Here is a 165602-nt window from a genome sequence, read left to right on the forward strand (position 1 = left end):
GAAAAAGAGGAAATGAACAGAATAGTAATAATGGTGAGAAAAGAGATATCAGTGATATAGCTGCAGTTTCAACTGAAGGATTATATTATTCTTAGGGAGGATGTTGACATTGATGAACTGAGAGTCATTAGAAACTTTATTGTACATCAAATTTTCGATTTTGACTTAGCCGTTGCAAATTATGATAAAAAGAATAATGTAGAAAAAACCAAAGACACGTTAGCGTTTTGAGGTGCTTATAAAGATGTCCAAAGAATACATAAAAGGCATTAAGATAAAAGCATAATCAAGTTTCTGTATTTGGCATTTAAGAGATGCTGTAAAAGGCAGTATCTTTATTAATGAAAAAAGAGCCAAAATACGCCAGGTGAAGTATGTAAGACTTGCATATTTTAGGCTCTTATAGAGCTATCAATCTTTATAGATCTATATTTTCAATTCAATCGTGTTTTTATGGCCAAGGAATCAAGTATTTCCGGAACTGGAACGTCTTGCTTTTCAATGTATTCAATAATGTTTAAAATACGGCTTATAGCATAATGCTTATCCGTTAGATTGTCTGATATTAGCTCACCGGCCAGATCAAGCAGCTGTGTTTTAATTCGTGAGACAAACAGTTTCCCTTCCAACAAATCGTTCATCAAATACACCACCCAATCCGAATAATTTTCTTCGATAGGGTATCCAAACCAATTTATTTTCATTAAGGAAAGCAGGCAGTAGAAATAGCTAGCCTTAAGGATTACATTGTTCAAGATTTGCAAACCTTCCAATTTAGTCCACAACTGATAATCCTATTACATCCTCGAAATCAATCCGCCGAAACTCACCATCTTGCAGTTCAATGCGTAGCCGATTGAACCTATAAGGCATGGAAAATAAGTTTAAACAAAAAATAGAACAATCCATGTTCAAAATCTCAAAAGAAATTAAAAGAGAAGAACAAAAGTAACTATAATTTGTTTCTTTTTTGTATCATGTACTCATCATCAATATCCTAGAAATTTTGTAAAAAAGTAACTCACACACTTTGTCATGGAGGGTGGAGTTACTTTTTTTATGATGACTATCCTGTTAGTACTACTGTCGTTAACGATTTAATAACCTCGCTCACAATGATTCATCAATGAATTTCTCAAGTTCTGAAATATTTGAAGGACTAAAGTGTATGCATCCCATTTTCCACTTATCTTTATAGCCTTTTTCATGAACTTCTTTCCTAGGTGAATAAGAAGGGACAAGTATATATGCTTCTGTAACTGCTTTTTGGTCAGTGCTACTTTTAACAATACCGTCTCTATATTTATGGAGTTCTGCAAGTGCACCGTCTATGTTCGAACCTATCCTATACTTTGAATCAAGTACTATAATCTTATTATCAAGTATTAAACATATATCAGGTATTAGTTCAGAGGTGTAGGTATGAAAGTTTGCTCCCTCTTTTGTAAAAGTAAGTTGATAAAACATATCATACGAGTTATTCAGGGTTATTTTACTTCTATTACCATGTACTATATCTAAACATTGTTCTTTGTTACTGTATTCTGTGGCAAGCAGTAGTGATTCATTTATTTTATTTTTATCCCTTAATAACTCCATTATCTTAATAAATGACCATATTTCATATAATTTATGTGTTTTTGATACTGGGATGCTAAGTAGGTTAAGTTTAGTTTGGTCTAGGTTAAAAATTATTTTAGAGATTACTTCATACAAATTGTATAAGAATAAGTAGTTTTTATTTGCTTTTATTTTATGTGTTTTTTGAAATAAAACTTTTTGACCCGAAAAATTCCTAAAAGGTGAGCGTGAAAGTTGGGACAGTAAGGTTTTTTCCATTTGTTTGGCATATAAAATGTTTCTTTTCTTATACATGAATGTACATATATTCGCCAAGCCGTAAATAATGGTAACAATCATTTGATTTTCGAGAATATCATATGCATTTTTGTGAATTCTTGTTTTATAAAACGTTGGTAAATTGCTCTTTGTAGTAAAACAGGTACCACTATTTTGGGATACCCATATTGCTGCATGTGAATCAAATTTGTCACCACGATAGCTTGGATATTTTTTAAATTCCCTCTCCCTTTTCATTAAAGGGTTAGCACAGATTGTTTTAAATGAATCCAATATTTCATTGAAGCACTTTTCTATCAGTAGAAATTGAATCTCAAGTCCCACTTTTTTATTAGTTGATGTAAACTGGAATCTAGACTCCTGATTATCATTATTTAAACTAATTGATAAATTATCTACCTTAAAGATATCCCCTAGCATTTTCAAATAATCGGATAAGACCATCTTTCGACTATCTGGATATATATAGGATTCATAATTGTAAACGATATTTTTTTTATTTAATAATTCTATCGAACAATCACCAGTAAAAAATGGTACGTTTAAAGTAAAGACATCGCTTTTTCCACTTTGAGAGATAACCTGTAAACCTTTTGCTGAGATAATTAAGCCTTTTGGTATTTTTATTTTATAGGCTTGTCCTTCAATTAATATAAGATTTTCAATCGGCTCCCATTTATTGCTGTTCCAATAAAGAATCATTTACAATCCCCATGTATCATCGGACTCGATGATTTCTTTAAGAGATAGGATTTTTTGATGTGTCTTTGGGAACCTATTTTGATCTATTACAGAAAGGAGTGATTCAGTAATTTCCTGACTTAACATCTCGATTTTTAGCTTAGGAACAATTTTCTCAATTATTAGACTGTCTGTTAAGAAGTCGGAAGTAAAATAGGTATCTAAATGGGTGTAATTATAATTTAGCTTTTCTATAGCTTCTTTTGCAATTCTATACCCAAAGTGCATATCTACTTCTTTAAGAACATTATTTAGATTATTTAGTATTTCTAGGTCGTCTACAATTTGGGCATTAATATCGTTTTTATCACAATAATTTTCGATAAATCCCTTGATATTTACTTTACTCATTTCCATTTTAAAAGCTCTGTCCCAAACCTTGTCACTAATTCGTTCGGTTGTTTCGTCTTCATTAATTGTGCCAACAATATATAAATTATTTGGTATTTCTAACTCACTAATTGGATGCCCATTTAGATTAATTGGTTCCTTTGCTTCTACTGCACTAAGAAAATCTGCAAAATAATATTCAACATGAGCTAGGTTCATTTCATCTAAACAAACGAAAAATTTTTGATTAGGATATTGAGCAGCTAATAAAAGAACTTCTAAAAATTTTGGAACTTCATATCTGTTTTGTAAAGCATTATAATACCCAAATAAAGGTTTCTCATCTTCCCAGTCTGGTTTCACACTGATTAAGTGAAAATATGGATTATCGTCAGTAGTATTTAGATTGTAGACGGCATTTGCATATTGCTTAATTAAATTTGTCTTCCCAGTTCCAGAAATACCTGATAAGATAACAAAGTGTTTATCTTCTAAACAGTTCAAGTTGATGTGGAAATTTGCAATTAAGTCTTCGGAATAAACTTCCGATGGATTATCTGTAAACCAATGAATAATGTGATTGAGATTCAAATTTGGTGTATGGACCTGAACAGGTGAAGGCATATCCATATATGCAATGTATTGTTCTAGGGTAGTCCTAGTCCTATCAACGATTTCAAAAAAACTATTATCAAAGCATATTTCTTCAATCATTCTCCGTCTTACATCATTGATTGGCGCTGCAAGACAAATGTATTCAGAACCATCACTTCTCTCATAATGTACTAACCCCGAATAACTCATAAACTTAAACATATCTCGTAATTCACGTTCTTCAATATGTATGTCAGAATCAATTTTTGGAGGTACAGTTCCATTCTTTCTGTATTCTAGGATTTCAGCCCAAACCTGAATGCAGTCAACATTTGATCCAGCAGAGTATACGTCCGGGTTGGAGAAGAAAAACAAACTTATTTCATTAAGGGTAACTATATGATCAATTGTCGGGTCATCCATATACCTAAGGAATAACAGTTTCAACATTGTCCTCATAGGAACCATTTCTATTCCAGATTCTAGAGCGCTAAAACCATTTCGCGCACATAGATTTGGATACTGAAATTTTTTTATTGCATTATATAGAACAGCCTCTTCGTTCCCTAACACGATTTCTCTCGCAATATTCGTTGGTGTTAAATCAACATTTTTTAAATGCATATAACTAGTTAGTTCAGTAATAACATTTCTTTCTGTTTTAGTATGACGGTCAAGAAAATTTTTATTTTGTGTTTCATCACCGTTTGCCCTCACGATTTCACCTGAAAAGTTTCTAAGATTGTTTTTAAATGTAGTTTCATCTCTGAGGTTATGTGTAAAAGGATAACTGTATGGCATTGAAATCCCCTTTCAATAAATTGGCCTTATATAATATCATTTATCTTTTTTTTCGTTCTAATAAATCCACCATTTCATTAATAATTTTGAGTATTGCTTCTTCTTCTTCTGACTCTAGATTTCTAAGTCTGTTAAATGTTGTCTTACGATTCATTAATAGTTCATTTAATTCTTCTTCGGGAAATACATTGAAAAACTCTTTTAATGATAGACCTAAGGCTTCTGTAACTTTATTTAGGGTTTCCACGGAAAAATTTCTTTCTCCTCTTTCTATTTGCCCTATATAAGTAAAGTGCAAACCGGCTCGCTCGGCCAATTCTTCTTGGTTAAGGTCTTGAGATTTACGAAGTTGCTTAACTAAATCTCCAATGATTTTTGAGAGATTGCTCATATTATCACCTCAAAATAACCATATATGTTTAAGTAAAGTAATTACACTGACGATATATATTATTTTTTGTTGAAAAATATATACTATATGTATAAAAGTTTTTGTATTCGTAAATAAATTTAACATGTTAAGAAACATGAAAGGATCGATGTTATTCCAAGTTTATTAAAGGCAAAGGTAGAGATTATAGGTACTAGACCATTTTTGTATAACCTGGTGAAATGAGTGTTCCGTTTCGGGCGCTCATTTATATGTTTGATATAGCCAACGCTCTTTTCAATATAGAATATCGGCCATGTTCTGATTGAAGAGGATGTAGAAATAGTTGCCAATACCACCATTGATCGTGGGACGATTGGCGATACAATCATCTAAAAAGGGACTAAGGTTGATAACCTTGTACAAATCGGACATGAAGTCATCATTGTGGAACATTGCATCATTGCTGCACAGGTGGGAATCGCAAAAGGTAAAGAATTGGCCATCACATAACAATCTATGGACAATGTGGGATTGTCGGGGATATTGAAATTGGGAATCGAGTTACCATTATGGGGAAGTCTGTTATGACCAATCCAATTGGAAACAATCAAAAAGTATCAGGGAATCCGGCCATTCCACACAGAGAGAACCTTAAGTATCACGCATTTTTAATGAGATGGTTACCATCTATAAAACAGTTGGGAAAATATGGTTGAATCTTACGAAAAGCGGATTAAAGATTTAAAATCTATTATTGAGAAACCTGACATGAAAAAGCAGGAGAAAGACGATGCTCTTACTGAAATAAAAGATATTTTTTCTGGTTTTACTATTAACACTTATTCAATTACAAATAAACTCGAGGATTTTAATGGTTTTGAATTAATGCCATTTAAAAGTAGAACTTACACCGTGGACAAGTTAATACTTTCTCCTCCATTTGGAATTTCAAAAAACAAGGATGTTCCAAAAATAAATATTGAAGCTGGAACCAATAATTCATCTGGAAAGAATGACTCTTCTCCAAAAGGTGAGGAACCTAATTCCTAATTTATATTAGCTTAAAAAATGAATTAGCATATTCCAAGGGTATACAGCTCGCTAAGGAGTATTTGCTGAGATATTATTAAGCTTTTTCATTAAGGAGTGAAAAAAAGCCTTTTAATCATGATAGGGTTCCTACATGGAGTAGAAGTTTTATTAAACTAATGTTTATGTTGCTCCAGGTGTAGATTTAGGTGAAATCGAGACAAATGGTGACGTGACGCACTAAAAATGCACACGGTGTTTGGGGGATTGATATATATTATCAAAGACAATATATTTGATCCAAGTTTTACATTTGTAGATAGAGAAATTACATGTACAGGAGATGTAGGCACTAAAGCCGAACGATTAATACGTTTGTATTTATTAAATGATATAACTATCAATTATCGTGATATAGCAGTATTTTATGTCGTCGGAAATACATTAAGGACCCAGCTTATACAGGATGCAGTAATCCTCGTATAGACACAAATGGTCAACTTAGAGGTGCTATTTTCCTTACGATTAATGCAAAAAATAAACCAAATCGTTTTGTATTTGCTCATGAATAGGACTTATTCTTTTCGCTCGGTTGGAGGTTAGAACGATAAACCCTGGTTCTTTGATTCTGAGCCAAACCAGCTGGAGGTAATGCAAATTATGCAATCGGAGGAAAAATCTATACGGGCAGCTGAATCTTATTTTAGAGATAGATAAATTTACTTATATCGAGCCGATCTAGTGCAGTGTGAAAAATAGTATTTTAACAAAAAAATGGGTTGCTACGGCTATCGTCTTCATTGTAGTTTGTTGGTTCTCTTTTTACCATCTTTTATAAGTGCAGAGAATTGTATTTTAAAACCCTGAAAAACCTTTATTCTTATGCGGCATATACACTTACTGGCACCGTGCCGAAATGAAATTATAATGGATTTTTACCCTGTTTGAAAAAATGGCTTTATCTCAACGTCCATGGGTCTTTTTTTACATTTCATTTCGTCCATTTTGACCACATTTAATCAAAAAAATAGTGCTCTCTTTTTGTTAGTTTAATTTTCATTTAGTTTTCTTAATCTTTTTTGACGATGATTATATGTGTTTTCACATGTACTTCGGTTTCTATTAGGAAGAGAAGCACAGAATTTACTATTACAATATTTTACTTATTAATAGTATACTAGAGTAAAAGTTAAGACTTACAAGTGTTAGCTTATTTAATTTAGATAATATGCTTTTATAAAAATAGATTAAAATAGATATAAGTGGGATGGTAAAGTAATGGAAGATTTAATCTTAACTCCTTATGCACCAAATTTAGTGGAGTCTACACGTTCAATTGGTTACTCTTTTGAAACGGCGTTAGCAGACATTATAGACAACTCAATTAGTAATTTTTCAAAGCGCGTTGACGTAAAATTTTCAAATACTGGAATTCCTTATGTTGCTGTAATTGATAACGGAATCGGAATGGGAACTGCTGAACTTGAAAAAGCAATGCGATATGGAAGTAGCAGTTCTTTAGATGAGCGCGGAGAAACTGATTTAGGACGATTCGGTCTCGGTTTAAAAATGGCTTCTATGTCGCAATGTAGGAAACTTACAGTAATTTCAAAACAACGAGGGAAACTTTCTGCTGCGACCTGGGATTTAGACTATATTCACAAAACAAAAAATTGGTCTCTGATTAGATATTCTGAAAAACAAATTGCAAAACTTAGATTTTCATCTGCCTTAGAAAATTATGAGTCAGGAACTGTGATTTTGTGGGAAGAGTTGGATAGAATTTCGGAATCCCCTACAGAATTTGATAGAGAGTTCAATGAAAAGCTAAATTTCGCAGATAAACATATGGCGCTTGTTTTTCATAGATTCTTAGAAAATAAATTATCAAAACAATATTTTGAACTTTTTTTCAATAATAGAAAAGTTGAACCGATAGATCCATATATGTTATCTAATCGAGCTACACAGCAACTTGAAGAAGAAACTTTATTTATAAATCAGGTATCAATTAAAGTTACTCCATTTATAACTCCTTTTGTTAGTAAGTTATCAACAAAAGAGAGACAATTATTAAATGAATATAGAGAGTTGAATTTAAAACAAGGGTTGTATATTTATCGAAATAATCGACTAATTGTTTGGGGGAAATGGTTCAGATTATTAAGTGACGGTGAACTTAAACGTCTTGCGAAAGTGCGAATTGATCTTCCTAACAATATTGATACGCATTGGACAATTGATGTTAAAAAATCCTCTGCTCAAATCCCTAGTATGATTAAAGAGCAACTCAAACAAATAGTTCTTCGTGTGGTTGGTAAAAGTGAACGAGTTTATAAATATCGAGGAAGAAAGGTTGTACAAGATAGTTATCAGCACATTTGGAACAAGATTGAAAACCGTGAAAAAATGCAATACCTAGTGAATCGTGACATACCAATTTTTAGAGCATTGCAAGATTCACTAAACGACGAGCAATTCAAGCTTTTAGACGGATTTGTTAAGAGTATTGAAGATAGCTTTCCATATTCAGCTGTTTATTACGATTTAGCCAAAGACGAACAGTTTGATGAAAAGATACTTGAAGTCGAACAAGTTTACGAATTAGCTAAAAATGCGATTGACGGATTAGCTAGAAATAAAGAAGAGCAAATTTTGCATTTGAAAAGTTTGTCTACAATTGACATGTTTCAGAAGTACCCTGAAGTTATTCGGTTGCTGGAAAAGGAGTTTGAATCTAATGAGTAATGAAATCGTTGCAACTATAGAAGATCTTGCAACTATTATGTTGCCAAAAGAAAACCTGGAAGAAATTACAGAAGAGCAAATTAAACAAACTGTAATGGCAATTATTCCAATGGCTCAAATGAAATTTGGCGGAATAAATATAAGTCAAATGGATATTGATGCTGCTATAGTTAATTTAGAGGAAAGATACGCCATTACTATGGATACGGGGACACTTCTTAAAGAGGACAATTATAAGAAATGGTACTACAATTCCAAAGCTGATCGAGGAACTGAATATTGGGATAGATATAGTCGATATCTTTCAAATGATGTAAACTTGCCACAAATTGTTATAAACAAAATTGATGAAGCTTCAGAAGATATTATGGATGTTCTTGGTGATCCGTTGTCAAAAACAGGGTTTCAACGGAAGGGGCTAATTATTGGCTCGGTTCAGTCAGGGAAGACTTCGAATTATACAGCATTAATAAATAAGGCAGCAGATAGTGGTTACAAAGTAATCATTTTATTGACTGGTACGATCGAGAAGCTGCGAAAACAAACACAAGGACGTATCGATGAAGGTTTTGTTGGTATGGACAGTCGTAATTTTATCGAATTCAAGAAATCGAAAAAGAGAAACTCTTTACTTGGCGCTGGAAAATACAACAAGAATATCAATGTGGCATCATTCACTACCACCGAGAAAGATTTTGACCTAAAAGGTCTAAATATGAGACTGTCATCTGTAGCAGACCCGGTAATTTTCGTAATTAAGAAGAATAAGTCAATTTTAGAGAAGCTTCATAATTGGCTGAAGGAAAAAAATACAGACCAATCAACAGGTATGATTGATTTTCCAATGTTGTTAATTGATGATGAGGCAGACAACGCATCAGTAAATACTAACAATCCTGATAAAGATCCGACGGCAATTAATAATGGAATTCGGAATTTGTTGAAATTGTTTAGGAAATATAGTTATGTAGGATTTACAGCTACTCCTTTTGCAAATATTTTTATTGATCCTCAATTAGAGGGTGATACAAACGATGATTTATTTCCAAAAGATTTTATTTACTTACTTGAGCAACCTTCAAATTATGTTGGTCCAATGGAAATGTATAGTGAGAATGGGCAGTACCATTACATGATTCGCCATAACGATGATATGGAAACTATCCTGGAGTTGAAACACAAAAATGGTACTAAAATTTCAACACTTCCCGAGTCTCTTAAGACATCTATAATGTTGTTCTTACTCGCTAATGCTGTTCGTGATTTACGTGGTCAAGAAAAGAAACATCGATCTATGCTAATTCACGTATCAAGATTTATTAACGTTCAAAAAGTTGTTCAAGAACAGGTGAAAAATTACTTTAATTTCGCAAAAGAGCAGATTAAAAACTATGCGCTTTCTGAATCTGAAGAGCCTTTCATCAAAGAATTACACGAACTTTTTGATAAGGAGTTTGGCAAAGAGAATTTTGCTAATTACGGAGATGAGTCTTTTAATAAAATAGAAATTGAAGAACATTGGGATGACGTAAAACAAGTACTTTATAAGGCTATTAGTCCAATTCAAGTTCATACAGTAAATAGTGGATCAGCAGCTCAAAGAATGAATTATGATGAGTATGAAGACGGTTTACGCTTAATCGCAATTGGAGGCCTGAGCCTTGCACGTGGACTTACACTTGAAGGGTTAACAATAAGTTATTTCTATCGAAATACAAAAATGTATGACACGCTAATGCAAATGGGAAGATGGTTTGGCTATCGTGACGGATATTCCGATTTATGTAGACTTTGGACATCAAGTGAGTCTGCTGGATGGTATGAACATATCGCTGAAGCAACTGAAGAATTACGAAGTGAAATTAAACGGATGTCCAGAGAAAATAAGCGCCCAATAGATTTTGGGCTACGTGTACGTTCTGCTGAAGATACTCCATTAATTGTAACTGCAAGAAATAAGATGAGGCATTCCGAACAAATAAAACTTGTAAGACAATTGAATGGCCGTATGATCGAAACAGCAATTCTTCCCTCTAAGAAAGAAGAAATAGAGGCAAATAACAATGTCATTGAGCGCTGGTTAGTGACTAACAAAAGATATCGTTTTAAAGATATTTCCCTACTTGGACGTCAAAAGCCAACGTTTAAAGATGTTCCGAAAGAGGCAATAATTGATCTGCTGACATTTGTAGAATATCCATACATGAATGAATTTTCAAAAGACAGTATTCTTGTTAATGAAATTAAGAAGAGTGCCTCAAAAATATTTGACAAATGGGACCTTGTCGTTGCAACCAATCGTCCAAAAAAGGACGAAGAACCCAAAGTGTTTGGAGAAATTTCTATTTATCCAATAACCCGTTCGTTTGATTTCTTCGGAACTGGACACTATGTCAGAATATCGAAATCCAAGAAAAGGTTAGGTTCAAGAGATTATGCTTTGGCAGGACTTATGAAAGAGCAAATGGAATTAATCGAAAATAGTGTGGATGATCTTTTGAATGGACAAAAAAACAGGAGAGGTGGTCAAAAAGCCCCAACTCAAAATATGTACTTTAATACAGGAATTCCACGCAATCCACTAATAGTTATTTATCCTGTACAGTTATTGGACTCGAAGGGTGTAGATTCTGAAGTGGATAGATATGTTGATTCATTGGACAACCAATTAATTACGGGTATAAGTATAGGTATACCTGATATTCAAGGGGTACAATCTGTAACTTATGAATACGTGGTGAACAAAGTCTATCAAATGGAGCTCATAGAAGGTAGCTCTATTCAGTACGATTGGGACGAGGAATATGACGAAGATGATGTTGATGCATTGGATGATTAGCGAGGAGTTTGATCATGATTGTCGAAGAAAATAAATATAAGCGAATGCCAAAAACAGAGAACTTCGGCATATATCTGGGATTGGACAATAAAGGTAGGACAAGTATGTTTGTTAAGCTGTCGAAAAAGCCTAAGTTTAATGATAGTAGCAAGTATCTAATCTATGAATATAACAAAAGACAGGATGGCTTGTGGGCGTTGACAGTCTCGATAGCTGAACAACGGTACCTTGGAGTTTTTAATAAGCTTGTTTTTGATTTGGTTGATACTGTCCGTGAAGCAAGTAATGCGGTAGTTGCCGAAAGGATGTTTATGCAACGTTTTGTTGAATGGAAAACGCTGTTTGAACAAGGTATAACCTCAAGTCTCGACTTTAGCAAAGTAGTTGGATTAGCAGGCGAGTTATATTTTATAAGTGAATTCATGGTTGAAAAATACGGGATAATCGATAGTTTGAATTCTTGGTGTGGTCCGTTAGGGGCCGATAAGGATTTTAATATAAATAATACATGGTTTGAGGTAAAGACGAAATCATTAAACAAAGATACAATTCATTTAAACAGTAAGTCGCAACTTGTTTCTAATAGTATCGGATATTTGACCGTCGTTTCTTACGAAAAAAGCAGTTTAGCAAATTCAAAGTCCACTAACCTATTCGACTTGTATCAAAAAATTAGTAGTTTAATTCAAACACAGAGCTTGCAAGCAGAGTTCGACAGGAAATTAGCTAATCTAAATTTTGTTCCGGATGAAAAGTATAAGGAAATAAACTTGGAGTTCCATGAAATTGTGTTCTATGAAGTCAACGGAAGCTTTCCTCAAATATCAAATGTTGAATTTGGTAAGGCAATAACGAATATTGAGTATGATCTTTTTTTGCCTGAAATAAAGCAATATAAAGTTGAGGTATAACTAATGGATTCATATAGAGAGAATTTAGTAAACGAACTGAAAGTACAGGCTGTATCTGATAATATGTCGGATCGTGAGTCGTTTTTTCAAATATATTGCGAGAAGCTTGAACAGTCTGAAATCATAGAGGATTTCCACTATCTTCATTTTAAAGGTAAAGGCAGTCGCAATCGATCAATTCAGATTGATGGATATGTATACAGCGAGTTAGATAGTAAATTGACACTCTTCATTATACCTTCTTTGGCATACTATGAAGATAAGATATTAACCATGACTGATGCCGATTCATTATTTAATCGTGCCAAATATTTTTATTTTGATGTAGAAAAAATTATTTCAAAAGCAGAAGAGAGCTCAGAAGGTTATGGTTTGGCTTATGATATCTTGAACAAGAAAATTGAGATTAATGTTCTTGAAATAATCTTATTAACAGATTACTTGAAATCAAATACAATTAACATCATTGACAGCACTCTTGAAAATAGCGTCCGAGTAAATTACTCAATTTATGATATTTCCCGAATGAAATTAATTGATGAATCTGCAAATGGTAAAGAACCATTAATTATTAATCTTTGGGAGGATTTTCAAGCGGAGGGGATTCCGGTACTTCCAGCGTCTAAAACTGATGAATACCAAGCGTATCTGTGTAATATTCCAGGAGAGCTATTGGCAAGAATGTATAATAAGTATCAGTCAAGATTGCTTGAAGGAAATGTTCGCTCGTTCTTACAATCCAAAGGAAAAGTTAATAAAGGTATTAGGAATACAATTTTAAACAATCCTGAAATGTTCTTTGCATTTAACAATGGTATTGCTGCAACCGCAGAAACAATTGATATCTCGGAAGGACCAGACGGGAAAGTTATTACAGGTTTTAAATCATTACAGATTGTAAATGGTGGACAAACAACAGCTTCTCTTGCAAATGCATGGGAAAATGATATAAAACTGGATTCTCGTAATCAGATAAAGAGGATTTTCGTTCCGATGAAAGTCTCGGTTGTTTCGCAAAAATCAGCAGAAGAATTGATACCAAATATTTCAAAGTTTGCAAACAGCCAGAATAAAGTAAGTGACGCTGACCTAGCATCTAACCATCCATTCCATAGAAAAGTTGAAGAGCTTTCAAGAAGGATTCATGCGCCAGCGGTAGGAGGAGCTCAATTCGGGAAATTCTGGTATTATGAACGTGCAAATGGACAATACAGACAAGAAACATATAAATCAACAGATTCCTTTAAAAAGAATTTTGAATCGCGATATCCTAAGAGTCAAATGTTTAAAAAGGTTGAACTAGCAAAATACTATAACATTTATCTTCAAAAACCACATATCGCAAGTGCTGGATCCCAAATGAGTTTTAACAAGTTTAGTGATTGGATGATTAAACAGTGGGATAAGAATTCTGACTTTGTAAACGATGAATTCTATCGTAAACTAATTGCATTATGTATCCTGTTCAAAAAAGCAGATAATATTGTACGAAATCAAGAGTGGTATGATAGCTATAAAGCAAACATTGTTGCTTATACACTATCAGTAATTATTCACAAAGTTGAAAAAGACTTCCCTGAATCAACAATTGATTTCCAGCAAATTTGGAAAGATCAAGATTTACCTTATGGATGGATGAAACAAATTCAAAAAGTGTCATATCTAATGTATCAACACTTGACTCGTGTGGATCGTACAGTTGAAAATGTTACCGAATGGGCGAAACGTGAGATATCTTGGACAATGGCGAAAGAGATAGATTTTGAATATGAAAAAGAATTTATTGCTCAGTTGGTTAATAAAAAATACGTAATCACACAAGAATACAGTGCTATTAAGGAGCAAAAAAAAGTTAATGAAATGAATGCTTTACTTCAAGTTTACGAATATGGTTCTGCTTTTTGGAAGGAAGTTTACAATTGGGGTGTCCAAGGAAAAATTTGGAATATTCAGGATGTTAGTTTCTTAAAACTAGCTATGGGAATTGACGAAGGTAAAGTACCATCGGATAAACAAGCGGCAAAAATTTTGCAGCTACTTGAAAAAGCAAGAATGGAAAGTTTTCCAAAATAAGGAGAAGGGATGATCGATAAGTCATCCCTTTTATATGTTATATGACATGAATGCGTCTAAGCTTAAATGGAACCACGTTGTAGTGTGCAAAGAAGATTATTTATCTCATGCACTTCCATAAAGATTTGTTCCAAAACATTTACAACGATACTATTACCAGCTAGACTTTAAAAGTCTCTCTTTTTTAGGTTCCAATCGTGCGGGAAGGCCAGACTTCAACATTTTATGAAGTTCGTCACTTGCTTTTTCAATGGTCCCTCTCATTTAGGTCTAAGAGGGGATTTAACTTGTTGCTATAAATTAGGCAGATATTAACAAAGCTAAATCTGTGCTAACTAAGGTATGATTTTTGTTAAAAAACTATCTTGGTAATAAGATATAAGTTATTTTGTCCCAATTAAAGTTAAATCCTGCTCCTTCTGTATAGTAACTTGAAGAACTCTTTTCCACTAAGCCTAACCCACCCCATAACTGAAATTCTGAAGTAAGGAAATTCCTCGAGCCTGATGTACCTCTTAAAGGATTAGTTTTTAATTTACCATTATTTTTAAAGTCATATTTCTGTGATGGAGTTTAAATATCAGCCTTAATTTCTCTGGTGGATTTTACAAAGTCATAGGAAGGAAAAAATATAGTAACTATCGAATATAAAGAAGGGTGACGTTATACCCATAAATACTTAGGGGGAAGAAAAAATGAAAGAAGAACAATTTATTAGATTTCTATCAAACGAAAGTAGTATCGAAAGCAAAGATAAAGCTGTTAAATCTATACTAAGTAAGGCAAGAAAAGTTGAAAAGTCATTTAATGTAAACCTAGATTTAATTGTTATAGATTGATGAAAAAACATATAGTTTACTGACTAAAATAAAAAATGAACTAAATGATACTAATGGTGCAATTCAAAATTCAGTTAGAAAGTATTATTTATTTGCAAATGATAAGGAATTCTCCTGAATTGCAGCATAGGAGAGAAGATCAGGAATGAGGTGAATATTAAAATACAGGGGTTACTAAAGATACAATTGAATCACTTTATAATTGGATAGGGTATGGTAATCCTAATGCACCTTTTTGGATTATTGGTAAAGAAGAAGGAACTCTTGAAGTAGATGCAAAAAAGAAAACACTTATGTTCGATCTTCCAATTTTTCAATAAAGGGTTTTATCACAAATCATGAATTGGCAGTTCCGATAAAGGATAGTGAAGTATCAAATATTCAACTGCGTTTGACAGATTAAAAATATTGCATTACGTTAAAGAAATATAAAAGCTCTCAAAATACAATAAATATTTTTTTATAATATGGGGAAATGAATATTTAAAAAAATTATTAGCAGGTTAATATTATATCAATAATCATATTAAGGATGGTATTAAATGCAAAAAGTATTTAACTCTAAATTAATTGGCCTTGTAATAAAACGTTTAAGTAAGGTTGAAGTAAATAGCAAAATCTCTAATCAACATGAGCTAAATGGTAACAGGGACCTAAAACAACTTTTAGGAGTTGCAAAGATTTCCAATAAAAACATCAGATTTACGTATTATAGTAGAAATAATGAAGAGTTATCAGATATGGGAACAATTACATGGTATGATGCCAGAGAGGCACACCCCACAAGATCAGAGTATCGCCTTTATTTCAAAGGTAATGTTGTTATGGATCATGCTGAAGCTGGAGATTTGTTGGTCGTATCTTTGCAGAATGATGGAGAATTAAATATTTCAATTGTCCAAGAAGGAAGTGCTTTTGAAGATTATCTTCTTCAATTATTTGGACCATTACATAATATTGGTACATCATTTAAATATAAAAGTTTATAATTTTTTTAATTTTATCAATATATTATTGGGTAGAGAAAATATTGTGAAATTTCCTACCCTATTCCTTTTATTTAAAGTTATTGAAGAATCACTACAAAAAAATCTCTTCTATTTAACCACAATCAAATAAAAACTTCACTTATTCCTAGTTTTTCCTTTAAATATAGTATGTTATACTTTTTATCTAATTTCACAAACGTAAGTTCGAAGTAATCTTAATATGATATAATAGCTTTATATAAATAATTTTATTGATGTGCTTCCATAGCATCCCAAGTGGAGGAAAAAGAAATGTTTAAATTTATTGATTTATTTGCGGGAATTGGGGGAATTCGTTTAGCATTTGAAGAAATTGGCGGTAAATGTGTATTTTCATCGGAATGGGATCAAAATGCACAAAGGGTATATGAAAAAAATTTTGGTGATAAACCTTATGGTGACATTACAAAAATTGCTGCGAATGAAATTCCTGATCATGATATATTACTTGCTGGTTTTCCTTGTCAACCCTTTAGTCTGGCAGGTGTTTCTAAGAAAAATGCACTTGGCTTAAAGCATGGATTTGAAGACGAAACTCAAGGTACTCTCTTTTTCGACATTAAACGAATTATACTAGCTAAGCGTCCAAAAGCATTTCTTTTAGAAAATGTTAAGAATTTAATGTCTCACGATAATGGTTTAACATTTAAAATAATAATGAGAACTTTAGAAAGAGAATTAGGATATAGAGTTTATTCAAAAGTGATTGACGCAAAGGGATTAGTTCCTCAGCATCGAGAGAGAATTTATATAGTAGGGTTTAAGGATCATATAAAATTTAAATTTCCTGATTTGCCAAAGGATGGACCTGTTTTGAAAAGCATATTAGAGCCGTCTGTCGGTCCAAAATATACCTTATCTGATAAATTATGGATTTATCTACAGGATTATGCTCAAAAGCATAAGGATAAAGGAAATGGATTCGGATATGGGATTGCAGATCTAAACGGTGCTTCAAGAACACTTTCTGCTAGATACTATAAAGATGGTTCAGAAATACTCATAGATCAGGGTTTAGGCAAAAATCCAAGGAAACTGACACCACGTGAATGCGCAAGACTTCAGGGATTCCCTGATACATTTGAGATTGCTGAATCGGATTATTCAGCATATAAACAACTTGGAAATTCTGTTGCTGTTCCTGTTATTAAAGAAATTGCCAAAAATATGTTATCTGCTTTAAAAGAAAGACAATCAAATCTTAATTATAATAGAGGATTGTTAGTAGAACAGAACATATTAAACGAGGTCATTTTACGAATAAATTATTATAAAGAATTCTTTTTAAAAATAATTTCTTTGGAAGACTATAAAGCCTCACAATCCCGTTCAGGTGGGATAATATTAGATCAACAATCTTGGAATTTATTTTTCGATTCTCCTGGAAAATCAGATGAAAATAGAGAAAAGGATATTAAGATATTTTGGGAGCAAATAGATGAAGTAACAGAAAGCAAAATAAAATGGTTTGGGAAAAAGAAAAATCCGGAGTACAAAATTACTCATATTGGCAAAAGAATACCTTTTTTCACTGAGAATTATTTAGGAGATATTTTTGTTTTAATTAAAGTAAACGATAAAGAATTTTTAGGTTATAAAATTGATAGTAAATATTTATTTACTTTGTTCCAACGAACTAAAGTCATAGAACACAATGAGCAAAATAAAATTTTAACCTAATTTACTTTAAAATTTATAAAAAAATCTGTTAAATACAATAGTCTCCATTTCAATAGAGCGAAGGGAGACTATTGTTTTATATTTAATTTATTCTATTCAATATATTTTATTATTTTATTCATTAAATCATAATTAAACATTAATACTAATGGAAAGGAAGGGATAGAATTATTAATAAACATTGCTATAAAAATAAAGGGTTCTAAGGGATTCTGCTTAAAATAATAAATGTTGAAATGTAAAATTACATATATTTAAAAAATAATGTTAGGTGATAAAATTTGATGAGAGCGGCAGTTTATTTTCTAGAAAAAAAAAATTTAGACACTGAAGACACATTATCGAAAATGAAAAAGTATTTTGTTAAGCAAGATTGGGAATTATTTGGAGTTTATATTGATAACAATAATAAACATGACGGATTAATGGAGTTAGTTACAAAGATATTTTCAGAAATAGATATATTATACGTTTACAGTTTAACAGATATTAATGATGATTTTTATTGGGATCTATTAATTCAGTCAGCAAAAATCGAAAATGTTCAAATAATTGAATATAAAAAATAAACCACTTTTAATTTTATATTTACCTATTTAAAAGTTCTCAATAAACTTCAAATAACTGCTATAAACTCCGGTATTTTTGTTATTGATGGTGATTTATGATAATGATTTAAAATTTAATAGAAGAAAGCATTAAAAATTATAATTAGTATTTAAATCACTGTTAATTAATAATGAATTGATGATCTAGTGTTTTTATGAAGTATTAAAATTATAATAAATTTCATAAAAGTTTAATAAAATTAATTTGTCACTTTCCAAACCTCACTGATATTACCTCTAATTGAGTATATTATCTCTTTCCCATAACGATATTTATTTTAGAACAATTATTTTTCACATTTACGTAATAAATAATTGATAAACATTAACATTTTTTTAGATTAATTTATAAACATTGTTCTCATGCTTTTTTGATTAATATAAAGGGTTGTATTAGTTAATTGATATTTCAGTTTTGTGGATATTTATATTTTATTGTAAGGTATTCAGAATAAAGATGAGTAAATTAATATTATTCTACTATTTATTGTCGATATTTGGTATAATATCTGTAAAAAAACTGCCAAAATATCTATTTAAAAAAATAGTTTTAGGAGTAAAGACCTTAGGAGGTAAATAATGACTCACTCAATTGAAACTCATCAAATTGTCCAATTTAACAATGTAACAGGCATATTATCTGACATAATTAAAGAAAAAGGTCAGAAAATTTCATATTATAAATTTACTGCTTATTGCAATGACATCCAGCCAACAAGTAAAGAGGCTAATCCAAGAAAGCAAGATATCTCAAAGAAAAATAAAGTTGCTTCCAAAATAAGAGAAACATTACTAGATCCAGAGGTATCATTTCACACTCGAAATAAGGGAATTACCTATTTTGCAGAAGATTTAAAAGTATCAAAAAATCAAGATGGTACTATTAATATTCAATTAATTTTTGTTGACCCTTCATCGCAAGGAAGCGTTGATGGAGGTCATACTGAGCTTGTAATCCTGGATGAAAAGGGAAATTATCCCGAATGGAAAAAAGTGAATATTGAAGTTATGTCAGGAATTAAAAGCCCATTCACACATGTTTCTATTGCAGAATCACGTAATACAGGTGCACAAGTGACAGCAGAAACTCTTGATGAATTAAGTGGTATGCATGAAATTTTAAAAAACCATTTATCGAACACCCCATATGAAAACCGTGTTTCCTATAAACAGAATGAAGATAAGGAGGATGGTAAAGATTTAACCATTACTCTGATTAAAAAGCTTTATGAAACCTTTAACATTAGAGATTATAAGGAAAAAGACCCAAAAGGCGTTTATAGCTCAAACCAAGGAGTTATAAATAACTATCGTAAGGAATATGAAAAGCATGGGTACACAATACAAAATGTTTATGAAAAATTGAAATATGTTTCATCAGATATATTTAAACTAACAAATTATATCCATAAAAACTTTAAAGATCTGTACAATAAATATGGAAAAGGAAATTATTTAGCCAATAAATGTGCAGATTATAAGGATGGATCCCAAAAGGAACCAATATTATTTGGTGAACCAGACGAGTTTTTAGATTACAAAGTACCAAATGGATTGTTATTTCTGAGTTTGTCCGGTTTTCGTCAATTTTTAGTAGAGGACGATGACGGATACTATGTTTGGAAATTTGATATATTTGAAGAAGAAAAACTCCAAAGTATACTGGAAGTAATTTTCGAAACGATTGCATCTGGTATGAGAAATAATGATAATAACCCACAATCTGTAGGTAAAAATGCTATGCTTTGGCAGGTTGTTAGAACACAAGTATTTATGAAAGTATACATGAATCAATGGGTTTAAACTTAATTGAAAAGAGGAGGCGTTCTTTTTTAGGGCTCTTCCTTTTTGTTTGCTTTTAATTAATAGAAGTTAAAGAAGGGTTTAATAAAAAAATATCCAAAATATGACAATATAAAAAAAGGGGGACAAAGCGCCCCTCACAAGCCATTATTTCTATTATATGCTTTAGGTCAAGTACAAACTAAAAAGATTGGTATGCCGCCATATAAGGATGTAAAAGATAAAATTTTATTTAGCAGTTTATCAACCTTTAACTTCAAAAAATTTTAAGTCAAAATGAATGGGGTAAGTTTTGATGAATAAACAGAAGTTTATAGAATGGCTAGAAAAAAATACAAACATTATCCAATATTCAATACGCAGATATGCGGCTGCTATAGATACTCTCTCATCAGAGCTAGGGAATTATGGAATTAGTGAAAGGGATTTATTTAATATCTCTGACACTACTATTATTGATAGAATATTGATCAATCCCGAGTTTAAAAAGAAAAACACCAAAGGTAATAGAATGTATAGTGCCGCATTGAATCATTTTAAAAGCTACATTGATTACCTTAATGACAATGAATTTGAACAAGAACTTTTAAAAGAGGAAAAGGAATTTGAAAAGTATCTTTCGGAATATAATATCGATGTAAGTAATATTGTAGACAAACCAAAAGACAAACCTAATCACAGAACAGTTAATAATAAGAAAGTTTGGATTAGAAATCCTAAATTTGCAAGTGAGGCTGTACAATTTTCAAACTTCTTATGTGAGTTTAATAATGATCACAAATATTTTATATCTAAATATAATCAAAAAAATTATGTAGAAGCACACCATTTAATACCAATGAAATATCAAGACAAATTTAATTGTAGTCTGGATATTCATGCCAATATAGTTTCAATCTGCCTTGTCTGTCATAAAAAAATTCATTTTGGCTTGTTTCAGGAAAAGAAAGAAATAATAAGTAAATTGTTTAACAGCAGGAAAGAAAGATTACTTAATAGTGGTATTACTATAGGGATAGAAGAGCTTTACAGTTATTATCAGGATTAAAAAATGTCTGCTAAGTTTTCTTGCTAGATAATCTCTCAGCTTGAAGGCATGTCTAGAACTTAGAACAGTCTGCAAGCTTTTTAAATTGGTGATTTATATAGCTTATTTTTTTGGATTTTTTCCAGAGATATTGTTTTATAACTTTAAGTATATCTTAAAGGGATTATATGGTAAGTTATTGTAATTTAATAATCTACATATTAGCATCCTTAAATAAAATAATGGGGTATCAATTCCAAATATTTTTGGTATAAAATCATCCGAATTTCGAAATTCAGATGATTTGTTTCTGACGATATGTTGGTCGGCAGCACTCTTATAAACAGGAATGGCAAGTTTGATATCTAAACACCTATCCGTCTTGGGTTTATATGGGGCAATAAAATGAAATTGATGTTACATTAAATATGTTCATGGATTTGTAAATTAATAAATAGTTCTTGGATAGGAAGGGATTACTTGTCGGACATTGTTGACAAGCAATCCAGGAGCAGAATGATGAGTAATATTAAATCGGTTTCCCAACTTGAAAAAACCGTAAATAAATAAAGTGAAGAGAGGAGCAAGAAAAAATTCAACAAAACTATATGGAAAACAATTGGAGATCTGGAAAGGGATATTATCCTCTTCTCCATATCTATGCGAAGAACGAGGAAGGCAAGGTTTATAACCGCTTCGGGATGCTCAATCAAAAAGGCGGTGAAAACCGTCTAAACGTCGCCGTTACAAGAGCAAAAGAAGGAATTATTGTTGTTTCGAGTATAGAACCAGAAGAATTGAATAGCTAACACTTCGCAAATGGGGCCGAAATTACTAAAAGCCTATCTCAAATATGTTCGAGCGGTTTCAACCTCCCAAATTGAGCAGATCACTGCGGTGGTTCAAGAAATAAATGAAAATGTCAATACGCATATACAGGATAAGGTATTGCATTTTGACTCTCCGTTTGAAGAACAAGTGTATCGCCAACTACGAAATATCGGGTACGACGTTACAACTCAAGTTGGAATGTCAGGTTATCGAATTGATATGGCCATTGTTCATCCGCATGATTCTTCACGCTATATATTGGGAATCGAATGTGATGGAGCCATGTATCACAGCTCCGCGAATGCCAAAGAAAGAGACGTCTATCGTCAGCGGTTCCTAGAAAGCATGGGATGGACGATTGAACGGATCTGGAGTCGAAACTGGTGGAGAAATTCAGCTTCTGAAATCGAGAGAATTGATCAGAATGTGAAAGAATTGGTTAAGAGTGAAATGGTTCGGGGAAAAGTTGTTAAATAAAAAATGGTGTCAGTCCTTTAATAGACTGGCACTTTTTCTATATTAACACTTTTAATTTACAATAATTTTATTAAGTAAACAATTTGATAATCTAATTGCACCGGTGCAAGATGTAAATAAATAGAAGGAAAAAGTTGCTTATTGCTAAAGTAGGAAAAAAGTCATAAATTGTAATAGGATTAATTCAAAATTAAAGTAGAATAAACTATTATCTTCATATTTTCTTAGTATAAGAAAAGGAGTGGTAGAATTGGTCACACCCTTAGTAAAAGGACAGAAAATAGATTTAACAAAAAACAATCCAGAGTTAAATTTGTTACATATTGGCTTGGATTGGAATGCCCCGAGTCATTTCGATATAGATGTTTCTGCTTTCATGGTGGGGGCGGATGATAAAATTATTCGAGAGGAAGACTTTGTTTTTTATGGACAGCCGATATCCTCTAATGGTTCCGTTTGTTTGGAGGAATCCATTTCGACAATTGAAAAACAGCATTTTATGATTGATTTATTAAAAGTTCCTGCCGATGTAAATAAAATCTCCTTTACTCTTTCGATTTATGAATCCCAACAAAATGGACAAAGCTTTAAAGATGTTTCTGCTATCCAATTAAAAATTGCAAACAGTAAAAACCAGGAAGAATTAGCCACTTTTCCAATTGATTATTCCTTTACAAAGGAGACAGCCATTGAGTTAGGTGCCGTCTATCGGTATTCGGATAAATGGAAATTTCAAGCGGTCGGGGCTGGTTTTTATGGTGGTCTTGATGAATTATGCCGTGTTTTTAGAGTGGAGGTTGAAGAACAAAAAGAATCAGTATCTTCTAATCAGACTGACTCGAATTCTAGTTCACCCAATGAGAGGTTTCAGGTTGTTCAGGAACAAGGTAAAAGGGGAGCTGAGGAAGATTTACTAAGGTCTTCAGACAATCCTGTCCAGATAAAAAGAAATGAAGATAGTTTAAGAAGTATGACTATATTAGAAGAAAGCTTTGATCCAAGCATTGTCGATTTTATCGCCATTGATTTTGAGACTGCGAATAACAAAATGAGCAGTGCTTGTTCTTTAGGGCTGGTTTTTGTTAAAGACCATACAATAGTTGATGAAAAATATTATTTAATTCAACCACCTAATTTAGAATTTGATTCTGCTAATACTAGAATTCATGGAATGACCGCTGAAGATGTCAGGAATGCAAAACAGTTTGACGGAATATGGGACGAAATCAAGGAATACTTTGAAGGTACTACAATTATTGCTCATAATGCTCAATTTGATATGAGTGTGCTGCATTCTTGTTTAACGGAGTACTCATTGACCCGTCCTGACTTTAACTACATTTGTAGTATTCCATTAAGTACTGGAGTGTGCGGCGGAAACGGTATAGGTAATTCTTTAAAGGAACGCTTGGCTTATTTTGACCTTGAAATTAATAATCACCATAATGCAATATCAGATGCCAGAGCATGTGCAGAATTAGTGATTACCTGTATGAAAACAAAGAATCAGAAAACCCTTCAAACTTATGTAAACCTATTTGGGATCTCTGTCCGACGATTTGACGAGCTAAAGCCACAATTTGAATTTAGAAAAAACAAATTTAAGAAGAGTAATAGGGTTGCCATTTCAGATATAGCAGTAACGGTTGAAACGATTAGTACCAACCATCCATTTTTTCAAAGAAATATTGTATTTACAGGGGAATTAAATTCATTAGAACGTAAAGAAGCCATGCAGCAGGTAGTGAACTCTGGAGGAATTATTAAGAGTGGTGTTAGCAGTAAAACCGATTTTCTAATCGTTGGTGTGCAAGACAAGTCCTTGGTTGGAGAAAGTGGTTTAAGCACAAAGGAAAGAAAAGCAAATGAGCTGATTAATAAGGGAAAAGCTATAAGAATTTTAAATGAAGAAGAATTTATTCAATTACTTCACCAGTAATCTATCAATTCAAAGTACAACTAACATAGCAGGTCAAAGGGCACCGTTGGGGTTGCCCTATTTGTTTTCCCCTTATCTTTTTTTCGTAGGGGGCGAACAGTTTAGCTGACGGGGGCGAAGTTCCCACGGGCAGATACGTTCTACCTTGGCTACTGATATAATAAGACCAAATAAAAAATGGCCAACCAGAAATATTTATCATTCTTGCTAACCTTATAATACGAACGAAGCAGGTTAGTTGCAGAAGGATTGAAATTATCTTTACATCTGGATAAAGGGAATCAAAGAAAAGATAAAGGATTAAGGCATACAAAAAAAAGATTTCATAATTAGAATGCTTTTTATATATTTATCTTGGAATAGGAGGTTGGAAAATAATGAATAAAATAATAATGCATATAAAAGACAATAACCAAGCTATCCAAGGTTTCCAATAGTGTACTGTTAATACAGTGAAGGTGACTAAATTAAATAACAAAGACCAAAGCAGTGACCATCCATAATGGTAAGTAATACTCTTGTTAAGATATGCTATAAATTCTACAACTTCAAAAAGGAGTGCCCAAAAAATAATCCACCCTATTTTATTGGATAATAACTTAGGAAGCCTTCCTAAAAAGACGGGAATAACGAATGGGTAGGTTAAAAAAGGAATTTTCAAACAAATGATTGTATGTGTAGGCAAAATAATTTTATCAATTCCAACAGGAATATATTCCCAAACTCTGAAATGATTGAGCAAGGTACTATAAAGCAGATTAGCAATAATCCAAAATAATAATGTTGGATAGAATTCTTTCCAACGACTCCAGACTCCAAAAAGTAACCCAATAATTATAAAAAAGATAGAAAATGAAGTTTGCATTAGCATCTTCCTAAAAAATACGTTTTTCTCTTTTTAGTATCTCCAAATGGGAATCAAAAAAAATTCTAATTTGAAAATAAGATAAAATTACGGGTTCTAAGGGAAAGGGAAAATTCAAGATTGTGAAGAATTGTACTTAAACAAACGGGTGCAAGTGTTGAAAATGGGATCGCTGCGGCGGTCTTTTTGCTTGTAGTGCTAACTGTCAGGATAGTGGAATAAAAAATTTATGGGAATATGCTGGTTTCAAATTTTAGGTAAATCTCAAATAACGGATTTGACAACAGTATGCTTTCATTATTTTGAAGCAAACTATACAAAGCTCTGTGATTTAATTAACGTTTAAGATAAAAAAGGGATGGTGAAAGATGAAAAACCAGCTTCCACCTGGCCAATTCGAAACAGAAAAATGGCCAATACTGCACACAGGGGATGTCCCCGAGTTTAATGAAATCACATGGAATTTCAGACTTTTTGGTGAGTTGAAGGAAGAAAAATTCTTATCCTATAAGGAAATCATGGAGCTTCCAAAGACCATATCAACCGTTAACATGCATTGTGTTACCACCTGGTCTAAATTTGACACAACTTTTGAAGGAATTGCGCTTAGAGAGTTTTTGAAATTTGTTGAAATTAATGAGGGTGTAAAATACATTAAAATTTACGGTTACTTCAATGGGGACAGATTTGGTTATTCTGCAAACCTGCCGCTAGAGCCTTTATTAGGGGACGATTCTTTGTTCGTATACCGTTGGAAGGATAAAGATCATGATTGGCAGGATATTGATCCAAAACATGGTTATCCACTACGGTTTATTCCACCAGAAGTATTTTATCTATGGAAAGGCTCAAAGTGGGTATCAGGGATTGAGTTTATGAAAGTAGACGAGGCTGGTTTTTGGGAAGAGCGTGGCTATTCGATGACAGCAAATCCATTTAAAGAAGAGCGGTACCGTTAACACAGATTCGTCTACGAAACAAAAAGAAGGGTGAGAAGTACGGGTGCAATAATGTAAAATCTGCGATCCTTAGTCGGTCGCTTTTTTTATTCGCTAACGGTACAGTCTATTTGAATAAATTAAATGGGATATAAGAAACTGTATATGTCAATATTAATTTGAACCAGAGTGATCACTTCAAAAGTGAGCCACTTCATCCTGAGTTATTTCCATATTTGGGGCAAGATATCCTAAACTCCTCGCTCGCCAAGCCTACTACTCGTCTTCTTCTCTTTGCTTCATACTTTGTCTAATCCAATAAGACTCTCCATTAAGGAGGAGGATATGGGCCCTGTGGGTTAGCCGGTCTATGAGAGCAGCGGTCATTTTTTCATCTCCAATTATGGAGGTCCACTCTGTAAATTTAAGATTCGTAGTTATCATAACGCTTGCCCGTTCATAACGACTGGCAAAGAACTGAAACAACAGTTCAGAACCAATTTTTGTGAATGGCACATAACCTAGTTCATCTATGATGATCAAATCAAATTTGAGCCATCTTTTTTCTAACGCACCTAGCTAATACTCCTTCCTATTTATCTGGGTTTTGTTTTTCTCCAAGCACGTTCAAATAATAGCCCCATTTATTGAATCATAATGGAAATCCCTAAATTATAAGTTAAAAAACTCTTCGAACTGATCGAGCAACTGCATCATTTCTTGTGGCCCCAGTTCACGATTAGGCCGATCATCCTTTCTTACTATTGTAGTGATCAATCCATTATGCAATGGTTCATGAACATACTCTACTTCATACATGAATTAAATGCCCTAGCGCATTTCTACAAGAGGCTAAGATTTTTTTACGTTAAAAGATTATAGGCACAAAATGTTATTAAATAGCAAAATAGTATAAATAATTATGGATTTTTATAAATACTGGTAACGCTTAATTTTTTAAAATTAAATAAAAAGAAATCTTATTTTGTATGGGCTTTCTATTCCGAAAAGAATAATAGTTTAGTCTTTAAGGTTCATTTTTCGAACTCATATACCTAAAAGGTATTGAGATAAAAAGGTAAATAAAGAAAGGGGTTTGTCAATGAAGAAGTTTTTATCAGTTTTATTATTAATTGTGATGGTATTTTCGATGGCTGCTTGCTCAAGCAGTACCGGGGGTAGCGGCGACAAAGGTTTTGTAGGTATTGCGATGCCGACAAAGTCTTCTGAGCGTTGGATTAGTGATGGAAAGTACATGAAAAAGGAATTTGAAAAACGCGGGTATAAAGTTGACCTTCAGTACGCTGAGGATGTTGTTGAAAACCAGGTCTCTCAAATTGAAAACATGATTACAAAAGGCGTTAACATCTTGGTGATTGCTTCTATCGATGGTGAGGCATTAACAAATGTATTGGAAAAAGCTCACAAACAAAAGATTAAAGTCATTGCTTATGACCGTCTGATCAAGAAAACTCCTTATGTTGACTACTATGCTACTTTTGACAACTTCAAAGTAGGTGTTCAGCAAGGATCATATATTGAAGAAAAACTGGGATTAAAAGATGGAAAAGGTCCGTTTAATATTGAGCTGTTCGCCGGATCTCCTGATGATAATAACGCCTATTTCTTCTTTGATGGAGCGATGTCTATATTAAAGCCATATATTGAATCTGGAAAGCTTGTCGTTGGCAGCGGACAAACAAAATTTGAACAAGCGGCCACCTTAAGATGGGATGGTGCAACAGCACAATCAAGGATGGATAACCTGTTAAGCGCCCATTACTCGACTAAAAAAGTGGATGCAGTATTATCTCCATATGATGGAATTAGTATTGGCATATTGTCTTCATTAAAAGGTGTTGGTTATGGCTCTGCAGGAAAACCGCTTCCAGTAGTAACTGGCCAAGATGCTGAACTTGCATCAGTAAAATCAATAATTGCAGGTGAGCAAACACAAACCGTATTCAAAGATACACGTAAATTAGCAAAACAAGCGGTTGATATGGCAGAGGCAGTTCTAAAAGGCAAAAAAGCGGAAGTAAACGATACAAAAACATATGACAATGGTAAGAAAGTAGTTCCTTCTTATCTGTTACAGCCAGTATCTGTGGATAAAACGAATTATAAAGCTGAATTAGTAGACAGCGGCTACTATACAGAAAATGAGCTTAACAAATAATAGATAATTAGAGTAAATGATTTAGTGGTGGATAAATCTATCACTAAATCATTTCATACATGGTGAGGCGTGGTGAAATATGACAACTATTTTGGAAATGCGGAATATCACTAAAGAATTTCCTGGAGTTAAGGCACTTAACACCGTAAATTTGCAAGTTAAGGAAGGGGAAATTCACGCTTTATGTGGTGAGAACGGTGCAGGGAAATCGACTCTGATGAAGGTGTTAAGTGGTGTATATCCACATGGAACCTATGATGGTGAGATTTTATATAGCGGGGATGTCTGTAAATTTAAAGATATCAAAGACAGTGAAAATCTTGGCATTGTTATCATCCATCAAGAGCTTGCACTTATTCCTCAACTTTCGATTGCAGAAAACATTTTTTTAGGAAATGAACAGGCGAATCGCGGCGTGATTAATTGGAATGAAACTACTTTAAAAACAAGAGATCTTTTAAATAAAGTAGGTTTGATTGAAAATCCCAATACATTGATTACCGATATTGGTGTTGGGAAGCAGCAATTGGTTGAAATCGCCAAAGCGTTGTCAAAAGAAGTGAAGCTATTAATCTTGGATGAGCCAACAGCGGCTTTAAATGAGGACGATAGTGAAAATCTATTAAATCTTTTATTAGAATTTAAAAAACAGGGTATGACGTCCATTATCATTTCCCATAAATTAAATGAGATTTCCAGGGTGGCCGACTCAATCACGATTATTCGCGACGGGCGTTCTATAGAAACACTGGAAGTAAAAAATGGCAATGTATCAGAAGATAGAATCATAAAAGGTATGGTAGGAAGAGATTTAACCAATCGTTATCCTGAGAGGATTACTAATATTGGTCACGTGATTTTCGAAGTAAAGAATTGGGACGTATATCATCCTATGCATAGCGAACGGAAAGTAATCGACGGAGTAAATTTTAATATTAAGAAGGGTGAAATTGTCGGGATTGCAGGTGTCATGGGATCTGGCCGAACAGAATTGGCGATGAGCATTTTCGGAAAATCATACGGGAAGAAAATTAGTGGAGATTTGTATAAGGATGGAAAAGAAATTCAATTGAAGGATATTTCAGAAGCCATAAATCATGGACTTGCATATGTAACTGAGGATCGAAAACACTACGGTTTAATATTAATCGATGACATAAAATCAAATATCTCATTGGCGAATTTGAAAAAGATTTCAAAAAATACAATTGTAAACGAAAATAGGGAAGTCCTTGATGCTGAAATGTTTCGGGAAAAAATGAATATAAAATCTCCTAGTATTTTACAAAAAACAGGTAATTTAAGTGGCGGAAATCAGCAAAAGGTTGTGCTGAGCAAATGGATTTATTCCGAACCAGACATTTTAATTCTAGACGAACCAACAAGAGGAATTGATGTTGGGGCAAAATATGAAATTTATACCATCATTAATCAACTGGCAAATGAAGGGAAAGGAATATTAATTATTTCTTCAGAGCTCCCTGAGCTTTTGGGTATGTGTGATCGGATTTATGTTATGAGTGAAGGAAGAATTACAGGTGAAGTAACTAAAACGGAAGCCACTCAGGAAAATATTATGAAATTTATGACAAAGGGCAAGGGGGATAAAGATTGAATACGCTAACTCAAACTCAAGGTAAGCCTAATAAAGAAAAACAACACTCCTTAATAACTTTACTCCAAAACAACATGCGGCAGTATGGAATGTTTACAGCGCTTGTGTTGATCATGCTGCTGTTCCAAGTATTGACAGATGGAATATTATTAAGGCCTCTTAACATTACCAACTTAATTTTACAAAACAGCTACATCCTTGTATTGGCAATTGGCATGGTCATGATTATTATTTTGGGACACATAGATTTATCTGTTGGATCTGTCGCGGCATTTGTTGGAGCCATATCAGGCATTTTAATTATCAATCATCACATGAATGTCTTTGCTGCCGTTGTAATTTCTTTATTAATCGGTGGTTTGATTGGAGCTTGGCAAGGTTTTTGGGTTGCATATGTCAAAATTCCAGCATTTATCGTGACCCTGGCAGGCATGTTGCTATTCAGAGGGCTTACGATGCTTGTCTTGAAAGGACAATCGGTTGCACCCTATCCAAAATCTTTCCAAGAAATGAGCTCCGGTTTTATTCCAGACTTGTTTGGCAATGGAGCATTACATGTTTTAACACTTGTAATTGGAATTCTTTTTTCAGCCATTTACATTATGAATGAGGTCAAATTTCGAAAAACTCAACAACGTTACAAATTTGAAGTATCATCCATAGGATTTTTCGTAGCAAAGCTCTCAGCAATGATTATTTTAATCAATATCTTTACATATGTTCTTGCAACGTATGAAGGGATTCCAAACATATTAATTATCTTGTTTGCGCTAGTCGTGATATATTCCTTTGTCATGAAAAAGACGGTAATGGGCCGGCATGTATATGCAATCGGCGGGAATGAAAAAGCAGCAAGCTTATCAGGAATAAAGACGAAGAAAGTTACCTTCTGGGCTTTTGTTAACATGGGGGTTCTAGCGGCTCTTTCCGGTCTAATTTTTGCTGCTCGTCTAAATGCAGCTACTCCTAAAGCAGGTAACCTCTTTGAGCTTGATGCCATCGCAGCATGTTTTATCGGCGGAGCATCGGCTTACGGCGGTATTGGGACGGTCGGAGGAGCTATAGTTGGCGGTCTCGTTATGGGAGTTATGAACAATGGGATGTCTATTATTGGTTTAGGGATTGATTGGCAGCAGGCTATAAAAGGACTTGTCCTCTTAATTGCTGTAGCTTTTGACATCTATAATAAAAATAAAGCTTCATAAACATTTCATTGCACTGGATAGACTCTGGAAAGGGGTCTGTCCTTTCAAAAAGAAATTAAATGAATGAGTGAAAGCTCTTTAGAAATAAGGAGGAAGACATAGTATGTTAGAACGTTTGAAAAGAGAGGTATTAGAAGCTAACCTACAGCTTCCTAAGCATCGCTTAGTAACTTTTACTTGGGGAAATGTAAGCGGGATTGACCATGAAACTGGCTTCGTCGTTATTAAACCTAGTGGCGTACCGTATGATGAGTTACAAATAGATGATCTTGTTGTATTAGATTTGGATGGGAAAATTGTTGAAGGGACTTTAAGACCTTCTTCAGATACACCAACACACCTTGCCTTATATCGAGCTTTTCCACAAATTGGCGGGATTGTTCATACTCACTCTCCAGGGGCAACAAGCTGGGCTCAAGCGGGGCGACCAATTCCGGCACTAGGCACAACACATGCGGATTATTTTTATGGAGAAATCCCTTGCACACGTACCTTGACTGAAGAGGAAATTGAACGGGGTTATGAGCATGAAACAGGAAAGGTCATCATTGAAACCTTTGAAAAAGAAGGACTTAACCCTGTTGCCATGCCAGGAATTTTATTATCAGGTCATGCACCATTTAGCTGGGGAAAAGATCCTAACCAAGCAGTTCATAATGCAGTAGTTCTAGAAGAAGTGGCCAAAATGGCGTTAAACACTTATATGTTAAACCGACAAATTGAACCGATCGACCAATTTCTGCTTGATAAACATTATCTCCGAAAACATGGAGTTAATGCCTATTATGGACAAAAGTAGTCTAAGTGGAAGACATAAGCCTTCATCTAAAGGTAACTTAGACGGATAACTGGTTGTAGAATGCGAATGATTAATTTACTAGATAGATATCTTTAATTTATTGAGGAGGATTACATTGTTAACAACAAAAGCCTATGAATTCTGGTTTGTAACAGGAAGCCAATTATTATATGGAGAAGAAGTGCTTCGTCAAGTGGAAGCAAACTCAAAAACCATTGTTAATGGTTTTGATGATGATTCTCGTGTCCCATATAAATTAGTTTTTAAATCAGTAGTAAAGGATTCAGATTCCATCCGCAAATTGATCTTAGAAGCAAATGCTGATCAAAATTGTGCGGGAATCATTACATGGATGCACACATTCTCTCCATCAAAAATGTGGATTTCAGGTCTTTCTTCCCTTCAAAAGCCTTATCTTCATTTAGCAACACAATTTAACCGTGATATCCCATGGGATTCAATCGATATGGATTTCATGAACCTGAATCAGGCCGCACACGGTGACCGCGAGCATGGTTTCATCACGGCTCGCATGAATGTTAAGCGTAAAGTAGTTGTGGGGCATTGGGAAAACCCAGAAGTAAGAGAACGTGTTGGCAGCTGGATGAGAACAGCGGCTGCGTTCGAGGAAAGTAAAAACCTTAAGATTGCGAGATTTGGTGATAATATGCGCCAAGTTGCTGTAACGGAAGGTGATAAAGTAGAAGCACAAATTAAATTTGGCTGGACTGTTAATGGTTATGGAGTCGGTGACTTGGTTCAACGCATGAATGATGTGAGTGAACAAGAAGTGGACCAGTTAATGGCAAAATATGAAGAGCAATATGATATTTCGCCAGAAGGACTTACTGAGAGTCCGGTTCGAAATTCCATCCGTTATCAAGCGAGAATTGAACTTGGTATGAAATCATTCTTAACAGAAGGCGGCTATACGGCCTTTACGACCACTTTTGAAGATTTACATGGCATGCGTCAGCTTCCTGGTTTAGCGGTTCAGCGTCTAATGGAACAGGGCTACGGGTTTGCTGGTGAAGGTGACTGGAAAACAGCTGCTCTTGTAAGATTAATGAAAATTATTGCTGGTAATGAAGGAACATCCTTCATGGAAGATTATACGTATCATTTTGAACCAGGAAATGAGATGGTTCTTGGTGCACATATGCTAGAAGTTTGCCCAACTATATCTGCCATTCGTCCTAAAATCGAAGTTCATCCACTTGGAATCGGCGGTAAAGAAGACCCTGCGCGAATCGTATTTGATGGAAGAGGCGGTTCCGCATTGAATGCAACTATTGTTGACCTAGGACATCGCTTCCGTCTTCTTGTTAATGAAGTGGATGCTGTACAGCCAGAAAAAGACATGCCAAATCTCCCCGTTGCAAGGGTATTATGGAAAACCCAGCCATCCTTAAGCCAAGCCGTTGAAAATTGGATTCAGGCTGGAGGAGCCCACCATACAGGCTACTCTTACAAAGTAACAACTGAACAGCTGCGAGACTTTGCTGAACTGGCTGGAATTGAGATATTAGTAATTAACAAGGATACTAAAACGGAATCATTCAATAACGAGATCCGCTGGAATGACGTTATTTTTCGTTAATCATTCTCAGATGAAACTATTAAATAAGATTACTTAAATTGATTAGGGCTATTAGACATAATAGCCCTGATGTATTTGGAACAGGAGGAAAATGACATGAGTCTTGATTTAAAAAATGCGATTCAAAGCGGCAAAACAGTTCTTGGTATCGAGCTTGGTTCAACACGGATTAAAGCAGTCCTCATTGGAGAAGACAGTGTGCCGATCGCGTCCGGTAGCCATAACTGGGAAAATAGCTATGTGAACAATATCTGGACCTATAGCGAGGAGGATATTTGGAAGGGTGTTCAAGAAAGCTATCAAAAGATGGCTAACGACGTTAAAAAGCGATATGGAGTTACCTTACAATCAGTGGGAGCGCTCGGTTTTAGTGCAATGATGCATGGCTATATGGCTTTCGACAAAGAGGGAGATCTTCTGGTACCTTTTCGCACCTGGCGTAACAATATTACCGATCAGGCTTCAAAAGAACTGACTGAACTGTTTAACTACCATATTCCTCAAAGATGGAGTATTGCTCATTTGTATCAGACCATCTTGAATCAGGAAGAACATATTGCTAACATTAGCTTCCAGACAACTCTAGCTGGTTATATCCATTGGAAACTGACAGGACAGAAGGTTTTGGGTGTTGGTGATGCATCCGGTGTATTTCCAATCGACTTGAATACGAAGAACTATAATCAGAAAATGATTGATCAATTCAATGAGTTTATTGCGCCTAATAATCTGCCTTGGAATCTTGAAGATATTCTACCTAAGGTTTTGATAGCAGGTGAAAACGCAGGTGTACTTACAGAAGAAGGAGCAAAGCTTTTGGATGTTACCGGTGAGCTGAGGGGTGGGATTCCTCTTTGTCCCCCTGAAGGTGATGCCGGAACAGGCATGGTCGCAACAAATAGCGTAGCGAAGCGTACTGGTAATGTTTCTGCCGGAACTTCTGTTTTTGCAATGGTGGTACTTGAAAAGGAACTGTCCAAAGTCTATACCGAGATCGACCTTGTTACCACACCTACTGGTAATCTGGTAGCCATGTCTCATTCCAACAACTGTTCTTCAGATCTGAATGCATGGGTCGGATTGTTTGACGAATTTTCAAAAGCAATGGGTATGGAAGTGGATAGGAATAAGTTGTTTGGAACTCTATATAATATGGCTCTTCAAGGTGATTCGGATTGCGGAGGTTTACTCGCTTATGGCTATCTTTCTGGTGAACACATTACCCACTTCGAAGAAGGTCGTCCATTGTTTGTTCGTTCATCAGAGAGCAATTTCAACCTGGCTAATTTCATGCGAGTCCATTTATTTACAGCTTTGGGCGCGTTGAAAATGGGTATGGATATACTTCTCAAACAAGAAGAAGTAAAGCTGGATGAAATTCTGGGGCATGGAGGCCTGTTTAATACAAAAGGTGTTGGACAGAGCATCATGGCCGCTGCTCTTAATGTTCCTGTTTCCGTTATGGAAACGGCAGGAGAAGGCGGAGCATGGGGGATCGCCCTGCTTGCATCTTATATGCTTAACAAAGCAGATAACGAAACGTTGGAAGAGTATTTAAGCCATAAAGTATTTGCAGAAAAAACTGGTTTGACTTTGTCCCCTGATCCTAAGGATGTAGAAGGCTTTGAGCATTTTATGAAACGTTACACCAAAGGACTAGCTATCCAAAGAGCAGCAATAAACGCATCTTAATATATATTTTGACAGGAGGTGGATTTCCCCTGTGCAATTAAAAATGCTCAATATAATATAGGGATTAATTTTATATTTTCAAGTGAAACAAATCCACAAAATTCTTAAATGAAGGGTGGATTTTTTTTATATTGTCTGTAACTAATCAAATAACAGAGTGGTAGGAGTAGGCAAAGACATGCTCTTCCAATGAAATCATATCATTTCAGATCAAAACAAATTATTAGTAAACTTTTTACAATAAATACAAATATATTAATTTATTTAATATTTTTGTATACTACATAACAAGAGTCAGTATAAACTATTGGGAAAGGCAATAGATGTATTGATAATTTCTTTTTTGAAAGGGTATTCATCATTAAAAATCAATTTTTTATTTATAAAAAAATCAACAGGAGGGATAGATCATTTTTTTGTTTTTTAGAAACAAATCTTTGTATTTCAAACTTATTTGTATATTTATAACGATTATCTTACTTTCAATAGCTATCTCAACATCCTTTCCTGCTCATGAATATACAAATTTGATTGAACAACAGGCGAATGAGCATACAAGAAAAGATATTGAGCAAGTTAAAAAAAATATTGAGTTACATATTAAGGAACTAGAAAACATTACAGAGTATTTGAGTAGAAATGAAAATGTAACTGATTTTTTTCTCGCACAAAAGTTAGATACTGGTCTTGAATCAAAAATTAAAAAGCAGATGAAAATGTATACGGATACACACCCACAGATTGCTGGGATTTTAATAGTCAATAAATCAGATTTATTAATTAGTAATGAAATGTCTAGAATGACAAGGGATTCATTAATGAATGAGAGTTGGTATAAGCAAGCAGTTAATGCTCCTTCCATCATTCATTTGGAAAGTAGACCAATTGGAAGAAACCTCACCACAAATCCAAAGTACAGTGCGGATGATGTACTATCTGTCACGAAGGCCGTCACGAATGAAAAAACAGGAGACGTTCTTGGGGTAATTTTGATCGATTGGAAACTTGATACAATTAATAATGAAATTAAGAACATGGGTTTTGGTGCACATGGGTTTGTCTATATAATAGATGAACAGTCACGAATTGTTTATACCCCTGTTAATAAAATCGTATATCGTATAAAGGATTCTTGGTTCAGTAATAGAAAATCGGGAAGTTTTAATAAGAGCATACAAGAAAATGAGTACCAGGTTATGTATGATTACTCTAAATATACTAAATGGAAGATTGTTGGGGTATTCTCCATCAACGAAACTCTTGCATTTATAAAGGATATGAGATGGACTGCAGGTATAATTGCAATGGTTGTGTTGATTCTGGCCATTTTTGCAGCCACTTTTTTCACATCTTCGATTACAAGACCTCTCAGCAAACTTAGCTCGCTAATGAAAAAGGCAGCACAAGGAGACTTGGACAATAAATTTGAAAGTAAAAATGAAGATGAAATTAAGCACCTTGGAGACAGTTTTAATAGCATGATTGACTCTATTAAAAACCTCCTCAATCTGATAAATTTGATAGAAAAACGAAAGCGTGAGGCGGAATTAAAAGTTCTTCAAGAGCAAATTAAACCTCATTTTCTCTACAATACATTTGATACTATCAAGTGGATGGCCTTGGAATATCAGGCAAAGGATATTATGGACGTAATTGATGCGTTGACAAAGCTTTTTCGAATTGGGCTAAGTAAGGGGAAAGAAAGTATTAGGGTAGCAGAAGAAATTGAGCATATCGAGAGTTATCTGATTATTCAGATGACTAGATATGAGGATAAGTTTGACTATGTGATTGAGGTTCAGGAGGAAGTCAAAGAACTTTTTGTCCTTAAACTCATCCTGCAACCCTTAGTAGAAAACTCGATATACCATGCGATTAAAACAAAGAAAGGCCGAGGGAAAATCTGGATTCAGGTAAAGATCATTGATAATAGGCTTTTGTTAAGTATAACGGATGATGGAAAGGGAATAAATCCAGAGTTGATAACAAAATTAAATGAACGTCTGCAAAAAACAGGGATGATAGGCGGTGAAGATACAAGCGGATATGGAATGTTAAATGTAAATGAAAGAATAAAACTCACTTTTGGAAATGACTTCGGGTTAAATGTTCGTAGTATAGAAAATAAAGGTACCACGGTAGAGATATGGCACCCAATCGTACGTGACGTGTTAGGCTGATAAGTTTTTCTTTCATTTAAACAGGGGGAATGGAAATGTTGAAATTACTTATTGCAGATGATGAACCTAAGATCGTTAGGGGGTTGAAAAAATCGCTGAATTGGGATGAATGGAATATACAAATTGCAGGTGAAGCCCAAGATGGGGAGACTGCATTTGAATTGGCTCTAGAGGTTAAGCCCGATATTCTCTTTTTGGATATCAATATGCCATTCCTTAATGGATTGCAATTGATTAGAAAACTGAAAGAGGAACTGCCTTCTTCCATTATTATCATAATCAGTGGACATGATGAATTCTCATACGCTCAGGAGGCCCTTCGATTAAATGTATTTGAATATTTACTTAAACCTGTAAATCCTGATGACCTGAAAAGAACGGTTACCAAAGCGGTCAACCATCTGAATGAATCTAGAAGAAGTAATCAATTCGTCCAATGGATGAATGATCAATTGGAAGAGAATGTCGATTTGGTAAGAAACAGCTTTCTGTGTAAGTGGTTAAATGGGCAGTTAGATGAAGAGGAAATTCATAAGCAGCTCCACTACTTCCGTTTGGATTGGGAAGAGGTTGGGATCTTTGTAATTAAGCCTATGAGGATAGCTGTAGAGGGTAACATAGGGGAAACTTGGGAAATGGACCTACTGCTTTTTAGCATGCAAAATATTATCGATGAAGTACTCGATACTTACGATCCGCGAGTTGTTTTCAGGGATGAAAGGAATCATATCGTAGCAATCGTGCCTACGAATGAGTTAGAGTCAATGTATCCATTATGTGAACAATTTGAAGAAGTGATCGAAAAGTTGACAGGTAAAAAAATAATGATAGCCAAAAAAGTAGTAGAAAAGCCTTCAACTGAAATCCCAGTTGTATATAGTATCTCCATTCAAGAGCTTAGCGAACAATCTTTGATAATGCCAGTGGTAATGTTGGCTAAACGATATATTGAGAGATATTACTACAAACAAGATTTAACCCTGCAGGAAGTAGCTCAGGAAGTTAATGTAAGTCCGAGTTATTTAAGCCGGCTTTTGAAAGAAGAATTAGGTTCTTCTTTTATTGACTACTTAACTCAAGTCAGGATCCAGTATGCGATTAAATTTATGGAGAATCCATCTTACAAAATTTATGAAGTTGCTGAAAAAGTCGGATACAGCACCCAACATTACTTTAGTACAGCCTTTAAAAAGGTGGTAGGTATGTCCCCTTCTAATTTTGTAAAGGAGGGGGCACGGTAGTGAAAATGGGATTCAGAACTAAGAAAAGGTATTGGATTATCTTTTTGGCTATTATTATCCTTGGGGTGTCTGTCTATAAAGTAACACATGGTCAAAATAAGTCAGATGAAGGAACAGAATATGTTATAGGTGTGTCCCAGGCAAATTTGACTGAACCTTGGCGAGTGGCCATGAACGATGAAATTAGAAAGGAAGCGGATCAGCATAAAGGATTGCACGTGATTTTTACCGATGCTGCTCACAGTAATGATAAACAGAAGCAAGATATTGATAGATTGCTGGATTTTGGAATTGATTTGCTGATTATTTCAACTAATGATTCTGAAAACTTGAAACCGATTATTGCCGAGGTACATAAAAAAATACCGGTTATTGTGTTAGGGAGGGCTATCGATGGATATGATTATACATTATTTATCGGTCCGGCAAATGAAACGATTGGCAGGAACGCTGGGCAATTGGTTGCAGATTTGGCAGGAGATAAACCGGCGAATTTAGTAGAAATACAAGGCCTGGCTGAATCACCCCCAGTACTGGAAAGGAGTAAGGGATTCAAAGAAGTTCTACAAAATCATCCTAACATTCACCAAGTTGATAAGATAGTTGCGGACTGGAATCGAGATAAAGCGGAAGATCAGATATTGGAAGCGATAAAAAATCATCCCCAAATTGATATCGTTTTCGCCCATAGTGATGCTATGGCTCTTGGTGCATATAGGGCATTTGAAAAAAAGGGGATTCGAGGGGTTAAAATCATTGGCGTGGATGGTCTTAAAGGCGAAAATGGGGGACTCGATTTGGTCAGAAGGAATATTTTAACTGGAACCTTCGCCTATAGGACTGGTGGCAAAGAATCAATTCAGAATGCAATGGATATTTTAGAAGGGAAATCTGGGATTCCCAAAAAAATTCTTCTACGTGTAAACAAAATTACGGAAGAAAATGTGGAGCAATATGTACAAACACAGCAGAAAACCTTAAATGCACTTTTGCAACAAAAAAATCACATTGAACTAGGATTTGTACAAGTTGGTGCAGAGAGCAGCTGGAGAGCGGCCAACTCCGCTTCAATCAAAAAGGCCGCTCAAGACTTTGGAATAGACCTTAAATTTAAAAATGCCAACCAAAGTATGGATAATCAAATCCAAGCCATTCGGAACTTTATTCGGGAAAGGGTAGATGTTATTGCATTTTCACCGGTTGTGCAAAATGGATATGAGGATGTTTTGAGAGAGGCAAAAATGGCAGGAATCCCCGTTATTCTGACGGACCGGGAATTGAACCTTAAAGATGATTCCCTTTGGCTGACCTCTATTGGCGCTGATTTTCAGGAAGAGGGAAGGAGAGCTGCGAGATGGCTTTTAGAACAAACAAAAGGAGTAAGAAAAGATATTAATATTGTGGAATTGCAGGGGACTTCGGGTTCTTCACCAGCTGTTTATCGTAAAAAGGGATTTGAGGAACTGCTGAAAAATAATTCGAACTATCATATTTTAGCTTCCAAATCCGCAGACTTCACGAAAGAAGCAGGCAGACGTGTCATGAAAGAGTACTTGAAAAAGTATGGGGATAAGATTCAGGTAGTTTTCGCACATAATGATGACATGGCGCTGGGAGCGATTGAGGCAATTGAAGAAGCTGGGAAAAGGCCAGGTAAAGACATTTTGATCATATCTGTAGATGGTACAAAGGAGGCCTTTAATGCCCTGTTTGCAGGTAAATTGAATTTGACGGTGGAGTGTAATCCATTGTTAGGGCCCGAATTAATGAAAGCGATAACAGATTATATGGAAGGAAAAGAGATTCCGGTCAAAATCATCCCGAAGGAAGGGATTTTTAGTCAAGAGAATGCCAAACGGGATTTTATTAATCGTGCTTATTAATATAAATTGAAAACTTTTTAAAAATATTGGATTTTGATGGAGAACATGATCGAAAGACACTGGAACCGAATTAGTGGTTTCAGTGTCTATTTTTTTATATTTAATGAATAATGAACTATGGTTTCATCCAATTGAAAATATTGTGTTGTATTTTATAAAAAAATTTTGATTATTATAAAGATTGTCTACAAATGATTTGATAAACTTCAATGTATGTAAGCGTTTAATAGATTTATAAGGAGGTATCACAAAAGCATATGAAAAAGGTAGTTTCGAAAATTATGTTATCAACACTACTATTATCATCCTTTTCAACTGCAGCTTATGCGGACAACCCTATTATTAAGGATAAGTTCACTGGAGACCCGGCTGCACTCGTTCAGGGTGACAAAGTTTATCTCTATGCAGGACACGATGAAGCGCCTGCAGGTGGAAACTTTTACTTAATGCCAGAATGGGTCATTTATTCTACAACTGATATGGTGAACTGGAAACAAGAAGGGTCACTAAGCGTTAAGGATACCTTCTCATGGGCAAGGGAAGATGCCGCATGGGCGAGTCAAGTAATCGAGAAAGACGGTACCTATTATTGGTATGTTGCCACTAATAATAAGGACGGAAGTGGATATTGTATTGGTGTAGCTACCTCAAAAAGTCCAACTGAAGGGTTTAAGGATGCTCTTGGAAAGCCATTGATTACCAATCAAATGACGACTTCAACTATTTCATGGGATGATATTGATCCGACAGTCATGATCGATGATGATGGACAGGCGTATCTATATTGGGGAAATTCATATCCCTACTATGCAAAGCTTAAGCCGAATATGATCGAGCTAGATGAGGATATTCAAAAAGTTACCATCAATAACTTGAAAGGTGGTTACACAGAAGCTCCGTGGATTCATAAACACAACAGCAAATATTATTTATCATTTGCCCATGATTGGCCAGAAGGTCTAGCTTATGCAATGAGTGATAGTCCTGCCGGTCCATGGGAATATAAGGGAGTGCTTATGGATCCGTATACCTCAGACCCTAATGATAAGAACAATAGTAATACGAGTCACCAATCCATTATTGACTTCAAAGGAAAGTCCTACATTATTTACCATACCGGCGCTTTACCAACTGGGGGCTCATACAGGCGTTCTGTATCGGTTGATCGATTATACTACAATCCCGACGGTACGATAAAAAAGGTTGTCCCTACTTCTACAGGCTTGGATGGTATAGGACAAAAACTGCAGTCTTATAGTTTCCTTGACCGTTATATCAGGCACTACAATTATGATGCTAGGATTGATCCTTTAGACGTACTGAATATTTCAAACTTTGATGCAAGATGGCAGATTGTACCTGGTTTGGCCGTTTCAGGAGAGGGATATGTATCCTTCCAGTCTGTGAATAAGCCGGGATATTATTTAAGACATAGCAATTATGACCTCGCACTTGTAAAGAATAACGGAACAGATGTATTTAAAGCAGATGCCACATTTAAAATGGTGCCTGGTTTAGCAAATCCAAACTGGAATTCCTTCCAGTCTTATAACTTCCCAAATTTGTATATTAAGCAAAAGGATTATTTATTGAAGTTAGAGGAAGTCAATACCGAAGGTGACAAAGAGAATGCTACCTTTAAGATGTCAGAAACAGATGTAAAGGATGTTCAACTAAATATTGATAGTCTTACACTACAACAAAATGACGAAAGCAGCGTATCTGCTGTTGTATTCCCAAATAGTGTACTTAATCAAAAAGTGACTTTTACTTCCAGCGATCCTAATGTGGTATCCATTTCTAATCCAACTTATAATCCTGAAAATGGAAAGACAACCATTACAATTACTGCAAAATCTCCGGGAACGGCTGATATTATTGCTACAACCGACGAAGGACAATTTACTGATTCTGCCACAATCACTGTAGAAAAGCAGTCGCCTACAACTATAAAAGATTTAAAAATTTCTGTGAATGATAGAAAAGTTGTAATTGAAGGCTCTTTGACTCAGATAAAGGGCACGGATGTGGCAGTTAGAGTGATAGCGCCAAATGGTAAATTAGATTATCTTGATCAAATTACCACGGAAGACGACGGTAAATTCAAGTATGAATTTACACTTTCGAACCATGCAGCAGGTAAATATGATGTCAGTCTCGGTGCTGCAGACTTAAGTGAAATAGTGAATACCGGATTTGAATATAGGCCCGGCCCACAAGATCAATGAAAATATCTTGTAACCCTTAACTAGGCAAACTAAATACTAGTTTAGGAGAAACATTCTAATCATCTAAAAAGTTAATCTTATGAAAGAATCATAAGGAGGGATAAAATATGAAGTTGAAAAAAACAATTCATTGTGCACTTGCAGTCACACTTTTATCGGTTCCGATAACCGTCATTCCTTCTTGGGCTGCGACATTGAATGCAGAAACAACAGAATCGGTGCAACAGACAACTGGGGTTGCTGCAGTAGCTCAAGAAGCACTCACAACTTGGTATAAATTCGATCAATTAAACGGAACTTCCATAACCGATGCCTCCGGTCATGGTAAGGATGCCACTGTTATGAATGGGGCTTCCGTGACTACAGTGGCAGGCAGGACCGGTATCGATCTTGAGCATACGAAAAGCCAATATGTCCAGCTGCCAACAGGTATTATGAGTACCTTGGATGATTTTACTATCTCCACTTGGGTATATCTGGATTCAAAAACAGGAAATTGGACTCGAATTTTTGATTTTGGAACAGGAGCTAATGCCGGGAAAATCTTCCTAACGGAAAACTTGTATTTGGATTTAGTAGGACGAGTTGCCGATGCCACTCCGAGTGCTCCAAAGATTGGTGAATGGACGCATATCGCTATCAGTAAAACCGGAACAGCTTACACAATCTATGTGAATGGCAAAGTTGGTGCCACAGGAACTTCAACCAAGAAACCGTCCGATTTCGGCGAAACGGCCTATAACTATATTGGAAAATCAAATTGGCCCGATCCTTATTTAGACGGTAAAGTGAGTGATTTCCGCATCTATAATAGAGGCTTAAGTGCAGATGAAGTACAGCAGGTTGTTTCAGAATCCATGACGGACCAAGAAGCCGTTGGAAGAGCTGTAGGAACTTTGACTCTTGGTGATACTTCAAAAGTCATTAATGATTTACCATTACCGGTAACTGGGGACAATAGGACATCCATTTCATGGAAATCTGACACACCTTCCGTAATTTCCGATAATGGCGTAGTGACACGGCCTGCAAAAGATCAAAAGGATGCAAGTGTAACCTTAACAGCGACGATTAGCCGGAATGGGTATTCCGAAACGAAAAACTTTACAGTTACTGTGCTTGCAGACAACATCGTATCTATTGAACCGGTAAATCTAAGAACAATGGTAGATTTCCCACCTAAGCTTCCTAAGAAGGTGTCAGTACATTATTACGATGGTCATACTGAGCAACTTGATGTAGACTGGAACCCTATTTCAAATGATGATTTCTCACAAACTGGGAAGCTTGAAGTTAAGGGATCAGTTTATGGTACCAAAATCCAGCCTGTAGCCAATATAAGTGTTACTAAGATTGCTAAAGTTGACGAGGTAAACGTCAATACGAAACAGGGCACAGCACCTGAGCTTCCATCTACTGTTAATGTACATTATAGTGACGGGTCTACTGGATCACTTAATGTGGATTGGGGACAAGTGAACAAACAGGATTACTCCAAAACAGGTACTTTTACCGTCAAAGGGGAAGCCACAACCTATGAATATACTGACCCATTGATTGAGCAAAGAGCAGATGCTCATGTCTTTAAACATACTGATGGATATTATTACTTTACAGCATCGGTTCCTGAATACAACCGCATTATTTTGCGGAGAGCAAAAACTCTTCAGGGACTTGCCACAGCAGAGGAAAAAGTAATTTGGACCAAACATGATACAGGGGATATGGGAGCGCATATTTGGGCACCTGAAATTCATTATATCGGTGGAAAATGGTACATTTACTTTGCTGCGGGAGCAGCGGAAGATATTTGGAGAATTCGCCCATATGTTCTCGAATGCGGAGATGCGAATCCACTCACTGGAACATGGACAGAAAAAGGAAAGATGCAAGCCCCAGCAGGCAGTATGGCCTTCACCAATTTTTCATTGGATTCCACCACATTTGAGAATAACGGCAAACGTTATTTCGCCTGGGCACAGAAGGATGGTGGAAATTCTAATCTTTATATAGCGGAAATGAGCAATCCATGGACAATTACTGGAAACCCGGTTATGATCTCCACTCCGGATTACGCATGGGAAAGACAGGGATATTGGGTCAATGAGGCACCAAGTATATTAAAGCGAAACGGGAAAATATTTATGACCTATTCAGCAAGTGCCACTGATGCTAATTATTGCTTAGGGTTATTGACCGCATCGGACACAAGTGATTTATTAGATCCTAAATCATGGAAAAAATCACCAGAACCAGTGTTAAAAAGCGATGATGCAACAGGCCTTTACGGACCGGGTCATAATGCATTTACGGTAGCGGAAGATGGAAAGACAGATATTCTCGTTTATCATGCGCGCTCCTACAAGGATATTCAAGGAGATCCTCTGTATGATCCAAACCGCCATACAAGAGTGAAGAGAATCATCTGGAATGCAGATGGCACACCGAATTTCTCTAGTGTTCCTAAAAATGGAGCAGTACCTGGACCGTCTATTTCAGTGACAGCAAAAGTAACGGTCAATGACAATGCGGAATTTTCGGTCGTCACAGATTTTAGTTCAACAAAATTACAACCGAAGGAAAAGGTAAGTGCTAAGGTTCAGGTTAAGAGCCATAAAAGCACTAATCAGTCAATTTTAGTAACAATGGCTTTATACGACGGTGAAAATAGACTAGTAGATACCCAAACCCAGACTCAAAGCATAGCAGCTGGTTCTGAATCGTCTTTCTCCTTGAGCATGAAGATGCCTGCCAAATTGGATGGTCATAAAATCAAGGTCTTCGTTTGGGAGGGTAATGATATCAAATCCTCTTCGCTAAAGCCTGTATCGGCACCAAAAGTTTTGCAATAAAGCCATGCATTATTTAGTTCAAGATATGGTTCTTATGTTATTTACTTCATTAATTACTGGTTATCCAGTATATGCAGCGGGAAGTTTGCAAGATTCACAAGTACTTTATCGAATAAACTCTACTTAAAATAAGCTGAGGATAATAAAGAATAGACCTTAAAAACCATTAAAACGCTGGTTTCAGGGTCTATTCTTTATTTTAATAATTAATGATTTAACTATTTTGTCAGATGTAAAAAATAGAGCGGAATATTATAAAAAAACGCATTTCATTGAAAATACAACTTTATGGAATTTTTTTATAATTTAAATAGATTGAAATACTAAAGGGGGAAGTCAAATGAAAAAGTTTAAAAAATTGTTTACTGCATTAATTTCAACTGCAACAGCTATCTCATTATTGACGGGATGCGCAGCTGGAAACAACCAACAAGCTAGTAGTGGTACAAGCGGTGGTAAAGATGGAAAGATTGTTGTTGGATTTTCACAAGTAGGTGCTGAAAGTGAGTGGAGAACGGCTAATACGAAGTCAATTAAAGAAAGTGCAGCAAAAGATCCAAAAATAGAATTAAAGTTTTCGGATGCTCAGCAAAAACAAGAAAACCAAATTAAAGCAATTCGTTCGTTTATTGCTCAGAAAGTAGATGTAATCGCTTTTTCGCCAGTAGTTCAAACAGGTTTTGATACCGTTCTCCAAGAAGCGAAATCAGCTGGTATTCCTGTTATATTGACTGACCGTGCAGTAGATGCTGACCCATCACTTTATAAAACAATGATTGGTTCAGATTTTGTTGAGGAAGGTAAAAAAGCAGGTCAATGGATGCTGGACAATATCAAATCAGATAAGGATGTAAATATCGTTGAACTCCAAGGAACAGTCGGATCTGCACCAGCGATTGACCGTAAAAAAGGGTTTGAAGAAGTAATCAAAGATCATCCTAATTATAAAATTATTAAATCACAAACAGGTGACTTTACCCGTGCTAAAGGTAAAGAAGTAATGGAAGCGTTCTTAAAGTCTGATGGTAAAAAAATCAATGTTGTATATTCTCACAATGATGATATGGCAATTGGTGCCATTCAAGCGATTGAGGAATATGGCTTAACCCCAGGGAAAGATATCAAAATCATTTCTGTTGATGGTGTTAAAGGCGCTTTTGAAGCGATGATGGCTGGTAAGTTAAATGTTTCTATTGAGTGTAATCCATTATTAGGAGATCAATTAATGCAAGCCATTAAAGATGTTAAAGCTGGTAAAGATCTGCCGAAATGGATTAAGACTGAGGAAGGCATATTTGATACAACTAATGCAGCTAAGGAATTCCCTAATCGAAAATACTAAAAGCTTTTAAGATATGGGGGTTCTCTTATAGAGAACTCCTATATCAATAATATTCTAAACAAAAGGAGCATTAAAACCATGTTCAAACAGGAAAAACCAATTTTATACATGGAAGGTATTACGAAATCCTTTCCTGGAGTGAAGGCTCTGTCTGATGTTAACTTTACTCTTCGTCAAGGTGAAGTACATGCTCTAATGGGTGAAAACGGCGCAGGCAAATCAACGTTAATTAAAGTCCTTACAGGAGTTCACAATTTTGATGGGGGAACCATTTTTTATAACGGGAAAAGGATTGAGCCTAAATCTCCATTGGATGCCCAAAACATAGGAATCAGTACGGTTTATCAGGAAATAAATTTATGTCCTAATTTGACAGTGGCAGAAAATATTTTTATTGGAAGACCACCGAAAAAAAGAGGAAAAATCGCTTGGAAGTTAATGATTCAAAAATCACAAGAAATTCTCCGTCGAGTTCATCTCGAAATTGATCCAACTAAATTACTCTCCTCCTATTCTGTAGCCATTCAACAAATGATTGCGATAGCGCGTGCAGTCGATATTTCTGCTGGGATGTTAATTTTGGACGAACCGACTGCAAGCTTAGATGATAACGAAGTAAAACAGCTGTTTAAGATTATGCGTAAACTGCGCGATGAAGGTCTTGGAATCGTATTTGTGACTCATTTCTTAGATCAGGTTTATGAAATAACGGATCGTATCACGGTCCTAAGGAACGGTAAACTCATTGGCGAGTACAAGACCAGTGAATTACCAAGGATAGAACTTATCACCAAAATGGTCGGCAGGGAAATCGATGAAAAAGAACATAGCAAACAAAACAAAAGTATCGTTTCTTCTTTAAAGAAAAAGGAAGAACATTTCTTAAAAGCGGTTGGTCTAGGAAAGAAAGGAACGATTGAACCATTTGATCTGGAAATGAAAAAAGGAGAAGTACTTGGGCTTGCTGGTTTACTTGGTTCCGGGAGGTCAGAAACAGCTAGACTTATTTTTGGAATAGATAAAGCGGACGATGGTGTCATTTATATAGATGAAAAAAAAGTTTCGGCTATGTATCCTAAAAAAGCAATCGAACAAGGGATGGGATTTTGTCCGGAAGACCGTAAAAAAGAAGGCATCGTTGGTGAATTAACGATACGAGAAAACATGATTCTTGCTCTTCAGGCTAAAAGAGGCATTTTCAATTATATTTCAAGAAAAGAGCAAGAAGAAATCGCTAATAAATATATTAAAATGCTGCAGATAGCTACCCCCTCTATGGAACAACAAATACGAAATCTCAGTGGTGGCAATCAACAAAAAGTGATTCTTGGCAGATGGCTGGCAACCAATCCGAAGCTGCTAATTTTAGATGAACCGACTCGTGGAATTGACGTAGGAACTCGGACGGAGATACAAAAATTAATCCGGACACTCGCCAATGATGGAATGACGGTCTTGCTTATTTCCTCTGAATTGGAGGAATTAGTAGCTTGTTGCGATCGGGTAATTGTGATGCGTGACCGTTCTCCGATAGGACAGCTTCGTGGAGAGAATATTTCTGAAAACATTATTATGAAAACTATAGCAGGAGCTGGCGCAAATGTTAGTTAATCAATTCAATAAACTAAGGCATTCAAAGGTATTTTGGCCTGTAATGGCCCTTTTAGCATTACTTATATTTAATTATTTTTTTATACCTGGATTTTTTACCATTGAAATCAAGGACGGTCATTTATTTGGAACAATAATTGACATTTTAAATCGAGCTGCTCCACTTATTATTGTATCTATTGGTATGACCTTAGTTATTGCCACTGCTGGTGTGGATATCTCGGTAGGTGCGGTAGTGGCGATATCAGGAGCCATGGCTGCGTACCTGATTGGAGGAACTCTTGTTGTTAACAATGGAGTTCAAGAATATGTAAGTAATACTCCAATGGCCCTAGCCATCCTTGCAGCCCTTGGTGCGTCAGTCCTTTGCGGAATGTGGAATGGCGCATTGGTGTCTAAAATTGGCGTTCAGCCAATGGTAGCCACACTTATTCTGATGACAGTAGGACGGGGAGTTGCTCAGCTATTTAGTGAAGGACAAATAATCACTGTCTACTATAAACCTTTTAGCTTTTTTGGTGGTGGATACTTTTTAGGACTGCCGTTTGCCATTTTTGTAGCCGGGGCAGTGGGGTTACTAGTTTACTTGCTTATGAGAAAAACCGCAATGGGCTTGTTTTTAGAGTCGGTAGGCGGAAATACGGAATCCAGCCGCTTTACAGGGATTAATTCGAAGAAGGTTATCTTCTGGGCTTATGTGATCTGTGGATTATGCGCTGGTATCGCAGGAATATTGATTAGTTCGAACGTGAAAAGTGCAGATGGAAATAATGCTGGATTATGGATGGAGTTAGATGCGATTTTAGCCGTTGTCATCGGTGGTACTTCAATGAACGGTGGAAGGTTTTATCTTTCAGGTACCATTATTGGTGCTCTTTTCCTCCAAATGTTAAAAACAACAATCTACTCAACTGGTGTTCCCCCTGAAAGTATACTCGTTGTAGAAGCGATTGTAGTTATTGTTGTATCGTTAATCCAATCTGAAAAATTCAGAAGCTTATTTATTCTAAAAATGGGCAGCAAGCAGAAGAAGGGAGCAGTTCAATCCAATGAGAAACATGCTGCGAGTTAGTCAATTGAATATCACGTTAGTATCGACCATTATTCTATTCATTTCCTTATTTAGTGTAGGTTCTTTCCGATATACTGGCTTTTTTTCACTACAGGTCTTTCTGAATCTATTTATTGACAATGCTTTTTTAATCATTATTGCTACAGGTTTAGTATTTGTCATATTATCTGGTGGAATCGATTTGTCTGTAGGATCGGTGGTCGCTCTAACCACTATGGTATCTGCAAGTATGCTCCAGAAAGGGGCAAATCCCATTCTAGTTATTGTTGTAGTTCTATTAATGGGAATCATATTTGGATTTGCTCAAGGATTTATCATTCAGCGATTTCAATTGCATCCATGGATCGTTACATTAGCCGGATTGTTTTTAGCTAGAGGGCTTTGTTACTTTATTAGCATTGAATCAATCACCATTACAGATCCATTATTCACTAAACTATCACACTATAAGATTATGCTGGGTGGCCAATATTTTATTTCTATAAGCGTTTTGATTAGTATTTTGTTTGTACTGGCAGCCATGTATGTCGCTAAATATACGGAGTTTGGACGGAACGTTTATGCTATTGGAGGGAACGAACAATCGGCCATGCTTATGGGACTGCCGGTAGCACGTACGAAAATTATCATTTACGCCATCAGTGGTTTTAGTTCGTCCCTTGGAGGTTTGGTCTTCACATTCTACATGCTGTCTGGATATGGGCTTCACGCTTTAGGCCTAGAAATGGATGCGATTGCGGCATGTGTCATTGGTGGAATCCTATTAACGGGTGGATATGGATATGTTATCGGTCCAATGTTTGGCGTGCTAAGTATGGGAGTAATTCAAACCATTATCATGTTTGAAGGTACGCTCAGCTCTTGGTGGACCAGAATTGTGATTGGAGTCTTATTGTTTATATTTATCGTACTTCAACGAATTATCGTCATTCAGACTGAGAGAAATAAAACCATTATTAAAAGAAAAGAACGAAAAGCACTTGTTACCTGAAATCACAGGTGAAAGAAAAATCCTATATTCAGGAGGGAAAGCATGAAGAAGAGAAAAGGGCTTTCGACGTTTTTATTAACCATGTTGCTCTTCAATACTGTGTCAGGAATTGTTCCTCAATCAACATTTGCTGAGGAACCACAAGCAGTAAAGTTAATTCTTGATTATGATATGAACAGTATTGAAGGTACAACAGTTAAAGATAATACCGGGAATTTTGAAGGAAAGCTTGTAAATCCAGAAAATGCAGAGCTGATAAAAGGGACAGATGCAGGGGCAGTCAGCTTTAAAGGTGGTTCCACGAGCTCCTACATTGAAATGCCACAAGGTGTATTAAATAACTTGGAAAGTGTTACAGTTTCGTCTTTGGTTAATTGGAATGGTGTTAATGAAGCCGAATGGTTATTTGCGTTAGGTCAGGATAGTAACAAATATTTATTTACAACACCGAAACGGAACTCAGGTGACCGGTCGGCAAGAGCAGGGCTCGGTATCACGAGTTGGATGAACGAAGCAGGTGCAAATGCAACAACTGGGACATTAAAGTCAAATGAATGGAAGCTGGTTACTACTGTTGTTTCAGGTGCAGAAAAAACTATAAAGCTATACATTGATGGCGTTGAAGTGGGTTCTGCATCTACCAACGGTTATACACTTGCGCAAATCAATAATGTTAATGGAAGAAGTGGTTTTATCGGACGTTCCTTTTATTCCGCAGATCCCTATTTTGGAGGAATGATTGCTGATTTTAAAGTGTTTAATGGAGCTTTAACCGCGACTGAAGTAGGGAAACTAAAAGAAGAGGCTGATAAAAAAATCGCAGCCATGGATGGTTTGCTGCTTAAAAATGCTGCTAATCAATTAGATTACTCAATGTTTATCAATCAAAATAAGAATAATGACGAAATAACATCGGATTTGTTATTTCCTAAGAAAGGATCTTTTGGAACAACAATCACCTGGGAATCAATAAATCAGGACATCATTACAAATGAAGGTAAAGTTAACAGACCATCTTATGAAGATGGTGACCAAAAGGTCGGTATTATTGCAACGATATCGGACGGTACGAAGACAATTACAAAAGAATTTACTGTTACTGTATTAAAGAAACCGCACGATTCAGTCGCAGTCAGAATGGATGCAGCAAATTTAAAGGTTCATAACATTGAAGACGTCCGTGGAAATCTAACCTTACCGAAAACGGGAGTTCAGGGTTCTGCAATCACATGGAAATCAAGTAACCCATCCATTATTACACCAACCGGAGAAGTCACACGTCCTGGAAATGGTGAAGGGGATAAAACAGTCAAATTGACTGCAACCCTGACATTAAACAAGGAGACCATCACTAAAGCGTTTTTAGCAAAAGTAAAAGAAATGCCGAAAAAGGAAAACTATGAAGGATACGTCTTCAGTTATTTTACAGGAGAAGGGTATTCGAATGGTGAACAAATATATTTTGCATTAAGTGAAGGAAATAATCCATTAAAATGGAAAGAACTAAACAATGGAGCTCCAGCAATCACTTCTAATTTAGGTGAAAAAGGGCTTAGAGATCCATTTATTGTTCGTTCTCCTGAAGGTGATAAGTTCTATTTAATCGCGACAGATTTGAAAATTAACGGAGATTGGAATTGGGATAGAGCACAACGTAGGGGCAGCCGCGCAATCATGGTCTGGGAATCCACCGATTTAATTAATTGGTCTGAGCAAAGAATGGTAGAAGTATCTCCAAAAGAGGCTGGAAATACATGGGCTCCGGAGGTTGTTTATGATGAGACGACCGGAGAGTATATTGTGTTCTGGGCTTCTATATTGTTTGGCAATGAGGAGCATACAGACTGGACACATAACAGAATTATGTACAGTAAAACAAGGGATTTCTATACGTTTACTGAACCAAAAGTATATATGGATCCTGGATATTCTGTTATTGATACAACTATGATCAAACATGACGGAAAAGTGTATCGTTTTACAAAAGATGAAAGAAACAACTCGACATCTTCACCTAATGGGAAATTTGTTTTCCAAGAAGTGGGGGATTCGGTTTTTGATCCTACTTTTGATCTTATTAAAGAAGGGATTGGAAAAGGATCAATCGGTGCTGGTGAAGGACCAACCATCTTTAAATCGAATACAGAGGAAAAGTGGTACATGTTCTTAGATGAATTTGGTGGTAAAGGCTATGTGCCTTTTGAAACTACAAATTTACAGTCTGGTGAGTGGAAAATGTCTACAGACTATAAGTTACCTTCACGCCCTCGCCATGGGACAGTAATGCCGGTTACAAAACGGGAATATGAGGGATTACTTTCCAATGTTCCAAAAGTCAAGAATCCAGATTCCATTCAAAAAATAACTGGTGTTACGGTAGATAAGGTAAGAGTGGAGCTGGAACAAGGAAAAGAAGAACATTTGACTGCAACAATAACACCTGATGATGCAGTTAATAAGGATGTCTTATGGTCCAGCAATAATGAAGAAGTAGCGACTGTGGATGAAAATGGGAACGTTTCAGCACTTAGGGAAGGTACTGCAAAAATAACCGCAACAACAGTCGATGGTGGCTATATTGACGTCAGTGTGGTTACTGTCAAGAAAGATACGACTCCTCCCGAGATTCAATTTATCGGTAATGCTGGTACCTATCCAGTGGATGCCAAGATAGAGATTACCTGCAGTGCATTTGATGAATTGTCAGGGGTTGCTTCCGTGAATTGTCCAAGCACTGTAGAACATGCTTATGATTTCGGGGTTGGTGTTCATAAACTCTCGGCTTCGGCTGTTGACAAAGCCGGAAATACAGCAGTAGTTGAAACCGAATTTACGGTAACAGTCGATTTTGATAGCTTAAGCCGCTTGACACAAACTTTTGTAAGTAAAGATGTAGTTGGAGTTGCAGATTCACTAGTAACGAAACTCCAGTCAGCTAAAGAGGCAGCCGCTAGGGGTAACAAACAGGCCGTAGAAGGTAAAGTGAAGGCGTATGTAAATGAGCTTTCCGCCCAAATAGGGAAAGTAATTACGGAACAACAGTCCAATATTTTAATTTTTTTGTCGGATAAGCTCTACTTAAAATAAGCATGGAAAAATAGTAGATAGTAATCTAAAAATATATTATTTAGATGCCTCGGGGTTAAACAAATGTTTTTTAACTCTGAAGGCGTCTTTATCTATGCCCTATCAAATAAATTTTTTGTAGAAGGAGCTATTTAAATTAAACAAACGGTTTAAACTATAAAAAATTTTTTTATCTGGACAATGTTTTTGTTTAAAAAGGAGTTTTTATATGAGAAAAATAGCTAAGAAAATCGTTTCATTAGTAATGGTTTTTATCATGCTGATGAGTTTGCCATCGGTGATGACACCTGTTAAAGGTGTACAAGCAGCAGGTGAAACTCAACAAAATTCCCAAGATCCAAATCTCAAACTCTGGTATAAGTTTGATGAGACAAGTGGTACAACAGTAACGGATTCGTCCGGTAACGACTTCAATGGAGCCTACGTTAACACACCTGAAGGGGCAAAGGTATAAATGGCGGTTCTCTTAAAATGAAAGGCGGTGCATCCGGTTCTGCTACACCATACGTTAAAATCCCTAACGATGTTTTAGAAGGGGTAAAAAATATAACAATCTCTACATGGGTAAATTGGTCAGGCGGCAATACGGCAAATCAGTGGATTTATGCGCTCGGAATTGATTCTAAAAAAATATATTTTTGCAACTCCGAAAGGGAATTCAAGCACACTCTACTCTGCAATTACAAATGTAAATAGCACGAGCACAAATGTTGGTTATACGCAAGAGCAAGGGCTTGCAGCATCCTCGGCCTTAGCAGGCAATCAGTGGAAACACCTGGCAGTAACCATAAATACAGATACGAAAACCAGTATCATGTATGTAGATGGGGTAGAAGTTGCAAGAAATACAAACGTTACAATTAAGCCTTCAGATTTGTATGATGCAGCAAAAGATTAAACTAATCCCAGAAATCACATTTAAATATGGTTGAAGTGCATAAAAAATTGAACATACAGCAGATTTAAGAGAAACTATTTGGTTTGAATAACACTATTTTCTTATTGATCTGAGAATATCAAGATGTGTTTTACCATTTTAGAATTCCCTTGTTCACTAAAAGTAGCCTGCCTTTAATGTTTTGTTTTATTTCTTATACATATATTTAATACCATTTTCCTGATTGTGACCATCCCTAAAATATGTGCTGAGAAGTTTCCATTTCTTGATTAGCACCTGCCACCGTTTCTATTTGTGTGACCAATTAGATACAGGTGGTTCATTAAACCAATTTTTCCTAATTAATAACTTCAGCCCTTTCTCTGAGTAGTTTTCAATCATCTTGATTAGTTCCTTTAAAGAATCTATATGATCCTTTTTATAACTGGATACCACTGCATATTGTAGATTGGTTATACTTACTGGGTTTAGGAACATTATTAAGTTTGCCATTAATTTATCTGAAAAAGGGGATTCCTTTACTTTATTAACGTGAGCCTCAAGTCCAGTTATAGTTGGAATTCCATTTTCTCTATAGATATCGGATAAAGAGGCTGATTGATAAAATGCTAACTTTTTCCCTTCCAGTATAAATTTCTTTGTGTCCATATCCTCTGCGACTTCAGAAAAACCGGTACAAAGAGCAACTCCAACATTGTTACATTGAAGGGCACTGAATATATTTGCCAATTCTACCGCATTAAGTGGCCGATGCTGAGTTGATGCAACTTTGAATAGTTTCCCAGCCCTTTCGTCTGCTTTTTTGTAAGAGAAGGAATTATTTTGTAATAAATCTTTATCATTAAGCAATTTTAATAAAGAAAAATCTAATTGAATGACATCATTGAGTAGTTTTTTATAAAAATTTTTTACTTTATATTCTGTTAATTCAACATATTGACCAGCAAGCGCTCGCAATCCATTACCCGTTATATGCTTTAAGATTTCTATAATTAATTGGTCTGAAAATAGCTTTGCTGTTGAACTATATAAATCATCTTCCCTGAAGAAGGGCGTATCTTTATAACCTTCTTCAGACAATAATTGAGTAGCCTCTTGTTCTTGATATGTAGAGATTTCATATATTTCATTTAAAATATTCCTTAAATCAGTATCCTCAGAAGTTTCACTAAGATATTTTAAAAATAAATTGATCATGTTTGAACTTGATTGTAAGTACCAAAGGAAACCTAATTCATTTACGTTCATTGTTTACCCCCTAAAGACCGATTTTCTTTTTTAGCTTGTCAATAAAATTCTTGATTATTCATGAATTAGAAATTTTTCCTAAATACACATAGAGTTTCCGTGTACAGGATTGAGCCTTTCGAAAAAGAACAACATTTTATATATCCGACCAAACTAATGTTGGTAATATAATGATTCAAAAATATTGAGGTGAATATCTAAAAACTAACTTCCTTTAATGGGGAAAGTGAATTATTTTGTAGGGGCGAACAGTGTTGTGGACGGGATCAAGCCCCACTGGCAGAGAAGTTGCACTCATGTTAACTATAATCATAAAACCTAATAAAAATAGGGCAATCAGTTGCGGAATATCATGGGAGTTCGATTGAGGAAGTGGAAGAAGTACATAGAAGAAAGTGACAAGCGCAAGGAGGTTTTAAGAGGATGTACATATATAAAACTTAACAATAGTTCCTCGAGCAAAAAAATACAACATTTCCTATTGCCTCTATCAAATTATTTTTAAGAAAAAAAGAGACTCCAATTCCTTTATGAAAAGGGGTCTCTTTATGTCTGTATAAATGTTCAGAAATTCAGGTTCCTTTTTAAAATTTACCTTTCCTCCGCAATACTCCTTTCTTCACAAGATTTACTAGAATCCCTTTATTTTTAAATTTATTATAAGCAATTAACCTATTCAAATCTTTAACCGTCAAAGTGGCTGGATCGGCTGCAAGCTCATACTCATTTTTTACTTTATCAATTAAGGAGAGGGCAAATTCAATCTGCTTTGGATTTAATGTACAGTCCTCTTGATCCGATGCATGAACGGCCGAGTTCACTTTTTAAGTCGTTCGGTTGGTTTTGCCCAATGTACTGTATTGCAAATTACTTTTTGAATTTGTGGATGATGGTAAGTAGGATGTTTTTCATGTCCAGGTCGGAAATTAAAAATTTTACCTTTTTCATGTTTTTTATGTCCCCACCAGATTATACATCTTTATTGTTTGAAACATCCCCTGTTAAACCATGTTCTTCTCCAGCAAGTGTAGCAGTGTTTACATTAAACCCATCGCTTTTTAAAAAGTCGGCAAGTACGGTTTATTAGATTACAACTCCTTATTCATTTCGAAAAGTTTCTATTTGATTGTAAAAAGGATCACACTAAAAGAAAATATCCGAAGTAAATAACTATTCCACATTTTTACAGGTTTCATTTAAATAACCTGTATAAGTGCAAAGAAAAACTAAATTTCCGCCATTGTTATTAAAAAAATTATTAATATAATTAGATTCATGGAATACTTACATTTCTGTAATATTTTTTTAACTCAATATGTAAACGCTTTAATTGGTGGTAAATCTAAAAAAAAGCAATAGAGTTTAAGTTTGATATGCATTTATACATATACCGGAGGGGGAGGTGAATATTGTGCTTAATCAATTTAATTACTTATTTGAAAATGCCGAACTAGAGATAAAGGAGTTCAACCTAAGTAGCAGAATTGAAATGAAGACATTTAATAGAACATTGCCATATTATGTTGTGTCTTATCATAAACAAGGGATGTCCAAATTACGGGTAGGGGATGTAACTTATGAAGTGCATCCTGGAACCGTTATATTTATCCCGCCGAATGTAGAGCACGATCATTATAAAGATACTTCCGAAGAGAGCGTTTTCTTATGGTGGCATTTTAAATATGAGATAGGAGGAGTATTTGACGTATTAAAGTTGTTTCAATTTCCTCTGTTGTTTCCGATTAAGAATAAAGAGAAATTTGAAGCTCTTTTTGCAGAATTTATGGATACTTCATTAAGAAAAGAGATATGGCCTACTATTATTTTAAGGAAAGCAAAATCTTTAGAATTGCTGTACTTTTTGCTTAACGAAACGGTAGATGATTGTAAACAAACTACATTATTTACACAACAAAATCAGAACTTTATGAGTATATTAATTAGGATGATTCAGAATATAGACAAAGAAATTTCGCTAAAGCAGTTGTCTGAAGAACTATTTCTTCATCCAACCTATATCTCTAATAGGTTTAAAGAGTTATTTGGAAAATCACCCATACAAATTCATAGGGAGATGAGGATTAACCAAGCGAAAAAGCTGCTTAAAACTAGCGATATGTCCATTGCGTTGATCAGTGATTCACTTGGGTTTAGCGGGGTTTCTTCCTTTTCAAGATTATTTAATCTATATGTTGGAGTTTCTCCAACTGAATTTCGTGCATTGGGTAAAAAAAGGGGAGTCAGCAAATGAAACTAGTAATTCAAGATAGACCTTTATTTGGTAATACTTTTGTGGAAAAACTAAATCGAATAGCTTCAATTGGATTTGACGGATTGGAAATCGATGGTGATGTACTATTAGCACGTTTAAATGAAATTAAGATGGCGATTCAATCTACAGGAGTTCCCATCACTTCTATCTGTGGTGGTTATCGCGGATGGATAGGAGACTTTGAAAGAGAAAACAGGGAAATGGCTCTTCATGATTTGGAGAAAATTTTAAAATGTACAGCTGAAATCGGTGCGATTGGAGTAGTGGCACCGGCGGCGTTCGGAATTTTTTCGCATAAGCTTCCACCTTTTAAAGCACCAAGAACTTCGGAAGAAGATAAACAAGTTTTATTAGAATCATTGTTCAAAATTAACAGAATAGCAGAAGCTGAGGGTACCACGTTATTGTTGGAGCCCTTAAATCGATATGAAGACCATATGATAAACACTTTAGACCAGGCTGCAGAGCTAATTCGTGAAGGAAACTTTCATTCTATTAAAATCATTGCAGACTTTTTCCACATGAACATGGAAGAGAAAAATATTGTTGAGAGTATACATAATGCGAAGGATTTAATTTGGCATGTTCATTTATCCGACAGTAATCGTTTACAGCCTGGACTTGGGCATACCGATTTTGTTTCTGCATTCCGTGCATTAAGAGATATTGGGTATGATGAAAGTTTGGCTATAGATAGTCCATTTGTAGGGGATCCATCTAAAGTATATTCGGAATGCTGTGATTACTTAAGAGAATGTCTTGAAAAATCTCAATATACGAAACAATCCTAAATAGAAATGGAAGGATTGATAATAATGTATTCTTTATTACCTGTCATTATAGACTATGAGTTGCAACAAAAACTGGAAGAAGGTTGTGACATCGATAATTTCAGAAAGAAATTTGATGAATGGCTGCTATCAAAAGGATGCAGCAAAAGAGAAGTCTTCTTTGCCATAGACGAGAAGGAGTTAACCTATCATTCAGAGGATGATAGAGTGCTGTTGCCTATTTATGAACAGCTAATACAATTGACAAATCAACAAGAAATAGATAACCATCCGGAGGAATTAAGCAATTTATTTACATCTAAATCGGAAGATACTCAAGTGAATTTTTCGAATGAAGAGTTGTACGATAAGATTTACGGCGGATGGCTAGGACGAAGTGCTGGCTGTACATTAGGAAAACCAATTGAACTTTGGTCCTCTGAAAAAGTTGAATCATATTTAAAACTTACAGACGCCTATCCTCTTAACAATTATATTCCTGAAAGGAAACCGATGCCTGATGGCTATAAATTTAAGGAAGGTACTGAAAGTGCATTGAAAAATAAGGTAAATGGAACTCCACGAGATGATGATATGGACTATCCTATATTAAACCTTCAGGTACTTGAAAAATATGGTTATGTTTTTACAACAGAGGATGTAGCTCAAGAGTGGCTTCAAACTATGCCATATAAACAAGTTTATACGGCTGAGCGTGTTGCTTATAAGAATTTTATAGAAGGAAAAATCCCACCAGAAACTGCACGCTATCGTAATCCATATAGGGAATGGATTGGCGCGCAAATAAGGGCTGATCTATGGGGATGGGTCAATCCAGGCAATCCCAAAGCCGCCGCAGAAATGGCATACCGTGACGCAATACTTTCGCACACTAGTAATGGTGTGTATGGAGAATTATGGATGGCCGCGATGATCTCCTCAGCTTTTGTCGAAGATAATGTTGAAATGGTTGTCAAACAAGGATTGTCCATGATACCTCCTTTATCACGTTTAGCGAAAATGATTAAGCAGGTAATTGCGTGGTCCCAGCAATATGAAAAATGGGGAGATTGCTTCCAAAGAATTAAGGAAAATTACGGGAATTATAACGCGGTTCATACAATAAATAATGCTGCTATTGTAACTATGGCACTCCTTTATAGTAAAGGTGATTTCCATGATGGTATTACCATAGCAGTTATGGCAGGATGGGATACGGATTGTAATGGTGCTTCTGTTGGTTCTATTCTGGGTGTAATGAATGGAGCTTCTAGATTACCTGAAAAATGGATATCTCCTTTAAAAGATAAAATTACAACTCTAGTTGCAATGGACCGTAATTTAAAATTATCTGAATTGGCAAATCGGACTATGGCTCAAGCTGTTCAATTATCCAAAATAAAGGAATCATAAGATTTATTCAGGCGTTAATCGTAGATGGATCGGTAATGGACGGAGAAATTAGAGTAAAAACTTGCTTTGGGCTACTCGAGGCTCATAAAGAATTCTTACTAAATTTCTTTGAAGATTATGATAAAGCTTAATGAAGAAAATACAGGCTAATCGGCTAACTGTCAAAATTAGCTTGTATTTTTCTTTTTTACCTAATTAAAGGGGGGAATGTTTTGAAGTAAAACTCAATTTTAGTGTAGGTAGCTTTTTTACGAATATGTTGGCTTTTTAAAGAAATTGATAGATAAATCGAAGGAGGTTCATTTACATGGAATTTCGAACACTAGGAAAATCAGGATTGACAGTTTCTGAAATCGGTTTTGGTTCTTGGGCAATTGGAGGAGATGCTTGGGGACCAGTAGATGATCAGCAGTCTATCCAGGCAATGAATAAAGCTTTTGAATTAGGAGTCAATTTTTTTGATACAGCCGATGTTTATGGTAATGGACATAGTGAAACGTTGGTGAGGCAAATTCTAAAAGACAAAAGAGAACACATTATTCTATCCACAAAAGGTGGATTAATGGGTCATACTCGGAAACCTGAACCCATTTATGACCGTCCTGAAAAAATAGTAAAGGCTTTTGAGGATAGTTTACTGCGACTAGGAACTGAGTATATTGATGTGTATTTTTGTCATATCTGGTGGCATGTTGAACAGGAAACGGAGGCTTTTCTTACAGCGTTTGATAAGTTAAAGCGAGAAGGAAAGGTAAAAGCTGTTGGAGTTTCTACAGATAACTTTAAGTATTTAAAAACGTTCAACCGCTATAACTCTATTGATGTGCTACAAGTAGATTATAGTATATTAAATCGCGCAGCCGAGAAAGAAATTCTACCATATTGTCAGAAAGAAAATATTGGTGTAGTTGTACGCGGTCCATTACAAAAAGGATTATTAACATCCTGAAATAGTCGAAGCCGTACAACGATTTTCTGATTTTTGGAATAAAGGGTATTTAAGTGATAAGAAATCACATGCCATCTCTCAGGAAGATAGCATGCAACTATTTGCACAAGGTAAAGCAGCGATGAAATTAGACGGTACCTGGGCCCTTGCATCAGATATAAAGCCTAACTTTGAAATTGGATTTGCACCATTCCCTAGCTGGAAACCAGACGGGCAGCCAGTAATTCCTCTTGGTGTCGGTGGAGGTTTAACCATTAATGCTAAATCAAAATATAAAGATCAAGTCGCTGAATTGCTAAGTTATTTCTTCCATAAGGAAGTTGTAGAAGCTATGGCCAAACATGGAATACCAGAACCGATAAATTCTGATTATTCAAACATGGATTTAAAACCTAATGTAGCTAGTGCCTTAAACTTAATTACAGGAGCTGCTGCTAAAGGAGAAACAGGTTATGTCGCTTGGTCATACGGTTCTCCGAGTGTGGTAGAAGTATTAGAATCGGAATTTGCTAGTGTTTATTTAAAAAAGACAACACCGGAAAAATGGCTGGAAAAACTACAAAAATTAAAAGAAAAAGATATTAAGGATAACGCTCTTTACAATCTAAGTAATTACTAGCATATATCTCATAAATTAAAGGAGAAAGGGATATCCCGACCTCCTTTAATTTATTATGAGGGGGAGTTATATATGGAAAACGTGAAAGCTGTAGCAAATGAATCAGCTATAACCAGCCTGGAAATAAAGAAAGAAAAGAAACAAAAATGGAGAAAGAAAGCACTTGGGTGGTATTTTATTATTCCCGGCCTATTATTTCATATATTAGCAGTGACAGTCCCTGCTGTTATGTCCTTATATTTACCATTTACAGAATGGAATGGACTTAATACACCTAAATTTATTGGATTGGAAAATTTTAAAGAAGCCTTCCAGGATGATGTTGTTTTAACGGCATTTTTTAACAATATTAAATGGGCAATTTTTTGGGTAACGATTCCGCTAATATTTGCTTTTATTGTGGCTTATTTATTAAAGAAAGTGAAAAGGGGACAGACCCTCTATCAAGCAACTTTTTTTTCAACATCGATCATTACAGTTACAGTCGCGGGTCAAATTTGGTTCTGGATCTACAATCCATTTAGTGGTGTGAATTTTTATCTAGAAAAAGCAGGATTAAAATTCTTAGAATGGCCAGGTTTGACCATTCCTGCACTCGCCTTATTTTCTGTCCTTATTGCCGACATGTGGAAGGGATTTGGCACAAATGTCATTTGGCTATTAGCCGCAATGACACAAACAGATAAATCGCTGGAGGAAGCTGCGAGAATAGAAGGTGCCAATCGCTTCCAAGTAATGTGGCATATTTTGCTTCCACAATTACGTCCAACCTTAACTGTTATTACCTTATTAACGATTTTAGGCTCCTTTGGAGCTTTTGAAATGGTATATGTTATGACAGCAGGAGGACCTGCCCATGCTACGGAGACATTATCCACCTATTACTACACATTAAGTACAACAGGCAGAAGAGCGGGATATGCATCTGCTGTTGCACTGTTCCAAACGTTCATTGCTTTCATCATTATTACTATTTTTGCGTTTTTAAGAAAAAAGAAGGGCTGGGATGTATAAATGGAACGGAAAGTAAATTGGCGTCATCTACCGTTAGCGTTAGTCAGTGTATATGCTTTATTTCCAATGTATTTGTTGTTGATTAATTCTTTTAAAACAAAAACAGAAATTATTACAAACCCAATGGGACTGCCATCCAAGTGGACAATAGAGAATTATGTTGATGCTTGGGTTCAGGGAAACTATAGTGTCGCTTACATAAATACCATTATCGTTACAGGAGTTACTGTCATTTTAGTTTGTATTCTAGCTGGATTAGCTGCTTTCGCTTTATCCCATATACAAACTCCTGGTTCAAATGCATTTCTTGGTTATTTATTTATTTCTATGAGTTTACCAGTAGGCTTTATTCCGTTGTTCTTTATGGCAGTAAAGATGGGATTGATTAACACTTATATGGGCATTATTATCCCTTATGTAGGTGGGGGATTTGCCTTTAATGTATTTCTTCTAAGAGCATATATGCTTGGGATACCTAAAGAACTTATAGAGTCGGCAAAGGTAGATGGTTGTAATACATTACAAACGTTTTACCGAATCATTGTTCCGTTGAGTAAGCCTGCGATCATAATTGTGATGATTTTTACAGCACTAGGGACTTGGAATGAATTCTTTTTAGCCAATGCGTTTTTGCAGGTGGAAGAGGTTCGAACGGTAGCCGTACAGTATTTAAATTTCAGTAGCAAATATAGTACGAACTGGTCACTTATGGCAGCAGGCGGTGTAATAAGTGTCGTTCCTATGATTATATTATTCCTCTTAATGACGAGAAGGTTCATTTCAGGATTGCAAGAAGGCGGCGTCAAGTTTTAAATTGAAGAAATTACTATTATTCAAAAAATAAGTGATAAAAACGGAGGATTAACGATGAAATTAGGAGTCTTTACTGTTCTATTTAATAATAAGTCTTTTGAAGAAATGCTCGATTATGTGAAGGACGCAGGGGTAGAGGCGATCGAATTAGGAACAGGCAAGTATCCGGGGATTAAGCATTGTAATCCGGATGAATTATTGGAGAATCCCCAAAAGTTAAAAGAATTTAAACAGGCAATCGAAAAACGAGGACTAGTTATCAGTGGTCTTAGTTGTCATGGTAATCCATTAAGCCCTGATAAACAGCTTGCAAAAGTGTCCCATGAGTCCTATGTAAAATCAGTGCAGCTAGCAGAAAAGCTGGACGTAAAGGTTGTGAATTGTTTCTCAGGTACCCCAGGCGACCATGAAGGTGCAAAATATCCCAATTGGCCAGTAGCTCCTTGGCCGGATGAATACTCCCAAATCTTGAATTGGCAATGGAATGAAAAACTCATTCCCTATTGGAAAGAATGGGGGAAGTTTGCTGAAAGTCATAATGTAACGGTTGCTTTAGAATTACATGGTGGTTTTCTCGTTCATTCCCCTGCGACGATACTTCGTTTAAGAGAAGCCGTTGGAGACGTAATGGGAGCAAATCTTGATCCGAGTCATTTATGGTGGCAAGGAATTGATCCAGTTGCGGCAATTAAAATTTTAGGAAAGCAAAACGCTATACATCATTTCCATGCAAAGGATACATATATAGATCAAGAAAATGTAAATATGTATGGATTGCTTGATATGCAAGGGTATCATCGTATGCAAAGTCGTGCCTGGAATTTTCGAACGGTAGGATACGGACATGATTTAAAAACGTGGTCCGATATCATTAGTGCACTAAGACTGGTTGGATACGATCATGTTATTAGTATTGAACATGAAGATGGATTGATGTCGATTGAGGAAGGATTTGAAAAGGCAGTAAATAACCTTAAATCAGTTCTAATTAAGGAGCCCCTTGAAAAAATGTGGTGGGTATAACCGAAGAAGATTTTTAATTTGGTCATATAAGAAACACTTTAATAGAACTACAGAGGTGAAGACTATATTGACAAATGTACTCCCATCGACCATGAATGTTCCCGTTTTTAAAGGAAATAAAATCATTTCTCTACAGGAAAAAGAGGTCCTTAAACCGGGGCCAAATCAATTATTAATCTACTCCGATTGGTACTCGAGGAGTTATCTATTTGATGGACTTTTGTGGTTCATGCAGAAGTTGCCGGCAAGGAAATACAAACATCTGTTACAGAAAACGAGGCGATATGGGGTTTAACCTGGATGGAGGGTACGGTCCTTTTGAACTCATTCATGAAAATATATTTTTCCCCATCTCGGATGATTTTCCATTCACGGAAGCTACCATGCTGCTTGACGTAATAGGGACAAGTATGCATGCCATAAACCGTGCAAAGCTACAGCAACCACCCATTTGCGAATCTTATTGAAACACAGTGTCATGGATTTGATATGTTGGAGTATTTATGCGGTCCGATTGTTTCTATCATGGCTGAAATGACTGATAAGACGGGAACTGGTTTCAGCACCTTTTCATTGTCCTTAAAATTTGCTAACGGTGGAGTTGGAAGCTTAATAGGTTCCTACGATTCATTATACGCATACCGAGATACACATGTTTTAAAGATTAACGGAACCAAAGGAAGAGTATTAATACAGGATACAGTAAAAAAATATTCATTTCAAAAAGCAGGGAGTGAGTTCGCAGAAGTTTGGGAGGCAGGTTACTTTAACGATTATGACCGAGAATTTCACCGAACTTTCGATTAGCATGTAGAACATATTTTATACACTTTTCGAAAAGGAGAACAACCTCCAGTACATGCTGAAAAAGGTCATCGGGCATTAAAACTAGAACATGCTGCAATCCGTTCTTTTGAAACAGGCAAGAGAATAGGAGTGTCTTTAATGTTTAACATTCATTACTTCCATTACTTTAATCATAAGGAGCAAATTACATGGTATATCGCGAAGAATATCCAAGACCGCAGTTCGTACGAAAAGAGTGGCTAAATTTAAATGGTATTTGGCAGTTTGGATTTGATGACCATAATATTGGATTGAAAGAAAAATGGTTTAACAAGGAACATGCTTTTGAACATTCCATACATGTTCCTTTCGCATATCAATCAAAGCTTAGTGGAATAAATGACCCTTCATTTCACGATTGGGTTTGGTATCGCCGTGAATTCCAGATCCCTAAGGATTGGAACGACAAATATGTCATACTCCATTTCGGAGCAGTAGACTATCGCTCGTGGGTATATGTAAATGAACAACTGGTGGGATTTCATGAGGGAGGACATGTTTCTTTTAGCTTTGATATAACAAACTATCTCAATGGAGGCATTGAAACACTTGTTGTAAGAGTTGAAGACCCTTCTACCGATGAAACCATACCTAGAGGGAAACAATTTTGGATTGAAAAATCCGATAAGATTTGGTATACCCGAACAACTGGAATTTGGCAAACTGTATGGTTAGAAGCGATTAGTCCAACACATCTTTCAAAATTAAGATTTACTCCTGAGGTAGATAAAGGTGATATTACTATAGACTTAGAGATTTCTGGAGAATATGTAGGGAAAGAAGTAGAAATAGAAATTAACTTTAAGGATGAGATCGTTTGTAAAGATCGTCTAGATATTATTGATAAATTTAATAAACGTTCTATTAACCTAACGAATCGAAAAATTTTTAGGACGGGATTTCATCATGATGGGTGGAACTGGACACCTGAACATCCTAATTTATTTGATGTTATCATCACTTTAAAGAATGGAAATGAGATTATAGATAAGATTGAGTCCTATTTTGGTATGCGTAAAATCCATACAGAAAATGGGATGGTGTACCTCAATAACAAACCCTATTATCAGAAGTTAGTTTTAGATCAAGGTTATTGGCCAGAAGGATTATTAACTGCACCATCAGATGGTGATTTGAAAAAAGATATCGAGCTAGCAATAAGTATGGGATTTAACGGCTGTCGAAAGCATCAGAAAGTAGAAGACCCAAGATTTCTTTATTGGGCAGATCGAATTGGTTTCCTTGTTTGGGGGGAATGTGCAGCAAATGTATTTTACAGTGAAGATGCAGTCTCCAGATTAACAAAAGAGTGGATAGAAATCATTGAAAGAGACTATAACCACCCGTGTATTGTTTCATGGGTTCCCTTAAATGAAAGTTGGGGAATTCCACAGGTTAGGGATAATAAACAACAACAGCATCACTCTTTAGCTATGTATCATCTTATCCATTCATTAGATACTACTCGTCTGGTTATATCCAATGATGGATGGGAGCTCACAAAATCAGACATTTGTGCAATTCATAATTATAAACATGGTAATAAAGACGAATCGTACCAATATGAAGCGTTTAAAGAGGACCTGTTAACGAAAGAGAACATTCTTTCATCTAAACCTGCTAAACGTAATATCTATTCGAACAGTTTTAAGCATGACGGGGAACCAATCCTTTTGACGGAGTTTGGTGGAATTGGATTTAAAGTTGGTGGGGTAAATGGATGGGGATACACGTCTGTAGAGAATGAAGAAGAATTTATCAATGATTACAACCGTATTATGGAAGCCGTATACAGCTCTAGAATTCTTCATGGTTTCTGTTATACACAGTTGACGGATGTAGAACAGGAAATTAATGGGCTACTAACTTATGATAGGACACCTAAATGTGATTTGGACAAAATTAAGCAAATCAACTGTGGTTGGCATTTAGAAACGATTAAAGAATAACAATTACGGAAGTTGTTAAGGTGAAAATCATCTCTGTATTTCGGTGCTGTAACACTGAACTATCAATTCAACAAACTATTTAATTTATGGGTTGAGATGATATCTCAGCCCATTTTACTACTATCTTTGCCCGTGTTGTGGAGAAATAAATAGGATTTAAGGAGATTTTAAAATTCAAAACGTCTACAAGCCTGGTAAAAATGGAGTCGAAACTGGTGGAGAAACTCAGCTGCTGAAATCGAGCGAATTGATCAGAAGGTGAAAGAATTGGTAAAGAGTGATATTGTTCGGGAAAAGGTTGTTAAATAAAAAAATAGTGCCAGTCTATAAATAGACTGGCACTATTTCCGCTGGATCTGTAGTGACAAAGAATGTACCAACTATTATATCAGTGGCCCGGGATTTTCTAGAATTCAAATTGAGTGTAATATATTCATATTTTTAGATTAACAATAAATTTATTATGTGAACTAATTTTAATAAAGTGAAGTTTGTTTAATTTTGCAAATCCAATTACTTCACCAGTAATTTTACTTAGGGAACATTTGTTTTGTTTAGATTTAAATATGATAAACTATAAATCCAGTATGAGCGGGTCATAGGGCACCCTAGAGGTTGCCCTTATTGTTTTCCTCGAATCTTTTTTTTGACTTCAGTAAGGCAGCGTAGTTTGCCGCCTTTTCAGGTGAAGCAGTGAGTGATTTCTCATAACCCTTTTGGAAGCTGCTTTTGTACGCCCTCACAAACCTTTGCCCAAGGATCCGCTCGGCCGCCTGTACCGCATTCATTTCCGGATGGGCATGAAGGTAGGCGTTGAATTTCTCCTCAGAGGGAAAAAAGAGCGACACCTGGCGGAGGAGTCCTATTTTCATGAGGGGGCGAGCGATCTCCTTCTTGTTTTCCAAACTCAGCTGAGAAGGTGGTACCTGCTGCCAAGCACGGGAAATCCTAAAATTGTGCCGGTCTTCAAGCCCCGAACGGATTCCTTCATAAAAGCCTTCTTTCTTCCCCATTTCGACGGGATCCGGAGGTGGCTGGCCGTCAGTGTGAAGGGCGCCGGTGAAAATGAAGCCAGCAAACAAGAAAAAGGCCATAAGTATCCGTATCACAGCTTTTTCCTCCTTTCTGTTTTTTTCGTTTCTATAGTGTAACCAATCATTTTCTTCATATGTAGTAAATAAGATGGAAATCTATATAGGAAGCTTAACTTTTTTTCAAAAATGAGGAAGTTAGTTTCAAAAACAAATTATGAAAAATTGCTCTTGTTACATTAGGCCGAGTATTTTATTGTTAACAAATGAAGACTAAAAATCAAAAGATTTAATAAATTGCAGCAAGATAAGATTTTAAAGCGATTGTTGATAGGAAGGGTAAAGATACATGCTTTATATATGGGATATTGAGAAAATCATTATAAATACTTTACAAGAGCTAAAACTAAAATTTAATGTTGAATTCAGCGATAAACTCACTGCACCGATGAGTTATAACTTATCGACAAATACGATTAAGTTTAACTACATCCAAATTAACGGCTATAACGCTAAAATTAACTTTAAAGTTAGGGAAACAGATGAAAACTTTGTGAAAATTATTCTTTACCATCAGCTGGGTTATTACTTAGAATTCAGGAAAAATCCACGAGTTTTAAAGACTCTCTATTATGGAAAAGAAGAGGAAAAGAAACAGCTTTTGGAAGAAGTTGAAGAGAATGCTTGGGAACATGGAAGAACATTCGTACCAATACATCTGTTAAAAGCCTATGATCAATTACGTGAATTGGATAAACTTCTGTTAAAGATGCAATAGATGATTCTATTATAAAATGGATAGTAAAAATACTTAAGAAAGTGGTTGAACCATGCTCGTTCCAGGATATATAACTCAAGAAGAAGAAGCAACGCTCCCTTTTTTCAACAGCCATGATGAGGCTCTTATATGGTTTAAGAATAAATACAGTAATAACTTCATATTTACTGGTTCTGAAATGATCGATGAACTGAAATGTCATTTTTATTATTTAATTATTAATCGGGAAATATATGAAGCCGGTCAGAATGAATTTTTGACAAAAGGTATTATCACCGATGTCATAACATACATGGGCAGTTATCAAGAGGTTCAAATCTTTGATGATGGAAGTATTCATATCGCACATTAAATTAAAGCTCCTGCTTAAAAGAGTAAAGGTAAAACCCGAAAATTAATATGTGTAGAAATAAAAATAAATATGTTCAATAGCTAAAATAATTATTTTTATTAAATCTAGTTGTACATAATTTGAATGAATTTGTTCATGATATTAGTATGGGTACGTAACGGTTGAGCCCAGATCTATATATGCTCTTTTGGGGTGTATATAGGTCGGCCAAAGATTATATACAGGTCATCTAATCATGGTTTGTGTATAGTCGGAGGGAAGATTCTATATGGTGGAGAAAGGTTTTATTGTAGTCGTACCTCTAGAAGGTATTATTACAATAGGGTCCCAATTTATCATGTAGGGTCGAGCGAAGATCGTATCGAGTGCCGCAGACTAAGTTGAGTACATGACTCAATAAAGTTAACGTTCATATATAGCCGAGAGGTTATATATGGGTGTACAGGTATTTTGTACGGTCGAACGAACCATTATTATGGGTGGTAAACTGTTTATTTATGGTCGAAAGATTATAAATAGGTAATCAGCTATTCATAATAGTGCAAGGTAGATCGTTACGTGCTCGAACCTTCCAATCTAAATACATATAAAGAAGATATGTAACAATTAAGTCACCTTCAAAGGTGATTTTTTATTTATGTAACATAATACACGTTTTGTTACATTGGAAGAATTTAAGATTTGTTGCTTATTAAGCTAACGAAGCAGTTTAGCACAATAAGGATTAGCCGAAAATCATGTGGAAAATTCAGAATTCCCCCAAATTACAGTAGTAGATTTGCAGTGTATAATAAACTGTAATTAACAATCGAAGGGATAAAATCAACATGAAAAAAAGTTTTTATTATTTATTATTATTAACCCTAATTGCTACGCTGATTTCCTGTCTGTATAATTGGCTGAATGAATCAAAGCAAAGTGAGATTATATTTCATGTACTTCAAACGAGTGTGCTCATTTTAAATGGAATATTATGTTTAAGTTTTAATGATAAGAAAGCAAACATTGGGGCAGTAGCAAGCTTTGCAGTTGCGATTTTTACTGTATACGTAGGTTACACAAATATTTTTAAAAGTATTAACCACCAGAAATATCTGGATGACCTTATAATACGAACGGGTGCGTTAGTGGAAGATCAGAAGTTGCCTGTGAGGCAGCTTTTTTATCGCACTAAAGGAATTCAATTGTTTCTTATTGGACATGAAACGGTAACAATAAAGTGTCAATATACCAATAGAACGGAGGTGGTATATTGTTTATTAAGTTAAAAATCTATTGGCATAAAATCAGGGGAATGTACATTAAGGCTTTGTATGATAGCTGTCTTGACCATAAGATAAGGCAAAAGTTACTTAAAAAGATGATATACCACCAAGAACGGTTAAAACGACTATCCAGCTAACGGAGTCCAGATTGTAGGAAATAAAGCAGTCATAAATGGCTGCTTTTCTAAAGAATAACAAAAAAAGCTATAAGTTCTTCGGGTGCTTTAGTAAAAGATCAGGGCTGTAATTGAGGGAAGTTTTTTCAAAAAATTGGCTATCTTTCAGGTTAAATGGAGATAAGTAGTAACCCCTCTTTGAGGAATTTTCGTTTTTAAGAAAAGTTCTGTTAAACTTTGATGTTGTTTTGATAATGACCTAAGGCGATAAAAGATACATTAAAGAAGGCAAGCCAGTTTATTATAGAGGCTCACCTTTATTTATATTATGAAGTTTTAAAAATCGCAGTAGGTTATCCGCGTCTCCCGCCTCTACCGCCCTGCTTTGCTCCAGTGTTACGTTTGAGAGTAGACAAATTCTCTTCACTAGTCTTTAAAAAACGAGCCATTTTATCTTCGAAATTTTCCTTGGGTTTGAAATTGCCTTTTGAACGACTATCAACTCTTCCCTGTCGTGGAGGACGTTGTGAAAAAGAAGAGGTTTGTCCTTCGGGTCTATCAATAGCTTTTTTGATGGACAAGGCAATTTTTCCATCTTTCTCACTAATCACCTTTACTTCAATCAGGTCGCCTACTTTGAGATGGTCATTAACGTCTTTTACATAGCTATCTGCAACCTCACTGATATGCACAAGACCTGTTGAGCCTCCTGGTAATTCTACGAAAGCTCCGAAATTAGTGATACCTGTGACTTTACCTTGTACCTTGCTTCCTACTTCAACTGACATAAAAATTATTTTCCCCCTCAATATTGTTAAAAACACTTTATTATAACAAATTATTGAGTGAAATAATATCAACTGGAGTTATTTTCCTACCACCATTTCGCATTCCTCCTTATCTAACCCATTTTTCCAGTTAATGAACCAGCTACCAATTTAGCGGCTTTTCTTATTGGACTAACGGGGCAGGTTAGTTGAAGTATCTGTTTTTTCTTATAGGCTGCCGAGTATAAAACCTACAGGAAAACTGGTAATGATTGAATTACGGATAGGGAAAGTACAACGTCATTATTAAAGAAATAAGGACGGCAAGGGCGGAACAGATACTTCCGCTTTTTTCTCTGCCAATGCTGTAACCACAGGTAAATAGCTTTTGTCTTGATTGCCTCTAACCTGTTAAAATTAAAACATACACCACTTGGAAACACAGAATGGAAACCCGTTGGATAGCCGAGGGAGAAATATGAAGGTGATTGGGGTGATGAACTTTGAAGAAGCGGTCAAGGTTGCGTAGACGGATTCGGGAATGGCTAAACAAGAGGAAACAAAAGAAAGAAGAGAATCCGCTACCGAGTTTTGCAAACAGTTGGACGAATCGCCATCAGGAAGAATTGGAAATGCCAAAAGAATTTTATAAAAACGAAAAACCAACCGAGGAATAATGACGGCTGCGATGCTTCCATAACGAAGGATCGCTTTTTTCTTATTCAAGTAACGAATTTAGTTCACCAAATAAGAGTAGATAAAGTATTATCTAGAATACATAGTGTGTTCAATACGTTAATGGTTCCATGTTTAAGCAATACATAATGAATCCTAAAAAAATTTAAGTATTTTGAAAATGTTATCAATGAAATGATAATATTGTGATGGAACATGTATATGACCAAGAATAATGTTGCAATTGGTAGAGAATAGTATTGGTTCCTGTGTTCTCTTGTGGTTGCGTCCTGTTACAAGAAGCTACATATGAACAATAAAACAAATCCGTTTACATTCAAGTTTAATGATTTAAAGTTAGAAAGCAAAAAACTTACGGAGTAAAGCTAATGTTGTAGTGGAAAACGGTTCGTCTCCTGACTTCACTAACCCTCTAGCAACCATGGCCTATACTTCCTTGCAAGAGTTAGCCACACTAGTTTTTTATAATAATGTAGCTAAAATAGCGAGTCCGCACGACAAAGATTTAGCAACATTACTTCGACGATTAGCGAAAGACGAAGCACTTCATTACGCATTCTATCGTGACACAGTGAAAGCACATCTTGAACTTGATCCGAATTTCGTTGTTTATTTTGAAAATGTAATTATTAATTTCTCTATGCCAGGCGCAGTTATGCCAGACTTTAACGATAGAATGAAAACCATTGCAATAGATGCGAATTATGGCCCACTACAATACTTTGACCAAGTATTAGATGTAATTGTGACTTATTGGGATATTGCTAACTTACAACCTACTACTGAAAATGCCAAACTATCACAAGCGAATATATTGAAATATCATGGGCGGTTAAAAAGAATTAGAGATCGCGATCTAGCAAAAAAATAAAAGGTAGATGTAATGAAAGGATTCCTTTTATGAAAACAACGTGCGAATTATGTACAAAAGAAACAAAAGATAAAGTCAGTTATTTAGAGCTTGAAACGTGGGAATTTGATTTTTTAAACAAAGAGAAAAAAGATTTTTACTCTATTTGTTTCGAGTGTTTTGACGAACATACCAATAATTTTATTGACAAAGAAATGAATCTTGAATTGAGAAAAAAACGTGCTCTTTCGGTCAGTAGAGAGATCCGAGAAGAAATAGTGGCTATTCTTGAAATCAAAAGTTAATTCTAGTTGCAAATTACAAAACTTAGAAAAAATATGAAATTCGGGAGAAAATTGAAGTTCCAGCTGCCATATTTGGTGGCTTTTTTCTATTCAACTAAAGTGGCAGGTTAGTTTAATAAAAACAGGACATTCAATTTACTATTTAGAATATAATATGATGACGTTGTATAAATATTCAGAAAAAAATAGTATATAAAAATTAGGAGTGTTGGTTATGGTTCATGCAAAAGATGTTTTATCGGATCAGTTGTTGGCAAATGCTAATGACCCTAGTTGGTACATACCATTTTCGGATTCAGTAGAAAGATTGTCTGAGGAACAAGCATTTTGGAAGCCAAACGAAGAAAGTAATAGTATTGCTGAAATTGTGCAGCATCTACTATATTGGAATCAAACATGGCAAACAAGGTACCAAAAATCTCACGTTGATGCTGTACTTTCCATAGGAAATAATAATAACAGCTTTATTATTCCTGAAAATCATACTTTTGCTGACTTAAAAGAACAACTATTAGAGGTGCTTTTACGTTGGCAAGAGTTATTATCTGAAGAAAAAGTTGAGAGTGATGTTAATGGTTTTCCTGGACACGTGAAATGGTGGGCAATAATCGGAAATGTGTCAACTCATAACGCATATCACATTGGTCAGATCATTTATATCCGGAAGTTGCAAAATAGCTGGAAAATAGATGCAGGAGAAGACGAATAAATAAAAGTTGCACTAACACCTACTTGAACTAAAGGGTGCAAGAGTTGAAGATCTAGGCTGTCATTAATTAGGAAAAAACCACCTATAAAAAACTTCCCTTATTAAAGTAACGGGGTGCTTTCGTTGAACAAGGGTTGCTGCGTCACCCTTCTTATTTATTAAGGCATAGGTCAGGTTAATTGAACGAGTTGAAAAGTGATAATCCAATTCTGGGAGGCTATTTTGATGGGGTTGGCAAGCATAGAACTAAAAACAGAGAGTATTTATTTACGAGAATTTCAAGTAAGTGATTGGCAAGAAGTACATAAATATGCATCACAAGAAAGAGTATGTCGGTACCAGCCTTGGGGACCGAATTCGTTGAATGAATCTCAATCATTTGTTAACCAAGTTTTAGTTGATTCAGCAAAAGAACCAAGAGCAAGATATGCATTAGCTATTATTAATAATAAAGAAGATAGATTAATTGGAGCTGGAGAATTAAACATTAGGGATACTCATAATAAAAAAGGGGAGATAGGTTATATAGTTAATCCAGACTATTGGGGAAAGGGGATTGCAACAGATGTTGCAACACTTTTAATCGGTTTTGGATTTCACCAATTAAATCTTCATCGTATTTATGCAACCTGTGATCCAAGAAATATAGGTTCAATTAGAGTTTTGGAAAAAGCAAGGATGAAAAAAGAAGGAAGAATTCGTGAAGATTTGCTAATGAAAGATGGATGGCGTGATTCTTTATTATTTAGTGTTTTAGAGAATGAATGGGTTTAATTTCTTCTTCAAGTAACGGGTGCAAAAGTGAAAGAAAATGATCGCTGCGGGGGTCTTTTTTTCTTGTTGTACTATCGGAGGTTTGTGGAATAAGGTATGTGGTATTTTTAAACTAAAAAAGTAAGGAGATTAGAATAGTCTAATCCCCTTTTTAATTAATCATTCTTTCTGCAATTAGTTTAAAATCTTTTTCACTTATTTCCAAATGGCCAAATCGAAAAGAATAACCCCAATATTTTGCCCACTTAATAAAAGAGAGTTGAGGAATTAATGGTTGGATGGGCGTTTCGTTGCAAGAAATAAAATCTATATTTCTTCGGAAAGGAAAGAAGTTATTTCCTGCATCAAACTGAAAGACAACATCATCCATAACCCTTCCAATATCAGTAAATCTCTGGCACGGAGCACTTTCTTTAAATTTAACTTTGGGAGAATAATAAATAATCCAATCACCATTACTCATCTTTTTTAAAGGTTCTTGTTTGCCATGACAAAGTTGTGCAAATCCACCCTGAACTGCATTCATTACATGGTCTCGTGAAGCAACGCCAATCCAATACCTATTCAATTGCACTAGAATCAGCATCCACAGCTATCAGAAATGTTATCATTTTGAGTCAAATCCTAAACAGGAAAGTTCATCTCTTTCCATGCCGCAATACCTCCGGTCAGTTCTTTCACTTTATAGCCACGTTCTAATAAAAATGAGGCTACTTTGACAGCCGTGTTACACCAAACATCCCAACAGTAAACAATTCAATAAAAATTTAAAATATCAAAGAAACTGTAGAATAAATTTGTGAAGAAATGTACTTAAACAAACGGGTGCAACAGTTGAAGATCCAGCTGCCATTTGGCGGCGGCTTATTCTTGTTGAACTAATCTGGAAGGTTAATTCAATAAGAGGAATAAAAATACGATTCTACTTAATATCGTATTTGACTCAAAATTTTTTTAAACTAAAAGTCCTTTTAATAAATGCTCAATTTATAATTTTATATATCCAAATAAATTTTTAAACATATTTTTTAAAGAATAAATATCCCTCAAGGGTACATTATAAAAAAGGTTAGTTAAATTAACTTGTGAGGGGGATTTTTATGGGTGACTTTTTAGGTTTATTTGGTGATGACAAATCGAGAAATCAAGAAAATGATTCTGAATCAAAAATCCAAGATAATCAAACAAGCGGTACATTACAACTTCATAAAGAAGAGTTAGATATTACAAAAAATAATGTCGATGCTGGAGAAGTGGTCCTATCTAAAGAGGTGGTTGAAGAACAAAAAACCGTGGATGTTCCTGTAATGCATGAGGAAGTTGTTATTAAGAGAACACCAATTAATAATGAGCGAAGTGATGAAACCATCAGCTCTGAGGAGACTATTCATATTCCTGTTACCCAAGAACAAGTTGAGGTAAACAAGTACACGGTAACTACTGAGGAGATTTCCACCTCTAAACGTCAAGTTCAGGAAACTCAGCAGGTTCAAGAAACTCTTAAACACGAAGAGGCACATGTTAATACAACTGGAAGTGTAGATATTATTACCGATGGTTCAGGCTTTGAAGATATAAATAATAAGTAAAAACAAAAACACCTTTTCATAACTTAATGATAAGGTGTTTTCACTATTTTTTTCGGGAGGGCATTAAAGTTGCCTAATAAGCAGAATTCAACACATGATCATCACGAGGAAATAAGGCTTGAATTACATAAGGAAGAATTTCAGGTAAGTAAAAAAATTATTGAAACAGCAAAAGTTAATGTATATAAGAAGACTTATACCGTAGAAAAGCAAATTTTGGTTCCAGTAACCCATGAAGAATTAATTATTGAGAAAAAGATATTAAATCCCGAAAGTACCACGGATACAAAAGTTGAAACGATACGTATTCCTTTAAGTGAAGAGCGTATTGAGGTAACGAAACACCCAATAATCCTTGAGGATGTCGAAATTTGGAAGAAAAAAATAGAAGAACATATACAAATTAATGAAACTTTAAAGGAAGAGAAACTTCACATTGATACTGTTGGAGATATAAGGGTAATGCTTGATAATCAAACACCAACTATATAGGATACTATAAAAATGTACATAAGAAATACACTCTAGCGTTGAAGTTTAGCCTTAAAATTTTAAGTAAAATATAATCCCTCTTAATTTATTTATCCTTTTATTAAGTACTTGCTTATTATCCCGCAAGTTTTTTAAATGGATTAACAAACAAGACGAAGAAAGCTTTTTGTTGTAGGATAGAAAGTGCTTATTGAACTAACGGGTGCGAGAATTAAAGAAAAGCAATACTTTTTTAATGCATTGCTTTTATGAGTTCAATTTAAAAATACTTGCAATAAAGCTCTCGCCTTAAACTCCCACTTAACTGTGCATATATCCTTGTTGTCTCACTTTTCTCATGACCTAGTAAGCTCTGGATAACTTCAAGAGGTGCACCATTATTCAGCATATGAGTGGCATAACTGTACCTTAGCTGGTGCGGATGAATCGATTTATTGATCCGTGCCCGATTCGAAATTCGTTTGATGATATATCTCATCTGGGCAATACTCATTCGATGAGGATACCGTTCTGTAACAAAAATGGCTGCATCGCCATAGTTAAAGAGGGGACCCTTCGGCGATCCCCTTTCTTATTCAACAAACTGGCAGGAGTTGAACAAGAAAATATTTGGTAAAATTGGACTTAGCAGAAGGGGGTTAGTAAATGATATTGGTGAGTTCCTGCTTAGCAGGGTTAGATGTGAGATATAATGGGACAAATTGTTTAAATGATAAAATAAATAAATTGGTAGAAGAAAATAAAGCTATTACAATATGTCCTGAATTACTTGGTGGTTTTTCAACGCCTAGAGAACCAGCTGAGATAATTGGTGGAAACGGAGAAGATGTTCTGGATGGAAACGCTAAAGTAGTTGATAAATCAGGTAAAGATGTTACCCAACTTTACATAAAAGGAGCATATTCTACACTAGAACAAGCTATAGAATTAAATGCGACTTTGGTGGTTCTAAAGGAAAATAGCCCATCTTGCGGCAGTTCAACAATATATAACGGTGAATTTTCCGGAAAAAAAATTATGGGGATGGGAGTCACTTCTGCTTTACTAAAAAGAAATGGATTAAAAGTAATTTCAGAAGAACAATTTGCAGATACCTTCTTTTAGTTCTCAACTAATAATGGCGTTTTAATATTGTTAGTTCTATGTAGATTGTGAAATACTGTACTTAAACAAACGGGTGCGTTAATTTAAGTTGATGATCGCTGCGGCGGTCATTTTTTTCTTTGTTGAACTAACTTGGGCAGGTTACTTAAAGAAGGAAATGGCTCATAGAGGGTGGTTGGAATATAAAAAAACAACTCCCGTACATCCAAGGAGTTGTCATCATAATTTTAATTTGAACTTGCTGAAATAGGTCTTTGCTTTTCAACATCAAAAACAGCAGTTTTCATTTTTTTACCATCCTGGGAGACTGTTATATATACATATACTTGCCTTTTAGGGTGATAGCCTTCCCCGCCAGTTCTTGATTTACCATACTTATCAGCTTTTGATAGTACCTTATTAATGTCTTTAAAAGAAACCTTTTCTCGAATGTTCAGTTTTGCATTTTCGAATTCAACATACTGTTTTTTATCAAGAGATTCATAAAATGAATCTACATCAATGAATTCCATTCCTGAGTTATCAGGATACTTACTCCAAGGCTTCTCACTAGTTTTAAATTGTGCAAGCCCTTGTAAATTCAATGCAAATAATGAAATTAATACCGTTATAAGAGTAATGGAAGCTATCTTGCTCACTACTAATATCTCCTTTCACAATTACCTTGTTAATAAAAGGAATATTTATGTATTAAAAGAAAATATTTTATCTTCTTGTTAAGCTAACGGGGCAGGATAGTTTAAGTGGAATAAAGAATAATATTTAATTAAATCCTCAAACTTGGAGGCAATCTATGGGTATTAAAGTTGAAGACTTATACGATTTGATATATAACTGGAAGAATTACCAAAAGGAAGCAGACGAAATTATGGATATGATTAAATCAAAAAAACATGATGCAAAAACAGTCCTTGATGTTGCATGCGGGACGGAAAGGCATATGGAATATTTAAATAATTATTATACGGTTGACGGCATAGACATTAGTGAACGGTTTATTGAAATCGCAAAAGAACGAAACCCAGATTCAAATCTTTGGTGCAAGGATATGACAACCTTCGAAATAGAACAACAATATGATGTCGTGATGTGTCTTTTTAGTGCGATTGCTTATGTCAAAACATACAAAGATTTGGTACAAACATTAAAGCAAATGAAAAAACATACAAAACCTAAAGGTCTTATAATAGTTGAACCTTGGTTCGCACCAGAAACATTTTATGACGGCAATATTTCGGTTACTACTAGCGAAAATGATGAAATGAAAGTAAGCCGTATGTACTTATCGGAGAAAAAAGGGAATGTTTCTATCCTTCATTTTGAATATTTGGTAGGTACAAAAAAAAGAATTATGCATTTATCTGAAATGCATGAACTGGGATTGTTCACGGAAAATGAAATGCTTTCTGCATTTAAAGAAGCGGGACTTGATACGGAATATGATCCCCAAGGTATAACTGGAAGAGGTATGTATATTTCAAAGTGTATTTAACGGAAATGGTTAGAACATTAATAAGATACTGAAATTGAACTCAAATAACCATTAATAAATTTAGAGGGTATATTTATTGAAACATTTAGCCCTATTGCAAAAGACCAAAATAAATATATTAAGATTGTGAAGTTTTATACTTAAAGTAACACGTGCGATTGTTCAATATGAGCAGTCGCTTTTTTACTAACGAGGCAGTTTAGCGGAAGAAGGATAATTGTCAAAGTCGTAGAAATAAGTAAATATCTTAATATGAAAAAAAGGACAACTCTTTTAGTGCCTTTTTTTAGTAGCTTAAATTATTAGGGGGAATGATTTTGTCCAAAGGGTTGCTGCATCACATCGAGTTGTACGTATCTGATTTGGAAAGATCGGTTGAATTTTGGGGCTGGTTACTTCAAGAATTGGGATATAGTTCTTTTCAAAAATGGGAAGGCGGACAAAGCTGGAAATTAGGTGATACTTATATTGTATTTGTACAGACAGAGGAACGCTTTCTTGATATTCCATACCATCGCTGCCGAGTGGGGCTGAATCATCTAGCATTTTTCGCTTTTTCACGACATCACGTTGATGAAATAACAAAATCACTACAAGCTAGAGGGGTAAATATCCTTTATAAGAATAAACATCCTTTCGCAGGAGGGCATAATCATTACGCAGTTTATTTTGAAGACCCTGACAGAATTAAAGTAGAACTTGTTGCCCCTTAACGGCATTCCGAAAGAAAGACTCAATTATTCGACTAACAGTAGCAGTTTAATTCAATAAAGATCGAAAGCAACATTTATAAATGCTTGAATGGAGGAAGGAGAATGTCTGATTTTTTAAGTGATTTATTTTCGTCCCTTGCAGGTACAATAAGTTCTTCTGGTACATTGAACACAAAAAAATTGATAATAATATAAAATTTTTACTTCAATACGAATTTAAAGCGAAAAATGGTGCCATTTTATGACTGATAAATTGATTGGGCTGTTTATTTCAATGACAAGTAGAGTTGGTATATATATAATAAACAAATTTAACCGTTTTAAAAGAAGACGGCAATACGGTTGGACATTGTATGCCTCGGTGGACGAAATTTATGAAGGAGAACAAAAGGAATACCCTTTTGTTTGGATTGAAGAAATTGATGAGAGGTACTTTGACAGTCTATTTGAGGAAGAGGACGATGATGAAGATTTTTATAGTAGGATTGGAAACCAGCGTGTTAGTAACATTAAATCAGAAGATTGTTTAAATCAAATGAGTGAGATTTGTTTTTTTATGCAGCCCCTGATGTGATACTTGAGGAACACCGAAGTTCCTTTTTAAAAAAAATGTAAAATTAATTTGCAGGATTAGCGGAAGTAATGCTGAATAAAATTTACAATGCCTAGAAAATCATGGCTTAAGAATCGGAAAGAGGGGTTTGGAATGCTGGAGGAAATGGTGTTAAAATCAGCAGCAAATGCATTCGGGCTTGATTCGAGTCTACTTACACATGTGGGCGGCTATATCAATGACGTCTATCAATACCCAGCACAAAATGGGGGTCCTTCAAGGATAATACGATTGACAAAACAATCGTGGCGTAACCAAAAAGAGGTATTGGCAGAATTGCACTTCATGAAATATCTGTTTGATAACGGTGTTTCTGTTCCTGATATACTCCCATCAAAAGATGGAAATTTGGTTGAAAGTGTGGCAGGCGGTTATCACGTTGCTATGTTCACCAAAGCTCCTGGTCGAATCCCTGTTGAAGAAGATTGGAACGAGAAAATGGTTGGCAACTGGGGTCGCATTGTTGGACAGATGCACTTACTTACCCAATCCTATGTCCCTCTACAAGGAGTTAAACGCCGTGATTGGAAACAGGAGCCTTGGATGGATATGATGCGTCACCTGCCACATGAAGAGCCGATTGTTCGGCAGAAAGCGGATGAGCTGTTAAATTGGTTGGAGACTCTTCCAAGGGATAGTAAAAACTATGGTCTTGTCCACTGCGACCTTTACGATCAAAATTTTTTCGTCACGAAAGACGGAAGGATTACGGCATTTGACTTTGATGATTGCTGCTATCATTGGTTTGCTTTTGATGTCGCCATCATCCTTTACTTGTTCATCGCAAGATTCAACCGACAAGGAAAAAAGAGTGAGTCGCTCGATGATCACGTAGCCTGGTTCTTCGACGCGTTTCTAAAAGGCTATCAAGAGGTGAACATCTTCGATAATGGATGGTTAAAAGCTATGCCGCATTTGCTGCGTTATCGTCGGTTGCTCGGTTACAACTTATGGCACCAGCGTTATGACTGGAAAACAGTAGATGGCGAATTAAAGACGAAATGGTTACGTATGAAAGCGGAGATTGAAGCAGATGAACCAGTGACCAATTATCCATTTGGATGATGATCTTCGGTTTTGTCGCTAATAAGAAATTGTTTCGAAGGAGTTTCATGCTGGTTTTTATCAAGAGATTCATAAAATGAATCTACGCCAATGAATTCCATTCCTGAGTTATCAGGGTACTTACTCCAAGGCTTCTCACCAGTTTTAGATTGTGCAAGCCCTTGTAGATACTGGCAGATTAGTTTAAGTACATTCTTTCACAAAGTTAAAGAAAAAGCCGATCATTCTGAACTGCACCCCAATTGTTAGACACGTCGAACAATTGGAGGTGCAGTTTATTTATGGCGAAATTTTCTCCAGAAGAAAAAATACAGGCAGTAAGACAATATTTAGATGGTAATGAAGGAGGAAAAACAATTGCTAAATCTATTGGTGTTCATCCTAGTATTCTTCACCAGTGGATTAAACAATATGAAATTTATGGTGATGATGCTTTTGAAAAACGCTATACTTCTTACCCCGCACAGTTTAAACTAGATGTACTTAATTATATGAACGAACATGGGACGTCTATCAGGGAAACAGCGGCGATTTTTAATATTCCATCTTATGAAACTCTTCGTAAATGGAAAGTTGCTTTTGAATCAGAAGGATTTGATGCCCTGCATGAAAAGAAAAAGGGGCGTCTATCTTTGAAAAATAAAAATACCAAAACAAAAAATACTCAAGCCAATGAAGGATCAATAGAGGCATTAAAGGCAGAGAATGAACGGTTACGTATGGAAGTTGCCTATTTAAAAAAGTTGAATGCCTTAGTTCAAAACAAGGAAAAATCACCAAACAAGACAAAGTACTAGTAGTCTATGAATTAAGGCATGAATTTTCGGTGAATGCACTTCTACAGCTCGCAGACATTCCGCGTAGCACATATTACTATTGGGAAAAAAAATTGGTTGTCTTGATCCAGATGAAGAACTGAAAATATTGATTAAATCTATTTTTGATGAACATGAAGGTCGGTTTGGTTACCGTCGTATTCGTGATGAACTGAGAAATCGGGGACACAAAGTCAACCACAAAAAGGTGCAGCGTATCATGAAAGAACTAGGGCTAAAATCTTTGGTCCGTATGAAAAAATATCGCTCTTACAAAGGTACTGTGGGCAAGATTGCACCGAATATTTTAGATCGTAATTTCAAAGCTGAAAAACCAAATGAGAAATGGGTTACAGATATTACGGAGTTTAAATTATTTGGAGAAAAACTATATTTATCGCCGGTTTTGGACTTATTTAATGGTGAAATTATTACTTATACAATTGGTTCAAGACCTACTTACTCATTAGTTTCAACAATGTTAGAGCAAGCTTTCGAACGTTTAACAGGCGAGGATAACCTCCTTATTCATTCTGATCAAGGTTGGCATTATCAAATGAAACAATACCGTCATGCCCTTCGTGATCATGGCATTTCCCAAAGTATGTCCCGTAAAGGGAACTGTTACGATAACGCGGTAATGGAAAATTTCTTTGGGATCATGAAATCGGAACTTCTTTATTTAAAAGAATTTGAGAGTGTAGCACACTTTAAACAAGAACTAGCAAAATATATCGAATATTATAATCATAAACGAATTAAGGCAAAATTAAAGGGCATGAGTCCGGTACAATATCGAACTCATGCCCAGCAAGCCGCCTAACGAAATAACCTGTCTAACTTTATGGGGTCACTTCATTCTTAGGAAAAGAAAATCGGCTTTTTTTTTAACTAATTCATTTTTAAATTATAAACAAATATAATACGAACAAATTCAGGAACACATAGGTCCACAAATAGTGAAGCAATTCTCACTAGTACTTAAATTTACATATGCATTAATTGTTCATATTGGAAATTGTTGATTTAAAGTAAAAGAGAAAGTGAATGTAGTTGAACAGGGTTAATTATAAAGGTGAGTATACCCAGTGCTTCTGGTAAAAAGCCACAAATACCAGCAAAATTGCCAAGGGAACAAAATATGGGCGGCGGATTCGAGGTACAAGAAACAAAGCTAGTGAGTGCACACGGAAATAATGAAATTAATTGCACAAAAGATTGTGGAGATGGTGATACAATTTCATAATTCCAAGTCAGACCGCCATTTGTTAAGCCAGTAAATTTAATCGTTGCTCCATTAGAAAGTTCTAAAAATTCTGGACAACTTGGCGGTACTGGTAATGTTTCTATTAAATCAATAACATTTTTAAATTTGAATTCTAAGAGCATTTTTTCTTGATGACGTCACTAAGGGTACTTTGAACACTTGCATTGACATCTATTAGATCTCCTGATGAGACCTCTGCAGGTGAAAGCGTAACAACTGAGTCACCTAGTTTTCCAAGAACGAACTGCAGCTTCTCTGCCTCAGCGTTCATAATATGAGCAAGAGCCAACTCCTCAAGAGCAATGGAACTGAGAAGTAAAGGAATAGTTTGTTCAACAGAAACTGAAATCAACGGTGTGATATTTGGTATATTCGGTAAAGACAAATAATCACCACTATTTCTAGTAAAAAATAGGTACATAACTAGTCCGCTTATACAAGAATCCACATAGACTGTTGTTGTAACAAGACATATTCACAATGAGGTCATTTAACGATGAAAAGAAACTTTCCACCATCAAACATGATGCCGAATATGATACCGCCTGTACGACCATTGCAAGCCCAATACTGCCCACCTCAATTATGTCCGCCAATATACTTGTCCGCCTCTAGCGTTTCCTGTACAGTATGACCCACCCACAACAATATGTAAAAACAAATATATTTAATAAGGTAGTCACACATGTCCATCCTCCTCATACGACAACAGTTTACAAACTTCATATTAATCATCAACATTATTTTCCATACACAGAATCATGTGTAAATGAGTGTTGTAAGACACATACGATGTGCGGAGTACCGGTTAATCCGTGTTGTCCTCAAGGACCATTCGGATTTTAATTTACTAAACCTCCCATTCCTTTGAATATGATTACTCAAAAGATGAATCATTTTCGTATCCAATTAATAATGCCATGAAATATCCGAAAAAAACAGGAATCATTTCACTCATTAGAAGTCTATTTTCCGAGGTTGAAATTAACAAAGTTTTTTCTTATGGACTCGTTGCTGTTGAGGAAAATGTGATTGAATATGTTTTATAAAAGCAGATGAAATACAAGAAAATAAAAATTGAAGGCAATGAAATTGTTGATAAGGGGGTAACCAAATGGATCATACCAATGAATCGAACTCATCCAACATGAAGTATTGGGGTTCCATGATGAAGTCCAATCAGGAATTTCAACAGGAATTGCACAAAGAGATTCAGAGTCTAATACAAAAAATTGGTAATGAAAATTCACCTATAACAAATTTATTAACAGAAAAAACTGATCTTGTTAATAGGTTTCAGGAATTAGAATTTGAGAGAAACCTATTATTTTATAAAGAACTACAAAATAAAAATGCCCAACTAAATGGACTATACGAACAACTAAGAAAAGAAAAGGCTCAATTAGCAGCAATATATGAAGAGTTAAAAGAAGAAAAAAGCCAATTAGCTGATTCATATGAAGAATTAAAAGAAGAAAAAGATCAATTAGCAGGCTCATATGAAGAATTAAAAAAAGAAAAAGATCAATTAACTGACTCATATGATGATGTAAAAGAAAAATATACTCAATTAGCTGACTCATATGATGATGTAAAAGAAAAAAATGCTCAATTAGCTGACTCATATGATGATGTAAAAGAAAAAAATGCTCAATTAGCAAGTTCATATGAAGAACTAAAAGAAGAAAAGGTTCAATTAGCTGACTCATATGAAGAATTAAAAGAAGAAAAGGTTCAATTAGCTGATTCATATGAAGAATTAAAAGAAGAAAAAGCTCAATTAGCTGACTCATATAAAGAATTAAAAGAAGAAAAAGCTCAATTAGCTGTTTCATATGAAGAATTAAAAGAAGAAAAAGCTCAATTAGCTGATTCATATGAAGAATTAAAAGAAGAAAAAGCTCAATTAGATCATTCGTACAAGGAATTACAAGAGGCAAAAGATGAGTTAACCATATCCAGTGTTAAACTTTTACAAGCAAATGTACAAATGGATATACAAATGAAAGCACTTAAATCAACAATCAATCATTTTGAAGAAGTATTTATGACCCCGCTAAGTCCATTATTGAATAGATTACTTGAAACGGAATCGATAAGAGAAGATTTACCAAAAGTGGGGATAGAGCCGCTCGATGGAAAGTCTCCAAGAAATTACTTGGCTCTTTCCAAATTAACTGGTCAATTGTATTTAGCACGTTGGGTTCAGGAGTCCCTTTTTGAATCCAAGAAAAAAAATCTGGTCTATTTATCAGATAGTGAGCTTGGTTTGATTGCAGAAATTAATCAATATTATCGTGCTGAAGGATGCCAATGGGATATTTTAGTAGTACCTGAACCTGGCAGATTTGAGGGTTCCCTAGTTCAAGATTTTTATACACCATTACGTTATTATAATAAGTTCTCAGGTGTGTATACACCGGCTTTCTTTCAAAAAGATAATGTTCCGCCAACCTTTAAAGCACGAGTAAAAGGTCAATTATACTAAATTTCATCAGAAAGGCAAACGGGGCTTAAGCGCTTCCCTTTGCCTTTTTTCCTTTTCTTATTTTAATCAGAGGGTACAGAAGGTGAATAATGAAAAAGATAAAAAACATCAATTGTTTGTGTATCATCGTAAGTTGGAATAATGGAAACCTAATTTAAATTAACAAAGGAGGTTATCCTGGGTAAAAATAGCTTAGTCATTTGTACTTTCTTCAAGTGTGGAGGGTGTATTAGGACCCTTCAAACAAAGGGGTTTAAATAGGGGGGAGACTAAATCCCGACTTCTCATCCTACGAACGTACTGCCAGGTAAAGGGCAACCATTTCATGGAATATGATTTCAGTTAAAATTAGATTTGTGAAATTTTTCACTTAAACTAACGGGGCAGTTTAGTTGAAGAAGAAAAGCCAAATACATGTTAAACTTATTGTAATAATAAGAGTCAAGGATTGGAGTAAAAGGGAGATGTATTGTTTGAATATTCACCAAGAGATAGAAAAGCTAAAAAATAGTAATTTACTCAAAAGTGATAAGGATATTAATGATTTTGAAGAAGCCATTACACGCATTGTAGGTGTTGGAGATTTAATCTGTATTAAATACCTTTGTGCTGGTTTTCATGATGATACAGAACATGATGAGATAATGTTTGGTTTAATCCACGCAATTGAATCATTTGACCAAAATTATCCCTTATATGACACCTTAAAGGAATTAGCTGAATCAGTACCACTTATGTTTCCTCACGCAAAGGAATGGGCTAAAACTTTACATAAACGAATTTTAAATCATAAATCCACACTTGAAATTTATGTAGATGTTGTATCAAGGTCTAACACACCTACCAAGAATTTAATTGCAGAAATTGTAACTGAAATAAAACATAAAAATCCTTCAAGATTTGAAGAATCAGCAGATAGGTTTTTAAGTTCAATATAAGAATTTTCTTCTTCAACTAACGGGTGCAAGAGTTGAAGATCGAAGCTGTCTTTTTGGCAGCTTTTCTTTTTTAGTAACATTACATTTTTTTAACAAGACTGTCACTTATTATAGAATTATTAATCCACTATACAAAGATTTTTGGAAAGAAGGGATTGGAATGGATAATCGTGCAATGAACATTATTGTTAAAGACTATGATGAAAATTGGGTTCAATTATTCAAAACTGAAGAAAAAAAATTCGTGAAATTTTCAAAGACGAAATCGTTGAAATTCATCATATAGGCAGTACAGCCGTACCAGGATTAAAAGCAAAACCAATCATTGACATTATGCCAATAGTTAAAAATATTGAAATTATTAATACGTTTAATGCAAAGATGATTGAAATAGGTTATGAGCCTCTTGGGGAGTTAGGGATAAAAGGAAGAAGATATTTCCGAAAAGGTGGGGAAAATAGGACACACCAAATACATATTTTTCAATTTGATAATGACTTTGAAATTGAACGTCATTTAGCTGTTCGTGATTATCTAAAATCACATAAAAAAGACGTAATTGAATATGGAAAGCTAAAGGAACAACTTGCTAACGAGTTCCCTAAAGATATTGAAGGATATAGCAGTGGTAAAGATGATTTTGTTAAAAACTTGGAACGAAGAGCAATTGAATGGAGACAAAAAAATAAGAGGTAATCTTCTATTTTTCTACATCAACGGGTGCGATCTTTAAGATAAAGGTTGCCTTCTTTTCTTATTCCAAAAACAAGATTGTGAAATATCGTACCTAATCTTTCTGGGGCAATAGTTAAAGAGGAAGATCGCTGCGGCGGTCTTATTTTTCTTGTTCCACTAACGGGGCAGTTTAATTAAACAATCGTCATTAGCTTTTTTTCCACAATCGGGCCAGATTGTAGAAGAACTATTTACATAAGGGGTACCGCCACATGCCTATCAAGCTAATAGTTTCAAGTACCCCAAAATGAAAATTTTATCTTTACAGCTATTTATGAGAGAATTCAGCTCATTTTTTTTATTTGCGGTAATTAATTTCGTTAGGTTGATCGCGATGTAACACCACCCCTAAAAGGAGAAATACAAAATACTTGCATTTTAAGTCCAATTGAGATAAATTATTTGATGTATCAATATTTGATGTATCAAATAATTTTTAGTGCACAAAAAGGAGGGAAGGGATTGACAAATTCATGCTCTAAGGAAGCAATTATTTTATATAAATTACATTTTCTCAATAAAGAAATCAGTTCGAAATTTGAAGGGTGTACAGGTGTTAGTCAGTCGCGCCTTGAACTTTTACGCCATCTTTATCAAGTGGATGAAATGAGCCAAAAAGAACTTCAAAAAGAGATAAATATTGACAATGCTGCAATCACGCGGCATTTAAAACAACTCGAAGCAAACGGGATGATTTTAAGACGAAAAAAACCAAGTGACAACAGAATCACTCTAGTGAGCCTTACTGATTATGGACGTCAAAAAATTAGTTTCTATCAAGAAGAAAAGAAACGTTTCGTCACTTCTATGCTAAAAGATTTTTGTGAAGAGGAACGAGAATTGCTACTTGATATGTTAAATCGTATTCAAAATAGCATAAAAGAAATCTAATACGTAAATAAAGAATTAGCTATACAAAGGAGAAGATTCATCTATGATTATCACTCAACAAACAAAGGACTTTAAAGAAATTTTAATGGGGCGCCGTTCAATTCGTAACTATGACACATCTGTAAAAATCAGCAAAGAAGAAATGACAGAAATCCTTACCGAAGCAACACTTGCACCTTCTTCAGTTAATATGCAGCCATGGCGCTTTCTTGTCATTGAAAGTGACGAAGGAAAAGCAACACTTGCACCACTTGCACGCTTCAATCAAACTCAAGTTGAAACATCTTCAGCAATGATTGCTGTATTTGGTGATCTAAACAATTTTGAATATGGTGAAGAAATTTACAGTAAAGCAGTTGAGCTTGGATATATGCCTTTAGGAGTAAAAGAAGGACAAATGAGTAGACTTACAGCTCACTTCTCAACATTAGATCCTCAAGTAAATAAAGAGACAGTATTAATTGATGGTGGCCTTGTGGCTATGCAACTAATGCTTGCAGCACGCGCACATGGATACGATACATGCCCAATCGGTGGTTTTGAGAAGGATAAAATTGCAGAGGCATTTGGCTTAGATAAGGATCGTTATGTACCAGTTATGCTCATTTCAATTGGTAAAGCAGCTGACAATGGTTATAAATCTGTTCGCCTTCCAATTAACAAAGTTGCTCAGTGGAAGTAATTTGAAAAGGAAATAAGCACTGCGGTGCATGTATCAATGCACCGCAGTGTTCATTATTGGTTTGCATTTTATTTATCATAAAAGCATTGAAAGAAGAGGGAGAAGAACGATGATTATTATTCATGCTGTAATTCATATAGACTTAACAAAGCAACAAAGTTTTTTAGAAGAGATAGAAACACTAATTCATGCATCAAGACAAGAAAGTGGAAATATTTCTTACAATTTATATAAAGATACAGAAAGGGAACATACATTTACCATGGTTGAAGTTTGGCAAGATGCAGCGGCTGTAGCAAGCCATAATACAAGTGAGCATTTTACCTCTTTCGCGGCCAAAGCTAGTACCTTTTTAGTTGCACCACTTGATATAAAAGCATTTGATGGATACCTTTTGAAAAGTTAGAGAGCCCTAGTGCAAAAATCTTAAGTGAGTTACAAGTAGACATTACTTTTTTAATTAAAACGGTTTTAACAGCCTTTGATATTCAAGTAAAGGGCGCTTTTCTTTAGTAGGAAGGCGTCTTTTTGATATGCCCCTACACATTAAGGGATTAGATTTTGTTAGGGTAAAAAAAGATTGTGAAGATTTTCACTTAAGCTAACGGGTGCGATGGTTCAATAAATGAGCTGTCGCTTCCTTGTTCCACTAACGGGGCAGGATAGTTGAAGAAGGAACCGAAGACATTCTTACCGAATTAAGGTTATTTACACTAAAAGAAGAAGCACCGTGTATGCGGTGCTTCTTAATCATTTGAAAGGTTAGGAACTATATTTGCCCTGGATAAAATGCCTCGTTGATTTCCCAAGACTCAACTATTTTGCGGGCTATCAAAGGTTGATATCCCATACCCATAAGGTACGCTATAGCGGCAACCTCTCGTAAGGCATGGACATAATTAGTGTGTTTTGCTTCGTGTAATCCATATGGGACAAGATGTTCAACGTTACTTAATACCGTGTGTTTTAAAATGTTTGGATCATAATGATGAGGTTGACTAAAGTGATAAGGATTGTGTTGGTAAGGGTTATACAAATTACATTCCTCCCTAAATAAAAATAATTTATAAAGTCATCATTAGTCTATGTGTGTTTTGTCATCGGTGAAACTGATACTGAATAATTAATAATAATGGGATTTGTTTAATATTTTAGACATATGAAAAAGATTCTTGTTCAACAAACGGTACAAGAATATTAGATCCAGCTGCCATTAAAGGCGGCTTTTCTTATTGTCCTAACAAAGCAGGTTAATTGAATAAGGAATTGATCAAAGGAGAAGGGGGATTTTTCCTCTTTTCGATTGAATTTATAGAATAGTGACATTATTCACAGAATTTAAATAACAAATAAATTAAAATGAATTTTAGTTATTCAGCTAAGGGTGTGTCATATAAAACACATATTTTAGTTAATCAAAAGACATATAGGGGGATAGAACGGTGAAAAAAAATGACTTACCTATTGTATATTCATGCTCTGGATGTTCATCAGCTGCACAAACTGCTAACATGATTGCTATTAAAATGGATCGGGAAAAATTAGCTGAAATGTCCTGTATCGCTGGTGTTGGGGGTGATGTCAAACCACTTGTTAGAACAGCAAAATCAGGAAGAGATATCATTGCAATTGATGGTTGTTCCTTATCCTGTTGCAAAAGTTCTTTAGCTAGACATGAAGTTCAGCCCAAACATCATTTAGTTCTTTCTGACTTTGATGTACCAAAGATAAATGGTAAAGACCCTGACTCTAAAACTTATATAAGTGCATATAAACGTATTTTTGAACTCATTAATGATCATTTTTAATCGTTGATTTTATTTCTGAACAACATCGCTATTTATCCATTTTAGTAGGATTTTTTTTAATTGTCCTTTTTTAACTGTGCTTCTTTTTCTGTTTCAAAAGCAACCTTGTGAAAAGATGAACTTAAATTAACGGGTGTTTATGTTAAAGATGGTATGACTACGGCTATCCCGTTTTCTTATTGTACTAACGGAGCAGTTTAGTGGAACAAGATTTCCGGAGTAAGCAACTATAAAAACGGCAGAATCAACCGTTTTAAATTTGGTTATTAGAGGGTGGGATTGTTGAATTTGGTACAAAACTAATATAAAGGGTGAAGTTTACAAATACTAAATACTAAATCCCTTTATTAAGCAAGTAAAGTAGGAGAAAATAATGAGTATTGAAATGGAAAAAGAGCATCTTATCCAGCACGGCTTAAAAGTGTTTGAAGAAATTGGGGCTAATGAAATTTGCAGCGTCTGTATTAGAAGTGGAAATTCTTGTTGTCATGGATGTGAATTCTTAAAGGATAAGGAAGGTTGTCAAAAACGTAACACCTCTTGTATGGCGTGGCTATGCGGCTTACAAAAACTTTATTTTAAAGAGATTGGGTTATTAGATGATTGGGAAAAATTGTGGGCAAAAATACCAGGTAAATTACACCGTGGAGATGTGACTCCTGATATTGTGAAGGTGAATACATTACTCAAAGTTAAACACATTAATAAAAACTCAGGAAAGTTAATGGCTGATAAATTCAAAACTTTTGTAGAAGATGGGGGTAACTTAGAAAAATTAGAGAGACGTTTACAACACGATTTTGTTATGGAAAAACTATAAATATTGTAATTGCTTTACATTTTTTAAGAGCCGATCCAAAAGAAAAAAGAGGACACAAAAATTTAAATAGACTGAAAATCGATTTAAATTTTTGTTATAATTTACAAGTCATCATATTAGGATGAAAGGCAATTGTGACAGCCTTTTTCTTACTCGTTAACGGAGTTAATAAGTTGAAGAACTCGGATGTCCTGTTGTGTTTCACCCGAATAAAAATGTACCCGATTATTCGGATCCATATTTAATTATTCCATGTAAATAAACTGAGTATTCTCGCTGTACACATTCTCTTAACTTGATTTTCCCTTCCCTTTCTAATTCTCCAACCAATTCTTCAATCTTTTTTTCATCTTCTTTTGTAGCCTTTGGAATCTCTGTTGAAAACAAATTACCTCGACTTGAATTGCGTAGATTTTTAAATAAACCAACTTTATTCATTGGGTCATCCCCTTTTTCTATTATTTTCGACATTAAGAAGGTTTTTTCCTTTGAATACTAATTATTTTCTAAAGTTTTCTTATTCAGCTATCGGAGCGCAAGAGTTAGAGATCAACGGACAGATCGGAAGCTCTTTTTTCTTGTTGAAATAACGAAGCGGGATAGCACAAAAAGAATCAAAGGAATAAGATCAATAGTTCTGTTTGATTTGAATTTGAATATTATTAAAGATACTTAATTACATTCTTCTTTCCAGTGATCATATCAAGCAATTAAATAATAGGGGGAAAAATTTATATGGATACTGTATTAAAAGTATCATCAAAATCAAATCCGAATTCAGTTGCAGGTGCAATTGCAAGCATATTAAGAGAGAGAGAAAATACAGAAATTCAAGCGATTGGAGCGGGTGCTTTAAATCAAGCGATTAAAGCAATTGCGATTGCAAGAGGATTCGTAGCTCCCAGTGGTCTTGATCTGGTTTTTGTTCCTGCATTTACAGATGTTTTAATCAATAATGAAAATAGAACAGCAATCAAATTATTGGTAGGTCCTAGAAAAAAACGATAGATTTGCGTTGAGACGATCAATAAAAGAATTATTTTTAATAAATTTTCCTATTACTATATTAGCTTGTTGTGCTGACGGGTGCTATAGTTAAACGTAAAGCCTGTTATTGAGTAAAGTTTTTCATATTGGATATCTTTCAGGTTAAATGGATAAGAAGTAACCCTTCTTTGAGGAATTTTTTGTTTTTAAGAAAAGTTCTGTTAAACTTTGATGTTGTTTTTTGTATTCATTTACTGTTGTGCCTCCCTGTAATTCTACGAAAGCTCCAAAATTAGTATACCTGTTACTTTACCTTGTACCTTGCTTCCTACTTCGACTGACATAAAAATTATTTTCCCCCTCAATATTGTTAAGAACACTTTATTATAACAAATTATTGAGTGAAATAATATCAACTGGAGTTATTTTCCTTCCACCTATTCGCATTCCTCCTCATCCAACCCATTTCTTATTAAAGGATTAGTTTGCCAGTGGGTTTTTTCAGAATTTCATCTTTGCATATTCCAAGATAGGGGGTTTCGTAAAAAACTTTTCTGAGAACAAGATGTTTTTATGGTAAATAGTAAAAACGAAAGTGTTCATTGTTCTTCTAACGGGTGCTTAAGTGCAAGAAGGATTGCAGTCACAGCGATCCTTTTTTCTTTTCGAAAAATGGGAGTTTTGTTGAAAAAGCCATACATTCCAATTGCTCATTTACTGGTATAAACTTTAATTATTAACAAATAATCATATTATTACGAACTTTGTTTATAAATTATTATCTTATAAACAAGGGTGGATGCCTTTACTTTCCTAATTAGCTTGTAAAAATTAATGCATATGTGCATTCCATCAGGGAGATTAGTCCAATATTAAAAATTGTAAACAAATATAAGGGGGTTATGAAGTATGACAACATTTCATGAAATGGACATTAGTGAACCCATTCAAAGAGCGATTACGGATATGGGATTTGAAGAAGCTTCTCCTATTCAAGAGAAAGCCATTCCCATAGCTTTGACGGGGAAGGACATTATTGGTCAAGCACAAACAGGTACAGGAAAGACGGCTGCCTTCGCCATACCGATCTTGGAGAAAGTGGATACGAGCAAAAAATATATTCAGGCGATTGCAATTGCACCGACAAGAGAATTAGCTATTCAGGTTTCAGAAGAGATAAATCGGCTGGCAAAATACATGGGCATATCTTCTCTCCCTATTTATGGAGGGCAGTCTATAGAACGCCAAATCAAGGCATTAAAAAAGGTCCCTCAAATTATTACGGGAACACCTGGAAGACTTTTGGACCACATTCAACGTAAAACGCTGAAGTTAGATCGCATCTCAGTGGTGGTATTGGATGAAGCTGATGAAATGTTAGATATGGGCTTTCTGGAGGATATCGAACGAATCCTCAAAGAGACCCCTGAAGAAAAACAAACCTTGCTGTTCTCTGCCACCATGCCCAAACCGATTCAAAATCTTGCGGAAAGGTTTATGAACGATCCAGAGTTAGTAAAGATGAAAGCGAAGGAAGTTACCTCGCCAACTGTAAAGCAAATTTATTATGAGGTTAATGAACGAGATAAATTTGAAGTGCTTTGCCGTCTGCTAGACGTGGATAACCCAGAATTAGCCGTGATTTTTGGAAGAACAAAAAGACGCGTGGATGAATTAAGTGATGCATTGAATAAAAGAGGGTATCTTGCTGATGGGTTGCACGGAGATTTAAATCAACGACAGCGAGATGTTGTGATGAATAAATTTCGTGAGGGAAACATTGATATTTTAGTTGCGACCGATGTGGCTGCGAGAGGAATTGATGTTTCAGGGGTTACCCACGTCTACAATTTTGACATTCCTCAAGACCCGGAAAGTTATGTTCACCGAATCGGCAGAACGGGGCGAGCAGGTAAGACGGGGCTAGCTATTACATTTGTTACACCGAGGGAAACCAGACAGATTCACAGTATTGAAAAAGCCTCGAAAGGAAAGATCCAGCGTAAATCAATTCCGACGGTAGCAGAAGCAATGGAGTCTATACAGAGAGCTGCATTAGAAAAGATGATTCAATTGGTTGAAGAGGAACAGTACATACAGTTTAAACAAGCAGCAAGCGAATTACTCGATCAATACGATTCAATAGCGTTGGTCTCAGTTGCCTTGAAATTGTTGTCGAAGGAACAGAGGGATGCTCCTGTTCAGTTAACTTCCGAGTCACCTCGATATGCCAGTAAGCCTAAAATAAAGGTACAAGAGAAATCAAGGAGAAATTATAAAGGAAATATGGAATTTGGGGGAAAAGGGGGAAATGGCAATCGTAAAAAAACTTCTAGGTCATCTCGAAAAAAGAAAGCATTATGAAATGAATACAAGGAGGATAATAACAATGGATGAAAACAGCCCAGATAAAATTAGAGAAGCTTAAGGGGCAGATGATGAGTATTATGCGGAAATAGGAAATGATGTACTTTTATATTGTGAATTGTTTCACTTACACTAACGGGGTGCAATAGTTCAAGATCGAGCTGCCATATTTGGTGGCTTTTTTGTTATTCAACTAAAGGGGCAGGTTAGTTGAAAAAAGCCTAGAGGGACTCAGACATTTGGAAGTCCCTTATTTATATTAAAGTTAACAATAATATTCAACAGAGCCTAAGTCAAAAATTAACTTTGGTTTCTATCTAATTTTTTTACTAACCTATCGTACTGTAACCGAAAAAGATGAATGACTAAAGTAATATCATCTTTGCTTTTAATGTAATAACTAATCCATCCAGAATCAGGTAAAACATGATGTGGTTGAGCCAGACCTTTTTTTAAAATATCATCTCTGATTGATTTTGGAAATGGAAGATCGGCTAATGTGTCCCCGTGAATGTGACCTAATTCTTTGTTATTATAATTAAATTCAATCCCACCAAATCGATGTGGCTTCTCAGTCACACCTTCCCAGCTGAGAATTTCTTTTTTAATCATACCGATAATGGACAAAGCATCTCACTCCTTAAAAATCGTGTATTTTACTAAATAGAATACGATTTTTCTTTGAAATTTGTCTCAATCCAAAGTATGAATTTATATACGAAAATAGTTTAATATAGGTGGTCTAGGCGTTAGATTTTAAAGCTAATTGCTGATAAGCGACTTTTGTTAGTTCAGCTTGAACTGCAACAAGGGGAGTTTTTTATACTGCGTCTTATTGTACTAACGAAGCAGGTTAGTTGAGGAAGGATAATACGATTAGAATGGAGAATTTACAGCTATAAATGGCTAAGGTAGCAATATATATTAAAGGGGAAATAAAAATGAAACGTGTTTTTTTAGGTATATTAGTGATAATGGTTATCCTTTTAGGAATGTATTTCTTGACTACCAATGCTTAGTTTCTTATTCAAGTAACGGGTCAGGTTATCGCAAGAAGGAATACAACAAATGGGTAGTGAATATTCAATAGGTCCACGGTGATGGTAATATAGGAAAATTGGTTCGATTTAATTGAATATAGGGGGAAAAGATTATTAAAAAATTTAAAGCTAGTCTAGCAGTTTTAACTGTTTTTATATTGGTAGCTTGTAATGCAACTACTTCTAAATCAAAGGACAAAATAGAACATTTCTCTTCTAAAGAAAAGGCATTTCAACATTATATTAAAATTGAAAATGTTGCAGGCAGTATTGATTTAATTACTACTTTACAAGGAGACAAGTTATTAGTAACCCAAGAGAGTACAAATATTTATTTTGTTGGAGAATTAAAAAAGGATGACAATGGATTTTATGCTGAGAAAATTACACCAGGTTTTCAGTTGACCTCAGAAACAAGTTTTGAAATAAACACAATGAATGGCAATAAATACACAATTTATTTTAAAAAGACTAATGATGAACCTAATTACGTTTCGGTATCTAACGGTAAATATTTTGTCTCTATTCTAGAAGGGCATACCTTAAGTGAAGACACATTGACTACAAAAAATGTAATAAATGATGTTGAAGATGTAAAAAAGTAAATTGACTAAAACGTGTAACAGAAGCTGAATTAGCTACATTTAAGGCAGCATTTCTTTTCTTTTCTTTTGCACTAACGGGGCAGGATAGTTCAATAAGAACGAAGATGGTTGTTATTAAAAAAAGGGTTGGATTATTATGCAAATACGGAATGTGAAAAGTTCAGATTATAATGTTATTTCACCATTGATTAACGAATGGTGGGGCGGAAGGCAAATGTCAGATATGTTGCCTAAGTTATTCTTTGTGCATTTCAAAAATACAAGTTTTATTGCTGAAAAAGACGGTGAAATTTTGGGCTTTTTGATTGGTTTTTTGTCTCAATCAGATAAAGATGTTGCATATATACATTTTGTTGGTGTAAACCCTAACCACCGTAAAAACCAAATTGGAAAGCAACTTTATAATGAATTCTTCAATGTGGCCAAGAAGCATAAGGTAAATTTTGTTCGTGCTGTAACTTCACCAGTAAATAAGGTTTCAATTGCTTATCACACAAAGATGGGATTCAATATTGAAAATGGGGACAAAGAAGTGGACGGTGTGTCTGTATTTTCTGATTACGATGGACCAAATCAAGATAGAGTATTGTTTGTTAAAGGGGTAGATTAAATCTGTATTCTTATTTTACTATCGGTGCTTTTGTTGAATTATTTTAATTAAAATGATGTTGATTAGGATGGTCTGTAATGAAAAACAAATTATTGAAAATATGGAATTTATTTATTGATTCAAGTCCACCAGAGCTAACAAAAGAGCCTACCCTTTTGGGTAAATTTATTTTTTTTGTTCTAATAATTGGCTTAGTTCTTTACATTTATGGTATTTTTCATCATAACAAATTAATAAATTTGGTTTGCCATATTTGTGTTGGTTTAGGTATGTTCAGAGTAGGTATTTCTTTATTTGAACATAAATGGCAAAAAATTTTAGTTATTATTGGTCTTTCTTTTTTCCTATTAAATGATTGTTATAGCCTTGGAAAATTACTCTTTTAGTCAAATACGAAGCACAAAAAAAGTGGTCTTCATTGGTACACATTAAAAATTTCTTATTAAGCTAACGGGTGCTGAGTTTAAGAAAGGATTGCTGCGGCGATCCTTTTTTCTTGTTGCACTAAGGGGGCAGTTTAGTAAAGGAGTTTTTATAATAAAACAGAATATATAAGTTAATGAATTTCCTGAATTTGGGCTTTGGGAACCGTTTATCACAAAAGAAGAATAAATGAAAGTGGAGGAAGATTAATATGACACACCCCTCATTAAAAATGTACAACTACCACGTTTGGGCAAATGGAGTTATAATTGAACGTTTGAAAGAACTTCCACAGGATCTTTATCATAGGAAAATTCAGAGTGGTTTTTCTTCAGTATCAAATGTGTTGACTCACATTTATCTTACAGATTATATTTGGTTCGAGGTTATCTCAGGTAAAAGTATGAAACAAGCAATGGCGACCGCTAACCAATTGAGAGAACAAGTGGAAAAGAAAAGTATTGATGAAATAAAAGAAATATTTCAAGACCTATCCGAACAATATAAGGCACTTTTAAACAGTCAAGAGGATATTGAAAAGTTGATTTTAGTGGATAACCCATATGCAGGGTTACTTGAAACTTCTATTTCTGAAACATTACTACACGTTGTTACTCACGGTTCATATCACCGTGGTAATATAGCTACTATGTTACGACATATGGGGCACACCTCCGTTATGCAAGATTTTGGTCTTTACATCTATCAAAATAGAACAGAGTAACTCAGCACAAATTCCCATTACATAAATTTGTTCTTTAACAAACGTGTGCTTTCCTTAAAGCTCTGGCTGCTTATTACGGCAGCCTTTTCTTATTGAACTAAAGGATGCAGTTTAGTGAAAGAAGGAATTATCCAATCTTAATGCGAATTGTTAAAGAGTTAAAAAATGGGATGGCTGCGGCGATCCCATATTCTTATTGTGCTAACGGATGCAGGTTAATTAAAGATTGTTCTAAATCGGAATAGAAATTTCCAATCAAATTGTTTTTAATGAAGGATTATCCCTTTTTAGAAATTTGTTTTAAAATATAATCAAAGAAAACGAGATTCTGACTCTTGGTTAAAAAAAGACAGCATTGAGCTGTGAATCATTATAAATGGAGGAGGAAAAAGGATGGGAGCTTGGGGTTCTGGCTTATGGGAAGATGATTTATCTTGCGATATTCAAGATGAATGGAATGAACTGATGGATGAAGGGGTAAGTCCAAGAAAAGCTACAAAAATAATTCTAAAATCGTGGCAGGAAGAGTTTTCTGATTACGATGATGAAGAAGATAAACAGGCAGATGAATCAATTCTGTTCATTTCTCTTGCAGGTCTTCAAATGAGACATAGGGTTTTGACCGCTTCGGTTAAAAAAAAGGCGATCCAGTTAATTGAAAAAGGTGCAGATCTTGCTCTATGGGAGGAAGGCGATGATGAAAGTTATCAGGAAAGAAAAAAGGTACTGGAAGAGTTTAAAATTAAATTAAAAAACACAAAGTCTAGTCTATTTTAATTTCAGCTTTAGACGAATCTTTTTTATAGAGAATTTAAGAGGATAAAATAATCCAGCTTTTATTAAAACTGGTTGCCTTATTCCAGAATAAAAAGATTGTGAAACATTGTACTTAAACTAACGGGTTGCTTCAGTTAAATAAGGTTTTGCTATTTTATATACCAATAACAATGCCAATACGACTATCATTTCTGCACGAAAAGCACCAAAACGGAACCCTTTATTAAAAGAGTAGAAGTTTTTTTACTTTCGTTGTTTTTAACTAAATTTTCGTCTTACCTATTTTAAATTTTCTTAAGGCCGAAAATATACAAGTTTTTTCTCCACCTGTATATTTTCGGCCTTTTTTGCATTAACCAGCAAATATAAATTTCACTATTAAGCGGATTGTTTTTTGTTTCGTTTTGTTCGTTCTTCTTCCTTTTTATTTGATTTTGGCACTCTAAATAATAATATTAATCCGGCATTAATCATAAGAGTCCATACAAGACCGAATTTAGTACCACTAAAATATATTCCTAAAACGGGTATTAACAGTAACGTGATGTTTTTCACATAATAATTTACTTTAGGATTGATGACCATTAAAACTGAAATAATAACAAGCACCGAAGCTATGATGTTATTTCCCAAAAAGGATTGATTCAGATAATTTACATAGCCGTAGTACCCAAATGATCCGACTATCGCAAATAGGGAGAGATAAAACCTCATCAATGAATTTTTATAAAACAAAATCCACACGGCAAGAAAATTAATTCCTGCACAGATTCCAACTACAATTAAGGTATCCGTAAAATTACTAATCGGATTTTTCATATAGTTTAGAAGGTATTTAAAGTTGAAGTAAACTGCTGCTACTACCAAAATCTTAAAGACGAGTTTTAACCAAAACATCTCCAGCTTCTTTTTCTTTTTTGACGAAGGGAACCTGAATTTCGGAAATACTCTTGCAAAGCCACCATTAACGGCTTTTTTCTTGTTCCTCCCCATGGACAATTCTTTATCTTCTCTATTTTCTCGTTCCCTTTTTACGTCTTGTCTCGTCGGGTAATCTCTTTCTATATATTCTTCGTCATAAGCATTTTCTAATTGTTGGTTTGATTCTGAATTAAAATCCAATGCGTTTTCACCTCAAGTATTTTAATTATGTAATAATATCATATTTCTTTATATTAAGTTATTCTAAGCATTTCTATTACATTTCGGTGTACGTGTCTGCTTCTTGAACTAGATATGACTGATTTGAAAAGTGGAATGGATATGACTGCCTATAAAATATTTACAAATACAGATTAGTACTTTTTTCATAGCATATTTAACGAAAGCACTAACATAGTTTAAACAGGGACCTATTGAGAAAATATTCCAATAGGAGTAAATATTTACATAAATTAATCTCATCGTCCCAATATTAGCTCTATAGTAATCAATCAATTTACGTGAAACCAAGGGGGAAATCACTATGCCAACTTTAACAGGGTTTCGGCCCAGCTCAGCCGGTTTTAAATTTAGTAACAATAACTTTCCACGTGTTGCTTTAAAGACAATTACTGTTTTGGGTAAACAGATTCCGATTGGTGATGCATCTAACGGCCTTTGTGGCGGGATGGTTTATGCTGCAAGGGATTACTTTGAAGCAAAAATGCCCATTCCATCCAATTTAACAAATCCTTCTTCTGGTCCATTGTACGATTATATTGTGAACCGGCTGATTGATAGCTTCAATTTGCCAGGAGGTCCAGTTAAATATATGGAATTGATGAATCCAGCACTGCCGGACCATGAAACAGCAGCTAGTAAAATAGGTCTTGCCCCCCACGGCAGGGCGTGGAGAATGATCAAAGAGGAATGGCCAAGAATAAAAGGTGATCTTGATAGCGGAAAGCTTTCACCGCTTGGTTTAGTCAAAGTTAAATCCCTTGATCCTTTTCAGCTTGGAAAAAATCATGTAGTCCTTGCCTATGGTTATAATTTGAATCAAAACGATCTGTCTATCAACGTCTATGATCCTAATTATCCAAACGATGATAATGTAACGATTTCCTTAAATATTGGGAAGCCCGAATCCACAACCAGCGTTGTTCATTCCAGGTCCTCTACTCCCATTTATAGTTTCTTCCGTACAGATTACACGTTTAAAAGGCCGGTTGATTATAATTGGATTTTAAGCGGTCCGTTTGCTTCAGGTGAAGATATGCAGCCTGGCGAGAAACTCCAGATTGATCAGGCCATTCACTCAAGCAGCGGTACCTATGCGTTTGTTTTCCAAGGTGATGGAAATCTCGTACTCTATAAAAACATCCCCAATAGTCCTAGAAAAGCGATTTGGGCTTCCGGCACCAACGGCAAGGGGCAGGTGGGGATCTGTATCATGCAAGGTGACGGGAACCTCGTCATTTACGACGCATATCAAAAACCGATTTGGTCATCTGATACTTGGACACACCCGGGCAGCAGGGTTGTTGTTCAAAACGATGGGAACGTGGTAATATACCGACCTGATGGAAGGGCAGTCTGGGCAACGAATACGGTTCAATGATAAAGGTATTATTATTGAATTCTACCTATAAAAAATGGTGCAGCCAAATACACTTATTAAACTAGTATAATGATTTGTGTAATAATTTGTTACCAGCTTTTGCAGGTGTTTTTTTACGGCAACGTGTTCTAACTTTTTAGTTAGGCACGTTTTTATTTTTGTAATTTAGGAGCAGCGCCAATCAATTACTGTTCGCTTTTTCCAGTATTTCAAGTATAATGAACCCTATTCAGATTATGCATATGATATATCTTTGAGAGAAATCCTATAGATAAGCCGGATAATACAAAAAAACGAGGTTAATACATGAGTGAAACAAGTTTTGAAGGTTATAATTTAAGCGATGAAATAAGAAGATCATTAGAGGTATTAAAATATGAAGCTCCGACAGAGGTTCAGAGTAAAGTCATTCCATTAGCATTGGCTAATCAAGATCTTGTCGTAAAATCTCAAACAGGCAGCGGCAAGACTGCGTCGTTTGCAATTCCTATTTGCGAAATGATTGAATGGGAAGAAAAATTGCCACATGCCTTAATCCTTACACCCACCAGAGAGCTAGCTGTTCAAGTTCGCGAAGACATTACTAATATTGGCAGGTTTAAACGAATCAAAGCAATGGCCGTTTACGGAAAAGAGCCTTTTTCGAAACAAAAAGAAGAATTGAAACAAAAAAACCATGTAGTTGTTGGTACCCCAGGGCGTGTTTTGGATCATATTGAAAGAGAAACCCTGGTTTTAGATAAAATAAAGTATCTAATTATAGATGAAGCTGATGAAATGCTTAATATGGGTTTTATCGATGAAGTAGAAGCAATTATTAATCAACTCCCTTTAAACAGAGTAACAATGGTATTTTCTGCAACATTACCTTCAGATGTTGAAAATCTATGCTATAAGTATATGGAAAATCCTATTAATGTAGAGATTGAGGCTGGCGGGATCACGACGGCTACAATAGAACATCGTCTAATCGAAGTGAAGGAAGATGAAAAAATTACACTCCTGAAAGACGTTACTGTCGTTGAAAATCCAGACAGCTGCCTTATTTTTTGCCGAACAAAAGAACATGTTGATACTGTCTATACCGAATTGGAAGAATCCAATTATTCTTGTGAAAGACTCCATGGCGGATTAGAACAACAGGATCGGTTTGCTGTAATGGATGGTTTCAAAATGGGGAATTTCCGTTATTTGGTTGCTACCGACGTCGCTGCACGAGGAATTGATATTGATAATGTGACACTTGTTATCAACTATGATGTTCCAATGGAAAAAGAGAGTTATGTCCACCGCACAGGCCGAACAGGTCGCGCAGGAAATGAAGGAAAAGCGATTACGTTTGCAACACCTTATGAAGGAAAATTCGTTAAAAATATTGAACGGTATATTGGCTTTGAAATTCCAAAAATGGATGCACCAAAGCCACATGAAGTTGCCAGTAAGAGGGCTGCTTTCGAAGAAAAAATCAGCGGCCGACGAGTCGTAAGAAATAATAAATCCGCAAGAATTAACCAAGATATCATGAAACTATATTTTAGCGGTGGAAAAAAGAAGAAGCTTCGAGCGGTAGATTTTGTTGGAACGATTGCGAAAATTCCTGGAGTAACTGCAGATGATATTGGGATTATTACGATCCAGGATCAAATGTCCTATGTTGATATTCTGAATGGAAAAGGCTCGCTCGTTTTACAAGCTATGGAGAATGCAACCATAAAAGGAAAGAAGCTAAAAGTTAGTAAAGCACTTAAATAATGAAACCCAGCAAGGACGATTATGCCACATATAATCGTCCTTTAAGTATTTTGAGTAAGTGTCGTATCTGCACGAAAATTGAAATCGTTTCCACGGAAATTAATTGTTTACCCTTGAGCAAGTTTCGGGTTATAATAACATTTATTATTATTTAGGATATCGAAATAAATGAAGGGGAAAAATACTTCTTTAATAGAAAGGCGATGGACATTGAAAAAACCTAGTGGAAAAAAACGAATACAGCTTGCCATACTCCTTGGATCACTTGGATTGTTAGGACCTTTTACAATCGATACGTATTTACCGTCCTTTCCAACGATTGTAAACGATTTTCATACGACTGCTTCACTTGTCCAAATTAGTTTAACTTCCTGTTTATTAGGATTGGGATTAGGGCAATTGTTTATTGGTCCTTTTAGTGATGTGAAAGGCCGCCGGCAACCCTTGCTCATCTTTATCACATTGTACTTACTTGCTTCTATAACTTGTGCGCTAGCACCCAATATCTATTTCCTTATTGTTGCTCGATTAGTCCAGGGCTTTGCTGCTGCCGGTGGACTTGTGATTTCTAGAGCTATTGTTCGGGATCTTTTTAGTGGAAGGGAACTGACCAAGTTTTTTACGATGATGGTGTTAGTGGGTAACCTCGGGCCGATCGTGGCACCGATTGCTGGAGGGGGCATTCTTGCTTTTTCCAATTGGCATGGGGTTTTCCTAGCATTGGCGATTATAGGTGCGGTGTTGCTCTTAACAGTTGCTTTCAAATTAGAAGAAACACTTCCAGAAGAAAACCGTGTCCCAAGCAATTTACCCCAAATCATGAAAAACTTTGGTTCTTTATTCAAAGATCGCACGTTCATGGGGTACGCATTTACTCAAGGTTTTACTACTGCAGGAATCTTTGCCTATGTATCTGGAATACCGTTTGTCTATCAAAATATTTACCATGTTACACCGCAGCAATTTAGTTTATTATTTGGAACAAATGGATTAGCCTTAATTATTGGAAGTCAGTTGGTCGGCCGCTTGGCGGACATTATTCCGGAGCGGACTTTCTTAAAGATAGGGTTAGCCATCTCTACCATAGCTGGTGCAATCTTGCTCATTGCACTGTTAGTAAAAGCTCCGCTTTTCGCTGTCGCGGTCCCGATTTTCTTTTTTGTAGGTTCAATCAGTATTATTGGAACCACATGTTTTGCTTTAGCGATTGAGACCCAAGGACATATTGCCGGAAGTGCTTCTGCATTACTAGGCTTATTGCCATTTGTGCTTGGCTCATTATCGGCTCCACTTGTGGGAATAGCAGGGGCGTATACAGGCGTTCCTATGGGCTTGGTGATCTTTTGCTCAAGTTTTCTAGCTTTTCTTTCCTATTTTGTATTGGTTCGAAAAGCTTCACTGCGTATACAAATATCCAATGAACAGTGCTCAGTAAAGAAACCGAGTATCTAAAAATATAAACTAAAAGGAGAACACATTACCGCTAATGTGTTCTCCTTTATTTTTCTGCTAAATAAGGCCTCCCACTCCGCCTCATGCCAGAGGGGGAGGGGCACACCCCTTGATCAAATGTTTAAAGAATTTTATTCGTCGACTATGTTTATGCTGCCACATCTCTACGTGTAAAAATAAGCCAAGAAATCAGATTAAACACCAGGAAATAGACAGCGAGCACAACGATGGAAAAGGACAATGTCATTCCATCTTGGAAAGGATGTCCGGCAAGGTACTGAGTGAGATCAGTATTAGCAAACAACAGGTACTTGCTCCAATCGAACCGATGCAGTGCCCCCATAACAATATTGCCTGCAAACAAGGCGCCGATGGAAAACCCGATAGCCATCGCGCTGCTTCGGAAGGCGGATGAGATCATAAAGGCCATGGTTATGTACATGACCGTGGATATACCATTAAGCATATACGTTTTCCACAGATTGAGGACCATATTCTTTTCAACGATTTGCCCATCCGCATTCATGCTGACCAACGGTAGATCCATATATCCAAAGCCGTATAAGATACCGTTTACTAGGACGGAGATGACAAACAGTGTAAGTAACAACAGCATACCGAACAGCAGAAAAGAGATATACTTGGAGACGAGTATCTTAACTCGGCTAGCCGGCCTGATGAGCAGCAGCTTGATGGTACCGGATGAAAATTCGCCTGCAACACTGTCTCCCACAATGATGATGGTGAAAATGGTAATTAAGATCATCATATTGGCCGAACCGTTCACACCATCCCACATCGTGCCATCCGTCGAGCGAATATTCTGCTCCAAGTGATAGCCGTTGAGGGCAATCTGCTCCTGATAGAACTTTCGGTCATCATCACCAAGATTGGGCTGCTTCAGAATTTCGCTCCATTGCTTATTCTTTTGCTGCAGTTCTTGCCGCCATCCTTCGCCTTGCGCCTTTTTTCCATCAGAGTGCCATTCAATGATGTTGACGAATAGCACAAAAGCGGCCATCAGTCCGACCAGGATCCATGTTCGTACCCGTCGGTAAATCTTCATATTTTCATTGAGTACTAGATTAACCAATTTGTTCAACCCCCGTTATTTCTAAGAATCGATCTTCTAATGACTGGGAAACCATCTCGACGCTATAGATGCGAATATGGTTCTGCATCAACACTAACAAAATGTCCGGGATACGTTCCCGCTCAGTTTTGACCTCGACGATTCCTTCCTGAGCAAGCTTGACCTCCTGGATGCTGTCCATCTTCCTCACGGCTGCCAATGCCTGTTCCGGTGGCTGTGCTTGGATTCGATACGTTTGAACTTGATCGTTTTCACGGGTAAAATGCTGAACCGGCATTATATTGACCAGCTTGCCCCGCTGGAGGATGGCAACCCGGTCGCACATGAGCTCCATCTCGGACAACAGATGGCTGGAGACGATAACCGTGATTCCTTCTGTACGTGTCAAATGCCGCAAATAGTCACGCAGTTCACGAATCCCCGCCGGGTCAAGACCGTTTGTCGGTTCATCGAGAATCAGCAGGGATGGGCGATGCAGCAGTGCTTGGGCAACCCCCAGCCGCTGCCGCATGCCGAGCGAGTACTTTTTGACTTTATCGTGGATACGGTTTTCCAACTTGACTAGCGAAACCACTTCGTCAATTCGTTCCTTTGTTACCCCCGGTACCATGCGGGCATAATGAACAAGGTTGTGATACCCACTCAGATATTTGTACATTTCCGGACTTTCCACGATGGCTCCTACGTGGCGGATTGCTTGTTCGAATTCAGTTTTAATATTTTTCCCCTTAATCAGGATCTGCCCTTTGGTAATCGACATCAGTCCGACGATCATTCGGATTGTGGTTGTTTTACCGGCCCCATTTGGACCCAGAAAGCCGAAAATTTCGCCTTTCGGTACGTCAAATGAAAGATCGTCGATGAGAGTGGTGCGGCCAATGCGTTTCGTTACATGACTTAAGCTGATGATTGGTTCGTTCTTCATGTTTGTCCTCCTTTAATAAACTAAATTGTATATAGAGTTTTTTCTCTTAAAGAAATAATTTCAATGTCTGTACAATAAAAGTGTAAGCTTTCATCCAAGTAATCTATTACTTCAAAATACTTACCTTCCCAACCTCTATCCCTTATATCATAAATCCCGATTGATAATTGATGATAAATACCCCCGCTTTCAAAATCGATACTATTGGGGTTATAGAAGCGGAAGCAGGCAATATATTGTTTTTCTTTATCCTTCATAAAAAAATCTATGTCGAGAAAACAATTGCCTTCATACGTCCTATTTTGAAAATTCAATAAGAATCTATCAATCCGCTCTATTTTTTGTAATGAAAAATCGTTTATTTGATCAGTTATTAGGCTAATATTTTTTATCAATTTGAATCACTCCTAGGTGAATCGAAATTTTTTTAAGTCATTAATCTTGGGTGTCTTCATCACTGCGGTATTCTAAAATATCACCAGGTTGACATTCTAAAGCCTTACAAATCGCGTCTAAAGTTGTTAAGCGAATCGCTTTTGCCTTGCCGTTTTTTAAAATAGAAAGATTAGCCATCGTGATCCCGACCCTATCAGAAAGTTCTGTTACGCTCATTTTCCTTTTGGCCAGCATCACATCAATATTGATTATTATTGCCATTGTCATCACCTCAGACGATTAAGTCATTTTCCGATTTTATATCAATTGCTTCTTGTAAAAGCCTTTGAAGAACAGCAGCGAATACTGCGATTACGATTGAAGCAAAGATAGGGACCATGCCAATGATGATGAGACCAGGGGCATCGTCTAGATCGGCTACGAGATAAACAAATGGCAAAATAACCACAAACAAACCACTGATTGTCAATGCACAGATTTTGATTTTATTTAGAGCTGTTACAGACCATTCAGAGAAAGCTAGGTTTCTGTCAATGTAACTTAAAAGTTTAAAAGCCTGATACAATGCCACGAAATACGGTATTACGGATACATAAACACCGATTAAAATGGGATACAGTATATGGTCATAATCTGGATTGACGGGATTTTTAGCTAACCAAGGCATTCCAAATATACCCAAAGCAAGAACCGGAATTCCCATTAGAATAACGGCGGTCTTTAAAAAAAATGTTGATCCTCGTTTCATTAAAAGCACCTCACAAATTATTTTCAAATTGATTATAAGTAAAAATTTATTGAATTTCAATAAATTTTTACTCTTAATTAATATTTTATTATCGACTTTTAAATCCATTCAATTTGTTAAAAATAAAAAGCACTCCTCGTTTTAAAGGAATGCTCTATGTTTTATCCGTTCATAACCTAACCGATAAGAATCACCAAAGTATCATTAAATTGAGGTGTTTGACCGGAATTTAGAGTATAATCAATGGGATGCATCCTAAGATTAATGAATCGGAGAGAAACAAATGTTTTTTCGTTTAATGTATCATATTGTCTTACCTATTTATGTAATTTTTGTTATTTTTTCCTCGATAACGTTGAATAGATCCCAAAACGATTTTTTCCTCATCTTACTTGGGATTCTTTTTATAACAAGTATTTATTTGGAAAAGACTTATCCGCGCTATTTTAAATATATATCAACTATTGAAATAATTTTGTTACTATTATTTCATTTTATAAGCCAACTGAATTGGTGTTTCTCCATATATATCATTTTACTTAGTAAATTATTATTTCAAATCAGGGGTGTCCTTAAAGGGGTTTTTCTTGGTTTTGTCTTGATTGCATTTTACTCAGTTATTCGAATTTCGTATACTCCTCTCGATTCCTATAATATCCTTGCTGTTGGATCGGACTTTCTAACCTCGCTCGCTGTAGTGCTGATTATTCAATACATCATTGAAGTGGAAAGACAAAAAAATGTGCTTAAAGAAGAGAAGAAGCGGGAAGAATTGCGTTTAAAAGAGGAAAAAATGATTCTTTTGGGTGAAATGGCAGCTGGACTTGCCCATGAAATTAGAAACCCTTTAACGATTATTCAGGGGTTTCTTCAACACTCTAAACAGAATCAGTATAATATACAACCTTGGTATGATTTAATCCTGAGTGAAGTCAAAAGGATGAATAAATTAACGGTCGAATTTCTTCAATTTTCAAAGCCAAATGTTTCTTTATATCAATCTCATTCTATCCATGAGTGTCTAAAGAGAGTAATCTCCTTAACTGAATCTAGAGCCAGCAGTCTAGGACATCAAATCGTTTACGTGGAATATAATCCGAATCTTTGTATACCAATGGATTTCGATAAAATGGTACAAGTGTATGTCAATTTAATAAACAACTCCATTCAATCCATGATTGAAAGTGGCACGATTACGATTCGATTGTTAAAAGTGGAAAACAAAGCGGTTGTAGAGGTTATGGACACGGGTAAAGGTATTAATGAGGCCGATCTAAAAAAAATCTTTAATCCATTTTATACAACGAAACCTGATGGAACAGGGCTGGGGCTTTCTATTTGTCAGAAAATCATTCAGGATCACGGGGGAACCATTAAGGCTGCAAGCACTCTGAATCATGGAACTTCGTTTACCATTTGTTTTCCTATGAATAATGCCTAAAGAAAAGTATAAATAAGCAATTCCGAGTAAAGCTGCCAGGTTGCCTATTCCTGGTAGTTTTTCATTTTTTCGGTTGAGCATGCTCATTTACTATTTGTGAGTACAATAGTAAATGAGTGAGTTGAAAGTCAGGGAAAAATCTCTGCCTTCTTTCTACTGGGAGCATGAAAACAAAAATAATCAGTTTTTTTACACTAATATTAAAAAAGATATTGACATCCAGCAATCAGTGATGGTAAAATTAAAAATTTGCCAAAAAATTGATATTGTGCTATTCTTAAGAGGGTTCATAATTTGGAGGTGATTTCTTTGTTTCAAGTTGGTGATTACATTTTTTATCCTCTGCAGGGTGCCGGGGTTATTGAGGCTATAGAAGAAAAGGAAATCTTAGGTGAGAAACAGCAGTATTATGTAATTAAAATGCCAATCAGTAAAATGCAGGTGTTGATTCCGATTGGGAAAGTAAAAAAATCACGGATTCGCTTAATATCGGATTTACTTACACTTGAAAACGTATTGCACATTTTTCATCATGGGCAAACCGATACAAATCTTTCCATGAAAGAAAGGTTCAAAATTAACACTGAAAAATTGAAAACGGGTAATATCAAAGACGGAGCTGAAGTTGTACGTGATTTAATGCGCATTAACAAAAATAAAGCACTAAATTCAACTGAAAAGCAAATGCTTGAGAGTGCAAGGAAGATATTCATCAGTGAACTTGGTTTAATTAAAGGGATCACAGAAAATCAGGCAACGGAATTGTTAAACAACAAGGTCGGTTAAGTCTCTACATCATTAACTTCTTTATTTCCTCAACTTTATTACAACATTTCTACTATATTTCTGACCATTCGATTTTTTACCAAATGTTTTTATTTAGCCTTAATATGTCTTTAAAAACCTGATTCAAACTGGACGTTCATGGAGCCATATGGATGAAAAAGGTGAAAATAAATCATATGATGGGGGGCGAAAAAAATGTACGAGGCAAAAGGTTTTCAAAGTATAGACTTCGTTGAACTTATTCGGGAAGTCAATGATTTTCTTGGCTCATTAGAGGAAGGTAAGCTTATTGATGTAAAATACAATACTATTCCTCTTCTTGCAAGCAGTCATACCGAATATGGTGTTTACCCAGATTCAAAATATACTGCAATGGTAATAATAAAGAAATAAACATAATCGTATTTTTAGTGTCCTTGTATATTTTTTCAAAAAGTGTTATTATAAAAAGGAATTATTTTTGTTCGGTGTAAAGGATAGTGAAACTCTTAACTTTCGCCTTGATGATCACTGAGTGCAAGGATAGTAATACAATGTGTGTCATTACACACTAGGAGGCAACAATTATGGAAAATGGTAAGGTAAAATGGTTTAACGCAGAAAAAGGATTCGGATTCATCGAACGTGAAGGTGGAGACGATGTATTCGTTCATTTCTCAGCTATCCAAGGCGAAGGTTTCAAGTCTCTTGAAGAAGGACAATCAGTAACTTTTGACGTTGAGCAAGGCCAACGTGGAGCCCAAGCTGCAAACGTACGTAAAGCATAATTATTTAAAATAAAGATGGACTCTGTCAAAGAGTCTGTCTTTTTATTTTTCAAGCTTATAAAAAATAATAACCCCACTCACGAATGAGCAGGGAATGAAAAACGGAAAATCAAATGGTAAAGTAAGTATAGCACACAAATTAAGTGTTACCTAATATTTACTTGAATTTATGCTTTAAGATAATGATTATCCATTAATAAGGTTTTCTATTTGTTTTTGTGAGAGTTGCTCACGTATAATTTCAACATTTTTTCCGCTTCCAATAAAAATTAGATCTTCATTATTGGATAAAGGTTTTCTACCTCTTGGTACAGATTCTGTGTATTTTTTCCACACACCATTAATCTTTGCGAGTGAAACATCTCCTCTTTTCATCACCAAACCACCAATACTTTTTGGCATCATCAAACCTCTGATAAATTGATTTTTTGAAAAATAAAAATCTTCTTCCATTTATTCAACTCCTTAGTAATTAATAGTATATGCCAATTAGAAATAAACCATTTAGGTATTTTTATCTAGTATTAACGAAAAGTATGGCAAAACCCCTCTTCAGAATTCCTCTAACTAAGCATTCTTCATAATAATTTCTTCAAATGTATTAGCCACTGATTTACAGCAGTTAGCGATTTCTTCTAGCTCTTCATAGATTTGTTTATATTTAATAATTCGGATAGGGTCTTTTTCTAAGGTAAACAAATTTTTAATGGATTCACGGAAAATGTTGTCGCAATATGATTCTATTTCTTTAATTTTGATTGCGTGTTCTCTAATATTTAGCAATTTCTTTTTAGATAGGAGCTCAATAGCTGCATCTATTTCAGATGTACAATTTTTGATGGCATCAACAAATTTAAGCATAAAATCGTCCATTTCCATCATTGAGTACATTTCAAATAGGGCAGCTGTATGGTATAAACCGTCCAAAATATCATCCATGCATATTGAAAGAGCTAAAATATCTTCACGATCTATTGGAGTGATGAAAGTATTATTAAGTTCGCTAATAAGATCATGTACCATGGTATCCCCGTTAGATTCAAATTCCTTCATGTTTTCAGAAAAAATTTTAAGATCATTAACATTATTTAATGTATAGTCAGCAAAATAGTTAGCACTTACTTTTAAATTTAAAGAAATACACTTTAAATAATTAAAAAACTTGTCTTCCTTTTTTGCCATTAAATTACCCCCACATTGTCCAACTCGTGTAACTGCCAAAAAAAATTATTATAAAACCTTTATCAAAAGCTTTTAAATGCCATTACTATAATAAATGCAACTTTCGGTCAACTCGTAACGGCTTACGTCCAAATCCCACAAGGTCAATTAGATTGTCTACCGGACATTGTAGGCTATTATGCTCTAAATAGTTGAAGGATAGGGGATCCGTATACAGTAAACTCGATGGGGGAGATTTGGAGCATTTGTTAATTCCCAAAAGAAGGAAATGCGAATAACATATATCCTAATGATCAACGACTTTTGCTTTAATTTTTACGAACATTAACAAGTAAAGGGGGTAGTCATTATGTCAGCAAAAACAGGGTTTCTGCCCAGCTCATCCGGTTTTAAATTTGAAAACAGCTTTTCACCTGTTCCATTAAAGAAAATAAATGTTTTGGGTTGGAAGATTCCATTCGGTAATGCATCGTATGGTCTATGCGGTGGAATGATTTATGCTGTCATGGATTACTTTGAAGCAAAAATCCAGATCCCGTCCGTTCCGGAAGCCCCTTCATCTGGTCCATTGTTCGACTATATCGTTAACCGGCAGATAGAAAGCTTGCATTTGCCCTTTGGTCTTTTGAAATATCTGTTTCTGATGAATCCTCTTCTCCGGGCCCATGAAACTAAAGCTAGTAAATTAGGAGCTGCCCCGCAAAGGTCGTGGAGAATGATAAAAAAGGAATGGCCGAGAATAAAAAAGGATCTTGATAACGGCAAGCTTTCACCGCTTGGCTTAATCAGAGTAAAATCCTTTAATCCTTTTCAGATTAGACAACATCATCAAGTTCTGGCATATGGGTATGACTTGAATGAGAACCATCTTTTTATTAATATCTATGACCCTAATTTACCAAACGATGATTATCTAACTTTATCCTTAAATATAGAAAATCCTGAATCGACCACAACTGTGGTTCATTCAAAATCATCTGTACCGATTTATTGTTTCTTTAGAACGGATTATAAGTTTAAGAGGCCGGAAGATTTAAACTAAATTTTAAGTGACTCGTTTGTTCCTGGGGCTGATATGGAGCTTGATTGGAAACTTATACCATGGTAGTAAACTGCGAAGTAGAAGGAGAAATTATTGTCCAGCAAAGCACCAAGAGGAAAGGGCCGAAACCGGGGAAGGTGAAGGCAACTAATTTTTTTGATATGATGAGACGAACATAAAAATAATCCACCATTGAGTTCAGAGGCTCTGGTGGATTATTCCCTAATTAGCCGATCCCTTTGAGGGAACCTTCTATTACTGACCGGACATGTTGCTGCATGTTCGGTCTTTTTTATTTATTCAATATTTAGTTTTATTATAACTTATATCTTAACGATAATACAGATTAGTAGAAAAGACCTTCAGGCAAAAGTCCTCCATTTTTTAACAATATCTTTAAAAAATATTAATACCCCTTATACCTTCATTAAGTAATATTTTCATAGTAAGGGTTTGTAAACCTTTTACATATGTTTCAACTAAATGAAAAGGAGACAGAAAATGGTACCTAATATTAGAGGGAAATCAAAAAAATTAACAGCCTTTTTAGTATCAGCAAGTATTTTCGGCAGTATTTGGATAGCACCAGTGGATGGACCAACAAAGGTTCAGGCCGCAGAGCAGGCTCTAACACAGGAGAATTTCGATCAAATCGCGAACGGGCAGCTTCCAGGAGGCTGGAAGCTTTTACAGGGAGATGCTAAGGTCTTGGATGGCAAGCTGGTATTAACGTCACCATCTTCCGGTGCTCCTGCCAGAGTTGTGATTCCTTTAGGAAACCAAACAGGAAATTATGTTTTTGAAGCGGAAATGACGTTTAAAAGTGCAGTTGAAGACACCCGATGGGCTTCGTTAATGTATCGTGTCCAGCCAAATACATATCCTTATTATCAATTCGCAATGCGCAAAGGCACTACGGCGCTAAACGGACTGGAGTTCGCCATCAGAAATGAAAGCAATCAGTGGGTTGTGCCGGAAACGAATTTTTATCCGGAAAATATGGCCTCCAATAAGACTTATCATGTCAAAGTGATCGTAAGCGGAAATCGTGTGCAGCAATTTATCGATGGCCAGCTTGTGGTTGATACGGATCAGGCCGGGAAATGGACAAACGGGGATGTCGGATTCCAAGCGAACGGTACGACCGTTCAATTCGATAATGTAAAGGTCAATACCTACTCAAATGCACTTCCTCCATTAGGGAGTACGAACGCCTTTCTTCCTCAAGAAGTGAAAACGAATATCGTGAATCCGCCAACGATTATTTCGAAAACCGTTGCGAAGGAAGGTACAGCTTCCGTGCTCATGCAGGCAAAACGGAACGAACAGGGGAAATGGACGGTTGAAGGGGCACCAATTGAAAACGCCCTTAAAAATATAAAAGGAAAATTCATTCCGATTATCCAAGTGGAAGAACATTCGGATATAGAAGGTCTCGCAAATGTCCTGAAAGAAACCCAGACACAAGATTTTCAGATTTTATCCAGTAATCCTGCGATCGTAAAAGAAATGCGCAGTTTTATTAAAACGGCCCGCGGTGCCCTTCTATACAACAAGGCAGCTTTCAATAAGAATGATATGGCGGCTTTCGCACGTGACATTCATAAAAGCGATGCGATGGTAGCGGTAGTACCACAAAAAATTCTGAGCCCTGAGACCGTTCACTATTTGCATAGCCGTGCGATATCGGTTTGGGGAATCGGCGCTGAGGATGTGCAAGCTGCCCATACGATGATTCATCTTGGAGTGGACGGCATTGTTTCTGAAAATCCTTCCGCTTCCATTGAAGCTTTGGGACAGTACCCAGAGAATACAATTGTACAGCGTCCGGTCGTGGCCGCACATCGCGGTGTGCCTTCCATTGCGCCTGAAAATACAATGGCTTCCTACCGAAAGGCCTATGAAATGGGAGCAGATATGATCGAGACTGATGTACAGAGGACCAAAGACGGGAAACTGGTTATTATGCATGACTATTCAGTGGACCGTACCACGAACGGAAAAGGAAATGTAAAGGATTTAACACTCGAGCAGATTCGGGCATTGGATGCCGGAATCAAGTTCAGTCCTGATTTCCAAGGAGAAAAGGTACCTACTTTTAAAGAGTATTTAGATGAGTTCAAGGGGAAAGATGTGGTCCTGCTTGTTGAGATTAAGGCAGATGGCATCGAGAAGCAAGTGATGGAGGAGATCGAGCAAGCCGGAATGGTTGATCATGTAGTGATTCAAAGCTTTAATTCCAACCATATCCGAAACACTCACGGTATCAACCCTGAAGTGGGCACGGGCTATCTTTACTCTGCAGCTGTACCACCTACGATTGACGGCAGGCTAAAAAAGGCTCAGCAAATGATGCAGTACGGTGCCAGCATGAACGCGACCTTGAATGCTGACTATGGCAGTCTAAATCCGGAATTCATTCGTTACATGCGCCAGCGTGGATTCCTGAATATGCATTGGACATTTAGAAATGAAGATCATTTTGGGCAAGCCTTGGAGGCTGGCGTAGTCGGACCGATCACGGACTATACACAGTGGTTGACGGATGCCCCGATTCGTTTGGAAATTCCGAATAAAAAGGTCAACCTGAATGTCGGAAAATCGGCAACGATTCAGGTCAAATCCTTTGTAAACTATCGTGAAGCCAAAACAGAAAATATTTCGACGACTCTCTTTTTTAATAATGGAGAAACGAAGGTTAAGGTTGATGGCAATACCATAACAGCACTTGAGCCTGGAAAGGTGAATGTGTTCGCGATGCATACATTCCAAATGCTTGGCAAGGAATGGCATTTAGTATCTGAGCCAATTGAAGTGACCGTAACAGAATAATTAGTTATAAAAATGCGCCCTAATTTATTAGAGGCGCTTTTTTTGATATCGATAATTAGTTGATTTGAAGGACAGTCATTAATATTCTTTTGTCTGAATATTTAAACAAATAATGTTATAATAAACAATAAATAGGAACCTTACATAACAGAAGATGATAGACAAAAGGAGTGTTGGAAATGAAGAGTTATAGTTATTTCTGTAATACTAGAATTGAGATGGGGTTGGGGAAAGCGGAGCAATTGCCAATGATGTTGAATGCTCTTCAGGTCGGACGGTCGGTTTTATTAGTCAGTGATCCCGGTATCGTTAAGGCTGGATTAGTCACACCAATCAAAACGACGCTGGAAGAGTCGGGTTATCGAGTCGTTTTATTTGATTCGGTCTCACAAAACCCGAGGGATACGGAGTGTTTGGCTGGAGCAAAAATTTTTCAAGAGCAGGGTATTGAGATGGTCGTCGCTATTGGAGGCGGAAGCGCAATGGATACAGGGAAGGCGATTGCTCTACTTGGTCCTAATGGCGGTACGCCAGTCGAGTATGTGGAGGGGAAGAGGGAATATGCCAATATTGCCCCGATTATTTGTGTGCCCACCACTGCAGGAACTGGCTCTGAAGTAACCCGTTCTTCAGTGATCACCGAATCTGCCACTCATCGAAAGTTGACCCTAAAAGATGCTTCATTAAGACCTATGATGGCCGTTCTTGATCCAAGATTAACGTTTACCGTTCCGCAGTCAGTTACCGCTGCTACAGGTGTGGATGCGTTAGTTCATGCGATTGAAGGCTATACCTGTAAAGTAACCAATCCAATTTCCCAGGCATTCGGCGCAAGAGCGATGACCAAAATTGTTTCTTCCTTGCCGGCTGCATTTAAGGATGGAGAAAATCAACAGGCACGCTATGACATGCTTGAAGGCAGCCTTTTAGCTGGATTATGCTTTGGTTCCACGGATGTGGCAGCTGTCCATTGCTTAGCCGAAGCACTTGGAGGCCTGTATGATACACCGCACGGAGTGGCCAATGCGGTATTTTTACCATATGTATTAAAGTTTAATGCGGAAGAAGAGAAGGGCATCCATGCAGATCTGGCAAGATATATGAAGTTTGCCAATGAATCTGATTCGGATGAAAGCGCCGTTGAAAAACTATTAACCGGTATTCGGGAATTTACTACGAAATTGGAGATTCCAAAACTTAAAGATTTGCCAGGAATCCGAAAAGAAGATTTTTCACGAATAGTAGAACTAGCTGTACAAAACAATTCCACGCCTAGTAACATTCGAACCATTGGTGCTGGGGATTACCGGAAGATTCTTAAGCAAGCATACGAGGATATTTTTTAAGATATTACTAACCCTTGATTGAACAAGGGGTTTTTTTATTTAAAAAATGAATTTTTATTAAAAGAAGGAATTTTCTCTATAAATTCTTATCATTGCAAGAAATTTACTTTCAAATATAGGAAAAAACGGAAATCATAATTTGGCACATTTTTTGCATGTAAATAGGATAGGAAAGTCCAATAAAATAATAGGAGTGAAAAGAGCATGGATCAATTTGATTTAAGTAACAAGACTGCGATTGTAACTGGCGGAAACAGGGGGTTAGGACGGACAATCGCGTTAGCACTGGCAGAAAGGGGAGCCAATGTAGTAGTAATAGGAAGAGATGAAGCAAGAAATAAACAAGTAGTTGCAGAAATTGAACAGCTAAATCGAAAAGCGATTAGTTTTTCTACAGATTTAAACAGTATAGACTCACTAAATGAAATGGTTGAAAATATAGCTTCCACTTTTGGAACAATTGATATATTAGTAAATAATGCAGGTACTTCGCAAACAAATTTTGCCTTAGGAGTTACAGAAGCGGAATGGGATAAAATCATGAATTTGAATGTGAAATCGTTATTTTTCTGTTCACAGGCGGTTGCAAAAATAATGAAAAATCAGGGCAAAGGAAAAATTATTAACGTTTCTTCCGTTGTTGGTGCAGTGGGAGATGTTGGAATAAGCCCATATACTGCCAGTAAAGCAGCTGTCATTAACTTAACAAGATCGCTTGCTTTAGAGTGGGCCAGGTATGGTATCCAAGTAAATGCAATAGGCCCGGCATATATTGAGACAGAAATGAACCATGAGGAGTTAAGTAATCCTAAAGTTCGTGAAAAAATAATTGGTAAAACACCGATGAAAAGATTGGGAAATCCTGAAGAAATAGAGGGGGCCGTTCTTTTACTTGCATCAGATGCCAGCAGTTTTATCACCGGCCAAACGATCTTTGTTGATGGCGGATGGCTGGCACAGTAAACAAATAGTAGGATTTTCTCTTTATTGAACTTTCTTAAAAAAGGTTTTTCTCGAAAATAGGAAAAATCGCAAAAGAATTCTTAATAACAATAAAAATCGGAAATTGATTTCTCTGAAAATTGGATATTCTCAATCAAATTATTTTGGCATGAATATTGCATAAACAAAAGTAAGGATTTCCAACAGGGAGGAGGCACCGGATGAAGTCCTTAAAAATTCAACCGTTTACATTGGGAAATCTGCAAACAAATAGCTATGTTATCTCGGATGAGGATTCTTTTTGCATCATTATTGATCCGGGTGAAAACCCCTTTGAATTAATGGAATATATCGGTAATAGAAAAGTAGATTATATTTTATTAACCCATTGTCACTATGATCATATTGCCGGGGTAAATTTGCTAAAAAACAAAACGGATGCTTTGGTTGTTGCCCATCAGTTGGAAGCAGAGTGGCTGTTAGATCCCAATTTAAACGGATCAGCTAAAACGAACACACCTATTATCAGTGAGTGGCCAGACATCTTATTAATTGGAGATGAATGGATTCAATGCGGTTCATTAAATATTAGAGCCATCCATTCTCCAGGACATTCCCCTGGCAGTACATGCTTTCTTATCAATGAGGCTTATTTGTTTACAGGGGATACATTACTAGCGGGAGTTGTAGGGCCAACAAATCTTCCATTTGGAGATAGGGAACTGTTAAAGGAATCTATCAAAAACAAACTATTTAGTCTTCCGGGTGATTTCATCATCTATCCTGGACATGGTGAGACAACCACCCTTGAATTTGAAAGAAATTACAATTTGATGCCAAATATGAAAACGTTTTACTGATCGGATATTTTCATTGCAATCATATATTCTCATTTAAAAAAGACCCTCCTGTCTTTTACCTATTGGAAGTTATCAATCAGTTAGCAATCCAGCTTTACATAAAAAAATATTAGAAAAGGAGAGAGTTTAATGAGATTAAAAGACAAGGTAGCCATCATTACTGGTGCTGGCAGCGGGCAGGGAAAGGCTTCAGCAAAATTATTTGCACAAGAAGGAGCCCATGTGATTATTGCCGAATGGAATGAAGAGAATGGAAAACAGGTTGAACAAGAAATTAGGGATGCAGGCTTCAATGCTGTATTTATGAAAACGGATGTTTCGAATGAAGAAAATGTTCGTGCTGTCGTTGAGCAAACCGTCGAACAATTCGGCCGGATTGATATCCTCTTTAATAATGCAGGGATCGGATTTTCAGCGCGATCAAAATACACCATGTCTTCGCTTCTAAAAACACCTTTGGAAGATTGGAATCAAATCTTGGCAATCAATTTGAATGGGGTTTACCACATGTCAAAGTATGTTCTCCCTATCATGATTAACCAAGAAAGCGGCAGCATTGTCAATAATTCCTCCTTAAATGGAATTCAAGGTGTAACAGGGGCTGATGCCTATACTGCCGCAAAAGGAGGCGTTGTCGCCTTGACAAGGGTCATGGCAGCAGATTATGGAAAACATAATATTCGCGTCAATTGTATTTGCCCAGGTGCGATCGATACACCAATGATTGCTGAGGTACTTCAAAATGAAAAGTTCACAGAGAGCTTTACAGCGAACCCTCTTGGGAGAGTAGGGAAACCTGAGGAAATCGCAAATGCAGCACTGTTTTTAGCATCTGATGAATCAAGCTACATTACAGGTTTAATTATGCCAGTTGATGGTGGATTGAATGCTATTTAAAAAATCTGGATAACAGAAAGTCTAACTTTCTTAGACTAATAGAAAGGATGTTAGGTTTTTAGTTCAGAATTTTATGGCTATTTGAAAACTTTGATATTATTAAAAGGAGTGATATTCGTGGCTAAAATCTATGAAAAAGAAATTAATTTAAATGATTATAGTAAGGAAGTATTACTTGATTTTTATCAAACAATGGTAAGGATTAGAAGGTTCGATGAAAATTTAATCCAGTTAATGCAAGAGGGAAAAGTTTCAGGATTCTACCACTCTGGTATTGGATCTGAGGGAGTATCGGCTGGTTCCATCACCCAGAATCTTCGTGATGAAGATTACATTTATTATAATCATCGCGGCTGTAACCAGAAAATCGCCAAGGGAGTACCGCTTTCAAAACTATATGGAGACTTTTTGGGAACAATCGAGGGTACGACAAAAGGATTAGGTGCAGGAATCGTTCACAGTGCAGACCCTTCCAGAGGAGTTTTAGGTCAGGCGGGAACAATTGGCTCCCAGCTCGGAATTAGCGTAGGTACAGCCTACTCCTCCAAATTCAACGGAACAGATCAAGTCACAATGGTTTATTTTGGGGATGGCGCAGCTTCAAGGGAACCATTACACGGATCATTAAACTGGTCAGGTCTCTATAAACTACCAATCATTTATATCTGCGAAAACAATGAGTATGCCATTTCTTGTCATGTATCGGAAACCCATTCTGTTAAAGAGCATATCGCCGATTGGGCAGAAGGTTATGGCATTCCGAACTGTGTTGTCGATGGAAATGATGTACTGCTAATGCATGAAGCTGTAAAAGAAGCCGTTGAGAGAGCAAAAAGAGGGGAAGGCCCAACCTTTATTGAAGCAAAAACGTTCCGTCACCGCGGCCACTTTGAAGGCGACCCTTATGATTATGTGAATCCAGAAGTGTTACAAGACTGGAAAGAAAATCGAGACCCTATTAAAAATTATAAAGCTAAATTACTAGATGAAGGAATTTGTACAGAAGAGGAAATACTAGAATTGGAAAACCAAGTGGATGCAGAAATTGCAGAAGCCATCAAAAAAGCAGAAGAGTCACCGCTGCCGGATCCAGAAAGAATTTATGAAGGATTATTCGCTTAAGGGGGAGTAAATGATGACAACATTATCTGAAGGTAAAGTAAAAGTGAAAACACTTACAATGCGTCAAGCGATTAATGAAGCTCTTTCGGAAGAAATGGAACGCGACACTAGCACTATATTATTCGGGGAAGATGTAGGCAAGTTCGGCGGTGTGTTTGGCGTCACACAGGGACTTCATGAAAAATTCGGTCCAAGAGTCTTTGATACTCCAATTGCGGAGACTACGATTGTTGCTGCTGCTTTGGGGATGGCCATTACAGGGGGACTCCGCCCGATTCCGGAACTGCAATTTGGCGATTTTGTCGGCGTGGCCTTTGACGAGGTCTTCCATAAGCTTGGAAAATGGCGCTGGATGCATGGCGGTCAAATGGAAATTCCCGTTACTTTACGCTTGCCAGTAGGTATTGCTGGAGGTGCTGGACCAGAGCATTCACAAAGTCCGCAAGCCATTTTTATGCATGCACCTGGTTTACAAATTGTGGTACCTTCCACTCCATATGATGCAAAAGGCTTATTAAAAGCAGCGATCCGGGAAAATAATCCGGTCCTCTTCTTTGAACATAAAGTTTTATATGATGTAAAAGGCGAAGTACCTGAGGAAGAATATATCATTCCATTAGGTAAAGCGGATGTAAAACGAGAAGGAAGCGATGTTACTATTATTGCAACAGCCCTTCAGGTCCACACCGCTTTAAATGCAGCGAAAACCTTATCAGAACAAGGCGTAGAGGCTGAAGTCATTGACCCTCGTACCTTGGCACCGCTTGATATGGAAACCATTTTAGCTTCAGTCCGGAAGACAGGACGCGTCCTCATCGTACATGAAGAGCCAAAAACAGGCGGGTGTGGTGCAGAAATTGCAGCGCAAATTGCAGATGAAGCACTATTTGATCTGCAAGCCCCAATCAAAAGAATTGGAAGTCCAGACGTACCAATCGCTCAGAGCATTTACCTTGAACAGTTTTACAGACCTAGTGAACAGCAAATTCTCGATACAGTGAAGGAATTAATGGAATACTAGAAAAGTAGAAGGCATGTACCTAACCTACTAGGGTTAGGTACCATGCCATCATAGTTTCAGTGAAATTATTTTTTAGACATCGATTTTTTATTAAATCATAGAGGAGATGACGATATGTACGAGGTAAAAATGCCGCGCTTAGGCGTAACCATGCAGAACGGAACTGTATCAAATTGGATTTATGAGGAAGGCGATACAGTTGAAAAAGGTGATTATTTATTTGAATTAGAAACAGAAAAATCTACCTTGGAAATAGAGTCACAAACGTCAGGAGTTTTGAAAAAAATCATTATTCCAGAGGGTGAGGAAGTACCAGTAAATACGGTGATTGCCATCATCGCAGCTGAAGATGAAGAAGTTGATTTATCCGTTTACACAAAAAGCAACACTTCAAATGAAGAAGTGGCTGCGGCAGTCGAAGCACTACAGCCAGCTGTTGCGACAAAACAACCTGAAGTTCAAACCAGCAAGGGAGCAGTTTCACCTAAAGCCCGTAAGCTTGCAAAAGAACTTGGTGTAGCGGTTGAAAATCTGGTAGGAACAGGAAAAAACGGCTTGATCACCGAAGACAATGTCAGACAGGCGGCAAGTACAAATACTTCTATTAAAATTAAAGAGAAGATTGCTTTAAATAATATCAAACGGGCAATGTCAGAAAATATGCTCGAAAGCTGGAGAAATGTTCCTCAATTTACACAAATGGTATCCGTGAATATGGAAAAGGTTTTAAGTGCGAAAAAAGAATTAGAAGGCGTGTCCCTAAACGATATTCTTGTCAAAGCTGTTAGTAAGGCTGTTAAGACCAATCCAATTGTAAACAGCAGGCTGGAAGAAAATCAAATCGTTGTTTTTGATGAGGTCAATATTTCCGTTGCCGTAAATAGTCAGCATGGTTTAGTGGTTCCTGTTGTCAAAAATACAGAAAACAAATCAGTAGCGGAGATTGCTAAGGAAATAAGAAGTTTAGCGCAAAAGGCTGAACAGAACCAATTGACATTAAACGATTATTCAAATGGTACTATCACGGTCTCCAATCTTGGCAGTTTAGGAATTGAAACTGGCACACCGATTATTAATGCACCACAATCCACCCTGGTTTTTGCCGGTGCTATTCGAAAGACTCCAGTGGTGAATGAAAACAATGAAATCGTTGTGGAACCTATTATGACGCTTTCTATTTGTTATGACCACCGTTTTATTGATGGTGTTACGGGAGCAAAATTCACAAATGAAGTGAAGAATGTTTTAGAAAATCTAACAGCGGACGGATTACTGTAAGAGGAAACTCTTACAGTTTTCTTTCATCGTTATTGTTTGATTATAGGGGGTGCGGCCATTGAGCACGATGAAAGCAGCAGTTTATTATGGACCGCGGGATATAAGAGTTGAATCCATCGATATTCCTGAAGTTGGTGTGAATGATATCTTATTAAAGGTCAACGCATGCGGCATTTGCGGATCGGATGTTCACAGCTACGGAACAGGATTATATATCCAAAAGGGACAAATTATGGGACATGAATTTTCTGGGGAAGTTGTCAAGGTTGGCCAGAATGTAAAGGATATTCATGTGGGAGAAAGAGGTACAGGTTTTTATACAAAGTTTTGCGGCTCCTGTTATTGGTGCAGAAATAAACAATATGTCCTTTGCCCAAACCTATTTAAGGAATCAACAGGGTACGGTCTCCAGGGGGCGTTTGCTGAATATTTATTAATTCCTAATGCAAGGAAAAATATTTCCTTTTATCAGGTTCCTGATGACATGGATACGTTTACGGCAGCAACCATTGAGCCAGTGTCAGTTGCCGCTCATACGGTAGCTCAGTGTCAGCCAAATAAAGAGGATAAAGTAGTCATTATGGGGGCAGGATTAATCGGAAATGCTGTTATGCAAATTTTTAAAGCTTACGAAGTCGAGACACTTGTCGTTACAGAAATTTCGGAGCTTCGCCTAGATTTAGCCAAAAGATCTGGAGCTGACTACGTAATCCACGCCCTAAAAGAAAATGTAATGGAACGTGTCAAAGAACTGGTCGGTGTCGGACCCTATCACTTTAATGAAGGGGCAATGGCAGATATTGTCGTCGACGCTGCCGGAGCACCAACTGCTGTGGAACAGTCATTTGAAATGGTAAGAAGTGGCGGAACGATTGCCTTTGTGGGCCTTCCTGAAAAAAAAGCGGCCCTCGATATCACGAAAATTGTTCACAAAACACCGAGAATTATGGGCTGTTTAGGAGGAAATTTCGCGAAATCTATCGAATTACTAAAGAGTAATAGAGTAAAGACCAGAGATTTAGTTACACACGTCTATTCCATAGATTATGCCAAAGAAGCTTTCGAAACACAGATGAAACCCAAAGATTCAGTAAAAGTCATGATAGAATTTTAACCTTGATTTTTTTAAAATAGGATTCACCCAAAACAGGGGATCTAATGTGGGAGGAACTGTTGTTAGAAAGCTAATAATTGTTATATCTCAGTGTTTAGAACCTGCTTTTTGGAGAGTGATGAACGTGACTAATATTTACGAATATAAAACGCACTATCGTTCGACGGAGATAACTGATAGAGAAAGATTATTACAAAAAGCTTGGGCGGATTTCTTTAAGAAGGGAATCGTTCTTGACGGAATTCGTCCTCTTATTGTGACTTCTTGGAAACGTTCCCAAAACTATGGTTTGGTATCGAGTGTCATTCAAGCTCCGATCTGTTCTCCAAAGGTTATGATAAAAAAACAAGAAGAAAACAAAGAAATTTTAGCCTTGATCCGTCCCTTTATGGATGATTTGTTTGATATTGTAAAAGGAACAGACAGCCTCATTGCCTTTTCAGATAAAGACGGGGTCGTATTAGACCTATGCGGCGACAGTGAAATTGCCATCAATGCAGCTTCTGTGAACTTTACAATCGGGGCAAATATGAGTGAAAAATGGGCTGGAACGAATTCCATCGGGCTGGCAATGGAACATGGAAAAGCGGTTCAAGTAGTTGGTGCAGAACATTATAGTACCATTTGGCATACTTCCCATTGTTCTAGCGCTCCGATAAAAGACCCGTATACGGACGAAATGATCGGAGTCATTACTTTAATAGGATACGTAAGGTCCGCCCATCCTCATTCTCTTGGTCTTGTAAAAACAGCGGCTGATACCATCGCGAAGTTAATTGAGCGAAAAGGGATCAAAAAAGAAACCTATATGCTTAGTAATTTCTTTAGCGCAGCCATTGATACCATTTCTGATGGAATTATGATTGTTAACCGTTCTGGTGAAATTGTCCGGATCAATAAGATTGCCGCCCACTTGTTAAAAATCCCGGTAATGGAGAACATCAAATGGAAATTCAGTGATATCGAGCATTTAAGGCCCCTTTCCCGTTTTTTTGAGGAAGCCGTGAATGGGAATGAAGTCATCCTGCAGAATGAGATTAATCTGGTTAACGAGGAGAAGTATAAAATATTATTTACCTCGCGAAGAATTATGGTCGAAGGTGAGCATTTAGGCAACATTCTCATCTTAAAAAAGAAAAAACATAACAAGGAAATCACAAAGTTAACCGCAAAATATACCTTTTCATCATTAATTGGTGAAGATTCTGAGTTTAAGAGGGCCATAAAATTAGCGGCAAAAGCAGCGGGTACGGATAAAAGTGTCCTCATTATTGGTGAAAGTGGAACAGGAAAAGAACTTTTTGCTCAATCAATTCATAATGAAAGTACCAGGCAATCCGGCCCGTTTATTGCCATTAATACGGCGGCCTTTCCTAAGGATCTCATTGCCAGTGAGCTGTTCGGCTATGCGGAGGGTGCTTTTACAAATGCCGTGAAGGGCGGTAAAAAAGGAAAGTTTGAAGAAGCAAATGGAGGCACGATCTTTCTTGATGAAATTGGGGATATGCCTTTAGAATTGCAAGCACATTTACTTCGGGTTTTAGAGGAAAAAGAGGTAACACCTGTTGGTTCTAGTTTTTCAAAACCAATAGACATTCGCATCCTTGCGGCTACTAATAAAGATTTATTTAAATTAGTAAAAGAAAATAAATTTCGTTTGGATTTGTATTATCGCTTAAACGTCATTTCAATCAATATCCCATCCTTACAAAAACGCAAACAGGATATTGAATTATTGGCTAATTACTTTCTGCCTACAAAGACTTTAAGTCCCGGGATATTAAAGTATTTTTATGAATATGAGTGGCCTGGCAATCTAAGAGAAATGAAAAATGTAATGGAACAAATCGACATTTTTTGTGATGATTCCATCGTTACGGAAGAATATTTGCCTGATTATATAGCCCGGCAATTTGAGGATAAAAATTGGGGAGAAACTCTTTATCAGTCTGTCACCAATGATGCAAGAAGAGAAACGATGGTCATCGCGCTGAATAATAGCAAAAGTGTGGTAGAAGCTGCTAATAAACTAGGCGTGTCTTCAAGTACATTTTATCGATGGGCAAGTGACTATCAAATCAATATAAAAGATTACATAAAAAAACAATAAAATTCTACAGTTTAAAGAAAGTCCTATGAGCGGAAAAATTCCCAACTCATAAAGGACTTTCTTTTTTTTCGATATTTTTTTCTAAAAAACTACATTAAAACAGCAATTATAAGAATTTCCTAGTAAAATTCCCAAGAATAATAGAAAAATTATTCGAATTATTCAATAAAATACTGAAAATTAAGAACTAATAAGTTGGCATGAATATTGCATATTATTTTAGCGAAGAGATTAGTAGAACACATTTTAGCAAGATCATAACTCCAGCTGTAATTCTTGTCTAAGATGTAAGCGATTACTTTAAAAAGGAGGTGATTTTCAAAGGGGATTAGGAACTTTTGATAGGCGATAAACAATTTGATGAAAAGAGGGATAAAATGGCGGCAATTGTAGAAAGTGGACTTCCATTGAAAGGCTGGGGGAAAAGACATACCGTTTTCCTCGCAATCATTCTGACAAACTTTATTGTCTGGCTTGATGACGCAATTTTCGGAACATTAACTCCATACTGGGGCAAGGCCTTTGAATTATCAACACCCCAAATTGCATCGGTCTCTTCTGCCTATTTACTTGGCTATTTTCCATTTTTATTCATCGCAGGAATTTTAGCAGACCGAATCGGTGCCAAGCGGTTATTAGTTACTTGTTTACTAGGCTGCACCATCATCAGTGCCTCTACGATCTTTGTTAATGATTATTCGCAAATTTGGTGGAGAAATTTAATTTTTGGCATGTTTTTCGGACTCTTATGGGCACCTTGTAACCGAATATTAGCCATGTGGTTTCCAGCGAATGAAAGAGTTAGATACACTGCACTGTGGTTTAGTTCAACAATGGCAGCATTCGCATTAGCCGGACCAATCGGTCTTACAATCGCAGGTATTTTTACCTGGAAAGCCTCTTTCTTAACCGTTACGTTTCTAGGCCTTCCTATTCTTCTATTTTTTGCTATCGCTGTTAAGGATCGTCCAGAACATGATCAAAAAATTTCTAAGCAAGAACTGATGTTCATAAAGGCTGGTACTCCTACATCAGAATCACAAGATGACAAATTTGAATGGAGTCACTTAAAAGCGGCTTTAAAAAATCCAAGCGTTTATACGATGGCCATTGCTGCCGGGTTGGCAACCACACCTAACTGGCTTGCAACAACATGGGGCTCTACAGGCCTAATGAATGGATTTAAGGTTTCTCCTTCTACTGCAGGTGTAATTATTTCATTGATGTATGCAATACCTATGCTTCTTGGTTTTACAAATGGCTGGGTAGTAAATAAGCTTTGCAAAGGAAATACAAGGGCTGCGTTGGCAATCGGACCGGCCATTGGCGGCATCTCTTTTATTCTTGCCAGCTTTTTTGTACCGAACTATATCGTTTACTCATTATTAGTCTATGGCATTGCCGCTGTTAGTAATGTGTACTTCTGGGGCACCATAAACGTTTATTGGTCAGGGATTGCACGTCCGGAAGTTATTGGTACTTTAAACGGACTGGGATCCGCTTTACAAGTTGCCTTTGGTTACGAACTTGTAAGTCTTAGTGGCGGCTGGGTAGATAGCACAGCAACAGGAGCCGAAGCGTTTAGTAAAGTATGGTTAATTGGCGGTATTGTGTTCCTTGCAACCATCGTATTGATTTACCTATCAAAAGAAGTCGTGCTTGGCAAACAGCAAACTAGTGAACAGGACAAGAATGTTGGAAATGCAATGTAGGCAAAAATGGGATAGATAAGCAGAAACATAGTTTCTGTTTATCTTCTGCCATAGAGTTGTACACCTTACATATGGACCAAGGAGGAATACCATGGAAACCTTAGTGGAAAAAGAAACCAAGTATCATATAGGAATTGATATTGGCGGAACATTTACAGATTTAGTCCTATCTGATCATGAAGGGAATGTAAGCAGAGCAAAGGCACTGACGACACATGGCAGATATACGGATGGAATTATCAATGCATTAAAAAAAGCTTCGAAAAAAATAAACACGAACGTTGAAAATATTTTAAGTAAAACGGAGCTGTTTATAAACGGCACCACTATTGTCACCAATGCCATTGCTGAATTAAAAGGGGATGTCGTCGGGCTAATCGTTACAAAAGGTTTTAAGGACACAATGAGGATTGCGCGTTCAGCACGGACGAATGATTACAATATGCATACCCAAACAAACCTTCCGGAAATTGTTAATAGAAGTGCCATTGTTGAAGTAGATGAACGTGTCGATTCTACTGGTAACGTGTTGATAGAGTTAGATCTAGAACAGGTGAAAGAAAGAGTTAGATATTTAGTAGAAATAGAGAAGGTAGAATCATTTGCTGTCTGTTTACTTTGGTCATTTAAGAACCCGGCACATGAGCAGCAAATTAAAGCGATCGTTCAAGAAATGTACCCCGATAAATTTATTACGATCTCCAGTGAAATTTATCCTGTTGAACGGGAATACGAAAGAATGGTGACAACCGTTTTAAATTCATTCAGCGGTCAGGCGGTCGAAAAATATGTAAATGTATTAGAGGGGGAACTAAGAGAACGGGGATTGAATGTTCCAGTCGGCTTGATGCAGTCAATCGGCGGCGTTTTATCGGCGGATGAAGCGAAATACCAGGCGATTAATCTTATCAACTCAGGGCCGGTTGGCGGTGTCTTAGGGGCAAATAACCTGGGAAAACTGCTCGGGCTGAAGGATATTATTACAGCCGATATGGGTGGTACAAGCTTTGATACAGCGTTAATTAAAGATAATCAGCTCGGATTGGGACACCGTGCAGAACTCAACCGATTTATGACAGGTTTAAGTATGGTTGATATTACAGCTATAGGTGCCGGCGGCGGCAGTATTTGCTGGCTTGATGATCGTAATGCTCCGAGGGTTGGCCCTGAAAGTGCGGGATCATTTCCAGGACCAGCATGTTACGGGCAGGGGGGAGAAAATCCTGCGATAACAGATGTGGTAGTTGCGCTCGGTATGATCAACCCGGATTTATTTCTTGGCGGTGAAATGGAATTAAGCAAAGAAGCATCTGTTCAGGTGATAAAGAAAAAGATTGCCGATCCGCTAGGGTGGGATGTAAACCAGGCTGCTTCAGGATTGTATCGAATTGTCGTTAACTCCATGAGTAATGCAGCGCGCTCTGTTTCGATTGAAAAAGGATATGATCCGCGTGAATTTGCCGTTATCGCTTATGGCGGTGCCAGCCCGCTCTTTATTGCACCAATTTGTAAAAACCTAGGTATTAGTAAGGTTGTTATCCCTGCCAACTCCTCTGTGTTCTCAGCCTATGGTCTATTATGGTCTGATAACATTAGAAGTTTTGCTCAAACGGTGAACTGGAACGTCAATAAAGGGGAACCGGAAGGCATCAATACCCTATTAAACCGCTTGTCCGAACAAGCAAAGGATGCCTTATATTCCAATGGTTTTGCTGATGAGAATATTGAAATCATCAGAGAGGGAGATTTTAAATTTTCCGGCCAGGCATTTGAAATTACGATTCCTCTTCCTGAAGGAAATATTACAGCAGAAAATAAGCAAGAGATTATTACGACTTTTATTGAAACATATGAAAGATTATACGGTGAAGGAACAGCATGGGAAGGCTCCGATGTTATCATGTTAAATTGCCGCGTGACCGGTGTTGGCAAAACGGTTAAGCCAAAAATAAAGAGCAATCCGTCTGAAGGAAAAGGCCAGGTAACACCACATAAATTAAATGAAGTATTCCTGCCTGACCTAAATGAAGCGAGACAAATACCTACTTATGTCTCACAGGAAATCTCTGTTGGAGATTTGATCAATGGACCAGCTATTGTGGAAGCAGGCGATACAACGATTTATGTTCCTGAATATGCAAGCATCACCAAAGATGAATACCTGAATTATGTGATGGAAGTTAGATAATTAATTCTTTACTGGGAGGAGAATTCAATCATGCTAAAAACGAAGGATGAGATTACTTCGGCCAATTTGAATCATTTGGACTATGATCCGGTAACCGCTGAGGTTGTTCAAATGCGTTTGGTGAATATTGTCGGCGAAATGGCAACAACGCTAAAAAGAACATCTGGTTCACCGATTTTAACGGAAGCACAGGATTTTTGCACTGCTATCTTTGATGATAAAAATGAGCATATTGCATTCTCGGGTTATGTCATCACACATATTGGCTCTTCGGTAGAAGGTGTAAAAAGCATTACCAACTACTATGATTTGGATTCTATTAGACCAGGAGATCATTTTATCGTAAATGATCCACATACCGCTGGCGCCCTTCATCAAGGGGATGTGGCCATCATTAGCCCGCTATTCTACAACGACGAATTTATTGGGTGGGCTTTCTCCAACGCCCATATTGCCGATATCGGAGGGATGTCTCCAGGCGGCTGGGCACCGGTGGCACGCGACCTTTATTCAGAAGCATTAAGGTTTATTCCTACAAGGATTGTTAATGAAGGCAAATATAATTATGAGTTATTTAACTTAATCAGAAGCAATGTTCGTTTACCAGAACCGGTTGTGAATGATATTAAAAGTTTAATCGCAGCCAATAATGTCAGTCAGCGCCGGGTATCTGAGCTAATTGACCAAATCGGAATGGAAGAATATCGAAAATATTGCGACATCAACAAAGCACTTTCTGAAAAGACGATGCGTGATAAGATTTCAAAAATACCAAATGGTGTCTTTAAAACCGAAGATTGGGTTGAATACGATGGTCATGGAGACAACAAATTGGTACGAGTAGGCTGTACGCTAACGGTCAATGACACTTCCTTACATTTTGATTTTAGTGATACTGATCCGCAGTTAGATGCGTTTATCAATGCCGGTAAGGGAGTTATGCTCGGTATTGTACACGGTCTGATGATGATAGGTTTAGCCTATGACATTCCAATCAATGCCGGAATCCTGCGTCCAATTGACATTGAACTGGGGCAGCCGGGAACAGTGGTTAACCCGACCATTCCGGCACCTGTATCGTGCGGTCATATGGAAGGCGGACTGGCAGCAGGCCGTGCGCTATGGGAAGGGATGGTTCAAGCGCTGCAGAGAAGTGAGTACCAATCCATTAGAGAAAGAACTGCCGCATTAAGTCACTACTCTTGGCCTGGTAATAGCTGGGTAGGTCTTGATAAGGCCGGAAACTATACCGCCTTTGCGGTTTTAGATTGCGGAAGCGGCGGTTTGGGAGGACAATCTATCGGTGACGGATTAGATATCTCCTGTCATGAAGTCATGTTAGGAAACTCTATCCCGGATGTTGAAATAAATGAAGGTTTATATCCAATGTTATACCTGTGGCGAAACCTAAATTATGGATCAGGCGGCCACGGCTTTAACCGAGGCGGGCAAGGAATAGACATCGCCTGGGTTCCATATGGAACAGAAGAATTATCCGGAACGCTTGAAAATGCTATGGCCGAGGTACCGACTCGAGGTGTGCTGGGCGGTTATCCGGGGGCAACCAATTTGTACAAGGTGTATCGCGGTGCGGGCGCGTTGTCATTGATTAGTGAGAAAAATCGTATGCCTGAATTACAGGAGATTGGCAGTGAAGAACTCCTGCCTAATCATGCAACCAACATCAAACTGTCAGAAAACGATGTATTCCGTCAGGTAACCGGCGGCGGCGGCGGATACGGTGACCCATTATTTAGAGAAATAAATAAGGTGGTCAAGGATGTAGTAGATGGCTACATTTCCGTAGAAACAGCCAAAACCGTATATGGTGTCCTGTTTAGTTCGAAAGATCAGGCAGATGTTGAAGGGTCAAAGGCGCTGCGCTCAAAAATACTATCAGAACGCATCGGCAAACCAGTATCGTATTCCGAAAAAACGCATACCCATTTTGGGTTGAATTTGCAGGACCATGCTTTGACATGTGCATGCTGTCATGAACCAATCTCTTCTAGCAATGACGATTGGAGAGACATGGTTGTTAAGAAGGAATTCAACTTATCCGATAGATTAAATACCATTCATACCGAGATTCAGGAAAGAAAAGAAGCAGATTTAATGTTAGACGAGTTCTATTGCCCAAGCTGCGGCGCTCTTATTGAAACAGCTATTAGAAAAAAAGCCTGATCCATTAGAACTTCAAGAAACCATTTTTTACTAGCTTAAGATTTTACTAATAATATAAATGATAAAAAATTGGGAGGTTGTACAATGTTTACATTAACTAACAAAACCGTTGAAACTCTTGGAAAAATCCGTGAGGGGAAAATTTTCGATTTAGGAATGCCATTAAAAAACTTCATGCCACACGCACCGCTTCATCCACCGTTTCTTTTTGCTCAATGGGCAAAGCATGGAGATTACCAGAATGGATGCTGCTCACCTTCTAATGATCTTATTGTTATGGGAGGCCATGTGGGGACACATGTTGATGCACTAGGCCATATTGCAAAAGAAGGTAAAATTTACGGCGGTATTGATGCCCTAGAGGCACAGCATGGCCAAAATGGATTTTCCCGCGGGGGCGTTAATGAAATTCCTCCTGTCATTACGAGAGGTGTTTTATTAGATGTTGCGGGCTACTTAGGTGTTGCCCATATGGATGCAAATGAGCCAATTAATGCTGAACTCTTGCAAAAAACAGCAGAAAAACAAGGCGTTGAAGTTCAAAAGAATGACATCGTCCTTGTCCGTACCGGCTGGATTCAAAACTTTGATGATAATGATCTCTATACAGGACATCATAGCGGCTGCCCAGGAGTTGATTTAGATGGTGCCAAGTGGATTTCAGGTAAGGGCGCGCTCATGACAGGTGCTGATACACTGGCATACGAAGTATGGCCAAGTTCAGAGCTTCCAGTGCACACACATCTCCTAGCAGAATCCGGTATTCCAATTATGGAAATGGTGAATTTGGAAGAGTTGGCTGCAGAAAAAGTTTATGAGTTTACCTTTATTATGATTCCGTTAAATATTGTTGGAGGAACTGGCTCACCAATTCGTCCAATCGCTGTCGTTTAATTAATTGCATAAGTGAGGAGCGGTAATGACATGGGTAATTTTTTAGAAGCAAGCTGGCGCGAGTTGAATCTCGGAGAAATGCTGGCACGTAATGCCAGAAAAAATCCCGGTAAATTAGCACTGGTGTTTGAGGATACGAAACTAACCTATCGGATGTTAAATAATCGCGTAAACCAATTAGCCAATGCTTTATCTAAACGAAATGTAAAACAAGGAACAAAAGTTGCCATAATGTCTTACAATTCGCATCGGGTGGTTGAATCCTTTTTTGCCTGTAATAAGCTTGGTGCGGTAGCTGTACCTGTAAACTTCCGACTGGTGGAACAAGAAGTACAGTATATTCTCTCAAACTCTGACAGCGAAGTGTTCATTTTCGGAAGTCAATTCTCAGAATTGGCGGAGCATTTAATCGCGGATGGACAGGTTCGAAATGCGATTCAAATGGAAGAAACAACCTCTTCTGCCTTTGAAGACTATGAAGAAATCATCGCAGGTGAGAGTATTGAAGAACCGGATGTCTTTGTCAGTGATGGATCGGATGCTTTCATCATGTATACGTCCGGTACGACAGGACGTCCAAAGGGTGCGGTATTAACCCACAAAAATCTTTGGACCAATACGACGAATTGGTGTATGGAAATGCAGGTGACAAGCGATTCGGTCTGGCTTTCAGGACTGCCTCTCTTCCATATTGGCGGGCTAAATGGTGTTTTGCCTTTCATCTTTGTGGGCGGGACCAATGTTCTTACGCCAAGTACAGGATTTGATCCAGTACAGACACTGGAATTAATTTCGGAGAACCTGGTCACCCATTGTATTTTTGCTCCAACACAATGGCAGCAAATCACCGAACAGGATCTATCCCAATACCAGCTTAAACAAATGAAAAGAGCATTATGGGGAGCTTCGATTGCGCCGATTCCGGTTATAGAAGGAATCTTAAAGGCTTTTCCTTCTGTTCAAGTCGTAAATGCTTTCGGACAGACAGAAATGTCCTCCAATACATGCTTCTTAAAAGGGGATGATGTCAAAAGAAAACTAGGAGCTGTAGGCTTGCCATGTGTGAATGTCGAAGTGCGGATTGTCGATGATGAGGATCGGGATGTCCAACAAGGAGAGGTTGGGGAAATCGTCTATAAGGGACCAACTGTCTTTAAAGAATATTATAAAAATCCGGAGGCAACGGCTGAAGCATTGCAGAATGGCTGGTTTCATTCAGGAGATTTAGTCCTGCAGGATGAGGAAGGATATATCTTTATCGTTGATCGTAAAAAAGACATGATTATCAGCGGCGGAGAAAACATTTACCCTGCGGAGGTCGAACAAGCCATCCTTAAACACCCTTCGGTAAAAGAAGTTTCAGTGGTAGGTGTCCCTCATGAAAAATGGGTAGAAACACCAAGGGCTTATGTTGTCGTCAAAGACAACCAGCCATTAACAGAAGAAGAAATCATCAAGCATTGCCAAAATAACCTAGCAAGCTATAAAAAACCAACAAGTGTTGTCTTTATTGATGAACTGCCAAGGAACGCTGCAGGGAAAGTATTAAGGAGAGAACTCAGAGAATTAGATAAGATTGCTAATATGGTAAATTAATCGTTTTTAATCCACTCATGAATGTTACATGCTGATGTATGACAACTCGAACTTAGGCACAAAGGGCAGAAAAAAAGTTTGAAGATTGTTATACATCCATTTTTTTGCAAAAAAAAGGCATGGTTTCTAAGAACAAGCCATATTTATTTACATTAATGATGCCCTACCGAACTTTTTTGGAATGTAAAGTTCACGGGTAGGAAAAAGGAGGAGAAGTTTTATGATGACACCGGAACAATATATTGAAAGTCTACGTAACCAGAAGAAGGAAGTATATTTTATGGGCGAGAGGGTCGAAAATGTCGTCGACCATCCCGCAATGAGGCCACATATCAATGCCGCATCCGTGACGTATAAATTGGGCACAGAGGAGAAATACGAGGAACTTGGCAGTGCCACCTCCCATCTAACAGGTAACAAAATCAATCGTTGGACACATATTCCGCAAAATCAGGAGGATCTTGTTAAAAAAGCGATGATGCTTCGGGTAGCGGGACAAATAACGGGGACATGTTTTCAAAGATGCGTTGGTATGGACGGCTTAATCACTCTTTATTCCACGACTTGGGAAATGGACCAGGACCTTGGTACAGACTATCATGAAAGGTTTAAGCGATTTTTAATCGAGACACAGAATCATGATTATATGACCGATGGAGCCATGACAGATCCAAAGGGAGACAGGTCCAAAAGGCCATCGGAACAACATGACCCTGATTTATATGTAAGAGTGGTAGAAGAAAAGGAAGATGGTATTGTTGTTCGTGGAGCCAAAATGCATCAAACAGGGGCCATAAATTCCCATCAAATTTTAGTTATGCCTGGAACTGCCATGTCCCCGAAAGATGCAGATTATGCCCTTTCGTTTACGGTACCTGCCGACGAAAAAGGTGTAATCTACGTTTTTGGAAGACAAGTGAACGACAGCCGTAAATGGGAAGGGAAAATCGATCAGGGAAATGCAAAATATGGTGTAGTCGGCGGAGAGGCATTGATTATTTTTGAGGATGTGTTTGTTCCTTGGGAGCGGGTCTTTATGTATAAAGAAACGCAATATACGGGCAAGCTGGTTGATCGCTTTGCATCATACCATAGACAAAACTATGGAGCTTGTAAAGCTGGAAACCTGGATGTCTTAATAGGGGCAACGGCTTCACTTGCGGATATGCATGGAATTTCCAAAGCTGGTCATGTGAAAGAGAAATTGGCTGAAATGGCCCACTTAGTTGAAACCATGTATAGCGGAGCCCTTGCTTGCTCCTTCAATTGTTCAAAAAATGGATGTGGCACCGCTTTTGTTGATCCGGTGCTGGCAAATTCCTCAAAACTTAACACAGCACGGTATTATCCAGAGGTTACCAAGCTGTCTCAAGATTTAGCAGGAGGTTTCGTGGCAACACTGCCATCAGAACAAGAACTGGATAACCCGAGGATTGCTCCTTATATTTATAAATACTATAGCACTGGCGAAAATGTTGATCCAATTGACAGGATTAAAATGGGACGTCTTGTTGAGAATATGACAGGCTCCACTCCGATTATCGAATGTATGCATGGGGCCGGATCACCGCAGGCGCAAAAAGTGGTGATTCAACGTTCGATTAATTGGGGAGAAAAGATTAAATTTGCCAAAGAGATTGTAAAGGATGCTAAGGAGCAAAATGAAGTTCTTCAATAATTTTAAAAAGTTAGGGAAAATATCTGTCCGGACTGCTGCCTTGGTGCGGCGTCCGGAATATAGGAGAGATTTTTTTGAATTCTGCCATTAAACAAATTACCGTTATAGGGTCTGGAGTAATGGGCTGGCAAATTGCACTGGTCTCGGCTCTTGCCGGATTTGAGGTCTTTTTACAGGATATTAATGAAGAAAGCTTACGACAAGCAAAGGAATCCTTACAGGGGCATATGAATAAAAGAATCCAAAAAGGAAAATTAACCTCTCAACAAGTGGAGGAGGCTTTCAGCAAACTTCATTTTGTCACTTCATTAGAAACCGCGTTAAATCAAACCGATTTTGTTATTGAAGCGATTGTTGAAAAATTGGACGTCAAACGCCAGCTATTTGCCGAAGTGGACAGACTGGCTCCGGCCCGTGCGATCATTGCCACAAACAGTTCAACGATAGTCAGTTCAAAGCTGGCTGATGCGACAAATCGGCCAGATAAGGTATGTAATCTTCATTTCTTTAATCCCGTTCTCGTAATGGAATTAGTGGAAGTTGTAAAGGGGCCGCATACCTCGGAAGAAACGGCGGCTGCCGCTTTTGGACTAGCCAAACAAATGAATAAGACTCCAATTCTATTAAAAAAGGAAATTTCGGGTTTTGTAGCAAACAGAATCTTAGGAAAGTTAATAGATGAAGCCGTTTATTTGTTGGAAAATGAAATTGCTTCCGTAGAAGAAATAGATCTTGCTTGTACAAAAGCTCTAAATCATCCAATTGGCCCGTTTGCTCTTCTCGATCTGACAGGAATTGATGTTAATTATTATATTCGCCAGGTGCTCTACGAAGAAACAGGGGATGAATCCCAAAAACCCCAAAAAGTTCTTACTGAAAAATTCTTAAATGGGGAGTTCGGCCGGAAAACCGGTAAAGGGTTTTATAGTTATAGCTCTTAGAAACAGAAAACCCTAATCGGCCAAGGGTTTTTCAACACTTGGACTATTATACAAGCATTTCTAAGTAGGCTGTGTTAAAGAACATTGTTGATTTTTTAACACTGTTGATTGGAGCGGGTCGCGAAGACTCCTGCGGGAGGACGGGGCAGGGGAGACCCCGCAGGCGCTTAAGCGCCGAGGAGGCTCCACGGAATGCCCGCGGAAAGCGGAGCGCCTGGAGCGCAAATCAACAGCCAAGTTTAACACAGCCTTTAAGTAAAGATTTTTACTAATTTATTAGAGGGATGAACTATATGACAACTATAGCCATTATTGGCGGGGGCCCTGCAGGATATGTTGCTGCGATAACTGCTTCACAAAAGGGTAAACAAGTTATTTTGATTGAGGAAAAGGATTTAGGAGGCACTTGTTTAAATGAAGGTTGTATGCCAACAAAAACATTATTAGAAAGTGCCGAACTCTATGAAAAGGTCAAACAAGCCAAACAGTTTGGGATTACTCTCCCCTTTGATCAAGTCAAGATTGATTGGTCAGGAGTCCAAGAACGTAAAAACAAAATTGTTAAAAGACTAGTTCAAGGCATCGGTTATTTGATGAAAAAGAATAAAATTAAAGTGATGAAAGGAAAAGCTACTTTTTTAACGGAACATCGGGTCGTTGTTGAAAATAGAGGAAAACGGGAAGAGATTGAGGCGGACCAAATCATCATCTCCACAGGGTCGGAACCTTCAAGCTTGCCATTTGCACCTTTTGATGGGGAATGGATTATCGATAGCGGACAAGCCATGTCGTTACCGGGTATTCCGTCTTCGTTGCTCATCGTTGGCGGGGGAGTGATTGGCTGTGAATTCGCCAGTATTTATAGCAGGATGGGAACAAAGGTAACCATGTTAGAGATGGCAGATCAAATTCTTCCAGGTGAAGATCCGGACATTGCCTCTGTCTTGCAGCAAGCACTTGAAAATGAGGGTGTTATCATACATACATCCACTACTTTAAAACAGTTGAACCCTGATAAAAAACAAGCCATATTTGAAAATAAGGACGGTATTCAAGAACTGAATGCTGATTATCTATTAATATCCGTAGGAAGAAGACCACGAATTGCAGGATTAGGTCTAGAAATGCTGGGTATCGATTTCTCAAGTCAGGGCATTAAAGTAAATGAGCATATGCAAACCAATATCCCTCATATTTATGCTTGTGGAGACATCATATGCGGAATCCAGCTTGCTCATGTTGCTTTCCATGAAGGAACGGTTGCAGCCTTACATGCTTGCGGAGAAGCTGCGCAAGTCCATTACAATGCTGTACCACGTTGCATCTATACAGCACCTCAAATTGCAAGCGTTGGAATGACAGAAAAACAGGCTCGTGTTTGTTACGGAGATATTAAAGTAGGAGAGTTCCCGTTCTTAGCTAATGGTAAGGCGTTGATTGTTAATGAAACAATTGGAAAAGTTAAAGTGATCGTGGAACCCCAATCTAACAAAATAATCGGGATCTCTATTGTGGGTCCAGAAGCTACGGAATTAATTGGACAAGGAACGGTCATGCTGCATGCCGAAACGACAGTTGATAGGATGGAGAATTTTATAGCTGCACACCCAACTTTGTCTGAAGCAATCCATGAAGCACTATTGAGTACAACTGGTCATGCCGTTCATTTGTAAACTAACAAGATTAGAACTCAATCTAGAAAAGGAGGGGCAAATAAATTGTCCCTTTTTTCTATACAATTTTTTAAATATTCTCTCACTAAGTAAGATTATTAAATCTTTCTTAAGAATAGGAAAAATTCTTAATCAAATCCTTGTAAGAAGTGGCTAAATGAAAAGAGAAAAGTTGGCACATTAATTGCATATTTAAAAATAACGGAGGTGATTTGATAACCTCTCTTTAAAATAACTGCGGAAAGGAACATGTAAATGTTTAAAAAGGTTCTTATTGCTAATCGAGGTGAAATTGCTGTCCGTGTGATTAGGGCTTGCAAAGAAATGGGGATTGCAACGGTTGCTGTCTATTCTGAAGCAGACCGCGAGGCACTTCATGTGAAAATGGCCGACGAGGCGTATTGTATCGGACCGACTTCATCTTCGGAAAGTTATTTGAATATCACCAACGTCATCAGCACTGCTTTATTAACAAATACAGATGCCATCCAGCCTGGATATGGATTTTTAGCAGAAAACGCTAGTTTTGCTGAAATTTGCGATGATTGTAACATTACGTTTATCGGTCCTAAAGCAGATGCCATTCGAAAAATGGGGGATAAATCGGTTGCAAAAGAGACGATGAAACGAGTAGGTGTACCTACCGTTCCTGGAACAGATGGTCTAATTGAAAACCTCGGTGAGGCAGTTACCATTGCGAAGGAAATAGGTTTTCCCGTCATGGTGAAGGCAACAGCCGGCGGCGGCGGAAAAGGAATGAGGATAGCAGGAGATGAGGAAGAGTTAAAGAAATCCATACGCCAAGCTCAGAAGGAAGCTGAAACCGCTTTCGGAAATGGCGGGGTGTACCTAGAGAAATACATTCAGGAACCACGGCATGTAGAAATCCAAATTATGGGGGATAAGCTTGGTCATGTTGTGTATTTAGGTGAACGAGATTGTTCCATCCAACGGCGCCATCAAAAACTAGTTGAAGAAGCCCCTTCGCCAGCATTAAAACAAGAGCTTCGTGAACAAATGGGTTCGGCAGCCGTTGCTGCAGCAAAAGCGGTAGATTATCATGGCGCGGGTACAGTCGAGTTTCTTGTAGATAAACATGGCCAGTTCTTTTTTATGGAAATGAACACCCGTATTCAGGTGGAACACCCGGTTACTGAAATGATTATGGGAATTGATTTAATTAAGGAACAAATTTTGGTTGCAGCAGGCTACCCGCTGTCCTTTAAACAAAGTGATATAAAAATAAACGGCTGGGCGATTGAATGCCGAATTAATGCAGAAAACCCGGCAAAGAATTTTATTCCTTCTCCAGGGAAGGTAGACATGTACTTGCCTCCTGGGGGCTATGGTGTAAGAGTGGATAGTGCTATCTATCCCGGATGTGAGATTTCACCTTTTTATGATTCCATGGCAGCAAAATTGATTGTTTGGGCAAAAGATCGTGACGAAGCGATTGGGAGGATGAAAAGGGCGCTTGATGAATTTGTTATAACCGGAATTAAAACGACCATTCCATTCCATCAAAAATTACTAAACCATGAATCCTTTGTAAAGGGTCAGTTTAATACTAATTTTCTTGAATCAAATCCAATAATGTTAGATTTATAATCCTTCAGTTTACTAATAAGATAGGAGAGAGAGAAATGTTTAAAATCCAAGAAATAAGAGAAATGATTAAACTCATTGATGAATCAACCATAGAGCATCTTGAAATAGAGGAGGGCGAGTCAAAAATTTCAATCCAGCGGAAGGTAACGAAACTTCCCGAGACTATTAAGCAGGCCATTCCTTCGGTTGCAAATACACTTGATCCTGCAGCAGTAGCCAGGACACAAGAGAGTTCTAAAGAGACTTTGCAAGTGGCAGCGACGAAGGAGAGTACCGAAGAGGTACATGCTATACCTAAAAATACCGGAAATGAAAATCATTCAACTATTGTTTCCCCGATGGTAGGTACGTTTTACAGGGCACCGGGAACAGACGCCGATCCGTTTGTTAAAGTGGGGGATAAAGTTGACAAATCAACGGTCGTCTGTATCCTTGAGGCCATGAAATTGTTCAATGAAATTGAAGCGGAAATGGACGGAGAGATTGCCGAAGTGTTGGTAGAGAATGGCCAATTGGTTGAATACGGCCAACCACTATTTTTGGTAAAACTAACTTCATAACCATTTTTGAATCTAATCTTTATCCTAAACTGAACGAGCACTCAGTCGAATGCAAGTAAGACACTTTATCAAAAGAGGAAGTGAAATAGCCGATGAGCACCGTTTATGAAAGTATTTATGATTTATGGGATCGGAAAAGGAAGATTGAGCTTGGTGGTGGTGACGACCGAATTGATACCCAGCATAATCGCGGGAAACTTACGGCAAGGGAACGGATTGATCTATTGCTGGATGATGATTCCTTTGTTGAATTAAATCCATTCATACAGCACCGTGCCACCAATTTCGGAATGGATCAATTAGAAGCTCCCGGAGAAGGTGTTGTCACAGGTTACGGTAAGATTCAAGGACGTCTGGTCTATGTTTTTGCCCAAGACTTTACCGTTTTTGGCGGTGCATTAGGTGAGATGCATGCGGCTAAGATATGCAAAATCATGGATTTGGCCGTTAAAAATGGAGCACCCATTATTGGATTAAATGATTCTGGCGGTGCCAGGATTCAAGAAGGTGTTGTTTCATTAGATGGTTATGGTCAAATATTTTATCGGAATGCCATCTATTCAGGTGTAATCCCGCAAATTTCTGTGATTATGGGACCTTGTGCGGGTGGAGCGGTCTATTCTCCCGCCATCACTGATTTCGTTTTCATGGTGGATAAAACCAGTCAAATGTTCATTACAGGTCCAAAGGTCATTCAAACGGTAACCGGTGAGGAAATTTCTGCAGAAAATCTGGGTGGTGCCAGGGTACATTCGTCTATCAGCGGGTGTGCACACTTTACCGCCGATTCAGAACAGGAGGTCTTAGAAGAAGTACGAAGATTAATTTCCTTTCTGCCTCAAAATAATATGGAAAATCCTCCAAACTTGAAAAACAGCGAAGAGGATGATTGGCGAGAAAATTTACTTGATCTGGTCCCTCTCAATGGCACGAAGGTGTATGACATTCGTAAGGTATTAGAACAAGTATTGGATCAAGGGGATTTCCTGGAAGTTCAAAAGGATTACGCGAAAAACATCGTAGTAGGTTTTGGACGAATTGATGGAAATAGTGTCGGGATCATCGCCAATCAGCCAAAAGTAATGGCTGGCGGGTTAGATATTAACTCTTCTGATAAGACCGCCAGATTCATTCGATTCTGTGATTCTTTTCATATTCCAATCATTACATTTGAAGACGTTACAGGGTTTTTCCCAGGTGTAAACCAGGAACATGGGGGAATCATTCGTCACGGAGCAAAAATTCTGTACGCTTATTCAGAAGCTACAGTTCCCAAAATTACGGTGATCTTAAGAAAGGCATTTGGCGGGGCTTATGTCGCAATGAATTCAAAAGCGATTGGCGCGGACATTGTCTATGCTTGGCCCAATGCAGAAATCGCCGTTATGGGCCCTGAAGGAGCAGCAACGATTATTTTTGCAAAAGAAATTAATCAAAGCAGCGATCCAGCGGCGACTAGAATAGAAAAAATTGAGGAATATCGAAACAAGTTTGCGAATCCTTATGTTGCCGCCTCACATGGAATGGTTGATGATGTAATCGATCCCAGAGATACCCGAAAAGTTCTTAAGCGATCTTTAGAAATGCTTAAAACAAAAAAAGAATCGAGACCCCAAAAAAAGCATGGAAATATCCCGTTGTAGCTCTATGACATGGAGCCATAAATAGGAGGCGTTCCTAAATGATGTTAAAAAAAATGGTAGAAGAATATGAAATCATAAAAGGAAAAATGGATATTGCTAGAGATCAATTTGGGAATCATCATCACCTTGTCCAGGAATATCGTAATCAATTAGATAATCTATATCATCGATATTTCGGCAAAAATCAGACGGACACTACATTAAGAAAAGAAAATTAAAAGAAAAAATGGGGGATTTACATGAATATTCAAGAAAAAAATTTGCTAGATAAAACGTCAATCATTTTAGGGAAAAATACAGGAATGATGAAGTTAAACGATATAATCGAAGAACTGGTAAGTATTATCGAACAAAACGAAAATGATGAAAGAAGGAATTAGGTCATAAAAGTTCGGTGTATACATCGATCCTTAGTTAAACTCTTGAAGAGTCTGAAATTCTTAATAAAAAAGGATTTTAGGCTTTTTTGTTTTTTATCATTTACCGTTGCCATTCAGAATCAGCCTCTTTTTCTTTTTTATCCATGAGAAATATGAGAATCAATTCTCTGATAATTAGGAATTTAAAATCTATTCTCAACCTTCAATTCCTACTCCTGATGCCTATTCTTCTGTGTTGAAGAGTCTTGTTCAATTTGGCACGAAAATTGCTATTAAATAAAATGTAAGAAAAATAAATCAGAAGGGGTGTATGGCAAAGGGGAGAAGAAAATAGATAGGGTTCTCTGATCGTTGAGTGTTGATTTAGACAAAATCTACTAGAAGGGGCTTTGTGATGAATGTATTAATTCTAGGGGGCAGTAAGGGTATTGGAAGAGCAACTGCCTTGCAATTTAGTCAAGAGGGAAATCAAATTTTTGTGAATTACGCCCATGATGATGAGGCAGCTTTAGCAACAGCCTCAGAAATTACAGAAAGGGGCGCAGAAGCACACATAATCAAGGCCGATGTCGGCGACCCGTTAGCGATTAAAGATATGGTCGAACAAATCAAAAGTAAGACTAATAGATTGGACTTGATTGTTCATTGTGCTGTTGCCATCCTCCCTGGCGATGGGTTATCCCTTTCATGGGAACAGTGGCAGCAGGCCATAGCGGTTAGCAATCTTTCTCTAATCGAGACCATTCGCGAGGCGATGCCATTGCTGACGTTTGGTTCTTCGATTATCGCACTTTCCAGTCGCGGTTCCGACCATGTAGTTCCTCATTATGCCGCTTTGGGCTCGACTAAGGCATTTACCGAGGCAATCGTTCGTTATCTTGTCCTTGAACTGGCTCCGAAGGGTATCCGGATTAACGTAGTTTCCCCGGGAACTTTAGATACGGAGGCATTAAGGCGAGTTTTCCCGGAAAAAGTTGATAAGTATTTGGAATACGAAAAAACCACAAACCCTAGCGGGCGCGCTCTTGAATTCGAGGACGTGACTCAGGTCATCGCGTTTTTGGCAAGTCCTGGCGCTCAGATGATCCAAGGAAGAGTGATCCCGATCGATGGGGGCCGTGGCTTGCTATAATATTATGCATTTCTAAATGATAACGCTTTCAATCCGCTAAGTTAAAACTTTTATATATTCACCCAAATTTAATGGAGGTGCTAGTGTATGAATAATGCTGCAGCACAGCTAGAAATGACGAAAAAAAGGTTTATTGTTTTAGCCATTGTGTTTGCGATTAACTTTGTAGTATGGATGGATGAAAGCGTATTCGCCATCTTGACTCCCCTTTGGAGCGGATCGCTTAAACTGACTCCGGAACAAATCGGATCGGCATCTGCAGCCTACCTATTAGGCTATTTCCCTGTATTATTTATTGCCGGTATTTTGTCAGACCGCATCGGAGCTAAAAAGATGCTGGTCCTCTGTTTAGTCGGTGTAACGGTGTTGAGTGCATCGATGGCGTTTGTAGACTCCTATACAACACTTTACATTCGGAACCTTGTTTTTGGGATATTCTTCGGCTTTTTATGGGCGCCATGCAATAAAATGATGGCCATGTGGCTGCCTGGCAGGGAAAGAGCGCGGTACGCTGCCATTTGGATGAGCTTTACGATGGCATCCGGGGCGATTGGAGCTATTATCGGACTGCCTCTTGCCGATGCTATTGGCTGGGAAAAGGTATTCCTTCTTGTTTCTTTATTAGCTATTCCTTTGATTTTCTTCCTTATTTATAAAACAACTGATCGTCCCGAAGATTTTAAAGGCATCTCAAAACAAGAGGTAGCTTACATTTATTCAGATCAGCCTTCCGTTGAAGAACAAAATGCCGAAAAATTTAAATGGTCTCATTTAAGGGATCTGTTTAAACAGCGCAGTGTTTGGACGATGGCTCTTGCAACCGGTTTAGGAACAACGCCGACTTGGCTGATTGGCACTTGGGGTTCGTATACGTTATTAAATGAGTTTAAAATTACGCCAGCGACCACATCGATGATGATTTTTTTGGTTAGCTTCATTCCCATTACATTGGGCTTTGTCAACGGATCGATTATCAATAAATTCTTTGGTGGAAAATGCCGTCCGGCTTTGGCCTTTGGCCCATTGGTAAGTGGATTGGCCTATATTGCAGCTGCGATGTTCAGTCCGAATTATATCGTGTGGGCAATCCTCGTTTGCGGTTTTGGGTATTTTTGTAATCCGTTCTTTTGGGGGACTGTTAATGCCTATTGGGCGGGGATCGCAAAACCGGAATATTCAGGTACTCTGAATGGTTTATCAGCGGCTTTACAGGTAGCAGTCGGCTATATCCTTGTGAATATGAGTGGTAAATGGATTGATCCTTCGGTTCAGGGTCCTGCAGCTATGAATAAGATCTGGTTGGTTGGCGGATGCGTATTTTTAGCGACAATTGTATTAGTTTATCTTTCTAAGGAAATCAGGGTCAATGGTACAACAAATACAGACTCAACAACTAGTAAATCCGTGCAGGAGGCTGAATCCGCACCAACCATTTACTAAAAATTAGGATGAGTAAAAAGGAGGTAGTTTATGAGACTTCAAGATAAAGTAGCCATCATTACAGGGGCGGGTAGCGGCCAAGGGGAGGCTTCCGCCTATCTCTTCGCCAAAGAAGGAGCCAAGGTCGTTGTGGCCGAGTGGAATGAAGAGGCTGGTTCCCGGGTGGCCCAAAAGATTGTAAAAGAAGGAGGAGACGCGCTATTTATCAAAGTCGATGTCTCCAATGAAGATGAGGTTCGAGCGATGGTCGAGGAAACGGTCAGACATTATGGCCAAATCGATGTCCTTTTTAACAATGCCGCTATTGGGTATTCAGCAACTTCGAGGTACAAGATGGATTCCTTGCTTGAAACTCCTCTGAAGGATTGGAATGCCATCCTAGGGATCAATCTCAATGGCGCCTATCTGGTTTCAAAATATGTCTTGCCTATCATGATTAAACAGAACAGAGGCAGCATCATCAATAATTCCTCCATGAATGGAATGATTGGCGTGTCAGGGGCAGATGCTTACACAGCGGCAAAAGGTGGCATTGTCTCGCTTACGAGAGTCATGGCAGTCGACTACGGTAAGCATGGTATCCGTGTCAACTGCATTTGCCCGGGGGCCATCGATACACCGATGATTGCCAATGCTCTGGAAATTCCCGGATTTAGGGAAGCATCTGCTGCATGCCCGATTGGGCGGATTGGCCAGCCGGAGGATATCGGTAATGCTGCCTTGTTCCTTGCTACAGATGAAGCCAGCTATATTACGGGAGTGATTTTGCCGGTGGATGGAGGATGGAGTGCAACCTAATCCATTCCATAGAAGACAGGCTGAAAAAATTTTAATTATAGGAGGCAATTATGGCTGAAATCTTTCAAAAAGAGCTAAATCTCCAAAACTATGAAAAGGGTTTTTTGATTGGCCTTTATCACACGATGGTGAAAATCAGAAAATTTGACGAGAATTTGATTGGTCTCATGCAGGAAGGAAAAGTGTCCGGCTTTTATCATTCCGGAATTGGTTCCGAAGCCCTTTCTGCAGGATCTATCGTAACACTAAGAGATGAAGACTATCTTTTTTACAATCATCGGGGCTGTAATCAAAAGATTGCCAAAGGCGTCCCCCTATCGAAACTCTATGGGGATTTCCTAGGCACGCTCGAAGGTACCACCCGGGGACTGGGTGCTGGGATTGTCCACAGTGCGGATCTGTCAAGAGGCGTGTTAGGGCAAGCCGGAACAATCGGTTCGCAGTTTAATATTTGCGTAGGATCAGGCTACTCAGCCAAAATGAGAGGGACTGATCAAGTCACGATGGTTTTCTTCGGGGATGGGGCGGCATCACGGGAGCCGCTGCATGGATCGTTAAACTGGGCCGGAGTGTATAAGCTGCCAATCATCTACATTTGTGAAAATAACGAGTATGCGATCTCCAGCCATTATAAGGAAACCCATGCCGTCAGGGAACATATCGCGGACTGGGCCTATGGATATGGAATACCGAACTATGTCGTCGATGGAAATGATCCGTTGTTGATGTATGAAATTGTCCAAGAAGCGGTAGAGCGGGCCAAACGGGGAGAAGGACCGACTTTCATCGAGGCGCAAACATTCCGTCATCGCGGGCATTATGAGGGGGATCCGTATGATTATGTTGATCCAAATGTCCTGAAATATTGGAAAGAACATCGGGATCCAATCAAAAATTTTAAAACCCGATTAATTGAATCAGGTCTTTATAAGGAAAGCGATTTGACGCTGATTGATGAAGAAATTCAAGCAGAAATTTCAAAAGCCATTCAGATCGCCGAAGATTCACCACTGCCAGGACGGGAAAGAATTTTTGAAGGATTATTTTCATAGGGGGGTGTTGCAATGAGAAAGATTACCTTTCGCCAGGCTATCAATGAGGCATTAACAGAAGAAATGGAAAAGGACCCAAGCACAGTGGTGTTTGGTGAGGATGTTGGGAAGTTCGGTGGTGCATTAGGAGGAACGAAGGGATTATATGAAAAATTTGGTCCCCTTCGAGTGTTCGATACCCCGATTACGGAATCGACCATCGTAGGGTCAGCACTCGGCATGGCCATTACAGGCCTGCGCCCGATTCCAGAGCTACAATTTGCCGATTTTGTCGGCGTTGCCTTTGACGAAATATTTAATAAGCTAGGCAAATGGAAGTGGATGCACGGCGGAGACATGAAAGTGCCAGTTACGTTGAGAATGCCATCGGGAATAGCAGGAGGGGCGGGTCCTGAGCACTCTCAGAGTCCACAGGCAATGTTTATACACGCACCGGGTCTGTATATTGCGATCCCTTCGACACCTTATGATGCCAAAGGAATGCTGAAAGAAGCCATTCGGAATGACAATCCGGTCTTATTCTTTGAACATAAAGTGCTATACGATATGAAGGGCGAAGTGCCTGAAGGAGACTATACAATTCCATTTGGAAAGGCCGACATTAAGCAGGAAGGTTCCGATGTTACGGTTATCGCAACGGCATTACAAGTTCATACGGCTTTGAATGCTGCTCGAACTCTTACCAAAGAGGGAATTAGCGTGGAAGTGATAGACCCGAGGACGCTGGCTCCTTTAGATAAAGATACTTTTTTGGGATCTGTCCGTAAAACAGGCCGTGTCATCATTGTCCATGAAGAACCGAAAACAGGAGGCACAGGTGCTGAATTGGCAGCCATCATTTCTGAGGAGGCCTTGTTTGATCTTCATGCGCCAATCCGAAGACTTGGAAGTCCGGATGTTCCGATTGCTCAGAGCATGCACTTGGAACAGTTCTACAGACCTACTGAACAGCAAATCATAGAAGCGGTTCATGAGTTATTGGAATACTAAGGAGGAGATACTATGAGTGGGAGAATGAAGGCCGCGGTCTACTACAGTCCACGGGAACTACAAGTAGAAACAGTAGATATCCCAGAAATTGGCCCTAACGATATTTTAATGAAGGTCATCGCCTGCGGGATTTGCGGCTCAGATGTTCACAGCTATGGTTCAGGCTTTTACATCGACAAAGGGCAAATCATGGGGCATGAATTCGTAGGGGAAGTCGTAAAGGTTGGAGAACAGGTGCAAGGCATTGAAGTGGGGGAAAGAGGTACCGGATTTTCTGCCGGAATGTGCGGAGAATGCTTCTGGTGTAAAACCGAGCAATATTTCCTTTGCCCCAACCTGTTTAAAGCATCAACAGGTTATGGACTGCATGGGGCCTTTGCGGAGTATGTGAAGATCTCCAATGCTGTCCCCGGAGCTACATACCACAGGGTTCCGGATCAAATTGATGACTATACGGCAGCGACAATCGAGCCGGTCTCGGTTGCCGTGCACACTGTAGATCAATGCCAGCCGCAGGCAAACGATCAAGTACTTGTGATGGGAGCTGGGTTGATAGGCAATGCTGTCCTCCAGGTAATGAAAGCGTCTCCAGTATCTAAGGTCGTTGTATCTGAGGTTTCGCTGAAAAGATTGCAGGCCGCAAAAGAAATGGGAGCGGATGCAGTCATCGATGCAACTGCAGAGGATGTGCTTCAAAGGGCCAAGGAGTTAATTGGCGTCGGTCCTTATCATTTTGCTGAAGGGGCAATGGCCGATATCGTTGTGGATGCGGCGGGTGCACCATCTGCGGTGGAGCAATCTTTTGAAATCGTCCGCAGCGGCGGAGTTATCGCTTTTGTTGGCTTGCCTGAAAAAAGGGCCTCGATCGATGTAACCAAAATTGTTCACAAAGCCCCCCGAATTGTCGGTTGTCTTGGCGGGGATATGGGAAAGGCCATTGAGTTGTTGAAAGCCGAGAAAGTTAAAACAAGACCGTTGATTACCCATGTGTACCCTTTAAGCAGGGCAAGAGAAGCATTTGAAATGCAAATGAATGCCCGGGATGCCATCAAGGTCTTAGTTACTCCTGAATAATCGTTCATTTATGAAATGCCACTGGATCGTTCCAGTGGCATTTCCATTTTTTAAAACTAATCTTGAATTTTAACTAGAATTTTTGCTTGTGTCTTATCATTTGTATCAATTATTAAATATAATAAAAATCGTATACTATTCTCATTAATAATAAAAATGAATGGGAGGAAATTTTACTAAATCTATCGAATTGTTAAAAAGAAATAAAGCGAAAACAGCTCACCATTCTGTATAAGTGATAATAGAATTTAACATTAATTCCATTGTATTAAAAGTCTATATTGCCAAGACAAGGGATCTATTGTGGAAGACTTGATGTAAAAAGGTTTTGTTTTTCTACAGTATTTAGAACCTACTGTTTGGAGAGTGGTTGAAATGGTAAAAAAATATGGTTTTACAACCTACTATCGATCGACGGAAATATCTGATAGAGAAAGAGTATTAAAAAAGGCCTGGGATGTTTACTTTAAGAAGGGAATGGTTCTTGACGGGATCCGTCCTTTTATTTTGGCTTCCTGGCGGCGTTCGCAACAGTATGACTTGAATCCCAGTGTGATTCAAGCTCCGATTTGTTCTCCAAAGGTTCTGATTAAAAAACAAGATGAAAACAAAGAGATTTTATCCTTAATTCGTCCATTTATGGATGATTTGTTTAATATTGTCACCGGGACGGACAGTCTCATTGCCTTTTCAGATAAAGACGGGGTTGTCTTGGATATTTTGGCTGACAGCGAAATTGCCATAAATGCGGCATCTGTGAACTTTACAATCGGAGCCAATATGAGTGAAAAATGGGCGGGAACGAATTCAATCGGGTTGGCCATGAAGCATGGAAAAGCGGTTCAAGTAGTCGGTGCGGAACATTATAGTACGATATGGCATACTTCACATTGCTCAAGTGCCCCGATAATGGATCCGTATACGAATGAAATGATCGGTGTCATTACTTTAATTGGATATGTTCGTTCTGCCCATCCCCATTCACTTGGACTTGTAAAAACAGCAGCTGATACCATTGTAAAGTTAATTGAGCGAAAAGGAATAATAAAAGAAACCGATGTACTCAAAAACTTTTTTAGTGCAGTAATTGATTCTATTTCCGATGGAATTCTTATTATTAATAGATTTGATGAAATTATCAGTTTAAATAAAATGGCCTCTCACTTGTTAAAACTGCCAGTCATGGAGAATATTAAATGGAAGTTCAGTGATATCGAGCATTTAAGGCCGCTTTCTCGTTATTTTGAAGAAGCAGTGAATGGGAAAGATGTGATCTTACAGGATGAAATTAATCTGCTTCACGATGAAAAGTATAATCTATCATTTACTTCTCGAAGAATTATAGTCGAAGGTGAACATTTAGGCAATATTCTTATTTTAAAAAGAAAGAAACAAAACAAGGAAATCACAAAGTTAAGGGCAAAATATACCTTTTCTTCATTAATAGGCGAAGACCCTGTCTTTAAACAGGCGATAAAACTGGCGGAGAAAGCAGCTAGAACGGATAAAAGCATCTTAATCATTGGTGAAAGCGGAACGGGAAAAGAACTTTTTGCCCAATCGATTCATAATGAAAGTACCAGACATTCCGGCCCATTTATTGCGATTAATAGTGCGGCCATCCCAAAGGATTTAATTGCCAGTGAACTGTTCGGATATGTAGACGGTGCATTTACAAATGCCGTAAAGGGCGGAAAAAAAGGAAAATTTGAAGAAGCCAGTGGCGGTACTATCTTTCTTGATGAAATCGGTGATATGCCTTTGGAAGTACAGGCCCATTTATTGCGGGTCTTAGAGGAAAAAGAAGTAACACCGGTCGGTTCCAGTTTTTCAAAACCTATCGACATTCGCATTATTGCAGCAACGAATAAGGATTTATTTAAGCTGGTAGAGGAGAATACGTTTCGTTTGGATTTGTATTATCGTTTAAACGTTATTTCCATCAATATCCCTTCATTGAATAAGCGTAAACGGGATATTGATTTATTGGCTAAACACTTTTTACCTGGCAAAACATTAAGTGCCGGAATTTTAAAGTATTTTTATAAGTATGATTGGCCGGGCAATCTAAGGGAAATGAAAAATATAATGGAACAAATCGAAATCTTTTGTGACAATCCGATCGTTACCGAAGATTATTTACCTGATTATATAAAATGGCAGTTTGAAGATAAGAATTTGGGAGAGAGCCTCTATCAGTCTGTGACAAATGATGCCAAAAAAGGAACCATGATCTCAACGCTGAAAAACAGCAAAAATGTGACGGAAGCCGCAAATAAACTGGGCATATCTTTAAGCACACTATATCGATGGGTAGGCGAATATCAAATTAATATAAAAGATTACATAAAAAGACAATAAAGATATAGTTTACACTTATGCGTGCTTTCTCATTAAAACTGAGATGAAAAAACGTTTTTAGTCATAATCTGCCCGTCTAAAAAGTAAACATGTTATAAGGTTTACTTTCATCCAAACCATTCATTTTATTAAAAATTCTTCTAACTAAATTTATGGAATTATTTCAGCCTTGATAAGGAGGAGTTTCATATGAAATCGGTTGGAATCTTAGGCGTAGGTCAAGCAGGTGGAAATATGGCGGAAATTGCATCCGTCTTGGGTTTTCAAACAGCGCTGATTAATACAAATCAACGTGATGGTGCCGTAAATACCAGAGTCGAAAAGAAGTATTTTGTTCCGGGTTATAATGGTGCAGGCCAAGATCGAGCTTTAGGAAATCGTGCCGTTCAGGAAAAATATCGAGAACTGATTGATTTTGTAACCAGCTCCTTCAAGAACATAAAGCTGCTTTTGGTTGCTTTTTCAACGGACGGTGGTACTGGATCTGGAATGAGCCCGCTATTGATTGATCTGTTAATCGACCAATTGCCTGGTATTAAAATTGGTGCAATTGCCATCTTACCTGAACGAAACGTATTAGCGGGGAATCGGATCAATACAGCAGAGTGTATCCAAGAGCTTTCCCAAATAGAAGGCATTTCTTCCGTTTTCTTGGTAGATAATGATCAGATGCGCAAGCAGAAGCCGCAATCCAGCAAACATGAGATTTACCTCTCTGCTAATCGTCAAACGGTTGAGGCCATTAGCCATATCCTAAAAATAACAAATAAAAGTTCGTTTTACGGGAACTTCGACGAAACTGATCTGATGAATATACTTGAAACAAGAGGAGTTACCATCATCTCTTCCGCAGCTATTACTGACGCGAAAACCAGTTCGGATGTCTCAACGAAAGTACAATCCTCATGGGAAAATTCGATATTCTGTCCTGTTGAATCGCAGGGTGTCATTCGTGCAGGACTGATATATGAAGGACCAGAGAATATGTCAAAGCTCATTAATGTTCCTTCCATCTTTGAAAGGATAGGGGAGCCAGTACAATTATTTGAAGGGACCTATCTCTCAGAAACGGACCCTACCGTTACAACGATTCTTGCTGGGCTCTACTTCCCAACCCGTCGGCTGCTTTCCCTAGAAGAATCTCTAGAAAAGAATAAAGAACGATTACAGAACCTTGTTAAAAAGGAACATACCCAAAAATACGAATCCTCCGTAAACTGGGCTTCCAACTTAAAAGTTAAAAAAACAGAAAAACAGACTGTATCCATAACATCCAAGTTAACGAAGTATAAGAAATAATACGGACTCAAAGAAACACATCGGAACGATACAATCCGATGTGTTTTTTTATTTTTTTCAGTAAATATGAACCTTTTTTGCATCGTAGTGATGCAAAAAAGGTTCATTTTTATTTCTTCTATACTTTGTAAACCTTTATTTTAGGCAACTAACAAATCAAAATACATGTGATTTTATAGGCTGTATGTTAAAATTTTCGAAAAAAATTTTTTCTTGGCACAGTAATTGCATTATTAATAGTGACGGATCAAAAATGCCCAAAGAAAGGAGTGATCCAAGTGGCCCAATTTAAAAATTTATTTTCTGAAATTCAAATTGGGAAAACCCTTTTAAAAAATCGAATCCTTAGCACTGCCCACCAAACCAACCATGTGGTTGACGGTATTCCAACTCTAGATATGACAGCCTATCATGTAGAACGGGCGAAAGGCGGAGCGGGTCTTATCATTCTTGAAGCTGCTGCTGTCCATCCATCCGGGATGCTGACAGGTCATACCATTGCTGGGTATGATAAGGAAGTAATACCCGCTTATGCAGAAATGGCTGCACAATTGCATCAGTATGGCACAAAGGTATTTGCCCAGCTTTTTCACGGCGGAAGGGAGTTTATCGCAAGCGACTATCGTCATGCAGCATGGGCACCATCTGCAGAACCAAGTTTACGGTTTGGAACGATGCCAAGGCCCATGAGTTTGGATGATATTGAAGAGGTTATCAATGGGTTTGCCTTATCTGCTAAGCTGGCTAAAGAAGCAGGATTGGATGGAGTTGAAATTGCTTGTTCCCATGGATATTTACCCGCTCAATTTTGGTCGAATCACACTAATCATCGAACTGACCAATACGGCGGAACGTTTGAGAATCGAATGCGTTTTATCCTTGAAATTATGCAGCGGATTTGGAAGACGACAGGGGAAGACTTTACTGTTGGAATCAGGATCAGTGCGGATGAAATGACGATGGATGGCACCAGCGTAGCAGATGCTATTAACATCGTTGAATATTTAGTCGAACGAGTCCGAATTGACTTTATTAATGTTACGGCAGGAGATTCAAGTACCTATTCAGGTTCTACCCATATAGCACCAGGATCTCCCATGAAACATGGATATAATGCACCCCATGCCTTTAAGATTCGGATGGCGGGTGCAGTCCCTGTATTTGTAGGAACGCGAATCGTCGATCCTGTAGAGGCTGAACAGATTATCAAAACCGGGAAAGCGGACATGGTGGGAATGACCCGTGCCTTAATCGTGGATCCCCAAATGCCAAATAAAGCGTTGAGTGGCGAACTTAATGCCATCGATGCCTGCATTGGCTGCCTCCAGGCTTGTATAGGACACTATCATAAAGGCCTTGCCATTGGCTGTGTCCAAAATCCAATTGCAGGTAAGGAGAGACAGTTGAACCCCAAGCTCCATAAGGTAAAATCCAAACAACATGTCGTCGTCATAGGTGCGGGCCCTGCTGGTCTGCAAGCAGCCATAACAGCGGACCTACAAGGGCATCAAGTCACACTCGTGGAGCAGAAACAGGTGATTGGCGGTCTCCTGCAAACCATGAAAAAGGCTCCCATGCGGCAGGAACTGGCCGAAACGATGCTAGATAACTATTCTAGGAAGCTAGAAAAAAGTAATGTAAACGTTCAATTAGGAAAAAGAATCTCCAGGGCGGATTTAGTAGAATGGAAGCCTGATGTCATCATTTGTGCAACAGGGTCCAGGCCATACCTTCCACATGTCCAGGGAATGGATGATAATCGTATAAAAACAGTAGATGAGCTATTTCACAGCAATCCGACACAAATAGGAAAACGGGTACTCGTGTTTGATTTTTCCGGGGACTGGCCGGGAATGGAAGCGGCTATTTTTTTACAGGAAAAAGGCCATGAGGTAACCCTGTATTCTACGAAACTCCATATCGGTCAGGAGGTCCATCAATACTTAAGAAACGAATATTTAAAAAAGCTTTACCAGTTAAAAGTTAAGATGCGTCCCCATTTTGATTTCGGAGGGATAGAACAGGACCAAGTGAACATTCGAAATCTATTTACCCATGAAAGGGAAGCAGTGGGTGACTGGGATACTATTGTTTTAGCTTATGGACGAATTCCTAATTCTGAATTGTATGAGGAAGTAAAAGGTTTAGCTCCTGTTGTTCAGCAAATTGGTGATGGTCTTGCACCACGCACCCTGGAAGAAGCTACCTATGAAGGTTTAACGACTATTCTAAATCTAGGATCTATAGAAGTAGAAATATCAGGATAGAGTGAATTCTCAATATTTACCTGAAAAATATAGTGATTTTTTTGAAAATTCAATGTATTATTACTAATGATGAAAGCCCTTACAAAACTAATGGTCTACATGCTAAACCGTTACCTCTTATATTCTTTATCAAATTTAAGGGAGGTGAACTTGAAATCTAGCACTTAAAATGGATGGATGGGATCTAGCAGGATTTGATTATGTTTGAAGGGGGAAAGAATATGACGGATCACACAAATGTTGAAATTCCTTCTGCTGCCGTGCATTTACCTATTAACCCAGAAGGATCACAGAGATTGGAAGATATTTTAGCAGAAATGTCTGATGAAAAGAACCTTGGCGAAGATTTCAGCAAAAGGGATTACTTTTACCTTGTCCTTGTTGGACTCGTTATTCCTTTCATCCTAATGATTTGGGGGTGGTTCTTATGAAAATAAAAAATGTTGAGCTATCCATTTCACAAGAAGTTGCCCAAAGCAGCTGGCCCTTACCAAAAAATCAACGAACATGGTCTTCATGGGGACTCATGGGAGTTGCCCTTAGTGCAGGGGTTGCAGCGTGGAGTTATTCAATCGGCGGTTATGTAGCCTACTATTTAAATGCAACCATGGGTACGATCGCCATGATTGCAGGATGTTTAGTTGGAATGTTTTTTGTCGCACTTGCTACTGTTCCGGTTAGTATAAAATATGGTATAGAAAACATCGCTTCCAGCAAACCTATTTTTGGTGAAAAGGGTTCGATCTTTGCCATTTTACTTCAATATGCCTCGATTGTCGGTTGGAATTGTTTGTTAATTATATTATTTGGGAAAGCCGTAAGTGAAGTATTAATTGCTACCGGTATACTCCAATCATCCTCACAGCAACTTGTAACAGCGGTTAGTTCTCTTGTTGCATTAGCCATCAGCTGGATCTCGTTACGAGGCGGTTCAGCTTCTGTAAAAAATTCTTCTCTTATTATTAGCATCCTAGTTGCTTTAACAGGCATTTTAATTATGTATAAATTAGTCAGTACTGTTGGCATTAGCAAGATTTTCACTGCAAAACCGCAGGCATCCTCAGGGGACCGCCTTTTGGATTACACAACTGGATTTGAAATATTAGTAGCAAGTGTCCTTTCATGGTGGCCGTATATGGGCGGAATTGTCCGTATGGTTCCTAGTTCTGGAAAAGCTTTATGGCCGACGATGCTTGGAATGGGGTTACCCACTGGAGTCATTAGTTTAATTGGGCTCTTTTCCGCGCTTGCAACTGGAAACTATGATCCTACTAAATGGTTCGTAGAGGTAGGCGGCATCGGCTTTGGAATCATCGCCCTCTTGTTTTTAGCTTTGGCCAATATTGGCACGGCCATTGTTGGAGCCTATACGACTGGAATTGGTCTAAGGCAAATTAAATGGATTGAAAGGAAAACAACCTGGAATCAAACCACTCTGATTGTCCTGCTGCCGGTTGCACTCATTAGCGCCTTTATTCCTGATCAATTTTTAAATTCAATTCCATCCTTTCTTGCCTTTCTTGGTGTTGCCTTTGCGCCTGTCATAGGTGTTCAAATTACCGACTATTTCCTTCTAAGAAAGCAAAGAATTTCTCTTGATCAGCTTTATAAGCATGATAAGAAATCCGACTACCATTTCTGGGGCGGCGTAAATGTGGTTGCGTTTATTTCCTGCATTGTTGGATTTTTTGCCTATATTTATTTACTGGATCCTATCAGCTATGAATCGGCATCGATCTTTAAATATATTAGCGCTTCGATTCCTGCCACGATCTTATCGGGAATTTGTTATTACCTTCTTACCAAAATCATTGTGATTCCGATGAAGAAGGGTGGATATGTCAAGAGGGAATAGAATTGCAGTCAATTTATTGAAAATTCTGTCTAAAAAAAGATTAGGAGGGAAATTATATGAAACAAACCGCTTCAAAAACGTTATACGCCAAGACGTTTATTAATGGAAAATGGATTGATGGTGAAGGGGATCTCGTCACCCTTACGAGTCCCGTTGATGGAAATGTTCTTGGTTCCTACCAAAATAGTTCATTGGAACAAGTAGAGTTAGCGATTAAGAGTGCAAAAGAAGCCCAAAAAAAGTGGGCAGAGGTTCCATTATTGGATAAATTGGATTTACTGCAAAAAGCCCATGAAATTGGAATGAAATACGGGGAAGAAATGGCCCGAGCGATTACATTGGAAATGGGGAAAACGATTACCGAGGCACGGGAAGAAGTGTATGAACTCGGGATATCCAATATTGAACATACGATTGGGGAAGTCCAGCGTTTTAGAGGATGGACCTTGCCAAGTACATTTGAAAGAACCAATAATAAGAGAATCTATGTTACCCATGCCCCAATCGGAGTGATTAGTGCCATTACACCTTGGAATTTTCCGATATCGCTGGCAGCTGAGATTATCCCTTATGCTTTGGCGGTCGGCAATACCATCGTCTTCAAACCATCTGAAACGACCCCATTTAGTGGAGAATGGTTTGTGAGGCTTTTTGATGAAGCCGGTTTTCCGCCGGGAGTAATCAACTTGGTCCATGGGAAAGGGGATGTCGGCAATAAATTGGTCACTCATCAAGATGTCCGGGGTGTCTGTTTCACAGGAAGTGCGGCGGTTGGAGAAAAAATTGCCCAAGCGGCAGGGTTAAGAAGAACGTTATTGGAGCTTGGCGGAAACGGTCCGCAAATTGTCATGGAGGATGCAAATCTAGAAGAGGCGGTAGAAGCTGCGGTTAATGGTTGTTTTTATAATGCCGGCCAGGTATGTACAGCAGCGGAACGTATTCTCGTTCATGAAAGTGTCCATGATGAATTTGTCCAGTTATTAATCGAAAGAACGAAAAAAATCCGATTGGGCAATCCCTTAGAAGATGACACGCAAATGGGGCCATTATCGAGTCAAAACATTGTGAATAAGATGAATGAACATATTGAAGATGCCGTAAGCAAGGGAGCCCATGTGGTTTATGGGGGAGGTCATGACGGTCTCTACTACAAACCTACCATTCTTATCAATTGCAATCAATCCATGCTTCTTGGAAAAGATGAAACGTTTGGCCCGATTGCTCCCATTATTAAATTCAGAACCAGGGATGAAGCCGTTGAGATTGCTAATGATACTCAGTATGGCTTAACCTCTTCTGTCTTTACATCGAACCTGGAAGATGCCTGGTATATGGCCGATCATCTTGAGCATGGCACGGTTCATATCAATGAATCTACCAACTACTGGGATTTCCTTGCTCCATTTGGCGGAATGAAAAATAGTGGCAATGGAAGGAATTTGGGTCAGTGGGTTTTCCAACACTTGACTGAGATTAAACAAATTACCTTTGACCCGTCCAAAACGAAGAAAAGGTAAGAATATATAGAAATACCAGTTGCTTCCATTTTATTTGTGGAGGTAACTGGTTTTTTCGATTATGGATGTAAACTACATATCTCAAAAAATAACAGAGGGGGGCAGGGATATGAATCTTGAATATCAGACGACTAACACCATATTGAGTCAGACGACATTAGGAGAAGTGAAAGATTTAGTTAAGCATTTATCATTTCCTTTAATAATTGTTGATTATAACCACGAAATCCAGGGGATCGTCAAGGAGGAGCATTTTTGGAGAGGGGCTGCTCTACATGGCTGGGGTGAAAAAGTAGACAAATATATCGACCCTGATTTTCGCGTTTATGATTCATGGAACCAAATGCTTTCTGAAAATGGGCAGTGGTGTACCTATTCGATTTTAAAAGAGAATCACCAGGTTCAACTATATTCAAAGGAATTTTTACTAAAATATAGATATGAAGAATTAAAAAAGGTTTTTGATAAGGCTGAAGAGATGCTTAAAGAGGCGAAACAGGAAAATAAGGATTTTCTTCAAATCATAAACGCTTCCTATGACGAAATTTTCGTCACGAATGGCGAGGGTGATGTTTTATTCGTGAGTGAAGCCAGCAAAAAAGTAACCGGTTATCCACCTGAAATTTTTATAGGAAAAAATATGGTTGATTTGGTTGAAGAAGGGATTATAACTAATTCTGTGACCTTGAAAGTATTAAAATCTCACAGGACCGAAACGGTTGAGCAGGAGTATGAAAATGGCAGGAAAGTGATTGTAACTGGAAAGCCTATTTTTTCTCAAGATGGGAAGCTTCATCGGGTGATGATCAATACACGGGATATTACGGAATTAATCGAATTACAAAATAAGCTCGACGTGGCGCATGCAATTATGAAAAAAAAGAATGTTTCTTTTACAAAAGAAGGGAATTTGATTACAAGATCAAGGCAATTGAACAAAATTCTTGAATTAATGGAGAGAGTGGCACCTCTTGATTCGTCCATCTTAATAGAAGGAGAATCCGGAGTCGGGAAAGGGGTCCTCGCCAAATTTATTCATGATCTAAGCCCTAGAAAAAATAAAGAGTTTGTTCAAGTCAATTGTGGTGCCATACCCATTTCTTTAATTGAATCAGAATTGTTTGGGTATGAAGGAGGGGCATATACCGGAGCAAAAAAAGGCGGCAAAAAAGGATTGGTTGAGTTAGCGGACGGCGGGACTTTATTTTTAGATGAAATTGGGGAGCTTCCTTTGGATGTCCAGGTAAAATTACTGAATCTAGTTCAAGATAAAGTCTTTAAACGCTTAGGCGGGAATATAAGTAAAAGAGTGGATATTCGAATCGTTGCCGCTACGAACCGCCATTTAAAGAGTATGGTAAAGTCGGGGAAATTCCGTGAAGATTTATATTATCGTTTACATGTTGTTCCTGTTAATATTCCTCCTTTAAGGGAAAGAAAAGAAGATATTGAACTCTTGGTGCAGCGTTTTCTTTTTAAATACAATAAAGATTATCATTTAGATATCTCTTTTGACGAATCTGTTATTGATGCTTTAACGGAATATGACTGGCCGGGGAATATAAGAGAATTAGAGAATTTAGTCGAACAGCTGGTGGTAACCTCCCAAAACCAACTGATCCATGCAGATGATTTACCTTCCTATTTACAACCTAAGAAGAAGGAAGAGTCTGTATCAGCAAAGGGAATTATTCCTCTTAAGCAGGCAGTGGAAGAAGTTGAAAGGCAAATACTAAGACATGCCTTAAAAAAGTACCATTCTTCAAGAAAAATCGCGCATGCTCTTGAGGTCAATCAAACGACGATTATAAGGAAGTTGAAAAAGTATAATATGAATGTTCATTTAGAAGAATAAAAAACTTGAACTATTCAGAATATTCCTGTAAGATAAGAATAAGCTTCATCCTATCCGCCAAAAACAGCTGAGGGCAGTGAAGTATAACCTTTTAAACATCTGAATATTTGACTGATCAGGTTCCACTCCCAACCGTAGCAGGTTGGTTACAATGGATCGTAAAGCCAGTCCAATCCACAATTAATGTGTATTTGGGCTGGCTTTTTTATGTTTTTTAAAAGAAAACAAGGAGGTGGCATTTTGGGAGGAGCATTGGAAGGGGTTAAAGTATTGGATTTAACAAGAGTACTGGCTGGACCTTATTGTACGATGATTTTGGCAGACCTTGGTGCAGATGTGATCAAGGTAGAAGGCCCGGCCGGCAGCGATGAAACGCGGAGCTGGGGGCCTCCATTTCAAAATGGTGTAAGTGCCTATTATCTCTGTGCCAATCGAAATAAGCGAAGCCTCACGGTCAATCTAAAAACGGAGGAGGGAAGAGAAATTATTCGGACATTGGCAAAGGATGCTGATGTTCTCATCCACAATTTTAAAACGGGTTCTATGGAAAAATGGCTGCTAGACTATGATACGTTGCAAAAAATGAACCCAAGGTTAGTGTATTGTTCCATTACTGGATTCGGGGAAACAGGGCCTTTCCGTCATTTACCCGGATATGACTATATCATCCAGGGAATGAGCGGACTTATGAGTATAACCGGTAGTGAAGAGAGTGGGCCTATAAAAATTGGCGTCGCAATGGTTGATATTTTGACAGGTTTATATTCTGCCATTTCTATTGAAGCGGCCCTATTTGAAAGGGAAAAGTCCGGTCAAGGTCAAAAAATAGACATGGCACTCATGGATACGGCGGTCAGCTCGCTGGCGAATGTCGCCAGTAATTATCTGATTTCAGGAAAAGTGCCGCAAAGATTGGGAAATGACCACCCGAATATCGTCCCGTATTCCTTATTTAAAGCATTAGATGGTGAAATGATTATCGCAGTCGGAAATAACCGCCAGTTTACTACCTTATGTGAAGTGGTGGGAAATAAAGAGCTAGCTGAGGATGAAAAATTCAGTACCAATGAAGCCAGAGTTAAAAATAGGGCTGAACTTACGAGAATATTAGAAAATCTGCTTCACGCTAAAACAGTAAATGAATGGCTGGAGCTATTCTCGGAAAAGAACATCCCATGTGGTCCTATTCATTCCATGGATCAAGTGTTCGAACACCCACAGATACTCGCCCGGGAAATGGTCGTTGGCGTGGATCACCCGGAAGCAGGGCCCGTAAACCTGGTTGGATCACCTATCAAACTATCTAGGACCAAGGTGAACATAGAAAGACACCCTCCTATTGCAGGGGAACATAACAATGAGATCCTTCAACAAGCCGGTTTTTCCGAAGAAGAAATAACCCGATTAAAAGAGAACAAAATCATTTAAAACTATAAAAATCCAGGAGGTATGAGGTCATGAATTTTGATTTCACAGAAGAACAAGAGATGTTAAGAAAAATGGTAAGAAGTTTTGTAGATAAGGAAATTATCCCAAATATGAAGGAATGGGATGAACAAGGGAAATTTGATCCTGTCATCTGGAAACGTTTAAGAGATTTAGACCTGATGGGGGTTTGTATCCCTGAACAATATGGCGGCAGTGGTATGGATTATAATTCACTTGCAATTGTTTGTGAAGAGCTTGAAAGAGGCGACACTGCTTTTCGCACCGCAGTTTCCGTTCATATCGGTTTAAATAGCTTGACCCTATTGCAATGGGGAACAGAGGAACAAAAACAGAAATATCTCGTGCCGCAGGCCAGAGGTGAAAAAATCGGGGCTTTTGGATTAACCGAACCGGGAGCTGGATCAGATGTTGCATCCCTAGCGACCACGGCTATAAGAGACGGTAATGAATACATTCTAAATGGGTCCAAAACATGGATCTCTTTATGTGACATTGCGGATCATTTTATTGTATTTGCTTATACGGATAAAGAGAAAAAACATCATGGCATTTCCGCTTTTATCGTGGAACGGACCATGGCAGGCTTTTCATCCAAAGCCATAAAAGGGAAGCTGGGAATTCGATCTGGCAATACAGGTGAATTGTTCTTTGATCAGGTAAGGGTTCCTAAGGAAAATTTATTAGGTCAGGAGGGGGAAGGCTTTAAAATTGCCATGGCTGCATTAGATAATGGCCGCTTCACAGTTGCCGCAGGAGCCGTTGGCCAGATTATGGCTTGCATAGAGGAAAGTGTAAACTACTGTCATGAACGAAAAACCTTCGGGAAAGAAATTGGAAAACATCAGCTTGTTCAGCAAATGATTGCCAACATGGAGGCTGGATTTCAAATGAGCCGTTTATTGGTTTACCGGGCGGGCGAGCTTAAAAACAAAGGGAAGCGGAATACCAGGGAAACTTCCCTTGCAAAATGGCAGGCATGTGATTTTGCGAATAAGGCGGCTGACGATGCCGTTCAAATTCATGGGGCATACGGATTTTCAAGTGAATATCCTGTTGAACGTTTCCTTAGAAACTCAAAAGCCCCTGTTATTTATGAAGGAACGAGGGAAATTCATACAATTATGCAGGCAGAATATGTTCTTGGTTACCGTGAAGATAAAGTTTTAAACCATGCGCTGCCTGCCTGGCCATATGAAATAGAAACGGTTAAAAACTGATAAGAAAAAAAGAATCTGCCTAGGCGATTTCAGTGAAAAAGGGCTCCTTTCTGATGTGACCCCCAAAAGTTAGAGTTTTATATTAAGCAGCTAATTGGCTGGTATGGGTACGGTATTGAACCGGACTCATGCCTGCCAATTTTTGCTTTATACGCTTGTTATTATAGTAATTGATATA

General features: G+C 37.1%; 146 protein-coding genes and 6 pseudogenes (1 of these 152 only partly in view). 124 read left to right on the top strand and 28 right to left on the bottom strand.

What is annotated here, in order from left to right:
- On the top strand, positions 1 to 95 hold the end of the coding sequence (locus tag LC455_RS20825; protein WP_223593627.1) for a hypothetical protein. 253 nt of this gene lie to the left of the window's left edge; the window shows 95 of its 348 coding nt (coding positions 254-348); its start codon lies beyond the left edge, outside the window; it ends in the stop codon at positions 93 to 95.
- Positions 96 to 434: 339 nt separating this feature from the next.
- On the opposite strand, the gene LC455_RS20830 is transcribed toward LC455_RS20825, so the two are convergent.
- From LC455_RS20830 to LC455_RS20845, 4 genes are all read right to left on the bottom strand, one after another.
- Positions 435 to 641, bottom strand: coding sequence for a hypothetical protein (locus tag LC455_RS20830; protein WP_223593628.1), 207 nt, complete (start codon positions 639 to 641; stop codon positions 435 to 437).
- Between the two features lie 469 nt (positions 642 to 1110).
- Complete coding sequence (locus LC455_RS20835) at positions 1111 to 2562, bottom strand: DUF2357 domain-containing protein (protein WP_223593629.1); 1452 nt, start codon at positions 2560 to 2562, stop codon at positions 1111 to 1113.
- Complete coding sequence (locus LC455_RS20840; protein ID WP_223593630.1) at positions 2563 to 4326, bottom strand: McrB family protein; 1764 nt, start codon at positions 4324 to 4326, stop codon at positions 2563 to 2565.
- Between the two features lie 40 nt (positions 4327 to 4366).
- Positions 4367 to 4717, bottom strand: coding sequence for a helix-turn-helix domain-containing protein (locus LC455_RS20845; protein WP_223593631.1), 351 nt, complete (start codon positions 4715 to 4717; stop codon positions 4367 to 4369).
- A gap of 690 nt (positions 4718 to 5407) precedes the next feature.
- On the opposite strand from LC455_RS20845, the gene LC455_RS20855 reads away from it, so the two are divergent.
- The 14 genes from LC455_RS20855 (at position 5408) to LC455_RS20920 (ending at position 24531) form a co-directional block, all read left to right on the top strand.
- Positions 5408 to 5749 (top strand): hypothetical protein, encoded by a 342-nt coding sequence (locus LC455_RS20855; RefSeq protein ID WP_223593632.1) that lies wholly within the window; start codon positions 5408 to 5410, stop codon positions 5747 to 5749.
- 1257 nt (positions 5750 to 7006) lie between these two features.
- Entirely contained in the window at positions 7007 to 8476 is a 1470-nt protein-coding gene (locus LC455_RS20860) for an ATP-binding protein (RefSeq protein ID WP_223593633.1), read from the top strand.
- Positions 8469 to 11315 (top strand): Z1 domain-containing protein, encoded by a 2847-nt coding sequence (locus tag LC455_RS20865; RefSeq protein WP_223593635.1) that lies wholly within the window; start codon positions 8469 to 8471, stop codon positions 11313 to 11315. Before LC455_RS20860 ends, LC455_RS20865 begins: the two co-directional genes overlap by 8 nt.
- Positions 11316 to 11329: 14 nt before the next feature.
- Entirely contained in the window at positions 11330 to 12226 is an 897-nt protein-coding gene (locus LC455_RS20870; protein WP_223593636.1) for a PD-(D/E)XK motif protein, read from the top strand.
- Positions 12227 to 12229: 3 nt separating this feature from the next.
- On the top strand, positions 12230 to 14299 hold the full coding sequence (locus tag LC455_RS20875) for an AIPR family protein (RefSeq protein WP_223593638.1): 2070 nt from the start codon (positions 12230 to 12232) through the stop codon (positions 14297 to 14299).
- A 695-nt stretch (positions 14300 to 14994) separates the two neighbouring features.
- Complete coding sequence (locus tag LC455_RS20880; protein ID WP_223593640.1) at positions 14995 to 15138, top strand: hypothetical protein; 144 nt, start codon at positions 14995 to 14997, stop codon at positions 15136 to 15138.
- A 542-nt stretch (positions 15139 to 15680) separates the two neighbouring features.
- The gene (locus LC455_RS20885) at positions 15681 to 16127 is read left to right on the top strand and encodes a hypothetical protein (protein ID WP_223593642.1); all 447 of its coding nucleotides are present in this window, start codon (positions 15681 to 15683) and stop codon (positions 16125 to 16127) included.
- A gap of 291 nt (positions 16128 to 16418) precedes the next feature.
- On the top strand, positions 16419 to 17846 hold the full coding sequence (dcm, locus tag LC455_RS20890; RefSeq protein ID WP_223593644.1) for a DNA (cytosine-5-)-methyltransferase: 1428 nt from the start codon (positions 16419 to 16421) through the stop codon (positions 17844 to 17846).
- 284 nt (positions 17847 to 18130) lie between these two features.
- A complete protein-coding gene (locus tag LC455_RS20895) occupies positions 18131 to 18415 on the top strand; it encodes a hypothetical protein (RefSeq protein ID WP_223593645.1) in 285 nt (94 codons plus the stop codon).
- 618 nt (positions 18416 to 19033) lie between these two features.
- Positions 19034 to 20257, top strand: coding sequence for an AIPR family protein (locus LC455_RS20900; protein WP_223593647.1), 1224 nt, complete (start codon positions 19034 to 19036; stop codon positions 20255 to 20257).
- A 295-nt stretch (positions 20258 to 20552) separates the two neighbouring features.
- Positions 20553 to 21305, top strand: coding sequence for a hypothetical protein (locus LC455_RS20905; RefSeq protein ID WP_223593649.1), 753 nt, complete (start codon positions 20553 to 20555; stop codon positions 21303 to 21305).
- Between the two features lie 587 nt (positions 21306 to 21892).
- Complete coding sequence (locus tag LC455_RS20910) at positions 21893 to 22093, top strand: hypothetical protein (RefSeq protein ID WP_223593651.1); 201 nt, start codon at positions 21893 to 21895, stop codon at positions 22091 to 22093.
- An 88-nt stretch (positions 22094 to 22181) separates the two neighbouring features.
- Positions 22182 to 22592 carry a DUF559 domain-containing protein gene (locus tag LC455_RS20915; RefSeq protein ID WP_223593652.1) on the top strand — a complete coding sequence of 137 codons (411 nt, stop codon included), beginning with the start codon at positions 22182 to 22184 and terminating at the stop codon, positions 22590 to 22592.
- Positions 22593 to 22842: 250 nt separating this feature from the next.
- Entirely contained in the window at positions 22843 to 24531 is a 1689-nt protein-coding gene (locus tag LC455_RS20920; protein ID WP_223593654.1) for a TerD family protein, read from the top strand.
- A gap of 349 nt (positions 24532 to 24880) precedes the next feature.
- Here LC455_RS20920 and LC455_RS20925 read toward each other — a convergent pair whose 3' ends face one another.
- Entirely contained in the window at positions 24881 to 25396 is a 516-nt protein-coding gene (locus LC455_RS20925) for a CBO0543 family protein (protein ID WP_223593656.1), read from the bottom strand.
- A 368-nt stretch (positions 25397 to 25764) separates the two neighbouring features.
- Between LC455_RS20925 and LC455_RS20930 the strand changes: the two genes are divergently transcribed.
- Positions 25765 to 26355, top strand: coding sequence for a molybdopterin-dependent oxidoreductase (locus LC455_RS20930; RefSeq protein WP_223593658.1), 591 nt, complete (start codon positions 25765 to 25767; stop codon positions 26353 to 26355).
- Positions 26356 to 26610: 255 nt separating this feature from the next.
- Here LC455_RS20930 and LC455_RS20935 read toward each other — a convergent pair.
- Positions 26611 to 26883 (bottom strand): annotated as a pseudogene (locus LC455_RS20935) (ATP-binding protein); the annotation flags it as partial.
- Between the two features lie 553 nt (positions 26884 to 27436).
- On the opposite strand from LC455_RS20935, the gene chvE reads away from it, so the two are divergent.
- From chvE to LC455_RS21030, 18 genes are all read left to right on the top strand, one after another.
- Positions 27437 to 28513, top strand: coding sequence for a multiple monosaccharide ABC transporter substrate-binding protein (gene chvE, locus LC455_RS20940; protein ID WP_317851458.1), 1077 nt, complete (start codon positions 27437 to 27439; stop codon positions 28511 to 28513).
- Positions 28514 to 28592: 79 nt separating this feature from the next.
- A complete protein-coding gene (gene mmsA, locus LC455_RS20945) occupies positions 28593 to 30128 on the top strand; it encodes a multiple monosaccharide ABC transporter ATP-binding protein (RefSeq protein ID WP_223593660.1) in 1536 nt (511 codons plus the stop codon).
- A 74-nt stretch (positions 30129 to 30202) separates the two neighbouring features.
- Positions 30203 to 31333, top strand: coding sequence for a multiple monosaccharide ABC transporter permease (gene mmsB, locus LC455_RS20950; RefSeq protein WP_223593849.1), 1131 nt, complete (start codon positions 30203 to 30205; stop codon positions 31331 to 31333).
- A gap of 103 nt (positions 31334 to 31436) precedes the next feature.
- Positions 31437 to 32132 carry an L-ribulose-5-phosphate 4-epimerase gene (gene araD / locus LC455_RS20955; RefSeq protein ID WP_223593662.1) on the top strand — a complete coding sequence of 232 codons (696 nt, stop codon included), beginning with the start codon at positions 31437 to 31439 and terminating at the stop codon, positions 32130 to 32132.
- A gap of 115 nt (positions 32133 to 32247) precedes the next feature.
- Positions 32248 to 33732 carry an L-arabinose isomerase gene (gene araA / locus LC455_RS20960; RefSeq protein ID WP_223593664.1) on the top strand — a complete coding sequence of 495 codons (1485 nt, stop codon included), beginning with the start codon at positions 32248 to 32250 and terminating at the stop codon, positions 33730 to 33732.
- Positions 33733 to 33828: 96 nt separating this feature from the next.
- Positions 33829 to 35424, top strand: coding sequence for a xylulokinase (locus tag LC455_RS20965; protein ID WP_223593666.1), 1596 nt, complete (start codon positions 33829 to 33831; stop codon positions 35422 to 35424).
- A 416-nt stretch (positions 35425 to 35840) separates the two neighbouring features.
- On the top strand, positions 35841 to 37604 hold the full coding sequence (locus LC455_RS20970; RefSeq protein ID WP_223593668.1) for a cache domain-containing sensor histidine kinase: 1764 nt from the start codon (positions 35841 to 35843) through the stop codon (positions 37602 to 37604).
- Positions 37605 to 37639: 35 nt separating this feature from the next.
- Complete coding sequence (locus LC455_RS20975) at positions 37640 to 38845, top strand: response regulator (RefSeq protein WP_223593670.1); 1206 nt, start codon at positions 37640 to 37642, stop codon at positions 38843 to 38845.
- A gap of 5 nt (positions 38846 to 38850) precedes the next feature.
- Positions 38851 to 40728 (top strand): substrate-binding domain-containing protein, encoded by a 1878-nt coding sequence (locus LC455_RS20980; protein ID WP_223593850.1) that lies wholly within the window; start codon positions 38851 to 38853, stop codon positions 40726 to 40728.
- A gap of 257 nt (positions 40729 to 40985) precedes the next feature.
- Positions 40986 to 42956 (top strand): family 43 glycosylhydrolase, encoded by a 1971-nt coding sequence (locus LC455_RS20985; RefSeq protein WP_223593672.1) that lies wholly within the window; start codon positions 40986 to 40988, stop codon positions 42954 to 42956.
- Positions 42957 to 43063: 107 nt separating this feature from the next.
- The gene (locus LC455_RS31755; RefSeq protein ID WP_317851459.1) at positions 43064 to 45808 is read left to right on the top strand and encodes a family 43 glycosylhydrolase; all 2745 of its coding nucleotides are present in this window, start codon (positions 43064 to 43066) and stop codon (positions 45806 to 45808) included.
- 340 nt (positions 45809 to 46148) lie between these two features.
- Complete coding sequence (locus LC455_RS21000; protein WP_223593674.1) at positions 46149 to 47150, top strand: ABC transporter substrate-binding protein; 1002 nt, start codon at positions 46149 to 46151, stop codon at positions 47148 to 47150.
- A 78-nt stretch (positions 47151 to 47228) separates the two neighbouring features.
- Positions 47229 to 48761, top strand: a complete 1533-nt coding sequence (locus LC455_RS21005; RefSeq protein ID WP_223593676.1) for a sugar ABC transporter ATP-binding protein — start codon at positions 47229 to 47231, stop codon at positions 48759 to 48761.
- On the top strand, positions 48751 to 49833 hold the full coding sequence (locus LC455_RS21010; protein ID WP_223593677.1) for an ABC transporter permease: 1083 nt from the start codon (positions 48751 to 48753) through the stop codon (positions 49831 to 49833). The genes LC455_RS21005 and LC455_RS21010 overlap by 11 nt, the downstream gene beginning before the upstream one ends.
- Positions 49811 to 50824, top strand: coding sequence for a galactofuranose ABC transporter, permease protein YjfF (yjfF, locus tag LC455_RS21015; protein ID WP_223593679.1), 1014 nt, complete (start codon positions 49811 to 49813; stop codon positions 50822 to 50824). The genes LC455_RS21010 and yjfF overlap by 23 nt, the downstream gene beginning before the upstream one ends.
- Before the next feature lie 42 nt (positions 50825 to 50866).
- A complete protein-coding gene (locus LC455_RS21020) occupies positions 50867 to 53911 on the top strand; it encodes an immunoglobulin-like domain-containing protein (RefSeq protein WP_223593681.1) in 3045 nt (1014 codons plus the stop codon).
- 208 nt (positions 53912 to 54119) lie between these two features.
- Positions 54120 to 54365: a hypothetical protein gene (locus LC455_RS21025; protein ID WP_223593682.1), complete on the top strand. Its 246-nt coding sequence runs from the start codon at positions 54120 to 54122 to the stop codon at positions 54363 to 54365.
- A gap of 150 nt (positions 54366 to 54515) precedes the next feature.
- Positions 54516 to 54809 carry a LamG domain-containing protein gene (locus LC455_RS21030; protein ID WP_223593684.1) on the top strand — a complete coding sequence of 98 codons (294 nt, stop codon included), beginning with the start codon at positions 54516 to 54518 and terminating at the stop codon, positions 54807 to 54809.
- Between the two features lie 288 nt (positions 54810 to 55097).
- Here the strand turns inward: LC455_RS21030 and LC455_RS21035 are convergent, their stop codons facing one another.
- The 3 genes and pseudogenes from LC455_RS21035 to LC455_RS21045 all read right to left on the bottom strand — a co-directional run.
- A complete protein-coding gene (locus LC455_RS21035) occupies positions 55098 to 56057 on the bottom strand; it encodes a DUF3231 family protein (RefSeq protein WP_223593685.1) in 960 nt (319 codons plus the stop codon).
- 584 nt (positions 56058 to 56641) lie between these two features.
- On the bottom strand, positions 56642 to 56878 hold the full coding sequence (locus LC455_RS21040) for a hypothetical protein (RefSeq protein WP_223593687.1): 237 nt from the start codon (positions 56876 to 56878) through the stop codon (positions 56642 to 56644).
- Positions 56875 to 57000, bottom strand: a pseudogene (locus LC455_RS21045) (ThuA domain-containing protein); the annotation flags it as partial. The gene LC455_RS21040 and the pseudogene LC455_RS21045, both read right to left, overlap by 4 nt.
- Positions 57001 to 57468: 468 nt before the next feature.
- Between LC455_RS21045 and LC455_RS21050 the strand changes: the two are divergent.
- From LC455_RS21050 to LC455_RS21100, 10 genes and pseudogenes are all read left to right on the top strand, one after another.
- The gene (locus tag LC455_RS21050) at positions 57469 to 58308 is read left to right on the top strand and encodes a helix-turn-helix domain-containing protein (protein ID WP_223593688.1); all 840 of its coding nucleotides are present in this window, start codon (positions 57469 to 57471) and stop codon (positions 58306 to 58308) included.
- The gene (locus tag LC455_RS21055) at positions 58305 to 59120 is read left to right on the top strand and encodes a sugar phosphate isomerase/epimerase family protein (protein WP_223593690.1); all 816 of its coding nucleotides are present in this window, start codon (positions 58305 to 58307) and stop codon (positions 59118 to 59120) included. The genes LC455_RS21050 and LC455_RS21055 overlap by 4 nt, the downstream gene beginning before the upstream one ends.
- A 24-nt stretch (positions 59121 to 59144) precedes the next feature.
- A complete protein-coding gene (locus tag LC455_RS21060; protein WP_223593692.1) occupies positions 59145 to 60512 on the top strand; it encodes an ADP-ribosylglycohydrolase family protein in 1368 nt (455 codons plus the stop codon).
- 307 nt (positions 60513 to 60819) lie between these two features.
- A pseudogene (locus LC455_RS21065) lies at positions 60820 to 61455 on the top strand (aldo/keto reductase); the annotation flags it as partial.
- A 7-nt stretch (positions 61456 to 61462) separates the two neighbouring features.
- Positions 61463 to 62080, top strand: a complete 618-nt coding sequence (locus tag LC455_RS21070; protein ID WP_223593851.1) for an extracellular solute-binding protein — start codon at positions 61463 to 61465, stop codon at positions 62078 to 62080.
- Between the two features lie 72 nt (positions 62081 to 62152).
- Positions 62153 to 63094: a carbohydrate ABC transporter permease gene (locus tag LC455_RS21075; RefSeq protein ID WP_223593693.1), complete on the top strand. Its 942-nt coding sequence runs from the start codon at positions 62153 to 62155 to the stop codon at positions 63092 to 63094.
- Positions 63095 to 63907: a carbohydrate ABC transporter permease gene (locus tag LC455_RS21080; RefSeq protein ID WP_223593695.1), complete on the top strand. Its 813-nt coding sequence runs from the start codon at positions 63095 to 63097 to the stop codon at positions 63905 to 63907.
- Between the two features lie 54 nt (positions 63908 to 63961).
- Complete coding sequence (locus tag LC455_RS21085) at positions 63962 to 64930, top strand: sugar phosphate isomerase/epimerase family protein (RefSeq protein WP_223593697.1); 969 nt, start codon at positions 63962 to 63964, stop codon at positions 64928 to 64930.
- Between the two features lie 426 nt (positions 64931 to 65356).
- The gene (locus LC455_RS21095) at positions 65357 to 65737 is read left to right on the top strand and encodes a Gfo/Idh/MocA family protein (RefSeq protein ID WP_223593698.1); all 381 of its coding nucleotides are present in this window, start codon (positions 65357 to 65359) and stop codon (positions 65735 to 65737) included.
- A gap of 188 nt (positions 65738 to 65925) precedes the next feature.
- Positions 65926 to 67725, top strand: a complete 1800-nt coding sequence (locus LC455_RS21100) for a glycoside hydrolase family 2 protein (RefSeq protein ID WP_223593700.1) — start codon at positions 65926 to 65928, stop codon at positions 67723 to 67725.
- Positions 67726 to 68333: 608 nt separating this feature from the next.
- Here the strand turns inward: LC455_RS21100 and LC455_RS21105 are convergent.
- Positions 68334 to 68834 (bottom strand): hypothetical protein, encoded by a 501-nt coding sequence (locus LC455_RS21105; protein ID WP_223593702.1) that lies wholly within the window; start codon positions 68832 to 68834, stop codon positions 68334 to 68336.
- Positions 68835 to 69105: 271 nt separating this feature from the next.
- On the opposite strand from LC455_RS21105, the gene LC455_RS21110 reads away from it, so the two are divergent.
- The 3 genes from LC455_RS21110 (at position 69106) to LC455_RS21120 (ending at position 71154) form a co-directional block, all read left to right on the top strand.
- The gene (locus tag LC455_RS21110; protein WP_223593704.1) at positions 69106 to 69534 is read left to right on the top strand and encodes a hypothetical protein; all 429 of its coding nucleotides are present in this window, start codon (positions 69106 to 69108) and stop codon (positions 69532 to 69534) included.
- A gap of 52 nt (positions 69535 to 69586) precedes the next feature.
- The gene (locus LC455_RS21115; protein WP_223593706.1) at positions 69587 to 69886 is read left to right on the top strand and encodes a hypothetical protein; all 300 of its coding nucleotides are present in this window, start codon (positions 69587 to 69589) and stop codon (positions 69884 to 69886) included.
- 827 nt (positions 69887 to 70713) lie between these two features.
- Positions 70714 to 71154 (top strand): hypothetical protein, encoded by a 441-nt coding sequence (locus LC455_RS21120; RefSeq protein WP_223593708.1) that lies wholly within the window; start codon positions 70714 to 70716, stop codon positions 71152 to 71154.
- A gap of 466 nt (positions 71155 to 71620) precedes the next feature.
- Here LC455_RS21120 and LC455_RS21125 read toward each other — a convergent pair whose 3' ends face one another.
- Positions 71621 to 72055 carry a S1 domain-containing RNA-binding protein gene (locus LC455_RS21125; protein ID WP_223593709.1) on the bottom strand — a complete coding sequence of 145 codons (435 nt, stop codon included), beginning with the start codon at positions 72053 to 72055 and terminating at the stop codon, positions 71621 to 71623.
- Between the two features lie 482 nt (positions 72056 to 72537).
- On the opposite strand from LC455_RS21125, the gene LC455_RS21130 reads away from it, so the two are divergent.
- The 5 genes and pseudogenes from LC455_RS21130 to LC455_RS21150 all read left to right on the top strand — a co-directional run bounded on the left by LC455_RS21130 (position 72538) and on the right by LC455_RS21150 (position 75368).
- Positions 72538 to 72711 carry a hypothetical protein gene (locus tag LC455_RS21130; protein WP_223593711.1) on the top strand — a complete coding sequence of 58 codons (174 nt, stop codon included), beginning with the start codon at positions 72538 to 72540 and terminating at the stop codon, positions 72709 to 72711.
- A gap of 365 nt (positions 72712 to 73076) precedes the next feature.
- A pseudogene (locus LC455_RS21135) lies at positions 73077 to 73601 on the top strand (acyl-ACP desaturase); the annotation flags it as partial.
- 29 nt (positions 73602 to 73630) lie between these two features.
- Positions 73631 to 73885: a hypothetical protein gene (locus tag LC455_RS21140; protein WP_223593713.1), complete on the top strand. Its 255-nt coding sequence runs from the start codon at positions 73631 to 73633 to the stop codon at positions 73883 to 73885.
- A 214-nt stretch (positions 73886 to 74099) separates the two neighbouring features.
- The gene (locus LC455_RS21145) at positions 74100 to 74594 is read left to right on the top strand and encodes a DinB family protein (protein WP_223593715.1); all 495 of its coding nucleotides are present in this window, start codon (positions 74100 to 74102) and stop codon (positions 74592 to 74594) included.
- A gap of 225 nt (positions 74595 to 74819) precedes the next feature.
- The gene (locus LC455_RS21150; protein ID WP_223593717.1) at positions 74820 to 75368 is read left to right on the top strand and encodes a GNAT family N-acetyltransferase; all 549 of its coding nucleotides are present in this window, start codon (positions 74820 to 74822) and stop codon (positions 75366 to 75368) included.
- Positions 75369 to 75519: 151 nt separating this feature from the next.
- Here the strand turns inward: LC455_RS21150 and LC455_RS21155 are convergent, their stop codons facing one another.
- Complete coding sequence (locus LC455_RS21155; RefSeq protein WP_223593719.1) at positions 75520 to 75942, bottom strand: EVE domain-containing protein; 423 nt, start codon at positions 75940 to 75942, stop codon at positions 75520 to 75522.
- Positions 75943 to 75992: 50 nt separating this feature from the next.
- Positions 75993 to 76124 carry a hypothetical protein gene (locus tag LC455_RS31950; RefSeq protein WP_369075764.1) on the bottom strand — a complete coding sequence of 44 codons (132 nt, stop codon included), beginning with the start codon at positions 76122 to 76124 and terminating at the stop codon, positions 75993 to 75995.
- Between the two features lie 344 nt (positions 76125 to 76468).
- Between LC455_RS31950 and LC455_RS21160 the strand changes: the two genes are divergently transcribed.
- Together LC455_RS21160 and LC455_RS21165 are read left to right on the top strand one after the other, a co-directional pair.
- A complete protein-coding gene (locus LC455_RS21160) occupies positions 76469 to 76957 on the top strand; it encodes a YsnF/AvaK domain-containing protein (protein ID WP_223593720.1) in 489 nt (162 codons plus the stop codon).
- Between the two features lie 69 nt (positions 76958 to 77026).
- Positions 77027 to 77449: a YsnF/AvaK domain-containing protein gene (locus tag LC455_RS21165; protein WP_223593722.1), complete on the top strand. Its 423-nt coding sequence runs from the start codon at positions 77027 to 77029 to the stop codon at positions 77447 to 77449.
- Between the two features lie 259 nt (positions 77450 to 77708).
- Here LC455_RS21165 and LC455_RS21170 read toward each other — a convergent pair.
- A pseudogene (locus LC455_RS21170) lies at positions 77709 to 77975 on the bottom strand (tyrosine-type recombinase/integrase); the annotation flags it as partial.
- 119 nt (positions 77976 to 78094) lie between these two features.
- Here LC455_RS21170 and LC455_RS21175 point away from each other — a divergent pair.
- Positions 78095 to 78553, top strand: a complete 459-nt coding sequence (locus LC455_RS21175) for a DUF523 domain-containing protein (protein WP_223593724.1) — start codon at positions 78095 to 78097, stop codon at positions 78551 to 78553.
- 227 nt (positions 78554 to 78780) lie between these two features.
- Here the strand turns inward: LC455_RS21175 and LC455_RS21180 are convergent, their stop codons facing one another.
- Positions 78781 to 79191 (bottom strand): hypothetical protein, encoded by a 411-nt coding sequence (locus tag LC455_RS21180; protein ID WP_223593728.1) that lies wholly within the window; start codon positions 79189 to 79191, stop codon positions 78781 to 78783.
- Between the two features lie 155 nt (positions 79192 to 79346).
- Here LC455_RS21180 and LC455_RS21185 point away from each other — a divergent pair, with 155 nt between their 5' ends.
- From LC455_RS21185 to LC455_RS21210, 6 genes and pseudogenes are all read left to right on the top strand, one after another.
- On the top strand, positions 79347 to 80045 hold the full coding sequence (locus LC455_RS21185; RefSeq protein WP_223593729.1) for a class I SAM-dependent methyltransferase: 699 nt from the start codon (positions 79347 to 79349) through the stop codon (positions 80043 to 80045).
- A 317-nt stretch (positions 80046 to 80362) separates the two neighbouring features.
- Positions 80363 to 80758, top strand: coding sequence for a VOC family protein (locus LC455_RS21190; protein ID WP_223593730.1), 396 nt, complete (start codon positions 80363 to 80365; stop codon positions 80756 to 80758).
- A gap of 241 nt (positions 80759 to 80999) precedes the next feature.
- Positions 81000 to 81332: a hypothetical protein gene (locus tag LC455_RS21195; protein ID WP_223593731.1), complete on the top strand. Its 333-nt coding sequence runs from the start codon at positions 81000 to 81002 to the stop codon at positions 81330 to 81332.
- 87 nt (positions 81333 to 81419) lie between these two features.
- Positions 81420 to 82436, top strand: a complete 1017-nt coding sequence (locus LC455_RS21200) for a phosphotransferase enzyme family protein (RefSeq protein WP_223593732.1) — start codon at positions 81420 to 81422, stop codon at positions 82434 to 82436.
- A 281-nt stretch (positions 82437 to 82717) separates the two neighbouring features.
- Positions 82718 to 84074: pseudogene (locus tag LC455_RS21205) on the top strand (IS3 family transposase).
- Positions 84075 to 84326: 252 nt separating this feature from the next.
- Positions 84327 to 84497, top strand: a complete 171-nt coding sequence (locus LC455_RS21210; RefSeq protein ID WP_223593856.1) for a hypothetical protein — start codon at positions 84327 to 84329, stop codon at positions 84495 to 84497.
- A 133-nt stretch (positions 84498 to 84630) separates the two neighbouring features.
- Here the strand turns inward: LC455_RS21210 and LC455_RS21215 are convergent, their stop codons facing one another.
- A complete protein-coding gene (locus tag LC455_RS21215; RefSeq protein WP_317851460.1) occupies positions 84631 to 84903 on the bottom strand; it encodes a hypothetical protein in 273 nt (90 codons plus the stop codon).
- A gap of 245 nt (positions 84904 to 85148) precedes the next feature.
- Between LC455_RS21215 and LC455_RS21220 the strand changes: the two genes are divergently transcribed.
- The 8 genes from LC455_RS21220 to LC455_RS21250 all read left to right on the top strand — a co-directional run bounded on the left by LC455_RS21220 (position 85149) and on the right by LC455_RS21250 (position 90658).
- Entirely contained in the window at positions 85149 to 85364 is a 216-nt protein-coding gene (locus LC455_RS21220) for a CotD family spore coat protein (protein WP_223593733.1), read from the top strand.
- Positions 85365 to 85632: 268 nt separating this feature from the next.
- Positions 85633 to 87006: a hypothetical protein gene (locus LC455_RS21225; RefSeq protein ID WP_223593735.1), complete on the top strand. Its 1374-nt coding sequence runs from the start codon at positions 85633 to 85635 to the stop codon at positions 87004 to 87006.
- A 473-nt stretch (positions 87007 to 87479) separates the two neighbouring features.
- Entirely contained in the window at positions 87480 to 87944 is a 465-nt protein-coding gene (locus LC455_RS21230; protein ID WP_223593737.1) for an Imm30 family immunity protein, read from the top strand.
- Between the two features lie 160 nt (positions 87945 to 88104).
- Positions 88105 to 88230: a hypothetical protein gene (locus tag LC455_RS31760; RefSeq protein ID WP_317851461.1), complete on the top strand. Its 126-nt coding sequence runs from the start codon at positions 88105 to 88107 to the stop codon at positions 88228 to 88230.
- Positions 88227 to 88640, top strand: a complete 414-nt coding sequence (locus LC455_RS21235; RefSeq protein WP_317851465.1) for a GrpB family protein — start codon at positions 88227 to 88229, stop codon at positions 88638 to 88640. The genes LC455_RS31760 and LC455_RS21235 overlap by 4 nt, the downstream gene beginning before the upstream one ends.
- Positions 88641 to 89141: 501 nt before the next feature.
- Positions 89142 to 89570 carry a MarR family winged helix-turn-helix transcriptional regulator gene (locus LC455_RS21240; protein ID WP_223593738.1) on the top strand — a complete coding sequence of 143 codons (429 nt, stop codon included), beginning with the start codon at positions 89142 to 89144 and terminating at the stop codon, positions 89568 to 89570.
- A gap of 43 nt (positions 89571 to 89613) precedes the next feature.
- Positions 89614 to 90252, top strand: coding sequence for a nitroreductase family protein (locus tag LC455_RS21245; RefSeq protein ID WP_223593740.1), 639 nt, complete (start codon positions 89614 to 89616; stop codon positions 90250 to 90252).
- A 109-nt stretch (positions 90253 to 90361) separates the two neighbouring features.
- The gene (locus LC455_RS21250) at positions 90362 to 90658 is read left to right on the top strand and encodes a putative quinol monooxygenase (protein ID WP_223593742.1); all 297 of its coding nucleotides are present in this window, start codon (positions 90362 to 90364) and stop codon (positions 90656 to 90658) included.
- 363 nt (positions 90659 to 91021) lie between these two features.
- Here the strand turns inward: LC455_RS21250 and LC455_RS21255 are convergent, their stop codons facing one another.
- Positions 91022 to 91288 (bottom strand): hypothetical protein, encoded by a 267-nt coding sequence (locus LC455_RS21255; protein WP_223593743.1) that lies wholly within the window; start codon positions 91286 to 91288, stop codon positions 91022 to 91024.
- Positions 91289 to 91694: 406 nt separating this feature from the next.
- On the opposite strand from LC455_RS21255, the gene LC455_RS21260 reads away from it, so the two are divergent.
- Together LC455_RS21260 and LC455_RS21265 are read left to right on the top strand one after the other, a co-directional pair.
- Positions 91695 to 92060: a putative zinc-binding protein gene (locus LC455_RS21260; RefSeq protein ID WP_223593745.1), complete on the top strand. Its 366-nt coding sequence runs from the start codon at positions 91695 to 91697 to the stop codon at positions 92058 to 92060.
- A 373-nt stretch (positions 92061 to 92433) separates the two neighbouring features.
- Positions 92434 to 92880: a DNA mismatch repair protein gene (locus tag LC455_RS21265; RefSeq protein WP_223593747.1), complete on the top strand. Its 447-nt coding sequence runs from the start codon at positions 92434 to 92436 to the stop codon at positions 92878 to 92880.
- 225 nt (positions 92881 to 93105) lie between these two features.
- Here LC455_RS21265 and LC455_RS21270 read toward each other — a convergent pair whose 3' ends face one another.
- Positions 93106 to 93318 carry a hypothetical protein gene (locus tag LC455_RS21270; RefSeq protein WP_223593748.1) on the bottom strand — a complete coding sequence of 71 codons (213 nt, stop codon included), beginning with the start codon at positions 93316 to 93318 and terminating at the stop codon, positions 93106 to 93108.
- Between the two features lie 297 nt (positions 93319 to 93615).
- Between LC455_RS21270 and LC455_RS21275 the strand changes: the two genes are divergently transcribed.
- Entirely contained in the window at positions 93616 to 93888 is a 273-nt protein-coding gene (locus LC455_RS21275) for a stage V sporulation protein S (protein ID WP_223593750.1), read from the top strand.
- A gap of 888 nt (positions 93889 to 94776) precedes the next feature.
- Positions 94777 to 96231: a DEAD/DEAH box helicase gene (locus LC455_RS21280; protein ID WP_223593752.1), complete on the top strand. Its 1455-nt coding sequence runs from the start codon at positions 94777 to 94779 to the stop codon at positions 96229 to 96231.
- A 303-nt stretch (positions 96232 to 96534) separates the two neighbouring features.
- Here LC455_RS21280 and LC455_RS21285 read toward each other — a convergent pair whose 3' ends face one another.
- The gene (locus LC455_RS21285; RefSeq protein ID WP_223593754.1) at positions 96535 to 96861 is read right to left on the bottom strand and encodes a luciferase domain-containing protein; all 327 of its coding nucleotides are present in this window, start codon (positions 96859 to 96861) and stop codon (positions 96535 to 96537) included.
- 571 nt (positions 96862 to 97432) lie between these two features.
- Between LC455_RS21285 and LC455_RS21290 the strand changes: the two genes are divergently transcribed.
- From LC455_RS21290 to LC455_RS21310, 5 genes are all read left to right on the top strand, one after another.
- On the top strand, positions 97433 to 97879 hold the full coding sequence (locus tag LC455_RS21290) for a hypothetical protein (RefSeq protein WP_223593755.1): 447 nt from the start codon (positions 97433 to 97435) through the stop codon (positions 97877 to 97879).
- A gap of 136 nt (positions 97880 to 98015) precedes the next feature.
- Positions 98016 to 98489: a GNAT family N-acetyltransferase gene (locus tag LC455_RS21295; protein WP_223593756.1), complete on the top strand. Its 474-nt coding sequence runs from the start codon at positions 98016 to 98018 to the stop codon at positions 98487 to 98489.
- A gap of 77 nt (positions 98490 to 98566) precedes the next feature.
- Complete coding sequence (locus tag LC455_RS21300; RefSeq protein WP_223593757.1) at positions 98567 to 98875, top strand: hypothetical protein; 309 nt, start codon at positions 98567 to 98569, stop codon at positions 98873 to 98875.
- Positions 98876 to 99123: 248 nt separating this feature from the next.
- Positions 99124 to 99636 (top strand): DinB family protein, encoded by a 513-nt coding sequence (locus LC455_RS21305; protein ID WP_223593758.1) that lies wholly within the window; start codon positions 99124 to 99126, stop codon positions 99634 to 99636.
- A gap of 393 nt (positions 99637 to 100029) precedes the next feature.
- Entirely contained in the window at positions 100030 to 100413 is a 384-nt protein-coding gene (locus LC455_RS21310; RefSeq protein ID WP_223593759.1) for a MarR family transcriptional regulator, read from the top strand.
- Positions 100414 to 100791: 378 nt separating this feature from the next.
- On the opposite strand, the gene LC455_RS21315 is transcribed toward LC455_RS21310, so the two are convergent.
- The gene (locus tag LC455_RS21315; protein ID WP_223593760.1) at positions 100792 to 101535 is read right to left on the bottom strand and encodes a hypothetical protein; all 744 of its coding nucleotides are present in this window, start codon (positions 101533 to 101535) and stop codon (positions 100792 to 100794) included.
- 343 nt (positions 101536 to 101878) lie between these two features.
- Here LC455_RS21315 and LC455_RS21320 point away from each other — a divergent pair, with 343 nt between their 5' ends.
- From LC455_RS21320 to LC455_RS21330, 3 genes are all read left to right on the top strand, one after another.
- Entirely contained in the window at positions 101879 to 102955 is a 1077-nt protein-coding gene (locus LC455_RS21320) for a hypothetical protein (protein ID WP_223593762.1), read from the top strand.
- Between the two features lie 306 nt (positions 102956 to 103261).
- Positions 103262 to 104707: a DEAD/DEAH box helicase gene (locus LC455_RS21325; RefSeq protein ID WP_223593764.1), complete on the top strand. Its 1446-nt coding sequence runs from the start codon at positions 103262 to 103264 to the stop codon at positions 104705 to 104707.
- Positions 104708 to 104917: 210 nt separating this feature from the next.
- Entirely contained in the window at positions 104918 to 106159 is a 1242-nt protein-coding gene (locus tag LC455_RS21330; protein ID WP_223593766.1) for a Bcr/CflA family multidrug efflux MFS transporter, read from the top strand.
- Between the two features lie 148 nt (positions 106160 to 106307).
- Here the strand turns inward: LC455_RS21330 and LC455_RS21335 are convergent, their stop codons facing one another.
- The 5 genes from LC455_RS21335 to LC455_RS21355 are packed head-to-tail and all read right to left on the bottom strand — an operon-like array spanning position 106308 to position 109321.
- Positions 106308 to 107252, bottom strand: a complete 945-nt coding sequence (locus LC455_RS21335; RefSeq protein WP_223593768.1) for an ABC transporter permease — start codon at positions 107250 to 107252, stop codon at positions 106308 to 106310.
- On the bottom strand, positions 107245 to 108177 hold the full coding sequence (locus tag LC455_RS21340; protein WP_223593769.1) for an ABC transporter ATP-binding protein: 933 nt from the start codon (positions 108175 to 108177) through the stop codon (positions 107245 to 107247). The genes LC455_RS21335 and LC455_RS21340 overlap by 8 nt, the downstream gene beginning before the upstream one ends.
- Before the next feature lie 20 nt (positions 108178 to 108197).
- Positions 108198 to 108572, bottom strand: a complete 375-nt coding sequence (locus LC455_RS21345; RefSeq protein WP_223593770.1) for a hypothetical protein — start codon at positions 108570 to 108572, stop codon at positions 108198 to 108200.
- A gap of 40 nt (positions 108573 to 108612) precedes the next feature.
- Complete coding sequence (locus LC455_RS21350) at positions 108613 to 108834, bottom strand: helix-turn-helix domain-containing protein (protein ID WP_223593771.1); 222 nt, start codon at positions 108832 to 108834, stop codon at positions 108613 to 108615.
- 10 nt (positions 108835 to 108844) lie between these two features.
- Positions 108845 to 109321, bottom strand: coding sequence for a DUF2975 domain-containing protein (locus LC455_RS21355; RefSeq protein ID WP_223593772.1), 477 nt, complete (start codon positions 109319 to 109321; stop codon positions 108845 to 108847).
- 598 nt (positions 109322 to 109919) lie between these two features.
- Between LC455_RS21355 and LC455_RS21360 the strand changes: the two genes are divergently transcribed.
- The 4 genes from LC455_RS21360 to LC455_RS21375 all read left to right on the top strand — a co-directional run bounded on the left by LC455_RS21360 (position 109920) and on the right by LC455_RS21375 (position 112315).
- A complete protein-coding gene (locus LC455_RS21360) occupies positions 109920 to 110762 on the top strand; it encodes a two-component system sensor histidine kinase NtrB (RefSeq protein WP_223593773.1) in 843 nt (280 codons plus the stop codon).
- Between the two features lie 294 nt (positions 110763 to 111056).
- Positions 111057 to 111548, top strand: a complete 492-nt coding sequence (locus LC455_RS21365) for a CarD family transcriptional regulator (RefSeq protein WP_223593774.1) — start codon at positions 111057 to 111059, stop codon at positions 111546 to 111548.
- A gap of 195 nt (positions 111549 to 111743) precedes the next feature.
- Positions 111744 to 111941 carry a sporulation protein Cse60 gene (locus LC455_RS21370; protein ID WP_223593775.1) on the top strand — a complete coding sequence of 66 codons (198 nt, stop codon included), beginning with the start codon at positions 111744 to 111746 and terminating at the stop codon, positions 111939 to 111941.
- Positions 111942 to 112114: 173 nt separating this feature from the next.
- Positions 112115 to 112315, top strand: a complete 201-nt coding sequence (locus tag LC455_RS21375; protein WP_223593777.1) for a cold-shock protein — start codon at positions 112115 to 112117, stop codon at positions 112313 to 112315.
- Between the two features lie 186 nt (positions 112316 to 112501).
- Here LC455_RS21375 and LC455_RS21380 read toward each other — a convergent pair whose 3' ends face one another.
- Positions 112502 to 112768, bottom strand: coding sequence for a hypothetical protein (locus tag LC455_RS21380; RefSeq protein WP_223593778.1), 267 nt, complete (start codon positions 112766 to 112768; stop codon positions 112502 to 112504).
- Positions 112769 to 112882: 114 nt separating this feature from the next.
- Positions 112883 to 113497: a DUF47 domain-containing protein gene (locus LC455_RS21385; RefSeq protein ID WP_223593780.1), complete on the bottom strand. Its 615-nt coding sequence runs from the start codon at positions 113495 to 113497 to the stop codon at positions 112883 to 112885.
- A gap of 349 nt (positions 113498 to 113846) precedes the next feature.
- Between LC455_RS21385 and LC455_RS21390 the strand changes: the two genes are divergently transcribed.
- The 39 genes from LC455_RS21390 to LC455_RS21580 all read left to right on the top strand — a co-directional run bounded on the left by LC455_RS21390 (position 113847) and on the right by LC455_RS21580 (position 165424).
- Entirely contained in the window at positions 113847 to 114539 is a 693-nt protein-coding gene (locus tag LC455_RS21390) for a hypothetical protein (RefSeq protein WP_223593782.1), read from the top strand.
- A 501-nt stretch (positions 114540 to 115040) separates the two neighbouring features.
- Positions 115041 to 117371, top strand: coding sequence for a glycerophosphodiester phosphodiesterase family protein (locus tag LC455_RS21395; RefSeq protein WP_223593784.1), 2331 nt, complete (start codon positions 115041 to 115043; stop codon positions 117369 to 117371).
- Positions 117372 to 117550: 179 nt separating this feature from the next.
- Positions 117551 to 118717 (top strand): iron-containing alcohol dehydrogenase, encoded by a 1167-nt coding sequence (locus LC455_RS21400; RefSeq protein WP_223593785.1) that lies wholly within the window; start codon positions 117551 to 117553, stop codon positions 118715 to 118717.
- 204 nt (positions 118718 to 118921) lie between these two features.
- A complete protein-coding gene (locus tag LC455_RS21405) occupies positions 118922 to 119680 on the top strand; it encodes an SDR family NAD(P)-dependent oxidoreductase (RefSeq protein WP_223593787.1) in 759 nt (252 codons plus the stop codon).
- 200 nt (positions 119681 to 119880) lie between these two features.
- On the top strand, positions 119881 to 120519 hold the full coding sequence (locus LC455_RS21410; RefSeq protein WP_223593789.1) for an MBL fold metallo-hydrolase: 639 nt from the start codon (positions 119881 to 119883) through the stop codon (positions 120517 to 120519).
- Between the two features lie 129 nt (positions 120520 to 120648).
- Positions 120649 to 121416 (top strand): SDR family NAD(P)-dependent oxidoreductase, encoded by a 768-nt coding sequence (locus tag LC455_RS21415; protein WP_223593791.1) that lies wholly within the window; start codon positions 120649 to 120651, stop codon positions 121414 to 121416.
- Between the two features lie 117 nt (positions 121417 to 121533).
- Positions 121534 to 122538 carry a thiamine pyrophosphate-dependent dehydrogenase E1 component subunit alpha gene (locus LC455_RS21420; RefSeq protein WP_223593792.1) on the top strand — a complete coding sequence of 335 codons (1005 nt, stop codon included), beginning with the start codon at positions 121534 to 121536 and terminating at the stop codon, positions 122536 to 122538.
- A gap of 13 nt (positions 122539 to 122551) precedes the next feature.
- Positions 122552 to 123559, top strand: a complete 1008-nt coding sequence (locus LC455_RS21425) for an alpha-ketoacid dehydrogenase subunit beta (RefSeq protein ID WP_223593853.1) — start codon at positions 122552 to 122554, stop codon at positions 123557 to 123559.
- A 114-nt stretch (positions 123560 to 123673) separates the two neighbouring features.
- On the top strand, positions 123674 to 124837 hold the full coding sequence (locus tag LC455_RS21430) for a dihydrolipoamide acetyltransferase family protein (RefSeq protein ID WP_223593794.1): 1164 nt from the start codon (positions 123674 to 123676) through the stop codon (positions 124835 to 124837).
- Between the two features lie 67 nt (positions 124838 to 124904).
- Entirely contained in the window at positions 124905 to 125951 is a 1047-nt protein-coding gene (locus LC455_RS21435) for a zinc-dependent alcohol dehydrogenase (RefSeq protein ID WP_223593854.1), read from the top strand.
- Between the two features lie 124 nt (positions 125952 to 126075).
- Positions 126076 to 128061: a sigma-54-dependent Fis family transcriptional regulator gene (locus LC455_RS31765; RefSeq protein ID WP_223593796.1), complete on the top strand. Its 1986-nt coding sequence runs from the start codon at positions 126076 to 126078 to the stop codon at positions 128059 to 128061.
- Positions 128062 to 128399: 338 nt separating this feature from the next.
- Positions 128400 to 129773, top strand: coding sequence for an MFS transporter (locus LC455_RS21445; RefSeq protein ID WP_223593797.1), 1374 nt, complete (start codon positions 128400 to 128402; stop codon positions 129771 to 129773).
- A gap of 91 nt (positions 129774 to 129864) precedes the next feature.
- Positions 129865 to 131961: a hydantoinase/oxoprolinase family protein gene (locus LC455_RS21450; RefSeq protein ID WP_223593798.1), complete on the top strand. Its 2097-nt coding sequence runs from the start codon at positions 129865 to 129867 to the stop codon at positions 131959 to 131961.
- Positions 131962 to 131991: 30 nt separating this feature from the next.
- Entirely contained in the window at positions 131992 to 134145 is a 2154-nt protein-coding gene (locus tag LC455_RS21455; RefSeq protein WP_223593799.1) for a hydantoinase B/oxoprolinase family protein, read from the top strand.
- 84 nt (positions 134146 to 134229) lie between these two features.
- Complete coding sequence (locus LC455_RS21460) at positions 134230 to 135039, top strand: cyclase family protein (RefSeq protein WP_223593800.1); 810 nt, start codon at positions 134230 to 134232, stop codon at positions 135037 to 135039.
- A 30-nt stretch (positions 135040 to 135069) separates the two neighbouring features.
- Positions 135070 to 136635 (top strand): acyl-CoA synthetase, encoded by a 1566-nt coding sequence (locus tag LC455_RS21465; RefSeq protein ID WP_223593801.1) that lies wholly within the window; start codon positions 135070 to 135072, stop codon positions 136633 to 136635.
- Between the two features lie 220 nt (positions 136636 to 136855).
- Positions 136856 to 138313, top strand: a complete 1458-nt coding sequence (locus LC455_RS21470) for a 4-hydroxyphenylacetate 3-hydroxylase family protein (RefSeq protein WP_223593802.1) — start codon at positions 136856 to 136858, stop codon at positions 138311 to 138313.
- A 74-nt stretch (positions 138314 to 138387) separates the two neighbouring features.
- Positions 138388 to 139254: a 3-hydroxyacyl-CoA dehydrogenase family protein gene (locus LC455_RS21475; RefSeq protein ID WP_223593803.1), complete on the top strand. Its 867-nt coding sequence runs from the start codon at positions 138388 to 138390 to the stop codon at positions 139252 to 139254.
- Positions 139255 to 139547: 293 nt separating this feature from the next.
- Positions 139548 to 140927: a dihydrolipoyl dehydrogenase gene (gene lpdA, locus LC455_RS21480; RefSeq protein ID WP_223593805.1), complete on the top strand. Its 1380-nt coding sequence runs from the start codon at positions 139548 to 139550 to the stop codon at positions 140925 to 140927.
- 255 nt (positions 140928 to 141182) lie between these two features.
- A complete protein-coding gene (gene accC / locus LC455_RS21485) occupies positions 141183 to 142535 on the top strand; it encodes an acetyl-CoA carboxylase biotin carboxylase subunit (protein ID WP_223593807.1) in 1353 nt (450 codons plus the stop codon).
- 35 nt (positions 142536 to 142570) lie between these two features.
- Positions 142571 to 143095, top strand: coding sequence for an acetyl-CoA carboxylase biotin carboxyl carrier protein (gene accB / locus LC455_RS21490; protein ID WP_223593809.1), 525 nt, complete (start codon positions 142571 to 142573; stop codon positions 143093 to 143095).
- Positions 143096 to 143187: 92 nt separating this feature from the next.
- Entirely contained in the window at positions 143188 to 144738 is a 1551-nt protein-coding gene (locus tag LC455_RS21495; protein WP_223593811.1) for an acyl-CoA carboxylase subunit beta, read from the top strand.
- Positions 144739 to 144776: 38 nt separating this feature from the next.
- On the top strand, positions 144777 to 144956 hold the full coding sequence (locus LC455_RS21500; RefSeq protein ID WP_223593813.1) for a hypothetical protein: 180 nt from the start codon (positions 144777 to 144779) through the stop codon (positions 144954 to 144956).
- A 21-nt stretch (positions 144957 to 144977) separates the two neighbouring features.
- Positions 144978 to 145118 (top strand): hypothetical protein, encoded by a 141-nt coding sequence (locus tag LC455_RS21505; protein ID WP_223593815.1) that lies wholly within the window; start codon positions 144978 to 144980, stop codon positions 145116 to 145118.
- A 394-nt stretch (positions 145119 to 145512) separates the two neighbouring features.
- Positions 145513 to 146250 (top strand): SDR family oxidoreductase, encoded by a 738-nt coding sequence (locus LC455_RS21510; protein ID WP_223593823.1) that lies wholly within the window; start codon positions 145513 to 145515, stop codon positions 146248 to 146250.
- A gap of 87 nt (positions 146251 to 146337) precedes the next feature.
- Positions 146338 to 147690, top strand: coding sequence for an MFS transporter (locus tag LC455_RS21515; RefSeq protein ID WP_223593824.1), 1353 nt, complete (start codon positions 146338 to 146340; stop codon positions 147688 to 147690).
- 30 nt (positions 147691 to 147720) lie between these two features.
- Positions 147721 to 148488, top strand: a complete 768-nt coding sequence (locus LC455_RS21520; RefSeq protein WP_223593825.1) for an SDR family NAD(P)-dependent oxidoreductase — start codon at positions 147721 to 147723, stop codon at positions 148486 to 148488.
- 50 nt (positions 148489 to 148538) lie between these two features.
- Positions 148539 to 149540: a thiamine pyrophosphate-dependent dehydrogenase E1 component subunit alpha gene (locus LC455_RS21525; protein ID WP_223593826.1), complete on the top strand. Its 1002-nt coding sequence runs from the start codon at positions 148539 to 148541 to the stop codon at positions 149538 to 149540.
- Positions 149541 to 149552: 12 nt separating this feature from the next.
- A complete protein-coding gene (locus tag LC455_RS21530; RefSeq protein ID WP_223593829.1) occupies positions 149553 to 150530 on the top strand; it encodes an alpha-ketoacid dehydrogenase subunit beta in 978 nt (325 codons plus the stop codon).
- Between the two features lie 12 nt (positions 150531 to 150542).
- Entirely contained in the window at positions 150543 to 151604 is a 1062-nt protein-coding gene (locus LC455_RS21535) for a zinc-dependent alcohol dehydrogenase (protein ID WP_223593831.1), read from the top strand.
- Positions 151605 to 151979: 375 nt separating this feature from the next.
- A complete protein-coding gene (locus tag LC455_RS21540) occupies positions 151980 to 153965 on the top strand; it encodes a sigma-54-dependent Fis family transcriptional regulator (RefSeq protein WP_223593833.1) in 1986 nt (661 codons plus the stop codon).
- Between the two features lie 189 nt (positions 153966 to 154154).
- Entirely contained in the window at positions 154155 to 155264 is a 1110-nt protein-coding gene (locus LC455_RS21545; RefSeq protein ID WP_223593835.1) for a cell division protein FtsZ, read from the top strand.
- A 278-nt stretch (positions 155265 to 155542) separates the two neighbouring features.
- Positions 155543 to 157531 carry an oxidoreductase gene (locus LC455_RS31770; protein WP_223593836.1) on the top strand — a complete coding sequence of 663 codons (1989 nt, stop codon included), beginning with the start codon at positions 155543 to 155545 and terminating at the stop codon, positions 157529 to 157531.
- Between the two features lie 221 nt (positions 157532 to 157752).
- Complete coding sequence (locus tag LC455_RS21555; RefSeq protein ID WP_223593838.1) at positions 157753 to 157962, top strand: hypothetical protein; 210 nt, start codon at positions 157753 to 157755, stop codon at positions 157960 to 157962.
- Positions 157959 to 159386, top strand: coding sequence for a purine-cytosine permease family protein (locus tag LC455_RS21560; RefSeq protein ID WP_223593840.1), 1428 nt, complete (start codon positions 157959 to 157961; stop codon positions 159384 to 159386). Before LC455_RS21555 ends, LC455_RS21560 begins: the two co-directional genes overlap by 4 nt.
- Before the next feature lie 56 nt (positions 159387 to 159442).
- Positions 159443 to 160903: an aldehyde dehydrogenase family protein gene (locus LC455_RS21565; protein ID WP_223593841.1), complete on the top strand. Its 1461-nt coding sequence runs from the start codon at positions 159443 to 159445 to the stop codon at positions 160901 to 160903.
- Positions 160904 to 161012: 109 nt separating this feature from the next.
- Positions 161013 to 162758: a sigma-54 interaction domain-containing protein gene (locus tag LC455_RS21570; protein WP_223593843.1), complete on the top strand. Its 1746-nt coding sequence runs from the start codon at positions 161013 to 161015 to the stop codon at positions 162756 to 162758.
- A gap of 240 nt (positions 162759 to 162998) precedes the next feature.
- Positions 162999 to 164186, top strand: a complete 1188-nt coding sequence (locus LC455_RS21575) for a CaiB/BaiF CoA transferase family protein (RefSeq protein WP_223593845.1) — start codon at positions 162999 to 163001, stop codon at positions 164184 to 164186.
- Positions 164187 to 164215: 29 nt separating this feature from the next.
- The gene (locus LC455_RS21580) at positions 164216 to 165424 is read left to right on the top strand and encodes an acyl-CoA dehydrogenase family protein (protein ID WP_223593846.1); all 1209 of its coding nucleotides are present in this window, start codon (positions 164216 to 164218) and stop codon (positions 165422 to 165424) included.
- Between the two features lie 82 nt (positions 165425 to 165506).
- Here the strand turns inward: LC455_RS21580 and LC455_RS21585 are convergent.
- A partial coding sequence (locus LC455_RS21585) for an IS3 family transposase (RefSeq protein ID WP_223591631.1) occupies positions 165507 to 165602 on the bottom strand: 96 nt, incomplete at its 5' end.

It is taken from the genome of Neobacillus bataviensis (assembly GCF_019969725.1).

Coding starts and splice junctions, on each gene's coding strand:
- LC455_RS21415 (WP_223593791.1), top strand. CDS start 120,649: ATGAGATTAAAAGACAAGGTAGCCATCATTACTGGTGCTGGCAGCGGG.
- LC455_RS21370 (WP_223593775.1), top strand. CDS start 111,744: ATGTACGAGGCAAAAGGTTTTCAAAGTATAGACTTCGTTGAACTTATT.
- LC455_RS21530 (WP_223593829.1), top strand. CDS start 149,553: ATGAGAAAGATTACCTTTCGCCAGGCTATCAATGAGGCATTAACAGAA.
- LC455_RS21540 (WP_223593833.1), top strand. CDS start 151,980: ATGGTAAAAAAATATGGTTTTACAACCTACTATCGATCGACGGAAATA.
- accB (WP_223593809.1), top strand. CDS start 142,571: ATGTTTAAAATCCAAGAAATAAGAGAAATGATTAAACTCATTGATGAA.
- LC455_RS20885 (WP_223593642.1), top strand. CDS start 15,681: ATGCAAAAAGTATTTAACTCTAAATTAATTGGCCTTGTAATAAAACGT.
- LC455_RS21245 (WP_223593740.1), top strand. CDS start 89,614: ATGATTATCACTCAACAAACAAAGGACTTTAAAGAAATTTTAATGGGG.
- LC455_RS21520 (WP_223593825.1), top strand. CDS start 147,721: ATGAGACTTCAAGATAAAGTAGCCATCATTACAGGGGCGGGTAGCGGC.
- LC455_RS21075 (WP_223593693.1), top strand. CDS start 62,153: ATGGAAAACGTGAAAGCTGTAGCAAATGAATCAGCTATAACCAGCCTG.
- LC455_RS20835 (WP_223593629.1), bottom strand. CDS start 2,562: ATGATTCTTTATTGGAACAGCAATAAATGGGAGCCGATTGAAAATCTT.
- LC455_RS31755 (WP_317851459.1), top strand. CDS start 43,064: ATGAAGTTGAAAAAAACAATTCATTGTGCACTTGCAGTCACACTTTTA.
- LC455_RS21555 (WP_223593838.1), top strand. CDS start 157,753: ATGACGGATCACACAAATGTTGAAATTCCTTCTGCTGCCGTGCATTTA.
- LC455_RS21140 (WP_223593713.1), top strand. CDS start 73,631: ATGAAAACAACGTGCGAATTATGTACAAAAGAAACAAAAGATAAAGTC.
- LC455_RS20930 (WP_223593658.1), top strand. CDS start 25,765: ATGAAAAACCAGCTTCCACCTGGCCAATTCGAAACAGAAAAATGGCCA.
- LC455_RS21375 (WP_223593777.1), top strand. CDS start 112,115: ATGGAAAATGGTAAGGTAAAATGGTTTAACGCAGAAAAAGGATTCGGA.
- LC455_RS21515 (WP_223593824.1), top strand. CDS start 146,338: ATGAATAATGCTGCAGCACAGCTAGAAATGACGAAAAAAAGGTTTATT.
- LC455_RS21560 (WP_223593840.1), top strand. CDS start 157,959: ATGAAAATAAAAAATGTTGAGCTATCCATTTCACAAGAAGTTGCCCAA.
- LC455_RS21465 (WP_223593801.1), top strand. CDS start 135,070: ATGGGTAATTTTTTAGAAGCAAGCTGGCGCGAGTTGAATCTCGGAGAA.
- chvE (WP_317851458.1), top strand. CDS start 27,437: ATGAAGAAGTTTTTATCAGTTTTATTATTAATTGTGATGGTATTTTCG.
- LC455_RS21025 (WP_223593682.1), top strand. CDS start 54,120: ATGAGAAAAATAGCTAAGAAAATCGTTTCATTAGTAATGGTTTTTATC.
- LC455_RS21115 (WP_223593706.1), top strand. CDS start 69,587: ATGCTCGTTCCAGGATATATAACTCAAGAAGAAGAAGCAACGCTCCCT.
- LC455_RS20875 (WP_223593638.1), top strand. CDS start 12,230: ATGGATTCATATAGAGAGAATTTAGTAAACGAACTGAAAGTACAGGCT.
- LC455_RS21280 (WP_223593752.1), top strand. CDS start 94,777: ATGACAACATTTCATGAAATGGACATTAGTGAACCCATTCAAAGAGCG.
- LC455_RS21160 (WP_223593720.1), top strand. CDS start 76,469: ATGGGTGACTTTTTAGGTTTATTTGGTGATGACAAATCGAGAAATCAA.
- LC455_RS21000 (WP_223593674.1), top strand. CDS start 46,149: ATGAAAAAGTTTAAAAAATTGTTTACTGCATTAATTTCAACTGCAACA.
- LC455_RS21410 (WP_223593789.1), top strand. CDS start 119,881: ATGAAGTCCTTAAAAATTCAACCGTTTACATTGGGAAATCTGCAAACA.
- LC455_RS21265 (WP_223593747.1), top strand. CDS start 92,434: ATGAGTATTGAAATGGAAAAAGAGCATCTTATCCAGCACGGCTTAAAA.
- LC455_RS21110 (WP_223593704.1), top strand. CDS start 69,106: ATGCTTTATATATGGGATATTGAGAAAATCATTATAAATACTTTACAA.
- LC455_RS21120 (WP_223593708.1), top strand. CDS start 70,714: ATGAAAAAAAGTTTTTATTATTTATTATTATTAACCCTAATTGCTACG.
- LC455_RS21405 (WP_223593787.1), top strand. CDS start 118,922: ATGGATCAATTTGATTTAAGTAACAAGACTGCGATTGTAACTGGCGGA.
- LC455_RS21200 (WP_223593732.1), top strand. CDS start 81,420: ATGCCTAGAAAATCATGGCTTAAGAATCGGAAAGAGGGGTTTGGAATG.
- LC455_RS20975 (WP_223593670.1), top strand. CDS start 37,640: ATGTTGAAATTACTTATTGCAGATGATGAACCTAAGATCGTTAGGGGG.
- LC455_RS20905 (WP_223593649.1), top strand. CDS start 20,553: ATGAATAAACAGAAGTTTATAGAATGGCTAGAAAAAAATACAAACATT.
- LC455_RS21535 (WP_223593831.1), top strand. CDS start 150,543: ATGAGTGGGAGAATGAAGGCCGCGGTCTACTACAGTCCACGGGAACTA.
- LC455_RS21390 (WP_223593782.1), top strand. CDS start 113,847: ATGTCAGCAAAAACAGGGTTTCTGCCCAGCTCATCCGGTTTTAAATTT.
- LC455_RS20925 (WP_223593656.1), bottom strand. CDS start 25,396: ATGCAAACTTCATTTTCTATCTTTTTTATAATTATTGGGTTACTTTTT.
- lpdA (WP_223593805.1), top strand. CDS start 139,548: ATGACAACTATAGCCATTATTGGCGGGGGCCCTGCAGGATATGTTGCT.
- LC455_RS21505 (WP_223593815.1), top strand. CDS start 144,978: ATGAATATTCAAGAAAAAAATTTGCTAGATAAAACGTCAATCATTTTA.
- LC455_RS20895 (WP_223593645.1), top strand. CDS start 18,131: ATGAGAGCGGCAGTTTATTTTCTAGAAAAAAAAAATTTAGACACTGAA.
- LC455_RS21005 (WP_223593676.1), top strand. CDS start 47,229: ATGTTCAAACAGGAAAAACCAATTTTATACATGGAAGGTATTACGAAA.
- LC455_RS21525 (WP_223593826.1), top strand. CDS start 148,539: ATGGCTGAAATCTTTCAAAAAGAGCTAAATCTCCAAAACTATGAAAAG.
- LC455_RS20860 (WP_223593633.1), top strand. CDS start 7,007: ATGGAAGATTTAATCTTAACTCCTTATGCACCAAATTTAGTGGAGTCT.
- dcm (WP_223593644.1), top strand. CDS start 16,419: ATGTTTAAATTTATTGATTTATTTGCGGGAATTGGGGGAATTCGTTTA.
- LC455_RS20980 (WP_223593850.1), top strand. CDS start 38,851: ATGGGATTCAGAACTAAGAAAAGGTATTGGATTATCTTTTTGGCTATT.
- LC455_RS21470 (WP_223593802.1), top strand. CDS start 136,856: ATGATGACACCGGAACAATATATTGAAAGTCTACGTAACCAGAAGAAG.
- LC455_RS21320 (WP_223593762.1), top strand. CDS start 101,879: ATGCCAACTTTAACAGGGTTTCGGCCCAGCTCAGCCGGTTTTAAATTT.
- LC455_RS21010 (WP_223593677.1), top strand. CDS start 48,751: ATGTTAGTTAATCAATTCAATAAACTAAGGCATTCAAAGGTATTTTGG.
- LC455_RS21080 (WP_223593695.1), top strand. CDS start 63,095: ATGGAACGGAAAGTAAATTGGCGTCATCTACCGTTAGCGTTAGTCAGT.
- LC455_RS21355 (WP_223593772.1), bottom strand. CDS start 109,321: ATGAAACGAGGATCAACATTTTTTTTAAAGACCGCCGTTATTCTAATG.
- LC455_RS21225 (WP_223593735.1), top strand. CDS start 85,633: ATGGATCATACCAATGAATCGAACTCATCCAACATGAAGTATTGGGGT.
- LC455_RS20845 (WP_223593631.1), bottom strand. CDS start 4,717: ATGAGCAATCTCTCAAAAATCATTGGAGATTTAGTTAAGCAACTTCGT.
- LC455_RS31760 (WP_317851461.1), top strand. CDS start 88,105: ATGGATAATCGTGCAATGAACATTATTGTTAAAGACTATGATGAAAAT.
- LC455_RS21275 (WP_223593750.1), top strand. CDS start 93,616: ATGGATACTGTATTAAAAGTATCATCAAAATCAAATCCGAATTCAGTT.
- LC455_RS21085 (WP_223593697.1), top strand. CDS start 63,962: ATGAAATTAGGAGTCTTTACTGTTCTATTTAATAATAAGTCTTTTGAA.
- LC455_RS21580 (WP_223593846.1), top strand. CDS start 164,216: ATGAATTTTGATTTCACAGAAGAACAAGAGATGTTAAGAAAAATGGTA.
- LC455_RS21300 (WP_223593757.1), top strand. CDS start 98,567: ATGAAAAACAAATTATTGAAAATATGGAATTTATTTATTGATTCAAGT.
- LC455_RS21430 (WP_223593794.1), top strand. CDS start 123,674: ATGTACGAGGTAAAAATGCCGCGCTTAGGCGTAACCATGCAGAACGGA.
- LC455_RS20855 (WP_223593632.1), top strand. CDS start 5,408: ATGGTTGAATCTTACGAAAAGCGGATTAAAGATTTAAAATCTATTATT.
- LC455_RS20840 (WP_223593630.1), bottom strand. CDS start 4,326: ATGCCATACAGTTATCCTTTTACACATAACCTCAGAGATGAAACTACA.
- LC455_RS21175 (WP_223593724.1), top strand. CDS start 78,095: ATGATATTGGTGAGTTCCTGCTTAGCAGGGTTAGATGTGAGATATAAT.
- LC455_RS21195 (WP_223593731.1), top strand. CDS start 81,000: ATGACTGATAAATTGATTGGGCTGTTTATTTCAATGACAAGTAGAGTT.
- LC455_RS21340 (WP_223593769.1), bottom strand. CDS start 108,177: ATGAAGAACGAACCAATCATCAGCTTAAGTCATGTAACGAAACGCATT.
- LC455_RS21395 (WP_223593784.1), top strand. CDS start 115,041: ATGGTACCTAATATTAGAGGGAAATCAAAAAAATTAACAGCCTTTTTA.
- LC455_RS21455 (WP_223593799.1), top strand. CDS start 131,992: ATGCTAAAAACGAAGGATGAGATTACTTCGGCCAATTTGAATCATTTG.
- LC455_RS21350 (WP_223593771.1), bottom strand. CDS start 108,834: ATGGCAATAATAATCAATATTGATGTGATGCTGGCCAAAAGGAAAATG.
- LC455_RS21145 (WP_223593715.1), top strand. CDS start 74,100: ATGGTTCATGCAAAAGATGTTTTATCGGATCAGTTGTTGGCAAATGCT.
- LC455_RS21500 (WP_223593813.1), top strand. CDS start 144,777: ATGATGTTAAAAAAAATGGTAGAAGAATATGAAATCATAAAAGGAAAA.
- LC455_RS21400 (WP_223593785.1), top strand. CDS start 117,551: ATGAAGAGTTATAGTTATTTCTGTAATACTAGAATTGAGATGGGGTTG.
- LC455_RS21035 (WP_223593685.1), bottom strand. CDS start 56,057: ATGAACGTAAATGAATTAGGTTTCCTTTGGTACTTACAATCAAGTTCA.
- LC455_RS21150 (WP_223593717.1), top strand. CDS start 74,820: ATGGGGTTGGCAAGCATAGAACTAAAAACAGAGAGTATTTATTTACGA.
- LC455_RS20965 (WP_223593666.1), top strand. CDS start 33,829: ATGAGTCTTGATTTAAAAAATGCGATTCAAAGCGGCAAAACAGTTCTT.
- LC455_RS20870 (WP_223593636.1), top strand. CDS start 11,330: ATGATTGTCGAAGAAAATAAATATAAGCGAATGCCAAAAACAGAGAAC.
- LC455_RS21545 (WP_223593835.1), top strand. CDS start 154,155: ATGAAATCGGTTGGAATCTTAGGCGTAGGTCAAGCAGGTGGAAATATG.
- LC455_RS21325 (WP_223593764.1), top strand. CDS start 103,262: ATGAGTGAAACAAGTTTTGAAGGTTATAATTTAAGCGATGAAATAAGA.
- LC455_RS21270 (WP_223593748.1), bottom strand. CDS start 93,318: ATGAATAAAGTTGGTTTATTTAAAAATCTACGCAATTCAAGTCGAGGT.
- araD (WP_223593662.1), top strand. CDS start 31,437: ATGTTAGAACGTTTGAAAAGAGAGGTATTAGAAGCTAACCTACAGCTT.
- LC455_RS21450 (WP_223593798.1), top strand. CDS start 129,865: ATGGAAACCTTAGTGGAAAAAGAAACCAAGTATCATATAGGAATTGAT.
- LC455_RS21460 (WP_223593800.1), top strand. CDS start 134,230: ATGTTTACATTAACTAACAAAACCGTTGAAACTCTTGGAAAAATCCGT.
- yjfF (WP_223593679.1), top strand. CDS start 49,811: ATGAGAAACATGCTGCGAGTTAGTCAATTGAATATCACGTTAGTATCG.
- LC455_RS20900 (WP_223593647.1), top strand. CDS start 19,034: ATGACTCACTCAATTGAAACTCATCAAATTGTCCAATTTAACAATGTA.
- LC455_RS21100 (WP_223593700.1), top strand. CDS start 65,926: ATGGTATATCGCGAAGAATATCCAAGACCGCAGTTCGTACGAAAAGAG.
- LC455_RS21125 (WP_223593709.1), bottom strand. CDS start 72,055: ATGTCAGTTGAAGTAGGAAGCAAGGTACAAGGTAAAGTCACAGGTATC.
- LC455_RS21295 (WP_223593756.1), top strand. CDS start 98,016: ATGCAAATACGGAATGTGAAAAGTTCAGATTATAATGTTATTTCACCA.
- LC455_RS21570 (WP_223593843.1), top strand. CDS start 161,013: ATGAATCTTGAATATCAGACGACTAACACCATATTGAGTCAGACGACA.
- LC455_RS21310 (WP_223593759.1), top strand. CDS start 100,030: ATGGGAGCTTGGGGTTCTGGCTTATGGGAAGATGATTTATCTTGCGAT.
- LC455_RS21425 (WP_223593853.1), top strand. CDS start 122,552: ATGACAACATTATCTGAAGGTAAAGTAAAAGTGAAAACACTTACAATG.
- LC455_RS20880 (WP_223593640.1), top strand. CDS start 14,995: ATGAAAGAAGAACAATTTATTAGATTTCTATCAAACGAAAGTAGTATC.
- LC455_RS21060 (WP_223593692.1), top strand. CDS start 59,145: ATGTATTCTTTATTACCTGTCATTATAGACTATGAGTTGCAACAAAAA.
- LC455_RS21250 (WP_223593742.1), top strand. CDS start 90,362: ATGATTATTATTCATGCTGTAATTCATATAGACTTAACAAAGCAACAA.
- LC455_RS20985 (WP_223593672.1), top strand. CDS start 40,986: ATGAAAAAGGTAGTTTCGAAAATTATGTTATCAACACTACTATTATCA.
- LC455_RS20830 (WP_223593628.1), bottom strand. CDS start 641: ATGAACGATTTGTTGGAAGGGAAACTGTTTGTCTCACGAATTAAAACA.
- LC455_RS20865 (WP_223593635.1), top strand. CDS start 8,469: ATGAGTAATGAAATCGTTGCAACTATAGAAGATCTTGCAACTATTATG.
- mmsB (WP_223593849.1), top strand. CDS start 30,203: ATGCGGCAGTATGGAATGTTTACAGCGCTTGTGTTGATCATGCTGCTG.
- accC (WP_223593807.1), top strand. CDS start 141,183: ATGTTTAAAAAGGTTCTTATTGCTAATCGAGGTGAAATTGCTGTCCGT.
- LC455_RS21305 (WP_223593758.1), top strand. CDS start 99,124: ATGACACACCCCTCATTAAAAATGTACAACTACCACGTTTGGGCAAAT.
- LC455_RS21185 (WP_223593729.1), top strand. CDS start 79,347: ATGGGTATTAAAGTTGAAGACTTATACGATTTGATATATAACTGGAAG.
- LC455_RS21510 (WP_223593823.1), top strand. CDS start 145,513: ATGAATGTATTAATTCTAGGGGGCAGTAAGGGTATTGGAAGAGCAACT.
- LC455_RS21495 (WP_223593811.1), top strand. CDS start 143,188: ATGAGCACCGTTTATGAAAGTATTTATGATTTATGGGATCGGAAAAGG.
- LC455_RS20910 (WP_223593651.1), top strand. CDS start 21,893: ATGGAAAACAATTGGAGATCTGGAAAGGGATATTATCCTCTTCTCCAT.
- LC455_RS21220 (WP_223593733.1), top strand. CDS start 85,149: ATGACCCACCCACAACAATATGTAAAAACAAATATATTTAATAAGGTA.
- LC455_RS21030 (WP_223593684.1), top strand. CDS start 54,516: ATGCGCTCGGAATTGATTCTAAAAAAATATATTTTTGCAACTCCGAAA.
- LC455_RS21565 (WP_223593841.1), top strand. CDS start 159,443: ATGAAACAAACCGCTTCAAAAACGTTATACGCCAAGACGTTTATTAAT.
- LC455_RS21435 (WP_223593854.1), top strand. CDS start 124,905: ATGAAAGCAGCAGTTTATTATGGACCGCGGGATATAAGAGTTGAATCC.
- LC455_RS21020 (WP_223593681.1), top strand. CDS start 50,867: ATGAAGAAGAGAAAAGGGCTTTCGACGTTTTTATTAACCATGTTGCTC.
- mmsA (WP_223593660.1), top strand. CDS start 28,593: ATGACAACTATTTTGGAAATGCGGAATATCACTAAAGAATTTCCTGGA.
- LC455_RS21055 (WP_223593690.1), top strand. CDS start 58,305: ATGAAACTAGTAATTCAAGATAGACCTTTATTTGGTAATACTTTTGTG.
- LC455_RS21385 (WP_223593780.1), bottom strand. CDS start 113,497: ATGGCAAAAAAGGAAGACAAGTTTTTTAATTATTTAAAGTGTATTTCT.
- LC455_RS21380 (WP_223593778.1), bottom strand. CDS start 112,768: ATGGAAGAAGATTTTTATTTTTCAAAAAATCAATTTATCAGAGGTTTG.